This window comes from Klebsiella sp. K-Nf6 (assembly GCF_002806655.1).
GTDB classification, from domain to species: Bacteria; Pseudomonadota; Gammaproteobacteria; order Enterobacterales; family Enterobacteriaceae; genus Klebsiella; species Klebsiella variicola.
In genome coordinates, this window is the sequence record NZ_PIBN01000007.1 from 1 (window position 1) to 227,411 (window position 227,411).

The 227,411-nt window shown below is 57.6% G+C and carries 221 protein-coding genes, 1 tRNA gene, 1 other RNA gene, 1 pseudogene and 1 other annotated feature (1 of these 225 running past the window's edge); of the genes and pseudogenes, 115 read left to right on the plus strand and 109 right to left on the minus strand.

Going from position 1 to position 227,411, the window contains the following annotated elements; genetic code table 11:
• Positions 1-264 precede the first annotated feature (264 nt).
• Entirely contained in the window at positions 265-1,125 is an 861-nt protein-coding gene (locus CWM61_RS13380) for a glycerophosphodiester phosphodiesterase family protein (protein ID WP_100631384.1), read from the minus strand.
• 160 nt (positions 1,126-1,285) lie between these two features.
• On the opposite strand from CWM61_RS13380, the gene dinB reads away from it, so the two are divergent.
• Together dinB and CWM61_RS13390 are read left to right on the plus strand one after the other, a co-directional pair.
• Positions 1,286-2,341 (plus strand): DNA polymerase IV, encoded by a 1,056-nt coding sequence (dinB, locus tag CWM61_RS13385; protein ID WP_100631385.1) that lies wholly within the window; start codon positions 1,286-1,288, stop codon positions 2,339-2,341.
• Positions 2,342-2,343: 2 nt separating this feature from the next.
• Positions 2,344-2,796, plus strand: a complete 453-nt coding sequence (locus CWM61_RS13390; protein WP_074386792.1) for a GNAT family N-acetyltransferase — start codon at positions 2,344-2,346, stop codon at positions 2,794-2,796.
• 42 nt (positions 2,797-2,838) lie between these two features.
• Here CWM61_RS13390 and pepD read toward each other — a convergent pair whose 3' ends face one another.
• Positions 2,839-4,296: a cytosol nonspecific dipeptidase gene (gene pepD / locus CWM61_RS13395; protein ID WP_074386791.1), complete on the minus strand. Its 1,458-nt coding sequence runs from the start codon at positions 4,294-4,296 to the stop codon at positions 2,839-2,841.
• 257 nt (positions 4,297-4,553) lie between these two features.
• On the opposite strand from pepD, the gene gpt reads away from it, so the two are divergent.
• The 3 genes from gpt (at position 4,554) to crl (ending at position 6,818) form a co-directional block, all read left to right on the plus strand.
• Entirely contained in the window at positions 4,554-5,012 is a 459-nt protein-coding gene (gpt, locus tag CWM61_RS13400) for a xanthine phosphoribosyltransferase (protein ID WP_002889733.1), read from the plus strand.
• A 105-nt stretch (positions 5,013-5,117) separates the two neighbouring features.
• Entirely contained in the window at positions 5,118-6,362 is a 1,245-nt protein-coding gene (gene frsA, locus CWM61_RS13405) for an esterase FrsA (RefSeq protein WP_061155661.1), read from the plus strand.
• Positions 6,363-6,419: 57 nt separating this feature from the next.
• Positions 6,420-6,818 (plus strand): sigma factor-binding protein Crl, encoded by a 399-nt coding sequence (gene crl, locus CWM61_RS13410; RefSeq protein ID WP_004178681.1) that lies wholly within the window; start codon positions 6,420-6,422, stop codon positions 6,816-6,818.
• 85 nt (positions 6,819-6,903) lie between these two features.
• On the opposite strand, the gene csiR is transcribed toward crl, so the two are convergent.
• The 6 genes from csiR to glaH all read right to left on the minus strand — a co-directional run bounded on the left by csiR (position 6,904) and on the right by glaH (position 14,219).
• The gene (csiR, locus tag CWM61_RS13415) at positions 6,904-7,596 is read right to left on the minus strand and encodes a DNA-binding transcriptional regulator CsiR (RefSeq protein WP_061155660.1); all 693 of its coding nucleotides are present in this window, start codon (positions 7,594-7,596) and stop codon (positions 6,904-6,906) included.
• Positions 7,597-7,641: 45 nt separating this feature from the next.
• Positions 7,642-9,042, minus strand: coding sequence for a GABA permease (gene gabP, locus CWM61_RS13420; RefSeq protein WP_074386820.1), 1,401 nt, complete (start codon positions 9,040-9,042; stop codon positions 7,642-7,644).
• Positions 9,043-9,177: 135 nt separating this feature from the next.
• The gene (gabT, locus tag CWM61_RS13425) at positions 9,178-10,461 is read right to left on the minus strand and encodes a 4-aminobutyrate--2-oxoglutarate transaminase (RefSeq protein WP_100631386.1); all 1,284 of its coding nucleotides are present in this window, start codon (positions 10,459-10,461) and stop codon (positions 9,178-9,180) included.
• Between the two features lie 12 nt (positions 10,462-10,473).
• Positions 10,474-11,922, minus strand: a complete 1,449-nt coding sequence (gabD, locus tag CWM61_RS13430; protein ID WP_004204664.1) for an NADP-dependent succinate-semialdehyde dehydrogenase — start codon at positions 11,920-11,922, stop codon at positions 10,474-10,476.
• 23 nt (positions 11,923-11,945) lie between these two features.
• Positions 11,946-13,214, minus strand: coding sequence for an L-2-hydroxyglutarate oxidase (gene lhgO / locus CWM61_RS13435; protein WP_100631387.1), 1,269 nt, complete (start codon positions 13,212-13,214; stop codon positions 11,946-11,948).
• 27 nt (positions 13,215-13,241) lie between these two features.
• Positions 13,242-14,219: a glutarate dioxygenase GlaH gene (gene glaH / locus CWM61_RS13440; protein WP_100631451.1), complete on the minus strand. Its 978-nt coding sequence runs from the start codon at positions 14,217-14,219 to the stop codon at positions 13,242-13,244.
• Between the two features lie 461 nt (positions 14,220-14,680).
• On the opposite strand from glaH, the gene CWM61_RS13445 reads away from it, so the two are divergent.
• Both CWM61_RS13445 and CWM61_RS13450 read left to right on the plus strand, forming a co-directional pair.
• The gene (locus CWM61_RS13445) at positions 14,681-14,938 is read left to right on the plus strand and encodes a YjhX family toxin (RefSeq protein ID WP_008805277.1); all 258 of its coding nucleotides are present in this window, start codon (positions 14,681-14,683) and stop codon (positions 14,936-14,938) included.
• Positions 14,939-14,995: 57 nt separating this feature from the next.
• On the plus strand, positions 14,996-15,745 hold the full coding sequence (locus CWM61_RS13450) for an SAM-dependent methyltransferase (protein ID WP_100631388.1): 750 nt from the start codon (positions 14,996-14,998) through the stop codon (positions 15,743-15,745).
• Positions 15,746-15,785: 40 nt separating this feature from the next.
• Here the strand turns inward: CWM61_RS13450 and CWM61_RS13455 are convergent, their stop codons facing one another.
• The 12 genes from CWM61_RS13455 to CWM61_RS13515 form a co-directional block, all read right to left on the minus strand.
• A complete protein-coding gene (locus CWM61_RS13455) occupies positions 15,786-16,424 on the minus strand; it encodes a glutathione S-transferase family protein (RefSeq protein ID WP_100631389.1) in 639 nt (212 codons plus the stop codon).
• Positions 16,425-16,641: 217 nt separating this feature from the next.
• On the minus strand, positions 16,642-17,904 hold the full coding sequence (locus tag CWM61_RS13460) for a PTS galactitol transporter subunit IIC (RefSeq protein WP_100631390.1): 1,263 nt from the start codon (positions 17,902-17,904) through the stop codon (positions 16,642-16,644).
• Between the two features lie 88 nt (positions 17,905-17,992).
• Complete coding sequence (locus CWM61_RS13465) at positions 17,993-18,988, minus strand: 2-hydroxyacid dehydrogenase (RefSeq protein WP_100631391.1); 996 nt, start codon at positions 18,986-18,988, stop codon at positions 17,993-17,995.
• Between the two features lie 16 nt (positions 18,989-19,004).
• Positions 19,005-19,766, minus strand: a complete 762-nt coding sequence (locus CWM61_RS13470) for an SDR family NAD(P)-dependent oxidoreductase (RefSeq protein WP_012542779.1) — start codon at positions 19,764-19,766, stop codon at positions 19,005-19,007.
• 11 nt (positions 19,767-19,777) lie between these two features.
• A complete protein-coding gene (locus CWM61_RS13475) occupies positions 19,778-21,316 on the minus strand; it encodes an FGGY-family carbohydrate kinase (protein ID WP_100631392.1) in 1,539 nt (512 codons plus the stop codon).
• Positions 21,317-21,336: 20 nt separating this feature from the next.
• The gene (locus tag CWM61_RS13480; protein WP_002889866.1) at positions 21,337-21,888 is read right to left on the minus strand and encodes a glycerol-3-phosphate responsive antiterminator; all 552 of its coding nucleotides are present in this window, start codon (positions 21,886-21,888) and stop codon (positions 21,337-21,339) included.
• A gap of 14 nt (positions 21,889-21,902) precedes the next feature.
• Positions 21,903-22,694, minus strand: a complete 792-nt coding sequence (locus CWM61_RS13485; protein WP_002889868.1) for a class I fructose-bisphosphate aldolase — start codon at positions 22,692-22,694, stop codon at positions 21,903-21,905.
• A 512-nt stretch (positions 22,695-23,206) separates the two neighbouring features.
• A complete protein-coding gene (locus tag CWM61_RS13495; RefSeq protein WP_023288528.1) occupies positions 23,207-23,458 on the minus strand; it encodes a zinc ribbon domain-containing protein in 252 nt (83 codons plus the stop codon).
• A 177-nt stretch (positions 23,459-23,635) separates the two neighbouring features.
• Positions 23,636-25,033, minus strand: coding sequence for a dihydrolipoyl dehydrogenase (lpdA, locus tag CWM61_RS13500; protein WP_100631393.1), 1,398 nt, complete (start codon positions 25,031-25,033; stop codon positions 23,636-23,638).
• Positions 25,023-26,546 (minus strand): 2-oxo acid dehydrogenase subunit E2, encoded by a 1,524-nt coding sequence (locus tag CWM61_RS13505; protein WP_100631394.1) that lies wholly within the window; start codon positions 26,544-26,546, stop codon positions 25,023-25,025. Before CWM61_RS13505 ends, lpdA begins: the two co-directional genes overlap by 11 nt.
• 3 nt (positions 26,547-26,549) lie before the next feature.
• Entirely contained in the window at positions 26,550-27,569 is a 1,020-nt protein-coding gene (locus tag CWM61_RS13510; protein WP_002889881.1) for an alpha-ketoacid dehydrogenase subunit beta, read from the minus strand.
• Positions 27,570-27,580: 11 nt separating this feature from the next.
• Positions 27,581-28,540 (minus strand): thiamine pyrophosphate-dependent dehydrogenase E1 component subunit alpha, encoded by a 960-nt coding sequence (locus CWM61_RS13515; protein ID WP_100631395.1) that lies wholly within the window; start codon positions 28,538-28,540, stop codon positions 27,581-27,583.
• A gap of 252 nt (positions 28,541-28,792) precedes the next feature.
• On the opposite strand from CWM61_RS13515, the gene CWM61_RS13520 reads away from it, so the two are divergent.
• A complete protein-coding gene (locus CWM61_RS13520; RefSeq protein ID WP_100631396.1) occupies positions 28,793-31,558 on the plus strand; it encodes a LuxR C-terminal-related transcriptional regulator in 2,766 nt (921 codons plus the stop codon).
• A 253-nt stretch (positions 31,559-31,811) separates the two neighbouring features.
• Here the strand turns inward: CWM61_RS13520 and CWM61_RS13525 are convergent, their stop codons facing one another.
• The 4 genes from CWM61_RS13525 to CWM61_RS13540 all read right to left on the minus strand — a co-directional run bounded on the left by CWM61_RS13525 (position 31,812) and on the right by CWM61_RS13540 (position 36,031).
• Positions 31,812-32,528, minus strand: a complete 717-nt coding sequence (locus CWM61_RS13525) for a glutamine amidotransferase (RefSeq protein ID WP_100631397.1) — start codon at positions 32,526-32,528, stop codon at positions 31,812-31,814.
• Between the two features lies 1 nt (position 32,529).
• Positions 32,530-34,224, minus strand: coding sequence for an assimilatory sulfite reductase (NADPH) hemoprotein subunit (cysI, locus tag CWM61_RS13530; RefSeq protein WP_100631398.1), 1,695 nt, complete (start codon positions 34,222-34,224; stop codon positions 32,530-32,532).
• Between the two features lie 288 nt (positions 34,225-34,512).
• Positions 34,513-34,860 carry an AraC family transcriptional regulator gene (locus CWM61_RS13535; protein ID WP_100631399.1) on the minus strand — a complete coding sequence of 116 codons (348 nt, stop codon included), beginning with the start codon at positions 34,858-34,860 and terminating at the stop codon, positions 34,513-34,515.
• 217 nt (positions 34,861-35,077) lie between these two features.
• Positions 35,078-36,031, minus strand: a complete 954-nt coding sequence (locus tag CWM61_RS13540; RefSeq protein WP_100631400.1) for an AraC family transcriptional regulator — start codon at positions 36,029-36,031, stop codon at positions 35,078-35,080.
• Between the two features lie 109 nt (positions 36,032-36,140).
• Here CWM61_RS13540 and CWM61_RS13545 point away from each other — a divergent pair, with 109 nt between their 5' ends.
• Genes CWM61_RS13545 through CWM61_RS13565 form a run of 5 tightly spaced genes read left to right on the plus strand, consistent with a single transcriptional unit; the run spans position 36,141 to position 40,495 of the window.
• Entirely contained in the window at positions 36,141-36,692 is a 552-nt protein-coding gene (locus CWM61_RS13545; protein ID WP_074386784.1) for a carboxymuconolactone decarboxylase family protein, read from the plus strand.
• Between the two features lie 33 nt (positions 36,693-36,725).
• Positions 36,726-37,784, plus strand: a complete 1,059-nt coding sequence (locus CWM61_RS13550; protein WP_100631401.1) for an acyl-CoA dehydrogenase family protein — start codon at positions 36,726-36,728, stop codon at positions 37,782-37,784.
• Positions 37,781-38,581, plus strand: coding sequence for an ABC transporter ATP-binding protein (locus tag CWM61_RS13555; RefSeq protein ID WP_100631402.1), 801 nt, complete (start codon positions 37,781-37,783; stop codon positions 38,579-38,581). The genes CWM61_RS13550 and CWM61_RS13555 overlap by 4 nt, the downstream gene beginning before the upstream one ends.
• Positions 38,565-39,755 (plus strand): ABC transporter substrate-binding protein, encoded by a 1,191-nt coding sequence (locus CWM61_RS13560; RefSeq protein WP_100631403.1) that lies wholly within the window; start codon positions 38,565-38,567, stop codon positions 39,753-39,755. Before CWM61_RS13555 ends, CWM61_RS13560 begins: the two co-directional genes overlap by 17 nt.
• Complete coding sequence (locus tag CWM61_RS13565; RefSeq protein WP_100631404.1) at positions 39,752-40,495, plus strand: ABC transporter permease; 744 nt, start codon at positions 39,752-39,754, stop codon at positions 40,493-40,495. The genes CWM61_RS13560 and CWM61_RS13565 overlap by 4 nt, the downstream gene beginning before the upstream one ends.
• Before the next feature lie 718 nt (positions 40,496-41,213).
• Here CWM61_RS13565 and CWM61_RS13570 read toward each other — a convergent pair.
• The 3 genes from CWM61_RS13570 to proB form a co-directional block, all read right to left on the minus strand.
• Positions 41,214-41,289: transfer RNA gene (locus CWM61_RS13570), tRNA-Thr, on the minus strand.
• A gap of 113 nt (positions 41,290-41,402) precedes the next feature.
• The gene (gene proA / locus CWM61_RS13575) at positions 41,403-42,656 is read right to left on the minus strand and encodes a glutamate-5-semialdehyde dehydrogenase (protein ID WP_008805305.1); all 1,254 of its coding nucleotides are present in this window, start codon (positions 42,654-42,656) and stop codon (positions 41,403-41,405) included.
• A 10-nt stretch (positions 42,657-42,666) separates the two neighbouring features.
• Positions 42,667-43,770: a glutamate 5-kinase gene (gene proB, locus CWM61_RS13580; protein WP_008805306.1), complete on the minus strand. Its 1,104-nt coding sequence runs from the start codon at positions 43,768-43,770 to the stop codon at positions 42,667-42,669.
• A 289-nt stretch (positions 43,771-44,059) separates the two neighbouring features.
• Here proB and phoE point away from each other — a divergent pair, with 289 nt between their 5' ends.
• Positions 44,060-45,112: a phosphoporin PhoE gene (gene phoE / locus CWM61_RS13585; RefSeq protein WP_049163779.1), complete on the plus strand. Its 1,053-nt coding sequence runs from the start codon at positions 44,060-44,062 to the stop codon at positions 45,110-45,112.
• A 44-nt stretch (positions 45,113-45,156) separates the two neighbouring features.
• On the opposite strand, the gene CWM61_RS13590 is transcribed toward phoE, so the two are convergent.
• Positions 45,157-45,723, minus strand: a complete 567-nt coding sequence (locus tag CWM61_RS13590) for an NlpC/P60 family protein (RefSeq protein ID WP_004222859.1) — start codon at positions 45,721-45,723, stop codon at positions 45,157-45,159.
• A gap of 411 nt (positions 45,724-46,134) precedes the next feature.
• Between CWM61_RS13590 and CWM61_RS13600 the strand changes: the two genes are divergently transcribed.
• Both CWM61_RS13600 and CWM61_RS13605 read left to right on the plus strand, forming a co-directional pair.
• On the plus strand, positions 46,135-47,004 hold the full coding sequence (locus CWM61_RS13600; RefSeq protein WP_100631405.1) for a DMT family transporter: 870 nt from the start codon (positions 46,135-46,137) through the stop codon (positions 47,002-47,004).
• Between the two features lie 94 nt (positions 47,005-47,098).
• Entirely contained in the window at positions 47,099-47,764 is a 666-nt protein-coding gene (locus CWM61_RS13605) for an HAD family hydrolase (protein ID WP_023322122.1), read from the plus strand.
• Positions 47,765-48,204: 440 nt separating this feature from the next.
• Here CWM61_RS13605 and phnE (CWM61_RS13615) read toward each other — a convergent pair whose 3' ends face one another.
• From phnE (CWM61_RS13615) to phnC, 4 genes are all read right to left on the minus strand, one after another.
• Positions 48,205-49,089, minus strand: coding sequence for a phosphonate ABC transporter, permease protein PhnE (gene phnE / locus CWM61_RS13615; RefSeq protein WP_100631407.1), 885 nt, complete (start codon positions 49,087-49,089; stop codon positions 48,205-48,207).
• Entirely contained in the window at positions 49,086-49,958 is an 873-nt protein-coding gene (gene phnE / locus CWM61_RS13620; protein WP_038422156.1) for a phosphonate ABC transporter, permease protein PhnE, read from the minus strand. The genes phnE (CWM61_RS13615) and phnE (CWM61_RS13620) overlap by 4 nt, the downstream gene beginning before the upstream one ends.
• Positions 49,959-50,025: 67 nt before the next feature.
• Positions 50,026-50,964, minus strand: a complete 939-nt coding sequence (gene phnD, locus CWM61_RS13625) for a phosphonate ABC transporter substrate-binding protein (protein WP_100631408.1) — start codon at positions 50,962-50,964, stop codon at positions 50,026-50,028.
• A 22-nt stretch (positions 50,965-50,986) separates the two neighbouring features.
• On the minus strand, positions 50,987-51,829 hold the full coding sequence (gene phnC, locus CWM61_RS13630; protein ID WP_061155629.1) for a phosphonate ABC transporter ATP-binding protein: 843 nt from the start codon (positions 51,827-51,829) through the stop codon (positions 50,987-50,989).
• 844 nt (positions 51,830-52,673) lie between these two features.
• Between phnC and ecpR the strand changes: the two genes are divergently transcribed.
• The 6 genes from ecpR (at position 52,674) to CWM61_RS13660 (ending at position 59,469) form a co-directional block, all read left to right on the plus strand.
• Positions 52,674-53,216: an ECP biosynthesis operon DNA-binding transcriptional regulator EcpR gene (gene ecpR, locus CWM61_RS13635; RefSeq protein WP_061155628.1), complete on the plus strand. Its 543-nt coding sequence runs from the start codon at positions 52,674-52,676 to the stop codon at positions 53,214-53,216.
• A 75-nt stretch (positions 53,217-53,291) separates the two neighbouring features.
• Complete coding sequence (gene ecpA, locus CWM61_RS13640; RefSeq protein ID WP_012542737.1) at positions 53,292-53,879, plus strand: common pilus major fimbrillin subunit EcpA; 588 nt, start codon at positions 53,292-53,294, stop codon at positions 53,877-53,879.
• Positions 53,880-53,937: 58 nt separating this feature from the next.
• Complete coding sequence (locus CWM61_RS13645) at positions 53,938-54,606, plus strand: hypothetical protein (protein WP_061155626.1); 669 nt, start codon at positions 53,938-53,940, stop codon at positions 54,604-54,606.
• Positions 54,607-54,631: 25 nt separating this feature from the next.
• Positions 54,632-57,157, plus strand: a complete 2,526-nt coding sequence (gene ecpC, locus CWM61_RS13650; RefSeq protein WP_100631409.1) for a fimbrial usher EcpC — start codon at positions 54,632-54,634, stop codon at positions 57,155-57,157.
• Positions 57,147-58,790 (plus strand): fimbrial adhesin EcpD, encoded by a 1,644-nt coding sequence (gene ecpD, locus CWM61_RS13655; protein WP_100631410.1) that lies wholly within the window; start codon positions 57,147-57,149, stop codon positions 58,788-58,790. The genes ecpC and ecpD overlap by 11 nt, the downstream gene beginning before the upstream one ends.
• The gene (locus CWM61_RS13660) at positions 58,759-59,469 is read left to right on the plus strand and encodes a fimbria/pilus periplasmic chaperone (protein ID WP_100631411.1); all 711 of its coding nucleotides are present in this window, start codon (positions 58,759-58,761) and stop codon (positions 59,467-59,469) included. Before ecpD ends, CWM61_RS13660 begins: the two co-directional genes overlap by 32 nt.
• Before the next feature lie 3 nt (positions 59,470-59,472).
• On the opposite strand, the gene CWM61_RS13665 is transcribed toward CWM61_RS13660, so the two are convergent.
• Genes CWM61_RS13665 through CWM61_RS13680 form a run of 4 tightly spaced genes read right to left on the minus strand, consistent with a single transcriptional unit; the run spans position 59,473 to position 62,530 of the window.
• A complete protein-coding gene (locus tag CWM61_RS13665) occupies positions 59,473-60,162 on the minus strand; it encodes an amino acid ABC transporter permease (RefSeq protein ID WP_100631412.1) in 690 nt (229 codons plus the stop codon).
• Positions 60,152-60,904 (minus strand): amino acid ABC transporter permease, encoded by a 753-nt coding sequence (locus CWM61_RS13670; protein ID WP_071582557.1) that lies wholly within the window; start codon positions 60,902-60,904, stop codon positions 60,152-60,154. Before CWM61_RS13670 ends, CWM61_RS13665 begins: the two co-directional genes overlap by 11 nt.
• A complete protein-coding gene (locus CWM61_RS13675) occupies positions 60,901-61,719 on the minus strand; it encodes an amino acid ABC transporter ATP-binding protein (protein ID WP_077268421.1) in 819 nt (272 codons plus the stop codon). Before CWM61_RS13675 ends, CWM61_RS13670 begins: the two co-directional genes overlap by 4 nt.
• A gap of 1 nt (position 61,720) precedes the next feature.
• Positions 61,721-62,530, minus strand: a complete 810-nt coding sequence (locus CWM61_RS13680; protein WP_002890106.1) for an ABC transporter substrate-binding protein — start codon at positions 62,528-62,530, stop codon at positions 61,721-61,723.
• A 326-nt stretch (positions 62,531-62,856) separates the two neighbouring features.
• On the opposite strand from CWM61_RS13680, the gene CWM61_RS13690 reads away from it, so the two are divergent.
• Positions 62,857-63,033, plus strand: a complete 177-nt coding sequence (locus tag CWM61_RS13690; RefSeq protein WP_077274703.1) for a hypothetical protein — start codon at positions 62,857-62,859, stop codon at positions 63,031-63,033.
• A 116-nt stretch (positions 63,034-63,149) separates the two neighbouring features.
• Here CWM61_RS13690 and CWM61_RS13695 read toward each other — a convergent pair whose 3' ends face one another.
• Genes CWM61_RS13695 through CWM61_RS13715 form a run of 5 tightly spaced genes read right to left on the minus strand, consistent with a single transcriptional unit; the run spans position 63,150 to position 67,681 of the window.
• Positions 63,150-63,845, minus strand: a complete 696-nt coding sequence (locus CWM61_RS13695; protein WP_004204908.1) for an ABC transporter ATP-binding protein — start codon at positions 63,843-63,845, stop codon at positions 63,150-63,152.
• Positions 63,838-64,620: an ABC transporter ATP-binding protein gene (locus CWM61_RS13700; protein WP_008805323.1), complete on the minus strand. Its 783-nt coding sequence runs from the start codon at positions 64,618-64,620 to the stop codon at positions 63,838-63,840. The genes CWM61_RS13695 and CWM61_RS13700 overlap by 8 nt, the downstream gene beginning before the upstream one ends.
• Positions 64,607-65,656 carry a branched-chain amino acid ABC transporter permease gene (locus CWM61_RS13705; protein ID WP_008805324.1) on the minus strand — a complete coding sequence of 350 codons (1,050 nt, stop codon included), beginning with the start codon at positions 65,654-65,656 and terminating at the stop codon, positions 64,607-64,609. Before CWM61_RS13705 ends, CWM61_RS13700 begins: the two co-directional genes overlap by 14 nt.
• Complete coding sequence (locus tag CWM61_RS13710) at positions 65,656-66,555, minus strand: branched-chain amino acid ABC transporter permease (protein WP_002890128.1); 900 nt, start codon at positions 66,553-66,555, stop codon at positions 65,656-65,658. The genes CWM61_RS13705 and CWM61_RS13710 overlap by 1 nt, the downstream gene beginning before the upstream one ends.
• 19 nt (positions 66,556-66,574) lie before the next feature.
• Positions 66,575-67,681 carry an ABC transporter substrate-binding protein gene (locus CWM61_RS13715; protein WP_162677948.1) on the minus strand — a complete coding sequence of 369 codons (1,107 nt, stop codon included), beginning with the start codon at positions 67,679-67,681 and terminating at the stop codon, positions 66,575-66,577.
• Between CWM61_RS13715 and CWM61_RS29225 the strand changes: the two genes are divergently transcribed.
• Positions 67,674-67,817: a hypothetical protein gene (locus CWM61_RS29225; protein ID WP_162677947.1), complete on the plus strand. Its 144-nt coding sequence runs from the start codon at positions 67,674-67,676 to the stop codon at positions 67,815-67,817. The genes CWM61_RS13715 and CWM61_RS29225 overlap by 8 nt on opposite strands.
• Before the next feature lie 441 nt (positions 67,818-68,258).
• Here the strand turns inward: CWM61_RS29225 and eutC are convergent, their stop codons facing one another.
• From eutC to eat, 3 genes are read right to left on the minus strand one after another with little or no spacing between them, the layout of a single operon-like run.
• Complete coding sequence (gene eutC, locus CWM61_RS13720; RefSeq protein WP_064166043.1) at positions 68,259-69,035, minus strand: ethanolamine ammonia-lyase subunit EutC; 777 nt, start codon at positions 69,033-69,035, stop codon at positions 68,259-68,261.
• Positions 69,032-70,420, minus strand: a complete 1,389-nt coding sequence (locus tag CWM61_RS13725) for an ethanolamine ammonia-lyase subunit EutB (protein ID WP_100631413.1) — start codon at positions 70,418-70,420, stop codon at positions 69,032-69,034. The genes eutC and CWM61_RS13725 overlap by 4 nt, the downstream gene beginning before the upstream one ends.
• Before the next feature lie 9 nt (positions 70,421-70,429).
• Positions 70,430-71,809 (minus strand): ethanolamine permease, encoded by a 1,380-nt coding sequence (eat, locus tag CWM61_RS13730; RefSeq protein WP_061155617.1) that lies wholly within the window; start codon positions 71,807-71,809, stop codon positions 70,430-70,432.
• 62 nt (positions 71,810-71,871) lie between these two features.
• Between eat and CWM61_RS29230 the strand changes: the two genes are divergently transcribed.
• The 7 genes from CWM61_RS29230 (at position 71,872) to tauD (ending at position 78,035) form a co-directional block, all read left to right on the plus strand.
• On the plus strand, positions 71,872-72,000 hold the full coding sequence (locus CWM61_RS29230; RefSeq protein WP_165785109.1) for a hypothetical protein: 129 nt from the start codon (positions 71,872-71,874) through the stop codon (positions 71,998-72,000).
• A gap of 82 nt (positions 72,001-72,082) precedes the next feature.
• Positions 72,083-73,492, plus strand: coding sequence for an S-methylmethionine permease (mmuP, locus tag CWM61_RS13735; RefSeq protein ID WP_100631414.1), 1,410 nt, complete (start codon positions 72,083-72,085; stop codon positions 73,490-73,492).
• Positions 73,479-74,411, plus strand: coding sequence for a homocysteine S-methyltransferase (gene mmuM / locus CWM61_RS13740; RefSeq protein WP_008805330.1), 933 nt, complete (start codon positions 73,479-73,481; stop codon positions 74,409-74,411). Before mmuP ends, mmuM begins: the two co-directional genes overlap by 14 nt.
• A 210-nt stretch (positions 74,412-74,621) precedes the next feature.
• Positions 74,622-75,584, plus strand: coding sequence for a taurine ABC transporter substrate-binding protein (gene tauA, locus CWM61_RS13745; RefSeq protein ID WP_008805331.1), 963 nt, complete (start codon positions 74,622-74,624; stop codon positions 75,582-75,584).
• A gap of 11 nt (positions 75,585-75,595) precedes the next feature.
• Complete coding sequence (tauB, locus tag CWM61_RS13750; protein ID WP_023288561.1) at positions 75,596-76,363, plus strand: taurine ABC transporter ATP-binding subunit; 768 nt, start codon at positions 75,596-75,598, stop codon at positions 76,361-76,363.
• Positions 76,360-77,187 carry a taurine ABC transporter permease TauC gene (gene tauC, locus CWM61_RS13755; protein ID WP_074386773.1) on the plus strand — a complete coding sequence of 276 codons (828 nt, stop codon included), beginning with the start codon at positions 76,360-76,362 and terminating at the stop codon, positions 77,185-77,187. Before tauB ends, tauC begins: the two co-directional genes overlap by 4 nt.
• Positions 77,184-78,035 (plus strand): taurine dioxygenase, encoded by an 852-nt coding sequence (gene tauD, locus CWM61_RS13760; RefSeq protein ID WP_004144604.1) that lies wholly within the window; start codon positions 77,184-77,186, stop codon positions 78,033-78,035. Before tauC ends, tauD begins: the two co-directional genes overlap by 4 nt.
• Positions 78,036-78,146: 111 nt before the next feature.
• Here the strand turns inward: tauD and CWM61_RS13765 are convergent, their stop codons facing one another.
• The 4 genes from CWM61_RS13765 to ampH all read right to left on the minus strand — a co-directional run bounded on the left by CWM61_RS13765 (position 78,147) and on the right by ampH (position 83,030).
• The gene (locus CWM61_RS13765; RefSeq protein ID WP_100631415.1) at positions 78,147-79,865 is read right to left on the minus strand and encodes a lysophospholipid acyltransferase family protein; all 1,719 of its coding nucleotides are present in this window, start codon (positions 79,863-79,865) and stop codon (positions 78,147-78,149) included.
• A gap of 177 nt (positions 79,866-80,042) precedes the next feature.
• A complete protein-coding gene (locus tag CWM61_RS13770) occupies positions 80,043-80,534 on the minus strand; it encodes an REP-associated tyrosine transposase (RefSeq protein ID WP_100631416.1) in 492 nt (163 codons plus the stop codon).
• A gap of 255 nt (positions 80,535-80,789) precedes the next feature.
• A complete protein-coding gene (gene hemB, locus CWM61_RS13775; protein ID WP_002890201.1) occupies positions 80,790-81,764 on the minus strand; it encodes a porphobilinogen synthase in 975 nt (324 codons plus the stop codon).
• Positions 81,765-81,869: 105 nt separating this feature from the next.
• Positions 81,870-83,030, minus strand: a complete 1,161-nt coding sequence (ampH, locus tag CWM61_RS13780; protein ID WP_074386770.1) for a D-alanyl-D-alanine-carboxypeptidase/endopeptidase AmpH — start codon at positions 83,028-83,030, stop codon at positions 81,870-81,872.
• A 219-nt stretch (positions 83,031-83,249) separates the two neighbouring features.
• Here ampH and CWM61_RS13785 point away from each other — a divergent pair, with 219 nt between their 5' ends.
• From CWM61_RS13785 to CWM61_RS13795, 3 genes are all read left to right on the plus strand, one after another.
• On the plus strand, positions 83,250-83,762 hold the full coding sequence (locus CWM61_RS13785) for an isochorismatase family protein (RefSeq protein WP_162493340.1): 513 nt from the start codon (positions 83,250-83,252) through the stop codon (positions 83,760-83,762).
• Positions 83,763-83,879: 117 nt separating this feature from the next.
• Positions 83,880-85,100: a peptide antibiotic transporter SbmA gene (sbmA, locus tag CWM61_RS13790; RefSeq protein ID WP_061155611.1), complete on the plus strand. Its 1,221-nt coding sequence runs from the start codon at positions 83,880-83,882 to the stop codon at positions 85,098-85,100.
• Positions 85,101-85,118: 18 nt separating this feature from the next.
• The gene (locus CWM61_RS13795) at positions 85,119-86,225 is read left to right on the plus strand and encodes a DUF1615 domain-containing protein (RefSeq protein WP_061155610.1); all 1,107 of its coding nucleotides are present in this window, start codon (positions 85,119-85,121) and stop codon (positions 86,223-86,225) included.
• On the opposite strand, the gene CWM61_RS13800 is transcribed toward CWM61_RS13795, so the two are convergent.
• Positions 86,222-86,524 carry a YaiY family protein gene (locus CWM61_RS13800; RefSeq protein ID WP_100631417.1) on the minus strand — a complete coding sequence of 101 codons (303 nt, stop codon included), beginning with the start codon at positions 86,522-86,524 and terminating at the stop codon, positions 86,222-86,224. The genes CWM61_RS13795 and CWM61_RS13800 overlap by 4 nt on opposite strands.
• 251 nt (positions 86,525-86,775) lie before the next feature.
• Between CWM61_RS13800 and CWM61_RS13805 the strand changes: the two genes are divergently transcribed.
• Positions 86,776-86,979 (plus strand): DUF2754 family protein, encoded by a 204-nt coding sequence (locus CWM61_RS13805; protein ID WP_012968852.1) that lies wholly within the window; start codon positions 86,776-86,778, stop codon positions 86,977-86,979.
• Positions 86,980-87,010: 31 nt separating this feature from the next.
• Here the strand turns inward: CWM61_RS13805 and ddlA are convergent, their stop codons facing one another.
• Positions 87,011-88,108 carry a D-alanine--D-alanine ligase gene (gene ddlA, locus CWM61_RS13810; protein ID WP_012542722.1) on the minus strand — a complete coding sequence of 366 codons (1,098 nt, stop codon included), beginning with the start codon at positions 88,106-88,108 and terminating at the stop codon, positions 87,011-87,013.
• A gap of 99 nt (positions 88,109-88,207) precedes the next feature.
• On the opposite strand from ddlA, the gene CWM61_RS13815 reads away from it, so the two are divergent.
• The 5 genes from CWM61_RS13815 to CWM61_RS13835 all read left to right on the plus strand — a co-directional run bounded on the left by CWM61_RS13815 (position 88,208) and on the right by CWM61_RS13835 (position 92,750).
• Positions 88,208-88,891, plus strand: a complete 684-nt coding sequence (locus CWM61_RS13815) for an extensin family protein (protein WP_100631418.1) — start codon at positions 88,208-88,210, stop codon at positions 88,889-88,891.
• A gap of 169 nt (positions 88,892-89,060) precedes the next feature.
• Positions 89,061-90,260, plus strand: a complete 1,200-nt coding sequence (locus CWM61_RS13820) for a multidrug efflux MFS transporter (protein ID WP_074386766.1) — start codon at positions 89,061-89,063, stop codon at positions 90,258-90,260.
• Positions 90,261-90,560: 300 nt separating this feature from the next.
• Positions 90,561-90,821, plus strand: a complete 261-nt coding sequence (gene iraP, locus CWM61_RS13825) for an anti-adapter protein IraP (protein WP_008805343.1) — start codon at positions 90,561-90,563, stop codon at positions 90,819-90,821.
• An 89-nt stretch (positions 90,822-90,910) separates the two neighbouring features.
• Positions 90,911-92,341: an alkaline phosphatase gene (gene phoA / locus CWM61_RS13830; protein WP_165784181.1), complete on the plus strand. Its 1,431-nt coding sequence runs from the start codon at positions 90,911-90,913 to the stop codon at positions 92,339-92,341.
• A 91-nt stretch (positions 92,342-92,432) separates the two neighbouring features.
• Positions 92,433-92,750, plus strand: a complete 318-nt coding sequence (locus CWM61_RS13835; protein ID WP_074386765.1) for a PsiF family protein — start codon at positions 92,433-92,435, stop codon at positions 92,748-92,750.
• Between the two features lie 70 nt (positions 92,751-92,820).
• Here CWM61_RS13835 and proC read toward each other — a convergent pair whose 3' ends face one another.
• On the minus strand, positions 92,821-93,630 hold the full coding sequence (gene proC, locus CWM61_RS13840) for a pyrroline-5-carboxylate reductase (protein WP_074386815.1): 810 nt from the start codon (positions 93,628-93,630) through the stop codon (positions 92,821-92,823).
• A gap of 116 nt (positions 93,631-93,746) precedes the next feature.
• Between proC and CWM61_RS13845 the strand changes: the two genes are divergently transcribed.
• The gene (locus CWM61_RS13845; RefSeq protein ID WP_061155601.1) at positions 93,747-94,205 is read left to right on the plus strand and encodes a YaiI/YqxD family protein; all 459 of its coding nucleotides are present in this window, start codon (positions 93,747-93,749) and stop codon (positions 94,203-94,205) included.
• On the opposite strand, the gene CWM61_RS13850 is transcribed toward CWM61_RS13845, so the two are convergent.
• On the minus strand, positions 94,202-94,900 hold the full coding sequence (locus CWM61_RS13850; RefSeq protein WP_061155600.1) for a DUF2076 domain-containing protein: 699 nt from the start codon (positions 94,898-94,900) through the stop codon (positions 94,202-94,204). The genes CWM61_RS13845 and CWM61_RS13850 overlap by 4 nt on opposite strands.
• A 328-nt stretch (positions 94,901-95,228) precedes the next feature.
• On the opposite strand from CWM61_RS13850, the gene aroL reads away from it, so the two are divergent.
• From aroL to ppnP, 4 genes are all read left to right on the plus strand, one after another.
• On the plus strand, positions 95,229-95,762 hold the full coding sequence (aroL, locus tag CWM61_RS13855; RefSeq protein ID WP_061155599.1) for a shikimate kinase AroL: 534 nt from the start codon (positions 95,229-95,231) through the stop codon (positions 95,760-95,762).
• 71 nt (positions 95,763-95,833) lie between these two features.
• A complete protein-coding gene (locus CWM61_RS13860) occupies positions 95,834-96,025 on the plus strand; it encodes a YaiA family protein (protein ID WP_008805350.1) in 192 nt (63 codons plus the stop codon).
• Positions 96,026-96,274: 249 nt separating this feature from the next.
• Positions 96,275-96,955 (plus strand): AroM family protein, encoded by a 681-nt coding sequence (locus CWM61_RS13865; protein WP_074386763.1) that lies wholly within the window; start codon positions 96,275-96,277, stop codon positions 96,953-96,955.
• A gap of 77 nt (positions 96,956-97,032) precedes the next feature.
• A complete protein-coding gene (gene ppnP, locus CWM61_RS13870; RefSeq protein ID WP_002890284.1) occupies positions 97,033-97,317 on the plus strand; it encodes a pyrimidine/purine nucleoside phosphorylase in 285 nt (94 codons plus the stop codon).
• Between the two features lie 71 nt (positions 97,318-97,388).
• On the opposite strand, the gene rdgC is transcribed toward ppnP, so the two are convergent.
• The gene (rdgC, locus tag CWM61_RS13875; protein WP_002890285.1) at positions 97,389-98,300 is read right to left on the minus strand and encodes a recombination-associated protein RdgC; all 912 of its coding nucleotides are present in this window, start codon (positions 98,298-98,300) and stop codon (positions 97,389-97,391) included.
• A 91-nt stretch (positions 98,301-98,391) separates the two neighbouring features.
• On the opposite strand from rdgC, the gene mak reads away from it, so the two are divergent.
• A complete protein-coding gene (gene mak, locus CWM61_RS13880; RefSeq protein ID WP_100631419.1) occupies positions 98,392-99,306 on the plus strand; it encodes a fructokinase in 915 nt (304 codons plus the stop codon).
• A 68-nt stretch (positions 99,307-99,374) separates the two neighbouring features.
• On the opposite strand, the gene sbcC is transcribed toward mak, so the two are convergent.
• A complete protein-coding gene (sbcC, locus tag CWM61_RS13885; RefSeq protein ID WP_100631420.1) occupies positions 99,375-102,512 on the minus strand; it encodes an exonuclease subunit SbcC in 3,138 nt (1,045 codons plus the stop codon).
• A complete protein-coding gene (gene sbcD, locus CWM61_RS13890) occupies positions 102,509-103,714 on the minus strand; it encodes an exonuclease subunit SbcD (protein WP_061155594.1) in 1,206 nt (401 codons plus the stop codon). The genes sbcC and sbcD overlap by 4 nt, the downstream gene beginning before the upstream one ends.
• A gap of 182 nt (positions 103,715-103,896) precedes the next feature.
• Between sbcD and phoB the strand changes: the two genes are divergently transcribed.
• From phoB to malZ, 5 genes are all read left to right on the plus strand, one after another.
• Positions 103,897-104,586, plus strand: a complete 690-nt coding sequence (phoB, locus tag CWM61_RS13895) for a phosphate response regulator transcription factor PhoB (RefSeq protein ID WP_002890343.1) — start codon at positions 103,897-103,899, stop codon at positions 104,584-104,586.
• Between the two features lie 21 nt (positions 104,587-104,607).
• Positions 104,608-105,903 (plus strand): phosphate regulon sensor histidine kinase PhoR, encoded by a 1,296-nt coding sequence (gene phoR / locus CWM61_RS13900; protein WP_100631421.1) that lies wholly within the window; start codon positions 104,608-104,610, stop codon positions 105,901-105,903.
• 414 nt (positions 105,904-106,317) lie between these two features.
• On the plus strand, positions 106,318-107,637 hold the full coding sequence (gene brnQ / locus CWM61_RS13905; protein ID WP_061155592.1) for a branched-chain amino acid transporter carrier protein BrnQ: 1,320 nt from the start codon (positions 106,318-106,320) through the stop codon (positions 107,635-107,637).
• Between the two features lie 87 nt (positions 107,638-107,724).
• Entirely contained in the window at positions 107,725-109,098 is a 1,374-nt protein-coding gene (gene proY, locus CWM61_RS13910) for a proline-specific permease ProY (protein ID WP_100631452.1), read from the plus strand.
• Positions 109,099-109,249: 151 nt separating this feature from the next.
• A complete protein-coding gene (malZ, locus tag CWM61_RS13915) occupies positions 109,250-111,067 on the plus strand; it encodes a maltodextrin glucosidase (RefSeq protein ID WP_100631422.1) in 1,818 nt (605 codons plus the stop codon).
• On the opposite strand, the gene CWM61_RS13920 is transcribed toward malZ, so the two are convergent.
• Positions 111,064-111,966 carry a LysR substrate-binding domain-containing protein gene (locus CWM61_RS13920; RefSeq protein WP_074386813.1) on the minus strand — a complete coding sequence of 301 codons (903 nt, stop codon included), beginning with the start codon at positions 111,964-111,966 and terminating at the stop codon, positions 111,064-111,066. The two genes, malZ and CWM61_RS13920, sit on opposite strands and share 4 nt — an antisense overlap.
• Positions 111,967-112,234: 268 nt before the next feature.
• Between CWM61_RS13920 and CWM61_RS13925 the strand changes: the two genes are divergently transcribed.
• From CWM61_RS13925 to CWM61_RS13935, 3 genes are all read left to right on the plus strand, one after another.
• Positions 112,235-112,876 carry a hydrolase gene (locus CWM61_RS13925; protein WP_002890357.1) on the plus strand — a complete coding sequence of 214 codons (642 nt, stop codon included), beginning with the start codon at positions 112,235-112,237 and terminating at the stop codon, positions 112,874-112,876.
• A 183-nt stretch (positions 112,877-113,059) separates the two neighbouring features.
• Positions 113,060-113,605 carry an antibiotic biosynthesis monooxygenase gene (locus CWM61_RS13930; RefSeq protein ID WP_074386758.1) on the plus strand — a complete coding sequence of 182 codons (546 nt, stop codon included), beginning with the start codon at positions 113,060-113,062 and terminating at the stop codon, positions 113,603-113,605.
• Between the two features lie 24 nt (positions 113,606-113,629).
• Positions 113,630-115,498 carry an amidohydrolase gene (locus CWM61_RS13935; protein WP_100631423.1) on the plus strand — a complete coding sequence of 623 codons (1,869 nt, stop codon included), beginning with the start codon at positions 113,630-113,632 and terminating at the stop codon, positions 115,496-115,498.
• Between the two features lie 57 nt (positions 115,499-115,555).
• On the opposite strand, the gene fba is transcribed toward CWM61_RS13935, so the two are convergent.
• From fba to CWM61_RS13960, 5 genes are all read right to left on the minus strand, one after another.
• On the minus strand, positions 115,556-116,410 hold the full coding sequence (gene fba, locus CWM61_RS13940) for a class II fructose-1,6-bisphosphate aldolase (protein WP_165785113.1): 855 nt from the start codon (positions 116,408-116,410) through the stop codon (positions 115,556-115,558).
• Positions 116,411-116,445: 35 nt separating this feature from the next.
• Complete coding sequence (locus CWM61_RS13945; RefSeq protein ID WP_100631424.1) at positions 116,446-117,408, minus strand: carbohydrate kinase family protein; 963 nt, start codon at positions 117,406-117,408, stop codon at positions 116,446-116,448.
• Positions 117,409-117,474: 66 nt separating this feature from the next.
• Positions 117,475-118,866: a PTS ascorbate transporter subunit IIC gene (locus tag CWM61_RS13950; RefSeq protein WP_061155586.1), complete on the minus strand. Its 1,392-nt coding sequence runs from the start codon at positions 118,864-118,866 to the stop codon at positions 117,475-117,477.
• 20 nt (positions 118,867-118,886) lie between these two features.
• Positions 118,887-119,174: a PTS sugar transporter subunit IIB gene (locus CWM61_RS13955; RefSeq protein WP_061155585.1), complete on the minus strand. Its 288-nt coding sequence runs from the start codon at positions 119,172-119,174 to the stop codon at positions 118,887-118,889.
• A gap of 5 nt (positions 119,175-119,179) precedes the next feature.
• Positions 119,180-119,623 carry a PTS sugar transporter subunit IIA gene (locus tag CWM61_RS13960; protein WP_074386755.1) on the minus strand — a complete coding sequence of 148 codons (444 nt, stop codon included), beginning with the start codon at positions 119,621-119,623 and terminating at the stop codon, positions 119,180-119,182.
• A gap of 55 nt (positions 119,624-119,678) precedes the next feature.
• Between CWM61_RS13960 and CWM61_RS29235 the strand changes: the two genes are divergently transcribed.
• Positions 119,679-119,825: a hypothetical protein gene (locus CWM61_RS29235; RefSeq protein WP_165784180.1), complete on the plus strand. Its 147-nt coding sequence runs from the start codon at positions 119,679-119,681 to the stop codon at positions 119,823-119,825.
• A gap of 144 nt (positions 119,826-119,969) precedes the next feature.
• On the opposite strand, the gene CWM61_RS13965 is transcribed toward CWM61_RS29235, so the two are convergent.
• Both CWM61_RS13965 and acpH read right to left on the minus strand, forming a co-directional pair.
• Positions 119,970-120,572 carry a peroxiredoxin gene (locus tag CWM61_RS13965; protein ID WP_004178733.1) on the minus strand — a complete coding sequence of 201 codons (603 nt, stop codon included), beginning with the start codon at positions 120,570-120,572 and terminating at the stop codon, positions 119,970-119,972.
• A gap of 127 nt (positions 120,573-120,699) precedes the next feature.
• Positions 120,700-121,281: an ACP phosphodiesterase gene (acpH, locus tag CWM61_RS13970; RefSeq protein WP_100631425.1), complete on the minus strand. Its 582-nt coding sequence runs from the start codon at positions 121,279-121,281 to the stop codon at positions 120,700-120,702.
• A gap of 74 nt (positions 121,282-121,355) precedes the next feature.
• On the opposite strand from acpH, the gene CWM61_RS29240 reads away from it, so the two are divergent.
• From CWM61_RS29240 to CWM61_RS14005, 8 genes are all read left to right on the plus strand, one after another.
• Positions 121,356-121,472 carry a hypothetical protein gene (locus tag CWM61_RS29240; RefSeq protein ID WP_165784179.1) on the plus strand — a complete coding sequence of 39 codons (117 nt, stop codon included), beginning with the start codon at positions 121,356-121,358 and terminating at the stop codon, positions 121,470-121,472.
• Positions 121,473-121,536: 64 nt separating this feature from the next.
• On the plus strand, positions 121,537-122,601 hold the full coding sequence (gene queA, locus CWM61_RS13975) for a tRNA preQ1(34) S-adenosylmethionine ribosyltransferase-isomerase QueA (RefSeq protein ID WP_074386753.1): 1,065 nt from the start codon (positions 121,537-121,539) through the stop codon (positions 122,599-122,601).
• 109 nt (positions 122,602-122,710) lie between these two features.
• The gene (gene tgt, locus CWM61_RS13980) at positions 122,711-123,838 is read left to right on the plus strand and encodes a tRNA guanosine(34) transglycosylase Tgt (RefSeq protein ID WP_032732595.1); all 1,128 of its coding nucleotides are present in this window, start codon (positions 122,711-122,713) and stop codon (positions 123,836-123,838) included.
• A 22-nt stretch (positions 123,839-123,860) separates the two neighbouring features.
• Complete coding sequence (yajC, locus tag CWM61_RS13985) at positions 123,861-124,193, plus strand: preprotein translocase subunit YajC (RefSeq protein ID WP_002890398.1); 333 nt, start codon at positions 123,861-123,863, stop codon at positions 124,191-124,193.
• Positions 124,194-124,219: 26 nt separating this feature from the next.
• Positions 124,220-126,067, plus strand: a complete 1,848-nt coding sequence (secD, locus tag CWM61_RS13990) for a protein translocase subunit SecD (protein ID WP_074386752.1) — start codon at positions 124,220-124,222, stop codon at positions 126,065-126,067.
• 10 nt (positions 126,068-126,077) lie between these two features.
• Positions 126,078-127,049 (plus strand): protein translocase subunit SecF, encoded by a 972-nt coding sequence (gene secF / locus CWM61_RS13995; RefSeq protein ID WP_002890403.1) that lies wholly within the window; start codon positions 126,078-126,080, stop codon positions 127,047-127,049.
• 136 nt (positions 127,050-127,185) lie between these two features.
• On the plus strand, positions 127,186-127,551 hold the full coding sequence (locus tag CWM61_RS14000) for a VOC family protein (protein WP_016160371.1): 366 nt from the start codon (positions 127,186-127,188) through the stop codon (positions 127,549-127,551).
• Between the two features lie 24 nt (positions 127,552-127,575).
• Positions 127,576-128,271: a helix-turn-helix transcriptional regulator gene (locus tag CWM61_RS14005; RefSeq protein ID WP_008805373.1), complete on the plus strand. Its 696-nt coding sequence runs from the start codon at positions 127,576-127,578 to the stop codon at positions 128,269-128,271.
• A gap of 42 nt (positions 128,272-128,313) precedes the next feature.
• On the opposite strand, the gene CWM61_RS14010 is transcribed toward CWM61_RS14005, so the two are convergent.
• Together CWM61_RS14010 and CWM61_RS14015 are read right to left on the minus strand one after the other, a co-directional pair.
• Entirely contained in the window at positions 128,314-129,198 is an 885-nt protein-coding gene (locus CWM61_RS14010) for a nucleoside-specific channel-forming protein Tsx (RefSeq protein ID WP_004204836.1), read from the minus strand.
• Between the two features lie 301 nt (positions 129,199-129,499).
• On the minus strand, positions 129,500-130,039 hold the full coding sequence (locus CWM61_RS14015) for a DUF3251 domain-containing protein (RefSeq protein ID WP_100631426.1): 540 nt from the start codon (positions 130,037-130,039) through the stop codon (positions 129,500-129,502).
• A 147-nt stretch (positions 130,040-130,186) separates the two neighbouring features.
• On the opposite strand from CWM61_RS14015, the gene nrdR reads away from it, so the two are divergent.
• From nrdR to pgpA, 6 genes are all read left to right on the plus strand, one after another.
• Positions 130,187-130,636, plus strand: coding sequence for a transcriptional regulator NrdR (gene nrdR, locus CWM61_RS14020; protein ID WP_002890417.1), 450 nt, complete (start codon positions 130,187-130,189; stop codon positions 130,634-130,636).
• A gap of 3 nt (positions 130,637-130,639) precedes the next feature.
• Positions 130,640-131,743 (plus strand): bifunctional diaminohydroxyphosphoribosylaminopyrimidine deaminase/5-amino-6-(5-phosphoribosylamino)uracil reductase RibD, encoded by a 1,104-nt coding sequence (gene ribD, locus CWM61_RS14025; protein ID WP_016160372.1) that lies wholly within the window; start codon positions 130,640-130,642, stop codon positions 131,741-131,743.
• Between the two features lie 87 nt (positions 131,744-131,830).
• Entirely contained in the window at positions 131,831-132,301 is a 471-nt protein-coding gene (gene ribE / locus CWM61_RS14030) for a 6,7-dimethyl-8-ribityllumazine synthase (protein WP_046476205.1), read from the plus strand.
• 19 nt (positions 132,302-132,320) lie between these two features.
• Complete coding sequence (nusB, locus tag CWM61_RS14035) at positions 132,321-132,740, plus strand: transcription antitermination factor NusB (protein WP_008805376.1); 420 nt, start codon at positions 132,321-132,323, stop codon at positions 132,738-132,740.
• A gap of 73 nt (positions 132,741-132,813) precedes the next feature.
• Entirely contained in the window at positions 132,814-133,785 is a 972-nt protein-coding gene (gene thiL / locus CWM61_RS14040; RefSeq protein WP_100631427.1) for a thiamine-phosphate kinase, read from the plus strand.
• Positions 133,778-134,281, plus strand: coding sequence for a phosphatidylglycerophosphatase A (gene pgpA, locus CWM61_RS14045; RefSeq protein WP_008805378.1), 504 nt, complete (start codon positions 133,778-133,780; stop codon positions 134,279-134,281). The genes thiL and pgpA overlap by 8 nt, the downstream gene beginning before the upstream one ends.
• 45 nt (positions 134,282-134,326) lie before the next feature.
• On the opposite strand, the gene CWM61_RS14050 is transcribed toward pgpA, so the two are convergent.
• The 4 genes from CWM61_RS14050 to xseB are packed head-to-tail and all read right to left on the minus strand — an operon-like array spanning position 134,327 to position 138,385.
• Positions 134,327-135,301, minus strand: a complete 975-nt coding sequence (locus CWM61_RS14050; RefSeq protein ID WP_100631428.1) for an aldo/keto reductase — start codon at positions 135,299-135,301, stop codon at positions 134,327-134,329.
• Between the two features lie 59 nt (positions 135,302-135,360).
• Positions 135,361-137,223 carry a 1-deoxy-D-xylulose-5-phosphate synthase gene (gene dxs / locus CWM61_RS14055; protein WP_100631429.1) on the minus strand — a complete coding sequence of 621 codons (1,863 nt, stop codon included), beginning with the start codon at positions 137,221-137,223 and terminating at the stop codon, positions 135,361-135,363.
• A gap of 18 nt (positions 137,224-137,241) precedes the next feature.
• Positions 137,242-138,141, minus strand: coding sequence for a (2E,6E)-farnesyl diphosphate synthase (gene ispA / locus CWM61_RS14060; protein WP_074386747.1), 900 nt, complete (start codon positions 138,139-138,141; stop codon positions 137,242-137,244).
• Between the two features lies 1 nt (position 138,142).
• Positions 138,143-138,385: an exodeoxyribonuclease VII small subunit gene (gene xseB / locus CWM61_RS14065; RefSeq protein WP_002891398.1), complete on the minus strand. Its 243-nt coding sequence runs from the start codon at positions 138,383-138,385 to the stop codon at positions 138,143-138,145.
• Positions 138,386-138,566: 181 nt separating this feature from the next.
• Here xseB and thiI point away from each other — a divergent pair, with 181 nt between their 5' ends.
• On the plus strand, positions 138,567-140,015 hold the full coding sequence (thiI, locus tag CWM61_RS14070) for a tRNA uracil 4-sulfurtransferase ThiI (RefSeq protein WP_061155572.1): 1,449 nt from the start codon (positions 138,567-138,569) through the stop codon (positions 140,013-140,015).
• Positions 140,016-140,085: 70 nt separating this feature from the next.
• Here the strand turns inward: thiI and CWM61_RS14075 are convergent, their stop codons facing one another.
• The 3 genes from CWM61_RS14075 to panE are packed head-to-tail and all read right to left on the minus strand — an operon-like array spanning position 140,086 to position 142,081.
• Positions 140,086-140,562: an SRPBCC family protein gene (locus CWM61_RS14075; RefSeq protein WP_074386746.1), complete on the minus strand. Its 477-nt coding sequence runs from the start codon at positions 140,560-140,562 to the stop codon at positions 140,086-140,088.
• A gap of 51 nt (positions 140,563-140,613) precedes the next feature.
• Entirely contained in the window at positions 140,614-141,207 is a 594-nt protein-coding gene (gene yajL, locus CWM61_RS14080) for a protein deglycase YajL (RefSeq protein WP_060619477.1), read from the minus strand.
• A complete protein-coding gene (panE, locus tag CWM61_RS14085) occupies positions 141,170-142,081 on the minus strand; it encodes a 2-dehydropantoate 2-reductase (RefSeq protein WP_061155569.1) in 912 nt (303 codons plus the stop codon). Before panE ends, yajL begins: the two co-directional genes overlap by 38 nt.
• Before the next feature lie 217 nt (positions 142,082-142,298).
• Between panE and CWM61_RS14090 the strand changes: the two genes are divergently transcribed.
• Complete coding sequence (locus tag CWM61_RS14090; protein WP_061155568.1) at positions 142,299-142,790, plus strand: YajQ family cyclic di-GMP-binding protein; 492 nt, start codon at positions 142,299-142,301, stop codon at positions 142,788-142,790.
• Positions 142,791-142,833: 43 nt separating this feature from the next.
• On the opposite strand, the gene CWM61_RS14095 is transcribed toward CWM61_RS14090, so the two are convergent.
• From CWM61_RS14095 to CWM61_RS14130, 8 genes are all read right to left on the minus strand, one after another.
• Positions 142,834-144,198, minus strand: a complete 1,365-nt coding sequence (locus CWM61_RS14095) for an MFS transporter (protein WP_074386744.1) — start codon at positions 144,196-144,198, stop codon at positions 142,834-142,836.
• Positions 144,199-144,357: 159 nt separating this feature from the next.
• A complete protein-coding gene (locus CWM61_RS14100) occupies positions 144,358-145,536 on the minus strand; it encodes a Gfo/Idh/MocA family protein (protein WP_074386743.1) in 1,179 nt (392 codons plus the stop codon).
• 334 nt (positions 145,537-145,870) lie between these two features.
• On the minus strand, positions 145,871-147,232 hold the full coding sequence (locus CWM61_RS14105; RefSeq protein WP_100631430.1) for an MFS transporter: 1,362 nt from the start codon (positions 147,230-147,232) through the stop codon (positions 145,871-145,873).
• A gap of 10 nt (positions 147,233-147,242) precedes the next feature.
• A complete protein-coding gene (locus CWM61_RS14110) occupies positions 147,243-148,061 on the minus strand; it encodes a sugar phosphate isomerase/epimerase family protein (RefSeq protein WP_061155564.1) in 819 nt (272 codons plus the stop codon).
• Between the two features lie 62 nt (positions 148,062-148,123).
• A complete protein-coding gene (locus tag CWM61_RS14115; protein WP_100631431.1) occupies positions 148,124-149,815 on the minus strand; it encodes an FAD-dependent oxidoreductase in 1,692 nt (563 codons plus the stop codon).
• Positions 149,816-149,825: 10 nt separating this feature from the next.
• Positions 149,826-150,146 carry an NIPSNAP family protein gene (locus CWM61_RS14120; RefSeq protein WP_100631432.1) on the minus strand — a complete coding sequence of 107 codons (321 nt, stop codon included), beginning with the start codon at positions 150,144-150,146 and terminating at the stop codon, positions 149,826-149,828.
• A gap of 13 nt (positions 150,147-150,159) precedes the next feature.
• Entirely contained in the window at positions 150,160-151,836 is a 1,677-nt protein-coding gene (locus tag CWM61_RS14125) for an FAD-dependent oxidoreductase (RefSeq protein ID WP_074386740.1), read from the minus strand.
• The gene (locus CWM61_RS14130) at positions 151,833-152,654 is read right to left on the minus strand and encodes a shikimate dehydrogenase family protein (protein WP_100631433.1); all 822 of its coding nucleotides are present in this window, start codon (positions 152,652-152,654) and stop codon (positions 151,833-151,835) included. The genes CWM61_RS14125 and CWM61_RS14130 overlap by 4 nt, the downstream gene beginning before the upstream one ends.
• A gap of 152 nt (positions 152,655-152,806) precedes the next feature.
• Here CWM61_RS14130 and CWM61_RS14135 point away from each other — a divergent pair, with 152 nt between their 5' ends.
• Entirely contained in the window at positions 152,807-153,565 is a 759-nt protein-coding gene (locus CWM61_RS14135) for an IclR family transcriptional regulator C-terminal domain-containing protein (protein WP_074386738.1), read from the plus strand.
• Between the two features lie 51 nt (positions 153,566-153,616).
• Here the strand turns inward: CWM61_RS14135 and CWM61_RS14140 are convergent, their stop codons facing one another.
• The 8 genes from CWM61_RS14140 to CWM61_RS14175 form a co-directional block, all read right to left on the minus strand.
• Complete coding sequence (locus CWM61_RS14140; RefSeq protein ID WP_100631434.1) at positions 153,617-153,991, minus strand: hypothetical protein; 375 nt, start codon at positions 153,989-153,991, stop codon at positions 153,617-153,619.
• Positions 153,992-154,241: 250 nt separating this feature from the next.
• On the minus strand, positions 154,242-155,129 hold the full coding sequence (cyoE, locus tag CWM61_RS14145; RefSeq protein WP_002891629.1) for a heme o synthase: 888 nt from the start codon (positions 155,127-155,129) through the stop codon (positions 154,242-154,244).
• An 11-nt stretch (positions 155,130-155,140) separates the two neighbouring features.
• Positions 155,141-155,470: a cytochrome o ubiquinol oxidase subunit IV gene (locus tag CWM61_RS14150; RefSeq protein WP_032732610.1), complete on the minus strand. Its 330-nt coding sequence runs from the start codon at positions 155,468-155,470 to the stop codon at positions 155,141-155,143.
• A complete protein-coding gene (locus CWM61_RS14155) occupies positions 155,470-156,081 on the minus strand; it encodes a cytochrome o ubiquinol oxidase subunit III (RefSeq protein ID WP_074386736.1) in 612 nt (203 codons plus the stop codon). Before CWM61_RS14155 ends, CWM61_RS14150 begins: the two co-directional genes overlap by 1 nt.
• Positions 156,071-158,062: a cytochrome o ubiquinol oxidase subunit I gene (cyoB, locus tag CWM61_RS14160; protein ID WP_061155557.1), complete on the minus strand. Its 1,992-nt coding sequence runs from the start codon at positions 158,060-158,062 to the stop codon at positions 156,071-156,073. The genes CWM61_RS14155 and cyoB overlap by 11 nt, the downstream gene beginning before the upstream one ends.
• 19 nt (positions 158,063-158,081) lie before the next feature.
• Positions 158,082-159,026: a cytochrome o ubiquinol oxidase subunit II gene (gene cyoA, locus CWM61_RS14165; RefSeq protein WP_074386735.1), complete on the minus strand. Its 945-nt coding sequence runs from the start codon at positions 159,024-159,026 to the stop codon at positions 158,082-158,084.
• A 479-nt stretch (positions 159,027-159,505) separates the two neighbouring features.
• Complete coding sequence (ampG, locus tag CWM61_RS14170; protein ID WP_100631435.1) at positions 159,506-160,981, minus strand: muropeptide MFS transporter AmpG; 1,476 nt, start codon at positions 160,979-160,981, stop codon at positions 159,506-159,508.
• A 43-nt stretch (positions 160,982-161,024) separates the two neighbouring features.
• Complete coding sequence (locus CWM61_RS14175; protein ID WP_061155554.1) at positions 161,025-161,603, minus strand: lipoprotein; 579 nt, start codon at positions 161,601-161,603, stop codon at positions 161,025-161,027.
• Positions 161,604-161,905: 302 nt separating this feature from the next.
• Between CWM61_RS14175 and bolA the strand changes: the two genes are divergently transcribed.
• The 9 genes from bolA (at position 161,906) to CWM61_RS14230 (ending at position 172,464) form a co-directional block, all read left to right on the plus strand.
• Positions 161,906-162,223, plus strand: a complete 318-nt coding sequence (bolA, locus tag CWM61_RS14180) for a transcriptional regulator BolA (RefSeq protein WP_002891649.1) — start codon at positions 161,906-161,908, stop codon at positions 162,221-162,223.
• Positions 162,224-162,568: 345 nt separating this feature from the next.
• Positions 162,569-163,867 carry a trigger factor gene (gene tig / locus CWM61_RS14195; RefSeq protein ID WP_061155553.1) on the plus strand — a complete coding sequence of 433 codons (1,299 nt, stop codon included), beginning with the start codon at positions 162,569-162,571 and terminating at the stop codon, positions 163,865-163,867.
• 309 nt (positions 163,868-164,176) lie between these two features.
• Positions 164,177-164,800, plus strand: a complete 624-nt coding sequence (gene clpP, locus CWM61_RS14200) for an ATP-dependent Clp endopeptidase proteolytic subunit ClpP (protein WP_002891804.1) — start codon at positions 164,177-164,179, stop codon at positions 164,798-164,800.
• Between the two features lie 250 nt (positions 164,801-165,050).
• Entirely contained in the window at positions 165,051-166,325 is a 1,275-nt protein-coding gene (gene clpX, locus CWM61_RS14205) for an ATP-dependent protease ATP-binding subunit ClpX (RefSeq protein ID WP_061155552.1), read from the plus strand.
• Positions 166,326-166,508: 183 nt separating this feature from the next.
• Complete coding sequence (gene lon / locus CWM61_RS14210; protein WP_061155551.1) at positions 166,509-168,863, plus strand: endopeptidase La; 2,355 nt, start codon at positions 166,509-166,511, stop codon at positions 168,861-168,863.
• Positions 168,864-169,072: 209 nt separating this feature from the next.
• Positions 169,073-169,345, plus strand: coding sequence for a nucleoid-associated protein HU-beta (hupB, locus tag CWM61_RS14215; RefSeq protein ID WP_002444653.1), 273 nt, complete (start codon positions 169,073-169,075; stop codon positions 169,343-169,345).
• 214 nt (positions 169,346-169,559) lie between these two features.
• Positions 169,560-171,434, plus strand: a complete 1,875-nt coding sequence (gene ppiD, locus CWM61_RS14220) for a peptidylprolyl isomerase (RefSeq protein ID WP_061155550.1) — start codon at positions 169,560-169,562, stop codon at positions 171,432-171,434.
• Positions 171,435-171,582: 148 nt separating this feature from the next.
• Positions 171,583-171,951: a helix-hairpin-helix domain-containing protein gene (locus CWM61_RS14225; protein WP_077268420.1), complete on the plus strand. Its 369-nt coding sequence runs from the start codon at positions 171,583-171,585 to the stop codon at positions 171,949-171,951.
• Between the two features lie 111 nt (positions 171,952-172,062).
• Complete coding sequence (locus CWM61_RS14230; protein ID WP_023288617.1) at positions 172,063-172,464, plus strand: YbgC/FadM family acyl-CoA thioesterase; 402 nt, start codon at positions 172,063-172,065, stop codon at positions 172,462-172,464.
• 111 nt (positions 172,465-172,575) lie between these two features.
• Here the strand turns inward: CWM61_RS14230 and queC are convergent, their stop codons facing one another.
• Positions 172,576-173,277 (minus strand): 7-cyano-7-deazaguanine synthase QueC, encoded by a 702-nt coding sequence (gene queC / locus CWM61_RS14235; RefSeq protein ID WP_074386732.1) that lies wholly within the window; start codon positions 173,275-173,277, stop codon positions 172,576-172,578.
• Positions 173,278-173,343: 66 nt separating this feature from the next.
• Complete coding sequence (locus tag CWM61_RS14240; RefSeq protein ID WP_074386731.1) at positions 173,344-175,044, minus strand: SgrR family transcriptional regulator; 1,701 nt, start codon at positions 175,042-175,044, stop codon at positions 173,344-173,346.
• Positions 175,045-175,171: 127 nt separating this feature from the next.
• Between CWM61_RS14240 and cof the strand changes: the two genes are divergently transcribed.
• Entirely contained in the window at positions 175,172-175,990 is an 819-nt protein-coding gene (gene cof / locus CWM61_RS14245) for an HMP-PP phosphatase (RefSeq protein ID WP_016160381.1), read from the plus strand.
• A gap of 44 nt (positions 175,991-176,034) precedes the next feature.
• On the opposite strand, the gene CWM61_RS14250 is transcribed toward cof, so the two are convergent.
• A complete protein-coding gene (locus CWM61_RS14250; RefSeq protein WP_074386730.1) occupies positions 176,035-177,087 on the minus strand; it encodes a PLP-dependent cysteine synthase family protein in 1,053 nt (350 codons plus the stop codon).
• 115 nt (positions 177,088-177,202) lie between these two features.
• Here CWM61_RS14250 and CWM61_RS14255 point away from each other — a divergent pair, with 115 nt between their 5' ends.
• From CWM61_RS14255 to amtB, 5 genes are all read left to right on the plus strand, one after another.
• Positions 177,203-177,661 (plus strand): Lrp/AsnC family transcriptional regulator, encoded by a 459-nt coding sequence (locus tag CWM61_RS14255; RefSeq protein ID WP_004204786.1) that lies wholly within the window; start codon positions 177,203-177,205, stop codon positions 177,659-177,661.
• Positions 177,662-177,703: 42 nt separating this feature from the next.
• Complete coding sequence (locus tag CWM61_RS14260; RefSeq protein ID WP_061155544.1) at positions 177,704-179,476, plus strand: SmdA family multidrug ABC transporter permease/ATP-binding protein; 1,773 nt, start codon at positions 177,704-177,706, stop codon at positions 179,474-179,476.
• Positions 179,469-181,247, plus strand: coding sequence for a SmdB family multidrug efflux ABC transporter permease/ATP-binding protein (locus CWM61_RS14265; RefSeq protein WP_061155543.1), 1,779 nt, complete (start codon positions 179,469-179,471; stop codon positions 181,245-181,247). The genes CWM61_RS14260 and CWM61_RS14265 overlap by 8 nt, the downstream gene beginning before the upstream one ends.
• 243 nt (positions 181,248-181,490) lie before the next feature.
• A complete protein-coding gene (gene glnK / locus CWM61_RS14270) occupies positions 181,491-181,829 on the plus strand; it encodes a P-II family nitrogen regulator (protein WP_002891893.1) in 339 nt (112 codons plus the stop codon).
• A 33-nt stretch (positions 181,830-181,862) separates the two neighbouring features.
• Positions 181,863-183,149, plus strand: coding sequence for an ammonium transporter AmtB (gene amtB, locus CWM61_RS14275; protein ID WP_061155542.1), 1,287 nt, complete (start codon positions 181,863-181,865; stop codon positions 183,147-183,149).
• A gap of 51 nt (positions 183,150-183,200) precedes the next feature.
• Here the strand turns inward: amtB and tesB are convergent, their stop codons facing one another.
• Positions 183,201-184,064 carry an acyl-CoA thioesterase II gene (tesB, locus tag CWM61_RS14280; protein WP_008805414.1) on the minus strand — a complete coding sequence of 288 codons (864 nt, stop codon included), beginning with the start codon at positions 184,062-184,064 and terminating at the stop codon, positions 183,201-183,203.
• A gap of 221 nt (positions 184,065-184,285) precedes the next feature.
• Between tesB and CWM61_RS14285 the strand changes: the two genes are divergently transcribed.
• A complete protein-coding gene (locus tag CWM61_RS14285; RefSeq protein WP_008805415.1) occupies positions 184,286-184,777 on the plus strand; it encodes a YbaY family lipoprotein in 492 nt (163 codons plus the stop codon).
• Positions 184,778-184,814: 37 nt separating this feature from the next.
• On the opposite strand, the gene CWM61_RS14290 is transcribed toward CWM61_RS14285, so the two are convergent.
• Both CWM61_RS14290 and CWM61_RS14295 read right to left on the minus strand, forming a co-directional pair.
• Positions 184,815-185,126 (minus strand): MGMT family protein, encoded by a 312-nt coding sequence (locus CWM61_RS14290; protein ID WP_061155540.1) that lies wholly within the window; start codon positions 185,124-185,126, stop codon positions 184,815-184,817.
• A 68-nt stretch (positions 185,127-185,194) separates the two neighbouring features.
• Positions 185,195-185,602, minus strand: coding sequence for a hypothetical protein (locus CWM61_RS14295; protein ID WP_061155539.1), 408 nt, complete (start codon positions 185,600-185,602; stop codon positions 185,195-185,197).
• Positions 185,603-185,843: 241 nt separating this feature from the next.
• On the opposite strand from CWM61_RS14295, the gene ffs reads away from it, so the two are divergent.
• The 3 genes from ffs to CWM61_RS14310 all read left to right on the plus strand — a co-directional run bounded on the left by ffs (position 185,844) and on the right by CWM61_RS14310 (position 186,719).
• An RNA gene (gene ffs, locus CWM61_RS14300) (signal recognition particle sRNA small type) lies at positions 185,844-185,940 on the plus strand.
• A gap of 309 nt (positions 185,941-186,249) precedes the next feature.
• Complete coding sequence (locus CWM61_RS14305) at positions 186,250-186,507, plus strand: hypothetical protein (RefSeq protein ID WP_002891977.1); 258 nt, start codon at positions 186,250-186,252, stop codon at positions 186,505-186,507.
• A complete protein-coding gene (locus CWM61_RS14310) occupies positions 186,504-186,719 on the plus strand; it encodes a hypothetical protein (RefSeq protein WP_004142688.1) in 216 nt (71 codons plus the stop codon). Before CWM61_RS14305 ends, CWM61_RS14310 begins: the two co-directional genes overlap by 4 nt.
• Before the next feature lie 134 nt (positions 186,720-186,853).
• Here CWM61_RS14310 and CWM61_RS14315 read toward each other — a convergent pair whose 3' ends face one another.
• Complete coding sequence (locus CWM61_RS14315) at positions 186,854-188,281, minus strand: PLP-dependent aminotransferase family protein (protein WP_074386726.1); 1,428 nt, start codon at positions 188,279-188,281, stop codon at positions 186,854-186,856.
• An 88-nt stretch (positions 188,282-188,369) separates the two neighbouring features.
• Here CWM61_RS14315 and CWM61_RS14320 point away from each other — a divergent pair, with 88 nt between their 5' ends.
• The gene (locus tag CWM61_RS14320) at positions 188,370-188,984 is read left to right on the plus strand and encodes a YczE/YyaS/YitT family protein (protein WP_008805419.1); all 615 of its coding nucleotides are present in this window, start codon (positions 188,370-188,372) and stop codon (positions 188,982-188,984) included.
• A 44-nt stretch (positions 188,985-189,028) separates the two neighbouring features.
• Here the strand turns inward: CWM61_RS14320 and CWM61_RS14325 are convergent, their stop codons facing one another.
• Positions 189,029-189,874: a nickel/cobalt efflux protein RcnA gene (locus CWM61_RS14325; protein WP_074386725.1), complete on the minus strand. Its 846-nt coding sequence runs from the start codon at positions 189,872-189,874 to the stop codon at positions 189,029-189,031.
• Positions 189,875-190,039: 165 nt separating this feature from the next.
• On the opposite strand from CWM61_RS14325, the gene CWM61_RS14330 reads away from it, so the two are divergent.
• Positions 190,040-190,312: a metal/formaldehyde-sensitive transcriptional repressor gene (locus tag CWM61_RS14330; RefSeq protein WP_061155535.1), complete on the plus strand. Its 273-nt coding sequence runs from the start codon at positions 190,040-190,042 to the stop codon at positions 190,310-190,312.
• A 62-nt stretch (positions 190,313-190,374) separates the two neighbouring features.
• On the opposite strand, the gene CWM61_RS14335 is transcribed toward CWM61_RS14330, so the two are convergent.
• Positions 190,375-191,934, minus strand: a complete 1,560-nt coding sequence (locus CWM61_RS14335; RefSeq protein WP_088717837.1) for an EAL domain-containing protein — start codon at positions 191,932-191,934, stop codon at positions 190,375-190,377.
• A 234-nt stretch (positions 191,935-192,168) separates the two neighbouring features.
• Positions 192,169-193,278 (minus strand): ABC transporter ATP-binding protein, encoded by a 1,110-nt coding sequence (locus tag CWM61_RS14340; protein ID WP_100631436.1) that lies wholly within the window; start codon positions 193,276-193,278, stop codon positions 192,169-192,171.
• Between the two features lie 356 nt (positions 193,279-193,634).
• Between CWM61_RS14340 and CWM61_RS14345 the strand changes: the two genes are divergently transcribed.
• From CWM61_RS14345 to CWM61_RS14370, 6 genes are all read left to right on the plus strand, one after another.
• Entirely contained in the window at positions 193,635-194,867 is a 1,233-nt protein-coding gene (locus tag CWM61_RS14345) for a maltodextrin ABC transporter substrate-binding protein (protein WP_074386723.1), read from the plus strand.
• 62 nt (positions 194,868-194,929) lie between these two features.
• A complete protein-coding gene (locus CWM61_RS14350) occupies positions 194,930-196,237 on the plus strand; it encodes a carbohydrate ABC transporter permease (protein ID WP_008805425.1) in 1,308 nt (435 codons plus the stop codon).
• Between the two features lie 10 nt (positions 196,238-196,247).
• Positions 196,248-197,099: a sugar ABC transporter permease gene (locus CWM61_RS14355; protein ID WP_004204761.1), complete on the plus strand. Its 852-nt coding sequence runs from the start codon at positions 196,248-196,250 to the stop codon at positions 197,097-197,099.
• A 4-nt stretch (positions 197,100-197,103) separates the two neighbouring features.
• Positions 197,104-198,306: an arabinogalactan endo-beta-1,4-galactanase gene (locus CWM61_RS14360; RefSeq protein WP_100631437.1), complete on the plus strand. Its 1,203-nt coding sequence runs from the start codon at positions 197,104-197,106 to the stop codon at positions 198,304-198,306.
• Positions 198,307-198,336: 30 nt separating this feature from the next.
• Entirely contained in the window at positions 198,337-200,394 is a 2,058-nt protein-coding gene (locus tag CWM61_RS14365) for a beta-galactosidase (protein WP_074386721.1), read from the plus strand.
• 64 nt (positions 200,395-200,458) lie between these two features.
• A complete protein-coding gene (locus CWM61_RS14370; RefSeq protein ID WP_012542670.1) occupies positions 200,459-200,773 on the plus strand; it encodes a glucose PTS transporter subunit EIIB in 315 nt (104 codons plus the stop codon).
• 137 nt (positions 200,774-200,910) lie between these two features.
• Here CWM61_RS14370 and CWM61_RS14375 read toward each other — a convergent pair whose 3' ends face one another.
• Positions 200,911-202,182 carry a maltoporin gene (locus CWM61_RS14375; protein ID WP_061155530.1) on the minus strand — a complete coding sequence of 424 codons (1,272 nt, stop codon included), beginning with the start codon at positions 202,180-202,182 and terminating at the stop codon, positions 200,911-200,913.
• A gap of 270 nt (positions 202,183-202,452) precedes the next feature.
• Here CWM61_RS14375 and CWM61_RS14380 point away from each other — a divergent pair, with 270 nt between their 5' ends.
• The 3 genes from CWM61_RS14380 to ykgO all read left to right on the plus strand — a co-directional run bounded on the left by CWM61_RS14380 (position 202,453) and on the right by ykgO (position 204,043).
• Positions 202,453-203,523: a LacI family DNA-binding transcriptional regulator gene (locus CWM61_RS14380; RefSeq protein ID WP_008805430.1), complete on the plus strand. Its 1,071-nt coding sequence runs from the start codon at positions 202,453-202,455 to the stop codon at positions 203,521-203,523.
• Between the two features lie 116 nt (positions 203,524-203,639).
• Positions 203,640-203,903, plus strand: a complete 264-nt coding sequence (locus CWM61_RS14385; RefSeq protein ID WP_074386720.1) for a type B 50S ribosomal protein L31 — start codon at positions 203,640-203,642, stop codon at positions 203,901-203,903.
• Positions 203,903-204,043, plus strand: coding sequence for a type B 50S ribosomal protein L36 (gene ykgO, locus CWM61_RS14390; RefSeq protein ID WP_002892018.1), 141 nt, complete (start codon positions 203,903-203,905; stop codon positions 204,041-204,043). Before CWM61_RS14385 ends, ykgO begins: the two co-directional genes overlap by 1 nt.
• Here the strand turns inward: ykgO and CWM61_RS14395 are convergent.
• On the minus strand, positions 204,040-204,738 hold the full coding sequence (locus CWM61_RS14395) for a GNAT family N-acetyltransferase (protein WP_074386719.1): 699 nt from the start codon (positions 204,736-204,738) through the stop codon (positions 204,040-204,042). The two genes, ykgO and CWM61_RS14395, sit on opposite strands and share 4 nt — an antisense overlap.
• Before the next feature lie 100 nt (positions 204,739-204,838).
• On the opposite strand from CWM61_RS14395, the gene CWM61_RS14400 reads away from it, so the two are divergent.
• On the plus strand, positions 204,839-206,296 hold the full coding sequence (locus CWM61_RS14400) for a PLP-dependent aminotransferase family protein (protein WP_074386718.1): 1,458 nt from the start codon (positions 204,839-204,841) through the stop codon (positions 206,294-206,296).
• Here the strand turns inward: CWM61_RS14400 and CWM61_RS14405 are convergent.
• Entirely contained in the window at positions 206,265-206,735 is a 471-nt protein-coding gene (locus CWM61_RS14405; RefSeq protein ID WP_061155526.1) for a YlaC family protein, read from the minus strand. The two genes, CWM61_RS14400 and CWM61_RS14405, sit on opposite strands and share 32 nt — an antisense overlap.
• 33 nt (positions 206,736-206,768) lie before the next feature.
• Here CWM61_RS14405 and CWM61_RS29250 point away from each other — a divergent pair.
• A pseudogene (locus CWM61_RS29250) lies at positions 206,769-206,900 on the plus strand (hypothetical protein).
• Here the strand turns inward: CWM61_RS29250 and maa are convergent.
• From maa to acrA, 5 genes are all read right to left on the minus strand, one after another.
• Positions 206,872-207,438: a maltose O-acetyltransferase gene (gene maa / locus CWM61_RS14410; protein ID WP_074386717.1), complete on the minus strand. Its 567-nt coding sequence runs from the start codon at positions 207,436-207,438 to the stop codon at positions 206,872-206,874. The pseudogene CWM61_RS29250 and the gene maa sit on opposite strands and share 29 nt — an antisense overlap.
• A gap of 157 nt (positions 207,439-207,595) precedes the next feature.
• On the minus strand, positions 207,596-207,814 hold the full coding sequence (locus CWM61_RS14415; RefSeq protein WP_002892050.1) for an HHA domain-containing protein: 219 nt from the start codon (positions 207,812-207,814) through the stop codon (positions 207,596-207,598).
• 26 nt (positions 207,815-207,840) lie between these two features.
• Positions 207,841-208,215, minus strand: coding sequence for an Hha toxicity modulator TomB (gene tomB / locus CWM61_RS14420; RefSeq protein WP_074386716.1), 375 nt, complete (start codon positions 208,213-208,215; stop codon positions 207,841-207,843).
• Between the two features lie 481 nt (positions 208,216-208,696).
• Positions 208,697-211,843 carry a multidrug efflux RND transporter permease subunit AcrB gene (gene acrB, locus CWM61_RS14425; protein WP_074386715.1) on the minus strand — a complete coding sequence of 1,049 codons (3,147 nt, stop codon included), beginning with the start codon at positions 211,841-211,843 and terminating at the stop codon, positions 208,697-208,699.
• 22 nt (positions 211,844-211,865) lie between these two features.
• Positions 211,866-213,059: a multidrug efflux RND transporter periplasmic adaptor subunit AcrA gene (acrA, locus tag CWM61_RS14430; protein WP_074386714.1), complete on the minus strand. Its 1,194-nt coding sequence runs from the start codon at positions 213,057-213,059 to the stop codon at positions 211,866-211,868.
• A gap of 142 nt (positions 213,060-213,201) precedes the next feature.
• On the opposite strand from acrA, the gene acrR reads away from it, so the two are divergent.
• Both acrR and mscK read left to right on the plus strand, forming a co-directional pair.
• The gene (gene acrR, locus CWM61_RS14435; RefSeq protein ID WP_100631438.1) at positions 213,202-213,852 is read left to right on the plus strand and encodes a multidrug efflux transporter transcriptional repressor AcrR; all 651 of its coding nucleotides are present in this window, start codon (positions 213,202-213,204) and stop codon (positions 213,850-213,852) included.
• A gap of 127 nt (positions 213,853-213,979) precedes the next feature.
• Positions 213,980-217,327, plus strand: coding sequence for a mechanosensitive channel MscK (gene mscK, locus CWM61_RS14440; protein ID WP_074386713.1), 3,348 nt, complete (start codon positions 213,980-213,982; stop codon positions 217,325-217,327).
• A gap of 35 nt (positions 217,328-217,362) precedes the next feature.
• Here the strand turns inward: mscK and CWM61_RS14445 are convergent, their stop codons facing one another.
• The 3 genes from CWM61_RS14445 to priC all read right to left on the minus strand — a co-directional run bounded on the left by CWM61_RS14445 (position 217,363) and on the right by priC (position 219,043).
• Positions 217,363-218,262 (minus strand): Rpn family recombination-promoting nuclease/putative transposase, encoded by a 900-nt coding sequence (locus CWM61_RS14445; protein ID WP_074386712.1) that lies wholly within the window; start codon positions 218,260-218,262, stop codon positions 217,363-217,365.
• 67 nt (positions 218,263-218,329) lie between these two features.
• The gene (gene rsmS, locus CWM61_RS14450; protein WP_008805442.1) at positions 218,330-218,503 is read right to left on the minus strand and encodes a pleiotropic regulatory protein RsmS; all 174 of its coding nucleotides are present in this window, start codon (positions 218,501-218,503) and stop codon (positions 218,330-218,332) included.
• 12 nt (positions 218,504-218,515) lie between these two features.
• Entirely contained in the window at positions 218,516-219,043 is a 528-nt protein-coding gene (gene priC, locus CWM61_RS14455; RefSeq protein WP_100631439.1) for a primosomal replication protein N'', read from the minus strand.
• Between the two features lie 69 nt (positions 219,044-219,112).
• On the opposite strand from priC, the gene CWM61_RS14460 reads away from it, so the two are divergent.
• From CWM61_RS14460 to CWM61_RS14505, 9 genes are all read left to right on the plus strand, one after another.
• Positions 219,113-219,490: a DUF454 family protein gene (locus CWM61_RS14460; RefSeq protein WP_008805444.1), complete on the plus strand. Its 378-nt coding sequence runs from the start codon at positions 219,113-219,115 to the stop codon at positions 219,488-219,490.
• Between the two features lie 150 nt (positions 219,491-219,640).
• Positions 219,641-220,192 (plus strand): adenine phosphoribosyltransferase, encoded by a 552-nt coding sequence (apt, locus tag CWM61_RS14470; RefSeq protein WP_012542663.1) that lies wholly within the window; start codon positions 219,641-219,643, stop codon positions 220,190-220,192.
• Between the two features lie 92 nt (positions 220,193-220,284).
• Positions 220,285-222,192 carry a DNA polymerase III subunit gamma/tau gene (gene dnaX, locus CWM61_RS14475; RefSeq protein ID WP_074386710.1) on the plus strand — a complete coding sequence of 636 codons (1,908 nt, stop codon included), beginning with the start codon at positions 220,285-220,287 and terminating at the stop codon, positions 222,190-222,192.
• Positions 221,525-221,589: a sequence feature (DnaX frameshifting element), on the plus strand. Its footprint overlaps the gene before it by 65 nt.
• A 57-nt stretch (positions 222,193-222,249) precedes the next feature.
• Positions 222,250-222,582, plus strand: a complete 333-nt coding sequence (locus CWM61_RS14480) for a YbaB/EbfC family nucleoid-associated protein (RefSeq protein WP_061155516.1) — start codon at positions 222,250-222,252, stop codon at positions 222,580-222,582.
• Positions 222,582-223,187, plus strand: a complete 606-nt coding sequence (gene recR, locus CWM61_RS14485) for a recombination mediator RecR (protein ID WP_008805449.1) — start codon at positions 222,582-222,584, stop codon at positions 223,185-223,187. Before CWM61_RS14480 ends, recR begins: the two co-directional genes overlap by 1 nt.
• 112 nt (positions 223,188-223,299) lie before the next feature.
• Positions 223,300-225,174 carry a molecular chaperone HtpG gene (htpG, locus tag CWM61_RS14490; RefSeq protein ID WP_012542661.1) on the plus strand — a complete coding sequence of 625 codons (1,875 nt, stop codon included), beginning with the start codon at positions 223,300-223,302 and terminating at the stop codon, positions 225,172-225,174.
• Between the two features lie 222 nt (positions 225,175-225,396).
• Positions 225,397-226,041, plus strand: a complete 645-nt coding sequence (gene adk, locus CWM61_RS14495) for an adenylate kinase (protein ID WP_002892184.1) — start codon at positions 225,397-225,399, stop codon at positions 226,039-226,041.
• 128 nt (positions 226,042-226,169) lie between these two features.
• Entirely contained in the window at positions 226,170-227,132 is a 963-nt protein-coding gene (hemH, locus tag CWM61_RS14500) for a ferrochelatase (protein ID WP_100631440.1), read from the plus strand.
• Between the two features lie 63 nt (positions 227,133-227,195).
• A protein-coding gene (locus tag CWM61_RS14505) for an inosine/guanosine kinase (protein WP_074386709.1) crosses the window boundary here: on the plus strand, positions 227,196-227,411 show its 5' portion. 1,089 nt of this gene lie beyond the right edge of the window; the window shows 216 of its 1,305 coding nt (coding positions 1-216); its start codon is at positions 227,196-227,198; the stop codon falls past the right edge of the window.

Sequence of the window (227,411 nt, forward strand, 5' to 3'; positions counted from 1 at the left end):
CCTTCGACTTATCCCTGCAGGCTTCGGGTCGGGCCGAGGCAGCGTCCGTGCAAAACACGGCCCTCAGCCCGCATCCATGCGGGCTGCCCCGACCTTCCGGGAACGTCTCAGCGATGTTGAGGCCGCCAGCACCGGCAGTTTCAGCAGCTTCTGGCCCGGCGGTGATTTGGGACCGTAGGCCGGGTCAGGCGCCAGCCGCCACCCGGCAACAACATGCCCGCAACGTGAGGCCGCTTTCGCGGCCTTTGTTACCCGTTGACTCCCTTACTGCCAGCTTTTCGCCTGCGCGGGGGAATCCACCATCACCCCGTCGGCGCCCAGTTCCTTCGCCGTGCGATAGTCTTCCGCACTGTTGATGCCGAAGAAAATAATGTGCGCTTTGCCCTGCGAGCGGAAGCAATCCATCGCCTCTTTATCCCAGGTGAGCGTTGCCGGGGAGATCCCTTCGCCAAGGGTAAACTTCTCCACTACCTCCACCTTGCGCTTCAGCTCCAGCCCATACCACTTATCGCCATTGCTCTGGCTGCTCTGTTGACACTGGTGGCTGAGTGAAATAGTAGCAAGTTTAGTGCGAGTCTCGCTGCGGGTGACGAAGCGGGGAATAGCCGATGGCAGGGCGGCGATATAGCGGTCATCGGTGGAATAGACCCGCACGCGATCGAGGCTGTCGGTGGCTTTTAACACCGCCAGCAGGCGTTCGCCCATCACCACCGGATCGGCATCCGGAGATTTGATATCGATATAGAAAAAAGTGTACGGCCACTGTTGCAGCACGCTTTGCAGGGTCGGGATCGTGGCCTGCTTACCGCGCCACGGGTGGCTGTCATCCCCCCATTTCCAGCCGGCATCGACTTTCGCCAGCTCGGAGGCGGTTAAGCTGGTGACCTTACCCTCGGCGTTGGTCAGGGCGGAAAGATCGCTTGAACGGTAGAGTACCGGTACGCCGTCGCGGCTTAACTGCACCGTGACCCAAATGGCCTCAGCGTTATTCTCCAGCGCCAGTTTAATGGCCGGCAGGGTATTTTCCGGCGCATCGCCGGTACCGCCGCGGTGGGCAATCAGCTGTGGGTTAGCTAAAGCGCTGCTGGTGGCCAGCAGGCAAAGGGCGGTGAGTCGTTTCTTCATGATTGTATCTTTCAGGTTTGTTGATTAACGTTATGAAAATAAACATGATTTATTGCACTTTTATGTTGTCAGCGTTTTTTTGACTACCGCAGTAAAAAAAGCATCAAACTGGCGCGCAGTTTTTGCTATGCTGTATGGGTATACAGTGTTGAGTCTGACGATGCGTAAAATTATCCATGTCGATATGGACTGTTTCTTTGCGGCGGTGGAGATGCGCGACAACCCGGCGTTGCGCGATATTCCCATTGCGATAGGCGGCAGTCGGGTACAGCGTGGCGTGATTAGTACCGCGAACTATCCTGCGCGCAAGTTTGGCGTGCGCAGCGCCATGCCGACGGCGACGGCGCTCAAGCTGTGCCCGCATCTCACGCTGCTTCCCGGCCGCTTTGATGCTTACAAAGAAGCCTCGAACCATATCCGCGAAATTTTCTCCCGCTATACCTCGCGTATTGAGCCGCTGTCGCTGGATGAAGCCTACCTTGACGTCAGCGACAGCGTGCATTGTCATGGCTCGGCCACCCTGATGGCTCAGGAGATCCGCGAGACCATTGAACGGGAGCTGCATCTCACCGCCTCGGCGGGCGTGGCGCCGGTGAAGTTTCTCGCCAAAATCGCCTCCGATATGAATAAACCCAACGGCCAGTTCGTTATCGCTCCCCATCAGGTGGCTGAGTTTGTGCGGGCGTTACCGCTGGCGAAAATACCCGGCGTCGGAAAGGTGTCGGCGGCGAAGCTGGAAAATATGGGCCTGCGTACCTGTGGCGATGTGCAGAACAGCGATCTGGTCATGTTGCTCAAGCGTTTCGGAAAATTCGGGCGTATTCTGTGGGAGCGCAGCCACGGGATTGATGAGCGCGAAATCCATAACGACCGGCAACGTAAATCGGTGGGCGTGGAGCGGACGTTAGTGGAAGATATCCACGAATGGTCAGCGTGCGAAGCGATTATCGAAAACCTCTATCCCGAGCTGGAGCGCCGGCTGGCAAAGGTCAAACCGGACCTGTTGATCGCCCGCCAGGGCATTAAACTGAAATTCAATGACTTCCAGCAGACCACCCAGGAGCACGTTTGGCCGCGGCTGAACAAAGAAGATCTGATTGCCACCGCCCACAAAGCCTGGGATGAGCGCCGCGGCGGACGGGGCGTGCGTCTGGTTGGACTCCACGTGACGCTGCTCGATCCGCAGCTGGAAAGGCAGCTTTTATTAGGGATTTAACCATGCACATTCGTCCTTACCGTGACAGCGATTTGCCCATGCTCTGCGAGGTCTTCCTGCGCGCGGTGCAGGAAACGGCGAGCCGGGACTATACCCCGGCGCAGATTGCGGCCTGGGCACAGGTGGATGAGACGCGCTGGCGGCAAAAGCTGGCTGACTCAATCGGGCGGGTGGCCGTGGTCAACAATCAACCGGTTGGCTTTATCACCGCCATCGGGACGCATATCGATTTGCTCTTTGTCTCGCCGGATCACGCCCGGCAGGGTATCGGCGGCGCGCTTATCGAAGCGCTCTGCGCTCAGTATCCTGAGCAAATCCTGACGGTGGACGCGAGCATTACCGCAAAGCCCTGTTTTACGGCCCATGGTTTTGACATGGTGGCGGAACAGCGGGTGGCGGCGCGCGGGGAGTGGTTTATTAACTACCGGATGGAAAAACGCGTGGCGCTAAGGTGATGCGGGGGAAAACCGGCGGCGGGCCGCCGCCGGTTGTGGTGCTTATTTAGCCGGAATGGCTTTCAGCAGCTCGGTCAGCAGCGTCCAGTACTGGCCGACGCTCTCGATATGTACCTGCTCATCCGGGGAGTGCGGACCAGTAATGGTTGGCCCGATGGAGACCATGTCCATCTCCGGATACGGTTTTTTGAACAGACCGCATTCCAGACCGGCGTGGATGATCTGGATGTTCGGCGTCTTGTTGAACAGACGCTGATAGGTTTCGCGCACCAGATGCATTACCGGCGAGTTGGCGTCCGGCTGCCAGCCAGGGTAAGCGCCTTTGGCTTCGGTTTTCGCCCCTGCCAGTTTACCCAGAGAATCCAGCATGCTGACCACGTAGTCTTTGCCGCTGTCGAGGAGCGAGCGGATCAGGCAGTGGATCTGCACGTTGTCATCGGTCATGGTGACGACGCCGACGTTCAGCGAGGTTTCCACCACGCCTTTCGCCACGTCAGAGTTGCGGATAACCCCGTTCGGCGTGGCGTTCAGCAGGCGGATGAAACCGTCGCGGGAAGCCTGAGTCAGCGCCGCTTTGTCGTTATCGACCGCTTCCAGGAGCACCACCAGGTTCTTCTCTTTGGCCTCCAGCTCGTTTTTCAGCAGCGCCTGGTAAGTATTCACCAGCGCTTTCAGCGCATCGGTTTTATCCGCGGCGACGGCGACGGTAGCGTATGCTTCACGCGGGATGGCGTTGCGCAACGTACCGCCGTTGAAATCGACCAGACGCAGATCCAGCTCATCGGCGTGGCCGGCGAGGAAGCGCGACAGCAGCTTGTTGGCGTTGCCCAGACCCAGGTGAATGTCACCGCCGGAGTGGCCGCCCTTCAGCCCTTTTAAGGTTACTTTAAAGCTCTGGAACCCGGCCGGAATCGCTTCGCGGGTCAGCGCCAGGTTAGAGGTGAAATCGATCCCGCCGGCGCAACCCATGTAGATTTCGCCTTCTTCTTCGGAGTCGGTATTGATCAGGATATCCGCCTGCAGCCAGTTGGCCTGCAGACCGAACGCGCCGTCCATACCGGCTTCTTCGGTCATGGTCAGCAGCACTTCCAGCGGGCCATGAGCGACGCTGTCGTCGGCCAGCACCGCCAGTGCGGACGCCATCCCGATGCCGTTATCCGCGCCCAGCGTGGTGCCGCGTGCTTTCACCCATTCGCCGTCAATGTACGGCTGAATCGGATCTTTGGCGAAGTCGTGGACGGTGTCGTTGTTTTTCTGCGGCACCATATCGAGGTGCGCCTGCAGCGCTACCGGCTTGCGGTTTTCCATACCGGCAGTCGCGCCTTTACGAATCAGAATGTTGCCAACCTGGTCACGTTCCGCGTGTAAGCCTTTTTCTTTTGCCCAACCCATAATGTGCTCGGCGAGCTGTTCTTCGTGATAGGACGGGTGCGGGATGGAGCAAATCTTGGCAAAAATATCCCAAAGCGGCTGCGGGGATAGTTGAGACAGTTCAGACACGGTAAGTCTCCTTACAAACTCCTGCATACAGCGGTTGCAGGACGAGGGTTAGCAATAAAATACACAACAAGCCCGGGCTTGCGCGATGAGGTTGAGAATACCACTTTCCACCGCCGCAGGTAGTGTAAACAACGCAAAAAGCGTTGCGCAAACCGCTTAACACTGGTTTTTAGTGCGTCAGATCTCTATAATCTCGCGCAACCATTTTCCCCCTCGAACATTATTTAAGCCGTATTACACAGGCTGGGACACTTCACATGAGCGAAAAATACGTCGTCACCTGGGACATGTTGCAGATTCACGCCCGCAAACTGGCCAGCCGTTTGCTGCCGGTTGAGCAATGGAAAGGCATTATTGCCGTCAGCCGCGGTGGACTGGTACCGGGAGCCTTACTGGCGCGTGAACTGGGCATTCGTCATGTTGATACCGTATGCATCTCCAGCTACGACCATGATAACCAGCGCGAGCTGAAAGTGCTGAAACGTGCGGAAGGCGATGGCGAAGGCTTTATCGTCATCGACGATCTGGTGGATACCGGCGGTACCGCCGTGGCGATCCGCGAAATGTATCCAAAAGCGCACTTTGTCACTATTTTCGCCAAGCCGGCAGGCCGCCCGCTGGTGGATGATTACGTTGTTGATATTCCTCAGGATACCTGGATTGAACAGCCGTGGGATATGGGCGTGGTCTTTGTACCGCCTATCGCAGGTCGTTAATTCTTCAGGACAGTGCTATTTACCACGCCCGGCTTGCCGGGCGTGGTTTTTTTTATCCTTTAGCAGGTTACAATAACAGGAGTGGCACTACGACGGAGACTGCACATGTCACAGGCTAACCTCAGCGAAACGCTGTTTAAACCTCGCTTCAAACATCCCGAAACCTCTACGCTGGTGCGTCGGTTTTCTGCCGGAAAGCCCCCGGCGATGCAGTCGGCGCTAAGCGGCAATCACGTCGATCACTGGTACCGTCTGATCAACCGTTTGATGTGGATCTGGCGCGGCGTGACCCCGCAGGAGATCCTCGATGTGCAAGCGCGTATTGTGATGAGCGAGGCCGAACGAACGGATCCAGAGCTGTTCGATACCGTTATCGGCTATCGCGGCGGCAACTGGATCTTTGAGTGGGCGAAAGAGGCCATGCAGTGGCAGCAAAAGGCCGGGCAGGAAGCCGATCCTTTGCTGAGCGGCCGCCACTGGTTGCATGCATCGAACTTGTATAGCATTGCCGCTTATCCGCATATTAAAGGCGATGAGCTGGCCGAACAGGCGCAGGCTTTAGCCAACCGGGCGTATGAAGAAGCCGCCCAGCGGCTGCCGGGCTCGCTGCGCGAGCTGGAGTTCACCATCCCTGGCGGTTCGCCAATAACCGGCTTTTTGCATACGCCAAAAGGCGATGGGCCGTTTCCGACGGTGCTGATGTGCGGGGGGCTGGACTCGCTGCAGACGGATTATTACAACCTGTATGAGAATTACTTCTCACCGCTCGGCATTGCCATGCTGACGATCGATATGCCTTCCATCGGCTTCTCGTCAAAATGGACGCTGAATCAGGACACCAGCCTGCTGCACCAGCACGCGCTGCGCCATCTGGAAAATGTACCGTGGGTCGATCATACCCGGGTCGCGGCCTTTGGCTTCCGCTTTGGCGCCAATATCGCGGTCCGTCTGGGTTACCTGGAGCCGCAGCGGCTGAAGGCTGTGGCGTGTCTGGGCCCGGTCGTTCATGGTCTGCTGGTGGATCCCCTGCATCAGGGGCGCGTGCCGGAGATGTATCTTGACGTGCTGGCCTCGCGGCTGGGCATGCATGACGCGTCCGATGAAGCGCTGCGCGTGGAGCTCAACCGCTACTCGTTAAAAACCCAGGGACTGCTGGGGCGCCGTTGCCCGACGCCGATGCTTTCCGGCTTCTGGAAGGACGATCCGTTCAGCCCCGAAGAAGAGTCGCGGTTAATCACTTCGTCATCTGCCGATGGCAAACTGCTGGAGATCCCGTTTAACCCGGTGTATCGCAATTTTGATCACGCATTGCGACAGATCGCCCGCTGGATCAATCATAGATTTGGTTAATTTATTGCTAAATTCTATTGGTTTGGTAAAACAGTTGCATCACTAAAGGAGATCGCAATGACGTTACCGAGTGGACACCTGAAAAGTAAGTTGATCAAGAAATTCACGGCGCTAGGGCCTTACATTCGCGAAGAGCAGTGCCATGACAACCGTTTCTTTTTCGATTGCCTGGCAGTTTGCGTCAATGTTAAGCCCGCGCCGGAGAAGCGTGAATTCTGGGGCTGGTGGATGGAAATGGAAGCACAAGAGTCACGTTTCACCTACAGCTACCAGTTTGGCCTGTTCAATAAAGAAGGTTCATGGCAGGCGGTCGACATTGACGACCCGGAAGTGAGCGAGAGACTGGAAAAAACGCTGCGCGAGTTCCACGAGCGCGCGGCAGCGCTGCTGACCACCTTTAATCTGAAGCTGGAACCGGCCGACGATTTCAGCGAACCGGTTCGCCTGCGGGCCTGATTGATCTACGGATACGATTTCTCCACGCCCGTGCGGCGTGGAGGAGCGTGCCGCCATACCCGTAATTTCAACCCCACCATCTGACTCACCCTGCCTGCGGCGACAGCTTGCCGGCCATCGCCTGCTGAATAATCGGGATAGGGGTCAGTAAGTGCTCGCGCATCAATGCGCTGGCCTGCTCGGCATCGCGCGCCAGAATGGCGTCCAGCAGGGTCTGGTGTTGAACATGCTTGTCTTCCAGCATCTCCACCGACAGCACGGTGGTGCGCAGCCAGATGAAGCGGTAGCGCGCCGCCAGATCGAACAGCCTTTCGCGCATCTGCAGCAGATACTGGGAGCCGCAGCCGGCGACGATGGCGGTGTGAAACGCCTGATGGCGCTGGTCCCATTCATCGAGTAAGCGCTCACTGGCGTCACAGGACTCCAGCTTGTTGAGCAGATGGGCGCGGGCCAGCAGCTCGGCTTCCCACTCGTCGCCGCCGCGTTCGATGGCGAGGCGCACCAGCATGGCTTCCATGTTGGCGCGCGCGTCGAAGATATCGAGAAGCTCCTGCTCCGACATGGGCGCCACCCGATAGCCTTTCTGATTAACCACCGTCACCAGCCTTTCCGCCACCAGCTGCGAGAGCGCCTCCCGCAGCGGCCCGACGCCGAGCTCATAGCGCGACGTCAACAGGCTCATCCGCAGCTTCTCATCGGGTTGGTAGACCCCGCGGATGATGTCGTTTTTCAACCAACGGTACCCGTCAATGGCCGTCGCCTGGGGAATGGCGGTCATGTTCTTACTCCTGAATACTCTTCCCGGCAGGCGCCGGGAACAGGGTTAACGCGTATTTTGCAGCGGCAGTTTTTGCCACAATACCAGCTTTTTCCAGCGCGACATAATTGGTACCGTACAAATAATTCCCAGTGCTAACAGCCCGGTAGAGATCACCTCCAGCTGCTGCGCCGGACGGAACAGCATCACCACCAGCACGAAGGTGATAAAGGCGATCACCAGCCAGGTCAGGTACGGATAGAGCCACATCTTAAGACGAATTTCCCCCCCTTGCGCCAGCAGGATTTTGCGCATCCGCAGCTGAGAAATGGCGATCACCAGATAGACCAGCAGGGCGATGGCGCCGGAGCTGTCGATGAGGAATTTAAATACCTTGGCGGGGGCGTAGTAGTTTACCACCACGGTGAGGAACGCCGCGCCGGTGGAGAGCAGCACCGCCACGTACGGGGTTTTGCTGCGGTTGGTCCTGCCCATGATGGCCGGCGCATCACCGCGGCGGCTTAGGGAGTAGAGCATCCGCGAGGCGGTATACAGCGCCGAGTTCAGACAGCTGGTGACCGACAGGAGGATCACGCCGTCCATAATCAGCTTCGCGTAGGGAATATGCAGCAGCTCGAGCACCGAGCGGTAGGACCCCACGCTCTTCAGTCCCGGCATGTTCCACGGGATCAGGGCGACCACCACGAAAATGGAGCACAGGTAGAAGATAGAGATGCGCCAGATAACGGAATTGGTGGCACGGACGATGTGTTTATCCGGGGTATCCGATTCGGCGGCGGCAATGGTGACGATCTCCGCGCCCATAAAGGAGAACATTGTGATCAGCATCGCGCTCAGCACTGCGCCGAAGCCGTTCGGCATAAAGCCGCCGTGATCCCACAGACGCGAAATCCCGCTCACTTCGGCATAGGGATAGAAGCCCGTGATGGCGATGGCACCCAGCACGATAAAGGCCAGAATGGCGATGACTTTACAGATAGCCAGCCAGAACTCGAATTCACCGTAGTTCTTGACGCTCAGCAGGTTACTGCCGGTGAGGGCGAGAGTGATGACCAGCGAGAACAACCACACCGGGACGCCCGGCACCCACGAATGCAGAATAATCGCCGCGATATTGGCTTCCAGCGGAATAACCAGTACCCAGAACCACCAGTACAACCAGCCGATGGTATACCCCGCCCAGCGGCCGATGGCTTTGTCGGCGTAGGTGGAAAAGGAGCCCGTATCCGGGGTGGCGACGGCCATTTCGGCCAGCATACGCATAATCATCACCACCAGCAGCCCGGCAAACAGATAGGCCAGCAGCACCGCCGGGCCCGCTTCGGCAATGGCGACGCTGGAACCGACAAATAAACTCGCGCCGATCACCCCGGCGATAGATAACATCGTGACGTGGCGCGACTTCAGCCCCGCCCCTAAATCCTGTGATTGCGACAGTTGCCCCATCATTTACCCTCTCGAAGTGTGTCACCTGGGAGAGCGCCCCGACATTCCCGCGCCGGGGCACGCGTATTATTGTTGTTTTGCAGGTCTCGTCTTCATTCCTTTACGAACGTACTTCGCTTCCGCATGTGTGCAGTTTTATGCCTGTTTCGCCTCGGTAAAGCAGTCGGCGATGATCTTGAGACCCTGCTCGATCTGCGCCTCTTCGATGGTCAGCGGCACCAGGATGCGCAGCACGTTGTAGTACGGCCCGCAGGAGAGCAGGATCAGGCCTTTGTCGCGGGCGCGGGCAACGATATCCGCCGTGAGCCTGGCGTTGGGTTTGCTGTGGTCGCCCTCTTCAAACAGCTCAATAGCGATCATCGCCCCGAGGCCGCGAACGTCGCCGATCTCCGGATGATCTTCCGCAATCGCCAGCAGGCCCTGGCGCAGGGTGTCGCCGAGCTGGTTGGCTTTTTCCAGCAGGTTCTCCTGCTCGAAAATCTGCAATACCGCCAGGGCGGCGGCGCAGGCGATGGGGTTGCCAGCGTAAGTGCCGCCCAATCCGCCCGGCGCAATAGCGTCCATGACTTCCGCCCGTCCGGTGACGCCCGCCAGCGGGAAACCGCCGGCGATGGATTTGGCGAAGGTGGTGATATCTGCTGCCACGCCCATCTGCTCCATGGCGAACAGCGTGCCGGTACGGCCCGCGCCGCTCTGGACCTCATCGGCGATCAGCATAATGCCGTGCTCGTCGCACAGGGCGCGCAGGCGCTGCATAAAGGCCGGGGAGGCGGCATAGAATCCGCCTTCACCCTGCACCGGCTCGATAATGATGGCGGCGATATCTTCCGGCGCGGCGTCATTTTTGAAGATGCGATGGATGCTGGCGAGCGCCTCGTCATCGCTGACGCCGTGCAGCGCGCACGGGTAGAGGGCGCGGTAGACGTGGCCCGGCATTAACCCCATACCGGCGGAGTACGGGTTCACTTTCCCGGTTAGCGACAGGGTGTAATGAGTACGGCCGTGATAGGCGCCGGTGAAGGCGATGGCGCCGCTGCGCCCGGTTGCCGCGCGGGCGATTTTCACCGCGTTCTCCACCGCTTCCGACCCGGTGGTGACCAGCAGGGTTTTCTTGGCGAAATCACCGGGCACCTTCTGGTTCATCTTTTCGCACAGCGCCAGGTAAGGCTCGTAGGCCAGTACCTGAAAGCAGGTATGCGACAGCTTTTTCAACTGGTCTTCGACGGCGGCGACAATCTGCGGGTGCAGATGGCCGGTGTTCAGCACCGCGATACCGCCGGCAAAATCGAGATATTCCCGGCCTTCGACGTCCCATACCCGGCAGTTCTCCGCGCGTTCGGCGAAGATAGGGTGGATCTGGCCGACGCCGCGCGGCACCGCATCGCTGCGACGCGCCATCATTGCTTTATTGCTGTTCATCCATCGCTCCTGTTAAAGGCCAATACACATGTATTTGATTTCTAAATAATCTTCGATGCCGTACTTCGACCCTTCGCGGCCAAGGCCGGAGGCCTTGACGCCGCCGAACGGCGCGACTTCGGTCGAGATAATGCCGGTGTTGATGCCGATGATGCCGTACTCCAGCGCTTCGCCGACGCGGAAGACGCGGCTCAGATCGCGGGCGTAGAAATAGGCGGCGAGGCCGAATTCGGTATCGTTGGCCTGGGCAATGACGTCGGCTTCATCCTTAAAGCGGAACAGCGGCGCCAGTGGGCCGAAGGTCTCCTCTTTCGCCACTTTGGCGCTGTCGGGAACGTTGACCAGGATGGTCGGCTGGAAGAAGTTGCCGCCCAGAGCATGCGGTTTGCCGCCGGTGACGACCTTCGCGCCTTTGGCGATGGCGTCGGCAATATGTTCTTCAACTTTGGCGACGGCTTTCTCGTCGATCAGCGGGCCGGTCGTGACGCCATCCTGCAGGCCATCGCCGATGCGCAGTTTTTCCACCGCCTGCTGCAGTTTTTCAGCGAAACGGTCATACACCCCGTCCTGCACATACAGTCGGTTGGCGCAGACGCAGGTCTGCCCGGCGTTGCGGAACTTCGACGCCAGCGCCCCCTCGACGGCTTTATCGAGGTCGGCGTCGTCAAAGACGATAAACGGCGCGTTGCCGCCGAGTTCCAGGGAGACTTTTTTGATGTCTTTCGCACACTGCTCCATCAGCTGGCGGCCAATTTCGGTCGAGCCGGTAAAGGAGAGCTTGCGCACCAGCGGATTGCTGGTCAGTTCGCCGCCGACCGCGCCGGCTGAGCCGGTAACCACGTTGAACACCCCGGCGGGGATCCCGGCGCGATTGGCCAGTTCGGCCAGCGCCAGCGCGGAAAACGGCGTCTGGCTGGCCGGTTTCAGGACCATGGTGCAGCCGGCGGCCAGCGCCGGGCCCGCTTTACGGGTGATCATCGCCGCCGGGAAGTTCCACGGGGTGATGGCGGCGGTAACGCCGATGGGCTGCTTAATCACCAGCAGGCGTTTGTCGGCCTGATGGCCGGGAATGGTATCGCCGTAAATGCGCTTACCTTCTTCGGCGAACCACTCAATAAAGGAGGCGGCGTAGCTGATTTCGCCTTTGGCTTCCGCCAGCGGTTTTCCCTGCTCGAGGGTCATCAGGCGGGCGAGATCGTCCTGGTTTTCCATCATAAGATCGAACCAGCGGCGCAGAATGTTCGCCCGCTCTTTGGCGGTCAGGGCGCGCCAGGCGGGAAGGGCGCGGTTAGCGGCCTCGATCGCTTGTCGGGTTTCGTCGGCGCCCATTTTCGGCACACTGCCGAGCTGCTCGCCGTTGGCCGGGTTGGTCACCGCAATCACATCGCCATTGGGGGCATCGCGCCACTGACCATCGATCAGCGCCTGCTGGCGAAACAGTGTCATATCGTTGAGTTGCATAATCGCTTCCTGTCTTAAGGGGGTTAACGGGTAAAAGCGGCGTGTAGTGTCTCCACGCTACGTGCCGCACGCAGCGTGCGTCCGGGGTTGCTCTGGCTGGCCAGCAGGGTCTGTACCTTGCTGACGATATGCGCTCCGATCGGGATAGCGGAGGTGGCCGCCGGCGATGGCGCATTGCAGGTATGTATCGAACGCGCGGTGGTGACGAAGAGAAAATCGTCGATCAGCTTGCCCTGCGGCGAGACGGCCTGCGCCCGCACGCCGGCCGGCCACGGGCGTAAATCGCTCAGCGTCAGGCTCGGGCAGTATTTTTGCACCAGCCGCAGATAGCCGCTTCTGCACAGCGAATTCTTCATTTCGCCCAGTCCGGAGCGCAGGTTGTTTTGCAGTACCCGGCGAATGCCGGGCGAGGTGAGGATCTCCAGGGTATCGGCCAGCGAGATATCGCGCTTGCGGTAGCCTTCGCGCTTGAGGGCCAGCACCGCATTGGGGCCGACGGTGACGCTGCCGTCGATCATGCGGGTCAGGTGGACGCCGAGAAACGGCATCGCCGGATCGGGGATCGGATAGATCAGATGATTGACGATCTGGTTGTGCTGCGGCGCCAGTTGAAAATATTCGCCGCGGAACGGACAGATGATAAAGCCGGGATCGACGCCGAGCATTTTCACCAGCCGATCGGCCATCAGCCCGGAACAGGCGATCAGCGTCGAGGCCTCATATTCGCCGCCCTGGCGGGTGCGGATCACCACGCCGCTGGCATGTTCTTTCAGGGCGCTGACTTCGGCGTCGTAGACGATCGTTCCGCCTTTCGATTCGAAGATCTTCGCCATTGCCGCCGCCACGTCGCGGTAGCTGACGATGCCGCTGGAAGGGACGAAGATCCCGCCGAGCCCGGTAATGTTCGGTTCCCGCTCGCGTAGCTCCCCGGCGCTTAGCCACTCGCGCTGCAGGCCGTTGGCGGCGGTGCGATCCCACAGGGCGCGCATCCGCTCCATTTCCAGCGGCGAGGTGGCGACCAGCATTTTGCCGCAGACGTCGTAGCGGATGCCGTTCTGCTCGCAAAAGGCTTTGGTGGCGCGGTTGCCGGCGAGGCAAAACTGCGCCTTGAGGCTGCCGGGGGTGTAATACACCCCGGCGTGGATCACGCCGCTGTTGTGGCCAGTCTGATGGCAGGCCGGGCCGGACTCTTTTTCCAGCAGCGCAATGCGCGCGTCCGGGTAAATCTCAATTAACTGCATGGCGGTCGACATGCCGATGATGCCGCCGCCGATAATCACGAAATCATACATCCGCTCAATTCCTTCGCCTGAGAACCCTTATTGATGAGTCTGGTAATGATTCGTGGAATACGCAAAGTAGCCGCGCTGGCGCATCAGTTCGCGGCGCAGGTCCGGGTGCGGCGTAAACCGGTCGCGGCCATGCAGCCAGAACAGGTTGTTAATCAGCAGGAATTTACCCACCGGCACCGGCACGGAAAGAATGTTTTTACTGGTCTCCAGCGCGTCGGAAAGGCGGCTCAGCCAGGTGCCTTCTTCAAAATCTTTCGGCTGGACGAACTGGTCGATATAGCGCATGACCGGGCGGCCCAGCGAATCGACGTCGAACACCGGGTGGAAAACATCCTTGCTGACGTTTTTGCTCGGCGGCGCAGCCCAGCGCATCGGGCGGCGAGCCAGCGGGTCGCGGAAAAATTCGTCGAGATGCTCCCAGTCGTCGAGATGCAGCAGCAGGGAATTGCCGCCCTGCATGTTCTGCTCGTCGATCTTCATCATCAGCACGTAGTCGGTAATTTCTTCGACATAGGTACCGTCATTGTGCAGCTCCATCACGCGGTGCGGCTGGCGCAGGTAGCTGTCTGAGTTATCGACATTTTTCACCACAAAGCGGGCGTAATACTGGCCGCTCATGGCGTCGAAGTTGGAACGGCCAATCAGATGCGCGACGGCGGTGGCCAGCTTGACCATCTCCTCGGCCTGGCTGACGTTATCGATGCCTTCGCCGTTGATCAGCAGCGCGCCTTCCGCGCGATCGAGCAATGTTTTGATCAGCAGCGGCTGCAGCTGGTTGCCGCACAGATCGTCGAGGATCTTGCCGACCTGGAAGCGTAAGAAAGATTTGTACTCCAGCGCCTGCACTGGCCACTGCGCGACCTGCTGCAGGAACCGGGAGGTTGTTTCGGCGGAAAAGGTGAGTTCCAGCAAGCGCGGCGACTGGGCGGAAGGGGCGAAGGAAAAGCCAGGGTATTGCTGGGCTAATGATGCGGGTGTCGGTTTTACTGCGGTCAGGGCGTTCATCAGGATCGTTCCTCGCTGTAAGGTCAGGGTGATGTTCATTTCGTAGCCATAAATTAAAAATATCTACATTTTTATAAAATGCGTACGAAATGGCCTTTTTGTTTCTATTTTGTGATCTGACAACAATTATTTAACAATGCGGGAGGGAGATAAGGTGGTGGTTAACGTTGAGGAACAGAGCGGGTGGCGGAAAGCGCAAAATGCGGGGAAGGCTGAGGGTAAATCGTAATACCGGTCACAGTTTTTAATCTGCACAATGTCCTTACCAAATGAGGGTGTTAGTATTCAGCCGGTAAATACCTTTCAATGCTCACTGAGGCTTCGATGCTGGAGAATGTCATTATCAGATAATCAGTTTCCCGACCTGCCCAGGCCGGACTGATTATCGCTGCGCTTAAACCTTACGCACACACCTGCGGGTGTAGGCATGTTTTCGCACATGATAATGAACAGGTTTCAGTATGAATTTATCCCGTCAGGAACAACGTACCTTACACGTTCTCGCCAAAGGTGGCCGTATTGCGCACGTCCGCGATACCTCCGGCCGCATTACCGCCGTCGAATGCTACACCCGTGAAGGGCTGTTGCTGAACGACTGCACCCTCGCGGTCTTCAAAAAGCTCAAAACCAAAAAGCTGATTAAGTCGGTGAACGGCCAGCCGTACCGGATCAACACCACTGGTTTGAATAACGTTCGCGCGCAGGCGGACAACCGCTGATACAGCGACCCGGGCAGTGTCGCTGCCCGGGCGTATGGCTCTCAAGGAGAAACACCCATGATCGATATCCCTCGCATTTTTACTATCAGTGAAAGCGAACACCGTATTCATAACCCTTTTACCCCGGAAAAGTACGCCACCCTGGGACGGGCGCTGCGGATGGCGCCGGGCACCGCCATTCTCGACCTCGGCAGCGGCTCCGGCGAGATGCTCTGTAGCTGGGCGCGCGATCATCAGATCGTCGGCACCGGCGTGGACATGAGCCTGCTGTTCAGCCAGAAGGCGACCGCCCGTGCAGAAGCGCTCGGGGTAAGCGACCGGGTAACCTTTGTGCATCAGGATGCCAGCGGATATGTCGCCAGCCAGCCGTGCGATATTGCCGCCTGCGTGGGGGCCACGTGGATCGGCGGCGGGGTGGCCGGCACGCTTGAACTGCTGAAGCAGAGCCTGCGGCCCGGCGGCATGCTGCTGATCGGCGAGCCATGGTGGCGTAAACGTCCGGCCACGGCGGAAGAGGCGGTTGCCTGCGGCGCGCAGTCGCCTGATGACTTCCTGACGTTGCCGGCGCTGGTCGCCCACTTTGGCGAACTGGGCTATGACGTGGTGGAGATGGTGCTGGCCGACCAGGAGGGCTGGGATCGTTATGAAGCGGCGAAATGGCTGACGATGCGCCGCTGGCTGGAGGCCAATCCGCACGATGACTTCGCGCCGGAGGTTCGCCAGCAGTTGACCACCGCGCCGCTGCACCATGTCACCTGGACCCGGGAATATCTCGGCTGGGGCGTGTTTGTTCTGATGGCGCGTTAACCGGTATGTCGGTAGCGTCGTAAGGCGCTACCGACCACCTTCAGACCTTCAGTTCGTCGTAGCTGACCATGACGTGTTGGCGAAAGGCAGGTCGTTCGGTTAGCCGTGCATAGTAAGCCGCCAGATGGGGGAGGGAATGACGGGTGATGTCGATAGCGAAGTAGCGGTACAGCACATGGCCAAACTGGATGTCGGCCAGGGTGAACGTATTGCCCACCAGATAGCGACTGCCGGCGAGACGCGTCTCGGCAATCGCCAGCTTTTGCTCCAGAGCCGTCACCGCCGCGGCGATGTCCTGCGGATCCCGCTCGGCGGCAGGCGTGCGCACCACGCGCCAGAACACCGGCGCCGTAAAGCCGAGGGCGATATTCTGCTTTGACCACTCGGCCCAGCGATCAATCTCAGTGCGAGCCAGCAGGTCGCCCGGCCAGAAGGCGTCATCGGCGTAGCGACTGGCTAAATAGCGAAGGATCGCACCCGTTTCCCACAGCGGCGGATTATCGCCATCCTGCAGCACTGGCACCGTGCGATTAGGATTGAGCTGATAAAACGCCTCGCTGTCGGTACCGCCATAGCGATGCCCCACATCGAACCGGAGATAGTCCAGCCCAAGCTCGCCAACACACCACATCAGCGCCTGCACGTTAGAGGAGGTTTTTCGGCCCCAGATGGTCAGCATTGAGATCTCCAGAGAACAGGGAAAGAAGGAGCATAGCAGGTTGGGTTGAAAACGTGAGGGGGCGCAAAAGAAATGAGCCACCTCGCCGCGCAGGGGGCGGACGCGCTGGTCAGATGTTCAAACCAGGGGCTTAGCTGAGCCAGCTATTCAGCGCACAGAATAAGAGGAAGAAACAGAGGGCAACAGTTTGCCCTCTGTTTACTTGAGTGGCCTTGTACTAAGGTGTGGCGCTAAAAAACTCGCCAAATTTGACGGCCAGCCAGCCGACAGGCGTCGTGGCGCCGCCGACGATATTGGTGATCTCGGCCATCCCTTCCGGCACCGGAATATGCGAGTTCACCGCCGCCTGAGTGTATTCTTGCGAAATGTCCGTCCCGACATACAGGATGCTGGTCACGATCAGGGTTCCGGTTATGAACATGCGGAACATATTTCGTTTACAGAACGGCGTGACCATTGCCAGCAGGAACATTAATGAAGCCAGATCGACAAAGGGCAGTACGCGGTTGCCGGGCAGAATGATAGACAGCACCACAGCCATAGGGATTAACAGCAGACCGGTCGCCAGTACCGAAGGTTCCCCGATCAATAACGCTGTATCCATCCCGATGTAAAAATCGCGCCCCGGGAATTTAGCCTTCAGTTTTGCTTCAGCGGCATCACGGACAATCAACAATCCTTGCACCAGAATTTCAATCATTTTAGGCAGCAGCAGCATGGCGGCTGAAACCTTAATGGCCAGTGAAACGGCAGCGGAAACGTCATATCCAGCCAGGAAGGCCAACAGCAGTCCCAGCACAAACCCCAGGGTAAGAGGCTCGCCAAAAACGCCGAATTTTTTATTAATACTTTCCGGATCGAAATTGATTTTATTGATAAGCGGGATCTTATCAATGATGTAATTACAGGCAATGCCAAACGGCACGTAAGCTATACAGGTAAGATGTGGGAATGATATCCCTTTTAGATTATAGTTTTTTTGTAAATACGGAGCCGTTAAATCTGCCGCCAATAGCGTCAACACAAAAATAGCGAATGTAATACCGACCGAAAGCCAGTAATTTCCCGTTCCGGCATAGACCACGGACCCCATGATCAGGAAGATCCAGTAGTTAAAAATATCGATATTCACCGTTTTGGTTAATTTCAACAGAAGCATGGCCAGGTTGATGACGATAAAGCCCACCACGACGGGCAGCATCAGCGGTGAACCCCAGCCAATGGTCGATGCGGTAGGCCAACCGGTATCAACGACCGTTAACTGCAGGCCGATACGCTCAACCATCGCCTGCGATGCCGGGCCCAGGTTTGTCAGCAGCAGGCCAATCACCAGCCCCACCCCTTCAAAACCAATGCCTACCAGCATCCCTGCTTTAAATGCCGTACCGATTTTAACGCCAAAGCAAAGCGCGATAATAAAGAATATTACTGGCATCATTACTGATGCCCCCAGACTAATAATGCTGTTGATAATATCCATAATGATTCCTTAAAAGGCGGGCGAATTGGGCACGAGTAAACCCGTGCCCATTGGGCCCTGTTAATACCTTTAATGGTTCTTTTAGTATTTAACTGAGTTTCTTTAAAAGGATCTCAGCGAAGAGTTTGGACGAATTACTGAATGCGTCAATGGTACTCCCGGCAATATGCGGCGTAATGGTCACGTTATTCAGAGTATAGAATTCACTGTCGTCAGGAAGCGGCTCGTCATCAAACGTATCAAGCGCGGCGCCCATGATTTGCCCGGATCTGAGCGCATCAATCATCTCTTTTTCATTGATTAACCCGGAGCGTGCTGTGTTAACAATGATGGCACTGCGCTTCATCAGCGCGAAATGGTGTGCGTTAATCAGATTTTCGGTTTCCGGCGTCAGGCGAGCATGTAACGAGATAACGTCGGCGCGTTGTACCAGTTCGTCCAGAGAATCGACTTTCTCATAACGTTCATGGCCTGCAACGTACTTATCGTAAAAGATAATCTCCGTGCCAAAGCCGCTGAGAAATCCCGCGACCAGTTGGGCAATATGACCGAGGCCAACCAGCCCCACGACTTTTCCGCCAAGCTCCGGGATCGCCTGATGGTTCGGGCTGTCTTTACGCCAGTATTTGTCACGCAGGGCATCGTGTGAACGGGCGATATTGCGCATTTCCGCCAGGATCATGCCGACCGTGAATTCGGCGACGCTGCGAGCGTTACGCCCCGGGGTGTTCATCACCTCAACGCCCCGGGCGTTCGCCACCTGAAGATTCACGTTTTCCACGCCACCGCGGAGCACGCCTACATATTTCAGCTTTGGTAGTTTATCGAACACCGCAGTATTGACGGGGGCAAACTGAGTGATCAGGATGTCAATATCATCCGTTCCCTGAAGCAGTGCTTCCGGTAAGGCCACGGCTTCTGCTCCTTCCTGTTCAACCCGCAAATTATCTTCCTGAAGTTTCTCAATAGAGTCATGTGACCACTCGCGTACTTCTACTTCAATCCCCTTATCCCTGAGTGCTTTCAGTCCTGATTCCATCATTGCTGCATTGATAAACAGATCGGCAATTGCCAGACATTTCATAATGATTCTCCCTAGATTAACGCATCAACATACCGCCGGTAACGTCCAGAGTTGCTCCCGTCATATAGCTGGTCTTAGGAGAAACCATGAAGACACCGATGTCGGCAATTTCTTGAGGCTGGGCCACGCGGCCCACCGGAATACGACTGACGTAATAGTCAGGGTTTTGCTCAATGTTCTTACGGATCATCGCAGTATCCATGATCCCGACGGCGATATTGTTCACATTGATTTTTTGTTTGGCGACTTCCCGCGCCAGTGAGATAGCAAAGGCAACCAGGCCGGCCTTACTTGCCGCGTAGTGCGCATGTCCCGTCGTGGAGCCATGGAACGCAGCCTGCGAGGTAATATTCAGAATGCTGCCCATCTGGTCATGCTGCAGGCAGTGATTTACAAACAGCTGGCTGAGATGGAAGATGGCTTTCAGATTGACATTCATCACCAGATCCCAGTCCTGCGGGCTGATCTCGGTGACGTAGCCGCTCAGCCAGATCCCGGCGTTATTCACCAGAATGTCGGCTTTGCCCAGTCTGTCGATACAGGTGGCAAACAGATTTTCCCGGCTCTGTTCGTCAGAGAGATCGGTTTTAACCGCGATGATCTCTACATTCGCGCTGGCCTTCACCGTTTCGATCAGCCGTTCGGGACACTCTTCCTCACGCATATAGGTAAAGCAGATATTGACGCCTTCTTTGGCGAGAGAAAGAACAAACTCTTTCCCCAGGCCGGTTGCGCCGCCTGTCACGATGGCCGTACGATTCGTTAAATTCAGATCCATTTTTTCCTCACTTAGTGCGCGATGTAGTTGCTGCAGCTTTTCCACGGCGACTGCATTTCTGATAACAGGTTTTTATAAAGCTGGTATTTGGTCTGGTAGACCCGGTGGCTTTCCGGATTAGGGGAGACGGTGCGTGAGACATGGACCATTTCGTTTGAGGCAGCAAATACCTCTGCAAACCAGCCCACCATGACGGCGGCGGTCATCGCGGTACCCAGGGTTCCGTGCTCTTTGACGTCAACGATTTCCAGCGTGGCCTGGAAGATATCGGCGAATATCTGCAGCCAGACCGGGGAGTTCGTGACACCGCCAGCAATACGAATTGTGCGGCTTAGCTTCGGGTTAATATTGCGTAAGCGCTCGGTGTGGTAGAGATGGCTGAAGGCCACGCCCTCATAAATCGCCCGCAGAAAATGGGCTTTTTTATGAAAGCTGTTTACACCGATAAAGCCGGCCGAGGCGTCGGGAATGGTGTTAGAGCCAAACACGAACGGAAAGAACAGCAGGTGGCTTTCATCCGGCGTCGTTGACGAAACCAGCTTATTGCACAGGTCATAGACCGACGATCCTTGTTCGGCGGAGGTTTTCCGATCGCTCTCCATAAAGTTGTTAATAAACCACTCCAGGTTGCTCGCGGAGGTAGGGCTGGCCTCGGTGATGAGCCAGTTACCCTCAATGGGATAAATGGAGGTCATAAACAGATCTTTATCAATAACCGGGTGGTCGGTAACGTATTCGTTTATGCTCCAGGTGCCGGTGACGATCGCCATCTTATCGAGACTGTTAATCCCCGAGGCAATGGAAGAGGCCGAGATATCAAACACCCCGCCAGAAACCGGCGTACCTGCGCATAAACCGGTCAGACGGGCCACGTCGTCAGTGATTTTTCCGCAGTATTCTGTTGAGCGTTTGATGGGGGGCAATTTATCCCGCAGTTCATCAAGTCCCCACCATGCCAGTAGTTCATCGTCATACTTGCAGTCACGTACGTTGATCAGGTTGGTCCCTGAGATATCGGTCAGCTCAAGAAAAGCCTCTCCGGTCAGGTAAAAACGGATCAGGTCCTTGACCATAAAAATATAACGCGCTTTTTGCAGCGTCTCGGGCTCGAAGTCCTTCAGCCATGCCAGCAGGGCGACAGGTTGTCCGGCCCAGATGGACTGCATTGTTTTTGGCAAAATGTCGGTAAGGAATTCTGGCGAGCGTTGCCATCTCTCAACGTACTCTTTTGCCCGGCTATCGGTGGATATAATGCCGTTACGCACCGGGTGACCTTCTTCGTCAACCAGATACAGACCGTTACCATGACCGGTGACGGCCACTCCTTTTATCTGGCTGGCGTCGATACCTGACTGCTCAATCGCCTTTTTAATCACCTCGACATTAGCGGCCCACAGCTCATCGATACTGCGCTCTGTGTGGAATTCCCGGGGTGTCAGCATCTGCGTGGATTTTGCGGCGATGGCGAGCACCTGTCCTTTACGGTCATAGATGGCTGCCTTGGTGACGGTTCCACCATTGTCGATGCCCATGACGTATTCATCTTTCATTCGCGTGGACTCCTTATTGGTTACCATAAACCGGGCTCGCTGGTGGTTATCCCTTTAAATCCGGCATGGAATATTTTATCTACAAGGTATTTGCGCTTAACAAAGCCTCCGGCGATGAATACCACATCAAAGCCTTTCAAATTTCGGCTAATCAACTCCAGACACTGGCAGGCATATTCAGCAGGTAAGATTTCAATTGCGTCCGGTGGACTGTGTTTAACAATATCGAGCGACTGATCAAGCGATCGCGAATCGATAAGTAAAACCCGATATACGGTCAGCAATCCCTCTTTTTTGGCGTAGCGTAGCGCGGAGAGATTGGAAGAAATAACACCATCAACCTTGTAATAATTTTTCAGTAGATTGATCCCCGCCTGATCCGGTTTGAAGCCGCCCAGTAATTCAAGGTGAACGAGAACCTTCTTACCGCTTTGATGGCATTTGCCAATCAGCGACTGCAGATTGCCGATATTCGCTTCGGATAGCAGCACATATTCTGACTGGCAGGATAATGCTTTCTCAAAGTATTTATACTTCCTGATGGAAGGGATGATGGTGTTATTTGAAATCATATTAATTTCCGATGTTATTTAGCCATGTAGAGGCTGTATGCATCTTCCGCTGTTGCGTTTTCATGGATGATGGCATTCAGGCCTGCTACCACTTTCGCCGGCTGCGGATCCTGGGTAATGTTTCGTCCCACAGCCACGCCTTTCGCACCCATCTGCATACAGTGCTGAACAAATTTGAAGTAACCATCGATGCCGGTTTTTGGCCCCCCTAAGGCAAGCACCGGCACGCCAGCAGCTTCAACGATCAGTCGGTCCTCTGGTGAACCGGTAAAACGCGTTTTGATGACGTCCGCACCCAGCTCCACCGCTGCGCGGGCCGATGCAGCGATGATGGCCGGATTGTTAGAGTCATCGCTGGTGACGGGATAACCATACGGGAGCGATTCGACAATCAGCGGTACGTTCCAGCGATCCGCTGCTTGCGCGAGTTGCATCGCCATAATGTGGGTTTTTTCTTCATTGAAGGCGCCGGGGAAGGTCATGCAGACCACGCCCTCGGCAGCGACTTTAAGCGCATCTTCGACGGAAAAAACGGGGGTAGTATCGGGAACGGTATTGTCAAAGATACTCACCGTGCTGTCGACGCGTAACACAACGGGAACGCTGTTCAGTGCTTCCCGATAATTCTTCAACATGCCGTACGTGACAAGCGCGCAATCCAGGCCGTGTTCCACCAGAGCAGGGAGCTGATTTATCGTATTATCAATACCATTTGTTTTCGTGGAAAAATAGTAGCCATCCAGCGCTAAGGTCACGGATTTACCGTCTTTTGCGAATATTCTTGAGAGACGACGTTCTTTAGACATTTATTTACTCCTGAGATAAAAAACAAAAAAAAGCCCTCAGAGACTCGCGTCTCTGAGGGCTTTCTGTTCACATACCCTTTTGATAATGGTTCAGGGATCCAAAGCATTATCAATGCAATTTTTTAGCAAGGTGAGAAAGGTTTAACTTTTTTAAATTAAATCTGTTCTCTTGTGTGATTAAATAACTAACACACGCGATAACTTATTGTCCAGTTGGTATCGTTGAAATGAGAGATTCATCACATCAATATGTTGTATTCCATGAGAAGTGCTGGGTTAAATACAGAAACAGAACCTTTAAAAACCAGGCAATAACGCATCCGGACAAGGGGGAGAACGCCAGGCGTTTATTTCATCCGAATGAAGAACGCATCCATGCATGCTCCAGCCTGCAGGTCGTCATCCACAAACGCGCATTTATTCCTGTCCGGATGGCGTACGAAAACGCTATAGCAATGTTGTCGGCATGGCGGTCTGTCCCCGGGATGGTTTCTTCCTGCCGCCCGGGCAAATTACTCGTCCGCTTTGTGCGCCCAGGCAGGCATCGCCGTCAGGTAACGTTTTGCCCGTTTCCGTGATTCCGCTACGCCCACCTTTTGCCAGGAGTCGAGAAAAGCCGCCAGACCGGATACGGCTTCTTCCCAGGATTTCAGATTACCGTCGCTGTCGCTGCAATACGCGCAATATTTATCGCTGGCCCCTTGCGCATCAGGTGCGGACATCGGCATTCCGCAGGCCTGGCAAAACCTTTCGTGCTGTGTCATAGATCACCCCTCCTGTCGTTTGGTTGTCTACTAAACATACAGAATTTACGCATGGCGTTTAGCGTTTCAGATCAATAGATCCTGCCGTAACCGTTGTTGTGGATCTTCTGCCAGGGAGTGCAGGAGGGATAACGGGCAACTTACTCCGTATCACGACGCTATCGCCTCCCTTATTTTTTATTGATGCAACGGTTGGTCACAGGCCGCGAGTATGGATTCATGCATCGCTTCGGAAAGTGTCGGATGCGCAAAGATCATCGACAGGAGACTTTCATCTGTGGCCTCCAGGTGACGGGCGATGCCAAATCCCTGGATCTGTTCCGTGACCTGTGCGCCAACCATATGCGCGCCCAGCAACTCGCCGGTTTCAGCATCAAAAATGGTCTTCACAAAACCCTCTGTCTCGCCGCTGGCCAGCGCCTTACCATTGCTCTGATAAGAGAACTTACCGATCCTGACGGGCCGTCCCCTGGCCAGGGCCGTCGATTCCGTCAGGCCCAGACTGGCAACCTGGGGCCGGGCATAAGTGCAACCGGGCACATAGTCGCGATCAAGCGGGTGGGTGCCTTCGACACCAGCCAGTGTCTCAATGCAGATCACGCCTTCGTGGCTGGCCTTGTGCGCCAGACACGGCGGGCCGGCTACATCGCCGATGGCATAAAGCCCAAATACGTTAGTGCGACAAGCCGCATCCGTCTTGATAAAACCGCGGTCTAACTCGACGCCCAGTGCTTCCAGCCCCAGATCTTCAATATTCGGCTGTACGCCAACCGCCAGCAGCACACGTTCGACTTCCAGGAAAGATTCGGCGCTCGTATTTTTCATTGTACAGCGCACCCCGGTATCGGTGAGCTGGACTTGCGTCACCTGGGTCTGGGTATGGACCTGAATCCCGCGCTTTTCGAATGACTTACGCACCGCCGCTGACACTTCGGCATCCTCCACTGGCAAAATCTGCGACGCTAGCTCGACCAGCGTCACTTTACAGCCCAGATCGTTATAAAGGCTGGCGAACTCGACGCCAATCGCGCCTGAACCGATGATTAATAGCGACCTGGGCAATCGCTTAGGCTGTAGTGCCTCGAAATAGGTCCAGATATGTTCGCCATCTGGCTCTATGCCTGGTAATGCGCGTGGTCGGGCGCCCGTGGCCAGGATCACGTGATCGGCCCGGTAATCGTGCGCTTCCCCCCGGGCATCCGCTACCGTTATTTGTCCCTTACCGCGCAGCCGCGCGGTACCATCAATTACCCTCACGCCATTTTTCTTCAACAGATACTCAACCCCGCCGGTGAGCTGTTGCGAAACGGCACGGCTAAACTGCACCAGTTTCTGCAGATCGACATTCACCTCACCCACGCTGATGCCCAACTGACTGGCATGGGTGATACTGTGCGCGACCTCAGCGCCATGCAACAGCGCCTTGGTTGGAATGCATCCCCAGTTCAGGCAGATGCCGCCCAGATGTTGTTTTTCCACTAAGGCGGTACGAAGTCCTAGCTGGCCGGCACGGATGGCGGCAACATACCCTCCAGGACCCCCGCCGATGATCAGCACATCGTAATTATCGTGCATAGCTCGTCTCCTGGATAAACATTAGGGTAGGGGTTTCAGTCAGTCGCTTGAGTTCCCGGAGAAAAGCTGCACCTGCCGCCCCATCAATGACCCGGTGATCGCAGGATAGCGATACCGTCAGTTGGTGGCGCGCGACGATTTGCCCATCGCGTACTACCGCCCGCATCTCGCCGGTGCCAATGGCGAGGATTGCGCTTTGCGGTGGATTGATGATGGCGTCAAACTGCCGTACACCGAGCATACCCAGATTTGACACGCTAAAGGTCCCTCCCTGGAACTCTTCCGGCTTCAGCGTGCCCGCTTTAGCTTTGGTCACCAGGGCGTGAATTTCGGCCGATATGTCGCTGATCGATTTCCGGTTCGCTGAGCGAACAATAGGGGTAATTAGCCCGTCAGGCAGCGCAACGGCCACTGAAATGTCGGCATCCGCAAAGCGGCGGATACTTTGTGTCGCTTCATCAAACTGGATGTTGACGTCTGGCACGGCCACCAGCGCCAGGGCACAAGCCTTCACCAGCAGGTCGTTAACCGAAATCTTGACGCCGGGTACTTCGCGGTTAATTTCCTGACGAAACGCTAACAGTCGTTCCAGATCGAGATCGACACTCAAACGGAAATGGGGAGACTGTTGCTTGGACGTTTGCAGACGAGAAGCGATAGCCCGCCGCATACCGGACATGGGGATGCTCTCAAAGGGTGCCGGGGCACTCTCCTGCACAGGGCTGACCGGCGGGTGCCCGTCGAGCAACAACGCCGCAGCCAGCACATCATCGCGACTCACCCGACCACGTGAACCACTGCTTCGGCAGTCATGCAAGTTGATACCCAGTTTGCCGGCCAGGCGGCGCGCCAGCGGGGTGGCCGATACCTGGCTATCATCGGCATGCGAGCGGGGCGCTTTGCTGGGACGAACGGGGGGCGTCGGAGAGGCCAGGCGACCGCCGGCGGCAACGATCGCGCTTTCCAGATCAGAAACAGAGATACGATCCCCGCGTCCGCTGCCGTGGACCTTTTTCAGGTCGACACCCCAGCGGGCGGACAGTCGTAACGCATGGGGCGTGGCATTAACCTGAGTCACATCGGTCACACCTTGCAGACTGACGGGGATGACCGTCTGCCCAATGGGGGCCACGGGGTTGTTGGATGGCGGCGCAACAGCGGAAGGTGGCTTCCCCCCTGCCTGTGCCGCTACGTCCGGCGCGGCAGGGACTGCGGGTTTCACCGTCGCCAGACTGGCAGCGAATTCGTCCAGTTCAGCATCGCTGACCGAAGCGTCAGCCGCCAGAGCCAGCACGGCTCCAACCTGAAGCGTCTCACCCTCTCGGGCGATTATCCGGCGTAATGTACCGGCAAAAGGTGCCTCCAGCACATTGACGATTTTACTGGTTTCAATCTCACAGATTTCCTGCCCTCTGGTGAAATCGTCACCCTCCTGGATTGCCCATCGAGCGAGCAAGCCTTCCTCCATGGAAAGCCCCCACTTTGGCATTTCAAGCGTCTTGATTTCGCTCATAGGTTAATCCTCCAGCACTTGACGGACGGCGGCTTCGATACGTTCAACGCCAGGGATCCAGAGTTTTTCGAGAGCAGGGGAGAACGGGACCGGCGTGTGTGGCGGTGTCACCAGCAGAACGGGCGCTTTGAGAAAATGGAATGCCTGGGACGCAATCAGCGCCGCGACATCATGAGCAAAACCGAAGCGTGCAGCGGATTCGTCGACAATCACTACCCGCCCTGTGGAAGCCACCGATTCCAGAATACCTTCCTCATCCAGCGGCGAAATGGTTCGCGGGTCGACCACCTCGACCGAGATCCCCTCTCTGGCCAGTTTGTCCGCCACCTGGTTTGCTTTATGTACCATTGCCGACAACGCAATGATGGTGACGTCCTCTCCTTCGCGAGTGTAGTTGGCTACACCTAGCGGGATGGTATAGATCTCGTCCGGTACCTCGCCCTTGAGGTCGTACAGCATTTTATGCTCGCAGAATACCACCGGGTCGTCGTCGCGAATGGACTGGATTAACAGACCCTTGACGTCATAAGGCGTCGAGGGCACCACCACCTTCAGTCCAGGCGTGGTGGCAAAGATATTATAGGGTGACTGTGAATGCTGGGCCGCGGCGGAAAACCCCGCGCCGATCATCCCTCGCATCACCAGCGGAGCTCTGGCTTTACCACCAAACATGTAGCGGAACTTAGCCGCCTGGTTGTACAGTGCATCGTGACTCACACCAAAAAAATCCATGAACATCAGTTCCGCGACCGGCCGCAGACCCGTTGCTGCGGCGCCGGCCGCCATACCGATGATGGCCGACTCGGTAATGGGCGTGTCGATCACCCGATCGGAGCCGAACTGCGTCCACAGCCCTTTAGTGACACCTAGCACACCGCCAAAGGCTTCAATCTTCGCCTCTTCGGGCGCATTTCCGCCATGACCGCCACGCAAGTCTTCACCGATGAGCACCACGCGTTCATCGCGTTCCATTTCCTGAGCCAGGGCTTCCTTGACCGCTTCACGATAGGTTTTTATTGTCATGGTTATCACCCTCAGTATGAGACGTACACGTCTGTCAGCAGGTCTTCCGGAGCCGGATAGGCAGCGGCGCGGGCCTTCAATACGGCATCGTTGACCAGGGCTTCTACTTCCTTGTCAATCGCCGCCAGTTCTTCCTGGGTGATATGTTGCTTGACCTTAGCGGTGAAAATCTTCAGCGGATCATGTTGTTCACGCAGGCGTTGCACTTCACCTTCCGCGCGGTATAGCGCGGGATCGCCCTCAAAATGACCATGCCAGCGGAAGGCTTTGGCCTCTATGACGCTTGGGCCACCGCCTTCTCGCGCACGCTTGACCGCCTCTGAGGTTGCCTCATAAACCGCAAAGAAATCGGTGCCATCGACGGTCACTGCCGGCAGGCCGAAGCCAGCGGCGCGCCGGGCGATATCACGCCCACCCACGGCGTAGTCATGGCCGGTCCCTTCGCCGTAACCGTTATTCTCGAAAATAAAGACGGCTGGAAGCTGGAGCACGACGGCCATATTGATGGCTTCAAAGACCAGGCCCTGATTAGAACCACCATCGCCCGTAAAAGAGACACCGACGTTGCCGGTTTTTAGCGTTTTTGCTGTTAGCGCGGCGCCGATGGCCAAGGGAGGGGCCCCACCAACGATAGCGTTAGCCCCCAGCATTCCTTTCGACAGATCGGCAATGTGCATCGAGCCACCCTTACCGCGACATAACCCGCTGTCCTTACCGAATATTTCGGCCATCATGCCGTGAATGTCACAACCTTTAGCAATACAGTGGCCATGTCCACGGTGTGTTGAACCAATGAAATCTGCGCTCGTTAAATTTTCGCAGACCCCCACCGCGATGGCCTCTTCACCGGTGTAAAGGTGAATGAAGCCCGGAATATCACCGCTGGTATTTTCCTGATGTAACCGCTCTTCAAAGGTCCTGATCTCCCGCATCTTGCGGTAAGCCTGCAATAACGCCTGTTTGCTGAGCATCGTTTAATTCTCCTCAATAAAGGTCACCCAGGCGGGGCCAACAGACAAGGCGGATAACCCTGGCCACACCCATGCAATGAATCTACGAGCGGTTAAAGGGAGTGCGAAGCCACCTTCATGGGGGGGTAGGTGGGGGTTTTCATGCTTGAGGTCAAACTTTCTAAATTTTGTGTAGCAATAAAGTTTGGCTGCCCCATGTCATCCCGGGGGCTGGCGTACAATTGAAAAAAACAAAACGAGTAGACACCACGGATGAAGCCATTGGATTTAGAAGGTCGCCAATCACCCTCACTGGTCTCCGGGCCATTGCGGCTGACGCGAGGCTTGCCGCTAATCCTGACCAAATTCGTCCCGCCTCGCTCCTCAATACAATTGCTGGAGCGTCCCCGGCTTCTTCAGCTTCTCAGTCCCGTTCAGCAGTGCCGGCTGGGCGTCGTCTGCGCCGGCGCTGGATTTGGCAAAACCACGTTGTTGGCGCAATGGCATCAGCAGATGGTCGCCCAGGGCGAACGTATCGCCTGGCTGAGCCTCGATGAGGATGATGATGACGTATGGCAGTTTATTCCTTATCTGCTGCAAGCATTGCGTCCTCTCTATGCTGACTGGGACGCCGATTTCTGGCGTGACATGGAAGAACAGAAGCTCTCCAGCTCCGAGCAACTGCTGGCCGGGCTCATTAACCAGCTACACTACTGCCCGCATGACGTATACCTGATCATCGACGACTTTCACGTGATTAACGATCGTGGGGTCTATGAAGCCCTGGGGTATTTAATCAAGCATGCGCCTGCCGCCTTGCATCTGATCATTGGCAGCCGTTTCCACCCGAATCTTGCGCTGAGCCAGCTGCAGGCCCAGGACCAACTGGTGGAAATCTATGATCGAGACCTGCAATTCACGCTCGAAGAAACAAAACACTATTTTAGCCGCACGGTTGCGCTACCCCTCAGCAACCACCATGCACAGCGGCTACAGTCCGTGACAGAGGGCTGGATTGCAGGGATGAAGATCGCTTCATTGTCCGCAGAATTACAGCATGATCCCGAGCATCTGTTGCGCAATATGCATGGAGGAACACGGTCCATTGCCCGCTATCTGAAAGAGGTGGTACTGGATCCGCTGCCGGAAGAGGTTCTCGATTTCCTGGTAAAAACGTCCTTCCTCAGTCGGTTAAATGCCGAATTATGCAACGCAGTGACAGGACGAGATGATAGTAAAGCGATGCTGGCATGGATTGAGCGACACAACCTTTTTTTGTCAGCCCTTGACGAACAAGGCTACTGGTTCCGCTACCATCCTCTGTTGCAGGAAAATCTTCGGACCATGCTGCAGCAGAACAACGATATTGATCGCAAACAGCTACATGAATTAGCCAGTCATTGGTTCGTCGAACAGAAGCTGTGGTCTGAGGCGGTACGCCATGCGCTCAGCGCAGGCAAGCCGGTGCATAGCCCCGTACAGGACGGCGCAAGCGCTCAGTCACTGGCGGAAGAAGGGGATATCGATACCCTGATTTCATGGATGCATCATTTACCGCCCAGTACCGATCCTTCGCGCATTGACCTGCAAATTAATCTGGCCTGGGCACTGGCGCATTATTTCCACTTTGATGAGTCGAGGCAGCTGCTTGATAACCTCGATCAGATGGTACTTCATCATCGTGAGGATTTAACCCGCAGCACCTGGTGTAAATTGCGGGTTGTGCGGGCAATTTGCGAAGCCTTTGCGGAAAACATCCCGGAGAGTCTGGCTATTGTTCAGCCATTGCTGGCCGAAGTGCCCTGCGGCGACACCTGGGTTGATGGTCTGATATGCAATATTCTCAGCTATTGCCATGTTGTTAACCAGCGCTATCACGACGCGCTGGAGGTTCAACAGCATATGCCCTCTCCGGAAAGTCCTTTAGATAATCTGTTTGTCTCGGTTTATCGCGCTTTTATCATTGCCCAGTGCCATCTTTGTCAGGGCGATCTGGGGAAAGCCGGGTGGTACGCAGAGAAAACGTTGCGTCAGGCTGAATGTTATACCGGTACCCAGTCGACCAGTGGCGCGACGCTGGCGCCGCTGCTGGCGGAGATAGCCTATGAATGTCAGAGTGGCGACTCGCCCGATCATCTGTTAGCCGACCGGCTCGAATTCATCGACCGATTCAGTCCACCCGATGCGCTGAGTCGTTGCTATACCTATCTCGCGCGTCAGGCTCTGGATGGCGATATGCCGTATGAGGCCGAGCGATTGCTGGAGCATGCGCAGCGTCTTGCCGTGTCTCGCGGCTGGCAACGGCTCCAGGCCATGATGTTAGCCGAGCAGGTGAGGGTGCGACTGCAGCGCGGCAATGTCACAGGCGCAGAGCAACTGCAGCGACAACTCGAACAAATGGCCGCCAGCTTCAGAATGGATGCCGAACACCCCTGTCAACGCGCTATCGCTCTGTCTGCATCCCTTAGCCACTGTCGCCTTCTTCTCGCCAGAGGCCAGGCGCCGCAAGCCTGTATTCTCCTGGCTGAGATGGTCTCCGATCAGGAAAGCCGGGGGGACAGGTTAACCGCAGCGCGTCTGCGTACGCTCTGGTCATTAGCCTTATGGAGCAGCGGCAAAACTGCGGCAGCGCGCACGACATTTCAGCCAGTCGTGCAGCTGGCTGAACAACAGCATCTCAAGGGGCTCTTTCTTGACGCTGGCGATACCTTGCAACCTTTGCTTATCGGTATGAACGATTCCTCTTTGGCTTGTACAGAGGAAGGGATAATCCATGAACCCTGGGCCGGCAAGCGCGCGCCTGCAGATGGAACACCGTTTAATAGTGGAAGCCCCGATATTCATGGCGAGCTGAGCGAGCGAGAGTTGCAGATATTACAACTGATCGCTGAAGGTCAGATGAATAAAGAAATTGCTCGCTCCCTCGCTATTTCTGCCGAGACGGTCAAATGGCACATCAAAAATATCTACGCGAAGCTCAAAGTGAATAGCCGCACTCAAGCGATGAGCCGGGCGCTGGAGATGAAATTACTGGATTAACGGTTTGAACAGGGAGGCAGTTTTGATGTCCTTGCTCAGCGATAAGTGCGTTGAGTTTAAGGGGGCGACGCCAGGGGAAAGCAACCCTGGTGTAAACCCAGAGAGGCTTTTATCTTGATGTAGAGTGGTACTGCTTTCCGGGAGGAGATCACTGCTATTCAATATTCTTTCCTGGTTGCCGGCTATCAGCGAATACTGGTGGAGCAGGGAGGCAGGCCCTGCCTGCCGCAGCGATTAAACCGTTTTCTCATGCTTATGACTGGCATAAGCGGGGGGCATTATCCTTGCACCAGAGATAATAGAAGCGCCTGAGCAGTTCTTGTGGCCAGGCTGGTTCGCCGGACATCTCGGCCATTTCCAACCCTTCGCCGCACTGTTTGAGGCAGGCGGCCATAATATCCCAGGTAAATTCCGGGTGGAACTGTACCGAATACGCCGTGTCGCTATAGCGCAGAATCTGGCAGACGTCCCGGGTGGAAAAAGCCAGTACGCTGGCACCTTCCGGCGGCCGTAGCACGGTTTGCCGGTGAGAAAGCCAGGCCGCGAAGCGACCGGGACATGTCGTTAGCAGCGGGGCAGTGCTGTTTTCGGCGATCTGGATCAGCTGAAGCCCATGTTCACTCCCAAGCGGGTTATCCGCAACCAGCCCTCCCAGCGCGTGGGCAATCAGCTGGTGGCCATAGCCGACGCCAAGCAATGGCAGGTTCAGGGCGTGGGCGAGGCGTATCCATTGCGCGGTCTCCTCGCTCCACGCCAACCGGTCGGTGACCATCGCCCAGGAGCCGCTGATGATGGCACCGCAGATTGTGTCGATAGCGGGCAGGAGCTCATGGTGATCCGGGCGAAAAACCCGGTACTCCCCGCGGGTTAAGGCGAGCGCCTGAACGAACCATCGGCTTTGCTCGCCTGCCTCCTGGCGGATGACCGCCGGCGGATCGCCCATTTGAATAATCGCCAACGGCCTGGCCATCTTAATCCTGCAGATAAAAGTCGATGCTGGAGTTCAGTACCGGGCGAATAATCCCCGTCTGTATCGCAAAGTCGCCGAACGTCTCATCCGGGTTAGCCGCCTGCGCCCAGGCGCTCAGTAACGCGTCAAGGTCGCGGATAATCTCCTCAAGCGGCTGGTTCTCTTTATAGAGGCGAGGAATACGCGTTCCCTCGCGGTTGCCGCCGAGGTATACGTCATAGCGGCCCACGGCGCGGCCAACGAGGCCGATTTCGGCCAGCATCGCCCGGCCACAGCCGTTAGGGCAGCCGGTGACGCGAAATATCACGTCCCGATCGGCAATTCCGTTACGTATTAAGATAGCGTCAAGGCGATCGACGATGTCCGGCAGCACGCGTTCGGCCTCGGCCATCGCCAGCGGACAGGTGGGATAGGAGACGCAGGCCATCGCGCTTTTTCGCTGCGGCGATACCGTGTCATCAATCAGGGAATAGCGCTGCGCCAGTGCGTCAATCTGTGCTCGGTTGCGCTCGCTGACGCCGGCGATAATGATATTTTGATTGGGGGTTAAGCGAAAATCGCCCGTGTGGACGGCGGCGATGGCGGCCAGGCCCGATTTGAGCGGCTTGCCGGGCTTATCAATCAACCTGCCGCTGGGGATAAACAGGGTGAGATGGTGCTTACCGTCGATCCCTTCGACCCAGCCGATACGATCGCCGCGACTGCTGAAAGCGTAAGGGCGCAGCGGTTGGAATGCCAAGCCTGCCCGCAGCTCGACTTCCGCTTTAAACACCTCAATGCCGAGTCGATCGATAGTATATTTTGTTTTAGCGTTGCGTCGATTTGCGCGGTTTCCCAGGTCTCTTTGGGTGGCGACAACGGCGGTGGCAACCGCCAGCGTAGCGTTCAAAGGAATATACCCCAGCTCCGTCGCCAGGCGCGGATAGGTACTCTGATCGCCGTGGGTCATCGCGAGGCCGCCGCCTACAAGCACGTTGAAGCCCGTCAACTGCCCATTGTCGCCGATAGCGATAAAGTTAAGATCGTTGGCGTGTAAATCGACGTCGTTTTGCGGCGGAATGACCACCGCGGTTTTAAATTTGCGCGGCAGATAGTTGTTGCCCAGAATGGTTTCTTCTTCCGGCTGTGCGATCTTTTCACCGTCCAGCCAGACTTCGGCATAGGCGTTTGTTTTCGGCAACAGATGCTCCGATATCTTTTTAGCCCACTCGTAAGCCTGATGATGAAGCCTTGACTCCACCGGATTTGAAGTACACAGCACGTTACGGTTGACGTCGCCCGCCGTCGCCCGCGAATCGAGACCCAACTGATGCAATAGCCGATGAACCGGCTTGATATTGCGTTTTAGCACGCCGTGTAGCTGCAGTGCCTGGCGGTTGGTGATGCGGATGCTGCCGTAAAGCGTATGCTGCGACGCAAACTCGTCAATCCCCAGCCACTGCTGCGGGCTGATGATCCCGCCGGGTAAACGCACCCGCAGCATCACCGTATGCAGCGGTTCCAGCATTTGCGCCGCTCTTTCCTGGCGAATATCGCGATCGTCCTGCTGGTACATACCGTGAAAGCGGATCAGCTGAAAGTTATCGCCGAGAAATCCGCCGGTTAATTCGTTATGCAGATCTTCTTTAATCGTGCCGCGCAGAAGCTGGCTCTGCTGTTTCAATCGTTCATTATCCGAAAATTCATCATTGCTCATTATAGTGTTCTCAACAGAGTGCGGGTTAATTCACCCGAAAATACCAGTGAATTACATCACAGCGGATCCTTCACCAACATGAACAGTTTGTTTGTTAATCGATATAACAGTTGTTATAACTACTGATTCTAATTAATTATTATTCGTTCTGAGTTATTTTTCCGTTATTCGTTAGCGATTATTTTGATAATGGTTGAGCGCATCGCCGATAGATGGTATCAGGGAGGTAGTGATATTGGGGGGCAGCGCGCAGCGATTTATTTTTTATGTGCTGCGACTGCCGGCAGGCTATGTAAGGCAGGAGTGGTATGGATATAGATGCTGAATCTGATTGAAAAACGCATGTTTACTTTTGAAATTATATTTAAGGTAGGCCGAGTCGGCATCTTCAATACCGAGGATGATATCCATCATCGCATATTCGATTTTTTTATGGCTGATAAAGGTGTTGACGGTCATTCCGGTTTGTTTTTTGAAAATGCGATGCACATATTGCCGGGAAACTTGCAGATATTCAGAAATATCATAAACTGAAATGTTATTTTTTATATTTTGATAAATATATTGTATGGCGGAATTCACCAATGTCTGGCTGTTGGATATTATGCTGTCGGAGAGTTGAACATGGTGTTGCATAGATACTACTTCTTTTTTAACTATATCTTTTTTATTGTAGGTAATTTAAAACAAAACGAAATATACAATATTGTGGTTTTTATGGATAACAGTATTACGAGTCCGTGATGATCGAGATTTTAGCGCAGGCGTTTTGTCGGCGTCATTTCCGCTCGCACAGCAGAGTATGGCCTGAAGCATGGCCGATCGCAATCAACCATGCCGCAGCAGGGGTGAGTTAAACGATTTCGTTTATCTGCAGATAATTCCGGCCGTGAAATTGCTGAGCGGCGGCGTTGTCCCGGCACTGCTGACTGTAGCGGCCGGGGGTGACCCCTGTGATGCGTTGAAATGCGCGATTAAACGCGGCCTGGGATAGATAGCCGACTCGTTCCGCGCTCTGCGTCAGGCTTACACCGCCGGCGATGTGCTGGCAGGCCAGTGCAATGCGAATATGGCGCACAATTTCTGCAGGTGGCAGCGGCGAAACCTGGTTAAAGCGCTGAATAAACCACGAGCGCGACAGGCCCGATGCGCGCGCCATGGCTTCCACCGTCCAGGAGCGTGCCGGAAACAAGACAATCTCCGCCATCAGATTGAGGAATTCTGTTGTCAGCGGAATATTATCCAACGGCGTCTTCACCGTATGGCTGGATAAATAGTGGCGGATCACCATAAAAAAGAGTAATTCCGTCAGCGAAGCGATAAGCTTTTCACTGCGTAGCGCCGTCTGTGTCGCTTCCCGATTAATCACCGCCACCAGTTTGCCGATGGAGCCGGACCGGTCGTCCTGTGCTTTAAATACGATAACCTGCGGCAAAAAGCTCAACAGCATCTGGCTAATGGTGGTTTTAAAGGTAATAAAACCGCAGGCTAATGCGGTGCTGGTCTCATCTTTGTAAGTCAGCGGCTGCATTTCCTGCACCGGCGCGCGGTAGGCGCTTTGCGCATTTTCATGGGAGGAAAGAACGAATGGACAATCCTGTAAAATAAAAACCATATCGCCTTTTTCAAGACGTAACGCGCTGGAATGCTGGGCGCAATGCAGCCAGCAGTGCCCCTCCATCACCAGGTGATAGCTGGCCTTTCCACTGCCCGAAGTGCCGCCTTTCCACGAGCCGCAATACTTGCCCACATGGAAAACGGAGTTCTCAATGCTCAGATTATCTAATAACCATTCGCTATTTAGCATAGTAAAAAAGAATAAAGAAAGGACGAATGAACAATAATCAACTTTTTATCAGTATTGCTCCCCATGTTCAATAAAAACATACTGATTGTAATTTAACAGGAGGCTAATTATGACAAGAATTACCTTGCAGACCCTGGCAACGGCTCCAGAGGAATCAAAAACTTATCTGGAAAATGCCCAGCGTTCTTCAGGATTTATTCCCAACTTATTACTGGCGCTGTCTAATTCGCCGCAGGCGCTGCAAACATATATAACAGTTGGCGCTATAAATAATAATAACAGTCTATCCGCAGCGGAACGAGAAACGGTGCAATTAATTGCTGCAACTGTCCATGGTTGCGGTTTTTGCGTGGCGGGACACAGCGCAACGGTCGAAAAGAAAAAGATCATGTCTCCGGCCGATTTACAGGCGCTACGCAAGCGGCAGCCGCTGCCAGACCCGCATCTTGAAGCCATTGCCAGCTTCGCCCGCGAAGTCATCGCCACGCGCGGCGCGGTTAGCGAGGCGGCATGGCAGGCGTTTCGCGCGGCGGGTTACGGCGAGCGCCAGGCGCTGGATGTGATCCTCGGCGTCAGCTTGGCCACGCTGTGCAACTTCGCCAATAGCTTGGCGCAAACGCCGCTCAATACCGAGCTAAGTCCGTGGGCCTGGTCCGACTAAATCTGGCCCGTTCTCTGCTGAAGGAGAGTACGCATGCTACATCATTCATTACGCGAGTGGCTTGACGACCGGGCGGCGGAACTCGACCGTTCCAGTGAACTTAGCCACGCGTTATTGCTAAAGCTGGCGCAAGCGAACCTGTTTCGTATCGGGATCGCGCCGGCGCTCGGGGGCAGCGGCGGTACGCTGCTGGATGCGATTGATGCCATTAGCGCGGTGGCCCGCCATTCGCTGACGGCGGCGTTTATGTTTTGGGGACACCGTACCTACATCGACATCCTGACGCAGGCGCCACAGAGCGCGTTATGCGATCGCATATTGCCCGATCTGCTGGCCGGCCAGCTGGCGGGGGCGACGGGTTTATCCAACGCGATGAAATTCCTCTCCGGGCTCGAAGAGCTGCAGATCGGCGGCGTAGCTGACGGGGAGGGGGGCTGGCGGCTCTCCGGGCAGCTTCACTGGGTTACCAATTTACAAACCCGCGGTTTCCAGGCGGTGACGGTTGTTCAGCCTGTTGGCGGCGGTGAACCGTTCATCGCCAGCATCGGATCCGGCCTTGCCGGCGTGTCGCGCTCTGCCGATCTTGCGCTGATGGCGATGCAGGGCAGCGCCACGGCGGCATTGCACTTTGACGATGTCGCGCTGGAAAAAGACGGGGTGATCCATTCTGCCGCCCGGACGTTTTTGCCCGCGGTGCGCCCGCGTTTTCTCGGTTTGCAGTGCGGCATGGCGCTAGGGCTGGCCGAATGTATTCTTGACGAGTGCCGCGACCGATTAAGCGACGGCCATGTGCTGCGCGGGGAATGGCAGACGCTGGCACAGCGCTATCGCCAGATCCGCAGAGACCTTTACGCCGGGGTGGAAAGCCAGCGCTTTGTACAGCAGCCCGGTGAACTGTTCCGGCTACGTATCGGGCTGGTCGAACTGGCGATGAGCGGCATACAGCTGGAACTCATGCTCGCGGGAGGCCGGGCCTATCTATCGCCGCAGGGCGATCGGACCGCGCGCCGCTGGCGCGAATGTGCTTTCCTTCCGCTGGTCACCCCCAGTGTTGTGCAGCTGAAACAGCAGCTGGCAAGGCTGCCGGCATGAGCGTGTTACTGCATGCCAGCCACCTTGAGGTGGGGTATCACCGCGGGCAGGCAACGACCCGCCTGCTGCAGGATTTCAACTTTTCGCTGGCGGAAAATGAAATTGTCGCCGTAGTGGGAGCCAGCGGCGTCGGGAAGTCGAGCCTGCTGCGGATCCTCGCCGGGCTGGAAAAGCCGCTGGCTGGAGAGGTGAGCTACCTCGGCCAGCCGCTGGACGGCCCGCATCCCCACCTTTCGGTGGCTTTCCAGGACCCCACGCTGCTGCCCTGGCGCACTCTGGAACAGAATGTCGCTTTTGGCCTCGATTTCCGCCATCAGCCGCGGCTTGAGGCGCACGAACGTCAGGAACGCGTGCGGCAGGCGATTGCGTCGGTCGGTCTGATTACCCATCTCAGCAAGCTACCGACCCAGCTTTCCGGCGGGATGGCACAGCGCGTGGCGCTAGCCCGATGTCTGGCGCGGCGGCCGAAAGTGATGCTGCTTGATGAGCCGTTTAGCGCGCTGGATGAAGTCACCCGCCATGATATGCAGCGGCTGCTGATCGCCGTGCTGAATCAACACCGGATGTCGGCGCTGCTGATTACCCATGACATTGATGAGGCGCTGCTGGTGGCGGACCGGGTTATTTTGCTGGGCGGCGCTCCGGGCCGCCTGATGGGCGAATGGCGCCCGCAGATCCCGCATCCGCGTGATAATGCGCTGGAGGCGCTCGCTGCCCTGCGGCTGGACATATTGAAGAAACTGCGTGATGTGCGCGCGGATACCGATGCGGAGAAACGCTATGTGCCTGATGTGTGATGCGATGTCGCGCCGCGACTTTCTGAAATTGAGCGCGCTGCTGAGCGCTGGAGCCGCACTACCGCTGGTAATGCAACAGCAGGCGCGCGCCGCCGCTGAACCGGACGCGCCGGTCAGAGTCGGCTATCTGCCGATCGTCGACGCGGCGCCGCTGCTGGTGGCGCACGGGCTGGGCCTGTTCGACAAGGCCGGGGTGAAGGCCGAGCGTCCGGTGATGTTCCGCAGCTGGTCGCAACTGACAGAGGCGTTTATCGGCGGCCGGGTGAACGTGATTCATATGCTTTCGCCGGTAACGATTTGGGCGCGCTACCAGGCGAAGCTGCCGGCCAAAGTGGTGGCCTGGAACCATACCAACGGTTCGGCGCTGACCGTAGCGCCGCAAATTAGCCGCGTCGAAGAGCTGGAGGGGAAAACCGTCGCCGTACCTTTCTGGTACTCAATACACAACGTGGTGCTGCAGCAAATATTGCGCAGCGCCGGGCTGCAGACAGTCACCGGCGCGCCGGGGAAAAAACAGGTTCGCCTGCTGGTACTTTCACCCGCGGATATGGTGCCCGCGCTGGCGGCCGGGCAGATTCAGGGTTTTATCGTCGCTGAGCCCTTTAACGCGCTAGCCGAAACACGCCATGTCGGGCGGATCCTGCGCTTTACCGGCGATGTCTGGCAAAACCACGCCTGCTGCGTGGTCATGATGCACGAAAGCGATCTCAGCATGCGCCCGGCATGGAGCCAGAGCGTGACCGACGCGCTGGTTAACGCCCAGCAGTGGATCCGCCAGCACCGGGCGGAAACGGCCCAATTGCTGTCGCACAGCGATGAACATCGCTATACCCCACACGACGCCGACGTGCTTCGCCAGGTGCTGTTGCCGACGCCAGCGATGCAGGCTAGCTGGCAAAAGGACGGCGCTATCCGCCACGATGCGTGGCACCAGCAGCGGATTGATTTCCAGCCATGGCCGTACGCCAGCTATTTCGCATCGCTCACCGACCAGCTAAAGCAGACGGTGATGGAGGGCAATAGCGATTTTCTCGCCCGACTCAACGGGCAGCAAGTCGCCGCCGATCTGGTAGCGTCGGATTTTGTGCGTCAAAGTATCGTCCGCGCCGGCGGTATGACCGCGTTTGGTCTTCCCGACGGCGAGTTTGACCGTGAGGAAACGATCGCACCATGAAACCGATTTTAATCCGTATTGGCTGGGCGCTGCCTGGTCTGGCGCTGCTGCTGCTGATCTGGGGGGCAATCACTCACTTTGCCGGCGGAATGGCCGGGCTATTCGCGCCGGAAAACGCCTTGCGTAGCCTTCAGGAGATGCTTGCCCAGGGGGAGCTGGCGCGCAATATTGCCATCAGCTTGTCGAGGGTGGCGGTTGGCTTGGGGCTGGCGCTGATCGTCGGTATCCCGTGCGGCTTGCTGATGGGCTGCTCGGCGGCAAGCGAACGCCTGGCGATGCCGGCTCTGCAGTTTTTGCGCATGATCTCGCCGCTCTCGTGGATGCCCGTCGCCGTGATGCTGCTGGGGATCGGCGATCGGCCGATCTGGTTCTTGCTTAGCTTTGCCGCCGTGTGGCCGGTGCTGCTCAATACCGCCAGCGGCGTCAGGCAACTGCCGCCCGGCTGGCTGCTGCTGGCCCGTTCGTTGAGCGCGACGCGCCGGGAAACGCTTTGGCATATTATTCTGCCCGGTGTTCGCGCCCATATTCTCACCGGCGTCCGGCTGGCCATCGGCATCCTGTGGATTGTGCTGGTGCCTTGTGAAATGTTGGGGGTCAGCTCAGGGCTGGGATATGCCATCCTTGATGCTCGCGACCGGCTGGATTATTCCGCCCTGATGGCGGTGATTGTGACTATTGGCGCGATCGGCTTTTTGATGGACTGGCTGGCCAGGTATTTTATCCGTACGGTTAGCGCCTGATCGCCCTTAACCCCCTGCCGAGGGCGAATGTTCTCGGCATGCCGTAGCGTACCAGCCCATCGGCATGGAAATCAGGGACGGTGCTTGCATGGATTGGGTCAGCCCAGCCACCTTGCGGCGTACGCATCTGAACTCGAGGCTGTACCTTCCCACAGATATAGCCCGGCAAGCCTGCTGGACTGACCCCGAACTATCCGCTTTGTGTAAGCAACGGCGCTCTAAACACAGGAAGGCTATTACCATGTTATAACAGCGCTGGAGCTGAAATGACTCTCTTACAGGACCGGCTTTCTGGCGGTCCCTCTGAAACCTGATCAGGCAATAAACCTCTTCGAAACCCTAACTCTTCTGTTAGATACAAGAGAGAGCGTTCCTGTGATAAAAACTCGATTTTAACCTTAACAATTCTAAACATGTTTAACGTTTTTTTAAGAAATGAAATGCTATTAATTTATTGATATTTTATAAAAAATATTTTTTCAGGCTGGATATATAAAAGCGTATGCATGCCATAAGACACTTCATATCGAAGCTACAGTCTTTTTAAACATCGCATCGTGGGGGTCTCTATCCAGAACAGTGTATGGCAGTTTTGATGCCCTGGTTCAGCGATAAGAACAGTGAGCTTAAGTGCGTTGGTTGCGGGGGAAAAAGTAACCCAGGCGTAACCCCAAACAGGTTTTTAAAGACAGTGGCTTATGTAACTTTTTGATTGAAATGGTGCCGATAATAGGAGTCGAACCTACGACCTTCGCATTACGAATGCGCTGCTCTACCAACTGAGCTATATCGGCCCTGCAAGAGGTGTTCACGAGCGTGAATCACGAGGCAAAAGGTTAGAACTTAGCGGGCGATGCGTCAATAGCCAGTGGAATCAACTGCCTATTTTTGCATCGCCCGTTCTCATTTACGCACGAATGGTATCGTCGCCGAAACCAATCCACTTATAGGTGGTTAACGCTTCCAGTCCCATCGGGCCGCGGGCGTGCAGCTTCTGGGTACTGACCGCCACCTCCGCGCCGAGGCCGAACTGGCCGCCGTCGGTGAAGCGCGTGGAGGCGTTCACGTAGACGGCGGAAGAGTCCACTTCATTGATAAAGCGGTTGGCGTTACGCAGGGTGCGGGTCAGGATGGCGTCGGAGTGCTGGGTGCCATGCTCGCGGATATGGGCGATAGCCTCATCCATATCAGCCACCACTTTGACGTTCAGATCCAGCGACAGATACTCGTCGTCGTACTGCTCCGCTTTCACCGGCTCGACCTTCGCCGGGCCGTTCTGCAGCGCGGGGAGGGCGGAAGGGGCGGCGTGCAGGGTGACGCCGCTCTCGGCCATCTGCTTGCTTAACGCCGGCAGGAAGGTGTCGGCGATGTTGCGGTGCACCAGCAGCGTTTCCACGGTATTGCAGGTACTCGGCCGCTGGGTCTTGGCGTTGACGATGATCTTCAGCGCGGGGGCGATCTCGGCGGTTTCATCAACGAAGATATGGCACACGCCAATCCCGCCGGTGATCACCGGGATCGTTGACTGCTCGCGGCACAGCTTGTGCAGGCCAGCGCCGCCGCGGGGGATCAGCATATCGATGTATTTATCCATCTTCAGCATTTCGCCCACCAGCGCGCGATCCGGGCTCTCAATGGCCTGTACCGCGGCGGCCGGCAGACCGCACTCCTGCAGCGCCTGCTGGATCACCTTCACCGTGGCGGCGTTGGTGCGCCAGGTCTCTTTCCCGCCGCGCAGGATCGCCGCGTTGCCGGTTTTCAGGCACAGGGAGGCGACGTCGACCGTCACGTTGGGTCGCGCTTCATAAATCACGCCAATCACCCCCAGCGGGACGCGGCGACGTTCAATACGCAGACCGCTATCCAGCAGCCCGCCGTCGATCACCTGGCCGACCGGATCGGCCAGATTGCACACCTGGCGCACATCGTTGGCGATGCCGCTCAGACGCGCCGGGGTCAGCGCGAGGCGATCAAGCATCGCTTCACTCAGGCCATTGGCGCGAGCTTCGGCTAAATCTTCCGCGTTGGCGCGCAGAATATCGTCGGTCTGCGCTTCCAGATAATCGGCGATCTTTTCCAGTACCTGGTTCTTTTCCCGGCTGGAGAGTAACGCCAGCTGCCAGGAGGCCGCTTTGGCGGCAATGCCCATTTGTTCCAGCATTTTCAGCTCCTTAACGGATGATCATATCATCGCGGTGGACGGCCACCGGGCCGTATTCGTAGCCCAGAATGGCATCGATTTGCTGCGAGTGCTGGCCAGCGATAAGGCGCAGCGCGTCGCTGTTGTAGCGGCTGACACCGTGAGCGATATCGCGTCCTTCGCTATTGCGAATGCGGATCACTTCGCCGCGGGAGAAGTTGCCGCTGACGATTTTGATGCCTTTTGGCAACAGCGAGCTGCCTCTTTCGAGGATCGCCTGAGTCGCGCCCGCATCGACGGTCAGTTCACCGGCCGGCGGGGCGCCGAAGATCCAGCGCTTACGGTTCTCCAGCGGAGACTCCTGAGCGTGGAAGCAGGTGCCCACCGGCAGGCCTTCCATCGCGTGGCCGATGACGTCCGGACGGTTGCCGGCGGCGATAATGGTATCAATCCCCGCACGGCAGGCGACGTCCGCGGCCTGCAGCTTGGTGCCCATGCCGCCGGTGCCGAGTCCGGAGACGCTGTCGCCGGCGATGGCGCGCAGCGCGTCGTCGATGCCGTAGACGTCTTTAATCAGCTCCGCCTGCGGGTTGCTACGCGGGTCGGCGGTGAACAGGCCTGGCTGGTCGGTTAACAGCAGCAGCTTATCCGCCCCGGCGAGGATCGCGGCCAGTGCGGAGAGATTGTCGTTATCGCCCACTTTGATTTCCGCGGTGGCGACAGCGTCGTTTTCGTTAATGACCGGGACGATGCTGTTATCCAGCAGCGCGCGCAGGGTGTCGCGGGCGTTGAGGAACCGTTCTCTGTCTTCCATGTCGGCGCGGGTCAGTAGCATCTGGCCAACGTGAATGCCATAGATAGAAAACAGCTGTTCCCACAGTTGGATCAGACGGCTTTGTCCCACCGCCGCCAGCAGCTGCTTGGAGGCGATGGTGGCGGGCAGTTCCGGGTAACCAAGGTGCTCGCGCCCGGCGGCAATGGCCCCGGAGGTCACGATGACAATACGGTGTCCCATGGCGTGCAGCTGTGCGCACTGGCGCACGAGCTCGACGATATGGGCGCGGTTCAGGCGACGGGACCCGCCTGTTAAAACACTGGTGCCCAGTTTTACCACCAGCGTCTGGCTTTCACTCATGATTCTCTGCCGTTCAAAAGGAATATCGATATCGAGCTGATGTTGTAGCAGGAGTCGGCCCGCTTGCCAACACCCGGGGCGGCGGGCGCGCCATTTTATTGCGCGGGATCGGGCATTCTGGAGAGGGTATGTGACAAAAATATGTCAGATACATTTAAATACTCTTTTTTATAAAAAGTTCCACATTGTCATAAATATTTAATATCCCGGCGTTAAAAAAACTCCTGTTTTTGATGGGCGAGTGCCCGCAATTGAATAGCGCGTATAAATAAATCACCAGGACTGAATAATGAAAAAGAGTACTCTGGCATTAATGATGATGGGCTTTGTGGCTTCAACGGCGACGCAGGCAGCGGAAGTTTATAACAAGAACGCTAACAAGCTGGATGTGTACGGTAAGATCAAAGCCATGCATTACTTCAGCGATTATGACAGCAAAGATGGCGATCAGACTTACGTGCGTTTCGGGATTAAAGGCGAAACGCAGATTAACGATGACCTGACCGGCTATGGCCGTTGGGAATCTGAATTCTCCGGTAACAAAACCGAGAGCGACTCCAGTCAGAAAACCCGTCTGGCATTCGCCGGGGTGAAGCTGAAGAACTACGGCTCCTTTGACTACGGTCGTAACCTTGGCGCCCTGTACGACGTGGAAGCCTGGACCGATATGTTCCCGGAATTCGGCGGCGACTCATCTGCTCAGACCGATAACTTTATGACCAAGCGTGCCAGTGGCCTGGCGACCTACCGCAACACCGATTTCTTCGGTCTGGTGGATGGTCTGGATATGACCCTGCAGTACCAGGGTAAAAACGAAGGCCGTGAAGCGAAGAAACAGAACGGCGACGGCGTTGGTACCTCATTAAGCTATGATTTCGGCGGCAGCGACTTCGCCGTTAGCGCGGCCTACACCAGCTCCGACCGTACCGACGCGCAGAACCTGCTGTCCCGCGGTCAGGGTTCCAAAGCGGAAGCCTGGGCGACCGGCCTGAAATATGACGCCAACAATATCTACCTGGCGACCATGTACTCTGAAACCCGCAAAATGACCCCGATCAGCGGCGGCTTTGCCAACAAAGCGCAGAACTTTGAAGCGGTGGCGCAGTATCAGTTCGACTTCGGTCTGCGTCCGTCCCTCGGCTATGTGCTGTCGAAAGGGAAAGACATCGAAGGGGTGGGTAGCGAAGATCTGGTTAACTACATTGATGTGGGCCTGACCTACTACTTCAACAAAAACATGAACGCCTTCGTGGATTACAAAATTAACCAGCTGAAAAGCGATAACAAACTCGCCATCAACGATGACGACATCGTCGCGCTGGGCATGACCTACCAGTTCTGATTAACCGCAGAACCACCCGCCGCAGCCCTGGCTGCGGCTTTTTTTTAGCGGCGATTCTTCGCCAGATGCAGGGTGTCGCTGTTCATGGTGATCTGCGCGTTATACTCCTTCGGCAAACGGCGCGCCTGGTAGAACGCCGACTCCCAGTAAGGGTTGTCCAGCGAAGAGCGCATCACGCCCTGACTGCTCGAGGCGTGAAGGAAATTATGATCGGTATCGTAAAAGCCAACGTGCATCCCGGCCCGGGTGCGGAAGAAAACCAGATCGCCGGGACGTAAATCGCGCTTATTGACCCGCACGCCCATGTGCAACAGCTCGCGGGTGGTGATCCGCTCCATCGGCAGGTTAAAGCGATCCTTCAGCGTGCGCCAGACGAAACCCGAGCAGTCGACGCCGCTTTGTTCAGTACCGCCCCATTCATAGGGGGTACCCTGCCAGGTGTGCATCTGGTCATGCAGGGCCGCCACCACCGGGATCAGATCGTCCGATCCGCCGTCAATGGTCATATCCGCATGAGATTTTGTGTTCTTTGCCTGTTTCGGTGAGGAGGAGCATCCTGCCAACAACAAAAAAGGAATTAAAAAGAGAGCATGCGTCAGTTTTGGCTTCATATCGTTATTTTCGAAGTAGCAAGCAGACTGCTTTGTTTTATAGCCGATTAAAAAGAACGGCTGAATAAGCCGAGGCCGCCTTTACGTTTATTTACGATTAAAAATAAACAACCAGCCGAGAGATCACCCATAAAAGGCAGTTGTCACTTCCGAACGGCCTGTGCCAGGATTCTGATTAAACATTTGACGAGGCATTCCATGACGCATTACGCCATCTCTGGTGAGACTTTGCCCGGCGCCGCTTTCGACGCGGGGTGGATGACGTCTGCGCCTCATCATTGCTTCACCACGCTCTGCCCACCGCCTCCCCCTCCAGACCGGGTTGTTTTCGGCGCTTAACGCCGTCTTTAGCAGGCGCTTACCTGCCGGTATGACGCTTGATACCTTGTGTTTGACGTTCTGGAGCATGCTATGCACGTTCGCTATTCTCTGCTCGCCTCGCAGGCGACAACGGCCATTTTTGTGCTGCTGTGGGGCAGCGCGGCCATCTTCACCCGCTGGGGACTGGACAACGCTTCGCCGATGGCGCTGCTGGTCTTTCGTTTTCTGATTGCCCTGGTCGCGCTGACGCCGCTGGCCATCGCCCGTCGGCGCTGGCTGCCTGCGCCGGGCACCCGCCTGCAGACAGCGGCCACCGGCCTGATGCTGATTGGCGGCTATTCGGTCTGTTACTTCGAGGCGATGGCTAACGGTGTGACGCCGGGACTTATCGCCACAATCATGGGGATCCAGCCCATCCTCACGCTTTGCGTGGTGGAGCGTCGCCTGCAGGGGCGGCGGCTGTCAGGACTGCTGATTGCCCTGGCGGGGCTGGTGCTGCTGGTGTGGCGCAGCCTGGCGGCCTCGCCGATGGCGATGGTGGGGATCCTGTTTGCGCTAGCGGCTCTGCTGCTGATGACCTCTGGCGCGCTGTGGCAAAAGCGCAGCCGTCAGGCGCCGGCGGATGTCCTGCCGCTGCAGTACGCCGTCAGTCTGGGGTTGTGCCTGCTGATTGCCCCGGTCAGCGGCTTCCAGTTTACCGTTAACGCCGGGTTGATTATTCCGGTGCTGTTTCTCGGGCTGCTGATTTCGGTGGTCGCCCAGCTGCTGCTGTATCGTCTGCTGAGCGCGGGAAATATTGTCAATGTCACCAGCCTCTTTTATCTGGTGCCAGCGATCACGGCGCTGCTGGATTATCTGCTGCTGGGCAACCGGCTGCCGGCGGCGGCGATGGTCGGTATGGTGGCGATCATCGGTGGGATTGTGCTGGTGTTCCGCACCACGAAGGTCAGCGCCGGCTGATGGCGAGCCGGGCGCTGCGGCGTCCGGTTCATTTTCCTGTCATCTTTTTTACGCATGCTCCCGGCAGCTTATTTTGATCAACAAGGGAAAGCAGATGGGCAACACGCTGACGATTTTCGATCTCGACAACACCCTGATACAGGGCGATAGCAGTACGGTCTGGAGCCAGTTTATGGTTCGCGAAGGATTAGCGACGCAGAAGGGGTATCTTGCCCGCGAGGCGCGGCTAATGGCGGATTATGACCGGGGAGAGATGAATATCGCCGATTATGTGGCTCTGATCCAGGCGCCGCTGGCCGGAATACCGAAATCGGACGTTGACGCGCTGGTGGCCCGCTGCGTGCGCGAGGCGATCCTGCCCCGGGTCTATCCGCAGGCGTGGGAGCTCATTCGTCGTTTGCGGGCCGAGGGGGAGCAGATGCTGATTATCTCCGCCTCGGTTAGCCTGCTGGTGCAGGCGGTGGCCGCCGCGCTGGAGATTGATCAGGCGCTGGGCATTGACGTGGCGATGGTCGACGGCGGCTACAGCGGGGTCATTGCCGGGATCCCCAGCTATCAGCAGGGGAAGGTGGCGCGTCTGGCGCAGTGGCGCGAGGCGCATCCGCAGTATGACGGCGAGGTGACTTTCTATACCGATTCCATTAACGATCTGCCGCTGTGCCTGCATGCGGATCGCGTGCGGCTGGTCAATCCTTGTCCGCAGCTGCAGGCGGCGGGTGCCGGATACGGCTGGCCGGTGCTGAGCTGGCGGCTGGAATAGCGGAGCGGATAAATGCTTCTGCGGGTTCAGCTGTTCCAGGCCGGATAAGCTCTGTAGGCCGGGTAAGGCGCAGCCGCCACCCGGCGAAATATCGGCGCAACCGGAGATGTCCCTGCTCGCGCTGCGCTTAGCAGGGCTACCACTCCTGTGTTATTTCCGGGCAGATTGCGCTCCCGGTTAATTTTTCTGCATTCTTTTTTCCATGGGCAGGGAACGTCTCAGCGATGTTGAGGCCGCCAGCACCGGCAGTTTCAGTTGCCCCAGGCTCGGCGGTGATTTGGGGTTGTAGGCCGGGTAAGGCGCAGCCGCCACCCGGCATAAAAGCAGCTCCGTGCCTGATGCCATCGCCCGGCGGCGCAGTTGTTTGCCGGGCCTGGAGACAGTCAGAGCCGGACGAGTAGACCGGATAAGGCGAAGCCGCCATCCGGCGCAAAGGCGCGCTAGCGTCCGCCCTGATACAGCGGCACCGCGGCGCCGCCGATATAACGACGGCGCAGCCAGGCGGAGAGGGTGTCCATGATCATCACCACCGCCACCAGCAGCAGGGTGATAAACATCACCACATCCCAGTTCCACAGGCGCATGTTCTCGGCATAGATAAGCCCAATACCGCCGGCGCCGACGAAGCCCAGCACCGCCGCGGAGCGGGTGTTGGATTCAATCTGATACAGGCTCAGGGCGAGGAAGGTCGGGAACGACTGGGTAAAAATGCCGAAGCGATGCTTTTGCAGGCCGTTCGCGCCCACGGCGGTCAGCCCGCGTCCGGGGGAGCGGTCCACGGCTTCGTGTCCTTCCGCGTACAGCCGTCCCAGCAGACCGGTGTCCTGCATGATGATCGCCAGCACCCCGGCCAGCGGCCCGAGGCCTACCGCGCGCACGAAAATCAACCCCCAGATAGCCATATCGATCCCGCGCAACACATCAAACAGGCGGCGCATCAGCAGAGCGAGGGTCCCCAGCACCATGCCGCGCATGATGTTGCGGGCGGCAAAGAAGGAGAGCAGCAGCGCCAGCACCGTGGCGGTCAGCGTCCCGGCGAAGACGATAGCCAGGGTGATGCCGATTTGCGTGAAGTAATAGCCGAACGGCCAGTTCCAGAAGTCGTGCCAGACGAACATCCGCGCCAGGTAGCGGCCAATCTGCTGCAGACCGGTGGTCAGCTGCTCGCCGCTGATGCCAAACTGCAGAAAAAACCAGACGTAATAGAGCACGCAGGCCAGCGCCACCAGCCCGACGTAGCGCAGGTAGCGCCCCTGGACCTGATAGAGCTGCTTATGCTGCCGACGGCTGGCGGCGATATCCGGTTGCATGTGCCAGACACTCATTTTTTTCCCTCCAGTACCCACAGGCGCAGACGACCGGACAGCATGTCCAGCGCCGACACCACCAGAATGATCAGCAGCAGGGTGATGCTCACCTGATCGTAGCGGTCGAGTTTGATGTTGGTCATCAGCTCCTGACCGATGCCCCCCGCGCCCACCAGCCCGAGAATCGTCGACGAACGGAAGTTGATTTCAAGCCGCATAAAGCCGTAGGAGAGAAACAGCGGTTTCACCTGCGGCCACAGGGCGAAGCGGATTTTCTGCAGCGGCGACGCACCGCAGGCCGCCAGGCCGCGTACCGGTTTGTTTTGCGCGCTCTCCACCGCCTCGTAGAACAGTTTGGTCAGGCTGCCGACGGTGTGCAGCATCAGCGCCAGAAAGCCCGGGATCGCACCGATGCCGAACGCCATGACAAAGATCACCGCCCACGCCAGCTCGGGCATGGTGCGCAAAAACGCCACCAGTACGCGAATGGCAAAGCGCACCGGCGCCGGGGTCCAGGCGTTGTTGGCGGCGAGGAACGCGAAGACGGTGGCAATGGCGACTGCCACCAGCGTCGAGGCCAGCGCCAGCTGCAGGGTTTCCCAGATGAGCGGCAGCTGGATCGGCAGGCGATAGCCCCACCAGGCCAGCGACCCTTTGGTCTGCACATCGGCGAACAGGTTGCCGGCACTCAGAGGCGGAATGGTCTCTGCCATATAGTCAAAGAAGTGGGGCAGCGAGTGCCAGATGGTCAGCAGATTAAATTCTGCGGCGCTGCCGGCGGCAAAATAGAGCGCCAGCAGGAGTAACGACCAGCAGACGGTATCGCGCTTTTGCCGCGAGCGTACCTGCTGGTAATAGCGTTCAAATTCGGTGTGGGTCGTCTTCATGCGTCGGGGATCTTCAACGTAGCGCCGCCGCTCACCCTGGGGGCAAGCAGGCGGCGTTGAGGCAGGATTAACGCGTGCTCACCAGCTCGCGTTTCATGTCGATAATCTGCTGGAAGTCAGCCACGCTGCCCGGACCGATGTGCTGGGTACCGCCCATCGCTTTGATAAAGCAGGCGTGGTCCTCGGTGTCCAGTTTTTTCACTGCCGCCACGACCTTCGCCTTAAAGTCCGCCGGCAGCGCATTGCTCACCAGGATCGGGCCGTTCGGGATCAGCGGCGATTGCCAGATAATGCGGATCTGCTTCATCAGATCCGGATGATCCATGCGAATCAGACGGTTGAACGCGCCGGTGGTGTAGCCGGTGTTGTAATCGCCAACCATCGAGGTCCAGGTGACCGCGCCCGCGAACTGGCCGTTCAGCACGCCGAGGATGTCCTGCTCGTGGCCACCGGAGAAGGTAACGCTGGAGAAGGTATTGTTGTATTTGTTGTCGGCGTTACCGCCAAATTTTTCTTTAAACGCATGGTTAGGGATCAAATAACCGGAAGTGGAGTCAGGATCGGCGAAGCCGAACGCTTTACCTTTTAAATCGTCCAGCGTTTTGTACGGGGAGTCGGCTTTGACGATCACCACGGAGTGATAGCCGCGAGACTGATCTTTATCGTCCACGGCAATGCCGACGATATCCACCGCTTTCGGATTATTGATATAAACCGAGGCGTAAGAGGAGGGGGACATGCTCAGCACCACGTCGACTTTGCCCCCCAGCAGACCCTGGATCACCCCGGAATAGTCGGAAGAGTTACGCAGTTTGGTATCCACGTTCAGCTCTTTATCGAGGAAGGTCTTCACACACTGGTTATCACCGATTTGCTGGGTGGCGTTCTGGCCGCCGAGAATGCCCAGATTCAGCTCTTTCGGCTGCGCTGCCGCCGCCTGCCATGCCATCATCATGCCCGCGACCACTGCGGATAAACGAACTGCGCCAGTCATATATTTTTTCATTATGTTGCCCGTGTGAGTGAAATTAATGCAATTGGCTAACTTCATCGCCGTACAGCTGCTGCAGCACATCCTGCGTCAGCCGGGAGGGGTGATCGTCAAAAATAAGCTGGCCGCTGGCGACGCCGATAACCCGGGTGCAGTAGGCCTTCACCAGCTCTACCGAATGCAGGTTCACCATCACGCTGATGCCCTGCTCGCTAATCTCGCGCAGCACATCCATGATGCGCTGGGTGTTCTTCGGATCCAGCGAGGCGACAGGTTCGTCGGCCAGCAATATGCCGGGGTTTTGCATCAGCGCCCGGCAGATTGCCACCCGCTGCATCTGTCCCCCGGAGAGGTTCTCCGCCCGCTGCAGCGCATGCGGCAGCATGTTCATCCACTCAAGCAGCGCAATGGCGCGCGCCCGATCGGCTTCGGGGAAAATCTTAAACAGCGACTTCAGGGTTGAGGTCTGGCTGAGGCGGCCAAGCAGGACGTTGGTGAGCACGTCGAGGCGCGGTACCAGACAGAAGTCCTGAAAGATCATTCCGCATTGACTGCGCCAGGCGTTGAGTGAGCGGCCTTTCAACTTTGAGACATCGTGTGGCGTACCGACTTCCGGATAACTAAGAATTTCACCGCCGCTGGCGCTGTGCGTGCCATTAAGGACATGCAGGAGCGTCGATTTGCCGGCGCCGGAGCGACCAATGACCCCGACCATTTCGCCGGCGTGCAGGTCAAAGCTAATGCCGTCCAGCACCTTGTGCTGGGCATGATAGGCTTTAGTCAGGTTACGCACGCTTAAGACCTTCCGCTGCAGGCCTGCATCGAGATCGGTGAACGGCTGGAAATCAGTTTCGGCCACCGCGGCAAGAGAGCTGTTCATAAGAGTGTCCAGGTTCGTCATTAACTGGGCACTATTAATAGGTCTTTATATGAAATTTCGATGACGGTATTGCGAACAAACCGTGAACAGGCGGGAAAGGGCGGGGATGACAGGCCGACCGCGCGGCTCGCTGGCCGCTGGCGAAGCCTTGAAAAGCGGCTATGCTTTCGGGGGACGCAGAGGCAGGTGCACCCGTGACGGCAGGAACCCATCGGCAAAACTCGTTTTATCTTGCTAATGAGGTCTGTTTAATCGAATAGATAATGCGTCTGCCTTTGTTTAGCATTCATCATTCCGCAGAATTAACATATGTATAACTATTTTGTGCGGCAGGTTAATCTATTCATTGGTCTTATGTATTGGTGAATCATCCTGGTTATTGCTAATTTCCAGATTTATATTCTTTATTTTTATATAAATTTAGTCTATTTGATAACTCCATCCGGTGCACCATTAAGAATATTCCTAACATAATAGGGCGAAGATCCTGGGTAATATAAAGCACAAGTAAGAATTGAGGGTTATATTGTCAATAACCTCATGAAAATAAATGTCTTTTTCATCTTCTCAAAAATCCGATATTTTCAGTTTTTGTAAATATTGACCCAGGCACGAAATTGATTGCCTGCCCGCGTGTTGACACTCCATAGGAAAAAACTTAAATTCAACCCCATGCCGAAAATAATTAAAATCAAACCCGGCTTATCAAATATTGATAAGTAATGTGTGTCTTATTTAATGGCGATTTATTAAAGGAAGCGAATACGCCAGTTAACTTTGTAGGCCTGGCAAACAGTGAAGTTGTAAAAATGATTACTTCAAGGACTATGAGGTTAAAAACTATATGGAATATAAATGCTGTTCCGATAAGTACATTTGGTCTGCCCATGACTCCTACTTCTATAAAGGGCTATCCGAACTGATTATGGATATCGACGAATTAATTTATCTGTCGTTGGAAAAAATCAGAAAAGATTTTGTTTTTATTAATCTCAATACGGCTTCTTTAAACGAATTTATCAGGCGCGATAGCGAATGGCTATCCGCGGTAAAGGGGAAACAGGTCGTATTGATTGCGGCCAGGAAATCAGAAGCCTTAGCAAATTACTGGTATTACAATAGCAATATTCGCGGCGTGGTATATGTTGGCCTGAGCCGCGATATTCGAAAAGAACTGGCTTACGTAATTAATGGCAGATTTCTCCGTAAAGATATTAAGAAAGATAAAATTACAGACCGCGAAATGAAAATTATCCGCATGACCGCCCAGGGCATGCAGCCGAAATCGATCGCCAGAATTGAAAATTGTAGCGTGAAGACAGTATATACCCATCGGCGCAATGCCGAGGCCAAACTGTATTCCAAAATTTATAAGTTAGTTCAGTAACACCCAGGCAAGTTTGTTTTTTTAAATGGTTCACCGGGACATCATGTCCTTAATTCAACTCAGGATGAAAAAGCGATGAAAAAAAAGGTTCTGGCAATAGCTCTGGTAACAGCGTTTACCGGTATGGGTGTGGCGCAGGCTGCTGATGTAACGGCTCAGGCTGTTGCGACCTGGTCGGCGACCGCTAAAAAAGACACCACCAGCAAGCTGGTTGTGACCCCGCTCGGCAGCCTGGCGTTCCAGTACGCCGAAGGCATTAAAGGTTTTAACTCGCAGAAAGGTCTGTTTGACGTGGCGATTGAAGGTGACGCAACGGCGACCGCCTTTAAGCTGACCTCGCGCCTTATCACTAACACCTTAACCCAGCTGGATACCTCCGGCTCCACGCTGAGCGTGGGTGTGGATTATAACGGCGCCGCGGTCGAAAAAACCGCAGATACCGTGATGATCGATACCGCTAACGGCGTACTGGGCGGCAACCTCAGCGCGCTGGCAAATGGCTACAACGCCAGCGGCCGTACCACCGCGCAGGATGGTTTCACCTTCTCCATCATCAGCGGCACCACTAACGGCACTACCGCAGTGACCGATTACAGCACCCTGCCGGAAGGGATCTGGAGCGGCGACGTCAGCGTCCAGTTCGACGCCACCTGGACCAGCTGATCCTTCTGATGCACCAGCAGGGGGGGCTCCCCCTGCTTTTTTCACGGACGGAATTGTTATGAAAAAGCACCTTCTGGCCCTCGGGCTGCTGCTTGCCGGGGTGTCGCCGGCGCAGGCGCTGGATGTTGGCGATATTTCATCCTTTATGAACAGCGGCAGCAGCACGCTGAGCAAAACGATCAAGAACAGCACAGACAGCGGTCGACTGATCAATATCCATCTCGAACGGCTCTCTTCCCCGCTGGACGACGGGCAGGTTATCCCGATGGATAAACCGGATGAGGTGCTGCTCACCCCCGCCAGCCTGCTGCTACCCGCCCAGGCCAGCGATGTTATCCGCTTCTTTTATAAAGGCCCGGCGGACGACAAAGAGCGCTACTACCGCATTGTCTGGTTCGATCAGGCACTCAGCGATGCCCAGCGCGATAACGCCAACCGCAGCGCGGTAGCGACGGCGTCCGCCCGCATCGGCACCATCCTGGTGGTGGCGCCACGCCAGGTGAACTACCGCTTTCAGTACGCCAACGGCTCCCTGACCAACACCGGGAATGCGACGCTGCGGATCCTCGCCTACGGCCCTTGCCTGAAGGCCGCCGACGGTAAGGAGTGTAAAGAGAATTACTACCTGATGCCGGGTAAATCGCGCCGTTTTACGCAGGTGGACACGGCGAATAAAAAAGGACGGGTTGCGCTTTGGCAGGGTGAGCAGTTTGTTCCCGTGAAATAGACAGTTGTGCAGATGGATAACGACGATGCCTCTACGACGGATTTCCCCAGGACTGAAAACGCAGCTTGCCTTCGGCATGATCTTTTTGTTCGTTCAGCCCGACGCCAGCGCTGCTGCCGTACGTGCCCAGCAGATTGGCGGGGTGATTATTCCGCAGGCCTTCAGTCGGGCGCTGCAGGACGGTATGAGCGTCCCGCTCTATATTCATCTTGCCGGCAGCCAGGACACCCGGGACGATCAGCGGATCGGCAGCGCCTTTATCTGGCTGGACGACGGCCAGCTACGCGTCCGGCAGATCCAACTGGAGGAGAGCGAGGGGAACGCCAGCGTCAGCGAACAGACCCGACAGCAGCTGATCGGCCTGGCCAATGCCCCGTTCAGCGAGGCACTCACCATTCCCCTGACCGACAGCGCGCAGCTGGATCTCAGCCTGCGCCAGCTGCTGCTGCAGCTGGTGGTCAAGCGCGAGGCGCTGGGCACCGTGCTGCGCTCACGCAGCGAAGATATCGGTCAGTCCAGCGTGAACACTCTCAGCAGCAACCTGAGCTATAACCTCGGCGTCTATAACAACCAGATGCGCAATGGCGGGAGCAACACCTCCAGCTACCTGTCGCTGAACAACGTCACGGCGCTGCGGGAGCATCACGTGGTGCTCGACGGCTCGCTGTACGGGATCGGTAGTGGTCAGCAGGACAGCGAATTATATAAGGCCATGTATGAGCGCGATTTCGCCGGCCACCGTTTTGCCGGTGGGATGCTCGACACCTGGAACCTGCAGTCCCTGGGACCGATGACCGCTATTTCGGCCGGCAAGATTTACGGTCTTTCCTGGGGGAACCAGGCCAGCTCCACCGTCTTCGACAGCAGCCAGTCGGCCACGCCGGTGATTGCCTTTTTACCGGCGGCGGGCGAGGTGCATCTCACCCGTGACGGCCGGTTGCTGAGCGTCCAGAACTTCGCCATGGGCAACCACGAAGTGGATACCCGCGGCCTGCCGTACGGTATTTACGACGTGGAAGTGGAGGTGATCGTCAACGGTCGGGTGGTCAGCAAACGCACCCAGCGGGTCAATAAGCTGTTCAGCCGGGGACGCGGCATCGGCGCGCCGCTGGCGTGGCAGGTATGGGGCGGCAGTTTCCATATGGATCGCTGGTCGGAAAGCGGAAAAAAGACCCGGCCGGCAAAAGAGAGCTGGCTGGCAGGCCTCTCGACCTCCGGGTCGCTCAGCACCCTGAGCTGGGCGGCAACGGGCTATGGCTACGACAATCAGGCGGTGGGGGAAACCCGCCTGACGCTGCCGCTGGGCGAGTCGATCAACGTTAACCTGCAGAATATGCTGGCCAGCGACAGCTCCTGGAGCAGCATCGGCAGCATCAGCGCCACGCTGCCGGGGGGCTTCAGCTCGCTGTGGGTCAACCAGGAGAGAACCCGCATTGGCGATCAATTGCGGCGCAGCGATGCCGACAACCGGGCGATCGGCGGCACCCTCAACCTCAACGCGCTGTGGTCGAAGCTGGGGACGTTCAGCGTCAGCTACAACGATGACCGCCGCTACAACAGTCATTACTACACCGCGGATTACTATCAGACGGTCTACAGCGGCGCGTTTGGATCGCTTGGTCTGCGGGCGGGGATCCAGCGCTATAACAATGGCGACAGCAGCGCCAACACCGGGAAATATATCGCCCTCGATCTCTCGCTGCCGCTGGGCAACTGGTTCAGCGCCGGGATGACCCATCAGAACGGTTACACCATGGCTAACCTCTCAGCGCGTAAGCAGTTTGATGAAGGCACCATTCGCACCATCGGCGCCAATCTGTCGCGGGCCATCTCCGGCGATACCGGGGATGACAAAACCCTCAGCGGCGGGGCGTATGCCCAGTTCGACGCCCGCTACGCCAGCGGCACGCTGAACGTCAACAGCGCGGCGGACGGCTACGTCAACACCAACCTTACCGCCAGCGGCAGCGTCGGCTGGCAGGGCAAAAACATCGCCGCCAGCGGACGAACCGACGGTAACGCCGGGGTGATTTTCAACACCGGGCTGGAGGACGATGGTCAGATCAGCGCCAGGGTTAACGGGCGGATTTTCCCGCTCAGCGGCAAACGTAACTACCTGCCGCTCTCTCCCTATGGCCGCTATGAGGTGGAGCTACAGAACAGCAAAAACTCGCTCGACAGTTACGACATCGTCAGTGGGCGCAAGAGTCATCTGACTCTCTATCCGGGCAACGTCGCGGTGATTGAGCCAGAGGTGAAGCAGATGGTCACCGTCTCCGGTCGTATTCGTGCAGAAGACGGCACGCTGCTGGCGAATGCGCGGATTAACAACCATATCGGCCGTACCCGGACCGATGAAAACGGCGAGTTTGTCATGGACGTGGATAAGAAATACCCCACTATCGATTTCAGCTACGGCGGCAATAAAACCTGCGAAGTGGCGCTGGAGCTCAGCCAGGCGCGCGGCGCCGTCTGGGTCGGGGATGTGGTCTGCAGCGGCCTCTCGTCGTGGGCGGTAGTGCAGCAGACAGGAGAAGAGAATGAAAGTTAATGCACTGATGGCGCTGGCGATCCTCGCGCTACTCTGGCCGGCAGCCGCGCTCAGAGCGGCGGTGTCCAAGACCACCTGGTCGGATGCGCCGGCGCGCGAGTTTGTGTTTGTTGAAAACAACTCCGACGACAACTTTTTCGTCACCCCCGGCGGGGCGCTGGATCCGCGCCTGACCGGCGCTAACCGCTGGACCGGCTTAAAATACACCGGTTCCGGCACCATCTATCAGCAAAGCCTCGGCTATATCGATAACGGCTACAACACCGGGCTCAATGCCAACTGGAAGTTTGATATGTGGCTGGAAAACTCGCCGGTTTCGCACCCCTTAACCGGCCTGCGCTGCATCAACTGGTACGCCGGGTGCGATATGGCTACCAGCCTGATCCTGCCGCAAACCACCGACGCCAGCGGGTTTTATGGCGCGACGGTGACCAGCGGCGGCGCGAAGTGGATGCACGGCATGATGTCGGACGCGTTTTATCAATATCTGCAGCAGATGCCGGTCGGCGGCAGCTTTACGATGACCATCAATGCCTGCCAGACCTCGGTGAACTACGACGCCAGCAGCGGTGCACGCTGTAAGGATCAGGCCTCCGGTAACTGGTATGTGCGCAACGTCACCCACACCAAAGCGGCGAACCTGCGGTTGATTAATACCCACTCGCTGGCGGAGGTGTTTATCAACAGCGACGGCGTGCCGACCCTGGGAGAGGGGAACGCCGACTGCCAGACGCAGACCATCGGCAGCCGCGCAGGATTAAGCTGTAAGATGGTCAACTATACCTTGCAGACCAACGGCTTAAGCAACACCTCGATCCATATTTTCCCGGCGATCGCCAACTCGTCGCTGGCCTCGGCCGTCGGGGCGTACGATATGCAGTTCAGTCTCAACGGCAGCTCATGGAAGCCGGTGAGCAATACCGCTTATTACTACACCTTCAACGAGATGAAGAGCTCAGACTCAATCTATGTTTTCTTCTCCAGCAACTTCTTTAAGCAGATGGTGAACCTCGGGATCAGCGATATCAACACCAAGGATCTGTTCAACTTTCGCTTTCAGAACACCACCTCGCCGGAGTCAGGCTGGTATGAGTTTTCCACCTCCAATACGCTGATTATCAAACCCCGTGATTTCAGCATCAGCATTATCTCCGACGAATATACCTCGACGCCGTCGCGCGAGGGGTATGTCGGCAGCGGCGAACCGGCGCTCGATTTCGGCTACATCGTCACCACCAGCGGTAAAACGGCCGCCGATGAAGTGCTGATCAAGGTGACCGGACCGGCGCAGGTGATTGGCGGGCGTTCCTACTGTCTCTTCAGCTCCGATGACGGTACGGCGAAAGTGCCGTTCCCGGCGACGCTCTCTTTTATCACCCGCAGCGGCACGACGCAGACCTACGATGCCGGGTGCGATGACAGCTGGCGGGATATGACCGATGCGCTGTGGCTGACCACGCCATGGACCGATATCTCCGGCGAAGTGGGGCAGATGGATAAGACCACGGTGAAATTTTCGATTCCGATGGATAACGCCATTTCGCTGCGGACGGTAGACGATAACGGCTGGTTTGGTGAAGTCAGCGCTTCAGGAGAGATTCATGTCCAGGCGACGTGGCGCAATATTAACTAAGGCCCTGCTGACGGTGGGCTGCCTGCTGGCAGCGCCGCTGGCGCAGGCGATCTCGGTCGGCAACCTGACCTTTTCCCTGCCGGCCGAAGCGGATTTCGCCAGCAAACGGGTGGTCAACAACAATAAAAGCGCGCGGCTGTACCGCATCGCCATCAGCGCCATCGATCGCCCGGGCGGCAGCGAAGTACGCTCCCGGCCGGTGGATGGTGAGCTGCTGTTCGCCCCCCGCCAGCTGGTGTTGCAGGCAGGTGAGAGCGAGTACTTCAAATTTTACTATCATGGCCCGCGGGATAACCGCGAGCGCTACTATCGGGTCTCGTTTCGCGAAATCCCCACCCGTAACCTGACGAGGCGCAGCCCGACCGGCGGCGAGGTCAGCATGGAGCCGGTGGTGGTGATGGATACCATTCTGGTGGTGCGCCCGCGCGAGGTGCAGTTTAAATGGTCTTTCGATAAGGTGGCCGGGACGGTGAGCAACACCGGTAATACCTGGTTTAAATTGCTGATTAAACCCGGATGCGATTCGACCGAAGAGGAGGGGGACGCGTGGTATTTGCGTCCTGGCGACGTGGTTCGCCAGCCGGCGTTGCGCCAGCCGGGGAACCACTATCTGGTTTATAACGACAAATTTATTAAGATCAGCGATACCTGCCCGGTGAAGCCCCGCCCCGCGGAGTGAGCCTTATCCGGCGGTCGCGCGGCGGGTAAAACGCCGGCTGGCCAGCAGGCTCAGACCGCAGCACAGCAGGTAGTACACCGCGCCGGTGAAGACGAAGATCGCCAGGGGATAGATCTGCACCCGGTTGTTGACCTGGCCGGCCACGGTGGTCAGCTCCGGGACGTTGACGATAAACGCCAGCGACGTGTCTTTCAGCAGGCCGATAAAGATCCCCACCAGCGAGGGCTGAACGTTGCGCAGCGCCTGCGGGAGCAGCACCAGGCGCAGCGTTTGCCCGGGGGCGAACCCCTGGGTCAGCGCCGCCTCATACTGTCCTTTCGGCAGCGACTGCAGCCCGGCCAGCACTGAGTGCATCACCGAGGCGGCGGTAAACCACGCCAGCGCCAGGGTCACGGTCACCGCGCCGGGCAGATCGCCGCCGGTCAGCATCGGCAGCAGATACCACAGCCAGAAGATGACAAATATCAGTGGGATGCCGCGAATAATCTCCGCCCACAGAAACAGCATACGCCGCACCAGCCCGCCGTAGCGCCAGGCCAGGCCCGCCAGCGCAATGCCTCCCGGCAGCGCCAGCAGGGTGGCGCCGATGGCCATCAGCAGGGTCAGCGCCACGCCGCCGGGCTGGCCCTCCGCCAGTCGGCCCCACAGCAGGTAATCGAGGTTATCGGCGATCACCGCCAGATTAGCGTTCATGTTGGGCGCTCCGTTGCAGTTTTCTTCCCGGGCCGAGACGCGTTAGCGCCACGCCCATCGCCACCCCCAGCGCCAGGTACAGCGCGGTACCGACGGCAAACGCCTCCAGCGCGTGCGCGTTATAGCTCTCAATCTGTCGTACCTGATAGGTCAGTTCCGCAAAGCCGATGCCGCTGGCCAGCGATGAGAGTTTCATCAGGTTAAGATACTGGCCGACAATCGGCTGCCAGGCGTTGGCCAGCCCCTGCGGCAGGAGGATAAAGCGCAGCTCCTGCCACGGCGTAAAGCCCTGCGACAGCGCGGCTTCCCGCTGCCCGTGGCTGACGGCGCGCAGTCCGGAGGCGATCTCTTCCACCAGAAAGGCGGAGGTAAAGACCCCCAGCCCCCACATTGAGCAGAGGAACTCCGGCGTCAGCCACCAGACGTTACCCGGCAGAATGGACCAGGCGTGTTCGTCGTTCACCATCTCCTTCACCGCCAGCGGCAGCAGGTTCCAGGCGGCAAAGTACCAGAACAGCAGCTGGACCAGCAGCGGGGTATTGCGAAACAACGAGACCCACGCGGCCACCAGTCCGCGCCCCGCGCGGCCGCCGCCGAGGCGCAGGGCCAGCAGCAGGACCGCCAGCAGGGTGGCGAGCAGGATCCCGGCGACGCTGACCCAGACGGTGGTGAGAAAACCAGAGATAATCCATTGCAACGGCTGCCCGCTCAGGACGCCGTGCCAGTCAAGCATCGGCGTCACGCGAGGCTCTCCTGGTGCAGCGGATCCAGCACCTTCTGCAGAAAACGCCGTGCGCGGGCATGCTGCGGATGGGCGAAAAACTCAGCCGGCGGGGCGACCTCGAGAATGTCGCCGCCATCGATAAACACCACCCGGTCGGCAATTTCGCGGGCAAACTGCATCTCATGAGTCACCACCAGCATGGTGATCCCGCTGTGGGCGAGGGTTTTCATCACCTGCAGCACTTCGCCGATCATCTCCGGGTCGAGCGCCGAGGTGGGCTCATCGAACAGGATAATCTGCGGCGAGGAGGCCAGGGCGCGGGCGATCGCCACCCGCTGCTGCTGGCCGCCGGAGAGCTGCGCCGGCATCTGCTGCGCTTTTTCTTCCAGTCCGACCTGGCGCAGCAGCGCCAGCGCCCGCTCCTGAGCCGCACTTTTCCCCCAGCCGTGGACGCGCTCCAGCGCCAGAGTGATGTTCTCCTGCGCCGTCAGGTGGGCGTAAAGGTTGAACTGCTGGAAGACAAAGCCGACGCGGCTGCGCAGCTGGCGCAAGGCGCTGCCGCTCAGCCGGCTGGTCGGTTTATCATCGATCAGGATCTCGCCGCCGCTTAAGGATTCGAGCTGGTTGATCAAGCGGATCAGCGTCGATTTTCCCGAACCGGAAGGGCCAAGGATCGCCACCACTTCGCCGGGTTCGACCTGCAGGTTGATCGCGTTTAGCACCTGATGATCGCCGTAGCGCTTGGCCACATCACGAAACGTAATGCTGGCGCGCTGCAGACGTGAAAAATCCGCGGCCGGGGCCGCGGAGTGGGAGAGTAAACCCGAGAACATATTATTTCGCTTCTATGGTAAAGGCGCGCGGCTGCGGCGTTTTAGTGGCAGGGCCAAACCAGACATCATAGATTTTCGCGGCTTCGCCGGTTTTCTCCAGCTTCACCAGCTCATCGTTAACGGCTTTCAGCAAGGCCGGTTCGCCTTTCTTCACACCCACGCCAATCTCTTCTTTGCTGAGCAGGTCGGGCAGAATTTTAAACTTGGCTTTATCCGGCGCTTCCGCCAGCAGACCGGCGAGGATGGTGCTGTCCTGGGTGATGGCCTGGACGTTGCCGTTGCGCAGGGCGGTCAGGGCCAGCGGAATATCGTCATAGGAGAGAACGCGAGCCTGCGGGAAACGCTGGTGCAGGGCCTGTTCGCCGGTGGTGCCTTTCACCGCGCCGATGCGCGCTTTGCTGTACTCATCGAGCTTATCCGGAGAACCGGCCGGCACGAGGAACTGCTGGCCGGTGACGAAATACGGCGTCGAGAAATCAATGACCTGGGCACGCTCCGGAGTAATGGTAATGTCGGCGACGATCAGGTCGGCTTTGCCGGACTGCAGCAGCGGAATACGGTTAGCCGGGTTCGTCGCCACCAGCTCGAGTTTGACGCCGAGCGCTTTCGCCAGCGCCTGGGCAAAGTCGACATCGTAGCCGACGATATGGTGGGTTTTGGCATCCACGGAGCCGAACGGCGGGTTGGCGTCGAAGGTGGCGACTTTCACGACGCCGGCGGCTTTGATGTCAGCCAGCTGGTCTGCCTGTGCCTGAGACGCAAGCAGCAGCATACCCAGCGCCAGTGCAATTTTTGTGGTTTTATTGCGCATGTTTTTTCCCCTGAATCCCTGTTTTGTTTTGTGGACATCACGCTCCCACAAATTCCCCGTCGGCGGCAAAGAAGAAAAAATTCTTATCTATAACGAAAAAGAACTTAACAAACCTGTGGGTATTCTTTATGCGCCGCTGGCGTTTACCGGGGCTGTAACGATTGCCGGGCGGTTCCCTCTCCCTCAGGGAGAGGGTTAGGGTGAGGGGAAAGGACCGGGCGTAATATGCGCCAGCCAGGATTGCAAATTCGGAATTAGTATTTCCCGCGCCCGGCCAACTGTGGTTGAAATAGACCCAAGCGATTCGCTTCCCGACAGAGGAGAAAATGAAAGTGGCATTGTGGCAACGATTAACGGGCTGGCTGGCTTTGATGTCCAACGGCGAGGCCGGTCAGCAGGATACCCAGCGCGTCATGGAGGCGATACTGCCGGTGGCCAGCCTCTACGGCGTGGACATTGGCAACGTGGAAACCCGGTGGTTCCGTCATGATAAGACATACTGAGCGACGCAGGACGCGAGAAGCCTACTGGAACGAGGTGTGCTTTGTGTAGCAAGAGACTGCCTGAGGTTGCGGCATCATAGGATGCGCCGCCGCAGCCCAGGCAGTTTTGACCACGCTTATCCCCCCAGATACATCCGCTTAATTTCCGGGTTAGTCAGCATCTCCCGCGCCGCGCCTGACAAGGTGATCCGGCCATTCTCCAGGACATACGCCCGATCGGCGATAGCCAGCGCTGCCGTCGCATTCTGCTCCACCAGCAGCACCGTCATATTCTCTTCGCGCAGTTGCTTAATGATGCCGAACAGCTCGCCGACAATTTTCGGCGCCAGTCCGAGGCTCGGTTCATCCAGCATCAATAACACCGGCTCGCTCATCAGCGCCCGGGCGATGGCCAGCATCTGCTGCTCGCCGCCGCTCATGGTGCCCGCCATCTGATGGCGCCGCTCCTTGAGCCGTGGAAAGAGGGCATACATGCGATCGCGCAGGCGGGTGTAGCCGGCGAGATTATTGTAAGCGCCCATGCGCAGGTTCTCTTCGATGGTCAGGTTGGTAAAGACCCGACGTCCCTCCGGCACCAGCGCCAGCCCGCGGCGCACAATCTGGTGGGTCTGGCTGCGTGAGATATCGTCGTTGAGGAAGCTGACGCGCCCACTGGAGCGCACCAGGTTGACGATCCCGTTCAGGGTGGAGGTTTTACCGGCGCCATTGCTGCCGATCAGGGTGACGATTTCCCGGTCATAGACGTCGATATCGACGCCTTTCAGCCCCTGGATCACGCCGTAAAAGACCTTCAGTTCCCGGGCGTTAAGCATAATTGGCTTCTCCCAGATAAGCGGAAATGACGTCCGGATGCTGGATCGCCTCGGCCATCAGGCCGCTGAACAGCGGCTTACCGTACTCCAGAACCATCACCCGCTCACACAGGCGGTTGACGAAGGGCATATCGTGCTCAATCAGCAGGACGCTGAGTTGATAGTCATGGCGCATGCGGAAGATAAGTTCTGCCAGATCCTCGGTCTCCTTCGGGTTCATCCCGGCGGCCGGCTCATCGAGCAGCAGCAGCTTCGGCGCGGTGGCCAGCGCGCGGGCGATCTCCACTTTGCGCTGGTTGCCATAGCTCAGGTTTGTGGCCTGCATATGGGCGAAGTGGGCGATGCCGATGTCCTCCAGAATGGCCATGGCTTTGGCTTTCGCCGCCCGTTCGGCCGGAAAGTAGCGGCCAATATGCAGCGCCGCCTCCAGCAGCGAGTAGCGGCTGGCGCGGTCGAGTCCGACCATCACGTTCTCCAGCACCGTCATGGAGTTAAACAGACGGATATTCTGGAAGGTACGGGCGATCCCGGCGTTCACCACCTGGTTGGGCTTCAGCCCCTTCAGCGACGTACCCGCCAGGGTGACGTTGCCGCTGGTGGGTTTATAGTTGGCGGTAATGACGTTAAACAGGGTCGTTTTGCCCGCGCCGTTAGGGCCGATAAGACCAAAGATCTCCGCTTCATCAACATGGAAGCTGACGTTGTCGATGGCCCGCAGGCCGCCAAACTGCATGGTGACGTCCTGCACCTGCAGGATAACGTTATTTTCCGCCATAGCTGCTGTTCCTTCTTCCCATCTGCCAAATCTCTTTTTTCCCCAACAGCCCTTCGCGGGCGAAGAGCATGATGATCAGCAACAGCAGCGAGAAGACCACCATTCGCAGGCCCGGATACGCGCCGAGATCGTGACCGAAGAACTGCAGCGGCTGGTCGAGGAAGCGCAGCCATTCGCCGCTGCCGACCACCAGTACGGTGCCGAGCAGGGCGCCGGTAGTGCTGCCGAGTCCGCCGAGGACGATAATAATCAGCAGCTGGAAGGTGAGCATAAAGTCGAACAGCCCCGGGGAAATGGTGGTCAGCAGCGAAGCCAGCAGACCGCCGCCGATCCCTTCGAAGAAGGCGCTGGTGGCGAAGGCGCAGGTTTTGATGCGGAAGGTGTTGACCCCCATGGCGATCGCCGCATCTTCATCGTCGCGAATGGCTTTCATCATCCGGCCATACTTCGACCACACCAGCTGGAGGATCATGCCAGTGGCCAGCAGGGCGAACAGCCCGCACCAGAACAGGAGATGCGGCTGCTGCGGAATATCGTTCAGCCCGATGGCGCCGTTGGTGATTTGCGGGTTGTTAATGGCGAGGATCTTGATGATAAACCCAAAGCCGAGGGTGACGATGGCCAGGTAGTCGCCACGTACCCGGAAGACCGGTACGGCGAGGCACACCGCCAGCGCCGCCGCGCACAGGCCGCTTATCAGCAGGGCAGGGAGGAAGCCCGCGTGCAGGCTGAGGATCCACGGGCTGGGGGCGGCCATTTCAAACATGTCTACCTTGCTGTCGCTGGAGAGGATCAGCAGGGCGGTCACGTAGGCGCCCACTGCCACGAAGCCGTTCGGCTCCAGCGACAGCTGGCCGGTCACGCCGTTGATCAGGTTGTAGCTGACCGCGAGGATCATAAAGATGAAAATGGTACTGATGACGCGAACAATGTAGTCATTGAAAACCACGTTGATTCCGGCCAGCAGCGCGATACAGATGACAATAATGGCCAGGTTGCGCAGTTGCGCCCCGGCGGTCGTCGTCGCGTTGAGCATCAGAAACGGCTCCTTTCCAGACGTTCGTCGCCCATAATGCCGACCGGGCGGAACAAGAGGACCAGAATCAAGAACAGGAAGGCGAAAGCGTCTTTATAGCCGCCCAGTTCGGGGAAGATCGCCACGGCGACCACCTCGGTAAAACCGAGGATAAAGCCGCCCAGCACCGCGCCGGTGACGCTGCCGATCCCACCCAGCACGGCGGCGGCAAAGGCCTTCAGGCCGATAAGCACGCCCATCAGGGGATCGATAGTGGGGTAGCTGATGGAGTAGAACACGCCGCCGAGCGCCGCGAGACTACTGCCGAGGGCGAAGACCAGGGAGATGATCCGGTTGGCGTCAATGCCCATCAGGCGCACGGTGTTGACGTCAAAGGCCACCGCGCGGATCGCCATCCCATAGCGGGTGCGGTACAGCAGCCAGAGGATCGCCAGCAGCAGCAGGACGGTGATCAGCGGCACAATCCACGCCACGTTGGTAATGATGACGCTGCCGAAGGCGCGGGTCTGGTTGAAAAAGTCAGGGGCGGAGAAGAAGCGTGAGCTGCCGCCGAACAGCACGTTAAACAGGTTTTCGAGGAAGAAGCTGACGCCGATGGCGGTGATCAGCATGGAGATTTTCGAGGCCTGGCGCAGCGGACGATAGGCGACCCGGTCAATCAGCATACCAAACAGACCGCACAGCCCGAGGGTCAGGAAAACGGCTACCCCGAAGGGTAGCCCAACTGAAGAAAATAAAAACAGCGTACTAAACGCGCCGACCATCATGACGTCCGCATGGGCGAAGTTGATCAGCCGTAGCACGCCATAAACCATCGTATAACCGATGGCAATCAGGGCGTACATGCCCCCAAGACTCATTCCATTGACCACTTGCTGGAGAAAAATGGCGCCGTCCATTTTGTAGCCTCGTCACAACTTAAGGGTTAACCACGGTACGAAACGCCAGCTTGCCATCTTTCACTTCGTTGATGACCGCGCTGCGAATGGCATCGCCGTTCTGTAACGTCAGCGTGCCGGTCACGCCCTGGAAACCTTTGGTGGCGCGGATTTTTTCATTCACGCAGACCCGATCATGGGGATCGCTGCACTGGTTCATGGCGTTGACGATGACGTTATAGGCATCCGCCGCCATTGCGCCCCAGGTATGGGTCGGCTGCTGGTATTTGGTTTCCCAGGCTTTGATGAAGGTTTCCCCGGCCGGGGTCTGCTCTTTGGCGTTCGGCGAGTAATAATCGGTGGTCATATAGCCGTTGACCGCGTCTTTACCGACATCGAAGAAGACCTGATCCGCGGCCAGACCGTCGCCGCCTACCACCGGTTTGTTGAGCCCCAGTTGTTTAGACTGCACGGCAATCAGCGCCCCTTCGGTGTAGTAGATCGGCATGTAAATCATGTCGACATTCTTCGCCTTGACGCTCGCCAGCTGGGCTTTAAAGTCCTTGCTGCCGCCCGGGGCCTGTACCTCGATGGGAATGGTGCCGCCGTTTTTCAGGAACTGGGTGCGGAACGCTTTCGCCAGGCCGACGGAGTAGTCGTTGCTGCTGTCAAACACGATGGCGGCGGTTTTGGCTTTCAGATCGCGGGAGGCCAGATTGGCCCCGACCACCCCCTGGAAGCTGTCCGAGAAGCAGACCCGGCTGACGTACGGATGGTTACGGGTGACGCGGTCGTTGGTGGCGGTGGAGGAGACCAGCGGCGTTTTGCTGTCGTCGGCGATTTTGGTCATCGCCAGGGTGTTGGAGGAGGTGACTTCACCGATCACAGCATCCACTTTATCGCTGGAGACCAGCCGCTGCATGGCGTTGGCCGCTTCGACTTTGTCGCTTTTATCATCGATAACGATAAGCTTAATGGTATCGCCATTTTTTAACGTCGGGGTGATGGCCTGAATAATGTCCAGCCCTTTCTGCGACGGCTGGCCGTAGCCGCTGAGGGCGCCGCTCAGGGGTAATACCACCCCGATTTTAATTTCCGCTGCCTGCGCGCTGCTGGCACCGACCAGCGCGGCAACCAGCGTGGCCATTAAAGACGCTTTCCCGGAAAACGATTTCATTGGTATTTCTCCGTCGGTCGATTATTTATCTTTAACCATCAATGACTGCATAACATTGAGGAATAATTCGCCAGCGTATTCGGTGAATTATTGGCTGTTATGTTGAATAGATAACGAGATATATACCCTAAATAATTCGCGTCGCATGAAGGCGGCAAGTGAGCGAGTCCCCAGGCGCTTACAGAAGTCAGTGACTGGGGGGAGAGAACGCCGCCAACGCACATGCAACTTGAAATATGACGGATATTGTTAATGCGCTGATTTACCTTACAACGTCCGTTTCGTTTTTACTCATGCAATATTCTTATTACCTGCAGGGAAGGGCATAGGGCTGGCGACAACACGGTTTTTGGTACAGTGAACGCATTTTATCGGCGGGCGGCTGACGCCTTACCCAGTCTGGGAAATAGGCCATATAAACCGGTTGAACGGTTTGCGCAGGCCCGCGCAAGCGAAGCGTCGCCGGGCAATTTCAGCGCGCACCCGAATATAATATTCAGGTGCGCCAGGTCATATTGAAAATCTATTCTGCTGCTCACGTGACTTATTATTTTAAAGGGGTCAACGGTTTTATTTTCCCATGCAGCGCTGGATTATCACTTTCATCTTTTAACTGCACGCCGGTGACGCGGCGTAAAAAAGCCTGCTCCAGCAGCCAGGCCAGTTTAAAGGCGGCGGCGTCATGGCTTAATCCCTCCGGACGAATATTGGAGATACAGTTGCGCTCAGATTCCAGACGCTGACGATGGGGCTGCCAGGTAAGGTAGACGCCGAGGCTGTCCGGCGAGGAGAGACCCGGTCGTTCGCCAATCAGGATCGCCACCGCGCGGGCTTTCAGGGTTTCGCCAATATCATCCCCCAGCGCCACCCGCGACTGATGCGCCAGCACTACCGGCGCCAGGCCGATACCCAGCGTCTGCAGATAGGGCAGCAGGGCGCGGATCAATGGCACCGCCTGGCGCTCTACCGCCCAGGAAGAGAGGCCATCGCCGATCACCAGCAGCAGATCGGCGGGGCGGACGCCGCTGGCGGCGAGGTCGGCGCGGCTTTCGTCGGCGAGCTGCCGCCCGAGATCCGGACGCCGCAGATAGGTGTGACGGTCCGGCGCGGCGCTGTGCACCGTCAGGGCGTCGAGGCCGAGCGCCGCCAGCGGCGCCACCAGCTGCTGGCTGGCGAACGGCTGATGAATGGCATCCCGCGCTCTGGCGTGGGCCAGACCAAAGTTGAGGACTTCGCGGGTCGGCAGGCTGGCGCCGCTGCGCCCCAGGGCGATCCGCGCATCGGTAAATTCACGCAGCGGGTTCCAGGCATCGGGACGGTTCATACGGGGGCTCCTTGCGGCAGGACGGACAACAGCGGATGGCGGGCGTCGGTGAGCCGCAGCGCGCCGTGCGGATCGATAATCTGCATCTTCGCCAGCCAGTCGGCGAACTCCGGGGCATGCTTTAAGCCCAGCAGGCGACGGGCGTACAGCGCGTCATGGAACGAGGTGCTCTGGTAATTGAGCATGATATCGTCCGCTCCGGGCACGCCGATCAGGAAGGTGAGCCCGGCGGTGCACAGCAGAGTCAGCAGGGTGTCCATATCATCCTGATCCGCTTCCGCGTGGTTGGTATAGCAGACGTCGCAGCCGATCGGCAGGCCCATCAGCTTGCCGCAGAAATGATCCTCCAGCCCGGCGCGAATAATCTGCTTGCCGTCGTAGAGGTACTCCGGACCGATAAAGCCGACCACGGTATTGACCAGTAGCGGTTCAAAGTGGCGGGCGACCGCGTAGGCCCGCGCCTCACAGGTCTGCTGGTCGACGCCGTGGTGGGCGTTGGCCGACAGGCAGCTTCCCTGGCCGGTCTCAAAATACATCACATTGTTGCCGAGGGTACCGCGCCTGAGGCTGAGGGCCGCCTCGCGGGCCTCCTGCAGCATGGCAAGATTGATGCCGAAGCCGCTGTTGGCCGCTTCGGTTCCGGCTACCGACTGAAACACCAGATCCACCGGTGCGCCGCGCTCAATCAGCTGCAGCGTATTGGTGACATGGGTCAGAATGCAGGACTGGGTGGGAATGGCGAAGCGCTGAATAATATCGTCCAGCATGATGTTCAGCTGCGCCAGCACCGGTAAGCTGTCGCTGGCCGGGTTGATGCCAATCACCGCGTCCCCGGCGCCGTACAGCAGCCCGTCGAGCATACTGGCGGCGATGCCTTTCAGATCGTCGGTGGGATGGTTGGGCTGCAGGCGTACGCTGAGGTGGCCGGGCAGGCCGATGGTGTTGCGAAAGCGCGTCACCACCTGGCATTTGCTGGCGGCAAGGATCAGATCCTGATTGCGCATCAGCTTACTGACCGCCGCCGCCATCTCCGGGGTGATGGCGCGGGCGACCCGCTGCAGCGTGGCGGTATCGGTGGCATCATCCAGCAGCCAGTCGCGAAAATCGCCGACCGTCAGGTGACGCAGGGCGGCAAAGCCCTGCGCATCATGGGTGTCGAGGATCAGGCGGGTCACTTCATCCTGCTCGTAAGGGATGAGCGGGTTGTCGAGAATGTCGGTCAGCGGCACCTCGGCGAGGGCCATTTTCGCCGCCATCCGCTCTTCGGCTGAGGTGGCGATAACCCCCGCGAGGGCGTCGCCGGAACGAGCCGGCGACGCCCTCGCCATCAATGTTTTCAGACTATCAAAGCGCCATACCTGGCCCGATAGCGTGGTTTTATACATGCCGCCTCCTCAGGAGACCGTGCGCAGTTGAGGATCCACTGGCGCCCGTTCACGGGCTGCTGCGGTTTTGCGGAACCACAGGTAGCCGCCGAGCATCATCGCCGCGAAAATCAGCGCCAGCAGCAGGTTATACCAGACCATCGCCACCAGGCAGATCACCGCCATGCCGAGGGCAAAGGCCGGCGCCAGCGGGTAGAGCGGGGCGCGGAACGGACGGATCAGCTTCGGCTCGCTACGGCGCAGTTTGAACAGCGCCGCCATGGAAGTGATATACATAACAATAGCCCCAAATACCGACATGGTGACGATACAGGCGGTCAGCGGCATGCCGCTGATGGTGATCAGCGAGTCGGAGAAGATCGCGGCGATACCGACCACGCCGCCGGCGAGGATCGCCAGATGCGGGGTACGGGTGCGGCGGTTGAGGGTCGCCAGCCCGGCGGGCAGATAGCCGGCGCGGGCGAGGGAGTAGATCTGCCGCGAATAGCCCATAATGATCCCGTGGAAGGAGGCGACGAGGCCAAACAGCCCCAGCCACACCAGCATATGCAGCCAGCCGCTGCCATTGCCCACGACCGTCTTCATCGCCTGGGGCAGCGGATCGTTAATATTGGACAGCGCGCGCCAGTCGCCGACGCCACCGGCGAAGACCATCACGCCGATCGCCAGCACCGTCAGCGTCAGAATGCCGCCGCCCAGGGCGCGCGGAATGGTGCGCTGCGGATCTTTGGCCTCTTCGGCCGCCATGGAGGCCCCTTCAATGGCGAGGAAGAACCAGATAGCGAACGGAATGGCGGCGAACATCCCCGGCAGCGCCAGGCCGCTGAAGCTTTCCGCGCCCGCCCAGCCGTTAGTGGTGAAGTGGCTCCAGGAGAAGCCGGGCGCGACCACGCCCATGAACACCAGCAACTCGAAGATGGCCAGCAGGGTGACGATCAGCTCGAAGGTGGCGGCAATGCCGACGCCGAGAATATTGAGCGTCATAAAGATCACGTAAGCGCCGCAGGCGACCCATTTCGGATCCAGCGCCGGAAACTGCACGTTGAGGTAGGCGCCGATGGCCATGGCGATGGCCGGCGGGGCGAAGACGAATTCAATCAGGGTGGCAAAACCAGCGATAAAGCCGCCGGTGGGCCCGAAGGCGCGGTAGGCGTAGGCGAAAGGGCCGCCAGCGTGCGGGATGGCGGTGGTCAGCTCGGTAAAGCTGAAAATAAAGGCGCAGTACATCGCGGCGACCGCCAGGGCGACGACCATAAACCCCATCGTGCCCGCCTGTGACCAGCCGTAGCTCCAGCCGAAGTACTCCCCGGATATCACCAGTCCGACGGCGATCCCCCATAAACGAAAACTGCCGAGCGTTCTTTTTAAGGTGGTGGTTTGCTCTGTCATACGTGTTGCCTCGCCAGATAGAAAGGTTCTGAACGACAGGCTGCAAAGAGAGTGCCAGAACGTTGTCTGTCGCGAGGAGGCGTCAGTCCGTGGCGCGCCCGCCGGCGCTGCGCAAAAATGGGGCAGGCTGCACGCTGTCGGCGCGTGCTCTGGTGCAGCGGCTTTGCTTTTTCCGCGGCGTCACGGTATAACTCTTCTTCTTTTGGATGTTTAGATGTCTATACGTTTATACGCATCATGACCCGGGCAAGCGGGCTGGCGTGAGAAAATAAAATGCAAAGCACAACACAACAACAAGGTGGGCAACTGAAGCGCACCATGAAAACGCGCCATCTGATCATGCTGTCGCTCGGCGGCGTGATTGGCACCGGCTTATTCTTTAATACCGGCTATATCATCTCTACCACCGGCGCGGCTGGGACGCTGCTGGCGTACCTGATTGGCGCTCTGGTGGTTTGGCTGGTGATGCAGTGTCTCGGTGAACTGTCGGTGGCGATGCCGGAGACCGGCGCCTTCCACGTTTACGCGGCGCGCTATCTTGGCCCGGCGACGGGTTATACCGTGGCGTGGCTCTACTGGCTGACGTGGACGGTGGCGTTGGGGTCGAGTTTTACCGCGGCGGGCTTCTGCATGCAGTACTGGTTCCCGCAGGTGCCGGTCTGGATCTGGTGCGTGGTATTCTGCGCAGTGATCTTCGGCCTTAATATCATTTCGACGCGCTTCTTCGCCGAAGGCGAGTTCTGGTTCTCGCTGGTGAAAGTGATCACCATCATCGCGTTTATTATTCTCGGCGGCGCGGCCATTTTCGGCTTCATTCCGATGCAGGATGGCTCCCCGGCGCCGGGCCTGCATAATATCACCGCCGAAGGCTGGTTCCCGCACGGCGGCCTGCCGATCCTGATGACCATGGTGGCGGTGAACTTCGCCTTCTCCGGAACGGAGCTTATCGGCATTGCCGCCGGGGAAACGGAAAACCCGCATAAGGTCATTCCGGTCGCCATCCGCACCACCATCGCCCGGCTGATTATTTTCTTTATCGGCACCGTGTTTGTGCTGGCGGCGCTGATCCCAATGCAGCAGGCGGGGGTGGAGAAAAGCCCCTTCGTGCTGGTGTTTGAAAAGGTGGGCATCCCTTACGCGGCGGACATTTTCAACTTCGTGATCCTGACGGCGATCCTGTCGGCGGCTAACTCCGGCCTGTACGCTTCCGGACGGATGCTGTGGTCGCTGTCGAACGAGAAGACGCTGCCGGCCTGCTTTGCCACAGTCAATAAACGGGGCGTGCCGGTGACCGCGCTGTCGGTGAGTATGCTGGGTGGCGTGCTGGCGTTGTTCTCCAGCGTGGTGGCGCCCGATACGGTGTTTGTGGCGCTGTCGGCGATCTCCGGCTTTGCGGTGGTGGCGGTGTGGTTGAGCATCTGCGCCTCACACTTTATGTTCCGCCGCCGCCATCTGCAGCAGGGTAAGGCCCTGGGCGATCTGCAGTATCGCGCTCCCTGGTATCCGGTGGTGCCCGTTCTGGGCTTTGTGCTGTGCCTGGTGGCCTGCGTGGGCCTCGCCTTTGACCCGAGCCAGAGAATTGCGCTGTGGTGCGGGATCCCCTTTGTGGCCCTGTGCTATGGTGCCTGGTATCTCACTCGTTCACGGAATATGACTCAGGAGTCCCAACATGTCGCAGACTAATCCGTTCACTGCCCTTCTGGCCGCCCAGCCTTATGTCCTGCTGGACGGCGCTATGGCCACCGAGCTGGAGGCCCGCGGTTGCGATCTGGCCGACAGCCTGTGGTCGGCGAAAGTGCTGCTGGAGAACCCACAGCTGATCCGCGATGTGCATCTCGACTACTTTCGCGCCGGGGCGCAGGTGGCGATCACCGCCAGCTATCAGGCCACTCCCGCCGGCTTTGCCGCGCGCGGGCTGGATGATGCGCAGTCCCGGGCGCTGATCGGCAAAAGCGTCGAACTGGCGCGCAAGGCACGCGAGGCGTACCTCGCCGAGAACCCGCAGGCTGGCACGCTGCTGGTGGCCGGTTCGGTAGGGCCGTATGGCGCGTTTCTCGCCGACGGCTCGGAGTATCGCGGCGATTATCAGCGCAGCGCGGCAGAGTTCCAGGATTTCCACCGCCCGCGCGTCGAAGCCCTTCTGGATGCGGGCGCCGACCTGCTGGCCTGTGAAACCCTGCCGTCATTTGCTGAGATCCAGGCGCTGACGGCCCTGCTGCAGGACTATCCCCGTGCCCGCGCCTGGTACTCTTTCACGCTGCGCGACGCCGAACATCTCAGCGATGGCACGCCGCTACGCGAGGTGATGGCTGCCCTGGCGGATAACCCGCAGGTGGTGGCGGTGGGCATCAACTGTATCGCCCTGGAAAATACGCCCGCGGCGCTGGCGCATCTGCACAGCCTGACGGCCCTGCCGCTGGTGGTCTATCCTAACTCCGGCGAACATTATGATGCGGTGAGCAAGACCTGGCACCATCATGGCGAAGCCTGCGCCACCCTGGCGGATTATCTGCCGCAGTGGCTGGCGGCCGGGGCGAAGCTGATTGGCGGCTGCTGCCGCACCACGCCGAAGGATATCGCCGCGCTTAACGCGAAGCGCTGAGTTTTGTGCCGGGTGGCGCTGCGCTTACCCGGCCTACACATTGCGCGATCCGTTGCCGGCACCCGGCGCCAACCCACCGCACAAAACCAACTATCCTTTCCCGCTTTTGTTCTAAAAACGATTCGCTATTAGCCAGAATTTTTAATTACTTCATCTGCATCCTGATGCCGGAAATACTGCACCTATAACAACTCAGGGGAAGCAGACACTATGGCATTCACATCGCGAATTACTCTTCTGGCGGCGCTGGCCGTCGCCGCCTTCCAGGCGCAGGCGGTCAACGTGACCGTGGCGTATCAAACCTCCGCTGAGCCGGCGAAAGTCGCCCAGGCGGACAATACCTTCGCCAAAACCAGCGGCGCGACCGTCGACTGGCGGAAATTTGACAGCGGCGCCAGCGTGGTGCGCGCCCTGGCCTCCGGCGATGTGCAGATCGGCAATATCGGCTCCAGCCCGCTGGCGGTGGCCGCCAGTCAGCAGGTGCCGATCGAAGTGTTCCTGCTCGCCTCAAAGCTCGGCAACTCCGAAGCGCTGGTGGTGAAAAAGAGCATCACTAAACCGGAAGATCTGATCGGCAAGCGCATTGCCGTGCCGTTTATCTCCACCACCCACTACAGCCTGCTGTCGGCGCTCAAACACTGGGGCATCAAGCCGGGACAGGTGCAGATTATTAACCTGCAGCCGCCAGCGATTATCGCCGCCTGGCAGCGCGGGGATATCGATGGCGCTTACGTCTGGGCGCCAGCGGTTAACGAACTGGAAAAAGAGGGCAAGGTGCTGACCGATTCCGCGCAGGTTGGGGAGTGGGGCGCGCCAACCCTCGACGTCTGGGTGGTCCGTAAGGACTTCGCCGAGCAGCATCCGGAGATCGTCAAAGCCTTTGCTAAAAGCGCCATCGACGCCCAGCAGCCCTACATCGCCAACCCGGAAACATGGCTGAAACAGCCGGACAACATCAGCAAGCTGGCGCGCCTGAGCGGCGTGCCGGAAGCCGATGTTCCGGGGCTGGTGAAGGGGAACACCTATCTGACCGCCGCTGAGCAGGCGCAGGCATTGAACGGCCCGGTCAATCAGGCCATCGTCGATACCGCGCGCTTCCTGAAAGAGCAGGGCAAAGTGCCTGCGGCGGGAACCGATTATCGTCAGTACGTCACTGACCGTTTCGTGAAGTAAAGGAGGCGGCGATGCTGCAAATCTCGCATCTTTCCGCCGACTACGGCGGTAAACCGGCGCTGGCGGATATCAACCTGACGCTGGAGAGTGGGGAGCTGTTGGTGGTGCTGGGGCCCTCGGGCTGCGGTAAAACTACCCTGCTGAACCTGATTGCCGGATTCGTGCCCTATCAGCACGGCAGCATCACCCTCGAAGGTCAGCGGGTGACCGGGCCGGGCGCAGAGCGCGGCGTGGTCTTCCAGAATGAAGGCCTGCTGCCGTGGCGCAATGTGCAGGATAACGTGGCGCTGGGCCTCCAGCTGGCGGGCGTGGATAAAGCGCAGCGCCGGCAAGCGGCGGCGCAGATGCTGAAGAAGGTCGGCCTCGAAGGGGCGGAAAAGCGCTTTATCTGGCAGCTGTCCGGCGGTCAACGCCAGCGGGTGGGTATCGCCCGGGCGCTGGCGGCGAATCCGCAGCTGTTGCTGCTGGATGAGCCCTTCGGCGCGCTTGACGCCTTTACCCGCGAGCAGATGCAAACGCTGTTGTTGACGCTCTGGCATGAGACCGGCAAACAGGTGCTGCTGATCACCCATGACATTGAAGAAGCCATTTTCATGGCGACCGAGCTGGTGCTGCTGTCGCCGGGGCCGGGTCGGGTGGTGGAGCGGCTGCCGCTTGATTTCAGCCGTCGTTTTGTCGCGGGAGAACCCTGCCGCAGCATCAAATCCGACCCGCGCTTTATTGAACAGCGGGAATACATTCTGAGCCGGGTGTTTGACCAACGGGAGGCTTTCTCATGAGCGTGCTACTGAACGACAAACCGCGTCAGTCGACGCTGAAGTGGCGCTGGCCGCTCTCCCGTCAGCTCACCCTCAGCGTGGCGACCCTGGCGGTGCTGCTGGCCGTCTGGTGGGCGGTCGCGGCGCTGCAGCTGATTAGCCCGCTGTTTCTGCCGCCGCCGGGCCAGGTGCTGCAGAAGCTTATCACTATCGCCGGGCCGCAGGGTTTTATGGATGCGACGCTCTGGCAGCATCTGGCGGCGAGCCTGACGCGGATCGTCATCGCCCTGCTGGCGGCAGTGCTTATTGGCGTCCCAGTGGGGATCGCCATGGGGCTCAACCCGACGGTGCGTGGGATCCTCGATCCGCTGATCGAACTCTATCGTCCGGTGCCGCCGTTGGCCTACCTACCGCTGATGGTGATCTGGTTTGGCATCGGTGAAACCTCGAAGATCCTGCTGATCTACCTGGCGATTTTCGCCCCGGTAGCGATGTCGGCGCTGGCAGGGGTAAAAAGCGCGCAGCAGGTGCGCATTCGCGCCGCCCGTTCGCTGGGCGCCAGCCGGGCGCAGGTGCTGTGGCTGGTGATCCTCCCCGGCGCGCTGCCGGAGATCCTCACCGGGCTGCGCATTGGTCTCGGGGTGGGTTGGTCAACGCTGGTGGCCGCTGAGCTGATCGCCGCCACTCGCGGGTTAGGGTTTATGGTGCAGTCTGCTGGCGAGTTTCTCGCGACCGATGTGGTGCTGGCGGGGATCGCGGTGATTGCCATTATCGCCTTTTTACTGGAACTGGGTCTGCGCGCGCTGCAGCGGCGCCTGACGCCCTGGCATGGAGAAGTACAATGAGTGAACGTCTGAGCATTACCCCGCTGGGGCCGTATATTGGCGCGCAGGTGACCGGGGCGGATTTAACCCGTCCGCTGAGCGACAACCAGTTTGAACAGCTGTATCACGCGGTACTGCGTCATCAGGTGGTGTTCCTGCGCGAGCAGAATATCACCCCGGCGCAACAGCGCGACCTGGCGCTGCGGTTTGGCGACCTGCATATCCATCCGGTCTACCCTCACGCCCCTGGCGTGGAAGAGATTATCGTCCTCGATACCCACAACGATAATCCCCCGGACAATGACAACTGGCATACCGATGTCACCTTTATCGATACGCCGCCCGCTGGCGCCATTCTGGCGGCGAAAGAGCTGCCGACAACCGGCGGAGACACCCTGTGGACCAGCGGCATCGCCGCCTGGGAAGCGCTGTCAGAACCTTTCCGGCAGCTGCTGAGCGGCCTGCATGCCGAACACGATTTCCGCAAATCGTTCCAGGAGTATAAGTACAACAAGACCGAAGCCGAGCATCGGCGCTGGCAGGAAGCGGTGGCGAAGCATCCGCCGCTGCTGCATCCGGTAGTGCGTACCCACCCGGTGACCGGCAAGCAGGCGCTGTTCGTTAATGAAGGGTTTACCACGCGAATTGTCGAGGTAAGCGAGAAAGAGAGCGCGGCGCTGCTGAATTTCCTGTTTGCCCATGTGACTAAACCGGAGTTTCAGGTGCGCTGGCGCTGGCAGCCGAACGATGTCGCTATCTGGGATAACCGGGTGACCCAGCATTACGCCAACGCCGACTATCTGCCACAGCGGCGGATCATGCACCGGGCGACGATCCTCGGCGATAAGCCGTATTACCGGGCGGGGTAATGCTTGTAGCCGGTTAAGGCATCAGCCGCCCTTTTTCGGGCTACCGATCCGCCGGAAACGGTGAACCGTAGCCCGGCTAAGGCGCAACGCGCCGCAAGCCGGGAAAAGCGTTTATGCCGATTTTTGCGCACCCAGATGCGCGCCAATATAGCGCTGATAGCGATTGGCCTTCAGGTAGGTGAGATCCACCAGCACCAGACCATCCACGCAGTTATTGAAATCCGGGTCGCTGCCGAAATCGATAAACTGCACGCCGCCCGGCTCGCACACTTCCGAGTACTGCTTATACAGCGGTGGGATCGCGCAGCCGAGATTGCCGAGCAGGGACTTCAGCCGGGCCAGGTCGTCGTTGTAATCCTGCCCGCCAAACTGCGCCAGCACGTCGGGCAGCGATGCCGGATAAGGTCGACGCGACTCCGCCAGCGGATGCGTTGCCGGGAACCACAGCCGGTAGAACGCCACCAGCAGATCGCGGGCGGCGGGCGGCAACCCGCCAGAAATCGACACCGGACCAAACAGATAGCGATAGTGCGGATAGCGCGCCAGATAAGCGCCGATGCCGGACCACAGATAATCCAGCCCGCGACGCCCCCAGTAGCGCGGCTGGATAAAGCTGCGCCCCAGCTCAATGCCATGCTGCAGGACATCGTCCATCCGCCCGTCGTAATGGAACAGGCTGTAACTGTAGATCCCTTCCAGGCCGCGCTTTGCCAGCTGGATGGCCGTCGGCATAAAGCGGTAAGCGCCGACGATTTCCAGATCGTCTTCATCCCACAGGATCAGATGCAGATAGTCATCGTCATACCCGTCGATATCCCGCCGTTTGCCGCTGCCTTCCCCGACCGCGCGGAAGGCGATTTCCCGCAGACGTCCCAGCTCGCGCAGCAGCGGCGCTTCCTCCTGGCCGTTGCGCTGCCAGAGGTAAATCATTTTGCCGTCGGCGGTACGGCCCAGGCATTCGGCCTTGTTCAGCTCACGTTTGAGCCGCGCCCGATCTTCCGGGCGGGCGATGGCGCTTGCGGTTTTGAACTGCCCCGGCAGCCCTTTGCGCAGCTGTTCAAGATGCTGATAGCAGCGGCCGGTAAGATCGCGAGCGCTGGACTGCGCATCGAACCAGTTCGACCAGGGGATCTGCTGGCCGATGCGCACCGGCAGGCTGCTGTTGCGCCGGCGAAACATCTGCTGCATCAGCAGGAGCAGCGGCAGGTTGTCTGATATCAGCGTGCTGGCATAAAACAGGGCGCTGTTGTGGGCGTTAATCCATGCAGGCAGCAGCGGGGCGCGATATTTTGCCGCCAGCTTAATAAAACCGGAGTGCCATTTTCTATCGCGGATACCGCGGCGGGTCAGACGGGAGACTTCCCCCGCCGGGAAGAAGATCAGCACCCCGCCGGCCTGCAGCTGGTGATCCATCTGCTGCAGCGCCGCTTTAGCGGTGCGGCCATGAATGTTATCCACCGGGATAAACAGCGAGCTCAGGGGCTCAAGGTGGGTGAGCATGCGGTTGGTGACCACTTTGACGTCGCGGCGCACGCGGGATACCGCATACAGGAGCGCCAGGCCGTCGAGGGTGCCGGTGGGGTGGTTGGCGATAATGACCAGCGGGCCATCTTCGGGGATTTGTTCGAGATCGTGCGCCGGGATGGCACAACGGATATTGAGGTATTCCAGTACCTGTTCGACCGTATCAAGCCCCTTCAGGTGGCGATGACGATCGGCAAATTGTTGAAACTCTTCCTCATGAAACAGCTTTTTTAACAGTTTCTTTTGCCAGGGGGCGGGCCTCGCCTGAGGCCACAGGTCATCGAGTACGTTGTCGAGACTAAACATAGTGGCTCCTCCTCCGTCCTGCCCAGACAGTAGAAGGTGGAGATGTCGTTCAGATTACAGTTGAGTGAAGTTTCGGTCGCAGCGGGGAGGTTTCCCGGATAGCGGCTAACGCCTCATCCGGGCTACGGTTGGCGCCGATTTGTAGCCCCGGTAAGCGTCAGCGCCACCGGGGAGAGGCTATCGGCGTTCACCACAGATAAGATCAAAGCTATCGCCAGCCCAATTTGGGGGATATAGCCCGCGCTGGACATCGCGATGAAAGGTTGAAAATGGCCAATCGATCACTCGGGTGACCCAGCCATGCTTAAGTGGATTGATATGGATGTAATCAACATGTCGGCGGTAATCATCTTCATCGCGTATGGCATGCTCCCAGAAGCGCGGTTGCCAGAGGCGTTGCCGTTTTAACGTTCTGGTAAAACAGCCTTTGATATCTCTCCAGCGTGAAGAAAAATCGTCATCATGATGAGGTAGTGTCCAGATGCAATGGAGATGTTCAGGCAACACCACCCAGGCATCAATAGTAAAGGGTCGATGTTGTTTAACAACGGCGACAGAGTAGCGCAATAATTCTATGTTTTCAGTTAGGTGCATGCTTCTACGGTCTTTAAGATTAACGGTGAAGAACCAGGTTCCCCCCTTAATGTAATAACGTCGATAAGCCACCACAGGATCTCCTGGAATTCGGTATTTATGATGTGGTTTAACACGGTAGAAGGCGAAATCCGGTACGCCAAGGAGAAGGCGCAGAAGATGGAAAGCGGCGCGCAAAATTTTAGCTACAGATATTGGTTAGCGCCTGTCCCCGGATAGCGGCGCAAGCGCCTTATCCGGGCTACGGTGTGGTGGTCGCGATAAATGCAGCGCACCGGGGATGAGGTTTGGTAGCCCCGGTAAGCGAAGCGCCACCGGGGAGGGGCGGGTTTAACGGAGGATTTTTTTCTCGGCCAGATCGAGGGCGAAATAGCTGAAGATCAGGTCGGCGCCTGCACGTTTGATAGCGCCGAGGCTTTCCAGAACCACTTTCTCTTCATCGATAGCGCCCGCCTGGGCGGCGAATTTGATCATCGCGTACTCCCCGCTGACCTGATAGGCGCCGAGCGGCAGATCGCTGCGTTCACGGATATCGCGCAGAATATCCAGATAGGCGCCAGCCGGTTTCACCATCAGGCAGTCGGCGCCCTGGGCTTCATCGAGCAGGGACTCGCGAATGGCTTCCCGGCGGTTCATCGGGCTCATCTGATAGGTTTTACGATCGCCTTTCAGCGCGGTACCGGCCGCTTCGCGGAACGGGCCGTAGAAGGAAGAAGCGAACTTGGTGGAGTAGGACATAATCGCCGTATTAGTGAAACCGGCGGCATCCAGCGAGCGGCGAATCGCCTGTACCTGACCGTCCATCGCGGCGGAAGGGGCGATGAAGTCCGCCCCCGCGGCGGCGGCGACAACAGCCTGCTTGCCGAGGTTTTCCAGGGTCGCGTCGTTATCCACCCCGTGGTCGCACAGCACGCCACAGTGGCCGTGGGAGGTGTATTCGCAGAAGCAGGTATCGGACATGACGATCATCTCCGGCACCGTGGACTTGCAGATCCGCGACATACGCGCCACCAGACCATTTTCATTCCAGGTATCGCTGCCGGTGGCATCGGTGTGATGAGAAATGCCAAAGGTCATCACCGAGCGAATACCGGCGTTGGCGATGCGTTCGATTTCACGCGCCAGATATTTTTCCGGAATGCGCATCACGCCGGGCATGGCCTCGATCGCTTTGTAATCATCAATTTCTTCTTCAACAAAGATCGGCAACACCAGGTCGTTCAAACTCAGTGTTGTCTCTTCAAACAGGGCGCGCAGCGCAGCGGATTGACGCAGGCGGCGGGGGCGAGTGATTAAATCTGTCATGGTTTGCCTGATTTTGTGAAATGAAAGACGTTAGTGTAACTGAAATGGCATGGGGATGTTTCGCCAAAACGATCGTTATGTCGTGTCGGCGAAACCCCCGCGAGCTTACTGGCTGGCCGTCTGCATGTTGGGCTGCGCGCCGCTCAACTCGCTGACCAGGTCGTTGATGCCATCGCTCATATTGTTGAAGCGGGTTAACGGCGAGCGGGTCACCACCACAAAAGCGCCGACGTTAGCCTGCGGATTCATCGCCATATAGGTGATAAACCCACCGCCGCCGCCGGTTTTCTGAATAATCCCCGGATGGCCATTCTTCGGCTTCATATACACCCAGCCAAGTCCCAGCGCGTCGGCGCGGCCCGGCACGTCCATACCAATCACCCGGGTCAGCTGGTTACGCTGATAAATCAGCGTCTGCATCCGGTCGGCCTGCTGGCTGCGGGTATAGAAATCGGATGACAGGAACTGCTGCATCCAGCGCATCATATCGCCTGGTGTCGAGTAGACTCCGCCGCTACCGATCGCCGCCAGGGTGTTGTTGCATGGGCTGGCGCCTTTTTCCGGGATCATCAGCCGCTGGCACTGATCCGGTGACGGGGTAAAGGTGGTGTCCTTCATCCCCAGTGGCCGGGTGATCTGCTCTTCGAACAGCTGCGGATAAGGTTTGCCGGCGGCGTTGGAGAGGGCGTCCGCCAGTAAATCGAAGGCCAGGTTGGAATAGGCGGCCTGCGAGCCGGGCGCCGTCTTCAGGGTCGCGGTAGAGAGCCAGTTCCAGCGCTGCTGGCGGGTCGGCCAGACAAACACCGCGCGATGAGCGGCGCCGCCAGGCTGCTCGCGCGGCAGGGCGCTGGTATGGGTTGCGAGGTTAACCAGGGTGATCGGTTTTCCCTGCCAGTCAGGCACCCGGGTACCCGGCGGGGCGTATTTACTTAGCGGATCGTTGAGTTTCACCACCCCCTGATCGAGCAGCTTCACCAGCATCTCGCTGGTCATCAGTTTGCTGAGGGAGGCGATACGGATCACCGAGTCGAGCTGCGGGTGCTGATTATTTCCCGGGCGGGTTTCGCCAAAGCTGCGAAAAACGCGCTGATTGCCATCGATAACCACCAGCGCCATACCGGTGGCGCCGCTGCCGTAGTAGATATGATTGGCGTAACGATCGACCACATCCGAGGCGAAAACCGGATCAACGGTGGGCTGTGCGGCCTGTACCGAGGTCCACGACGCCGCGCACAGCGCAGCAAAAATGAGCAAACTACGTTTCAACGGAGATCATCCATTAAATAAATAAAAGAGAAGAGGGTATTTATACTACGAAGTGGCGCAGAACAAAGTGGGATTCACGACATTCCTGCAGGAAAAAGGTAACGGTGCGTAAAAAAGACTTTTTTACGCTTTCAGATATCGGCTTTTTCCGCTGCCGCGTATGATGACCGTTTGGCTGAAAGTTCGTGGGAGAGAACAATGACGGCTCAACGGGTAGTGATGGTCGTGGATATGCAAAACGGCGTGTTCGCCACGCCGCGTCTGGCGCGCGAGCGCTGCGTCGCGCAAATTAATCGTCTGGTGCGCGCGGCGGACAAGGTTATTTTCATTCAGCATGATGAAGCCGGCGGCCTCGAAGCCGGCAGCGAAGGCTTCGCCCTGCTTCCCGAGCTGGAACAGCCAGCTGGCGCGCTGTATGTCACCAAAACCGCCTGCGACGCCTTCTATCACACCTCGCTGGCGCAGGTGCTGGACGAACACGACATTCAGCAATTCGTCATCTGCGGCTGCGCCACCGACTACTGCCTCGACACTACCATTAAAAACGGCGCCAGCCGCGGGTACGGTATTGTGATCGCGGAAGATGCCCACACCACCGCCGACCGCCCCGCCGCGCAGGCCGCGACGCTTATCGCCCACTACAATGAGGTGTGGCGTACGCTGACCGTTCCTGGCAATCCTTTACAGGTGAAACCCACAGAAACAATTCTGCACGCCTGGCAGCAGAACTAAGCTGTTGATATCCGGTCTTATCATTCGTCTGCCCCGCGAGAGCGCATCCACGCGGCGGCCGACGTATGCGTCGTACACAGCAATAGCAGAACGATAAGAAGTTAGCAGGAGACAATAATGTTTAAATCTTTTTTCCCCAAACCGGGGCCGTTTTTTATTTCTGCCTTTATCTGGTCGCTGCTGGCCGTGATCTTTTGGCAGGCGGGCGGCGGCGACTGGCTGCTGCGGGTCACCGGGGCATCGCAAAATGTGGCGATCAGCGCGGCGCGCTTCTGGTCGCTCAACTATCTGGTGTTCTACGCTTACTATCTGTTTTGCGTCGGCGTATTTGCACTGTTCTGGTTTGTCTACTGCCCGCACCGCTGGCAGTACTGGTCGATTCTCGGCACGTCGCTCATCATCTTCGTCACCTGGTTTCTGGTGGAAGTCGGGGTGGCGATCAACGCCTGGTATGCGCCGTTCTACGACCTGATCCAGAGCGCGCTGGCCACCCCGCATAAGGTCAGCATCAACCAGTTTTATCAGGAGATCGGCATCTTTCTCGGCATCGCGATCATCGCGGTGATCATTGGCGTGATGAACAACTTCTTCGTCAGCCACTATGTCTTCCGCTGGCGTACGGCGATGAACGAACACTATATGGCCCACTGGCAGCATCTGCGCCATATCGAAGGCGCCGCGCAGCGTGTGCAGGAAGATACCATGCGCTTTGCTTCCACCCTGGAAGATATGGGGGTGAGCTTTATCAACGCGGTGATGACCCTGATCGCCTTCCTGCCGGTGCTGGTGACACTCTCCGAACACGTTCCCGACCTGCCCATCGTCGGTCATCTGCCGTATGGCCTGGTGATTGCCGCTATCGTCTGGTCGCTGATGGGAACCGGCATGCTGGCGGTAGTGGGGATTAAGCTGCCTGGCCTGGAGTTTAAAAACCAGCGCGTGGAAGCCGCCTATCGTAAAGAGCTGGTCTATGGTGAGGATGATGAAACCCGCGCCACGCCGCCAACGGTACGTGAGCTGTTCAGCGCGGTGCGTCGCAACTACTTCCGTCTCTATTTCCACTATATGTATTTCAACATCGCCCGCATTCTCTATCTGCAGGTGGATAACGTTTTCGGCCTTTTCCTGCTGTTTCCGTCGATCGTTGCCGGTACGATTACCCTCGGGCTGATGACGCAAATTACCAACGTCTTCGGCCAGGTGCGCGGCTCGTTCCAGTACCTGATCAGCTCGTGGACGACGCTGGTGGAACTGATGTCCATCTACAAACGTCTGCGCAGTTTTGAACGCGAGCTGGACGGCAAGCCGCTGCAGGAAGCGATCCCGACATTACGTTAATCAAGACAAGGAAGCATGATGGCCGCACGTTTATCGCGCATTATTCCCGGTTCATTGACGCTGCTGGCGGCCATGGTGCTGAGCGCCTGTACCAGCCAGCAGGCCCCGACGCTGAAAGAGGGCGAGAAGCCCGTTGACGTGGCGTCGGTGGTGCGGCAGAAAATGCCGGCCAGCGTCAAGGATCGGGAGGCCTGGGCGCAAGCCATCGCCACCGCGTTTGACAGCCAGAAGCTGGCGCCGACGGAAGAGAACGTCTGTTCGGTGCTGGCGGTCGCGCAGCAGGAGTCTAACTATCAGTCCGATCCGGTGGTGCCGGGGCTAAATAAAATCGCCTGGCAGGAAATTGACCGCCGGGCGGAAAAAATGCACATTCCGCCGTTTCTGGTCCATACCGCGCTGAAGATCACTTCGCCAAACGGCAAAAGCTACAGCGACCGTCTGGACAACGTGAAGACGGAAAAGCAGCTGAGCGCCATTTTTGATGACTTTATCGGGATGGTGCCGATGGGGCAGAAGCTGTTCGGTTCGCTTAACCCGGTGCATACCGGAGGCCCAATGCAGGTCAGCATTGCCTTTGCCGAGCAGCACACCTCCGGCTACCCGTGGAAAATGAGCGGTACGGTGCGCCAGGAGGTCTTCAGCCTGCGCGGTGGCCTGTGGTTTGGCACCTATCATCTGCTGAACTACCCGGCCAGTTACAGTGCGCCGCTGTACCGCTTTGCCGACTTCAACGCCGGCTGGTATGCCAGCCGTAACGCCGCCTTCCAGAACGCGGTGGTGAAAGCCAGCGGGGTAAAACTGGCGCTCGACGGCGACCTTATCCGCTACGACAGCGAGGAACCGGGCAGCACCGAACTGGCGGTGCGTCGCCTGGCGGGCCAGTTGGGAATGAGCGACAGCGAGATCCACCGCCAGCTGAAAAAGGGTGACAGCCTGGCGTTTGAGAAGACCGACCTTTATCAGCAGGTTTTCCGCCTCGCCGAGAAAAAGGCGGGCAAGACCCTGCCGCGGGAGATGTTGCCAGGGATCCAGCTGGAGAGTCCGAAAATTACCCGAAATCTGACGACGGCGTGGTTTGCAAAACGGGTTGATGAGCGGCGGGCAAACTGTATGGCGCGGCGTTAACGGCGTTGACGCCAGCGCACGATAAGCGCGAGCAGCACGATGAACGAGCAGCCGATCGCGAAAGGGATCAGTCCAAAGAGAGTGCCAACGGCGAGGCTGATGTCGACTTGCGGACGGCTGGCGTCCTGCGTTTGCATCAAGCGTTCAAATACCCCCGGGGCGTGGATCAGCATGCTGAGCATCTGCGCGCCGGCCCAGCAGCAGACCAGGACGAACAGCCCGTAGGCGACATGGCTGCCGGTCAGCGCCCCTCTTTTTTTATTTCCCAAAAGCGATTTTGAAAAACTGAATTCAGCCATAGGCCCTCCCACCTCTGCGCTGCTGGTTTTTTCTCCAGCTCTATGGCAGGTATTCTGGCAGTGAGGGGCCGTTGTCAGTATCAGATTGCTGGTAATTGCCGTCCAGGAATAATCCTGTTTTCGCCGTTGTGTTAACCGCGCCACAGGATCCAAAAGGGAGAGCGGCGTCGCAATCCAGCAACATTCTCCCTGGCGCTACAGACCGCCGCGGGCGGCTATGCGAAGATGCGTTTTTTGCTGTTGGAGGCCGCATGAAGCTCACTGATAAAATTCGCCGCGACTGGCACTACTACGCGGTGGCGCTGGGGTTAATTTTTATTCTCAATGGGGTGGTGGGGCTGCTGGGGTTTGAAACGCAGGGCTGGCAATCTTACGCCGTTGGTCTGGTGACCTGGGTGATTAGCTTCTGGGCCGCGGGCCTGGTGATCCGCCGCCGCCCGGCAGAAGAGGCCTGAGGCCCCTGCTGCCAGGCGCGGTAAACGCGTTTTAGTTCATGGAGGTTTTCAGCGCCCGGTCCGCGGCATGGCGCTCCAGCGCCAGCTCAATCAACCGGGTGATCAGGCTGGTGTAGTCGAGGCCGCTGGCCTGCCACAGCTTCGGATACATGCTGATGTTGGTAAAGCCCGGCAGGGTGTTGATCTCGTTGATCACCACCTCGTTGTCGGCGGTGAGGAACACGTCAACGCGGGCCATGCCGCTGCAGCCCAGGGTCTGGTAGGCCTGCACCGCAATCGCGCGGATCTTGTCGTTGATCTCAGGGGCGATGGCGGCCGGGACCACCACCTGCGCGCCCTGGTCATCGATATATTTGGTGTCGTAGGCGTAAAACTCGCTGTTGAGGACAATTTCACCGCAGGTGCTGGCCTGCGGGTGGTCGTTACCCAGCACCGCACACTCAATTTCCCGCCCTTTAATGCCTTGTTCCACCACCACTTTATGGTCAAATTCAAAGGCCAGGGCCACCGCCTGATGGTACTGCTCTTCGTTTTTAACTTTGCTGACGCCAACCGATGAGCCCTGATTGGCCGGCTTCACGAACAGCGGCAGGCCCAGCTTCGCTTCGACATCGGCAAAGCTGAACTGCGCGCGGTTGGCGCGGGTCAAGGTGATAAACGGGGCGACGGCGAGCCCGGCATCGCGCAGCAGACGTTTGGTCACGTCTTTGTCCATACAGGCCGCGGAGCCCAGCACATCGGAACCCACGAAAGGCAGATTCGCCATGCGCAGCATGCCCTGCAGGGAGCCATCCTCGCCCAGCGTGCCGTGGACGATGGGGAAAATCACATCGATAGCCGCCAGCGGCTGGCCGCTGTCGGCGTTAATCAGCTGCTGTGCTTCGCGGCCTGGGATCTGCGCCAGAGTCACTGTGGAAGGGCGCAGGGCAATGCGGGCAGGATCCTGAGCATTGAGCAGGTAGTTGCCGGCGTCGTTGATGTGCCATAGCCCCTGTTTATCAATGCCCAACAGAACCACATCGAAGCGCGATTTATCAATCGCTTCCACGATATTCTTCGCTGACTGCAGCGACACTTCATGCTCCGCCGACTTGCCGCCAAAAACGATCCCAACCCTCATCTTTGCCATTTCAACTTCCATCCAGATAACATCAAAGGGCATAACATACCATGTGAAACCGCTGCCTGCCTGCCATAATATTTACCTGATCAATTGACGGGAGTGGGCGTGAGAGGAAAGACGCTGCTGGTGCTGGCCGGGCTGCTCGGCGCGGGCCTGTTGGGATACCGCTATCTGCCGCCGCACCTGAATCCTCTGGTACCGCTGGCGCTGGACGATCCCCCGGGCTGGCTGACGTCATTCAAGCTGCACAGGCTGACGGCAGATCAGTGCGCCTCCCTGCTGGCGGAAGCCAATCGCCGGCGGCTTATCGCCAGCCGGCCGGTGGCCGACAGCGGGGGAAGCTGCCCGCTGCATAACGTGGTGCGAGTGGCGAATTTTGGCAGCGTGACGCTGAGCAGCAGCTTCCTCGCCAGCTGCCCGCTGGCGCTCAGCACTGCGCTGTACGTCGAACAGCAGGCGAAGCCGCTGACCCGTCAGCTGATGGCGAGCGATCTGCGCCAGATCGATCATCTCGGCAGCTTCGCCTGCCGCAATATCTACCATCGGCAACAGGCGCGGCGCAGTGAACACGCCACGGCGGACGCGCTGGACGTCAGCGGTTTCCGTCTGGCGGACGGCCGACGCGTCAGCGTCCTGCAGGGCTGGCGGAACGAGACCTCGCATCCCTGGCTGGCGGCGCTGTTGAGCAACAGCTGCCACTACTTCGGCAACGCACTGGGGCCAGAGTACAATGCGGCTCACGCCAATCATTTTCATCTGGGGATGCGCGGACAGGGCTTCTGCTTTTGAGCATAAAGCGCTGTGAGCAGCCTAAATGACCAGAAAATGCTTCGTCAGGTTCTCATCCGCACTCATAAAACACCAAACTCATCGCCAGCGCATCTATGGTAGTACACCAGTGGAATGAAATTGCTAAGCTAGGTAATAATTGGCAAATCATTAATGAATACGCGTAGTTATGGAATCCTGGAAGGTTAATCTTATCTCCGTCTGGTTTGGCTGCTTTTTTACCGGCCTGGCGATCAGTCAAATTCTCCCTTTTTTGCCCCTCTACGTCTCCCAGCTGGGCGTCACCTCGCATGAAGCGCTGTCGATGTGGTCGGGGCTGACCTTCAGCGTGACTTTTCTTGTCTCGGCGATCGTTTCGCCGATGTGGGGGAGCCTGGCAGACCGCAAAGGCCGCAAGCTGATGCTGCTGCGTGCCTCGCTGGGGATGGCGATTGCTATTTTACTGCAGGCCTTCGCCACTAACGTCTGGCAGCTGTTTATCCTGCGGGCGATCATGGGCTTAACCTCCGGTTATATCCCCAACGCCATGGCGCTGGTGGCCTCCCAGGTGCCGCGCGAGCGTAGCGGCTGGGCGCTGAGCACGCTATCAACGGCGCAAATCAGCGGCGTGATCGGCGGCCCACTGCTCGGCGGCTTCCTGGCTGATCATGTCGGTTTGCGCGCCGTATTTATCATCACCGCGATTTTGCTGACCGTAAGCTTCCTGGTGACGCTGTTTCTGATTAAAGAGGGCGCCCGCCCGCAGGTCAGCAAAAGCGAGCGCCTCACCGGGAAACAAGTCTTTGCCTCCTTGCCCTACCCGGGGCTGGTGATCAGCCTCTTTTTCACCACCCTGGTGATCCAGTTGTGCAACGGCTCAATTGGCCCAATTCTGGCGCTGTTTATCAAGTCGATGGTGCCGGACAGCAACAATATCGCCTTTCTGGCCGGGATGATCGCCGCGGTGCCCGGCGTGTCAGCGCTGATTTCTGCGCCACGGCTGGGTAAGTTAGGCGATCGCATCGGTACCTCGCGGATCCTGCTCGCGACGCTCTGCTGCGCAGTGGTGATGTTCTTCGCCATGTCCTTTGTCACCACACCGCTGCAGCTGGGGACGCTGCGTTTCCTGCTTGGCTTTGCCGATGGCGCGATGCTCCCGGCGGTGCAGACCTTATTGCTGAAATACAGTAGCGACAGCGTCACCGGGCGCATCTTTGGCTATAACCAGTCGTTTATGTATCTGGGCAATGTCGCCGGGCCGCTGATTGGCGCCTCTGTATCCGCCATGGCCGGCTTCCGCTGGGTGTTTATTGCCACCGCCATTATCGTCTTCATCAACCTCTGGCAGCTGGCATGGATGCTGCGCCGCACCCGTCGCGCTGCGGCGTAATTCTCTGTTGACGGTATTTCATCAGAATACCGTCAACATTATTCACCGTCGTAGATTAACCATTACTTTTTGTTATCGCCATTTCGTGAGCGATATTCCATTTCATTATTTCCCGCACCATCTGGGTATAACCATCCCCGGCCATGATTAAACAATACTATTTATAGTGGTATTTTGTTGTGGTAAAACGTTTCGCTGTATATTGGGTGTTGCGATGATTCTTATTTTAAGTAATTCTGAGGTCCGTCATCGGGTATGACATCCCAATCAAAAACAGGCCTCGCATAAGGAACTGGTGCTATGAAGAATCTCATTGCTGAGTTACTGGTTAAACTGGCGCAAAAAGAAGAAGAAGCAAAGGAACTGACGGTGCAGGTTGAAGCGCTGGAGATCGTGGTCACCGCATTATTGCGCCATATGGAGCATGATGCCCAGCAGGCATTGATTCAGGATATTGAGCAGGCAATAGACCAGGTGACGCCCTGTCCGCCGGTCAACGACCAGGATGCGATGCTGCTGCAGCAATATCTAAAGAAGCTGTTGCGGCATCCTCGTAGCTAGTCTTTGTGACACGACAAGGATGCCGTCATTTTTCTGTCATCTCCCTTTTATAAAGTCTCCCCCGTTTTGTTTTTTTAAGTATTTTTTACATGGAGATGACAAAAGTGAAATTAAGCGCCCTGTTTATTGCCCTGGTTCCTCTGCTGGGCTCGCCGGTTATTCATGCAGAAACCACTGCTGCGCCGGTTCTGGAAAATCGCGCTGCGCAAGGAGATATCACCACTCCCGGCGGCGCGCGTCGTTTAACAGGCGATCAAACCGAAGCGCTGCGCGCCTCGTTAATCAATAAGCCGGCTAAAAACGTTATTTTGCTGATTGGCGATGGCATGGGTGATTCGGAAATTACCGCTGCGCGAAATTATGCGGAAGGGGCGGGCGGTTTCTTTAAAGGCATTGACGCCCTGCCGTTAACCGGACAATACACGCACTATTCGCTGGATAAAAAAACCGGTAAACCGGACTACGTGACCGACTCGGCGGCGTCCGCCACCGCCTGGACCACCGGCGTGAAGACCTATAACGGCGCGCTGGGCGTCGATATTCATGAAAAAGATCACCAGACCCTCCTCGAGCTGGCGAAAGCGGCGGGGCTGGCCACCGGCAACGTTTCCACCGCCGAGCTGCAGGATGCCACCCCCGCGGCGCTGGTAGCGCATGTGACATCGCGTAAATGCTACGGCCCCACGGTCACCAGCGAAAAATGCCCCAGCAATGCGCTGGAGAAAGGGGGCAAAGGCTCCATTACTGAACAGCTGCTGAACGCCCGGCCGGATGTGACGCTGGGCGGCGGGGCGAAGACCTTTGCCGAAACGGCGACGGCGGGCGAGTGGCAGGGCAAAACCCTGCGCGAGCAGGCGGAGGCCCGCGGCTACCAGATAGTGACCGATGCGGCTTCTCTTGCCGCCGCGACTGACGCCAGTCAGGCTAAGCCGCTGTTGGGACTCTTCGCCGATGGCAATATGCCGGTACGCTGGGAAGGGCCGAAGGCGTCTTATCACGGCAATATCGATAAGGCGCCGGTGACCTGTACGCCAAACCCGAAACGCGACGCCTCGGTGCCGACGCTGGCGCAGATGACGGAGAAAGCGATTGACCTGCTGAGCCGCAACGAGAAAGGTTTCTTCCTGCAGGTGGAAGGCGCTTCCATCGATAAACAGGATCATGCGGCGAATCCGTGCGGCCAGATCGGTGAAACCGTTGACCTCGACGAAGCGGTGCAGAAGGCGCTGGAGTTTGCGCGAAAAGATGGCAATACCCTGGTGATCGTCACCGCCGACCATGCGCACGCCAGCCAGATCATTCCGGCGGACAGCAAAGCCCCGGGACTGACCCAGGCTCTGAATACCCACGATGGCGCAGTGATGGTCATGAGCTACGGCAACTCTGAGGAAGAGTCGATGGAGCATACCGGCACCCAGCTGCGCATTGCGGCCTACGGTCCACACGCGGCTAACGTCGTCGGCCTGACCGACCAGACCGACCTGTTCTCGACCATGAAAGCTGCCCTGAGTCTGAAATAAGTCGCTGCCGGTGGCGAAATTGCGTCACCGGCTGGTTTTTTTTCTATCTGCGTCCAGACTTACAACGATCCACTCACAGAAGGATGGTGCGATGAAAATAACCTTACTAATGACCCTACTGTTTGGCTTGATCTTTATCAGCGCGGTTGGCGCGGCAGAAAAAACGCCCACTCCACAGCAGCAAAAGATGACGGACTGCAATCAGCAAGCGTCATCCAAAGCGCTGAAGGGAGATGAGCGCAAAACGTTTATGAGCCAGTGCCTGAAAAAAGAGACCACCACGTCGCAAGGAAAAGCGCTCACCCCTCAGCAGCAGAAGATGAGCGACTGCAACAAAGCGGCCTCGGCAAAATCGTTGAAGGGTGATGAACGCAGTACCTTCATGAGTACCTGCCTGAAGAAAGCCTGAAAAAAAGGGAGCGCTTATCCGCTCCCTTCTTCTTTGAATACTCAGGGCATTACTGCCTACCCTCTCAGGCTCAGGCGCGGCTCAGTTTCTCTGATTTCTCCATACACTGGGTGATGGCTTCGATCACGGCGGAGCGGAACCCTTTCTCTTCCAGCACGCGGACGGCTTCGATAGTGGTCCCGCCAGGCGAGCAGACCATATCTTTCAGCGCCCCTGGATGCTCGCCGCTCTCCAGCACCATTTTGGCGGAGCCCATGACTGCCTGAGCGGCGAATTTATAGGCCTGGGCGCGCGGCATTCCACCGAGGACGGCGGCATCGGCCATCGCTTCGATAAACATAAAGACATAGGCCGGCGCGGAGCCGCTCACGCCCACCACCGGATGGATCATCGGCTCGGCAATTTGTTCCGCCTGGCCAAAGCAGCGGAAAATGGTCAGCACTTCGGCCACATCTTCGCTGCTCACCAGCGCGTTAGGCGTGACGGAGGTCATACCGGCGTTGACCAGTGACGGCGTATTGGGCATCGCGCGAATAATTTTGCGATCGTGACCGAGGGCGCGCGCCAGTTGCTCAAGCGTGACCCCGGCGGCGATGGAGACTACCAGCGACTCTTTATTCAGGCTTGAGGCGACGTCGCCCAGCACTTTGGTCATGATCCCCGGCTTCACCGCGCCGAAGACGATATCGGCAATCTGCGCCACTTCCTGAGCGCTCCCGGCCGCGTTAATGCCATACTGGTCGCGCAGAGCCGCAACCTTGTCCGGCGACGGGGTGTAGACCCAGATTTGTCCCGGCTGTACCTGGCCGCTGGCGATCAGTCCACCCAGAATGGCCTTACCCATATTGCCGCAGCCGATAAAGCCAATTTTCTTATCCATCACCATTCCCCTCTGCTTTTTTCGTTACGATCTGATTAGCTTACCATCCTGGCGCTTTCATGGGGGAGAAAAGCAGGTAACATTGGCGTCACTTATTGCAGGTAACAGGAGCTGGCATGGCTATTTGGGTAGATGCGGACGCGTGTCCGAACGTGATTAAAGAGATTTTGTTCCGCGCGGCAGAGCGAACCCAGATCCCGGTGACGCTGGTGGCGAATCAGCCGCTGCGCGTACCGCCGTCGCGTTTCATCCGCACTCTGCGGGTTGAGCAAGGTTTTGACGTGGCGGATAACGAAATCGTCCGCCAGTGTGCGCCGGGGGATTTGGTGATCACCGCCGATATCCCGCTGGCGGCGGAAGTGCTGGCGAAGGGCGGTGCGGCGCTGAATCCGCGCGGGGAACGCTACAGTGAGGCGACGATCCGCGAGCGGCTGACAATGCGGGATTTTATGGAGACATTGCGGGCCAGCGGCGTGCAGACCGGCGGCCCGGATAGTTTATCGCAGCGCGATCGGCAACAGTTTGCCGCCGAGCTGGAGAAGTGGTTGCTGGCGGTTAAACGTCAGCAGGGTTAGACCCAGCTATCGTCGTCGCTGCCAACATCATCGTCGCCAAAGCCGGCGTCGAAGTCGTCGTTCCAGGTATTGTCGGCAAGGAACTGATCGTCTCCCTGGCGGAACGGATCGTCACCTGCGGTGGCGTCCTGCGCGGGAGTGGCATCAGGCTGCGGCTTCTCTTCGATGATATTGACGATCTCCTGCGGGTGCGAGCCGCTGAACATATTGGTCAGCATATTGCCCAGCACCACGCCGCCTGCTACGCCTGCGGCTGTTTGCAGCGCGCCCGCCATAAAGCCGCCGCCGCGTGCGGCTGCCTGCGGGGCATAGTTCTGCTGCTGTTGCGGCGGGGCATACTGCGGCTGGGCGCTGGCCTGCGGGCGTCCGTATTGCTCCGCGCCCGGGATAGGGTCAGAACCGCGTGACGAGCCGCCTCCGCCAAACAAGCCGGAGAGGAATCCGCCGCTGCTGGGCTTCGCCGCCTGCAGCTGGCTGACCTGGCTTTCCAGTGCCTGGATGCGATCGTTAAGCTGTTTAATCGCGGCTTCCTGGATAAGAATGGTTTGCGCCATATAGTAGGGTGCCGCCGGCTGCGCGCTCACATGTTGGGCAATCCGCTCCTCGGCGCTGGTATCGCGCGATGCACTGTGTGTCTCAGCCTCTTTCAGCCGGGAAAACAGCCCATCAATAAGGCGTTGTTCTTCAGATTGCATGTTACATTCCTCTGTCACACTGTTGAATTGGCTTCAGGGTGCGTCTGAAACACGATGTTGTAAATATGTTGCTTCGTAAAGCTATGCATAAATGTGTTACCGTTTACGCCAGCGTTGGATAAAAAATAACGCCCAGCCGAAAGTAAAGCTGGTTAAACACTTAATGCAATGATAAGTTTACATCAAGAGCCCCTTTTCTCACTGTGGTAATAGGGGTGTAAAGAAGTTGTGTAACGTTTAATTTACGCATGCGTTGCGGAACAAACAGCGATAATACGTTCTTTCGTTTTCATTTTTTACGACAGGCGGAACCAGGGGGTCTTCGGTCATGACACAGCCAATCTTTCTCATCGGGCCACGGGGCTGCGGTAAAACCACCGTCGGCCATGCGCTGGCGCGAGCGCGGCATTTTCAGTTCTCCGATACCGATCATCGGCTGCAGGCTCATGAGCAGCGGACGGTAGCGGAGATCGTGCAGGCAGAAGGGTGGGCGCGTTTTCGCGAACTGGAAACCCTGTCGCTGAAGGCCGTGACCCTGCCGAATACGGTGATCGCCACCGGCGGCGGCATTGTGCTGGCGGAAGGTAACCGCCAGTTTATGCGGGAGAATGGCGTGGTTATCTATCTGCAGGCCTCGGTGTCGGCGCTGATTGATCGTCTGGAAGCTTACCCGAAAGCCGAGCAGCGTCCGACGCTGACCGGGAAACCGGTACGTGAAGAAGTGGGCGAGGTGCTGGCGCAGCGCGAAGCCTTATACCGTGACGCCGCCCATCACATCGTGGATGCCACGGCCTCCCCGGATCGGGTGGTGGAGCAGATTATGACCATGCTGTGTGGCGTGACGGCGACCCCGGTAAGTTAAGAATTTACTTACATTAAGACGGTGAGGGGCGCCTATACTTGATAGTTCTGACGCCAGAAGAAGGAAGAACTATGCCAAACAGGCCCCCTTATCCGAGAGAAGCCCGCGTTGTGGCGGTAGAGAAAGGCCCGCAGGGTCAGACCGTCACCTGGTATCAACTCCGCGCGGATTATCCTGAACCCAATTCGCTGATCAGCGAACATCCTACCGAGCAGGAAGCCGTGGATGCCAAGCGGCGCTATGAAGATCCTGACAAGTCGTAACCCCTGAGCCCGGATTGCCTGCCATACTGGCAATATCGGGCGTATCTCACATTTTTTATTTATCAGTCGTACTAATGAATATCTAACACACGGATTTTTCAGGCACGCCGCTGCCGCCGGTCAATCTTTACATTCAACGGCGGCGCGGAGCTGCTACGCTTCTCGACGGTTGATTTTTACTCAACAGGGGGGCGGATGCTGTGTGTGGTAAGTCTGTCTTGAAGCAGTGGTAGTGAAAAGGTACATGATATGAGTAGTGCAACGATGGCAATTTTGACCATCGGCGTTGTGCCGCTGGCGGGAGTGTTGCCGCTCCTGACCGAACATATCAGGGAAGAACAGATCACCCACATTAGTCTGCTGGGCGATATGACCCATGCTGAGGTAAGCAAAGAGTACGCGGTGGGTGACGGCGAGCAGGGCCTGCTGACCTTGCTCAGTGATAACCAGCTGGTGATGATATCGCGGCAGAAAATTGAACGGGATATCCGCAGCGTGATCGCGATGCTGGATCGGCAGAACTATGATGTGATCCTGTTGCTCAGCTCCGAACAGTTGAGTGGTTTTACGACCCACCATGCGATCCTTCTTGAGCCGCAGCGGATCATCCCGCCGCTGGTGGCGTCGATCGTCGATGGGCATCAGGTGGGGGTGATCGTGCCGGTGGAAGAGATCATGCCCATGCAGCGGCAAAAGTGGCTCTCGCTGGAAAAGTCGCCGTACTACGCGCTGGCCAACCCCTTTACCGGCAGCGACAGTGAGCTATTAAGCGCCGGTAAAGCGCTGCTGGAGCAGGGCGCCGACGTCCTGGTGCTCGATTGTCTCGGTTACTATCAACATCACCGCGATGTGTTACAAAAAGCCCTGGACGTCCCGGTTTTGCTGTCGAATGTGCTGGTTTCCCGACTGGCGGCAGAACTATTGGTCTAATGTGTTAATTTCACGTGACAGGGGCAAGGAGCGCCCCCTATATTGAGCCTTTAACCGACGATCAGAAGGGCTTGTTTATGCTTCAAAGCAATGAATACTTTGACGGAAAAGTGAAATCCATTGGCTTCACCAGCAGCAGTACCGGTCGCGCCAGCGTTGGCGTGATGGCGGAAGGGGAATATACCTTTGGTACGGCGCAGCCGGAAGAGATGACGGTGGTCAGCGGGGCGCTGAATGTCCTGCTGCCGGGTGAGACTGAGTGGAAAGTTTACGCTGCCGGCGAAGTTTTCAATGTGCCAGGCAACAGCGAATTTCATCTGCAGGTGGCTGAGCCAACCTCTTATCTGTGCCGCTATCTGTAAGCCAGAGTGACACCCGGCGCCTGGCGCCGGGTTGTTTTTTCCTTCCTGCCAGCCAGGAAGGAAAGCGGCGCTTAGCGCTGCGCTTCGCCGCCGAGCCCTTCTACCAGGCTTTGGATCAGGGCGGCCAGCTCGCCGGTCATTAAGATAAAGTCGGCGTCAAAGCGCTGGGCGAAATCTTCCCGATCGATATCTTCGTTTTGGTCACGTAATTCATCGCAGAACTTGAGGCGCTTAATCGACGCGTCGTCGCAGATCACAAACTGAATACGCTGCTGCCAGTCCAGCGCCAGCTTGGTGACGACCTTCCCGGCCTCAATGTGCACGGCGATTTCGTCGCTGACCAGATCCTGTTTCTTGGCGCGGATCACGCCGCCATCTTCCAGCATCGCTTTCAGCTCGGCTTCATCCAGCAACTGGAAGCCCTGCGCCACGGTGCCGGAGCGGACCCACTCGGTCAGCGTCAGCTCGATTGGATTCTCCAGGGTCAGCGGCACCACCGGCAGTGAACCGAGGGTTTTACGCAGCAGGGCCAGGGTGTCTTCCGCTTTCTTCGCGCTGGCGCAGTCCACCATGATCAGGCCGTTAACGGTGTCGATCCACATCATCGTCTGGCTGAAGCGGCTGAAGGCGCGCGGCAGCAGCGAATGCAGCACTTCATCTTTCAGGGAATCTTTCTCGGTCTTCTTCAGCTTGCGGCCCTGATCGGCTTCCAGCTTCTGGATCTTCGCTTCCAGCGCCTGCTTGATCACCGGCGACGGCAGGATCTTTTCTTCTTTACGCGCGCAGATAATGATCTGGCCGTTTGCCGTATGCGTCAGCGCGTCGCTGTGCGATCCCATCGGCGACACCCAACCGGTTTTCGCCATATCCTGGCTGCCACAAGGGGTAAATGTCAGCTCGGCCAGCTGTTTTTCCATCTCCTCGGCGCGCAATTCGATATCGCGGCTGAGACGGTAAACCATTAAATTTTTGAACCACAGCATGATAATTTCCACGGCTTTGTCGTTAAATCAGGCGGGCATGATAGCGAATTGTCGCTATGCTTGCATTGTTAATCGGGGTGAGGAGCTGAGCGTGCGTATTGGTATTGATTTAGGTGGAACAAAAACCGAAGTGATAGCCCTGAGTGACCAGGGAGAGCAGCTGTTTCGCCACCGGTTACCCACGCCGCGTGAGGACTACCGGCAAACCATCGAGACTATCGCCACCCTGGTGGCGATGGCCGAGCAGGCGACCGGACAGCAGGGTACCGTGGGGATGGGCATTCCTGGCTCAATTTCGCCCTATACCGGGGTGGTGAAAAACGCCAACTCGACCTGGCTCAACGGCCAGCCCTTTGATAAGGATCTCAGCCTGCGCCTTGAGCGTGAAGTCCGGCTGGCCAACGACGCCAACTGTCTGGCGGTGTCGGAAGCGGTGGACGGCGCGGCGGCGGGGGCGCAAACGGTGTTCGCGGTGATCATCGGCACCGGCTGCGGCGCCGGGGTGGCGCTCAACGGGCGGGCGCATATCGGCGGCAACGGTAACGCCGGCGAGTGGGGGCATAACCCGCTGCCGTGGATGGACGACGATGAGCTGCGCTATCGCGCCGAAGTGCCCTGCTACTGCGGTAAACAGGGGTGTATCGAAACCTTTATCTCCGGCACCGGCTTTGCCACCGACTACCAGCGGCTGAGCGGCAAGGGGTTAACCGGCAGCGAGATTATGCGCCTGGTGGGTGAAGGTGATGAAAAGGCCGAACTGGCGCTGAGCCGCTATGAACAGCGGCTGGCGAAATCGCTGGCTCACGTGGTGAATATCCTCGACCCGGACGTTATCGTGCTGGGCGGCGGGATGAGCAACGTCGAGCGACTGTACCAGACGGTACCGGACCTGGTGAAGCCGTGGGTCTTCGGCGGCGAGTGTGAAACACCGATCCGCAAAGCGTTGCACGGTGACTCCAGCGGAGTACGCGGCGCGGCCTGGCTGTGGCCGCTCCAGGGGACCTGAACCGTTTCCCCGCATCCGGGCCCTCCGGGAGAGGGCCGGGCTGCGGGAACATCGCAATAACCCAGACCTCACTCCACGGCAAACGCTCTGTCCAGCCGACTGTAGCCCAGGCCATTTATCTTCTTCACTTTGATCTGCACCGGAATACGTTCCTTCATCGCCTCCACGTGGCTGATCACCCCGATAATTTTGCCGCTGGCGTTAAGGGCATCCAGGGCGTCCAGCGCCGTATCCAGCGTTTCGCTGTCGAGGGTGCCGAAGCCTTCATCGAGAAACAGGGAGTCAATCCGCGTTTTATGGCTCACCAGGTCAGACAGCGCCAGGGCCAGCGCCAGGCTGACGAGGAAACTTTCGCCGCCGGAGAGGGTGCGGGTGTCGCGCACGGCGTCGGCCTGCCAGGTATCGACAACCTCCAGCTCCAGCGCCTCGCTGGCCTTGCGTTGCAGCAGATAGCGGCCGTGCAGGCGGTTGAGCTGCTGGTTTGCCAGCCAGACCAGATTATCGAGGGTCAGCCCCTGGGCGAATTTGCGGAACCGGTCGCCGGTGCTGGATCCGATCAGCGAATTCAGATAGCCCCAGTCGTCCGCCAGCTGCGTCGCCTCTGCAATCTGCTGTCCCAGCGCCTGCTGATGCTGGCGGCTTTCATTATCCTGCCTGAGCTGCTGGCGGATCTCACCCTGGCGGGTGGTATTGTCCCGCAGCCTCTGGGCCAGGGCGTGCAGCTGCGTTTGCAGGGTGGGGCCGTCAGTGTCTGATCCTTGCGGACGCAGCGCCAGATGCGCCTGTTGTTGCTGGGTCGCTTGCTCGCAAAGCGCCGTCGCCTGCTGGAGCTGCTGCTCCAGCGTCTGTTTTAACTGCGTCAGCCGCTGGCTGGTCTCGTCATCCAGCAGCGCGGCGAGGAACGCCTCCCGATCGTTAAAGCGGCTGGCGGCCAGGGCAGTCGTGAATTGCGTCTGTGACTGGTGCACGCGCGCCGTTTCTTCAGTCTCCAGCTGCTGCTGGGCGACGAGCTGGCTGTGCAGCGACAGGCATTCCTCGTGGATTTCGCGCCAGTTGTCCGGGATAACCGGCTCAGCCTCCGCGTCATCCTCGTCGCCGGACGGCAGCGTATCGAGCAGCGGTTTCAGGGCGGCGATCTGCTCCTGAATCATGCCATGCTGCGTCTGTTGCGCCTGCCACCGGGAAAATTCGCTTTCGCGAGCGTGCAGCCAGGCGGCTTCTGCGCCTTCTTCCGGCAGGCTGAGTGACAGCGTCTGCAGGGCGTTCTCCAGCCCCTGGCGCGTGGTCTCCAGCTGCTGGTGAGCCTGGCGCTCCAGCGCTTGCTGGTCGTTGAGCTGGCTCTGTAACATCAGACGCTGGCTGAGCTGATAGAGCTGCTGCTCGTAGCGCTCCTGCTCCTGCATCCAGTCGTTTATCTCTTGCGCAATATCCCGGGTGACCTGCAGCGAGGCGCAGGTTTCCTGCCACGCTTTAGTGAGCGCTTGCTCTTCCTCTGTGAGCCGCCGGGCCGCTTCGGTCTCACGCTGGAGCTGCTGTGTCAGGGCGTTGACCTGCCCGAGGATCAGCAGGCCTTCTTCTTTCAGTGCAGCGACCTCTTTTTCCAGCGCGTCGCGGCGACGCTGGTTATCCGTGACCGTCAGCGAGGCGTATTGCGCCATCGCCGGGTGTTCACAGGAGCCGCACAGTGGGCAGGGTTTACCCGCCTCGAGCCGGGTGCGATAACCTTCCAGATCTTTAATCGTTTCTTCCCGCTGGCAGAGCGCCTTCAGGTCGAGATAGTGCTGGTTTTTGTCTTTATACTGTTCCCGACGTTGCGTCAGGGTGGCGTTGAGTTTTGCCTGCTCCGTCTGCGCCTGCTGGACGCTCTCGGCGTGCTGACGCAGGCGTTTGTGCAACTGCTGATGCTGTTCATGCAGGGAGATCAGCCGCTGGCGCAGCGGCCGCGACTGCGTTTGCTGCGCCATCGCCGCCGTGACTTCCTCTGCGGACAACGACAGGGAACTGACTGGCAGAGCGCTCAGTTTCTGGCGCAGCGCGCCCAGGCGGGTGGTCTGAGCCGTTAGCTGTTGTTTATCCCGCGTCAGCTGCGAGAACTGCGCTCGCCAGCCGGCAATCTCCTGACCCCATAAGCGGAATCGATCATGGGCGGCCAGCCACTGCGCCAGCTCCGTCAGTTCAGCCTGACGCTGCTGCTGAGCGTGCAGGGCGCTACGGCGGATGCGCGCGCGCTGCGCGGTGCAGGCAAGTAAGCGAGCATTTACTTCGTTGATCCGTTGCCGGGTTTGCGCCAGACCAGCCACCTGTTCCTGCTGACGCTCCCACAGGGGGCGCAGCTGGGCGGCGGGCTGGGCCAGCTCAAGCTTCGCCAGCGCCGGGGCGGCGTCGGTCAGCGCCTGGCGGGCCTGCTGCTGCCGGGCGACCGCCTGCTGGTGCTGTTGCGTCAGTTCGTCGCGGCGCGTCAGCCACTGAAGCTGCTGCTGCTGGTTTTGCTGCTGCGTCAGCAGGGTTTTCTCTTCGTCAGTGAGTACCTGCAAACTTTCCAGCAACGCCTGTTGCTGCGCTTCCGTCAGCAGGATGATGCCCGCCGCCTGGGCTTCGAACTTCTCCAGCGCGTGGCGAGCGGCTTTGTGCTGTTCGTAGACCATGGCCGAAATCTGGCCGTAGATTTCCGTACCGGTCAGCTCCTCCAGCAGTTCCGCGCGATCGCTTGGCTTCGCGTTCAGGAAGGCGGCAAATTGCCCCTGGGAAAGCAGCATTGAGCGGGTGAAGCGGCCATAGTCGAGGCCGGTGAGCGTCGCGGTTTGCTCCAGCTTGTCCGAGACCTTATCGGCGAGGATTTTGCCGTCGGCGCAGCGCGCCAGCTCGACGCGGGGCGCCTGCAGATTGCCATCCGGCTGGTTGCGCGCCCGGTTCTGGCTCCAGAAAGCGCGGTAGGCGATGCCTTTTACTTCAAACTCGACTTCCGCCAGACACTCGGCGGTATCGCGGGTCATCAGGTCATTTTGCGACTGGGAGACTTTATTCAGGCGCGGCGTCTCGTGATAAAGCGCCAGGCAAATGGCATCGAGCAGGGTGGTTTTGCCGGCGCCAGTGGCGCCGGTAATGGCGAACAGGCCGTTGCTGGCGAACGGCTCGGCGGTAAAGTCTATCTTCCATTCACCCTTCAGGGAGTTGAGATTTTTCAGACGCAGACTGAGGATTTTCATGCGTTTTCGTCCTCCGCGGTAAGTGTATGCAGCGTATGGGTGAACAGCTCGTGCAGCCGGGCGCGCTTGTCATCGTCAATCTCGGTCAGCGCCAGCCGGCGCTCGAACACCTCTTCCACCTTCAGTTCGCTGAGGGTCTCCCGCTGGGCGTTGAGCAATATTTTCTCGCGCTGCTCGCGGCTGCGGCGTACCAGCAACACTTCCACCGGTAAATCCTCCGTCAGCGCCTGAATATGACGCTGAATATCGTGCAGGTAGTCCTCGGTGGTAATTTCGATATCCAGCCACACCGGCGGGTCCTGCTCGACGCCGCGCCACTGCTCCAGCTGGGCGGTGATGGCGGCCAGATCGCCTTTGATCACTGCCAGCGGCTGGGTCACGGGCACCTCCAGGGTTTCCACGGCGCTGAGGCGCCCGTCGTTAAAGCTCACCAGGTGCACCGATTTGGCTTTGCCGGTTTCATCGAAGCTCAGCGGTAGCGGCGAGCCGCTGTAGCGGATGTGTTCGCAACCACCGACCACCTGCGCGCGGTGAATATGGCCCAGCGCAATGTAGTCGGCAGGCGGGAAGTGTTGCGCCGGAAAGGCATCCAGCGTGCCGATGTAAATGTCGCGGACGGCATCGCTTTTGCTGGCGCCGACGGTGGTCAGGTGGCCGCTGGCAATGATGGGCAGCGGCCGATCGCCGCGCAGCGCGCAGGCCTGCTGATACTGCTCCTGATAATAGTCGCTGATGGCGTGCAGGAGCTGTTGCTGTTTTTCCCGACCGGAGTGGCCGGCCTGACTGGTGACCAGCTCGCGCGGGCGTAAAAACGGCACCGGGCAAAAGATGGCGCCCGGGGTGCCGTCGCGCAACGGCAGCTCAATGGGCGCGTAGCCGGCGTTCGCCACCACGGTGGTGTGCAAAAAGGCGAGAATATCGCGGGACTCATTGAGCATCGCCACCGAATCGTGATTGCCCGCCAGCACCACCAGGCGACAGCCGGTCTGCTGCAGCTGGACGACAAAACGGTTATACAGTTCGCGGGCGTAGCTCGGCGGCGAGCCGGTATCAAAAATATCGCCAGCCACGATAATGGCGTCGACTTCATGCTCCTGCGCGCGGTCCAGCAGCCAGGTAAGAAAAGCGTCGTGTTCGGCCGCACGGCTTTTGCTGTAAAAATTCTGGCCCAAATGCCAGTCGGAGGTGTGAAGGAGGCGCATAAATCTTCCCTAGCGAAAAAAGCATGGGCGGCAGTATATCATTTGTCGGCGGGGGGTAAGTCCGCGTCATGCTTCAAATTACCCGATCATCAGACCGTCATTTTTTTCATAAATCTGTCACAAAAGTGACGCATAATGACGCCGCACTTCTATACTGATGGCTAAAAAACACAGGGTAAATAATGGCGAGAAGAATTCTGGTCGTTGAAGATGAAGCTCCAATCCGCGAAATGGTCTGCTTTGTTCTGGAGCAAAATGGCTTTCAGCCCGTCGAGGCGGAAGATTATGACAGCGCGGTGAATCAACTCAATGAACCCTGGCCTGATTTGATTCTCCTTGACTGGATGCTGCCGGGTGGTTCGGGGCTGCAGTTTATTAAGTTGCTCAAGCGCGAGGCGATGACGCGGGATATCCCGGTCGTGATGCTGACCGCGCGTGGAGAAGAAGAGGATCGCGTTCGCGGCCTGGAGACCGGGGCGGATGATTACATTACCAAGCCTTTCTCACCGAAAGAGCTGGTGGCGCGGATCAAGGCGGTGATGCGCCGTATTTCGCCGATGGCGGTGGAAGAGGTGATCGAAATGCAGGGTCTGAGCCTCGACCCTTCGTCGCACCGGGTGATGACCGGCGACAGTCCGCTGGATATGGGGCCGACGGAATTTAAGTTATTGCACTTCTTTATGACCCATCCTGAGCGAGTGTACAGCCGCGAGCAGTTGCTGAACCACGTCTGGGGAACCAACGTCTATGTGGAAGACCGCACGGTGGACGTCCATATTCGCCGCCTGCGCAAAGCGCTGGAACACAGTGGCCATGATCGTATGGTGCAAACGGTTCGCGGCACGGGGTATCGTTTCTCCGCCCGTTTCTGAATTTTGACAGGAGTGTGACCCGTGCTGGAACGGCTGTCATGGAAAAGGCTGGCGCTGGAGCTCTTTTTAGCGTGTATTCCGGCCCTGATTCTGGGGGCATTTTGGGGGCATTTGCCGTGGTTTTTACTGGCGGCAGTGACCGGTTTGCTGATCTGGCATTTCTGGAATTTGATGCGCCTGTCGTGGTGGCTGTGGGTGGATCGGAGCATGACTCCTCCGCCTGGCCGTGGCAGCTGGGAGCCGCTGCTGTATGGTCTGCATCAGATGCAGATGCGTAATAAAAAGCGTCGACGCGAGCTGGGAAGCCTGATTAAACGTTTTCGCAGCGGAGCGGAATCGCTGCCGGATGCGGTCGTACTGACCACGGAAGAGGGGGCCATTTTCTGGTGTAATGGCCTGGCGCAGCAGATTTTAAACCTGCGCTGGCCGGACGACAGTGGCCAAAATATTCTCAACCTCCTGCGTTATCCCGAGTTCGCCAACTATCTGAAACAGCGTGATTTTTCTAAGCCACTCAACCTGGTGCTGAATAACGCTCGCCATCTGGAAATTCGCGTGATGCCTTACACCGACAAGCAGTGGCTGATGGTGGCGCGCGACGTGACGCAGATGCATCAACTGGAAGGGGCGCGGCGGAACTTTTTCGCCAACGTCAGCCATGAACTGCGTACCCCGCTGACGGTGCTGCAGGGCTATCTGGAGATGATGCAGGAGCAGGTGCTGGAGGGGGCGACGCGGGAAAAAGCCCTGCACACCATGCGGGAGCAAACTCAGCGTATGGAAGGGCTGGTGAAGCAGTTGCTGACACTGTCGCGCATTGAAGCCGCGCCGGCGCTGGTGATGAATGATCGCATTGACGTGCCGATGATGCTGCGGGTGGTGGAGCGCGAGGCGCAGACCCTCAGCCAGGAGAAACAGACGCTGATCTTCACCGTTGACGAGCAGCTCAAGGTGCTTGGCAACGAGGAACAGCTGCGCAGCGCGATTTCCAACCTGGTCTATAACGCGGTGAACCACACCCCGCCTGGGACCGAAATTCGCGTCAGCTGGCAGCGGACCCCGCAGGGGGCGCTGTTCAGCGTTGAGGATAATGGACCGGGTATTGCGCCGGAGCACATTCCCCGTCTGACCGAGCGCTTTTATCGGGTGGATAAAGCTCGCTCCCGGCAAACGGGGGGCAGCGGTCTGGGACTGGCGATCGTCAAACACGCTGTCAACCATCATGACAGCCGGCTGGAGATCGCCAGCACGGTGGGCAAGGGAACCCGTTTTAGCTTCCTGCTCCCGGAACGATTAATTGCCAGAAACGACGCCTGATCGGCGTGCTGTCAGCTTATCTTGCCAATGACCAGCCCCGGCTGGTCATTTTCGTTGGCATCCCTTTTTTCCTCGCCTATTTAATGAACGTGTGCTGCTTTTTTGTTCGCATGATAAGCCACGGGTTTTCCATCAATATGGTAAATGATTCTGGTGCACAACTGATAACCAGCATAATCATCTGCTTTTGCGATCGTGCCTTGCTTTAAAACGTTATAAGCGTTTAAATTGCGCCTGCGTAGTCGATGACAGACTGCTTTTGCGTGGTAATACCAAAAACAATTCTTTCCCACGCCGCTTCGGGAGCATATCTCGCTGAGTTTACCGGCAATAGCCGCTGTATCGTCCCTGAGAGGGGAGCGCGGTATTTTTCCATTTTTTTACAACACCACATCCACAGGCAGTAATGAATTTATGACCCATCAGTTAAAATCTCGCGACATCATAGCGTTGGGCTTTATGACCTTCGCGTTGTTTGTTGGCGCAGGCAACATTATTTTCCCTCCGATGGTTGGCTTACAGGCGGGCGAGCACGTCTGGACGGCGGCGATCGGCTTCCTGATCACTGCGGTGGGTCTGCCGGTGCTGACGGTGGTGGCGCTGGCGAAAGTCGGCGGCGGCGTTGAAAGCCTGAGCACCCCCATTGGTAAAGTGGCGGGTATCCTGCTGGCGGTGGTGTGTTATCTTGCGGTGGGGCCGCTGTTCGCGACCCCGCGTACCGCGACCGTCTCCTTTGAGGTCGGTATTGCGCCGCTGACCGGCGATGGCCCGCTGCCGCTGTTGATCTACAGCGTTATCTACTTCGCGCTGGTGATTCTGGTCTCCCTCTATCCGGGCAAACTGCTGGACACCGTGGGCAACTTCCTCGCGCCGCTGAAAATTATTGCCCTGATTGTGCTGGCGGTAGCGGCCATTGTCTGGCCAGCGGGCCCGATCAGCGACGCGCTGGAAGCGTATCGCACGGCGCCATTCTCCAATGGCTTCGTTAACGGCTACCTGACCATGGATACCCTCGGCGCGATGGTGTTCGGGATCGTGATTGTCAATGCGGCACGCTCCCGCGGCGTCAGCGAAGCGCGTCTGTTGACCCGCTACACCGTCTGGGCTGGCCTGATGGCAGGCGTTGGCCTGACGCTGCTGTACCTGGCGTTGTTCCGTCTGGGTTCTGACAGCGCCACTCTCGTGGACCAGTCCGCCAACGGCGCGGCCATTCTGCACTCCTACGTGCAGCATACCTTCGGCGGGGCAGGCAGCTTCCTGCTGGCGGCGCTGATTTTCATCGCTTGCCTGGTGACGGCGGTGGGCCTGACCTGCGCCTGCGCCGAGTTCTTTGCCCAGTATCTGCCGTTCTCCTATCGCACGCTGGTCTTTATCCTTGGCCTGTTCTCGATGGCGGTCTCCAATCTGGGCCTGAGCCATCTGATTCAGGTGTCAATTCCGGTGCTGACCGCTATCTATCCGCCGTGTATCGCACTGGTTGTATTAAGCTTTACCCGTAGTTGGTGGCATAATTCCTCCCGCGTTATCGCGCCGGCCATGTTTATCAGTCTGATGTTTGGTATCATTGACGGGATTAAGTCATCGGCGTTTGCCGCGATTCTGCCGGCCTGGACCGCGCGTCTGCCGCTGGCGGAGCAGGGCCTGGCCTGGCTGATGCCCACCGCCGTGATGGTGTTCCTCGCGGTGATCTGGGATCGCGCAGCCGGACGTCAGGTGACTTCCAGCGCCCATTAACAGGCGTTAAGGAAAAGCGTTTAACCACGGGACTTCGGGTTCCGTGGTTTTTTATTTTTTGTGTTAAACGGCATTGAAAAAACCACGATGGAAAGTAGTAACAAGCTTAAGCGCGGGCTAAGCACCCGGCACATCCGCTTTATGGCCCTGGGTTCCGCCATCGGCACCGGGCTTTTTTACGGCTCAGCCGACGCCATTAAAATGGCCGGACCCAGCATGCTGTTGGCCTACATTATCGGTGGCGTCGCGGCATATATCATTATGCGGGCGCTCGGTGAGATGTCGGTGCATAACCCTTCCGCCAGCTCATTTTCCCGCTATGCCCAGGAAAACCTCGGCGGACTGGCGGGCTATATCACCGGCTGGACCTACTGCTTCGAAATCCTGATCGTCGCCATCGCCGACGTCACCGCCTTCGGTATCTACATGGGCGTCTGGTTCCCGACGGTGCCGCACTGGATCTGGGTGCTCAGCGTGGTACTGATCATCTGCGCCGTCAACCTGATGAGCGTCAAGGTGTTTGGTGAGCTGGAGTTCTGGTTCTCGTTCTTCAAAGTGGCCACCATTATCATCATGATCCTCGCCGGGTTCGGCATTATTATCTGGGGGATCGGCAACGGCGGCCAGCCGACCGGCATTCATAACCTGTGGAGCAACGGTGGCTTCTTCAGCAACGGCTGGCTGGGGATGGTGATGTCGCTGCAGATGGTGATGTTCGCCTACGGCGGCATCGAAATCATCGGTATTACCGCCGGTGAGGCGAAAGACCCGGAGAAATCCATTCCGCGCGCGATCAACTCGGTGCCGATGCGTATTCTGGTGTTCTACGTCGGCACGCTGTTCGTCATTATGTCCATCTATCCGTGGAACCAGGTGGGAACCGACGGCAGCCCCTTTGTTCTGACCTTCCAGCATCTGGGCATTACCTTCGCGGCCAGTATTCTTAACTTCGTGGTCCTGACGGCTTCGCTGTCGGCGATTAACTCCGACGTGTTCGGCGTAGGTCGTATGCTGCACGGTATGGCTGAGCAGGGCAGTGCGCCGAAGGTGTTCGCTAAAACGTCGCGTCGCGGTATTCCGTGGGTGACGGTGATGGTGATGACCATTGCGCTGCTGTTTGCGGTGTATCTCAATTACATCATGCCGGAAAACGTCTTCCTGGTGATCGCCTCCCTGGCCACCTTCGCTACGGTGTGGGTGTGGATTATGATCCTGTTGTCACAGATTGCCTTCCGCCGCCGTCTGTCACCCGAAGAGGTTAAGGCGCTGAAATTCAAAGTCCCCGGCGGAGTGGTGACCACGGTAGTCGGCCTGGTGTTCCTGGCCTTTATTATCGCCCTGATCGGCTATCATCCGGATACTCGTATCTCGCTGTATGTCGGTATGGCGTGGATCGGCCTGCTGCTGCTGGGCTGGGTCTTTAAGACCCGTCGCGATCGCCGCCTGGCGCAGGCTCAGTAAATGACACCGCCCCGGTCAGCATCACGCGACCGGGGCGGCTTGCAGTCCCGCGTCCTCCCCCGTTATCCTCCCCCAAAAAATCCTGTGATGATGAGTTCTGCGCCTGACGGCTATGGCAAGGTGTGCCCATTCTGCACAATGAGGATTCACGATGTTGAAGGCATGGCACCTTCCGGTTGCACCCTTTATCAAGGTGCAACAGGACCGACTGTTTATTACCCTGTGGTTAAGCGGTGAGTCGCTGCCGCAGCGGATCACGCTGCGCGCGGAAGAAGATAACGAAGAGCTGTCGCTGCCGATGCAGCGGCTCCGCCAGGCGCCGCAGCCCGGCGTGGTGGCATGGCGCGGTGAAATCTCTCTCGCCAGCGGCCAGCCGCGCCGCCGCTACAGCTTTAAGCTGCTGTGGGCTGACCATCAGCGCTGGTTTACGCCACAAGGTTTCACCCGTTTCCCGCCGGCCAGGCTGGAGCAGTTTGCCATTGACCTGCCGGACGCCGGCCCGCAGTGGGTGGTCGATCAGGTTTTCTATCAGATTTTCCCCGATCGCTTTGCCCGCAGCGCCGCACGTGAGGCTGACCAGGATGCAGTCTATTACCATCACGCGGCGGGGCGGGAGATTGTGCGCAAAGCGTGGGACGAACCGCTAACCGGCGAAGCGGGCGGGTCGACGTTCTACGGCGGCGATCTCGACGGCATCAGCGAAAAACTTCCGTATCTGAAGCAGCTCGGCGTCACCGCCCTCTATTTGAACCCGGTTTTCGCCGCCCCCAGCGTGCATAAATACGATACCGAGGATTATCGGCGCGTCGATCCGCAGTTTGGCGGCGACGCGGCGCTGCTCCGGCTGCGCCACAATACGCAGCGGGCGGGGATGCGTATGATCCTCGACGGTGTGTTCAACCATACCGGCGATTCCCATCCCTGGTTCGACCGACACCAGCAGGGCAGCGGCGGCGCCGGCCACTATCCGGACTCCCCGTGGCGCGACTGGTTCACCTTCTCAGAGGAGGGGCAGGCGCACAACTGGCTGGGCTATGCCAGTCTGCCGAAGCTCGACTATCGGTCGACCAGCCTGGTCAACGAGATCTATGCCGGCGAGGACAGCATCGTACGCCACTGGCTGAAGGCGCCGTGGAGCATGGACGGCTGGCGTCTGGACGTGGTGCATATGCTGGGCGAAGGTGGCGGGGCGCGAAATAACCTGCAGCATATCGCCGGCATCACTCAGGCGGCAAAGCAAACGCAGCCAGAAGCCTTTGTCTTTGGCGAACATTTTGGCGATGCGCGACAGTGGCTGCAGGCGGATGCCGAAGATTCGGCGATGAACTATCGCGGCTTTACCTTCCCGATCTGGGGATTCCTCGCCAATACTGATATTTCCTACGATCCGCAGAAGATAGACGCCCAGACCTGTATGGCGTGGATGGATAGTTATCGCGCCGGGCTGTCGCAGCAGCAGCAGCTGCGGATGTTCAACCAGCTCGACAGCCATGATACGGCGCGCTTTAAATCTCTCCTTGGCAAAGACGTAGCACGCCTGCCGCTGGCGGTGGTGTGGCTGTTTAGCTGGCCGGGCGTACCGTGCATCTACTACGGCGACGAGGTGGGCGTGGATGGCAATAACGATCCGTTCTGCCGCAAACCGTTCCCGTGGGATCCGGCGCTGCAGGATACCCAACTGCTGGCGCTGTATCAGCGGATGGCAAAACTGCGTAAGGCTCAGCAGGCGCTGCGCTACGGCGGCTGCCAGGTGATTTACGCCGAGGATAACGTAGTGGTGTTTGTCCGGGTCTACAAACAGCAGCGGGTGCTGGTGGCAATTAACCGCGGGGAAGCCTGCGAGGTGGTTATCGAGGATTCGCCGCTGCTGAACGTGGCAGGGTGGACGCTGCTGGAAGGCGCCGGCGCCTTCCAGGACGGAGTGCTGACCCTCCCGGCCATCTCCGCCAGCGTCTGGTCCGGCCGTTAACGGTAGAGCTGGCTCAGCAGGTCGTCGCGGAGGAGCGCCTCCCGCCACCAGTGCTGAGCCAGCCCGTCATTGCCGCTGCGCCAGGCCATGTAGGTGATATCTTTTTCCCGCCAGCAGGCGACGCTTTTCTCCACCAGACTGCCTTTTTCCAGCCACGGGCGAGCGATATGGCGCGGTAGAAAGCCGCAGCCCAGCCCGGCGCACAGCAGTTCGACTTTACTGGCGAAATCATCGACGCCGATTTGCGGCTGCTCGTCGAGGAGATTGCTGTTTAGCGGATGGCAATAACGGGCGCTGTCGCGGATCACGATGGCCCGATGCTGGCTGAGCTGTTTATTGGTCAGTGGCTCCTTCGCCTGAGCCAGCGGGTGGGCGGGGGCAACCACGAAAATATTATCCAGTGCGCCGAGGGTTTGCCATGACCACTCTGCAGAGGTCGGGGGCTCATTGATGGCGCCGAGGATAATATCCGCGCCATGGTGGGTCAGCTCTTCCCACGAACCGGCGAGGGTGTGATGACTGAAGTTCAGGCGCGTCTGCGGATTTTGCGCATAAAACTCGGCGATCAGCGGCAGCAGGGCAGAAAAGGGAAAGGAAGCATCGAGGGCAATCGCCAGTTCGCGTTCCCAGCCCGCGCTTAGCTGCTGCGCCTGCTTTTCCAGATCTCTGGCGGCACTTAAAAGCTGCCGCCCCTTCTCCAGCATCAACCGGCCGGTATCGGTAAACTTCGCCCGGTGGCCGGAGCGATCCAACAGCACAATATCCAGATCGTTCTCCAGCTTTTGGATCATATAGCTCAGGGCGGCGGGGGTTTTATACAGCGACTCCGCGGCGGTGGCGAAGGAGCCGTGTCTGTCCAGGGCATCAAGGATCATGAGTACATCAAAGTTCACGCGCATAGGGGAGCTATCCATTAATTCATTTTCCCTTGTTGTACCTAAGCGCAATAATCAATGCCAGTGAATAAATCAGAACAGTTTGGCGTAAAAATTTGATTAATGCGGATGCGAGCAAATCCTTGCTACGGGCAAAAAAATAAACCACAAAAAAACTTTAATAACTTGTTAGAAATAACTGGCTATACTCACCATGCTTTATCAGTCAGGATCTACACGACGCATTAATCATCATGTAATCTTTTTAACTTATTGATTAAGAAGGTATTTAATGTCTATTCGTGAACTGCTCGATCCCACTAATTCCGCACTTATCTTTATTGACCACCAGCCGCAGATGTCATTTGGCGTGGCGAATATCGATCGCCAGACCCTGAAAAATAACACCGTGGCGCTGGCAAAAGCGGGCAAAATTTTTAATGTGCCGGTGATTTATACCTCCGTAGAGACCAAAAGCTTCAGCGGTTATATCTGGCCGGAATTATTGGCCGTGCATCCTGACGTCAAGCCGATTGAACGTACCTCAATGAACTCCTGGGAAGACGACGCGTTTGTGGCGGCGGTGAAAGCGACCGGCCGTAAAAAGCTGGTGATCTCTGCCCTGTGGACCGAAGTCTGTCTGACGTTCCCGGCGCTGATGGCGCTGGAAGCAGGCTACGAGGTGTACGTAGTGACGGATACCTCCGGCGGCACCTCTGTCGACGCCCATGAGCGGTCCATTGACCGGATGGTGCAGGCGGGCGCGGTGCCGGTCACCTGGCAACAGGTGCTTCTGGAGTACCAGCGCGACTGGTCACGCAAAGCGACCTACGATGCGGTGATGGACCTTGTACGCGAACACAGCGGCGCCTACGGGATGGGCGTGGATTACGCTTATACCATGGTGCATGGCGCGCCGGAGCGCAAAGCGTAAATCACTTCATCCTTCAGGCTGCCTCTTTGTCGGCTGCGTTTGCCCGTCCCCGGTCACTGCCTCAGCTCAGCTCCGGGGACGTACCACTCTGTCGCCTCGACGCAGCATGAATGATGTTGTGTATATCATTTATGGCCAATGGCGGGAGCAATCCTGTCATTCCCCTGAAGTAAGGAACGCTTTATGGCGCAGCAAAAATCGGTAACCCTGGTCATCAGCCATCTGCTCGATCCGCAACACGGCCAGCGCTACGAAGAGTGGCTCGGTAAAATTATGCCCATTGCGGCCGAGTTTCCCGGCCATCTTGGCGCGAATGTGATCCGTCCCACCGCGGGGCAGAATCTGTGGAGCGTGATTATCCGCTTCGATACCCTGGAGCACCTCTACGCCTGGACGCAGTCGGAAACCCGTCGGCAGCTGGTGGCAGAGATTGCGCCGCTGCTGACGGAAGGCGATCGGACGGAGGTGCGGACGGAGCCGGCCTTCTGGTTTACCCCGCCGGCGGCGAACGTGCGCCAGCCGCGGCGGTGGAAACAGTTTCTGATCACCCTGCTGGTGATTTTTCCCAGCACCAACCTGGTGCCTGCGGTCACCGGCATGCTGTTGCCGTCGCTCAAAGGGAGCCTGCTGCTGCACCTGATCAATGATGCCTGCGTGGTTGCGCTGGTGGTCTGGTTCTGGATGCCCATCGTGACCCGCCTGTTTGCTGGCTGGTTAAAGAAAAACTGAGTCAGCCTCCTCAAGGAGTGCGTTATGTCGCAAACTGCCACACTGATTCTGACCCACGGTCAGATTCATACCCTCGATCGTGCGAATCCCTTGGCGGAAGCCGTGGCCATCGCCGACGGAAAAATTGTTGCTACCGGAAGTCACGATCGGATCATGAGCTTTGCCGCCGAGGGGACGCAAATCGTCGATCTCAAAGGGCATACGGTGATCCCTGGGCTCAACGATTCTCACCTGCACCTGATCCGCGGTGGGTTGAACTACAACCTTGAGCTCCGCTGGGAGGGCGTCCCCTCGCTGGCCGATGCCCTGCGAATGCTTAAGGATCAGGCCGATCGCACTCCCTCCCCGCAGTGGGTGCGGGTGGTCGGCGGCTGGAGCGAATTCCAGTTCGCCGAGCGGCGGATGCCAACCCTGGAAGAGCTGAACGACGCGGCGCCCGATACACCGGTGTTTGTGCTGCATCTCTACGATCGCGCGCTGCTGAACCGCGCGGCGCTGAAAGCCGTGGGTTATACCAAAGAGACGCCGGATCCGGTGGGCGGAGAGATCGTCCGCGATAGCCGTGGCAACCCGACCGGGATGCTGATCGCCAAGCCGAACGCCATGATCCTCTACGCTACGCTGGCCAAAGGGCCGAAGCTGCCGCTGGATCTGCAGGTGAATTCTACCCGCCAGTTTATGCGCGAGCTGAACCGACTGGGGCTGACCAGCGCCATCGACGCCGGGGGCGGTTTCCAGAACTATCCGGAAGATTATGAAATTATCGAACAGCTGCATGCGAAAGAGCAGATGACCGTGCGCATCGCTTACAACCTGTTTACCCAGCGGCCGAAGCAGGAGCTGGAGGACTTCGAACGCTGGACCGATATGCTGAAGCCGGGGCAGGGCACCGACTTCTATCGCGCCAACGGCGCCGGCGAGATGCTGGTGTTCTCGGCGGCGGATTTTGAAGATTTCCTGCAGCCGCGGCCGGATCTGCCGCAAGGCATGGAGGATGAGCTGGAGCGGGTGGTGCGCCATCTGGTGGAGCATCGCTGGCCGTTCCGCCTGCATGCCACCTACGACGAGTCCATCAGTCGGATGCTGGACGTGTTTGAGAAGGTGAACCGCGATATCCCGTTTAATGGTCTGCACTGGTTCTTCGATCATGCCGAGACCATTACCGAGCGTAACATTGAGCGGGTGAAGGCGCTGGGCGGCGGTATTGCGGTGCAGCATCGGATGGCCTTCCAGGGCGAATATTTTGTCGATCGCTACGGCAAAGAGGCGGTGAAATATACCCCGCCGGTAGCGAAAATGCTGGAACTGGACGTGCCGGTGGGGCTGGGCACCGATGCGACCCGCGTCGCCAGCTATAATCCGTGGACTGCGCTGTACTGGCTGGTCTCCGGGCGCACCGTTGGCGGGATGGCGATGTATGACGACGACAACCGCTTGCCGCGCGATGTCGCGCTGGAGCTGTGGACGGCGGGCAGCGCCTGGTTCTCCAGCGAGCAAGGCAAGAAAGGCCGTCTGGCCGCCGGTCAGCTTGCCGATCTGGTGGTGCTGTCGAAAGACTACTTCAGTGTCGCGGAAGAGGAGATCAAAGGCATTGAGTCCGTGCTGACGGTGGTTGATGGCAAAGTGGTGTACGCCGCCGGTCACTTCTCGCCGCTGGCGCCGCCGCCTATTCCGGTGCTGCCTGAGTGGTCACCGGTGGTGAAAGTCCCGGGTCATTACCGTTCCGCTCCGCCGGCGGCGGCTAAAATCGGCGCCATAGTGCAGATGCACCAGTGCTGCGGCAGCTGCGGCGTTCACGGCCACCAACATGATATTGCGCGCAAGTCGTCGATTCCGGTCTCCGATGAGCAAGCTTTCTGGGGCGTGCTGGGCTGCTCCTGCTTTGCCTTCTGATACCTGACGCCTCCGCCCCGGCAGCTTCGGGGCGGAGGTTTCAGCCCAGGCCCGGCGTCAATAGCGCTGCTGTGAGCCAAAAAGCGCCATGCGGCGGGCAATCATCTCGCGTACTGGCTGCAGTCCCTGGGTGATGACTTTCCGCGGATCGTTCACATCGTGCCCGGTGTCGGCGGCAAAGATCGCTTTCACCTGCTGACACCAGGCGTACATGTTTTCGGTATTGACGTTAATCTTGGCGGTGCCGCAGGCAATCGCCCGGCGCATATCCTCATCGGCAATACCGGTGCCGCCATGCAGCACCAGCGGGACCTTCACGCGATCGGCAATGGCTTTCATCTCAGTAAATCCCAGCCGGGCTTTACCTTTATACAGACCATGGGTGGAACCCAGCGCGGCGGCGAGGCAATCCACCTGCGTTTCTGTCACCAGGGTGTAGCACTCTTCAGGATCGGCGTAAATGACCTCGGAGTTAACGATACCGTCTTCACTGCCGGCGATGGTCCCCAGTTCGGCTTCCACGGAGATGCCCTTGCTGTGCGCCAGCTCCACCAGGTGGCGGGTGATGGCCAGGTTTTCCCTGAACGGCAGATGTGAACCATCAAACATAATGGAACTGAAGCCGGCAGCGATCGCGGCTTCGCAGGCTTCCTGGGTGGTGCCGTGATCCAGATGCAGGGCCACCGGAATATCAATATGTAAATAATCTATGGCATTAACCACAATATCATGAATACATTTAAGCCCGAGCATATGCTTAACCGTGCCGCCAGACACGCCCAAAATAACCGGTGAGCGGCACTGCTGGGCGGTGCTTAATACGGCGCCGACCCATTCCAGATTATTAATGTTGAACTGACCGACGGCGTAACCGTTCTTTAGGGCATGCTGAAGCATGTCCTTCATCGACACTAACATATTCACCTCTTGATATGTATTAAACGCAGTTATTCTTCAAAATATTGCTTTAAGTTTCTCTCGTAGCTATTTAGCGAGTGGTGGACGACCGCCAGATCCGGCATCGATTCCCGTACCCCTTTTTTCTCAATAGAAATAGCGGCGGTCAGGCTGGCAAATAAAATAATATTATCAATATGCCATGAATAATGGACGCCATAGGTAAAGGCGCCGTGAAAAACATCCCCGGCGCCAGTGGTATCAACGGCATTGCACAGCCAGGAAGGGACGATCTGCAGCATACCGCTCTTTAAGAAGGCACAGCCTTTTTCGCCAAGGGTGATAAACGCCTCGCCGCGGCAAATTTTATTCAGCTCAATCAGGGCTGCTTTAATTTCTGCTTCGGTGCTCAGTAAACGATAGCTCATATAATCGCGGGCAAAATGTTCGCTTACGACAAAATAGTCAGTCCAGGCCGCCAGTTTAATATTGCTGGCACGCAGTGAACCCCCGTCCATCACGACTTTGGCGTGGGGCAGTTTCTTAATTAAATATTCACTGATTTCTGCCTCATGGCCGTCAATTAAAATGGTGACTGGCTCCTCGCTGGCAATCAGCCGCTCGGCGAGGTCGTCCAGTTTGAGCTTTTGATCGTAGGTCAGGGAAGGTGGCGTTTGCATCTTGCGGGTAATAATCGTCCGCGAACCCGTTAAGCGATTGACCAGCACCGAGGCCAGCGGGGTGATCATGTCATCGGAGAAAACCACCTGGCTGGTATCCACGCCCGCCTCGGCAAATTCATCAATAATGCGCTGGCCGTAAAGGTCCTGATGCAGATGACCAATGTAATAGACCTCCTCACCCCACAATCCCAGCAGCCATGCCGCATTGGCCGCTGGGCCGCCGCCGCTTTCTATAAAATCATGACAAAAGTTTTTGGTATTCTCCTGGGGCCATTCATTGAGAAAGAAAAACTGATCGAAACAAGCAAATCCAATGGACAAAATAGCCATAACCACTCCTGATTATTGGTCAGCGGCGGGGGAGCGTGACCTCCCCGCCGGGAAAAATGACGTCGCTTATTCATTTTTCTGCTTCGCCGTGAGCTCCTCATAGCTGAGCGTATCGCCCACCACCCGTACCTGACGGAAACAGAAAGGCGCCAGCAGCGCGACGAGCAGCACCAGACAAATCAGATAGATAGTGACCTGGCCAAACTGGGTGAATGCATTGCCGATGATGATGCCCCATACCGCGAAGTCGAAATCGGCGAAGGTGCTGTTTTCAAACCCGAGGTTGCCGAGCGCCGGCAGCAGCATCGCCGGCAGGAAGGCGAGGAAGATCCCACCGATAAAGGAGGCGATGATACATCCGCGCTTACCGCCCAGCTTGTCGGCGAAGACGCCGGACGTGCCGCCGCAGAAGAAGTGCGGCACCATGCCGGGAATAATCAGCGCCATGCCCAGCCCGCCGAGCAAGAGCATCCCGACCAGCCCGCCCACGAAGGAGCTGATGAATCCCACCACCACGGCGGTGGGGCTAAAGGTGAAGAATACCGCGCAGTCAACGGCCGGTATGGAGTCCGGGATCAGCTTCTGGCTGATGCCCTGGAATGCCGGCACCAGATCGCCAAGGATCAGCCGCACACCGTTGTACACAATGGCCACGCCAACGGCGAACTGCAGGCCGGTCAGCACTGAGAAGATCAGCATGTTTTGGTCGGTGATGGTGCTCAGGTATGCCGACCCGGCGACAGCGCTGCAGACAAAGTAGATAACAAACATCACGATACCGGTGGTGACTGTGGTATCGCGCAGAAAGCCCCACTTTTCTGAAATTTCGGTATCCGCGAAGGAATTTGCCGGATTGCCGGTCCGGCTGGCGATCCAGGCCGAGAGGTAGTAGCCGAGGGAGCCGAAATGACCCATGGCGATCCCTCCGTCTTCCGTGACCTGCTTGGTGTAACGCTGACCAATGGCGGGGGAGATGGCGGACCATGATCCCAGCAGGAATCCGCCGATCAGGATCAACATCCAGCCATGGAACTCCGCCGCCTGCAGGACGGCGGAAAACAGGCAGGCGAGAAAGAACGAGTGATGGCCGGTCAGAAAGATATATTTATACTTGGTACAGCGGGCGATAATCAGGTTGAAAATAAAACCTAACAGTAAAATACTCATGGTTTCCACGCCCAGCATCTTCTGGGCGACGGAGACAATGGCTTCATTGTTTGGAATAACACCGCGGATATTAAATCCGGCCTCGATAATACCGCCCAGCGGGTTGAGATTGGCAACGATAACGCCTGCGCCAGCGCTCAACATCAAATAACCTAAAATCGGTTTTAATGTGCCGGTAAGGAGTTTATTACCGGGGGAGCGCAGCGCCACTAAACCGACAAAAGCAATCAGCCCCATTAAAAAAGCAGGTTGACTGAATATTTCCGCTAAGAAACTAAGAATAGCCTGCATGGTCGTTCCCTCTATGTTGATTAAGAGTGAGTCGCCGCAATTTTGGTCAGCGCGTCGGTAATATCCTCGGCGATCTTCGCTTTATGGACGTAGCTACGAATGATGGCGACATGACAGTGGGCCGGAAATTGATTTGCCAGTTCTTTGATCGTGACGTAAAGGTCGGCTTTTTCCCCGACGGCGTTAGCAAAATCGACCGAGGCGACGTCCGCTTTGATACCTAATTCTTCACAGATCTTTTTCACATTATTCGCAGCCATCAATGAACTGCCAATACCGTTACCACAAACCGTTCTGATAACTAACATAATGACTACTCCATTTGTTTTTGGATGAATTGTAAGACTGAATTGACGTCATTTTCCTGCTGAAGGAAGGTCACAATATCTGACTCGATCAGCGAGGCTATCAGTTGGATCATTTTGATATGACTGTCAGCGTCCGCGCCGGCGATAGCAATAATGACGGTAACCGGATCGAACTCATCGTGGCCGAAGGTCACTGGCGTGGCGGTGGTGACAAGCGAAAATCCGGTCTGCAATGCCCCTTTTTCCGGTCGGGCATGCGGCATGGCAATCCCGTCATCTATAACGATGGCAGCGCCGAAATCTTCGTATACCGTCAGCATCTCGTTGACATATTCGGGACTGCAAATCTGGCGCCTGGCGAGTAATGAACCCGCCAGTTCGATGGCCTCTTCCGCACGGGAAATATTCTGCTTAAGGGCGATTAACGTCGGGTCAAAAATAATCTCCATTCTCTGCTCCTGAACGTATTCCTGTTCCTGAGTAAAATCATGACTAAATACATTGATGAAAATGATGGATGAGATCACATCCGGGGTTTTAAATATTGATGGCGATCACATCGGCAGGAAAGTACCGGCAGAAAACGATATAAATAATTTATATATTTTTCAGTGGATTATGCAGGTTGTGTATTTAAACGCTGAAATTTGACAGAGAAAAAGTGAGAGGTAGAGCGAATTTTTTCGGCAGAAGTGTATTGCTGGTCACAATTATCGGCGGGTCATTTTCTTAAATTTTGACGCCGTTAACAAAAAAGGCCCGCCTGAGCGAGCCTTTTATAAAAACGCGTGCCGATTACAGGCTGGAGACGTTTTCGGTCAGGTATTTTGCAACGCCTTCCGGAGAGGCAGCCATACCTTCTTTTCCTTTTTCCCACTGCGCCGGGCAGACTTCGCCGTGCTCTTCGTGGAACTGCAGCGCGTCGACCATGCGCAGCATTTCGTCGATGTTACGGCCCAGCGGCAGGTCGTTAACCACCTGGTGGCGTACCACGCCGTTAGCGTCGATCAGGAAGGAGCCGCGCAGCGCTACGCCTTCGTCCGGATGCTCGATACCGTAAGCTTTCTGGATTTCACGTTTGATGTCAGCAACCATCGCGTATTTAACCGGGCCGATACCGCCCTGGTCGACCGGGGTGTTACGCCATGCGTTGTGAACGAACTCGGAATCGAAGGAAACGCCAACGACTTCTACGCCGCGTTTCTGGAATTCTTCGTAGCGTTTGTCGAACGCGATCAGCTCAGACGGGCAAACGAAGGTGAAGTCCATCGGCCAGAAGAACAGAACGGTAGGTTTACCGTTGGTGTGCTGTTTGAAATTGAATTTCTCAACGATCTCACCATTACCCAGCACAGCGGCTGCAGTAAAATCCGGCGCTTGACGAGTGACCAGAACCATTTGATTCTCCTGTAATTACTAAGGTTATTTGGAACGCAACGCGGGCAAGTATAGAGCCTGCCCGGCAATAACACAAAGAGGCGCTAACAATCGTTCAGCCAGCTTTTACCTATCAATGACGCAACGATTACAGCTGTTTGTTTTCTGCCAGGCGCATCATCTGCGGATAAAAGCGCCAGAACTGCCCCTCCAGCTGGTCGTAGTGGGTATCCAGATCCTGCCAGGAGTCGCGCAGGGCGTCGAGACGCGGACGGCGGCTGGCCATGCCGTTAAGCACGCGCTGAATAAAATCCATCTCCTGATAGCGCTCCAGCCAGCGCTCCGACCACAGGTACTGATTCAGATTGACGAAGCGTGGCGGCGAGTCAGGCAGGATGGGGACAATCTGCTGCTCGGCGTAGCGCACGAACTCGTCCAGCGGCAGGTCAGGGGAGAGCTGCGCCCAGTGCTGCGACAGGAAATGATCCCACATGACATCGAGGGTGATGGGGGCGACGCGACGGGTCTGCGGGCGAAACCACTCCAGCGCCTCTTTGACTTCCGCCAGATTGTCAGTCATCACGTCAATCCGGCGATGCATATAGATGCCGTCGATGATCTCCGCCGGATAGTCGCCCTGCGGGTTGCCGCGCACAAAATCGGCCATCAGGTTGCCGGGCAGCGAACTGTCGGCGAGATGGGCCAAGTGCAGGTGGGCGAGAAAATTCATAAAACGACATCCTTTAAATACGAGCGGGCGGGTGGAATCACCGATGTCGCGCTGAACGGCGCCTCGGTGTCCGAATGGCATGCTGTCTGGCCGCGCGCGGCACCTTTGCCACCGGTAAGGCATCCGGCTGCCGCATGGTGGCATTCGGAATGATTTGGAATATAGATTATGTCATTCATCCGGAGGGGTAAAGGTTGCAGGCGGAACGCCCCGGCACTAGACTACCCGCCTCTTTATTCAGTCTGAGTTACCGTCATGCGCGTTACCGATTTTGCTTTTGAACTACCCGAATCCCTGATTGCCCACTATCCGATGCCTGAGCGCAGCAGCTGCCGCCTGCTCTCCCTGGACGGGCCGACGGGCGCGCTGACGCATGGAACCTTCACCGATATCCTCGATAAGCTCAATCCCGGCGACCTGCTGGTGTTTAACAATACCCGGGTGATCCCGGCGCGTCTGTTCGGCCGCAAGGCCAGCGGCGGCAAGATTGAAGTGCTGGTGGAGCGGATGCTGGATGATAAGCGCATCCTGGCCCATATTCGCGCCTCGAAAGCGCCGAAACCAGGCGCCGAGCTGCTGCTGGGCGATGACGAGAGCATTAAGGCCACTATGCTGGCGCGTCATGGCGCGCTGTTTGAAGTGGAATTTAACGACGAGCGTCCGGTGCTGGAGATCCTCAACGGGATCGGCCATATGCCGCTGCCGCCCTACATTGATCGTCCTGACGAAGACGCCGACCGCGAGCTCTATCAAACCGTTTACGGCACCAGGCCGGGCGCGGTAGCCGCCCCGACCGCCGGTTTGCATTTCGACGAACCGCTGCTGGACAAACTGCGCGCCAAAGGCGTTGAGATGGCGTTTGTCACCCTGCACGTGGGGGCGGGGACCTTCCAGCCGGTGCGCGTCGACAGCATTGAAGAGCACACCATGCACTCTGAATATGCGGAAGTGCCGCAGGAGGTGGTCGATGCGGTGCTGGCGGCGAAAGCGCGCGGCAACCGCGTGATTGCGGTAGGCACCACCTCGGTACGCTCGCTGGAAAGCGCGGCGCAGGCGGCGAAAGACGCCCTGATCGCGCCGTTCTTCGACGATACGCAGATTTTCATCTACCCGGGTTATCAGTACCAGGTGATCGATGCGCTGGTGACCAACTTCCATCTCCCTGAATCCACACTGATTATGCTGGTGTCGGCGTTTGCGGGTTATCAGCACACCATGAACGCCTATCAGGTGGCGGTTGAGCAGAAATATCGCTTTTTTAGCTACGGGGATGCGATGTTTATCACGTACAATCCGCAGGCTATTTCTGAGCGTCCCTGAAAAGGCCGGCCCGCCGGCTTTTTGGACGCCATGACGCATTTTTTAGCCACGGAATCATTCCGTGGCGAGTATGAAAACGTCGGACTGTTTTTCTGACGCAGGAGCAAGCATGAAATTTGAACTGGATACCACCGACGGTCGCGCCCGCCGCGGTCGCCTGGTGTTTGAGCGCGGCGTGGTGGAAACACCGGCCTTTATGCCCGTTGGCACCTACGGCACCGTCAAAGGGATGACGCCGGAAGAGGTGGAAGCCACCGGCGCGCAGATTATTCTCGGCAACACCTTCCACCTGTGGCTGCGCCCAGGTCAGGAGATCATGAAGCTGCACGGCGATCTGCACGATTTTATGCAGTGGAAAGGACCGATCCTTACCGATTCCGGCGGCTTCCAGGTATTCAGCCTTGGCGATATTCGTAAGATCACCGAGCAGGGCGTCCACTTCCGCAACCCGATCAACGGCGATCCGATTTTCCTCGATCCGGAAAAATCGATGGAGATTCAGTACGATCTCGGTTCCGACATCGTGATGATCTTCGACGAGTGTACACCGTACCCGGCGGACTGGGATTACGCCAAGCGCTCGATGGAGATGTCTCTGCGCTGGGCCAAGCGCAGCCGTGACCGTTTCGATGGCCTCGGCAATAAAAACGCGCTGTTTGGCATCATTCAGGGCAGCGTTTACGAAGATTTACGTGATATCTCGGTGAAAGGTCTGGTAGAGATTGGCTTTGATGGCTACGCTGTCGGCGGTTTGGCGGTCGGTGAGCCGAAGGAAGACATGCATCGCATTCTGGAACACGTCTGCCCGCAGATCCCGGCCGATAAGCCACGATACCTGATGGGCGTCGGGAAGCCGGAAGATCTGGTGGAAGGGGTACGTCGCGGTATCGATATGTTCGACTGCGTCATGCCGACGCGCAACGCGCGTAACGGCCACCTGTTCGTCACCGACGGCGTGGTGAAAATCCGCAACGCGAAGCACAAAAGCGATACCGCACCGCTGGACGCCGAGTGTGATTGCTATACATGTCGCAATTATTCACGCGCTTACTTGCATCACCTCGACCGTTGCAACGAAATATTGGGCGCGCGTCTCAATACCATTCATAACCTGCGCTACTATCAGCGTTTAATGGCTGGTTTACGCAAGGCTATCGAAGAGGGTAAATTAGAGAGCTTCGTGACCGATTTTTACCAACGTCAGGGGCGCACCGTGCCTCCTTTGAACGTTGATTAATTTTAATAATGAGGGAATTTCAATGAGCTTTTTTATTTCTGATGCGGTAGCGGCAACGGGTGCACCGGCGCAGGGCAGCCCGATGTCTCTGATTCTGATGCTGGTGGTGTTCGGTCTGATTTTTTACTTCATGATCCTGCGTCCACAGCAGAAGCGCACCAAGGAACACAAGAACCTGATGAACTCCATCGCCAAAGGTGATGAAGTGCTGACCAACGGCGGTCTGGTCGGTCGCGTGACCAAAGTAGCGGAAACTGGCTACATTGCTATCGCGCTGAACGATACCACTGAAGTGGTTATCAAACGTGACTTCGTTGCTGCCGTTCTGCCGAAAGGCACCATGAAGGCGCTGTAATCTAACTTTTCCCAAAGGGAACTGCCGTGTTAAACCGTTATCCTTTGTGGAAGTACGTCATGCTGGTCGTCGTCATTGTCGTCGGCCTGATCTATGCGCTTCCCAACCTGTATGGTGAGGATCCGGCTGTTCAAATCACTGGCGCGCGCGGCGTCGCCGCCAGTGAGCAAACGCTGATCCAGGTCCAGAAAACTTTACAAGAAGAAAAAATAACCGCGAAGTCTGTGGCACTGGAAGAGGGCGCTATTCTTGCGCGCTTCGACACCACTGATACCCAGCTGCGTGCGCGTGAAGCGCTGCTTACCGTGCTGGGTGACAAATACGTCGTGGCGCTAAACCTTGCTCCGGCAACCCCACGCTGGCTGGCGGCGATGTATGCCGAGCCAATGAAGCTGGGTCTTGATCTGCGCGGCGGCGTGCACTTCCTGATGGAAGTCGACATGGACACCGCGTTAGGCAAACTGCAGGAACAGAACATCGACAGCCTGCGCAGCGAACTGCGTGACAAAGGCATTCCTTACGCGACCGTGCGCAAGGAAGACAACTACGGTCTGAGCATCGTCTTCCGCGACAGCGCGGCGCGCGACCAGGCTATCTCTTATCTCAGCCCTCGCCATCGCGATCTGGTGATTTCCTCTCAGGGTGACAACAGCCTGAAAGCGGTGATGACCGATGAGCGCCTGAAAGAAGCCCGTGAGTACGCGGTTCAGCAGAACATTAACATTCTGCGTAACCGTGTGAACCAGCTGGGCGTCGCCGAACCACTGGTTCAGCGTCAGGGTGCTGACCGCATCGTGGTTGAGCTGCCGGGTATCCAGGATACCGCGCGGGCGAAAGAGATCCTTGGCGCAACCGCGACCCTCGAGTTCCGTCTGGTCAATACCAACGTGGACCAGTCCGCCGCCGCCTCTGGCCGCGTGCCGGGCGACTCGGAAGTGAAAGAGACGCGTGAAGGCCAGCCGGTGGTGCTGTACAAGCGGGTGATCCTGACCGGTGACCATATCACCGACTCGACCTCCAGCATGGATGAGTACAACCAGCCGCAGGTCAACATCTCGCTGGACAGCGCGGGCGGTAATATCATGTCTAACTTCACCAAGGACAATATCGGCAAGCCGATGGCGACCCTGTTCGTGGAGTATAAAGACAGCGGTAAGAAAGATGCTAACGGCCGCGCTATCCTGGCGAAAGAGGAAGAGGTGATTAACATCGCCAACATCCAGTCGCGTCTGGGTAACAGCTTCCGTATCACCGGTATCAGCAATCCGAACGAAGCGCGCCAGCTGTCGCTGCTGCTGCGTGCCGGTGCGCTGATTGCGCCGATTCAGATCGTCGAAGAGCGGACTATCGGCCCAACCCTCGGTATGCAGAACATCAAGCAGGGCCTGGAAGCGTGTCTGGCCGGTCTGGTGGTCTCTATCCTGTTCATGATCTTCTTCTACAAGAAGTTCGGTCTGATTGCGACCTCGGCGCTGATTGCCAACCTGGTACTGATTGTCGGCATTATGTCCCTGATCCCGGGGGCGACGCTGACCATGCCGGGCATCGCGGGTATCGTATTAACCCTTGCGGTGGCGGTCGATGCTAACGTTCTTATCAACGAACGTATCAAAGAAGAGCTGAGCAACGGGCGTTCCGTTCAGCAGGCGATTGACGAAGGTTATCGCGGCGCGTTCAGCTCGATCTTCGATGCCAACGTGACGACGCTAATCAAAGTGATCATCCTGTACGCCGTCGGTACTGGTGCCATTAAAGGGTTTGCGATTACCACCGGTATCGGTATCGCGACCTCAATGTTTACCGCTATCGTCGGCACCCGTGCCATCGTGAACCTGCTGTACGGCGGCAAGCGCGTTAAAAAGCTGTCTATCTGAGGAGTGCGTTGTGGCACAGGAATATACTGTTGAACAATTGAACCACGGCCGTAAAGTCTGGGACTTTATGCGCTGGGACTACTGGGCCTTCGGCATTTCAGGTTTTCTGCTGATTGTGTCGATTGCCATCATTGGCGTCCGCGGCTTTAACTGGGGGCTCGATTTCACCGGTGGTACGGTGATCGAAATTACCCTTGAGAAGCCGGTCGATCTGGACCAGATGCGCGATTCCCTGCAGAAAGCGGGCTTTGAAGAGCCGCAGGTGCAGAACTTTGGCAGCAGCCGCGACATCATGGTACGTATGCCGCCGGTGCATGACGCCAACGGCAGCCAGGAGCTGGGCAGCAAGGTCGTGACGGTGATTAACGAATCGACCAGTCAGAATGCGGCGGTGAAGCGAATTGAGTTTGTCGGCCCGAGCGTCGGCGCGGACCTCGCGCAAACCGGCGCCCTGGCGCTGATTGCGGCGCTGGTCTGTATCCTGATCTACGTCGGCTTCCGCTTCGAATGGCGTCTGGCCGCCGGGGTGGTTATCGCCCTGGCGCACGACGTGGTGATCACCATGGGCGTACTGTCGCTGTTCCATATCGAAATCGACCTGACCATCGTGGCCTCGTTGATGTCGGTTATCGGCTACTCGCTGAACGACAGTATCGTGGTATCGGACCGTATCCGTGAAAACTTCCGTAAGATCCGCCGCGGTACGCCGTACGAGATCTTTAACGTGTCGTTGACCCAGACGCTGCACCGTACCTTGATCACCTCCGGGACTACCTTGATGGTGATCCTGATGCTGTTCCTGTTCGGCGGCCCGATTCTGGAAGGCTTCTCGCTGACCATGCTGATCGGTGTCTCCATCGGTACGGCTTCTTCTATCTACGTCGCCTCTGCGCTGGCGTTGAAACTGGGTATGAAGCGCGAGCATCTGATCCAGCAGAAGGTCGAGAAAGAAGGGGCGGATCAGCCGTCTATTCTGCCGTAATACGGTTCAGTTGAGATAAAGCAATCCCGGCCCAGGTGGCCGGGATTTTTTTGTCCGCGATAAAACCTGCTGACAGTATGCTGTCAGGAGCCCTCCCATACACTACTTCTGAACTCACTAACGAGCAGGAGGAAGTATGAATAACGTGATTAACTGGTTTGAAATTCCGGTCGCCGATATGGATCGCGCCGTCGCGTTTTATGAGCCAGTGATGCAGGTGACGCTGCGTCGCGAAACCATGGACTGCGCCGAACTGGCGGTGTTCCCGCATCAGGATCCGGCCCCTGGCGGCGCGCTGGCCAAATTTGAGGGTATCGCGCCTTCAGCGCAGGGCGCTATTATTTACCTGCATACTGACCATCTTGCCGCCACGCTGGACCGCGTTGCCTCGGCGGGTGGGGCGTGTGTTTTCGGGCCGCTGACGCTGCCGAATGATATTGGCACCATCGCGCTGTTTACTGACAGCGAGGGCAACCGCGTCGGCCTGCACCAGCCGGCTTAACCTAAACTTTTTGTGAAGTGAGACATGACCCGACGCGCCGACCGTTTATTTCAGATTGTGCAGATCCTGCGCGGCAGGCGGCTCACTACCGCCGCGCTGCTGGCGGAGCGGCTGGGCGTGTCGGAGCGCACCGTGTATCGCGATATTCGCGATCTCTCCCTCTCCGGCGTGCCGGTGGAGGGCGAGGCGGGGAGTGGTTATCGCCTGCTGGCGGGTTACGATCTGCCGCCGCTGATGCTGACCACCAAAGAATCCGAAGCGCTGATCGCCGCGATTCGGCTGCTGAAAACCTGGGGTGGTGAGGCGCTGTCGCAATCACTGGAATCCGCCCAGGAGAAGATGCTGGCGATCCTGCCGGAAGCGCGCCGGCGCCAGGCGGAGCAGACCCGCCTGTTTGCCCCCGATCTCGGCGCCCATCGTTATGCCAAAACCTATTTTGACGTCATTCATCAGGCGGTCTCCGGCCAGCAGGTGCTACAGCTGCGCTATCAGGATGAGTCTGGCCGGGTGACCGAGCGCGACGTGCTGCCGCTGGGGCTGTTTTTTTGGGGGGAGCGCTGGCTTCTGGTGGCCTGGTGCGAGCTGCGTAATGATTATCGTAACTTTCGCCTCGACCGTTGTCTGGCGGTCAGGGCGACCGAGCGTCGATTCAGCGAGTGTGCCGATCGCTCATTAAGCGATTTTCTGCGCAAGGTGCGGTGCGACGTGTGGGAGAAATAAAAACGCCCGGGTGGCCCGGGCGCTGTGTTGCCGTATCAGCAATTAGAAGTTGTAACCGACCACGAAGTAACCACCCCAGCCGGTCGAGCGGACGCTGAAATCGCCATCGCCGAAGTTCAGCTTGGCATCGTCAGCCCACTGGCCGCCGTTATGGAAGTAACGGGCCACCACCGAGTAGTGCCAGTGCGCGTAGTTCAGCGCCAGGATGTGGCTGGAAGCGATGGAGTTGCTGGTGCGCGCGTGCTTCCCGTTCAGATCGTAGAAGTTGTCATCGCCGAGGTCAGAACCCCAGTCGAAGTTGGTGAAGCCGATGTAGCTCAGCGAGCCGCCCCACAGGTCGGTCAGCGGCACGAAGTATTTCACTTTGAAGCGGTAGCCGTCCCACTCGTTTTCGTTGGACGCGCCGTAGTTCTGCCACTGGTATTTGGCGTAGACGTTCAGTGACAGGCTCATCGGCAGGCCGGTATCAATATCGGTACCCAGACCCATATACCAGGTGCTCTGCTCCTGAGAATCGTTGCGGCCCATATCGTAGATATAGTTGTTCGCGAAGTACCACTCTTTGAACGGCCCGAAGCTCAGATCGGTATTGGTCAGCTTATCGATAGAGAAACGCGGTTCGATCTCCATAAACAGCGGCGAGCCGTTGTTCCAGATACCTTTTGCCGTGCTGTTGCCGCCGAAGAATACCGGGGCATCGATATAGCCGTAGAAATCAAACCAGTCTTTTTTGGCGAACGCTTCATATTCCAGGTAGGTATCGTTACGGATCTGCGGTCCAAAACGGGTGTGATAGCTGCCCACCACGTTAACACTCTGGTGCCACCAGTCAGACAGGTACTGCGGTTTATCGTTTTCTGCCGCGCCCGCAGTAAAAGAAGTGGAGAGCGCCACAACCGCACCCGCTGCCAGTAATGTTTTTTTCATAGTAATGCCACTGTTTAATTTGAGCCTGAAGGCGTTAAAAGAAGTGCCGAAGCGTTTCTAAATATTTCGTCTTTCTGTGGGGGTCTATTATAGGAATCATTGCTCACAAAAATACGTGTTGTTTCACATAACCAGAACATGCGTAATCGATTGCGTTCACGATTCTATGCATTTCTTGACAAAATGCTACTGAAAATCGCGGTGCAGAACGATTTCTAATGAACTCTTGTGAAAAGTTGTAAGTGGATAAAAACGACGGGGGCAGGACGTCGCCGGGCAGGGGCTGGCCCGGCGTGGAGGCTTACTGTGCGGCGGCTGGCTGGATATCGTGGACGCGAATAAAACCAACTTTGTCCGGCGTCACGTTCAGGCGCAGCGGGATATCCACATCGCTGGGGGCGAGGATGCTGGCCGGGGCGCTAATCAGCTGATCCTGAACATTGACTTCCTGATAGCTGTGGGTGGTGCCGGTGATCTGCCCGGAGGCGACGGTGGCGGTAAAGGCCGGCAGCGGATCGTTGGATTCACCCTGAATGCGTAAAGTCAGGCGTGACCCGTCGCCATCCGGCGTAATGCTGCCCACCGACATGCGCAGGGTGCCGATCTGGCTCTCCAGCCGCGCCGGGGTTTGGGCATCCGGCAGCAGATAGACGCCGCGGGTGGATTTCGCGTTCAGCGCATTTTGCTGGGTGATTTTAATCGTTTGCTGATTAAGCTGGGTCATCTCCTGGCTCAGCGTACTCACGCTCTGGTGCATCTGGCGGACTTCGCTTTGCTGGGCGCAGGCGCTCAGGGTGAACAGGCTGCCAACGATGGCGAGTTTCAGGTAACGTCTTGTCATGGTCAGGATTCCGTTTGCAGAGGATGCTTAATGGTAGCCAAACCGCCTGCCTCTCCCATAGATCCTTTGTCTCAAAAGCTCTTTCTTTGTAGTCAGGTCACTTCGCGGTAAACTACCCTTCAGTTTAACTACCTGTCAGGACGCGCTATGCATTGCCCTTTCTGTTTCGCCGTGGATACCAAAGTGATCGACTCTCGTCTGGTGGGGGAAGGCTCTTCTGTGCGTCGCCGTCGGCAGTGTCTGGTCTGTAACGAACGCTTTACTACCTTCGAAGTGGCGGAGCTGGTGATGCCCCGGGTGGTGAAGAGTAACGATGTGCGCGAACCCTTCAACGAAGACAAGCTGCGCAGCGGGATGCTGAAAGCGCTGGAGAAACGCCCGGTTAGCGCCGATGACGTGGAAATGGCGGTCAACCATATCAAAACCCATCTGCGTGGCACCGGTGAGCGCGAAGTGGCCAGCAAAATGATTGGCAATCTGGTGATGGAGCAGCTGAAGAAGCTCGATAAGGTCGCCTATATTCGCTTCGCTTCCGTCTATCGCAGCTTCGAAGACATCAAAGAGTTCGGCGAAGAGATCGCCCGTTTACAGGACTAAGCCATGCAGGACGAAATGTACATGGCGCGTGCGCTTAAGCTTGCCGCGCGCGGTCGCTTTACCACCCATCCTAACCCTAACGTCGGCTGCGTCATTGTGAAAGACGGCGAGATCGTCGGCGAGGGCTTTCACTATCGCGCCGGCGAGCCGCACGCCGAAGTGCACGCGCTCCGCATGGCCGGCGAAAAGGCGCAGGGCGCCACCGCCTACGTCACCCTTGAGCCCTGCAGCCACCATGGCCGTACGCCGCCATGCTGCGATGCGCTGATTGCCGCCGGCGTCAGCCGCGTGGTGGCGGCGATGCAAGACCCAAACCCGCAGGTGGCGGGGCGCGGTCTGTATCGTTTGCAGCAGGCCGGTATTGACGTCAGCCACGGGCTGATGATGAACGAAGCGGAAGCGCTGAATAAGGGCTTCCTGAAGCGGATGCGCACCGGTTTTCCCTGGGTGCAGCTGAAGCTGGGCGCCTCGCTGGACGGCCGCACGGCGATGGCCAGCGGTGAAAGCCAGTGGATCACCTCCCCGCAGGCACGACGCGACGTGCAGCGTCTGCGCGCCCAGAGTCATGCGATCCTCACCAGCAGCGCCACCGTGCTGGCGGACGATCCGGCGCTGACCGTGCGCTGGCAGGAGCTGAGCGCCGATACCCAGGCGCTTTATCCCGAAGAGAATTTGCGCCAGCCGCTGCGCGTCGTCATCGACAGTCAGAACCGCGTCACGCCTGAGCACCGTATTGTGCAGCAGGCAGGAGAAACGCTGTTTGCCCGCCTGCGCGCAGATGAGCGCCAGTGGCCGGAAAGCGTTCGCACGCTGCTGGTGCCGGAACATAACGGCCATCTCGATCTGGTGCTGCTGATGATGCTGCTCGGCAAACAGCAGGTGAACAGCGTCTGGGTGGAGGCGGGAGCGACGCTCGCCGGGGCGCTGCTGCAGGCTGGCCTTGTCGACGAGCTTATCGTCTATATTGCGCCTAAACTGTTAGGCAATGCGGCGCGTGGATTATGTGCGCTGCCGGGGCTTGAAGAACTGAGCCAGGCCCCCCATTTCAAATTCAATGAGATACGTCAGGTTGGCCCGGATGTCTGCCTGCATTTAACCACTGCGTGAGGCTTTCCTGATTATTAGGAAGCAGCGCTCAGAATAATATGATAAAATCCGCCCCCCTTGCGGGGCACATGAACCCGAAGGAAGAGTATGAACATTATTGAAGCTAACGTTGCTACCCCGGACGCTCGCGTCGCCATCACCATTGCGCGTTTCAACAACTTTATCAATGACAGCCTGCTGGAAGGTGCGATTGACGCCCTGAAACGCATTGGTCAGGTAAAAGATGAAAACATCACCGTTGTTTGGGTTCCAGGCGCGTATGAGCTGCCGCTGGCGGCTGGCGCACTGGCGAAAACCGGTAAATATGACGCGGTGATCGCGCTGGGTACGGTGATTCGCGGCGGTACTGCCCACTTCGAATATGTGGCTGGCGGTGCCAGCAATGGCCTGGCGCATGTCGCTCAGGAGAGCGAAATCCCGGTAGCCTTTGGTGTTCTGACCACTGAAAGTATTGAACAAGCCATCGAGCGCGCTGGCACCAAAGCCGGTAACAAAGGCGCAGAAGCTGCGCTGACCGCGCTGGAAATGATTAACGTATTGAAAGCCATCAAGGCCTGATTTTTGTAAGGGGAATTCCGTGAAACCTGCTGCTCGTCGCCGCGCCCGTGAGTGTGCCGTCCAGGCGCTCTACTCCTGGCAGTTGTCCCACAACGACATCGCTGATGTCGAATACCAGTTCCTGGCGGAACAGGACGTAAAAGATGTAGATGTTCTGTATTTCCGTGAACTGCTGTCCGGAGTGGCGACTAACAGCGCGTACCTCGACGGCCTGATGAAGCCCTACCTGTCCCGTCAGCTGGAAGAGCTGGGCCAGGTGGAAAAAGCGGTGCTGCGTATCGCGCTGTTTGAGCTGTCCAAACGTGACGACGTACCGTATAAAGTGGCCATCAATGAAGCTATCGAACTGGCGAAAACCTTCGGCGCTGAAGATAGCCATAAGTTCGTCAACGGCGTGCTGGACAAAGCGGCTCCGGTAATTCGTCCCCGCAAAAAGTAAACGCCAGGCCGGGCTTTGCAGGATATCATCCAGCGAACCCGGCCTTATTTTTTTCTTTGCTGAGGCATAACGTATGGCATGCGGCGAATTTTCCCTGATTGCCCGTTATTTTGATCGCGTTAAAAGCGCCCGCCTTGATGTTGAAACCGGCATCGGCGATGACTGCGCGCTCCTGAATATCCCCGAGAAAAAAACGCTGGCAATCAGCACCGACACCCTGGTGGCGGGCAATCACTTTTTACCCGATATCGACCCTGCCGACCTCGCTTATAAAGCGCTGGCGGTGAACCTGAGCGACCTCGCGGCGATGGGTGCGGAACCGGCGTGGCTCACGCTGGCGCTGACCTTGCCGGAGGTGGATGAAACCTGGCTGGAAGCCTTCAGCGACAGCCTGTTTGTCCAGCTGGACTATTACGATATGCAGCTGATTGGCGGTGACACCACCCGTGGCCCGCTCTCCATGACGCTGGGTATCCACGGTTTTGTGCCGCCGGGACGCGCCATGAAACGCGCTGGCGCGAAGCCGGGGGACTGGATCTATGTCACCGGCACTCCGGGAGACAGCGCCGCCGGCCTGGCCGTGTTGCAGAACCGGCTGACGGTGGATGAACCGTCTGACGCCGACTACCTGCTGGCCCGTCATCTGCGGCCGATGCCGCGCGTGCTGCAGGGCCAGGCGCTGCGTGACCTGGCGACGTCGGCTATCGATCTATCTGACGGCCTGATTTCCGATCTGGCCCATGTTCTTAAAGCCAGCGGCTGCGGCGCGCGCATCGATCTCGATGCCATGCCGTATTCCGACGCGATGCTGCGCCAGGTGGAGCCCGAGCAGGCGCTGCGCTGGGCGCTCGCCGGCGGAGAAGATTACGAACTGTGCTTTACCGTACCGGAGCTGAACCGCGGGGCGCTGGACGTGGCTCTCGGCCATCTTGGCGCGCGTTTTACCTGTATCGGACAGATTGCGCCGGAGAGCGAAGGGCTGCAATTTATCCGCGACGGTAAGCCGGTCGCGCTTGATTTAAAGGGATACGATCACTTTGCGTAGTCGAGACGAGGCGCTACGCCGCCTGAGCATGCGTAACCCGTGGCATCTGCTGGCGACTGGCTTTGGCAGCGGCTTAAGCCCGGTGGTCCCGGGGACGATGGGGTCGCTGGCGGCGATCCCATTCTGGTATCTGATGACCTTTCTCCCCTGGCAGCTCTACTCGCTGGTGGTGATGATGAGCATCTGTATTGGGGTTTATCTTTGCCATCGTACGGCCAAAGATATGGGCACTCATGACCACGGCAGTATTGTCTGGGATGAGTTTGTCGGGATGTGGATCACCCTGATGGCGCTGCCGACCCTGGACTGGCAGTGGGTGGCCGCCGGCTTCGTGATTTTCCGTATCTTCGATATGTGGAAGCCGTGGCCGATTCGCTGGTTTGACCGCAATATTCACGGCGGAATGGGGATTATGGTCGACGATATCGTCGCCGGCGTGATCTCGGCCGGCGTGCTGTATGTCATTGGCCATCACTGGCCCATCGGTCTGCTTTAATCGTCTGTCCCCGGTAGCATCCTGCTGCCGGGGAAACCACACTTGTTACTTAAATCCCACCACCGGATGCGGCTGATACGGCGCCTCCAGCTTGTCGATCTGTTCCGGAGAAAGCGTCAAATCCACCGCCTGCAGCAGGTCGTCGAGCTGTTCCTGACGCGATGGACCGATAATCGGCGCGGCAACGCCGGGTTTGCTTAACAGCCAGGCGAGGGCGACCTGGGCGCGGCTGGCGTCGAGTTCTTCCGCCACGTCCGCGAGATTCCCGGCGATCTGCGCGTCGTTTTCTTCGCTGGTGCTGTAAAGCGATTTGCCGAACTCATCCGAAACCAGCCGGGCGGTGGTCTCTCCCCAGGGGCGGGTCAGTCTGCCGCGCGCCAGCGGGCTCCACGGGATCACCGCCACGCCGTTGTGCTGACACAGCGGCAGCATCTCATTCTCTTCTTCCCGGTAAATCAGATTGTAGTGATCCTGCATGGTGACGAAGCGCGCCCAGCCGTTCTGCTGCTGGAGCGCCAGCGCCTGGGCAAACTGTCGGGCATGCATGGACGAGGCGCCGATATAGCGCGCTTTGCCGGCTTTCACCACCTCGTCCAGCGCTTCGAGGGTCTCTTCAATCGGGGTGGTATAGTCCCAGCGGTGGATCTGCAGCAGGTCGACATAGTCCATCCCGAGACGGCGCAGACTGTCGTCGATGGAGCGCAGGATCTGCGCCCGGGAAAGCCCTTCTGCCAGATCTCCGACCTGGTGATACACCTTGGTGGCGACAACCACCTCGTCACGGCGGGCAAAGTCGCGCAGGGCGCGGCCGACGATCTCTTCACTGCTGCCGTCGGAGTAGCTGTTTGCGGTATCGAAGAAGTTGATGCCGCCTTCAATGGCGTGCTGGATAAGCGGGCGGCTGCTCTCTTCCGGAAGCGTCCAGGCGTGTCTGCCGCGGTCTGGCTCGCCGAAGGTCATACAGCCGAGGCAGAGTCGGGAAACACGTAAGGCAGTATCACCGAGGGGGACATAGTGCATAGTGCGCTCCTGCTATTCATCAAGGGTATCCCTTAAGCATAGCAGGAGCAGGGGGGCAATTATGCCAGCCAGTCGCGGATTTTGGCTTCAATACCGGCGGCATCGAGGCCAAGGTCGGCGCGGATCTCTTCCTGAGTGCCCTGAGGAATAAAGCAATCCGGCAGGCCAATATTGAGCACCGGTACCACCCGGCGATGGGCCATCAGCACTTCGTTCACGCCACTGCCGGCGCCGCCCATGATGGCGTTTTCCTCCAGCGTCACCAGCGCGTCGTGTTCGCCGGCCAACTGCAGGATCAGCGCCGTATCCAGCGGCTTCACAAATCGCATATCCACGAGGGTCGCGTTGAGTTTATCCGCTACTGCCGCGGCTTCCGGCAGCAGGGTGCCGAAGTTAAGGATCGCCAGCTTCTCGCCCTGGCGTTTCACCACCCCTTTGCCGATCGGCAGCGATGCCAGCGGCTCCAGCGTCGCGCCGGTGCCACTGCCGCGCGGATAGCGCACGGCGCAGGGGCCGTCATTGTAGTGGTAGCCGGTGTACAGCATCTGGCGACATTCATTTTCATCGCTCGGGGTCATCACCACCATATCCGGAATACAGCGCAGGAAGGAGAGATCGAACGCCCCCTGATGCGTCTGGCCGTCTGCGCCGACAATCCCGGCGCGGTCGATAGCAAACAGCACCGGCAGTTTCTGGATAGCCACATCGTGGATCACCTGATCGTAGGCTCGCTGCAGGAAGGTGGAGTAGATCGCCACCACCGGCTTGTAGTCGCCAATCGCCAGCCCGGCGGCGAAGGTGACCGCATGCTGCTCGGCGATGGCGACGTCAAAGTACTGATCGGGGAATTTCTTCGAAAATTCCACCATGCCTGAGCCTTCGCGCATCGCCGGGGTGATCGCCATCAGCTTGCTGTCTTTGGCCGCCGTCTCGCACAGCCAGTCGCCGAAGATTTTCGAGTAGGATGGGAGGCCGCCGCTGCTTTTGGGCAGTACGCCGCTGGTATGGTCGAATTTTGGCACCGCATGGAAGGTGATAGGGTCTTTCTCGGCGGGCTCATAGCCGCGGCCCTTTTTGGTCATAATATGCAGGAACTGCGGGCCTTTCAGATCGCGCATGTTCTTCAGCGTGCTGACCAGACCGAGCACATCGTGGCCATCGACCGGCCCGATGTAGTTAAAGCCCAGCTCTTCAAACAGCGTTCCCGGTACCACCATCCCTTTGATATGTTCTTCGGTCCGTTTAAGCAGCTCTTTAATCGGCGGCACCCCGGAGAAGACCTTTTTGCCCCCTTCGCGCAGGGTGGAGTAGAGCTTACCGGAGAGCAACTGCGCCAGATGATTGTTCAGCGCGCCGACGTTCTCGGAAATCGACATTTCATTGTCATTCAGCACGACCAGCAGGTCGGGTTTGATATCCCCGGCGTGGTTCATCGCTTCAAACGCCATGCCGGCGGTGATCGCCCCGTCGCCAATCACGCACACTGCGCGCCGCTGCTTATCCTCTTTCGCGGCGGCGATAGCCACCCCGATACCGGCGGAAATGGAGGTGGAGGAGTGGCCGACGCTCAGCACGTCATACTCGCTTTCACCGCGCCACGGGAAGGGATGCAGGCCGCCTTTCTGACGAATGGTGCCGATTTTGTCCCGGCGGCCGGTCAGAATTTTATGCGGGTAGGCCTGATGGCCGACGTCCCAGATCAGGCGATCGAACGGCGTGTTATACACGTAGTGCAGCGCCACGGTCAGTTCCACCGTGCCGAGGCCAGAGGCAAAGTGACCGCTGGAGCGGCTGACGCTGTCCAGCAGATAGCGCCGTAGCTCATCACACAGCTTCGGCAGGCTCTCTTTTGGCAACAGGCGCAACTCCTGGGTGGAATCTACCAGCGCCAGGGTCGGGTATTTGGCAATATCAAAACTCATCAGAGACTCATTTTTTGTTTATTTATCGCGCTGAATAATGTAATTCGCGAGCGCTTCCAGTGCCGAAGTATCCAGAGATTGTGCAGCCAGCTCATCTAACGACCGGCGGGCATCAGCGATCAGGTCGTGCGCTTTCTTCCGGGCTTGCTCAAGACCCAGGAGGGCGGGATAGGTGCTTTTACCCAATTGCTGGTCGGCACCCTGACGTTTGCCAAGGGTCGCAGTATCCCCTACCACGTCGAGAATGTCATCCTGGACCTGGAAGGCCAGGCCGATATTTTCCGCATAGCGATCCAGCGCGGGCAGGGCGGCGCGGCCGCGTTCGCCGGCACTCAGCGCCCCCATCCGGACGGCGGCGCGGATCAACGCCCCCGTTTTGTGGCGATGGATACGCTCCAGCGCCTGCAGATCCACCTGCTGTCCTTCCGCCTGCAGATCCAGCGCCTGGCCGCCGCACATACCCGCCACGCCGCTGGCCTGCGCCAGTTCGGAGACCATCGCCAGCCGGTCCCGGTCAGAGACGTCGACCATCGGCGCATCACTGAGTATAGAGAACGCCAGCGTTTGCAGGGCATCTCCCGCAAGAATTGCGTTGGCTTCGCCAAATTTAATATGACAGGTCGGCAGTCCGCGACGCAGATCGTCATCATCCATCGCCGGCAAATCATCATGCATCAGGGAATAAGCATGAATACATTCGACCGCAGCGGCGGGGGCATCGAGCGTGGTGCGACTGACGCCGAACATCGTGCCGGTGGCATAGACAAGGAAGGGGCGCAGGCGTTTACCCCCTAAGAGTGCGCCATAATGCATCGCTTCCACCAGCGGAGTGTTCTGAAAAGGCTGCGGCGCGATAAAACGGCGCAATGCCCCATTAGCCTGTTCCACACAGGCCTGCAATTGTTGCGGGAAATCCATTTTATTCAGCGTCCGGCGTAAAAGGCGTGGTCGGGGAATCTTCACTATCCGCCAGCAGGATCTGCACGCGCTGTTCGGCCTTCTGCAGCTGACTTTGCCCCTGGCGCGCCAGCTGTACGCCGCGTTCAAATTCGCTTAGCGCTTCCTCTAACGGCAAATCGCCGCTTTCCAGACGGTTAACGATCTGCTCCAGTTCGCCCAGAGCAGTTTCAAAGCTGGCCGGGGCCTCATTTTTCTTTGGCATAGTGAATGTAGACTCTTGTTATGTCGCGACGGCAATACCGGGTATGGTAACGAAGTCACGCGTGTAAGCAAATAACGCGCAATGGTGATATACTCCGCGCCCAGGATGCAGGCACCGGTGTGCGCTGCTTTACAACTTTTGCTTATAGCCCTGTCGGGCTTGCCAACGAACTATTGTCGCCATGAAGTTTATCATTAAATTGTTCCCGGAAATCACCATCAAAAGCCAATCTGTGCGGTTGCGCTTCATTAAAATCTTAACCGGGAACATTCGTAACGTTCTCAAAAACTATGACGAGACGCTGGCCGTCGTCCGTCATTGGGATCATATCGAAGTTCGCGCGAAAGATGAAAATCAGCGCCCGGCTATTCGCGATGCGCTGACCCGTATCCCCGGCATCCACCATATTCTGGAAGTCGAAGACGTACCGTTCACCTCGCTGCACGATATTTTTGAAAAGACGCTGCCGCTGTGGCGCGAGGCGCTGGAAGGCAAAACCTTCTGCGTGCGTGTGAAGCGTCGCGGTAAACATGAATTCACCTCAATTGAGGTGGAACGCTACGTCGGCGGCGGTCTGAATCAGCATATTGAAACGGCGCGCGTGAAGCTGACCGACCCGGACGTCACCGTCAATCTCGAGATTGAAAACGATCGCCTGCTGCTGGTGAAAGGCCGCTATGAAGGCATCGGCGGCTTCCCGATCGGCACCCAGGAAGATGTGCTGTCGCTGATCTCCGGCGGCTTCGACTCCGGCGTTTCCAGCTATATGCTGATGCGCCGCGGCTGCCGCGTGCACTACTGCTTCTTTAACCTTGGCGGCGCCGCCCATGAGATTGGCGTCCGCCAGGTCGCACATTACCTGTGGAACCGCTTCGGCAGCTCGCACCGCGTTCGCTTTGTGGCGATTAACTTTGAGCCGGTGGTCGGCGAAATCCTCGAAAAAGTGGACGACGGCCAGATGGGCGTCGTGCTCAAACGTATGATGGTCCGCGCCGCGTCAAAAGTCGCGGAACGCTACGGCGTGCAGGCGCTGGTCACCGGCGAAGCGCTCGGTCAGGTCTCCAGTCAGACCCTCACTAACCTGCGCCTGATCGACAATGTCTCCGATACTCTGATCCTGCGCCCGCTGATTTCGCACGATAAAGAGCACATCATCGACCTGGCGCGTGAGATCGGCACGGAAGATTTCGCCCGCACCATGCCGGAATACTGCGGCGTGATCTCGAAGAGCCCGACCGTGAAGGCGGTGAAGGCGAAGATTGAAGCGGAAGAAGAACACTTCGATTTCAGCATCCTCGATAAAGTGGTGGAAGAGGCGAGCAATATCGACATTCGCGATATCGCCCAGCAGACGGAAGCCTCTGTGGTTGAAGTGGAAACCGTGACCGGCTTTGGCGCCAACGACGCGATCCTCGACATTCGCTCCATTGACGAGCAGGAAGACAAGCCGCTGAAGGTCGAGGGCGTTGAGGTCGTTTCGCTGCCGTTCTACAAGCTGAGCACCAAATTTGGCGATCTCGATCAGAGCAAAACCTGGCTGCTGTGGTGCGAGCGCGGCGTGATGAGCCGTCTGCAGGCGCTCTATCTGCGCGAGCAGGGCTTTAGCAACGTGAAAGTTTATCGCCCGTAACGGGTTGCCATCCATATTGAAAAAGGCCTTCCCCGATGGAAGGCCTTTTTGTCATCTCCGGGTCAGCGCATTAGCGCAGGGTCATCGCCAGGTCATTCAGCTGATCGATGACGATATTCCAGCCCTCAAAAAATCCCATCTGCTCATGCTGCTCGCGAGTTTCATCATCCGCATGCAGCACCGTGGCCGTATAGCGACATCCGTCTTTTTCGTCGGCAAAGGTGATGATGGCCGTCATGGCAAAAGGGGACACGGCAGGACGATAATCCGCCGTCAGCATCGAGGTCATGACGATTTTTTGTTGCGGGATGACCTCAAGAAAACAGCCAGGGTTATCGTTGCGTTCACCGTCAGGGCCGTGCATCACGGTGTGAAAAGCCCCGCCAGAGCGAAAATCAAAGGCCAGAACCTCAGTATACCAGGGCTTCGGGCACCACCAGGTTTTGAGTAATGCCGGGTCGGCCCACGCGCGCCACAGGGCAGAGGCTGGCGCGCTGAGCAGGCGGCTGATGACAAGATCGCGAGAATCGGTTGCGCTACGGGACATGCTACGACTCCTCAGGAAAAAGGGGAACCAGTCCGCGGCGCGGACCAGCTATCAGGCTTCGTAGTAATTATAGATGCCGGCGGCCATCACCAGCTGTGAGGCGACTTCATACGCTTTCTCGCGACCCACCAACAGGTCAATCATTTTCAGGGCGAAATCGATCGATGTCCCCGGCCCCTGGCTGGTTAACAGATTCACCCGTGGATCCCAGACCACCCGTTTATCCTGCCACTGATCGGCGGGGATATGCTCCTTCAGCGCCGGAAAACCGGTCATGTTACCGATCGGGAACAGCTGATGGGGCACCAGCACGGTCGCTGGAGCGGCACAGATGGCGGCCACAATGCGGCCAGAGAGATGGAACTGTCGGACGGTTTCCACCAGCAACGGACTGTCGCGGAAGCACTCTGCGCCCTTGATACCACCCGGGAGGACGATGATATCGAAATCACCATCGGCCACCTCGACCAGCGGCGCATCCGCCAGCAGTTTGACGCCGCGCGAGCAGACGATGGCCAGGCCGCCGTCGCTGGCGACGCTGGCGGTGGTCACTTTCACTCCGCCGCGGACCAGCAGGTCGATGGTGGTGACCGCTTCGGTCTCTTCGCTACCAGGGGCGAGGCAAATCAGTGCCGACGCGCTCATATTCATTCTCCTTACGCTTGATCAGTTCAAATAAGCGGGCGTTTTCCGGTACGGCAACGCCGTGGGCGCGGGCGCGGTTGAGCAGAAAACCGGTGATGTAGTCGATCTCCGTGTGCCGCTGGGCGCGAATGTCCTGCAGCATGGATGAGATGTTTTCTGCTGTACTTTCAACGACCTGCCAGACATAAAATAGCAGGTTTTCCGCCGAGGTATGAATACCTTCGCGCTCCATCACCGCCGCCACTTCCTGACAAATGGCGGCAACCTCCTGCGGAGAGTGGCGCAGATCGCCGTTTTTACACCCTTTGAGGGCGGTCAGGGGATTAATGACGCAGTTCACCGCCAGCTTGCGCCAGGTGGCCGAGTAGATATGGTTGTGCCAGGCAACATCCGGCAGTACGCTTTGCAGGACTTCCGCGAGATAGCTGTAGTCCTCCTCGTAGCTTTTCGCCGGACCGATATGGGTGGTGCCCTGGGCGACGTGGATGATCACGTTCCCGTCGCGACGCGCTGCCTGGGTGGTGGAGGCCAGCAGCAAAGGCTGTTTCACGCCGCGCAGCTCCTCGACGGTGCCCATGCCGTTATGCACCAGCACAATTGGCGTGGTGACCGGCAGGATCCCGGCCAGGTGCTTCACCGCATTCGACACCTGCCAGGCCTTTAAGGTGACGATCAGCAGCTCGCTGCTGGCGAGAAAATCGGGGTCGTTGGCCGTCAGCGACTCGTTGAACACCGAGCCGTCGGTTTCAATGACATTGACGCTACAGAATGGCTGCGGTACGCGTAGCCAGCCCTGGACTTCATGTCCCTGTTTGCACAACGCGGTCAGCCATAGTTGTCCCAGTGCACCGCATCCCAGTACGGTTACTTTCATTGTTCCTCCTCATCTGCCGCTACCCCAGGCGCTGATGGCTAAAGTATATCTCGTCGCTTTTCGCATTGTCGGACGGAAAGGGGGATTCGGCGTCGTCGGGCAGCACGGGGAAATAGCGCGAGCGTTGCGTAATCAGCTAAGCTTCCGGGATAACAAGTTGAGTTATGCCGCGTTGCAGGTATTATGCAACGCAAAAGAAACGGAAGGAGAGGAAAAGATGCCATCTTTCGATATTGTCTCTGAAGTTGATCTTCAGGAAGCCCGTAACGCGGTGGACAACGCGAGCCGCGAAGTCGAGTCGCGTTTTGATTTTCGTGGCGTTGAAGCCACTTTTGAATTAAACGACGCCAACAAAACCATAAAAGTACTGAGTGAGTCTGACTTCCAGGTGAACCAGCTGCTGGATATCCTGCGCGCCAAGCTGCTCAAGCGCGGCATTGAAGGCACCTCCCTCGACGTGCCGGAAGATATCGTGCACAGCGGTAAAACCTGGTTTGTTGAAGCGAAGCTGAAGCAGGGCATTGAAAGCGCGGTGCAGAAGAAGCTCGTCAAACTGATCAAAGACAGCAAGCTGAAAGTGCAGGCGCAGATTCAGGGCGAAGAGATCCGCGTGACCGGTAAGTCCCGCGACGATCTGCAGTCGGTGATGGCGCTGGTGCGCGGTGGCGATCTGGGGCAGCCGTTCCAGTTCAAAAACTTCCGCGACTAACGCGGCGGACAGACAGCAAAAAGCGGGGATTTCCCCGCTTTTTTTATACCCCTTTGATGAGCTGCTCTATCTCGAAGCGGTTGGTGACCTTGCTGTCGATTTTGATATACACCGAGCGCTCCTCAGGCACCACCAGCGCCTGCTGAACCCCGCTGGCGTTCAGCAGGCGCGTCTGTAGCGCGCTGTCGACCACCACGCCGTCCGGCACTTCCACCCGCAGGCTGCTGACGTACGGCGGCTCGCTCATGGTACTGGCCACCAGCAGCCACAGCATTGCCAGCAGGGCGCCCAGCAGAAAGACCGTTTGCGAATCAAAGAAACCATCGACCCAGCCGCCAAGGGCGCCGCCAATCGCCACGCCGAGGAACTGGCTGGTGGAGTAGATGCCCATTGCGGTGCCTTTATAGCCTGCCGGCGACTCCTTGCTAATTAACGATGGCAGCAGCGCTTCCAGCAGGTTAAAGGCCAGGAAGAAGAGCTGTACGCCCGCCACCAGCTCCCAGAAGTAGCCCCCGGCGCCCCAGAGAACAATTTCCGCAATCAGCAGGATGGCGACGCAGAGCAGGAAGACGCGCTTCATTTTGCGCTTCACTTCGGCATAGATGATAAACGGCACCACCGAGATGAACGAGATAACCATGGTGACCAGGTAAATCTTCCAGTGCTCGGCGGCCGGGAAGCCAGCGGCCTCCAGTTGGCCGGGCAGCGCGACAAAGGTGGACATCAGCATGATGTGCAGGCACATGATGCCAAAGTTGAGCTTCAGCAGGCGTGGTTCCACCAGTACTTTGCTAAAGCAGCCCTTCACCATCCCGGATTCGCGGTTGAGCACGTGGTTATGGCTGTTGGGCACCACCCACAGGGTGAGCAGGATGCCGACGGTCGCCAGAATGGCGATCATCCAGAACAGCGCGTGCAGACCCAGCTGGTGGGTGACAATCGGCCCCAGCACCATGGCGATGGCGAAAGTGACGCCGAAGCTGACACCGATAAAGGCCATGGCTTTGGTGCGGTTCTGTTCACGAGTGAGATCGGACAGCAAGGCCATGACCGCGGCGGCGATGGCGCCGGAGCCCTGCAGGGCGCGGCCAAGAATGATGCCCCAGATAGAGTCGGTGAGCGCGGCGATGACGCTGCCGAGTACAAAGATGAGCAGGCCGCCGACGATCAGTGGCTTACGGCCAATACGGTCAGATAACAGTCCGAAGGGGATTTGGAAAACCGCCTGCGCCAGGCCGTAGATACCGATCGCCAGGCCAATCAGCGCTTCACTGGCGCCCTGCAACGCCATGCCATACGTGGTCAGAACCGGCAGGACCATAAACATGCCAAGCATGCGCAGGGAGAATACCGTCCCCAAACCCCAGGTCGCGCGCAGTTCCCCTGGCGTCATTTTGTTATCGTTCATTACCACCTCAATATAAAAACTGCGCCTAGTGTAGCGGCGGGGGGTAAGAAGCGTAAATAAATGTTTGTTTAACAGATATTACGGGGCTGTTGCGCGATGAGACAAGTTGGTAAAAATCAATAAACCAGTGGAGGGGGACTCCACTGGCGAGGGAAAAAATTAAGGTAAAGTAAAGTCAACCCACTGGCTGCCAGCGTCAGCCGATTTGACGCACTGTTCGACCCAATAGACGCCGTGCAGCCCGGCTTCAACGTCCGGATACCAGAAGTCTTGCAGGAAGGCGCGATCGTCACGGTCCGTGGCGTCAATCGCCAGCGCATAGCGGCGATAGAGGTTGGCCCAGGCTTCGAACAGCCCTTCCGGATGGCCGCCGCCGATGCGGTCATCCGCCAGCGCGTTCGGCGACAGGTAGGGCATCCCGCGTTCCAGAATCCGCGCCGGCTCGCCCTGCACCTCATAGCTGAGCTGGTTAGGATGCTCATCCCACCATTCGATACTCGCTTTTTCGCCGACGATACGCACTTTTTGCGAGTGCATGGCGCCGCTGTTGACGGCGCTGGTCCACATCGAGCCAACCGCGCCGTTGTCATATTCCATCAGGACAAAGGCGTTATCTTCCAGCGGCGCGCGGGAGGGGACAAAGCTCTGACGGGAGCACATCAGCCGTTTGATATTAAGCTGCGGTGCCATGGTTTCGGCGACAAACAGCGGATGGGTGGCCAGATCGCCCAGCACATAGCTGGGCCCGGCAAACTTCGGCGTCACGCGCCAGCGGGTGGATTCAGCCTGCAGCTCGACGGCCTGGTTATGAAAGCCGTGAGCGAACTGCATATTAACGATGCGGATCTCGCCGAGCAGCCCATCGGCAATCATCTGCCGCGCCTGCTGGATCATCTGATAGCCGGCATAGCCGTAGGTGACGCCGACGATTTTGTTCTGTTTTTTGCTCAGGTCCACCAGCTCGCGTGCTTCTTCGGCGCTAAAGCAGAGGGGCTTTTCACAGATGACGTGGAGGCCCGCTTCCAGTGCCGCTTTGGTGATGGCGAAATGGGTATTGTTCGGGGTGGTGACCGAGACAACCTCGATCCCGTCAGGGCGCTGCGCCTCTTCACGAAACAGGGTCTGGTAGTCGGCGTAGCAGCGCTCCGGCGCGATGCCCAGTTGCTCACCGAACGCGCGCCCGCGTTCGGCATCGACGTCAAGCGCGCCGGCCAGCAGGGTATAAACATTGTCACGCAGCGCTGCACAGCGGTGGCTGTAGCCGATCTGACTGGTTCCCCCGCCGCCGACCATGCCCCAACGCAGGGAGCGGGATAAGGGTTTCAGGCCGTTTAACATGGTGCTCTCCTTTTTGAAATCATTCACACTCTGAGGCGCTCAATGCCGACGCCTGCGGCAACGCGCATCCGGTTAGACTGACTTAAACTTAAGGAAATATTTGTTCTGTTTCAATTGTCATATGGAATTTATTTTCCATATATGCGAGGGGGATCGAATTAACGAAAGTTTCTTTTGGGCTTCATTGAAAAGGTGAGTGAGGGATTATCGCCCCCGTGGCAGACCAGGTTGTTGTGGGTGGTTTTTCGTTTTTGATAAATATGAAATAAATTTTCTTCTTTTGGCCGCTGAGCCCGGTGCAATCCGCAGATTGCACCGGAGGGAGAATACAGCATTACGCTCCGCGCGCAGACGCAGGGGCAGGTGAAGCGGCGGCGGGGCTACCGGCCGCAAAGATGCCTTTCGCCGCCAGGCCTGCGACGGTGAGGGCTGCCGGGATACCGAGGATCAAAAAGACGCTTTCAAAGGGCAGGTTGAGCGCCATCATCTCGGCACCGGCAAAGGCGCTGAGAATGGCGCCGATGCGCCCGACGCCATGCATCCAGCTGGATCCTGTCGCCCGCGCCTGCGTAGGATAGTAGCGGGCGGAGAGGGCGTTCATACCGGTATTGGCGCCGTTCAGGCAGGCGCCGCTGATAAACGCCAACATACAGAGCAGGGCAAAGCTGCCCGCGGCGTAGCCCATCGCCATGGTGAACAGGCCGCCAACAGCGTAGATCATCCCCAGCGCGCGATGGGGGTTGATCCTGTCCATCAGCCAGCCGGCAAACAGCGAGCCGAGGGTGCCGCCCGCCTGGTAGATCGCTGTCATGATGGCCGCCTGGCTAACGGTCATTCCCACCTCTTTAACCAGCGTTGGCAGCCAGCTACCGAGGATATAGACCAGGAACAGCCCCATAAAGTAGACCAGCCATAGCATCAGCGAGCCGAAGCCGTACTGGCGGGAGAGCACAATGCGCATCGCGTTGCCGGCCGCCGGCTGCGCCGGCAGGATAAACGTCACGTTGTCGCTGACTTGTCCAGGATAGAGACGGTTAAGAATGGCGCGGATGCGCGCCGCTGGCGCTTGTTTGATCACCAGAAAACGAACTGACTCCGGCAACCGCCAGATAAGCAGGGGGGTAAACAGCAGCGGCAGAATGCCGCCGAGCGCCATCAGCGAGTGCCAGCCAAACTGCGGGATCAGCCACGATGCCGAGAATCCTCCTGCCGCCGCACCGAAGGTGAAGCCGCAAAAGATGACGGTAATAATAAATGAACGCTGGCGTTCCGGGGCGTACTCCGACACCAGCGTCCCGATGTTCGGCATCGCGGCGCCCAGCCCGAGTCCGGTCATAAAGCGGAAGAACATCATCTGCTCAATGTTGTGCGAGAAGGCGGTGGCGATGGTCCAGAAGCCGAAGAAAAAGACGCTATTGATAATGATTTTCTTGCGCCCCAGCCAGTCGGCGAGCGGGCCAGAGAAAATCGCCCCCAGTGCGAGGCCGATCAGCGCGGCGCTGATCACCAGGCCCAACTGGTGGTTGCTGACTCCCCATTCCAGTTTTAGCGTCGGGGCGATAAACCCCATGATCGCGATATCAAAACCATCAAGAGCGATAACGCAAAAACCGAGAAAAATGATCTGCTTTTGAAAGCGGCTCAGCGGGTTACGGTTAATTAACTCTCTGACATCCAGGCGTTGAGTCTGTGTCATAGCGTATTCCTTATGCGCAGGAGCGCAGGTAGGGCTGCGCGGCATTGAACAGTAATTGCGCCCGCTGGAGGGGCGGCAGGGCGCCCTGCTCACCGTCGAGCGGCACTTCGAGGGAGACCGGCAGCGTCGCCGGCAGGGCTGACATCAGACCGTGCAGATCCAGACCGCCTTCCCCCGGCACGTTGCGCGCCGAGCGGGCCTGGCGGATAAGTTCCTGCTCACTTTCCGGCCTCTGCGCCGCGCCATCGCAGAGTTGCATATAGTTGAGATGATGCGCGGGCAGGCTGGAGAGGGCGGCGAGCGATTCTCCTGCGCGCCAGAAATGAAGGGCGTCCACCAGGATACCGATATCTTCCCGCCCGCTGGCGGCGATCAACGCCTGCGCATCGGCGATAGTGCGCAACTGGGTCCAGGGCATCGGCTCAAGGTTCATGGTCAGCCCATAAGGGCGACTGGCCGCGGCGAGGATGGCCAGGTTGTCGGCGCTACGCTGAAGGTTGTCGTCATTGCCGGCGACCAGCACCTGTCCGGCGCCAAGACGCGCCGCAGTCTCCATAAACCGCTGCAGCCGATCGTCGAGCGTAAATCCGGGGGTCAGGCGGACGATCTCTACGTCCGACACGCGGATGCCGGTTTCCATCAGCGCGGCCAGCGTCGCGCGCACGGCCGGGGTATCGCCCAGCATGTCGTAGTCCGGATCGGCCGGTGTGGCGGGAAGCAACCGCAGACCAACGTGGGTAAAACCGGTTCTGGCCGCTATCCGCACCTGTTCGGGGGGAGGGACATCGAGCAGGGTCAGCGCGGCGAGCGATAGGGTACGCATGTTCATAAAGGGCTCCGGTACAGTTGCAGGTGAGGATAGTTATGGGTATTGCCGTCCCTGGTTGTTTTTTATTGTTTTGTTTTTACTACGTTTGCCGCCAGATTTTTGCCCACCAGATAGCCGAAGGTCATGGCCGGCCCGAGGGTGATCCCTCCGCTGGGGTAATAGCCGCGCATCACGCTCGACATGTCGTTGCCGATGGCGAACAGGCCCGGTATCGGCTGCTGCTGTTCATCCAGCACCCGGGCGCGTTCGTCGGTTTGCAATCCGCTGAAGGTGCCCAGCGAGCCGGGCAGAATGCGCACCGCGTAGAACGGCCCTTCGCGCAGCGGTCCGAGCGTCACCTGATGGTCACCCTGAGCGCGGTTATAGGCTGATGCCCCGCGGTGAAAATCGACATCTTCGCCAGTGCTGGCGAAGTGGTTAAAGCGTTCAACGGTTTCCGCCAGCGCATTGGCGTCGATGGCGCACTGCTTCGCCAGCTCCCCCAGTGTGTTTCCCCGCTGCAGATAACCGGTACGCAGCCAGGCGGTGGGGGTGAAGGGGAACGGTCTGGCATGGCCCAGGCCGTAGCGACGCAGCGCGCGACGATCGGCCAGCAGCCAGGCCTGCGGCGTGTCGCCCGCGGGTGTGGCCGCCAGCAGGGCGGCGATAAAGTCATGATAAGAGTCGGCCTCGTTAACAAAGCGTTTGCCGTTGGGCAGGACGGCGATCACCCCGGGCTTGGCGCGTTCCACCAGGTGGGGAAACATCAGCTGCTGACCGCTGGCCAGGGTGACGCGGGACACCGGCGCCCAGGCCAGCGGGTGGCGCAGGCGGGTGTCGAACTGGCCGCCGACGGATTCGCCAAGCCTGATCCCCTCGCCCTGATTGTCCGGCGGTGCGGCGGAAAAATGGCCGTAACCCTCCGCCGCGTGGGGCACCACCTGCGCCAGCCGCTGCCGATCGTGGGGAAAACCGCCGCAGGCCAGCACCAGGGCACCTGCTTCGACGTGAATCTCCCCACCGTCGCTGCGCAGCACCGCGCCGGACACGCCCTGCGGACCCTGCAGTAGCCGGACCACCGGGGTATTAAGCTGAAAACGCACTCCGGCGTCGAGGGCGGAACGCAGCAGACGGGCGACCAGCGCATTGCCATTGACCAGATGCTGCCCTCGTCCGGCGCGCAGCCGCTGCCAGCCGTGGCGCAGCAAGCGGCGGACGGCATACAGCGCGGAGCGCGGCGAGCGGGTGGCATTGAAAAAATGTGCCATATCCGCGCCGCCGGCGATGCCCATCCCGGCAAGGCTGATGGTCTCCAGCGGCGGACGCAGTCGGTGGAGCCAGTCGCCGAGCTGACGGCCATCGTAGGGCTGAGCGGTGACCGACCGCCCACCACTCGCCGCACCCGGCGACGCGTGAAAGTCCGGCATGGCGCTGCCCGAGAGAAACTGCACCGCCGTCCTGTGATGGAAAAAATCCACCATCTCCGGCCCGTGGCGCAGGAAGGTCTGCAGGCGAAGGTCGGCGGCTTCGCCCCCCATCTCATGCTGCAGATAGGTCAGCGGGGCGTCAGCCGCTTCGTCGATGCCCTCCGCCCGCGCCAGCGGGTTGCGGGGGATCCACAGCCAGCCGCCGGACCAGGCGCTGGTCCCGCCGAGCACTGACGCTTTCTCCGCCACCATGACGCTGGCGCCGTGCATGGCCGCGGTGACCGCGGCAGAGAGTCCCGCCGCGCCGGAGCCGACCACCAGCACATCCACCTTCACAGGCCCGCTCATGATGGGCTCCTTACTGCAATGGTGAAAAAGCGGTGGGGCGCATCAGCACCGACTGCAGGCGTTCAACGGCGGCCAGTTCGCGATTTTTCCGCGAAAAGGTCTGCCAGCGTTCGTCCTGCGCCATTCGCGCGCGGCGCACCAGGCGATCGTCCAGGCTTTCGTAAGCCCAGATGTGCACCACCTGATTGACCACGCCGATCTCGGTAAAAAAGAAGCCGATCAGCTTGCCGAGATGGTCGGTCTGCACAGCCAGGGCATCGCTTTGGTACAGCGCCAGCCAGTCGGCCATTTTCAGCGGATTGATGGTGTACGTGCGTTTTTCGTAGATCATGATGTTTTCCTGATTAGTGGGGGGAGTGTTGTGCCAGATGGCAGGCGGCGAGGTAGCCAAACGTCAGCCCCGGGCCGAGGGTGATGCCGGGACCCGGGTAGGTGCCGGCCATCAGCGAATCCATGTCATTTCCCACCGCGTACAGCCCCGCGATGGGTTTTCCTTCCGCGTTGACGACCTGTGCATCGGCGGTGGTGACCAGGCCCCGCGACGTCCCCAGATCGCCGGTATAGAGTTTGATGGCATAGAACGGCGCGCTGAGCAGGGGGGCGTTACAGGCGTCAGGCTGATGACCTGGATCGCCCATCGCCCGGTTATAGCTGTTGCCGCCTTTAGCAAATTCCCGATCCACGCCCTGCGCGGCGTCGCGGTTGTAGCGGGCAACCGTCTCGCTCAGCGTTTGGGCATCCAGACCAAGCTGTTGCGCCAGCGTCTCCAGGGTGTCGGCTTTGTACAGATAGCCGGCGGCGATCAGGGCGTCATTGTTGACCGGCGCCGGGCGTGCCAGCCCGAGGCCATAACGCTTCATCGCCTGGGCGTCGCAGAGTAAAAAGCAGGGGGCATTTTCCGCAGCGCGTTGCATCGCGCTGGCGAAATGGTGATAGGAGTTAGACTCGTTGACGAAGCGTACCGCCCGCTGATTGACGGCAATCACGCCCGGTTTGGCCCGGTCGGTCACCAGATGGGGAAAGCGCTCCTCGCTGCCATCGGCACGGGTCAGCACGGATACAGGCGCCCAGAAAAAATTGGATTGCCGATCGGCTCCCTCGCGAGCGTTAAGCGCCGCCGCGAGACGTAGCGCGGCGCCATCGTTGGCCGGCGGTGACATGGTGAAGTGCTCGCGGGTGTGCGGCCGATAGCGCGCCGCCAGCGCGCCCGCGGCAAAGCCGCCAGCGGCCAGCACCACCCCGCGGCGGGCGTGCAGCGTCTCTTTTTGCCCCTGATACTCAATCTCCACCCCGGTGACCGCGCCTTGCGCTTCGCACAGCGCCAGAACATTGACATTCAGCCGCAGGTTCATGCCTTTTCGCAGCGCCGTTGTCGCCATGCGAGCTATCAGCGCATTGCCCATCGCCAGGCGGGTGCCGCGAGGGTACTTCACCCGGTCGCGGGCATAGCGCAGCAGCAGCCGGGTGCAATGGGCCAGGGAGCGCAGCGAGCGACGCATGTCGAGAAAATGTTGAATATCGACGCGGTTGACCATCATCCCGCCAAACAGCAGCATCCCCGGCGGCGGCGAACGCAGGTCGCGAAACGCGTCACCCAGTTCACGGCCGTCATACTCCACCACCTCCAGCGCCCGACCGACGTCGACCGCGCCGGGTTCATCCGGATAGTAATCAGGTGAGAGCGGGCGCAGGCTGTATTTCACCGCCCCCTCGCGCTCCAGAAAGGAGAGCGCCTCCCGCCCGGCGCTGACAAACGCCTCGGCGATATCGTCCCGATAGTGGGCCTCGCCGATGATGGTCCGCAGATAGGTTTTGATCGCCTCGGTGCTGCCGCTTTTGCCCAGGGCGCGAGCCTGATCGGTATCGTGCAGCCACACGGCACCGCCGGAGATGGCCGAGGTGCCGCCGAACTGGCCAGCTTTCTCCAGCATCAGCACCGACAGCCCTTTGCAGCTGGCGGTGACCGCGGCGGCAAAGCCAGCGGCGCCGCTGCCGATGACGATCACATCCCAGCTCTTCATGCTGCCGCTCCCTGCGCCTGCGGGATGGCGCCGATAAACTGGCCCATCAGCGTCATCTGCGCCAGCGCCATTTCCGGCCCGGTCTGCACCCGGCAGCCGCGAGCGGCGGCGAAAGTGAGCAACGGCGTCATCACCGGGGCGGTGACAACGTCAGCCACGTGGGTTGCGCTGTCGAGCGTATCCAGCAGCGCCTGCGGCAGGGGCAGCTCATCAAATCCGGCCATGCCCGCCGGCGAGCCATTAACCAGCAGATCGACGCCATGAAGGGTGTCCGGCAGCGCGCTCAGTTGCACCGCCGGAAAGGCCTCGGCAAGGAGATCGTGCAGGCGTTGCCGGGTGGCCGGGTTTTGATCGTGCAGGGCCAACTGACGGATCCCCGCCTCGCACAGTCCCCAGGCGATGGCGCTGCCGACGCCGCCGCACCCGGAGAGTAGCGCCTGCTTTCCTGCTGGCTGAAAACCCTGCGCCTCGGCGGCGAGCTGAAAGCCGACGCCGTCCAGCATATCGCCCTGTAACCGGCCATCCGCCAGCTTACGGATCACATTGACGGCGTTGAGACGACGCGCGCGGGGGGTGAGGTCGTCGACCAGCGCGGCGGCGCGCTGCTTATGCGGTACTGTCACCAGCACGCCGGTCATGTTCTGCCAGCCGCGCAGGGCGTTGAGGTAGGCGACCACCGCTTCCGGGGCGATATCCACCGGGATCATGACACTGTCCATGTGCTGTTCAGCAAAGTAGCGGTTGAAGTTATCCGGTGATTTCACCTGGGCGATCGGATGACCAATCACGGCGACAACCTGGGTAGTTCCACTGACCATTTCAAACCTCATTTGTTAAATGAATGTTGTGAAAGTATTTCAGTGGAAGCTGAGAGCGACAACGCAGAATTCGGACATGTCGGTTGTTAATCGCACGATCGCTGCGATAATCGCAGGAAATCGATAATGATGTTGCAAAAATGTGAGCGAATATGCAAAACACCATTCATCCACGCGATCTGATCGTCGGTTTACAAAAAGGGCTGGCGCTTATCCAGCTTTTTTCCAAAACTTGCCCAAAGCTCACCGTCGCCCAGGCAGCGAAAATGAGCGGCCTGACGCAAAGCGCCGCACGGCGTTTTCTGTTGACGCTGCTGCATGAGCGCTATCTGCAAACCGACGGACGCTATTACTGGCTTACTCCGAAAACGCTGCGGCTTGGTCAGGCTTACGTTGATTCGGCGCAGTTTCCCCGCATGGTGCGGCCGATTGTCGAATACATCGCCAGCCGGACGGAGGAGCATGCCTCGGTGGGCGTGGTGGATGAAGATGAACTGGTCTATATCGCCCGCAGCCGCCATACGCCGTTTAACTCCACGTCGGTGAGGCTCGGGGAGCGGGTACCCATTTTCTGTACCGCCGGGGGGCGACTGTGGCTGGCTTCGCTGCCGGAAGCCGAGTGCGAGGCGGTCTTGCAGCGCATTACCCGGGAACAACGCACGCCCTATACGGTGACCGACGTCGCGTCGCTGATGGAGAAAATCGCGCAGGTGCGGTGCCAGGGATATGCCACCATCGAACAGGAGTTTGAGATTGGCATGCTGGTGCTGGCGGTGCCGTTAACCGACAGGGAAGGGACCTGGTGGGGAGCGCTGAGTCTGACTAGCCATCAATCGCGTACTTCACTTGAGGCTTTATGCCGCGACCACCTCGATCTGCTCTACAGTGCGCAGGCGATGCTGGTGAGCTAAACAGGGCAGCGAATCGTGCTGCCCTCAGAGAGACGTCGCTTAGGCTGGCGCTTAGCTCAGGAAGCTGCTCCAGTCGCTGGCGGCGTTATCGACAAAGGTGTTCCAGCTGTTGCCTGCGGTGTTAACAAAACTTCCCCAGTTTTCCTTACCGGCGGTCACAAAAGTTTCCCAGTTTGACTGCCCTGTCAGGAAGGAGCCAAACGCCATCGCGCTGTCGACGACGAAGGAGGCAAACGCGCTGCCGGAGGTGAGAACAAAAGAGGTGAAGCCGACGGCCGAGTTGGCGACAAAACTGGCAAAGCTGCTGGCCGAGCCGGTCAGGCTATAGCTACTGACTGAGCCGGTCAGGCTAAAGCCACTGATAGAGCCGGTCAGGCTAAAGCCACCGGAGATGTACTCCATTTGATTCAATGTTAACTCTTTCATTGCAATTCCTTGTAGTGGTTATTTTCCAGGTGGGCATAAGCCCGGGGCGAAAGGTAGCATTGTAGGACCGTGCGGCGCGAGTGATGCCCGGTGTGTACTGGCTCATTTTTTTCTCATTTTTTGGCCGAAAAGGGAGTGAGAAGGGCCTGGGGGAGGGGAGGGAAGTATGAATTGAGAAAGAAAGCGGTGAGGAAGCAGAAAAGAAAAAGCCCCGTAAAAACGGGGCTTTATATCGCACTGGAGTGGGTGATTATCTCACGTAAGCCAGCAGACTATGTGAATCCGGCACCATAAAGTCAACGGACATCATCACGGACAGCGCGGTGATGGCAACGATGGAAAAGACGAACAGCTTACGCGCCCAGACTTTATCATCGGCCACTTTATAGCCACGCAGCGCCATGCCCAGCCACCAGACGCTGACCGCTGCCGCCACGACCAGGTATTTATACCCGGCGTAGCCGCCCAGCGAGAGCATCAGGGTCGCCACGGCAAAGGCGACGATGTACAGCGTAATATGGTTTTTGGCGACCGAAATGCCTTTCACTACCGGCAGTACCGGAATGTTTGCCGCCTGATAATCCTTAAAGCGGAAAATCGCGATGGCATAGGAGTGAGGCATCTGCCACAGGCTAAAGATAGCCAGCAGGATCGCCGCACCGCTGTCGAAATCACCGGTGACCGCGCAGTAGCCAATCACCGGCGGCGCGGCGCCGGAGAGCGAGCCAATCAGCGTGCCGTAGACGGAGTGGCGCTTCATGTACAGGCTGTAGACGCCGACATAAACCACGAACCCCATCACCCCCAGCCAGCAGGCCAGCGGATTTGCGCCGAACCACAGCAGCATGAAGCCAGCAATACCCAGCAAGGTGGCGTACACCAGCGAAGCTTCTGGCGAGATCAGCCCTTTGACCAGCACCCGGTTTTTCGTCCGTTCCATCTTACGATCGATGTCCCGGTCGATGTAGTTGTTGAATACACAACCCGAGGCGACCACCAGGGATACTCCAAGGAGCGTCCAGACGAACAGCGGATAGTCGATGTGGCCTTTGGAGGCCAACAGGAAACCGCCGATCACGGAGATCAGGTTGCCAAAAATAATGCCTGGTTTCGTTACTTGCAGGTATTGCTTAAACATACTCGCCGCTCTTAGTGCATCATCATGTTGTAGTTCAGGTTCCACATAATCCAGATGGAGCCAACAACCACGATCGCAATGATGATTACGGTGAAGATAAATGCGGTCAGGTTCCAGCCTTCATCGGACTTGCTGTTCATATGCAGGAAGTACACGAGGTGTACCACGATCTGCACCACAGCAGTCACCAGAATGGTGCCAAGAATAACCGCATGCGAGGCGGAGCCACTCATCACCATGGCGAACGGAATGGCCGTCAGGATGATGGACAGGATAAATCCTGTCATGTAGCTCTTCACGCTGCCGTGAGAAGCGCCGCTATGATCGGTAGAATGACTCATTACATCGCCCCCATCAGATAGACAACCGAGAACACGCAGATCCACACAACGTCCAGGAAGTGCCAGAACAGGCTCAGGCACAGGATACGCGTGCGGTTAGTGCTGGTCAGGCCACGACGTGAAACCTGGAACATCAGCACAGCCATCCAGATCAGACCCGAGGTCACGTGCAGACCATGGGTGCCGACCAGCGCGAAGAACGCTGACAGGAAGCCGCTACGATCCGGACCCATACCTTCAACAATCAGGTGATGGAACTCATAGAGTTCCATCGCGATGAACCCTGCCCCGAAGAGGAAGGTCAGCGCCAGCCAGGAAACCACCTGGCTCTTGTTGTTTTTGTACATGGCGATAGCCGCCATGCCGTAGGTGATGGAGCTGAACAGCAGCAGTGCGGTTTCAACCAGAACGAACGGCAGTTCGAAAATATCTTTGCCCGTCGGTCCGCCGGCCGTGCCGTTCACCAGAACGGCATAGGTAGCAAACAGCGTAGCGAAGATAATGCAGTCGCTCATCAGGTAGATCCAGAAACCGAATACCTTCATCGGTCCTGTATCATGGTGCCCGTGTTCATGCGCGTGGGCAGTATGCGCAAGAGTATCAGTTGCCATTTTTCAGCCCTGCTTTGTTAATCTCATCGAAATGCTGTTTTTCCAGTTTTTCGACTTCTGCAACCGGTACGTAGTAATCCACGTCCTCGTCAAAGCTCTTAATAATCCAGGTCGCTACGATGCCGATGAAGCTTGCGATCGCCAGCCACCAGATATGCCAGATCATGGCGAAACCAAATACCGTGGCGAAGGCGGCAATGACGATACCGGCGCCGCTGTTTTTCGGCATATGAATTTCTTCATAATGGGCAGGCTGTTTGTACGCTTCACCTTTCTCTTTCATTTCCCAGAAGGCGTCACGCTCGTGAACCTGAGGAACGATAGCGAAGTTGTAGAACGGCGGCGGAGAAGAGGTTGCCCACTCCAGCGTACGACCACCCCATGGGTCACCGGTCAGGTCACGGTTCTGTTCGCGGTCGCGAATAGACACGTAGAACTGAATCAGCTGGCACAGGATACCGCAAGCGATCAGCGCCGCACCGCAGGCTGCAACAACCAGCATCGGGTGGAACTGCGGATCGATCTGCTGGCTCAGACGACGGGTCATACCCATGAAGCCCAGCACGTACAGCGGCATAAATGCGACGAAGAAGCCGATGATCCAGAACCAGAAAGCGCGTTTGCCCCAGGTTTCGTTCAGGGTAAAGCCAAAGGCTTTCGGCCACCAGTAGGTCAGACCTGCGAAGCAACCGAATACCACACCGCCGATGATAACGTTATGGAAGTGCGCGATCAGGAACAGGCTGTTGTGCAGAACGAAGTCCGCGCCCGGTACCGCCAGCAGCACGCCGGTCATCCCACCTACGGAGAAGGTCACGATAAAGCCGATAGTCCACATCATCGCCGAGTTGAAGACGATGCGACCCTGATACATGGTGAACAGCCAGTTGAAGATCTTAACCCCGGTCGGGATCGCGATAATCATGGTGGTAATACCGAAGAAGGCGTTAACGTTCGCACCCGCACCCATGGTGAAGAAGTGGTGCAGCCAAACGATGAACGACAGAACGGTAATACACACGGTTGCCCACACCAGAGAGGTGTAACCAAACAGACGCTTACGCGAGAAGGTCGCCGCGATTTCAGAGAAGACCCCGAACACTGGCAGAACCAGGATGTACACTTCCGGGTGACCCCAGGCCCAAATCAGGTTGATGTACATCATCATGTTGCCACCCATATCGTTGGTAAAGAAATGGGTGCCCAGGTAACGATCCAGGGTCAGCAGCGCGATGGTGACGGTCAGAATGGGGAAGGAGGCGATAATCAGGATGTTGGCGCACAGAGATGCCCAGGAGAATACCGGCATCTTGAACATGGTCATGCCCGGGGCACGCATCTTGATAATGGTCACAAAGAAGTTAATACCGGTCAGGGTAGTACCGATACCGGAGAGCTGCAGCGCCCAAATCCAGTAATCGACCCCTACGCCAGGACTGTATTCAATTCCCGACAGCGGCGGATAGGCCAGCCAACCAGTCTGCGCGAACTCACCGACGCCCAGAGACAGGTTAACCAGAATCACGCCAACAACGGTGAACCAGAAGCTCAGGTTGTTGAGGAACGGGAAGGCCACGTCGCGCGCGCCGAGCTGAAGCGGAACCACCAGGTTCATCAGACCGATAACGAACGGCATCGCCACGAAGAAGATCATGATAACGCCGTGGGCGGTAAAGATCTGATCGTAGTGATGAGGTGGCAGGAAGCCAGCTTCCCCGGCCGAGGCCAGCACTTGCTGGCTACGCATCATCACGGCATCAGCAAAGCCACGCAGTAGCATGACGATTGCCACGATAACGTACATGATACCGAGACGTTTGTGGTCGACAGAAGTCAGCCACTCGTTCCACAGGTAGGACCACTTACCGAAGTAAGTGATGGCAGCCAGAAGCGCCAGTCCCCCAATGATAATCGCAGCCACCGTAACCACGATAATGGGTTCGTGGTAGGGCACTGCATCCAGTGTAAGTTTTCCGAACATCGTTTTCTTCCTCGGCCCCTTAGTGAGCGGTTTCCGCGTGGCTCATGTCCATGCCTTCCATCCCGTCGTGAGCAGCGTGCTCGCCTTCAGGTTTGGACATGTTCATGCTCTCGTGAGACATGAATTTGTTCACAACATCTTTGAACAGATCCGGCTTCACGTTAGAGAAGTATTCCACTTTGTTGTATTCGCTAGGCACAGCCACTTTATCGAACGCGGCCATGGAGTCCATGGAGTTCGGCGACTGTTTGGCTTTTTCAACCCACTGATCGAAGGTTGCACGATCCGGGGTAGCAATCGCTTTGAACTTCATACCTGAGAAGCCCGGGCCACTGTAGCTAGCGGAGATACCGTCATAAGTACCAGCTTCGTCAGCAATGAGGTGCAGCTGAGTCTGCATCCCGGCCATTGCGTAAATCTGGCTGCCTAAGCGCGGAATAAAGAACGAGTTCATCACCGAATTAGAGGTCACTTTGAAGTGTACCGGTACGTTCGCCGGGAAGGCGATTTCGTTAACGGTAGCAATACCCTGTTCCGGATAGATAAAGAACCATTTCCAGTCCATCGAAACGACTTCGATGGTGATTGGTTTCTCGTCATGGGCAAGCGGTTTGCTTGGCTCCAGTGCGTGAGTGGTTTTCCAGGTCAGAACGGCCAGGAACAGGATGATCAGAATAGGTACCGTCCAGACCACAGCTTCCACTTTGTTGGAGTGTGACCAGTTCGGGCTATACTTCGCATCTTTATTGCTCTCGCGATACTTCCAGGCAAATCCTACTGCCATCAAGACGGCGGGAATAACGACAATCATCATCAGGCCGAAAGCCGTCAGAATCAAAGAGCGTTGCTCCAGTCCAATCTGTCCTTTTGGGTCAAGGAGTGCAGAATCACAACCACTGAGTAATACAGTACTTGCGATTAATGACATCCATCCCAAACTTTTATTGTATTTCCTGAGTCTCATTGAACGACCTCAATTCCACGGGATCTGGTGGCGTTTAAAGTGTACGGGCATTTTACGGTAAGGTTGCATTACTGTAAACATGATTGGATCTCTGTCAGTTCTGTGTTAGCGGCTTCTGCTTGGTTTGTCACATATGTTACGTAGTGTTACGTAATCGCTTGCAAAGCCTGAATTTCATGGGATTGATAACGAAAGGGATAAGAAAAGGAGTACTTAGCGGCGAATGGGCATAACCACCCATAAATTAGAACAATTGTTTAACATTTAATTATCAAATAAAAGACATTGTGAAAACCTAAAATAAAATCGCTGTAGCTGAATCGGTTAAATTATTTAAAGAATCGAATGAAAACTGTCAATAATTTCCAGAAATCAAAAACGCACAAAACAACAAATAGCGCGGCGGACAATATAAAAGCGTTAATAAGCCGTTATAATTACGTTTCGTAATTACAACGGCTAATAATGATGCAGCGTCCTTAAATCAGGCGAGTTTTACGCAGTGCCAGGTAGTCGAGCAGACCGCCGAACAAAATACCGCCAACGGCAGTCAGCGCGGCAACCTCCAGCAGACCCGACAGGAATGAGAAGGCGGTGTAATCCAGGGCGTTCATGACCAGCAAAGCCAGCCATACCGTCAGCAGCAGGCAGCCCAGTGCCAGGATCCCCAGCGCCAGCGCATAGGCCTGCGGGTATTCCCTTCGCGGCATGAAGCTTGCCGTACGTTGGGTATGCTCAAGCGTTTGCCGGCACAGCAGCAGCAGGGCAATCCCCGGCACCGCCGCCACGACCGAGAAGAGATAGAACGTCGACCAGCCGTGGGCCTCGACAAACCAGCCGGCGATTGGCCCAACGTACACGCGGCCGACCGCAGACAGCGCAGAGAGCAGCGCGAACTGGGTGGCGGAGAATGATTTATTGCACAGCGTCATCAACAGTGCGACAAACGCCGCTGTCCCCATTCCCCCGCACAGGTTTTCAAAGAACACGGCGGTTGCCATGGAATAGAGGTGCTTATCGGTAATCGACAGCAGCCAGTAGCCGGCGTTGGAGACCCCCTGCAGCACACCGAAGATCAGCAGCGCCCGAAACAGTGTCAGCCGCTGCATCAGGACCCCGCCGTACAGGGCACCGAGAATGGTGGCAAACAGGCCCAAAGTTTTGTTCACCATCCCGACTTCTCCGGCATCAAAGCCAACGCCGCGGATGAGGAAGGTCGTGGTCAGGCTCATGGCAAACGCATCGCCAAGCTTATAAAGGACGATGAGCAGCAGAATAAGCCAGGCGTTATTGCGACCGAAAAAATCGCGCAGCGGTTCGGCGACCGCCTGCTCCAGCGACCTGGGAACCGGGATAATGTCGCTCGGCTCGGGTGCCAGCAGTGTGGCGATGATACAGGGCACCAGCAGCGCCGCCATCAGCCAGTACATCCCCTGCCAGCCGAGATAGCGGTCGGCAAGCCACAGAGCCAGACCACCGGACACCAGCATCCCAAGGCGATAGCCCAGCACGCTGATCGCGGCGCCGGTACCGCGCTCTTCCGCCGGCAGAACGTCGGTTTTCCAGGCATCGAACACGATATCCTGTGACGCCGAGCAGAAGGCGATCACCACCGCCAGCGCCGCCATCCAGCGGAGCTGGGAGACGGGCTCAAGAAAGCCCATCGCCGCAATGGCCAGCAGGAGCAGGACCTGGGTAGTCAGCAGCCAACCGCGACGACGCCCAAGAAACGGCGGCGTATAGCGGTCCATCAGCGGGGACCAGAGAAATTTAAAGACATAGGCCTGGCCGACGAGTGAGAAAAAACCGATCGTTTTCAGATCGATATTTTCCACCGTCATCCAGGCCTGCAGGGTACCGGAGGTGAGAGCCAGCGGCAGGCCTGAGGCGAAACCGAGGATCAGCAAAATCGCTGATTTCGGCTGTTGAAAAATGCGTAAGTAATGACTGGACATAGCATAAAGCACGAACCCGGCTGAGGCCGGGTTCGTGGTGGCATTAACGCGCGTTTTGCTTGATGAAATCGTGGATGCTGGTGTCCTGCGCCATATCGGCGATGGTATCGGTCAGGACGCTGTTAACGGCATCAGCGATGTTCTTGTTCGAGGCCTGGAAAGCGCCTTCAATGGAGTAGCTGGCGCGGTAGTTTTTGGTCATCTTCGTGCCGTTTGCCGCGGTGGCGATGATGGCGATATCTGCTTTCGTGGCGATGTTGTAACGCACATTACCCTGGGAGACGTCAGCGTAGAGTTTGTTGACGATAATTTGCAGATCAACCGCGCCGTTCGGGCCAATCATATAACCGCGTGCGGTCATCTGTTTCTCCAGCACTTCCTGCAACAGGAAGCGCAGATCGCGGGAGGCGGTGAGGGTGACCTGCTGATTGTCACGCGTGACTTTTGCCAGCGCCTGGTCCGGACGCTGGTCAGCGCCGTTGATGCTGACGGTCACGCCCATCAGGCTCGGATCCTGCTGCGGCAGCGTGATTTTCGGCGATACTTCAATGGTGGTCGGCGGCGTGGCGCATCCTGCCAGCATAAACATGGCGACCAACGGGAAAAGGATCTTCTTAAGCATGTTCAGGTCTCAACGCATGGTGTTGTTATAAGGAAAATTACCGCCATCATAGCATTGCCAACGGCAAGGGGAAGTGGCAACGCGTGTAAATCCATCGCCCTGGCGGTTTTCTGAGCGTCCGGCCATGGTTAATCGCTTTTTCCCCGGCAGTTCTGGCGACCAGAGCCAGTAAACGTGATACTTTTGAATGAAAATATCAGAACAATGCTAATTTTTTGTTGTTTTCTCCTAATGGAAGCGGTAAAAGCGGCTAACATTTATAGGGAGTGGCGGCATCTCAGCGTTGTCGGAGGAGAAAATTCATGATGATACGTGAACAGATCGAAGCAAAACTTAGAGCAGCGTTCGACCCGATGTATCTCGAAGTCGTGGATGAAAGTTATCGTCACAACGTCCCAGCGGGCTCTGAAAGTCATTTTAAAGTGGTGTTAGTGAGCGATCGCTTCACTGGCGAGCGTTTCCTCAATCGCCACCGTATGATCTACGGCACGCTAACTGAGGAGCTGTCGAATACGGTGCATGCCCTGGCGCTGCACACCTACACGATTAAAGAGTGGGAAGCACTACAAGATACGGTTTTCGCCTCGCCGCCTTGCCGCGGTGCGGGGAGTATCGCCTAGAAATCCCATTTGCAACCGCTGGCGCTTTTCCAGTATGTTGCTTGCAGATTTAGCAAAAACGGCCTACGGGCCGTTTTGTTTTGCCTGGAAAATGCGCAAAGTTAGCGCTTTTGCGGACAAATTTGAGCGGGAAATGTGAAAAATGCCGCAGCAGTGGGCGACAACCGTTCTCGACTCACAAAAGTGATGCCGCTATAATGCCGCGTCTTATATATGAATGTCTTCGGGATGATTCTGACGACAGGGAATGTGTTTCTGATTTGAAGAGGGCATCCCGGTTCTGCGAAGCCACCTACACGCGCTTCCAGAGTTGACCGAGCACTGTGATTTTTTTGAGGTAACAAGATGCAAGTTTCAGTTGAAACCACTCAGGGCCTTGGGCGCCGTGTAACGATTACTATCGCCGCTGACAGCATCGAGAATGCTGTCAAAAGCGAGCTGGTCAACGTAGCGAAAAAAGTTCGCATTGACGGCTTCCGTAAAGGCAAAGTGCCGATGAATGTTGTTGCTCAGCGTTATGGCGCATCCGTTCGCCAGGACGTGCTGGGCGACCTGATGAGCCGTCATTTCGTTGACGCGATCATCAAAGAGAAAATCAATCCGGCTGGTGCGCCGAACTACGTTCCGGGCGAATACAAACTGGGCGAAGACTTCACCTACGCGGTAGAGTTCGAAGTGTATCCGGAAGTTGAGCTGCAGGGTCTGGACGCGATCGAAGTTGAAAAACCGGTTGTTGACGTGACCGACGCTGACGTGGACACCATGCTGGAAACCCTGCGCAAGCAGCAGGCGACCTGGAAAGACAAAGACGGCGCCGTTGACGCTGAAGATCGCGTAACCATCGACTTCACCGGTTCCGTAGACGGCGAAGAGTTCGAAGGCGGTAAAGCCTCTGACTTCGTACTGGCAATGGGCCAGGGTCGCATGATCCCGGGCTTCGAAGACGGTATCAAAGGTCACAAAGCGGGTGAAGAGTTCACCATCGACGTGACTTTCCCGGAAGAGTACCACGCAGAAAACCTGAAAGGTAAAGCGGCTAAGTTCGTTATCAACCTGAAAAAAGTTGAAGAGCGTGAACTGCCTGAGCTGACCGAAGAATTCATCAAACGTTTCGGCGTGGAAGATGGTTCTGTCGCTGGCCTGCGCGCTGAAGTGCGTAAAAACATGGAACGCGAGCTGAAAGGCGCTGTACGTAACCGCGTGAAGTCTCAGGCAATCGAAGGTCTGGTTAAAGCTAACGAGATCGACGTTCCGGCTGCCCTGATCGACAGCGAAATCGACGTGCTGCGTCGCCAGGCTGCTCAGCGTTTCGGTGGCAACGAGAAACAGGCTCTGGAACTGCCGCGCGAGCTGTTCGAAGAGCAAGCTAAACGCCGCGTCGTTGTCGGTCTGCTGCTGGGCGAAGTGATTCGCACCAACGAGCTGAAAGCTGACGAAGAGCGCGTGAAAGGCCTGATCGAAGAGATGGCTTCTGCGTACGAAGATCCGTCAGAAGTCGTTGAGTTCTACAGCAAGAACAAAGAGCTGATGGACAACATGCGCAACGTGGCGCTGGAAGAGCAGGCTGTTGAAGCCGTGCTGGCGAAAGCCAAAGTGTCTGAAAAAGCCACTTCCTTCAACGAACTGATGAACCAGCAGGCGTAATTTCGCCGCGATTGTTTAAGGTTCGAGCAAAAACCCGTTGCCGAAAGGCGGCGGGTTTTTTTTTAGGATAATGATAGCCTCAGGCACGGTGCTAAAACGCATTTACCATGATAGCGTTACAGCAAAAGCTTGTTATGCTTGAAATATGGCAACACCATCCCCATTACCGGGGGAGGCAACTGCATCCGCAATCGCACGCGTGTTAAAGAGGCGGTGACGCGTTCAGCGGATAGAAACTGTGGCTGATAATCCGTCCGTAAGGTTACAATCAGTGCAGCAGGTATTTTAAAATTACTCCAGGAGACGGAAATGTCATACAGTGGCGAACGAGACAACTTTGCACCCCATATGGCCCTGGTGCCGATGGTCATTGAACAGACCTCACGCGGTGAACGTTCTTTTGATATCTACTCCCGTCTGCTTAAGGAACGCGTCATTTTTCTGACCGGCCAGGTCGAAGACCACATGGCAAACCTGATCGTGGCGCAGATGCTGTTTCTGGAAGCGGAAAACCCGGAAAAAGACATTTACCTGTACATTAACTCTCCGGGCGGGGTGATCACCGCCGGGATGTCGATTTATGACACCATGCAGTTCATCAAGCCGGACGTCAGCACCATCTGTATGGGCCAGGCCGCTTCCATGGGGGCGTTCCTGCTGACCGCCGGGGCGAAAGGCAAGCGCTTCTGCCTGCCGAACTCCCGCGTGATGATCCACCAGCCGCTGGGCGGCTATCAGGGACAGGCGACGGATATTGAGATCCACGCCCGCGAAATCCTGAAGGTGAAAGGGCGCATGAATGAGCTGATGGCGCATCATACCGGCCAGTCTCTTGAGCAGATTGAGCGTGACACCGAGCGTGACCGCTTCCTTTCTGCTGCGGAAGCCGTGGAGTATGGGCTGGTCGACTCTATTTTGACCCATCGTAATTGATGCCCGAGGCGCAAGGGTGCCGCTTTACGCTTCATTCTTCTCGCCACGTTTTCGTGAGTGGTTGGCATTTTTCCGGACGCTTGCCGGTCAGGCTTGCGGCCGGTTGCTTTGCCAGCGCCTCGATGTAGCGCAAAGGATTTTGTGTATATACTAATGAAGGGCGGCACAACGCTATATGGCGGCTTGCGCCTGAGAATGGCATTTGCGTCGTCGTGTGCGGCACAAAGAACTTAAAAAGAGGTTTGGACTCATGACAGATAAACGCAAAGATGGATCGGGCAAATTGTTGTATTGCTCTTTTTGCGGCAAAAGCCAGCATGAAGTGCGTAAGCTGATCGCCGGGCCATCCGTGTATATCTGCGACGAATGCGTTGATTTATGTAACGACATCATTCGCGAAGAGATTAAAGAAGTTGCGCCGCACCGCGAGCGCAGCGCGTTGCCGACGCCGCACGAGATTCGCCACCACCTTGATGACTACGTCATCGGTCAGGAACAGGCGAAGAAAGTGTTGGCGGTCGCGGTATACAACCACTACAAACGTCTGCGCAATGGCGATACCAGCAATGGCGTAGAGCTGGGTAAAAGTAACATTCTGCTGATCGGGCCGACCGGTTCCGGTAAAACGCTGCTGGCGGAAACGCTGGCGCGCCTGCTGGATGTGCCGTTTACCATGGCAGACGCCACCACCCTGACCGAAGCGGGTTATGTGGGTGAGGACGTCGAAAATATCATTCAGAAACTGCTGCAGAAGTGCGACTACGACGTGCAGAAAGCGCAGCGCGGCATCGTCTATATCGACGAAATCGACAAAATTTCGCGTAAATCCGATAACCCGTCGATTACCCGCGACGTCTCCGGCGAAGGCGTACAGCAGGCGCTGCTGAAGCTTATCGAAGGCACCGTCGCCGCCGTTCCACCGCAGGGCGGACGTAAACATCCGCAGCAGGAGTTCTTGCAGGTTGATACCTCCAAGATCCTCTTCATCTGCGGCGGCGCGTTTGCTGGCCTGGACAAAGTGATTTCCCACCGTGTTGAAACCGGCTCTGGCATTGGTTTTGGCGCGACGGTAAAAGCGAAGTCCGACAAAGCCAGCGAAGGTGAGCTGCTGTCTCAGGTTGAACCGGAAGATCTGATCAAATTTGGTCTGATCCCTGAATTCATCGGTCGTCTGCCGGTGGTGGCGACGTTGAATGAGCTGAGCGAAGAAGCGCTGATCCAGATCCTGAAAGAGCCGAAAAACGCCCTGACCAAGCAGTATCAGGCGCTGTTTAGCCTTGAGGGCGCAGAACTTGAATTCCGCGACGAAGCGCTGGATGCTATCGCCAAGAAAGCGATGGCGCGTAAAACCGGCGCCCGTGGCCTGCGCTCGATTGTGGAAGCGGCGCTGCTGGATACCATGTATGACCTGCCTTCGATGGATGATGTCGAAAAAGTGGTCATTGATGAGTCGGTTATCGAGGGTCAGAGCAAACCGCTGCTGATCTACGGTAAACCGGAAGCCCAGCAGGCATCTGGTGAATAATTAACCATTTCACTCAAGCAGTTAACAAAAAGGGGGGATTTTATCTCCCCTTTTATTTTTCCTGCATTCCCGCCGTTGAATGTGTGGAATACATCCCCATATACTGGATTACATATTAACGACGATGCAGTGGAGTATGGCGTCGTCGGCTACCTGGCGGACTTTAAACTAAGAGAGAGCTCTATGAATCCTGAGCGTTCTGAACGCATTGAAATCCCCGTATTGCCATTGCGCGATGTGGTGGTTTATCCGCACATGGTCATACCCCTGTTCGTAGGGCGGGAAAAATCTATTCGTTGCCTCGAAGCGGCCATGGACCATGATAAAAAAATCATGCTGGTTGCGCAGAAAGAAGCGTCGACGGATGAGCCGGGTGTAAACGATCTTTTCACCGTTGGAACCGTGGCGTCTATTTTGCAGATGCTGAAGCTGCCGGACGGTACCGTGAAGGTGCTGGTCGAAGGGCTGCAGCGTGCACGTATTTCTGCGCTGTCTGATAATGGCGAACATTTCTCGGCGAAAGCGGAGTATCTCGACTCGCCGGCGATTGACGAACGTGAGCAGGAAGTGCTGGTTCGCACCGCTATCAGCCAGTTTGAAGGCTATATCAAGCTGAACAAGAAGATCCCACCGGAAGTGCTGACGTCGCTGAACAGTATCGACGATCCGGCGCGCCTGGCGGATACCATCGCGGCACACATGCCGCTGAAGCTGGCTGACAAGCAGTCCGTGCTCGAGATGTCCGACATCAACGAACGTCTGGAATATCTGATGGCGATGATGGAATCGGAAATCGATCTGCTGCAGGTTGAGAAGCGCATTCGCAACCGCGTCAAAAAGCAGATGGAGAAATCCCAGCGCGAGTACTATCTGAACGAGCAAATGAAAGCGATTCAGAAAGAACTCGGCGAGATGGACGATGCCCCGGACGAAAACGAAGCGCTGAAGCGTAAGATCGACGCGGCGAAAATGCCGAAAGAGGCGAAAGAAAAAACCGAAGCGGAACTGCAGAAGCTGAAGATGATGTCGCCGATGTCTGCGGAAGCGACCGTCGTGCGTGGCTACATCGACTGGATGGTGCAGGTGCCGTGGAATGCGCGCAGTAAGGTCAAAAAAGACCTGCGTCAGGCCCAGGAAATCCTCGATACCGATCACTATGGTCTGGAGCGCGTGAAGGATCGCATCCTTGAATATCTCGCGGTGCAGAGCCGGGTGAACAAAATCAAGGGGCCAATCCTCTGTCTGGTGGGACCGCCGGGGGTAGGTAAAACCTCGCTGGGCCAATCGATCGCCAAAGCGACCGGACGTAAATACGTACGTATGGCGTTAGGTGGCGTGCGCGATGAAGCGGAAATTCGCGGCCACCGTCGGACCTATATTGGCTCGATGCCGGGCAAACTGATCCAGAAAATGGCGAAAGTGGGGGTCAAAAACCCGCTATTCCTGCTGGATGAGATCGATAAAATGTCTTCCGACATGCGCGGCGACCCAGCTTCAGCGTTGCTTGAGGTGCTGGATCCGGAACAGAACGTGGCCTTTAACGACCACTATCTGGAAGTGGATTACGATCTCAGCGACGTGATGTTCGTGGCGACGTCTAACTCCATGAACATTCCGGCGCCGTTGCTGGATCGTATGGAAGTGATTCGCCTCTCCGGTTATACCGAAGATGAAAAGCTGAACATCGCCAAGCGTCACCTGCTGCCGAAGCAGATTGAACGTAACGCGCTGAAGAAAGGCGAGCTGACCGTCGACGATAGCGCCATTATCGGCATTATTCGTTACTACACGCGTGAAGCGGGGGTTCGAAGCCTGGAGCGTGAAATCTCCAAGCTGTGCCGTAAAGCCGTAAAACAGCTGCTGCTGGATAAAACGCTGAAACACATCGAGATTAACGGTGAGAATCTGCACGATTATCTCGGCGTACAGCGCTTTGACTATGGCCGTGCCGATAGCGAGAACCGCGTTGGTCAGGTGACCGGTCTGGCGTGGACGGAGGTGGGTGGCGATCTGCTGACCATCGAAACCGCCTGCGTACCAGGCAAAGGCAAGTTGACCTATACCGGCTCGCTGGGTGAAGTCATGCAGGAGTCGATTCAGGCTGCGCTGACCGTGGTACGTTCGCGGGCGGATAAACTGGGCATTAACGCCGACTTCTACGAGAAGCGTGATATTCACGTCCACGTACCGGAAGGGGCGACGCCGAAGGATGGTCCGAGCGCGGGTATCGCCATGTGTACGGCGCTGGTCTCCTGTCTGACCGGTAACCCGGTACGCGCTGATGTGGCGATGACCGGTGAAATCACTCTGCGTGGTCAGGTGCTGCCGATCGGCGGTCTGAAGGAAAAACTGCTGGCGGCGCATCGCGGCGGCATTAAGACTGTTCTGATTCCTGATGAGAACAAACGCGACCTTGAAGAAATTCCAGATAACGTTATCGCCGATTTGGATATCCATCCGGTGAAACGAATCGAGGAAGTTCTGACACTTGCGCTGCAGAACGAACCGTTCGGCATGCAGGTTGTGACCGCGAAATAGTGATTCTGCGCAAATTGCGCTAATAAAAATAGGGCTGGTAAGTCATTTCGGACTTGCCAGCCTTTTTTTGTGTAGCTAACTTAGATCGCTGGCAGGGGGGTCATCGACAACTGCTGTTGTAAGGGCATGACAGTCCTGATATAACTGCTGCGCGGTCGCACTATGAAGGACTCAGGTGCGATATAAATTATAAAGAGAGGAAGAGAACAGTGAATAAATCTCAACTGATTGACAAAATTGCTGCGGGTGCGGACATTTCTAAAGCTGCAGCTGGACGTGCGTTAGATGCTTTAATCGCTTCTGTTACTGAATCTCTGCAGGCTGGGGATGACGTTGCGCTGGTAGGTTTTGGTACCTTTGCTGTTAAAGAACGTGCCGCCCGTACTGGTCGCAACCCACAAACAGGTAAAGAAATTACTATCGCTGCCGCAAAAGTGCCGGGCTTCCGTGCTGGTAAAGCGCTGAAAGACGCGGTGAACTGATCGGCTTTCCCGTCAGGGAATGTGACGAAGTACAAGGGCGCATCGTGAGATGTGCCTTTTTTATTGCCTTTTCAGACCACTTTATGTGTGTTTATCGCCACTTGTGGGCTGACAATCACCCTGTTTTCTTGTCAAAATACGTCCTCACGCGCGGCGGCCATCACGTGCTATGCTGCGCGAGCTAAAGTCATCTACAGCGGAGCGTTGTTACACCATGATGGACAACCTACGCACGGCCGCCAACAGCGTCGTGCTCAAGATTATTTTCGGTATCATTATCGTCTCGTTCATTTTGACCGGGGTGAGTGGTTACCTGATTGGCGGTGGCAAAAACTATGCCGCAAAAGTGAATGGCCAGGAGATTGGCCGTGGGCAGTTTGAAAACGCCGTCGCCAGCGAACGTAACCGTATGCAGCAGCAGCTTGGCGACCAGTTCTCCGAGCTGGCGGCGAACGAAAACTACATGAAAACCATGCGCCAGCAGGTGCTGAACCGGCTGATCGATGAGTCGCTTCTGGATCAGTATGCCCGCGAGCTGGGTCTCAGCATCAGCGATGAGCAGGTGAAGCAGGCGATCTTCCAGACCCAGGCGTTCCAGACGAACGGTAAGTTCGACAACCAGCGTTTCAGCGGTATTGTCGCCCAGATGGGGATGACCACCGATCAGTACGCTCAGGCGCTGCGTAACCAGCTGACCACACAGCAGCTGATTAACGCCATTGCGGGTACCGACTTCATGCTGCCGGGCGAGTCCGATCAACTGGCGGCGCTGGTGTCTCAGCAGCGTGTCGTCCGCGAAGCGACCATCAACGTGAATGCCCTGGCGGCAAAACAGACGGCCAGCGATGAGGAAATCAACGCCTTCTGGCAGCAGAATCAGGCCCGTTTTATGGCACCGGAACAGTTCCGCGTCAGCTATATCAAAATGGATGCCGCCAGCATGCAGGAGAGTGCCTCTGACGAAGAGATTCAGTCATGGTATGACCAGCACAAGGATCAGTTCACTCAGCCGCAGCGCAACCGCTACAGCGTGATTCAGACCAAAACGGAAGCCGATGCGAAAGCGGTGCTGGCCGAGCTGCAAAAAGGGGCAGATTTCGCCACGCTGGCGAAAGAAAAATCGACTGATATTATCTCTGCCCGCAACGGCGGCGATATGGGGTGGATGGAAGATGCCTCTACGGTGCCTGAGCTGAAAGATGCCGGGCTGAAAGAGAAAGGCCAGCTGTCTGGCGTGATCAAATCCTCAGTTGGCTTCCTGGTGGCCCGTCTGGACGACGTCCAGCCGGCGCAGGTGAAACCGCTGGCTGACGTGCGCAATGACATTGCGGCGAAAGTGAAGCAGGAAAAAGCGCTGGATGCTTACTACGCGCTGCAGCAGAAGGTGAGCGATGCGGCCAGTAACGATAATGAATCGCTGGCGGGCGCGGCGCAGGTCGCCGGACTGAAGGTGGTGGAAACCGGCTGGTTTGGCCGCGATAACCTGCCGGAAGAGCTGAACTTTAAACCGGTCGCTGACGCAATCTTCAACGGCGGTCTGGTGGGTGAGAATGGCGCGCCGGGCAGCAACTCCGACATCATCACCGTTGACGGCGATCGCGCTTTTGTTCTGCGCATTAGCGAACACAAAGCCGAGGCGGTGAAACCGCTGGCCGAAGTGAAGGCGCAGGTCAGCGATATCGTTAAGCACAATAAAGCGGAACAGCAGGCGAAACTGGATGCCGACAAGCTGCTGGCGGCGCTGAAAGACGGCAAAGGCGATGAAGCGATGAAGGCGGCTGGCCTGAGCTTCGGCGCGCCGCAGACGCTTTCCCGTACCGGCCAGGATCCGCTGAGCCAACTGGCATTTACTCTGCCGCTGCCGCAGCAGGGCAAACCGGTCTATGGCGTTGGCAGCAATATGCAAGGCGATGTGGTGCTGGTGGCGCTGGATGAAGTGAAAGCAGGCAACATGCCGGAAGAGCAGAAGAAGGCCATGGTTCAGGGGATTACCCAGAACAACGCCCAAATCGCTTTCGAAGCGCTGATGAGTAACCTGCGCAAGGCGGCGAAAATTAAACTGGGCGACAGCATCGACCAGCAGCAGTAATTTCGCGTCGTCTCGCAAAAATGAGCAACACGATGTAATCCCCAAGGGCCGCTTTCGCGGCCCTTTCCATTTCTGTGATTTGCCTTTTGTCGGCCATCCGCACTGACGCTATCGTAACCTTGCTGTCTACACACAAGGAGATATCAGCATGAAATATGGAATAAAAGCACTGATGGCCGCGGGCGTACTGGTTTTCGCGGTAGGCGTACAGGGAGCGCTGGCTGCACCCGCCAGCGGCAAAGCGGCGGTGAATAAAGAAAATGTGCAGGCGACTACTTCGGCGAAGGCGGAAACGGTGCCCGGTGAGGCGGACAACGGGGTGACAAAGGTCAGCATTAACCGCGCCAGCGCCGAACAGTTGGCTCAGGCGTTGAATGGCGTGGGGTTGAAAAAAGCCCAGGCCATTGTCAGCTACCGCGAAGAGTACGGGCCGTTCAAAACCCTCGATGATCTGAAGCAGGTCCCGGGAATGGGCAGCTCGCTGGTGGAGCGCAATTTAGCCCATCTGACGCTGTAAATTTTATACCAGACCTTGCACAGCGGTGATTTTTTGCCAGGATAAAGAGGTTGCATCAAGTGGTGTGACCTCTTACCTCATAAACAACAATAACAGAAAGGCATTGGTGCTATGCAGACACAAATTAAAGTTCGCGGCTATCATCTCGACGTCTACCAGCATGTGAACAACGCACGCTACCTGGAGTTCCTTGAGGAAGCCCGCTGGGATGGCCTGGAAAACAGCCCCGCGTTTCAGTGGATGACGGAGAAAAATATCGCTTTCGTGGTGGTGAATATCAATATTAACTACCGTCGTCCGGCGGTACTGGGCGATGTGCTGACAGTGAGCAGCAAACTGGAGCAACTCAACGGCAAAAGCGGCACGCTAAGCCAGGTGGTCACCCTCAACCCCAATGGCGAAGTGGTGGCCGATGCGCTGATTACCTTCGTCTGTATCGATTTGAAAACCCAGAAGGCGCTGCCGCTGGAAGGGGAGTTGCGCGAGAAACTTGACCAGATGAACTTGCGTTGACAACCGTCGCGTGAGTGCCGGGCCCACGGCAGGTGATGAACCCGTAGCCCCGGTAAGCGTCGCGCCACCGGGGAATTTGAGTCAAAGCTCCGGTAAATCGCTCCCCGGAGGCTATGCCTGTGCCAGCCCGGTTTTTTGCTTCATCACCGCCATTATGCCGACCTTGTCCCCCAGATACTGGTTGAGTCCGTTTGCGCGCAGGTTACAGGCGGCGCACTGGCCGCAGCCATCGCCCTTAATGCCGTTGTAGCAGGTGAGGGTTTCCTGGCGCACCAGATCCAGCTGACCCCAGTAGTCGGCAAGCGCCCAGGTCTCGGCTTTATTCAGCCACATCAGCGGCGTCTCAAAGCGAATGTCTTTCGCCATCCCAAGGCTGACGGCGTGGTGCAGCGCTTTGACAAACTCATCGCGGCAGTCCGGGTAGCCGGAGAAGTCGGTCTCGCACACGCCGGTGATGATGGCTTCGGCTTTCACCTGATAGGCGTAGATTGCTGTCAGGGTTAAAAACAGAATATTGCGCCCGGGGACAAAGGTGTTGGGAATGCCCTCGGCATCAGGCTGATAGTCGGGTACCGGAATGTTATCGCGGGTCAGGCTGCTGACTGCCAGTTCGTTGAGCAGAGTGACGTCCAGCACTTTATGCGCGACAGCGCCCAGTTTCAGGGCGAGTTCGCGCGCCACGTCGATTTCCGCGCGGTGGCGTTGGCCATAATCAAAAGTGACGCAATGCACTTCATCATACTGCTGCAGAGCTTGCACCAGGCAGGTGGTTGAATCTTGTCCTCCGCTGAAGACAACTACGGCGCGTTTCATGGCAATTCCTGACTAAATGAGTAAAGGCGCTATGGTAGCGCCAGACGCGCGCGGCGACCAGCTCTCTCATGACGATGACGCCGGTAGCCAGGCGCTGGCGAAGTCGAACCAGCCCCGGGCGTTAAGACGCAGGCCATTGACCCCCGGTGGCGCGCTGATCCGATAGTTATATTTGAACAGCGGCGTCATGATGGCGTCTTCCATCAGACTGTTGAACACGTTGCGCAGCGCATCGTTGCGACTGCGGGCTTCGGGCTGCGCCTGCACGGCGTCTAATGTCGCCTGCAGATGGGCATATTGCGCCCCGGTCAGCAAATTAGGCCACAGCATATCGCAGCGCAGCCACTGTTCGAGGGCGTATTCAGGCGCTTCGCCGATTAGCCGGTCGCCCATCATCAGATCGGCCTGCCCCAGATGCTGACAGCCTTCCCAGTTTTTGGCGTCATGAAAAATGAGCGTCAGCTCGCAGCCCAGCAGAGCCAGCCGTTGCCTCAGCTGTTCGGCCATCGCATGAAGCTCGACCGGCAGATGATAGAGCAGGGTAAGTCTGGCCGGCAGCGGTACCGCGTTGTTTTCCGGTCCCTGCGGGATGGACCATCCTGGCAGCACCTCATGGCTCGGCGTAATCAGATCCTCCTCCAGCGGCAGCGTTTCCAGCAGCGACGAGTGATGGATTATCGACACCAGCCGCTGGGCCTGCGCTTTGCTAAGACGCGGGCTGTGGCGCAGGGTGAGATAACAGAAGCCAAGGCTGATACTGTTGCTGACCTGACGCAGATTGTGGAGCTCTTCGCGATCGCCGATGGTGATCTGCACCGGATGGCGGCAGCTGGTGCCGAGATCGCGGTCAAAGAGCTGAGGAGTGATCCAGTACTCCACTGCCTGGATCAGCGGATGCTGCAGGTGGTAACGGGGATGGTTCTCCAGGCGGACGAGTTCCGGACTGAACCGTTTCAGGCGGAATGGCCCGCAGCCGATGGCCGGATCGTCAGGATGCGCCAGCACGCTGCAGTAGCTGGCGAGACGGAACGGCAGCCAGTAGTCAGGACGATGCAGCGTGATGGTTAGACACTGGGCGTGAGTGACATCGATACGGCTAAGGCTGGCGAAGAGGGTCCGCAAGGCTGGCAGCTCAAGCAGCAGCCGTAACCGCTGCCGCAGCTGCGCGGTTTCCACCGCATCGCCATTGTGCCAGTACAGCGTAGAGCGAATATAAAAATGCCAGCGCAGGCCGTCCGGTGAGACCTGCCAGTGATGCGCCAGATCGCCGATCGGCATATTGTCGCCTTCGTCGAAGCGCGTTAGCCCGGCATAGATCTGCCCGGCCAGATGCTGCTCGGCGCGTCCGGGCAGAAAGCCAGGGCGCAACGGCTCCAGTGGGCGATAGTAAGGAATACGCAGCGTCGGAGTATTGTTTTGCCACTGACCGCCGAGGAAGGGATGGAGCAGGGCTTTCAGCTCCACCGGGGCCAGCTGCGCCAGCTCCAGCGCGTTTTGCTGCTGACCGTTGTTCAGCGCCTGCTCCATCATCTCGTTGCGCAGACTTTCCGGGGTTTTGTGAAATGAGAGCTGCCCGCGTTTGCCGCGCCCGGAGCTGGCCTGCCAGCTTAGCCACCCCGCCTCCTGCGCCTGACGCAGCAGAGTGCGGACGTGGCGTTCGCTGCAAAAACAGCGCTCCGCCAGTTCGCCGACGGTCACCTGCTGCGGCGCCCCGGCTGAGGGTTGCCACAATCGCTGGTACTGATTTAAACGGTGTAAGAGTCGCATGGGAGCCGTCGTCCACCGGGCCGCTGTAAACCCGGAACAATTAATAATATCTATTCACTATTACTTCCGTATATCCCAGGTGATACTGCAACACAAGCGAAGCCCATCACACATCGGGGAATACATCATGGCAAAACTGGCCGCATTTGATATGGACGGCACCCTGCTGATGCCGGACCATCGTCTCGGCGAGCAAACGCTCACCGCGCTGAAACGGCTGCGGGAACGTAATATCACCCTGACGTTCGCTACCGGTCGCCATGTGCTGGAGATGCACCATGTGATTGGCGAATTTTCCCTGGACGCATTTCTGATCACCGGCAACGGGACGCGCATCCATTCGCTGGAAGGGGAGGAGCTTTATCGCCAGGATCTCGCTCCCGAGGCGGCGGAAGCGGTGCTGCACAGCAAATGGGATACTCAGGCCAGCATGCATGTGTTTAACGATGGCGGCTGGTTCACCGGTCAGGCAAGGCCTGAATTGTTGCAAGCGCATGTCTTCAGCGGCTTTCACTATCAACTATGCGATCCGAAACGCATGTCGGCGCAGCATGTCACCAAGATCTGTTTTTGCGGCGATCATGACGATCTCCGCCGCCTGCGGATCCAGCTAAATGAGACGCTGGGCGATCGCGCGTTTCTCTGCTTCTCGGCGATGGACTGTCTGGAAGTGCTGCCGGTTGGGTGTAATAAAGGTGCGGCGCTGGCGGTGCTCAGCCAGCACTTAGGCTTCACCCTGCAGGAGTGCATGGCGTTTGGCGATGCGATGAACGACCGCGAGATGCTGGGCAGCGTTGGGCGGGGATTTATCATGGGCAACGCGATGCCGCAGCTGAAAGCCGAGCTGCCGCATCTTCCTGTTATCGGTGACTGCCGACATCAGGCGGTCTCCCACTTTTTAACGCATTGGCTGGATAATCCTGATCTTCCTTATTCCCCCGAATAGAGAGACCCTTCCGGCAAGCCAGATAGTTTTCTATCTGGCTTTTTTTATCGCCTGCCGACCAGCGCGGCGATCTCCACCTGCCAGGGCGCGATATCGCCGATATTGGCGGCCACCCACTGCGGGTTGTAATAGGTTTCCAGGTAGCGCTCGCCGCTGTCGCACAACAGCGTGACGATGGAACCCGTTCGTCCTTCCTCGCGCATCCGCGCGGCCAGCTGCAATACGCCCCACATATTGGTGCCGGTAGAAGCGCCGACCTTGCGCCCAAGCTGTGTTTCCAGCCACAGGGCGGTGGCCACGCTCGCCGCATCCGGCACGCGCAACATCTCGTCGACGACGTCGGGAATAAATGACGGTTCGACGCGTGGGCGGCCGATGCCTTCAATTTTGCTGCCGACCAGGCTGCGCAGGCTGGCGTCGCGGGTCTGCCAGTACTCGAGGAAGACCGAATTCTGCGGATCAACAACCATCAACTGCGTCTCATGGCCCTGGCTGCGGATATAGCGGCCAATGGTTGCCGAGGTGCCGCCGGTGCCGGCGCTCATGACGATCCATGATGGCTGCGGGTGCGGTTCATGGCTCATCTGGCGGAAAATACTGTCGGCGATATTATTGTTACCGCGCCAGTCGGTGGCCCGTTCGGCGAAGGTGAATTGATCCATATAATGGCCGTTCAGCTCGCGGGCCAGCATTTCGGAAGCGTCGTAGATTTCGCAGGCGCTCTGCACAAAATGGCAGCGTCCGCCGTAAAACTCGATCTGTTCGATTTTACGTTTGGCGGTGCAGGAAGGCATCACGGCGATAAACGGCAGCCCCAGCAGGCGGGCGAAATAGGCCTCCGAAACGGCGGTTGAGCCCGAGGAGGATTCAATAATCGGCGTACCTTCTTTGATCCAGCCGTTGCACAGGCCATAGAGAAACAGCGACCGTGCCAGGCGATGCTTAAGGCTGCCGGTGGGGTGGGTACTTTCATCTTTCAGATACAGCTGGATGCCTGGAAACGCAGGCAGCGCCAGACGGATCAGATGCGTGTCAGCGGAGCGCTGATAGTCGGCGTTGATTTCGCTAATGGCATGTTTAACCCAGGCGCTATTCATCGTGATTTCCTGTTTGTCATTTTGTGCCTAGCTTAGCGGAAAGTCCGGGAAAAATTGTTGCCATTTAACCTTTGGATTACCATTATGGGAGCAAAATTTTCTCTTCGGATACCCTATGCTAGATAAAATTGACCGTAAGCTGCTGGCGCTGCTGCAGGAAGATTGCACCCTCTCTTTGCAGGCGCTGGCCGATGCCGTTAATCTGACCACCACACCCTGCTGGAAACGCCTGAAACGGCTCGAAGATGAAGGTATTTTGCGCGGGCGCGTCGCCTTACTGGATGCGGAAAAGGTGGGGCTGGGCCTGACGGCGTTTGTCCTGATCAAGACCCAGCATCACAGCAGCGACTGGTATTGCCATTTTGTGAGCGAAGTGACGCAGATGGCAGAGGTGCTCGGCTTCTGGCGGATGGCAGGAGAGTATGATTACCTGCTGCGGGTGCAAGTGGCCGATATGAAACGCTATGACGATTTTTATAAACGTTTAGTGAACAGCGTGCCGGGGCTGTCGGATGTCACTTCGAGTTTTGCCATGGAACAGATAAAATATACCACTGCCTTGCCTGTCGAATAACGGTATTGCGCCGTAACCCATTACAAATCAGGATTTTACTGCTTGCGATTATTTGCTCAACTCAGCTGGTACTTCCGCCGGGAGTGGCGCCGCTATCTTGGCGCGATTGCCCTGCTGGCCATTATTGCCGTCCTGCAGCTTATTCCGCCGAAGGTGGTGGGCATTGTGGTGGACGGCGTGACGCAACAACATTACACCGCCGAGAAGGTGTGGATGTGGATCGGCGCGCTGGTGCTGGTCGCGGTAATGGTCTACCTGCTGCGCTATGTCTGGCGCGTGCTGCTGTTCGGCGCCTCTTACCAGCTGGCGGTCGAACTGCGGGAAGATTTTTACCGGCAACTGAGCCGCCAGCATCCGGCATTCTATTTACGCCATCGTACTGGCGATCTGATCGCCCGCGCCACCAACGATGTTGACCGGGTGGTATTTGCCGCCGGTGAAGGGGTGTTAACCCTGGTGGATTCGATGGTGATGGGTTGTGCGGTATTGATTGTGATGTCGACGCAGATTAGCTGGCAGCTCACCCTGCTGGCGCTGTTGCCGATGCCGCTGATGGCGCTGGCGATTAAACGCAACGGCGATGCGCTTCACGAACGTTTTCGCGTGGCCCAGGCGGCCTTTTCCAGCCTTAACGATCGCACACAGGAGAGCCTGACCAGCATCCGTATGATTAAGGCTTTTGGGCTGGAGGATCGCCAGTCGGCGCAGTTTGCCGCCGATGCCGCCGATACCGGCGCGAAAAACATGCGCGTGGCACGCATTGATGCGCGTTTCGACCCCACCATCTATATCGCCATCGGGGCCGCTAACCTGCTGGCTATCGGCGGCGGCAGCTGGATGGTGATCCACGGCAGCCTGACGCTGGGCCAGCTGACCAGCTTTGTAATGTATCTTGGCCTGATGATTTGGCCGATGCTGGCGCTGGCGTGGATGTTTAACATTGTTGAGCGCGGTAGCGCGGCCTATGGTCGTATCCGCACGATGCTCGAAGAGGCGCCAGCGGTGGACGACGGTACTGAAGCCGTGCCAGCAGGCCGCGGTGTCCTGCAGGTTGCCATCCGCAATTTCAGCTATCCGCAGGCGAGTAAACCGTCGCTGGAGCAGGTTAATTTTACCCTCCAGCCTGGGCAAATGCTGGGTATCTGCGGGCCGACAGGTGCCGGTAAAAGTACCATTCTGGCGCTGCTGCAACGTCATTTTGACGTCACCAGCGGCGAGATCCGCTTTCACGATCTGCCGCTGCCGCGTCTGCAGCTCGACAGCTGGCGTGCCCGGCTGGCGGTGGTCAATCAGACGCCATTTTTATTCTCCGACACCGTCGCCAATAATATCGCGCTGGGCAAACCGGATGCGACACCAGCGCAGATTGAACGCGTGGCACGGCTGGCCAGCGTGCATGACGACATTCTGCGCCTGCCCCAGGGGTACGATACCGAAGTGGGCGAGCGCGGCGTGATGCTCTCCGGCGGCCAGAAACAGCGCATCTCGATTGCCCGCGCTCTGCTGCTGGAGGCCGAAATTTTGATCCTGGATGATGCTTTGTCGGCGGTGGATGGCCGTACGGAGCACCAGATCCTGCACAACCTGCGCCAGTGGGGAGAGGGGAGGACGGTGATTATCAGCGCCCACCGGCTGTCGGCGCTGACCGAGGCCAGTGAAATTCTGGTGTTGCAGCATGGGCATATTGCCCAGCGTGGCCGCCACGAGGCGCTGGCCGTGCAGCCAGGCTGGTATCGCGACATGTATCGTTACCAGCAGCTGGAAGCCGCGCTCGACGAGGTTCCGCAGGCGCAAGAGGAGGCCCTGGATGCGTAGCTTTACCGAACTCTGGCCGACGCTTAAACGCCTGCTGGCCTATGGTTCACCGTGGCGTAAGCCGCTGGCCATCGCGGTGGGGATGATGTGGATCGCGGCGGCGGCGGAAGTGAGCGGCCCGCTGCTCATCAGCTATTTCATCGATAATATGGTGGCGAAGCATACGCTGCCGCTGAAGCTGGTGGCAGGCCTGGCGGTAGCCTATATCGGCCTGCAGCTGCTGGCGGCGTTACTGCACTATAACCAGTCGCTACTGTTTAACCGCGCCGCGGTCGGCGTCGTCCAGCAATTGCGCAGCGACGTGATGGATGCCGCCCTGCATCAGCCACTCAGCGAGTTTGATACCCAGCCGGTTGGGCAGCTTATCTCACGGGTGACCAACGATACCGAAGTCATTCGCGACCTGTACGTGACGGTGGTGGCAACCGTGCTGCGCAGCGCCGCGCTGATCGGCGCGATGCTGGTGGCAATGTTCAGCCTCGACTGGCGAATGGCGCTGGTGGCGATCGCGATTTTCCCGGCGGTACTGATCGTGATGATTATCTATCAGCGCTATAGCACGCCGATTGTGCGCCGGGTGCGCGCCTGGCTTGCTGATATCAACGATGGTTTCAACGAAGTGATCAACGGCATGGGGGTGATCCAGCAGTTCCGCCAGCAGGCGCGCTTTGGTGAACGGATGCGCGAGGCCAGCTATGCCCACTACCTGGCGCGAATGCAGACGCTGCGCCTCGACGGTTTCCTGCTGCGCCCGCTGCTGAGCCTTTTTTCCTCGCTGGTACTGTGCGGGCTGCTGATGCTGTTTGGCTTTAGCGCGGTGGGCACGATCGAGGTCGGGGTCCTGTACGCGTTTATCAGCTATCTCGGACGCCTCAATGAGCCACTCATTGAGCTGACCACCCAGCAGTCGATGCTGCAGCAGGCGGTGGTCGCCGGCGAACGCGTTTTTGAGCTGATGGATCGCCCGCGCCAGGCGTGGGGCTCGGATGACGCGCCGCTGCGCAGCGGCCGGGTGGAAATTGACCATCTCTCCTTTGCCTACCGGGGGGATCGACTGGTCCTGCAGGATATCAGCCTGGACATTCCCTCGCGCAGCTTTGTGGCGCTGGTCGGGCATACCGGCAGCGGGAAGAGTACTCTCGCGAGTCTGATGATGGGCTATTACCCGTTAACCCACGGGGAGATCCGCATCGATGGTCGGCCGCTCGCTTCCCTCAGCCACAGCGCGTTGCGTCGGGGCATCGCGATGGTGCAACAGGATCCGGTGGTACTGGCGGATACCTTCTATGCCAACGTCGCGCTGGGTCGGGACATCAGTGAGACGCAGGTCTGGGAAGCGCTGGAGGCGGTGCAACTGGCGGAGGTGGCGCGCAGCATGAGCGATGGCCTGTACACCCAGTTGGGCGAGCAGGGCAATAACCTCTCCGTCGGGCAGAAGCAGCTGCTGGCGCTGGCGCGCGTACTGGTGGAGACTCCGCAGGTGTTGATTCTGGATGAGGCGACGGCCAACATCGACTCCGGCACCGAGCAGGCGATTCAACTGGCGCTGGCGAAAGTTCGTCAGCATACCACCCTGGTGGTCATCGCCCATCGGCTGTCAACCATCGTTGAGGCCGATACCATCCTGGTCCTGCATCGCGGACAGGCTGTCGAGCGAGGTAATCATCAGCAGCTGCTGGCGGCGAAAGGGCGATACTGGCAGATGTATCAGCTGCAGCTGGCTGGCGAAGAGCTAGCGGCCAGCGCCAGAGAAGAATCGCTGAGCGCCTGATGCACCACCATCAGGCAGCGAAGAAAGCGTGGCCTGCCGTGGTGCAAAAACGTTACATCAAATGCACTATTGTGGTGCGTTTTTGCGCTGCAAACGCGTTTCAGCAGGCAATTGTCTGACCTGCACCCTGTTTTTTGCCATCAAAGGGCCGCTCTGCGGCCTTTTTTCATTTCTGGCATAGCCCTTGCTTTATATCCATCGTGTTAGCTGCGGCCATTACCGAATACTGACTGGAGGGGACTTATGAAGCTGGTTACCGTGGTAATCAAACCATTCAAACTGGAAGACGTGCGTGAAGCCTTGTCTTCCATCGGCATTCAGGGCCTGACGGTCACTGAAGTCAAGGGCTTTGGCCGTCAGAAAGGTCATGCGGAGCTCTACCGCGGCGCCGAGTATAGCGTCAACTTTCTGCCAAAAGTGAAGATTGATGTGGCGATTGCCGACGATCAGCTGGATGAAGTCATCGATGTGATCAGCAAAGCGGCTTACACCGGAAAAATTGGCGACGGCAAAATTTTCGTCGCTGAATTGCAGCGCGTCATTCGCATCCGTACCGGCGAAGCTGACGAAGCGGCACTGTAATTTCCAGACCACACAGTGATGGGGAACGAAACAATGAAAATGGCAACAATGAAATCGGGTCTGGGGGCATTGGCCCTTCTTCCGGGACTGGCAATGGCTGCGCCCGCAGTGGCGGACAAAGCCGATAACGCGTTTATGATGATTTGCACCGCGTTGGTTCTGTTTATGACTATCCCGGGGATCGCGCTGTTTTACGGCGGCCTGATCCGCGGCAAAAACGTTCTTTCCATGCTGACCCAGGTGATTGTGACCTTTGGCCTGGTCTGTGTACTGTGGGTGATTTATGGCTATACCCTGGCCTTCGGCACCGGCGGCAGCTTCTTCGGTAGCTTTGACTGGGTGATGCTGAAAAATATTGAACTGAAAGCGCTGATGGGCACCTTCTATCAGTACATCCACGTTGCCTTCCAGGGATCGTTCGCCTGTATCACCGTCGGGCTGATCGTGGGGGCGCTGGCTGAACGTATTCGTTTCTCCGCCGTGCTGATTTTTGTGGTGGTGTGGATGACGCTCTCTTATGTTCCGATTGCGCACATGGTCTGGGGCGGCGGTCTGCTGGCGACCCACGGCGCGCTGGACTTCGCGGGCGGTACCGTTGTACACATCAACGCCGCCGTCGCCGGGCTGGTGGGTGCGTACATGATGGGCAAACGTGTGGGCTTCGGCAAAGAAGCGTTCAAACCGCATAATCTGCCGATGGTGTTCACCGGCACTGCCATCCTCTACGTGGGCTGGTTCGGCTTCAACGCCGGCTCCGCCAGCGCAGCGAACGAAATTGCCGCACTGGCTTTCGTCAACACCGTCGTCGCCACAGCGGCAGCCATCCTGGCCTGGACCTTTGGCGAATGGGCCCTGCGCGGTAAGCCTTCTCTGCTGGGCGCCTGCTCCGGTGCAATTGCCGGTCTGGTTGGCGTCACCCCGGCGTGCGGGTATATCGGTGTCGGTGGGGCGTTGATTGTGGGTATCGCATCTGGTCTGGCGGGTATTTGGGGCGTAACAGCGCTGAAACGCTGGCTGCGGGTTGATGACCCTTGCGACGTCTTCGGCGTCCACGGCGTCTGCGGCATCGTCGGCTGTATCCTGACCGGTATCTTCGCGGCCACCTCTCTGGGCGGCGTGGGTTATGCAGAAGGCGTCACCATGGGCCATCAGCTGCTGGTGCAACTCGAAAGTATCGCCATCACCATCGTCTGGTCGGGCGTCGTGGCTTACATTGGCTACAAAGTGGCTGACATGACCGTAGGGCTGCGCGTACCGGAAGAGCAGGAGCGCGAAGGGCTGGACGTCAACAGCCATGGCGAAAACGCCTACAACGCCTGATAGAAAACCCTTCTCCTTGTAGCAAAAAGCCTCCCGTCCGGGAGGCTTTTTTTATGCGTTGCGGTTGCGCATCACCCCTTCCTGGACCGTTGAAGCTACCAGCGTTCCATCCTGAGTGTAGAACTCGCCGCGGACGAAGCCACGGGCGCTGGAGGCTGAGGTGCTTTCAACGCTGTACAGCAGCCATTCATTGATATTAAACGGCCGGTGGAACCACATTGAGTGGTCGATAGTGGCGACCTGCATGCCAGGCTCAAGGAAGCCGACGCCGTGCGGCTGCAGCGCCACCGGCAGGAAATTAAAGTCCGAGGCATAGCCCAGCAGATATTGATGAATGCGCAGATCGTCGGGAACGGCGCCGTTGGCGCGCAGCCACACCTGGCGCACCGGTTCGGCGATATGGCCTTTCATCGGGTTATGAAATTCAACCGGGCGGATCTCCAGCGGTTTATCACAGAGGAATTTATCTTTCACCTGCGGCGGCAGAAGGTGTGCCAGCTTGCGGGCGATATCGGTTTCCGAGTGCAGGCCGTCAGGAGAGGGGGCCGGCGGCATCGCTTTCTGATGCTCATAGCCGTGCTCTGGCGCCTGGAAGGAGGCGGTCATATAGAAGATCGGCTTCCCGTTCTGAATGGCGGCCACTCGCCGGGCGCTAAAGCTGTTGCCGTCGCGCAGTACTTCCACATCGTAGACGATCGGTTTCTGGCTGTCGCCGGGGCGCAGAAAGTAGCTGTGAAATGAATGTACCAGACGTTCAACGGGCACGGTCTCTTTTGCCGCATACAGCGCCTGGCCCACCACCTGGCCGCCAAAAACCTGGCGCAATCCCAGGTCTTCGCTCTGTCCGCGGAATAACCCTTCCTCAATTTTTTCCAGATCTAATAATGCCAGCAGGTTAGAGAGTGCCTGACTCATACTTATCCTCAATTAATGATAGCGGCGCAGCGCGATGCGCGTGATGTGGCAAAGTATAACCTGGAATCGCAAGTGGTCCGATGGGTGTAATAATCTGAATAACGAGGGGGCAACAGGAACAAATCTGAGATCTGTGCCACACTTATTGACGACACGAAAGTTCCTGCCGGCGAAGCGGCGGAACATCCTCCTGGGTATTAAGGGATGATAAGGAGAACATCATGAAATTTGCCTATATGTTTAGTGCCTTAGCTGTCGCCGCGACGCTAACCGCCTGTGCTAATCACCACTCTACCAGTTCTTCGACTCAGGCAGCCGCGCCCGACCCTTATGGCATCGCGACGCTGAGCGTGGCACAGCAGCAGCCGAGCGTTACGGGGACGATTAATATCCGCCAGAGAATCGCTTTACCGCCGGACGCGGTACTGACGGTGACCCTGTCGGATGCTTCTCTGGCAGATGCGCCAGCCCGCGTGTTGTCGCAAAAAGCGGTGCGTACCGAAGGCAAACAGGCGCCATTTAACTTTGCCCTGCCTTACAATCCGGCAGACATTCAGCCGAACGCCCGTATTTTGCTGAGTGCCGCGATCGCGGTGAACGGCCAGCTAATGTTCATTACCGATACCGTGCAGACAGTGATAAACCAGGGGGGGACGCATGCCGACCTGACGCTGGTTCCGGTCACGCAGACCGCCGTCCCCGTTGCGCAATAAGCTCGCCGAGCCCCCTGACGGGGGCTTTTTTTTACCTTCAGTAAACCCAGCGATAATGCTGAAGATCGATATGGCCGCTGCCGGAGACCTGAACCCCTTCGGCCAGCAACGCCTGACGCTGTCGCTGAAGATCGGGCCCGGTGAGGGAGATATCGCCATGGCGATTGACCACCCGATGCCAGGGCAGGGTGGACCCTTCCGGTAGGCGCTTCAGTACGCCGCCTACCTGGCGTGCGGCGCGCGGTGAACCGGCCAGGCGGGCGATATCGCCGTAGGTGGCGACATAGCCTTCCGGTATCGACGCCACGATGTGCCAGACGCGTTGGGGGAATGTGTCGTGCGGATCCATGTTCAGCCCTGTTAACCGGAAAACGCCAGCATAAGCGCTGAGCCGCAGGCTGTACAGCCTGCCTCGGTTCAGGCGGGTTGTTCGATAGTGAAAGTCAGGGCCAGGCCGAGGATCTGCATGCCATGGACATTGTCAGACGGTGAACTGGCGATGAGGCTCTCAAGAAATTTCAAACGCTGCGAGGTGGCGTTAATGATTAGCTTCGCCCGCAGGCCCGGCATGGTCAGCGACGAAATGGGGTAAACCACCCGACCGCTGATGTAGACGGGCAGCTTGCGCAGTTCCACCTGGCGCAGCACGCCGACGGTGGAATAGAGCAGCGCCAGCGGCGTGACCGCTCGCACTGGTGCCTGACTGATGGTCACGAAGTCGAGCATTTTTTCCGGGCGCAGATAGTTCACGCCATGAAAGGCGATGGTCATCCCTTCAATAGCGGGTAAAGGCAGAGTGATGGTCTGTGGTGATGAGTCAGTCATTCGATTACCGTAGAGACAATGTGCTGATGATAAAAGGGGACGCAAGGTGGCTAAGTATGGTGGATAACCCGCTTGTGTGCTGAGCGCGCGCTCGCAATCTTACCGGTTGACCGTGAGTTGCTGGTTTTATTGGCGTATTGTGCAATAAACCGGCAGGTGAGCGGGGCGAGCTTGCAATTCACCAGGTCAGCAGGGATAATGCGCCAGCGCGTTAGGTAACTAGCGCTCTCAATGGGGGCTCTGTTGGTTCTCCCGCAACGCTACTCTGTTTACCAGGTCAGGTCCGGAAGGAAGCAGCCAGAGCAGACGACGTGTGTGCCGGGATGTAGCTGGCAGGGCCCCCACCCATTTCGCCCTTCTGATATATCCCTTGTATTTGTCCGGTCTTTACTTCTGCTATAATTAATTTCTGATACAGGTCACATATTATTTTTGGTTGTTAAAACACCCCCTTTTTATTCCATAATATTCACTTGTCATAAATATGAAATACTACTGAAATATTAATGTCATTTGTATGTCATAAATAAAGGGCATCTTACTGATGGGAATTTGTTGCCAGAGCCATGCTATAAAATATATCTCTGGATCAGCATGTTAACTTCGTGTATTAATTATGATGATTTTATTGCACGGGAAGCGTAGCTATGACCACAGTGGTTTTGAATGTAAAAATTGACGCCGAGTTAAAAGAGAAGCTGCGTCATTATGCGGAAGTGAATAACGAGAACCTTGGTACAGCAACGGAAAAGCTGCTGCAGCTGGCTTTTCAGCTGGAGGAGTCAGCAGGTGAGGCGGGGGTGACGGAAGAGGACATTGACAGCCAGCATACCGAAGAGGAAGCGACCCCATTAACCCCTAAAGAAATCAAAGCATTAAGAAAACTTCTGAAGAAGAAAAAATGAAACAACAATTCTCTACGGCCAGCAACTATAGCGAAGCTTGCGATATGTTGCGCTCAGGATACGTAAAACACGTGCGCCTGAACTGGAATATCGGTAGTGATGAGTTTTTTCGCATTGCCTCCGACTGGTGTGACACCGGCGCAAAAATAAAAAAAGATGAAGATGGCTTTATTATTTCCCTGAAAGGGTTTCCTATTCCGCGCCAGCATTAATGAAATTGCCTTTTTTCTGTCACCGGGTTGCCATAACCAGAGGGCAGGATAGGCAGGCAATTTTATAAAAACATCTCATATACCTCATGGATGATGGTCATTTGACGGGCTGAAGCCAGCCCGTCGATATTTTCTTATATTATTTTCCGCAAACGCGTATTTTCCTTCTGCTCTGCAATGCTTTGCCACAGCGGTTGTAGCGTGGAGAAGGCCTGGCGCAATGCTTCGTCTGGCAGTGTAAATGGCAGACGCAAATAGCGATCAAAGGCTCCCTCAAGACCAAAACGTGTACCGGTGCCGATATGGATACCCTGACTTTCCGCGCGCGCAGAGAACAGCGTGGCCAGCATGTCAGGGAGCTCCACCCAAAAAGAGAGGCCACCTTCCGGCGGTGAAAATCGCCAGCGGGGAAAATACTCCGCCATTAGCGTTTCGCACATGTCCCGGCGCGCCTTCAGCATTTCCCGCCGCGGCGGCAGCAGCGTGGCGGCATTGGCCAGCAGCCAGCTGCAGGCCAGTTGCTCCAGCAACGGCGTACCTAAATCCAGGGAATCGCGAGCCTGAATAAGGGAGGCGATGGTTCGCGCACTGGCGCGGATCCAGCCGATGCGTAGTCCTCCCCAGAAACTTTTCCCGGCTGAACCAATGGTGATCACCGCGGCATCGGGATTAAAGCAGGCCAGCGGCGGGGGCGGTGGCGCGTTATACCAGAGATCAACCATGGTCTCGTCGATCACCAGCGTCGTCCGCGTTCTGGCGGCGATGTCCGCGACCCGTTGGCGGGTGGGAGCATCCATACAGCGCCCGGTGGGATTGTGAAAATCCGGCATCAGCCACGCCAGACGCGGTGCGGTCTGCGCAATAGTCGCCGCGAGTCCATCACAGTCCCATCCCTGCTGCGGAAGCGCAACGCCGACCGGGCGGCAGGAGGCGCCCTGAATGGCGCTAATCGCCATCGGATAGGTGGGGGCGTCAATGACCACCCGGTCACCCGGGCCGGTAAACAGGCGCAGGATCAAGGCGAAGGCGCTAAGGGCGCCGTTGACCACCATCACCTCATCGGGTCGCGTCGGCAGGCCGCGTTCGCTGTAGCGCCGGGCAATGGCCTCCCGTAGCACCGGCAATCCATGCTGATCGTAGCCAGTTTGCGTCAGGTAGGGGGGCAGCAGCGTCATGGCATGCTGGAAGGCCTGATGGACTTCCGGTCCGGCGCTGAGGGCGGCGGTAGAGAGATTCAGCGTGGAGGGGATGCCTGAGGGCGGCGGCAGGTCGGCGGGGCGCTCTGGCAAGACAATGCGCGAACCGCTTCCCTGACGGCTGTAGAGAAAACCTTCCTCCCGCAGCTGACCGAGCGCGCTGGCGATGGTCGTCCGGCTGACGTTCAGCGCCGTCGCCAGCTCGCGCTCGCCGGGCAGGCGCGTTTGCAGCGTCAGGCGACCGTCGAGGATCAGCAGGCGGAGCGCTTCCGCCAGCTGACGCCATAGCGGCGTGCGTGAAGTTGACTCCTGCCAGTTGCCGAGCAGGCGTACCAGCGATTGCGTTCCAAAGCGTCGGGTTGACATAGCGATCCACTTTTCCAAAACTGGCCATTAATTATCAGTCCATTTTTGCTGATGATGAGGGCATTCGCAATGATGTAGAGGAAAAAATATGCTTCGTCGCCTGCTGCAGTTATATATTGGTCTGGTGCTTTATGGGGTATCCACGGCGCTCTTCGTGCATGCCAATCTTGGCGCCGATCCGTGGGATGTTTTCCATCTCGGGGTGGCTAAACAGCTGGGTATCAGTTTCGGTACGGTGATTATCCTGACCGGCGCGGCGGTGCTGCTGCTGTGGATCCCGATCCGGCAAATGCCGGGGCTCGGCACGGTGAGCAACGTCATCGTGCTGGGGCTGGCGGCGGATGCCACGCTGGCCGTCCTGCCGCCGCTGGAGTCGCTGGTGGCCCGCAGTGTGCTGCTGGTGGGGGCGATTGTGCTGAACGCTATCGCCACCGGGATGTATATCGGCGCGGGCTTTGGCCCCGGGCCGCGGGATGGCCTGATGACTGGCCTGCACGCTCGTACCGGCTGGTCTTTGCGTGGCATCCGGACGGCTATTGAGCTGACTGTGCTGGTGATTGGCTGGCTGCTGGGCGGTAAGTTTGGCGTCGGCACCGTGATTTACGCGCTGTCGATTGGGCCGCTGATCCAGCTGTGCCTGCCGTGGTTTCGCCAGCCCGTCAGCCGCAAAGCGGTCAGCACTCCGCAGGAGATAGTTTCCTGAATTAACGACTCGCCCTCTGCGTCGTAAAGAGGGCGAGCCGCCGCTTACAGGCCGCTCAGGCCGTGAAGCATCATGTAGATCCCCACCACGATAATCAGTAAACCTGAGAACCAGGGCGCCTTGCGCGAGACATCGTTAAGCCAGGGCCAGCGGCGGGTGGCCTGTTTAAGACTCAACGCGGCGATGGCTCCGGATGCCACCAGTGTCAGCGCCAGACCAACGCTAAAACCCAGCACCAGCGTGGCGCCAAGGGAGAATTTCTTCAGCTGTAAACAAATAAGCAGCACGGTAATGGACGCCGGGCAGGGGATCAGCCCGCCGGTCAGGCCAAACAGCACGATCTGCCCGGTTGTCACCTGGCGACCATCAAAGCGCCGGTTGATCTCCAGCGCATGAGCTCGCTGGTGCGCGTCCTGCCACTCCGCCACCACCAGCGGCGCAGCGGATGAGGGCGTATGGTGATGGTCATGGTGGTGCTCATGTTCGTGGTGGTGCTCATGTTCGTGGTGATGCTCATGTTCATGGTGGTGATCATGATGCGTGTAGGGCTGCGATTCTCGCCAGGTGCGCCAGAGCATCCAGCAGGCAATCAGTACAATCGCTATCCCCGAGAACAGTTGAAACCAGGGCTCTGACGTCTGCGCGTTCCAGCCGCGGCCAAACCACAGGCCGGCCATGGCGATCAGCCAGACCACTGCCGTATGCGAAACCGTCGCCGCCAGCCCCAGCAGTACCGCCTGCTTTAAGGTTCCCCGCACCGCCACGATAAAGGCGGCCATCATGGTTTTTGAGTGCCCGGGTTCAAGGCCATGCAGCGCGCCGAGCAGTATTGCGCTGGGTATAAACAGCCAGGCATTGCCCTGCTGCAGAAGGGAAGTGAAATCGTTCATATCGGGATCCTTGCCAAAAGTGCGTTTATCCTACTCCCCCCCAGTAGTAAAATACTACCCCCCAGTAGAAAAAGCGGCGGGCAAAAAGGATCATGCTATGCTGGCAGGCGTTGCCGGCGACGAGGGCCGGGCAATGACGGACAGAATGAAACGGTGGATCGTGCAATGTCACATACAGTTCGACACAAGAAGATGTTACTGACCCGGCTGAAGAAAATTCAGGGGCAGAGTTCCGCGTTAGAGAAAATGCTTAATCGCGAGCATGAGTGCGCTGAGGTGCTACAGCAGCTGGCGGCGATCCGCGGCGCGGTCAACGGCATGATGCTGCAGGTTATTCAGGGGCATCTGACGGACCATGTGGTGAAAGAGCCAGACGAGACGCAGCGTGAAGCGGATCTGGAAACGGTGATGCAGGTCATTAAATCCTATCTGAAGTAGCGCCTGGCAGCGGGCGGCCAAGAGGCCGCTCCGGCTGGCGTTCTGCTCAACGCTCCTGTCGCTTAATGGGCATGCAGGTTATTTTCCGCCCACAGAATGAACTTCTCTTTCGGCAGCGCCTTGCTGTACAGCCACCCCTGGGCGTACTGGACGCCATGCTGTCGCAGCCAGTCGCGCTGGCTTTCAGTTTCCACCCCTTCGGCGACGGTGGCCAGATTGAGCGCCTTAGCCATTTCAATAATGTGCGGCGTCAGTGGCCGGTATTCGAGAGTATCGACAAAGGATTTATCGATTTTCAGCGTGTCGACGTCCAGCTTCTGCAGATAGCTGAGGCTGGAGTAGCCGGTGCCAAAATCGTCAATCGAGATGCGGTGCCCGGCCTGGCGGTAGTGAGCGATCACCGGCATGGTGGTCTCCGGGTCGACAAACCCGCGCTCGGTAATTTCAAGAATGATCTGTTCGGCGGCGATCCCCCAGTGCTGCAGCTGATCGTGTAACAACGTCGGAAGGGTGGGCGAGCGTAAATCATCTACCGACAGGTTGATGGAGATGTGCACTTCCGGCCGCTGCCGCAGCCAGGGGCCCAGGTCGGTAAATATTTTCCTGACGATATCTTCCGTCAACTGCGTAATCAGCCCGGTCTGCTCGGCCAGGGGAATAAAAATATCCGGTGATAAAAAGGTGCCGTCGGGTTGCTGCCAGCGCGCCAGCGCCTCGGCCCCGGCGATTTTCCCATCCTGCAACGAGATTATCGGCTGATAGTAAACCTGAATCGCTTCAGAGTTGAGTGCGTCCAGCATGCTGTTACGCGGTGAGCGCAGGTGCCTCAGCAGGCGCAGCAGCAGCCAGGTGGCAAGCAGGCTGGTGAAGATGCCGACAGGGAGCCAAAAGATCAGCTGTTGTCGAATGCGCTGCTGCAGCGGCAGCGTCGACGACCAGGTCACGATGCCGGAGCCTAGCTCGGGAATGCGCTGGATCCGATAGACCGTGTTATCCAGCGTCAGCATATTAACATGCGGATCTTTAATGCGTTGCCAGACCGTGTCCGGCAGCGGTTGGCTGCTGATCACCATTTTCAGGTGGTCCAAACCAAACAGCATGGTATGGATCTTCTCCTCGCTGGCAGGAACCACATCGATAAAAGAGATGGGATCGATCATTACCATATGCTGTTGACTGCCCATGGCCGTCATCTGGTGATCGAGGCCGAGATCGTTAATCGAGGTCAGCCAGGTGCGATAGCCGTCGGCGGCAATGTGATCCGGCGGGGGAAAAGTGACCGCGACGCTATGATCTTCCAGCGAGGAACATTGCGGCACGGAATCACGCAGCCAGAGCACTTCCTGCACGTAGCGATGGGTATAGGCGATGCGACGGAGCGTGAGCAGATGCTCAGGGCTACAGGAGGCGGCAGTGTGTGAGTCGGCCTCGCGCAGCGCTTCCCGCGCCTGATCGGCGACCTGCAGCGTGCGGACGACGATACGATTGGAATAATCATCCAGTTCACGATAGAACTGCATTTTGGCCTGTCGCGCTGCCTGCCAGATGCTGAGTGAGATGGGCAGGATGATGGCCAGTATCAGCACCCCTGTAAACAGCGCCACCAGATGCCGGGTCCTCATGCCTGTGTCCTTATCGTTCGCCGGGTGTCATCAGTATATGCGAAAGATAAACCGGGCGCAGCGAGAGAAGTGACCCGAGGTCGCGAAAAAACCGGCATCGCGAGAGGCTGCGATGCCGGGAGAGAAGGATGATTCCGATGCAGCAGAATAAAAAATGAGGGTGTGAATGCCGGGCAGGGTGTGTTCCGGCATTCAGTCGCAGCATACGCTGCGCAGATGACAGCAATATGTTAGCTAGTGCGCATCCGGAGCCGGGATATCGGCGCTGATACGCAGGTCGTTCTCATCAAATACCATGCAGAAGCGCTCATCGAAGGCCAGATTTATTTTCTGCCACGGGCGGAAATGGACGTCGCCTGGCAGCAGGACCTTGACGTTATCGTGGCCGTAACACTGGCCGAACAGATAGGTATTGTTACCCAGACGCTCCACCACTTCACATTGAAACTCCACCACGGTACCGGTAGTGACGTCGGGCGTGAGATGCTCTGGCCGGATCCCCAGCGTCACCGCGGCGCCGGGCTTCAGCGGCTGGGTAGCGATATTGAGGGCCAACTGATGGTCCTGCGCGAGGGTGACCGTTAAGCGTTCCGGCTGCCAGTCGCTGACGATGGCCGGCAAAAAGTTCATCTTCGGCGAGCCGATAAAGCCGGCGACGAATTTGTTGACCGGATTGTAATACAGCGCCATCGGCGAACCCATTTGTTCGACCTTCCCGTAGTTCATGACCACGATTTTATCGGCCAGCGTCATCGCCTCTACCTGATCGTGCGTGACATACACCATGGTGGTCTTCAGCTCCTGGTGCAGACGGGCAATATGCAGGCGCATATCGACGCGCAGCTCCGCATCGAGGTTAGAGAGCGGCTCATCGAACATAAACACCCGGGGATTCCGTACGATCGCGCGGCCAATAGCTACGCGCTGCCGCTGGCCGCCGGAGAGCTGCTTCGGTTTACGATCCAGCAGGTGCGAGAGCTGCAGCGTTTTGGCTACCATTTCCACCTGGCGGCGGATCTCCACTTTCGGTACTTTGTTAACCTTCAGCCCGTAGCCCATGTTCTCTGCCACCGTCATGTGCGGATAGAGCGCATAGGACTGGAAGACCATCGCCACGCCGCGGCGGGCGGGCACCACATCATTCATGACCTCATCGCCGATCAGCACTTCACCCTCGCTGACCTCTTCCAGACCGGCAATCATGCGCAGCAGCGTCGATTTTCCACAGCCGGAAGGACCGACGAAAACGGCAAACTCGCCATCTTCAATATCGAGATTGACCTGGTGCAGCGTCACCGTGCTGCCGAACCTTTTGGTGACATTCCTCAGTCGTATATTGGACATCCACATTCCCCGAAGTGAGTAGCTGTTGTTTGCCGTTGCTTTGTCGCTGTGTGTAGCATGAATTGTATTACGTGTAACAAATCAGCGTGGCGATGTTCAACAGCAGTAAAATCATGCCCTGACTATAACTTCCGCAGTTTTAGCGCCATACAGCGGCGTTTCATTTCTGCAAGGATGATCACACAACTGGCAACTTATGGTAGTTTTGTCAGCAATCTACGGGTAGCGTATAACAAAAGAGAGCTGGAACCTTTTTCTCATATAACTCGGCAGTTTGAAGTGATTTATTTTTCTGACTGGCAGAGATAAGTCCAATAAAAACCATTAAATTGTTATACCTTCACATGAGGTTGATAATGAAAAAGAACACGCTTGCTGCACTGATCCTTACCACCCTGGCGGCGGGGCAACTCACCAGCCTGCAGGCGCACGCCGCCGGGCAGCTCAACGTCTGGGAAGACATTAAAAAATCCGCCGGCATCAAAACCGCGGTTAGCGATTTTGAAAAGCAGTACAACGTGAAGGTTAATCTCCAGGAGATGCCTTATGCCCAGCAGCTGGAAAAACTGCGCCTCGACGGCCCGGCGGGCATTGGGCCGGACGTGCTGGTGATCCCGAATGACCAGCTCGGCGGCGCCGTGGTTCAGGGACTTCTCTCGCCGCTCAGCGTCGATCAGGCGAAACAGGATGCCTTTACGCCAGCCTCCATCAATGCCTTCCGCATGGATAACGCGTTGTACGGGATCCCGAAGGCGGTGGAAACCCTGGTGCTTATCTACAACAAAGACCTGATCGACAAGCCGCTGGACAGCCTGCAGGCCTGGCTGGATTACTCGAAAACCCAGCGCGAGCAGAACAAATACGGCCTGCTCGCCAAGTTTGACCAGATCTATTACAGCTGGGGGGCGATTGGCCCGATGGGCGGTTATATCTTTGCTAAAAACGACAGCGGCGGCTTTAACCCGCAGCAGGTGGGTCTCAATACCCCTGGCGCCGTGGAAGCCGTCACCTTCCTGAAAAAATTCTATGCCGAGAAGGTCTTTCCGGCGGGGATCCTCGGCGATAACGGGCTGAATGCCATCGACTCGCTGTTTACCGAGAAAAAAGCGGCGGCGGTGATCAACGGCCCCTGGGCCTTCCAGCCGTATGAAGCCGCTGGCATTAACTATGGCGTGGCGCCGCTGCCGACCCTGCCGGACGGCAAGCCGATGAGCTCCTTCCTGGGCGTCAAAGGCTATGTGGTATCGACCTGGAGTAAAGACAAAGCGCTGGCGCAACAGTTTATCGAGTTCATCAACCAGCCGCAGTATGTGAAAGACCGCTATGTCGCCACCGGCGAAATTCCGCCGCTGAAGGCGATGATTGACGATCCGGTGATTAAAAACGACCAAAAGGCCAGCGCCGTTGCCATCCAGTCGGCGCGGGCGGTGGCGATGCCGGGCATTCCGGAGATGGGGGAAGTGTGGGGGCCGGCCAACGCCGCGCTTGAACTGAGCCTCACCGGTAAGCAGGCGCCGCAGGCCGCACTCGATAATGCGGTGAAACAGATCACGATGCAGATCGAAGCAATGCAGGCCAGCAATCAGTAATTCACCGTTACGTGAAGTCACCGAGCGGGAGGGGGACCTCCCGTTTGTAGAAGGAGTTGAGTGTGAGCATCCATTCCAGCGAAAATTTTAGCGACGCGCGCGGGCCCGGGCGCCATGCGTGGTGCGGCCTGCTGCTGGCAATCGTGCCGGGTTTCGGTCAGTTTTATCATCGCCAGTGGCTGAAAGGGCTGGTCTTCCTGGTGCTGCTGAGCAGCTTTCTGGGCATTTTTTATGATTTCCTGCGCGAGGGGCTGTGGGGGTTATATACCTTGGGCGAAGAGGTGCCCCGGGATAACTCTATCTTCTTGCTAGCGGAGGGGATTATCAGCGTGCTGATTGTCGCCTTCGGCGTGCTGATCTATTTTCTCTCGCTGCGGGATGCGTGGCTGAACGGCAAAAAACGCGATGAGGGGATCGCCCTGAACAGCGTGCGTAAGCAGTACCAGATGCTGCTGAGCGACGGATTTCCGTATCTGATGATCACCCCGGGCTTTATTCTGCTGGTGTTTGTGGTGATCTTTCCGATTCTGTTCGGTTTCGCCATCGCCTTTACCAACTACAACCTGTACCACACGCCGCCGGCGAAGCTGGTGGACTGGGTGGGCCTGAAAAACTTCGTCAATATTTTCACCCTCTCCATTTGGCGCTCCACATTCCTGGATGTGCTGCAGTGGACCGTGGTGTGGACGCTGCTGGCGACCACCCTGCAGTGTACGGTGGGCGTGCTGCTGGCGATTCTGGTGAACCAAAAAGATCTGCGCTTTAAGCCGCTGATCCGCACCATCTTTATTTTGCCGTGGGCGGTGCCGGGGTTTGTCACCATCCTCGTCTTTGCCGGGATGTTTAACGATTCATTCGGGGTCATCAACAACGCGATCCTGTCGTTCTTCGGCATCAGCCCGAAGGCATGGTTGACCGATCCGTTCTGGACTAAAACGGCGCTGATCATGATGCAGACCTGGCTTGGCTTCCCGTTTGTCTTTGCCATGACCACCGGCGTGCTGCAGGCGATCCCGGACGATCTGTATGAAGCGGCGACGATGGACGGCGCCAGCGCCTTTACTCGTCTGCGCACCATCACCCTGCCGCTGGTGCTGTACGCGATCGCGCCGATCATTATCACCCAGTACACCTTCAACTTTAATAACTTCAACATCATTTATCTGTTTAACAACGGCGGTCCTGCGGTGGCGGGCTCCAACGCCGGTGGGACGGATATTCTGGTGTCGTGGATCTATAAGCTGACGATGTCCTCGTCGCAGTACGCCATCGCGGCGACCATCACGATCCTGCTGTCGATCTTCGTCGTCGGCCTGGCGCTGTGGCAGTTCCGCGCCACCAAATCCTTCAAAAATGACGATATGGCGTAAGGGAAGCAACATGGCTCAATCACCCAGTATTAAACGCGAAAAGTGGATCCGACTCTCTCTTACCTGGCTGGTGGTTATTCTGGTCTCGGTGGTGATTATCTATCCGCTGGTCTGGACGGTCGGGGCGTCGCTGAACGCCGGCAATAGCCTGCTCAGTACCTCGATCATTCCGGAAAACCTGTCGTTCCAGCACTATGCCGATCTGTTCAATGGCAATGTGAATTACCTCACCTGGTACTGGAACTCGATGAAAATCAGCTTCCTGACCATGGTGCTGACCCTGATTAGCGTCAGCTTTACCGCTTACGCCTTCTCCCGCTTCCGCTTTAAAGGGCGGCAGAACGGGCTGATGCTGTTCCTGCTGCTGCAGATGATCCCGCAGTTTTCCGCGCTGATTGCGATCTTTGTGCTGTCGCAACTGCTGGGCTTGATTAACAGCCATCTGGCGCTGGTGCTGATCTACGTCGGGGGGATGATCCCGATGAATACCTGGCTGATGAAGGGGTATCTCGACGCGATCCCCAAAGATCTGGATGAGTCCGCCCGCATGGATGGCGCCAGCAGCTTTCGCATCTTTATCGAGATCATCATGCCGTTGTCGAGGCCTATCCTCGCGGTGGTGGCGCTATTCTCTTTCACCGGTCCGCTGGGGGATTTCATTCTCTCCAGCACCATCCTGCGTACCCCGGATAAATACACGCTGCCTATTGGTCTGTATAACCTGGTGGCACAAAAAATGGGTGCCAGCTACACCACCTACGCGGCGGGGGCGGTGCTGATTGCCGTACCGGTGGCGATCCTCTACCTGGCGTTACAAAAATACTTTGTCTCCGGCCTGACCTCGGGCAGTACTAAAGGATAAGCACATGAAAAGATTCACACCCGCATGGCTTGCGGTTTGTCTGGCATGCAGTTTCTCCACCCCTTCTCTGGCCGCGGACGCGCTTGAAACCCGCGCGTTTCAGGGCATGCCGGCGGACTTTATCAAAGGCGCGGATATCTCCACGCTGCTGGATGCCGAAAAGCACGGGGCGACGTTCTACGACCAGAATAATCAGCGCAAGGATCCGATCTCGATTCTGAAAGAGAACGGCGTCAACTATGTTCGCCTCCGTCTGTGGGTGGATCCGAAATCGGCAAGCGGCGAGGGCTATGGCGGCGGAAATAACGACCTGGCCACCACCCTGGCCCTCGCGAAACGGGCGAAAGCCCAGGGGATGAAGCTGCTGCTCGATTTTCATTACAGCGATTTCTGGACCGATCCCGGCAAGCAGTTCAAACCGAAAGCCTGGGAAAAGATGGATTATCCGCAGCTGAAAATGGCGATTCATGACTATACCCGCGATACCATTGCCCGCTTTAAGCAGGCGGGCGTCCTGCCGGATATGGTGCAGATCGGCAACGAAATCAACGGCGGCATCCTGTGGCCGGAAGGGAAAAGCTGGGGGCAGGGCGGCGGAGAATTCGACCGGCTGGCCGGGTTGCTGAACGCGGCTATTGATGGCCTGAAGGAGAACCTGCACAACGGCGAGCAGGTGAAAATCATGCTGCATCTGGCCGAAGGGACCAAGAACGATACCTTCCGCTGGTGGTTTGATGAGATTGACAAGCGCCATGTACCGTATGACGTGATTGGTCTGTCGATGTACACCTACTGGAATGGCCCGATCAGCGCCCTGAAGGCTAACATGGATGACATCAGCAAACGCTATAACAAAGACGTCATCGTCGTCGAGGCGGCCTATGCCTATACCCTGGCCAACTGCGACAACGCGGAAAATAGTTTCCAGGCGAAAGAGGAAAAGGACGGGGGGTATCCCGCCACCGTGCAGGGGCAATATCATTATATTCACGATCTGATGCAGGCCGTCATAGATGTTCCCAACCAGCGCGGCAAAGGTATTTTTTACTGGGAGCCCACGTGGATTGCCGTACCGGGAAATACCTGGGCCACCCCAGCGGGGATGAAATATATCCATGACGAGTGGAAAGAAGGCAATGCACGTGAAAATCAGGCGCTATTTGATTGCCAGGGAAAAGTATTGCCGTCGGTAAAAGTTTTTAATTAATTTTTTGTCGTCTTTTTCAGGAAGTTTATTATGAATAAATTTGCACCTTTACATCCGAAGGTTAGTACGCTGCTGCATGGCGCGGATTATAATCCGGAGCAATGGGAGAGTGACCCCGATATTATTGATAAAGACATTGCCATGATGCAGCAGGCAAAATGCAATGTGATGTCGGTGGGAATATTTAGCTGGGCGAAACTGGAGCCACGCGAAGGGGTATTTGATTTCGCTTGGCTGGATACTATCCTCGATAAACTGTATGCCGCCGGCATTCATGTTTTTCTGGCCACACCGAGCGGCGCGCGTCCGGCGTGGATGTCTCAGCGCTATCCGCAGGTTCTGCGGGTGGGGCGCGATCGGGTGCCGGCCCTGCACGGCGGCCGTCACAACCACTGTATGTCGTCACCGGTCTATCGCGAGAAGACCTTGAAAATCAATACCCTGCTGGCGGAGCGTTATTCCGCGCACCCGGCGGTGCTGGGCTGGCATATTTCCAACGAATATGGCGGTGAATGCCATTGCGATCTCTGCCAGAACCGTTTTCGCGACTGGCTGAAGGCGCGTTACCAGACCCTGGAGAACCTCAACCAGGCCTGGTGGAGCACCTTCTGGAGTCATACCTATACCGACTGGTCGCAGATTGAATCGCCTGCGCCACAGGGCGAGGTGTCAATCCACGGTCTCAATCTTGACTGGCATCGCTTTAACACCGCTCAGGTGACCGACTTCTGCCGCCATGAAATTGCCCCGCTGAAGGCGGCGAACGCCTCCCTGCCGGTGACCACCAACTTTATGGAGTATTTCTACGATTACGACTACTGGCAGCTGGCAGAGGCGCTGGACTTTATCTCGTGGGACAGCTATCCGATGTGGCACCGCGATAAAGACGAAACCGCACTGGCCTGCTACACCGCGATGTATCACGACATGATGCGCAGTCTGAAGGGCGGCAAACCGTTTGTGCTGATGGAGTCCACACCGGGCGCCACCAACTGGCAGCCGACCAGCAAACTGAAGAAGCCGGGAATGCATATTCTCTCCTCGCTGCAGGCGGTGGCGCATGGCGCCGACTCGGTGCAGTATTTCCAGTGGCGGAAAAGTCGCGGTTCGGTTGAGAAATTTCACGGCGCGGTGATTGACCACGTCGGGCACATCGATACCCGCATTGGCCGTGAAGTCAGCCAGCTCGGTGAGATACTGAGCAAGCTGCCGGAGGTCCGGGGCTGTCGCACCGAGGCGAAAGTAGCGATTATCTTCGACCAACAAAACCGCTGGGCGCTTGATGACGCCCAGGGGCCGCGCAATCTGGGTATGGAGTATGAGAAGACGGTCAACGAACACTACCGTCCGTTCTGGGAACAGGGCATTGCCGTCGATGTGATTGACGCTGATGTCGATTTAACGCCATACCGGTTAGTGATTGCCCCGATGTTATATATGGTGCGCGACGGCTTTGCCGCGCGGGCAGAGGCGTTTGTCGCCAGCGGCGGCCACCTGGTGACCACCTACTGGACCGGCATCGTCAATGAGTCCGATCTCTGCTATCTCGGCGGCTTCCCGGGCCCGCTGCGCAATCTGCTGGGGATCTGGGCGGAAGAGATCGACTGTCTGAATGACGGCGAGTTTAATCTGGTGCAGGGGCTTGCCGGGAATCAGTGCGGTCTGCAGGGTCCCTATCAGGTGCGCCATCTCTGTGAACTAATCCATACCGAGAGCGCTCAGACGCTGGCCACCTACCGGGATGATTTCTATGCCGGACGGCCGGCGGTGACGGTGAACGATTTCGGGAACGGTAAAGCCTGGCATGTCGCCTCCCGCAACGATTTAGCCTTCCAGCGCGACTTCTTTGCCGCCCTGAGCAGGGAGCTGGCTCTGCCGCGGGCGATAGCGGCGGATTTACCACCCGGCGTGGTGGCTACCGCGCGCACCGACGGTGAGAGCACGTTTGTCTTCCTGCAGAACTACAGCGCGCAAAGTCATACCCTGACTCTACCGCCTGGGTATCGGGATTGCCTGACCGACGCGGCGATGTCGGACCCGCTGACCCTGACAGCATGGGATTGCCGTATTCTTCGTCGTCACGCCTAATCCTTTTTTCTCCACGCCTGCTCTGCTGAGCAGGCTTTTTTTTATCTTAAACCTGGAGTTTATGATGGTGAGTTTAAAATCTTTCCTGCACTATTTCTCCCCTGCGCGTCCGGCACAGCCATTAAGCGAGGCGGAAAAACAGCAAATCGAGGCGCTTATTCAGGCCTTTGGTGGCGAAGCGAATATTACGCAAGTGGATGCCTGTATTACTCGTCTGCGGGTGACGGTTCGTCATCTTGCGGCCGTGGATACTGACGCATTACAGCAGCAGGGAGCGCTGGGCGTCATTATTCTCGGTCAGCAGGTTCATGCTATTTTCGGTAAGCAGTCCGATGCGCTGCGTCAATTGCTGGATGAGCATTTTGCCACCCGGAAATAAATAAAACGGGATAACCTGAAAACAGGTTATCCCGAAAATAAGACAAAGATAGCAGTGGCAATAATGATTACCGGAGGGGTAATTAACGACCTTACAGTTGGAGATAAAAATAATGTACTTGTCTTACCGGCGTGATATTACCACCAGGCCTCAACCTGCACACCGAAATTCCAGGTATTATTTGCCGTCTGGTCTTCAAACGGTTTACCATCTTCGGAATCATTCAGGTATGAAGCAAAAATGCGTAATTCCGGGCGTGACATAAAGTCCGGCCCGTCCGCGAGGCCCAGCGCAATGGTATATTTCTCACCGGCCTGTTTGTAGCTGGTGCCATTGTTATAGCTGTCTTTCTGGTAGAAACCGCCGACTTCGCCAATCAGGCGGACGTAGTCGGTGAACTGATACTGCCCGCGGGCAACCAGCGACAGCATCCGCGTTTTGTCGGTGTAGTCGGTAATGTCATCCGCCGAGCCCCAGGTCAGGACGTGGTTGATGGAGAACTTTTCGGTAATCGGGATCAGGCCGGTGTTAATCACGCGATAGCCGGTGGCATCGTTCACGTAGTTCCACATATCGTACCAGCCGCCGCCCTGGGAGACCATGTTCTGCGCCAGCCCTTTGTTGGCATACTGCAGCACGGTTTTGTTATAGCCGCCCAGCATATCCTGACTGATTTCACCGGTCAGCATCACGCCATTATCGGCATCGTACAGCCCGCCGTAGCTGTCCTGTTTTTTGGTGGTGTTCGGCATGGCATAGTCGATGCCGAATTCGGTCCACGAACCCGACCACGGCTTCCAGCCTGCGTAGCGTAAATCGATATAGTTAATATTGACGTTGCTGTCGCCATCGACGCGATAGTCGACGTCGTTGGCATCGCCGCGGATCCAGGCCAGCGAGACGGCGCCCGGGCCAAGGGTGTAGTTTTCCACCCCGGCTCCTGAGCCGGAAATATTCCAGTATTTAGTATCGATGATGTGCAGATCGTGACGCTGATAGTAACGTTTTCCGCCCCAGATCACCGCATTCGGATCGCCCGGGATCAGCCCTTTGATCTGCAGGTTCAGCTGACGTAAGCCGAACTGCGCATCATCATTCAGCGTGGTTTCATTATCGTTAGAGCCGTCGGACACCATGCTGACCATGCTGTCGAGATAGAAGCTGACGTCATCTTTCTTGTAGACCTCGGAGCCCAGCTCTAACTCACCATAGGTATCCGATTCGTTACCCAAACGGCCCAGCTTGTTCTTTTGCCATTCCGCTTCGCTACCGTCGCCGGAGACCCCAACCCCGGCGCGCATATAGCCATGGAAATCGATAGTCGGGATCGCGGCGGTAGCCGCAAGCGCGGAAGGGGCGATTAGCGCAGCGGCTAACGCGGCGGAAAGGGCGCGCAGTGTCGTATTCATCTCTATCCTCTTATTGTTTTGTATTACGTTCACATAACTGATGTCATAAAATGCCTAAATGTAACTTCAGGCAAATGAGATATGATTATTGTGTGATTAAGTGCAAATAATCATGCTAGTTTTTGTTGTGATGGGTGAGGTAATTCACAATTAACTGTATTGTGAACGTAATACTTTTTTGGGTATGATTTTGCGATGAAAGGTGGCGGTGAGCGTTTTTTCAAATGGCCCCTGTTACAATCATGGGATAACAACATAAGGAACCGGACCATGAAGTCTAAAAGCGCTACTCTGGAAGACGTCGCACGCCATGCGGGCGTCTCTTACCAGACCGTGTCCAGGGTACTCAACAAATCTGCCAATGTATCCGAAGCGACGCGCCGCAAGGTGGAGAAATCGATAGAGGCCTTACGTTATGTGCCAAACCGGCTGGCGCAGCAGCTGGTAGGGAAGGAGAGCCAGACGGTTGGGCTGGTGACTATTTCGCTGGCCTGGCATGCGCCTTCCCAGGTGGCGGCGGCGGTAAAACGCTATGCCAATCTGGAAGGTTACCAGGTCCTGATTTCGATGATCGATGAGAGCGTCAACCAAAGTATTCAGGATTCCATCAATGAGCTGAAGTCTCAGCGGGTGGATAAAGTCATTATCAACGTGCCGCTGGAGACCGAGCAGGCGCAGAAAATCGCCGCTGACAACGATGATATCGTCTGCCTTTTTCTCGATGTCGATCCTTATAGTTCCGTGTTTAACGTTTCGTTTAACCCGGCAGATGGCACCCGGGCCAGCGTCAAATATCTTTATGAGATGGGGCATCGGGAGATCGCGCTGCTGGCGGGGCCGGACAGCTCTGTATCGGCCAAACTCCGGCTGAAAAGCTGGCTGGAGACCCTGGAGGGCTATGGCCTGAAGCCGGTGACCGTCCTGCACGGCAACTGGGATGCGCAAAGCGGCTATGCCGGTGCGCTGCAGATGCTGCGCGAAACGCCCAATTTCAGCGCCGTGCTGGTGGGGAATGACCAGATGGCGCTGGGGGTGCTCAGCGCCTTCCATCAGCACCAGGTGGCGGTGCCGGGGGAGAAGTCCGTTATTGGCTATGACGATACCTACGAAAGCTCCTTTTTCTATCCGGCGCTGAGTACGGTGTCGCTGGACCTCGATCTGCAGGGGAAAGAGGCGGTGCGGCGGATCCTCGCCAGCACCAGCGGTGCGCCACATACTTCCTCCATCCTGCCGGCGCGTCTGGTGATACGCCATTCCAGCGGCGCCAGAACCGAGCAAGGCAAAGATCTGCAGGCCATCGCGGAACAGCTGCGCGCTATCGCCCATCGTCTGGCCCCCTGAAGCCAAAGGCGGGGAAACTCGCCTTAGGCCCATTACCCTTTATTTGAACATGGTTGATCTTTGTCGTGGAACGGCGTAATTTAAATGTTATGTTATAACATAATTGCGAGGTCATCATGAAAGCCCATATCCATCCCCCCTATCGCACGGTGGTGTTTCACGACACCAGCGTTAATGAGTATTTTAAAGTCGGTTCAACCATCCGCACCGATCGCGTGATTGAACTCGACGGCGAAACTTTTCCCTATGTAACGATCGAGGTCTCCTCGAAATCGCATCCGTACTACACCGGCAAACAAAAAACCTTCGCCAGCGAGGGCAGTGCGGCCCGGTTCCGTCAGCGCTTCGGCGGCTTTATTGATGCGAAAAGGAAGGCATGATGCAAGTCGTTAACTCATTACGCAGCGCCAAGCAGCGCCACCCGGATTGTCAGCTGGTCAAGCGCAAAGGGCGGCTGTACGTTATCTGTAAGAGCAACCCCCGCTTTAAAGCGGTGCAGGGGCGCAAAAAACGTCGTTAACGGAAACTCTCCAGGGTGCGGCGCTGCTGGCCGTCGGCGGTAAAATTGTCGTCGGCCAGCCATTGCCGCATGGCGTTATCCAGCTGCGGCCATTCGCCGTCTATCACCGAAAACCAGTCCGTATCCCGGTTATGTCCTTTGCTCACCAGCGCCTGGCGAAAACGTCCTTCGTACTGAAAACCCAGCCGTCTTGCCGCCCGGCCCGACGGCGTATTGAGACTATTACATTTCCATTCATAGCGACGATAGCCGAGCGTATCAAACACATACTGCATCAACAGCCAGTGCGCTTCGGTGGCCATAGCCGTTCGGCTCAGCAACGGTGAAAAATGCACATGTCCCACCTCTACCACACCGTGGGTGGCGTCGATGCGCATTAACGCCAGCGAGCCAACCGCTTTCCCTTGCCGCTGGTCAACGACGGCAAAATGGATCGGGTCTGCCAGCGTGGCGACCTGCTCCACCCAAGCACTGAATTCTGCAAGGTTGCTCTCAGGCTCCCGCAGCAGCCACGTCCAGCTCCGGGCGTCTGGCGCCAGCTGGTGAGCAGCAAACAGATCGCTGGCATGAGCAAGAGTCAGCGGTTCGAGCCGGCAGCGGCTGCCCTGTAATACCTGCCGTGCTGGCCATGGACGCGGTTGCCAGTCAGGCAACGCGGCGCCGAGCTTCTGTCCAAACTGATTGTATTCACACATTGCGGTTTCCTTAGCGGGGTATTTCAGGCAGCGTACGCGTTCACTGGTTCCATAAAAAGTGCCACAGGAGTATGTTTTTATAGGGCCACGAGGAGGTGAAATGAACATACCGGACGATGGGTTTTTTACGCTGGTGACGCAGGGGATGCGTGACCGAATGGACGAGACCCTGCAGCGGGCCCTTTACCACACATTGCGCCATGCCATCCTGCAGGGAACCCTGGCGGCCAGCTGCCGTTTGCCCGGATCGCGAGTGATTGCCGGACGGCTGCAGCTGTCGCGGAATACGGTCAATGCTGCACTGGAGCAGCTGGCGCTGGAGGGGTACCTGACACGGAGCCGTCAGGGGACGCAGGTGGTACCGCTCGCCGCCTGCCGCGAAGAGGCCGTGAAGGTGCCGCCCGTTGTGCTGCCTGAGCGGCTGCAAGGGCTGCCAGCCGCGATGCGTCGCGACTCTCCGGCGCTGCTGTTTACCCCTGGCATGCCGGCGGTGAACTATTTTCCGTTGCCGCTGTGGCGGCGGCTGATGGATAACGTCTTACGTGACGAGGGCAGCGCGCTGCTGGGCTATGGTGAGGCGGCAGGCGACTCTCTGCTGCGGGAGGCTATCGCTCGCCATCTGGCGCTGTCCCGGGGGATCCGTTGCGATATTCGGCAGATTGTCATTACCGAGGGGGCGCTGGAAGGGGTGAACTTATGCGCTTCGCTGCTGACGGATCCTGGCGACAGCGTGTGGGTGGAAGAGCCGGGTTACCTGGGGGCCAGGAGCAGCTTCCAGCGGGCAGGGCTGCGGGTCAGCGGGATGGCGGTCGATGACGAAGGGATGGGTATCGCCAACGGCGTCGCGGAGCCGCCTCGGCTCATTTTCACCTCTCCTTCACATCAGTATCCCCTCGGGAGCGTCATGAGCGCTGCGCGACGTCTGGCGCTGGTGGAGTATGCCCGCCTGCACGGGGCGTGGATTGTGGAGGATGACTACGACAGCGAGTTTCGCCATAGCGGAGAGCCGATCCCGGCGATGCTGGGAATGGTGCCTGATGCCCCGGTTGTGTATCTCGGTACCTTCAGCAAAACGCTATTTCCGGCGCTGCGTATTGGCTTCATGGTGATGCCGCCCGCGCTGGCGGATGCCGCGCAGGGTGCGATTGGCACGTTGCTGCGTGGGGGACACCGCACTGAACAGCGGGCGCTGGCCAGGTTTATTGAGAAGGGGCACTATGCTCGCCATCTGGCGGCCATGCGTCGCCTGTACCGCAAGCGTCAACAACAGCTGCGTGAGGCACTGGCGCAAGAGATAACCGTGCCATGCGACGTCCATGGCGGGGAAGGGGGGCTCCATCTGACGGTGGCAATGGAAGGGATTGATGACCAGGCGATTGCGCAGCAGGCGCGTCAGTTTCAACTGGCGCCTGCCGCGTTAAGTCATTTCTATCTCGACCCGCAGCGAGCGCGGAGCGGGCTGGTGCTGGGATATGGTAATACTTCTGCTTCCCGCTATCCGTTGGCGCTGCGGACGCTAAATCGTCTTATTGTGCAGCACCGGCGCGGGTCAGTGTAAAGACGTCGTAGAAGGAGAGCTCGCCTTTGGTGGCGACCATCTTTTTGAGCTGCGCCTTCTGCTCGCCATCGACATCCGGCGACTGAAGAATACGCTCGATCAGCTGCCGGGGAACAAAGCGGGTGTTGTACCATTCCCCGTTGTAGCACACGCGAAAGTCGAGGACATCGATATCTTCATAACGATAGCGTGGATAGACGTCAAAGAAGAAAAAAGCGTTGAACAGGATGAACAGCACCACCAGTAACCAGACCGAGTCTACCAGCGTTTCAGAGCGCAACATGACCACCAGCGTCGCCAGAAACGCGGCATACATGGCAACAAACAGCCCCGGATGGTTGCGAATAAAACTGATGCTAAAACGCGGGCGATTATCGCGTTTTTCCTGAACGTTGAGTTCGTCAATGGTGTGAGTCAGCAGGCGTTGTATTTCTGTCATCTTGGTCCCCGAATTCTGCAATGAGCCAACCGCGTGCGCCCGGCGGACCAGGCGTAGCAGGCTCAGCCTGAAGGCTATTTTATGTTGCAATATTCCGAGGCGAAAGTAACAGATCAGTTACAGAAAAGCATAACAGTTACGGATTTGGTACCGGAAGGCGCTTGATGATCTGCGCCGGGTTGCCGCCGACGACAGCACAGGCCGGGACATCTTTGGTCACTACCGCTCCAGATGCAATGACCGCATTATCGCCAATGGTCACCCCGGGATTGATCACCGCCCGGCCGCCAATCCACACATTGTGGCCAATGGTCACCGGTTTGCCATATTCCTGGCCGCTGTTACGCGCCTCAGCATCCAGCGGATGGGTGGCGGTATAAATATGGACACCCGGCGCCAGCATGCAATTATCGCCAATATGAATAGGGCAGACGTCCAGCATCACGCAGTCAAAATTGGCGTAAAACGCGTTGCCGAGAAAGATATTGTAGCCGTAGTCGCAGCGAAAGCTTGGCTCGATATACGCATCGCCGGCGCGACCGAACAGCTCGGCCAGAATATGCTGACGTTCTTCCTGCGCATCCGGGGAGGAATGATTATAACGATGCAATAACTGTCTGGCGCGCAGGCGATCGGCGCGAAGGGTCGGGTCGCCAGATAGATAAAGCTCACCGGCGATCATTTTGCGTTTTTCTTCACTCATGGGTCTTCCTTATACCTGACTTTTAATGGTCGCAGCAGTATAAAAAAGAAACCGGTTACAGGGTTGCTGTTGAATGAATGCTGTGAATCGTGTCACAAAGATACCCTGCAAATGCCGGCGGTTAGCATCCGGTCGGCAAACATTACGTGCGCAGTAATTAGCGGATAAACTTCCAGACTGATGTGGGGATCTTATCGTACAGCTTATTCATAGTCAGTTCAGCCAGACGATGGTCAGCGGCTGAGTAAAATACCGCCAGCTCATTATCAGAAAGTTCATATTTATTTTTTTCAATGACGCGCTCCAGCGTGTCAATTGTCTGGCAACGACGTAAGCGCATCAAATAGTCTGTTTTAGTTAATGGCTTATCAGACATAATTCCACCTTTTGATTGTAATAATTCTAACACGAGAGACTGGCCGGGTTTTCCCGACTGGCGTTGACAAAGCAACGAAATAGCCGATTACCGGATTTTTTCCACTTTTGCAAATCCGCTGAGTTAATGCCGTAGTTACTGAACAAGGTAAAAGTATCGTCCAGATATTCGTCAACCTGGGCGACCAGCTTATTATCCTCAGTGTACTTGATTTTATAATTAAGCGCGAACGTGGCAATGTGCTCGATCAATTCATTTAACTGAAGATTGACAGCCGAAGTCGGGTCGTTGACCCAGCCATGGTTGCTCTCTTCCAGGTTTGCAAGGCAGTCATGATACAGCGTTTCGCAGAGAAAGCGTAGCTGTGCAATATCATGTCTTTTTGGCGAGTATTCGTCCATAACGCATCCCCTTTTGAGTGGTTTAAACGACGACTAACAAACACCGTTGTGGGATGAACACGACTAACCGACCTGACACTAACTGAGTAATCCTGCTGATTTAACTATAATCCACTCTCCAACAGATTTCATCGTGCTATTACGAAAAATTACAATTATCAGAGAGAAATTATCTTAAAAATAGACAAATTAATTTCTTTGGCCCTGGAGCACAACCTGAGAAATAGAGAAGTCTTATCAATCATTGGCTTAAGGCTGGCAGCAGTCGCGTTCAGAAACCGCCGGCCGAGGGCGCTGGTATTAGGATTATTCCTGGTCAATGAGCGTGTAAAGATCATGAGCGCAAGGCAATGTGAAAAATAGCCAGGGCCATATCAATATATATTAAATGCAGCACGAAAAATAAACAATGGCAATATGTGCCCTGCGGCGAGGGACAAAAAAAGGGCCGCGAATGCGGCCCTTTGTTCAGGTGTAACGATTAATGATGCTCAACCTGATGGCTGTGCTCAATATCTTCCGTTTTCTTGCTAAAGCGGCGGCGAACCACCACGAAGAACACCGGCACGAAGAAGATCGCCAGAATCGTCGCCGTCACCATCCCGCCCATTACGCCAGTACCTACGGCGTTCTGTGCGCCGGAGCCGGCACCCGAGCTGATAACCAGCGGCATAACACCGAGGATAAACGCCAGGGAGGTCATCAGGATCGGACGCAGACGCATACGTACTGCTTCAAGCGTCGCCTCAATCAGCCCTTTGCCCTCTTTCTCCATCAGATCTTTGGCGAATTCAACGATCAATATGGCGTTCTTCGCCGACAGGCCGATGGTGGTCAACAGACCCACCTGGAAGTAAACGTCGTTGGTTAAACCGCGGAAGGTGGCGGCTAACAGCGCACCGACCACACCCAACGGGACGACCAGCATGACCGAGAACGGTATCGACCAGCTCTCATACAGCGCCGCCAGACACAAGAAGACGACAATCAGGGAGATGGCGTACAGGGCAGGGGCCTGGTTGCCGGACAGTCGTTCCTGATAAGACATCCCGGTCCAGTCGTAGCCGATACCAGAAGGCAGTTTACCCGCCAGCTCTTCCATCAGGCTCATCGCTTCACCCGTACTCTTGCCTGGCGCTGCCTGGCCGAGAATTTCCAGCGACGGCAGACCGTTGTAGCGTTCCAGACGCGGTGAACCGTATTCCCAGCGCGAGGTAGAGAAGGCGGAGAAGGGCACCATCTGACCATCGCTGCCGCGAACATACCACTTGCCAATGTCTTCCGGCAGCATACGGTATTTCGCTTCAGACATGATGTACACTTTCTTCACGCGGCCACGGTCAATAAAGTCGTTGACATAGCTCCCGCCCCAGGCTGCGCCCAGCGTGGTGTTAATGTCACTGATGGAGACACCCAGCGCCTGGGCTTTTTCCTGATCGATATCGACTTTGAACTGCGGTGTATCTTCCAGACCGTTAGGACGCACGCCGGTTAACACGTCAGGATGCTGCGCCACCATGCCAAACAGCTGATTTCGCGCTTGCGTCAGTTTTTCGTGTCCCAGACCGCCCTGGTCAATGAGCTGGAAGTCAAAGCCGGTCGCGGTACCCAGTTCAACGATAGCTGGCAGGTTAAAGGCGAACACCATCGCATCTTTAATCTGCGAGAAGTAGCCCATCGCCCGGCCGGTGATCGCTTCAACTTTGTTTTCCTCACCCGGACGCTGGCTCCAGTCTTTCAGCGAGACGAACGCGATGCCGGTGTTCTGGCCGCGGCCGGCGAAACCGAAGCCGTTAACCGCAAACACGGATTCCACGTTGTCCTTCTCTTTGGTGAGATAGTAATTCGTCATCTCATCCAGCACTTTCTGCGTACGCTCCTGGGTGGCGCCGGCAGGCAGCTGCGCCATGCTCAGGAATACCCCCTGGTCCTCGTCCGGCAGGAACGAGCTCGGCAGACGGACGAACAGCCACGCCATGCCCACCACGATGATCAGATACAGCACCAGATAACGACCTGTGCTGCGCAGAATGTTGCCTACGCTGTCGGTGTAGTGGTGCGTGCTCTTATCGAACATGCGGTTAAACCAGCCGAAGAAACCGGTGGTCGCGCCATGGCTGCCTTTCTGAATAGGCTTCAGCATCGTGGCGCACAGCGCTGGCGTCAGGATCAACGCCACCAGTACCGACAGCGCCATCGCAGAAACGATGGTGATGGAGAACTGGCGATAGATGGCCCCGGTTGAACCGCCGAAGAACGCCATCGGGATAAATACCGCCGACAGCACCATGGCGATACCGACCAGCGCGCCCTGAATCTGTCCCATCGATTTACGCGTCGCTTCTTTCGGCGGCAGACCCTCTTCCGCCATTACGCGCTCGACGTTCTCGACCACCACGATGGCGTCATCCACCAACAGGCCGATGGCGAGCACCATCCCGAACATCGTCAGGGTGTTTATCGAGAAGCCAAACGCTGCCAACACCGCGAAGGTGCCTAACAGGACTACCGGTACGGCGATGGTCGGGATCAGCGTGGCGCGGAAGTTCTGCAGGAACAGATACATAACCAGGAACACCAGGATGATCGCTTCTACCAGCGTTTTAACCACTTCGTGAATAGAGATTTTCACGAACGGGGTGGTGTCATACGGGTAAACGATTTTCAGGCCCGACGGGAAAAACGGCTCCATCTTCGCCAGTTCAGCGCGAATAGCGTTGGCGGTATCCAGCGCGTTCGCGCCGGTAGCCAGTTTAATACCCAGACCGGATGCCGGCTGGCCGTTAAACTTCGCCACCACGTCATAGCTTTCGCCGCCCAGTTCAATTTTGGCGACATCGCGCAGACGAACCTGGGAACCGTCCTGGTTCACCTTCAGCAGAATGTTGCCAAACTCTTCGGTATTGGTCAGACGGGTTTGCGCGATGATCGAGGCGTTAAGCTGCTGGCCTTTCACCGGCGGCGTACCGCCTAACTGACCCGCGGCCACCTGGGCGTTCTGCGCTTTCAGGGCGCTGATCACGTCCACCGGCGTCAGCTGGAAGTTGTTCAGTTTGTTCGGATCCATCCAGATACGCATCGCGTACTGGGAACCGAACAGCTGAACGTCGCCGACACCGCTGGTACGGCTGATCGGGTCCTTCATGTTGGCCGCCACGTAGTCCGAAATATCGTCCTGGTTCATGGTGCCGTTGGTGTTAATAACGCCGACAACCATCAGGAAGCTGCTGGACGCTTTCTCAACGCTAATCCCTTGCTGCTGTACTTCTTGCGGCAGCAGAGGCGTCGCCAGCGCCAGCTTGTTCTGAACCTGAACCTGGGCAATATCCGGATCGGTACCGGATTCGAAGGTCAGGGTGATGGTCGCCGTACCGGTGGAGTCGCCATTTGAGGACATGTACATCAGGTGGTCGATACCGTTCATATTCTGTTCGATAACCTGAGTCACGGTGTTCTGCACGGTTTCGGCGTCAGCACCGGGGTACATGGCGGTAATGGAAATTGCTGGCGGCGCAATCGTCGGATATTGCGCTACCGGCAATTTGAGGATCGATAATCCCCCAGCCAGCATGATGATGATGGCGATCACCCATGCAAATATGGGGCGATCGATAAAGAAATTAGGCATGTCTTAACGGCTCCTGTTTAAGTTAAGACTTGGTTTGTTCTGATGGCGCGTTGCCTGCGGCTTGCTGTTTATCATCAGAAGCTACTTCCTGCGCTTTTACCTGTACGCCTGGTTTGATTTTTTGCAGGCCAGTGACGATAACGCGATCGCCCGTTTTCAGACCGTCAGTCACCAGCCATTTATCGCCGATCGCCTGAGACGCTGTGACCTGGCGGACTTCAACTTTATCGCCTTCACCGACCACCATGACGCTGGCGTCGCCGCGCGGCGTACGGGTAACGCCTTGTTGCGGTACCAGCAGGGCGTCAGGGTTGACCCCTTCTTCCAGACGCGCACGGACGAACATCCCTGGTAACAGGCTGTGATCCGGGTTCGGGAAAATCGCGCGCAGCGTGATAGAGCCGGTGGTCTGATCGACTGTCACATCCGAGAATTCCAGCGTACCGGACTGCGGATACTTAAGACCGTCATTGGTGACCAGCTCTACTTTCGCTTTGCCATTTTCCTGTTTCAGGCGGCCATCGGCCAGCTCCTGTTTCAGGCGCAGGAAATCATTGCTCGACTGGGTGACGTCAACATAGATCGGATCCAGCTGCTGAACAGTTGCCAGCGCGGTCGACTGACCATTCTGCACCAGCGCCCCTTCGGTCACCGCGGATTTACCAATCCGGCCGCTAATTGGCGAGGTGACTTTGGTGTAGGCCAGATTGATGCGCGCAGTTTCAACGGCAGCTTTCGCCGCGACCACGGCCGCATTGCTTTGCTGCGCCGTTGCGACGGCGGTATCGTAGTCTTGTTGACTAATATATTTGGTGCCTAACAGTTTCTGATAACGCTTGACCGTCAGTTGATCCATGTTTGCCGCCGCCTGGGCTTTTGCCAGGTCGCCTTTGGCGCTGTCATAGTTGGCCTGATAGGTGGCGGGATCGATCTGATACAGGGAGACGCCGGCCTGGATATCGCTACCTTCCACGAAGTTACGTTTTAAAATAATGCCACTGACCTGAGGACGGACTTCCGCAATGCGATAGGCGCTGGTACGGCCTGGCAGTTCGGTGGTTATTTGTAGAGGTGCGGATTTGAGCGTCACAATACCGACTTCCGGCATGTGCTGGGCTCCTTGTTGAGCCGGTTTATCGTCACATCCTGTTAGCGCTAAGCTGCCTGAGAGCATCAGAACGACCGCCAGAGGCGTTAACCCTCTGTTTTTGTTCATATGTAAACCTCGAGTGTCCAATTTCAAAATGTTCAGTGGCTCAAACAACCACAAACCCACTACAGTCTTTCTATTATGGTCATGCTATGGTACATACATTCACAAATGTATGTAAACGTAACCTCTGTAAAGTCATTAACCTATGGCACGAAAAACCAAACAACAGGCACGTGAAACCCGGCAACTGATTCTGGATGTTGCTCTGCGTCTGTTTTCGCAGCAAGGCGTATCATCTACCTCGTTGGCAACAATTGCAAAAGCTGCGGGTGTAACGAGGGGGGCTATCTACTGGCATTTCAAGAATAAATCAGATTTATTCAACGAAATTTGGGAGCTGTCAGACGCCAGTATTAGCGATCTCGAAATTGAGTATCGGGCAAAATTCCCCAACGATCCACTCTCAGTTATCAGGGAGATATTAGTCTATGTTCTTGAAGCGACAGTGACAGAGGAACGTCGACGATTAATGATGGAGATTATCTACCACAAGTGTGAGTTTGTCGGTGAGATGACCGTGGTGCAGCAGGCCCAGCGGCAGCTCTCCCTGGCGAGCTACGAGCGTATCGAGCAGACCTTAAAAGAGTGCATCGCCGCGAAGCTATTGCCCGCCAATTTACTCACCCGGCGGGCGGCCGTGTTAATGCGCAGCTACCTTTCCGGACTGATGGAAAACTGGCTGTTTGACCCTGATTCGTTCGACCTGCATGCGGAAGCGCGAGACTACGTCGCCATCCTGCTGGAGATGTATCAGTTCTGTCCCACGCTACGTGGCCCGGAGAGCCTGACAGCTTAACGTAGCGCGCGGATGAACGTGAATTTTTAGCGCCGTCCGCCGCTATTCGCCAGCGCTGAGAAGTGCTATTCTGCGCGCTTGCGACGACCCCCGGTATTCTCCGGCATTTGCAATCATTCATATTACTATGCTGCACACGATCTCCAGGCAACGCGCCACGTTTATCTTTTTCATTACGCTGCTCTGCTTTATTGGCCTTTTCAGCCCAGTCCAGGGCCGCGCCGCGGACCTCCCCGACCGGGCAGAGGTGCAGAGCCAGCTCAATACGTTAAACAAGCAAAAAGAACTGACTCCGCAGGACAAACTGGTCCAGCAGGATTTGACCCAGACGCTGGAAACGCTGGATAAAATCGAGCGTATCAAAAGCGAGACGACGCAGCTCCGCCAGCAGGTCGAGCAAGCCCCGGCGAAGCTGCGCCAGGCGGTGGATAGTCTCAACAACCTGAGCGACGTCCCCGACGACGCCGCCACCCGCAAAACGCTCAGTACACTCTCTCTGCGTCAACTGGAGTCACGCGTCACCCAGACGCTGGACGACCTGCAGAATGCACAAAACGATCTGGCGACTTACAACAGCCAGCTGGTTTCCCTGCAAACGCAGCCGGAACGTGTGCAGAACGCCATGTATAACGCCTCCCAGCAGCTGCAGCAGATCCGCAATCGGCTGAATGGCACTTCGGTGGGCGACGAGACGCTGCGCCCGACCCAGCAGGTGCTGTTGCAAGCGCAACAGGCATTGCTCAACGCGCAGATCGAGCAGCAGCGCAAGAGCCTCGAAGGCAACACCGTCCTGCAGGATACCCTGCAGAAGCAGCGTGACTACGTCACCGCCTGGAGCAACCGCCTGGAGCATCAGCTGCAGCTGCTGCAGGAGGCGGTGAATAGCAAGCGGCTGACGCTGACGGAGAAAACCGCCCAGGAGGCGGTCACCCCGGATGAAACCACGCGAATTCAGGCCAATCCGCTGGTCAAACAAGAGCTGGATATCAACCACCAGCTGAGCGAGAAGCTGATCCAGGCGACGGAGAACGGCAACCAGCTGGTACAGCGCAATATCCAGGTGAAGAACTGGCTCGACCGCGCTCTGCAGTCTGAGCGGGATATAAAAGAGCAAATTTCCGTGCTCAGAGGCAGCCTGCTGCTGTCGCGCATTCTTTATCAGCAGCAGCAGACGCTGCCGTCGGCGGACGAACTGCAGGATATGACCAACCGCATCGCCGACCTGCGGCTCGAACAGTTTGAGGTGAACCAGCAGCGCGACGCGCTGTTCCAGAGCGACGCCTTTGTCGCCAAACTGGAAGAGGGACACAGCAGCGAAGTGAACGATGAAGTGCACGCCGCGCTGCTGGAAGTGATCGACATGCGCCGCGAGCTGCTTGACCAGTTTAATAAACAGCTGGGTAACCAGCTGATGATGGCCATCAATCTGCAGATCAATCAGCAACAGCTGATGAGTGTCTCAAGCAGCCTGAGGGAAATTTTGACCCAGCAAATTTTCTGGGTGAACAGCAATAAACCGATGGACTGGGAGTGGATTAAGGCCTTCCCGGAAGCGCTGAAAGGTCAGTTTAAGGCGATGAAAATCACCGTGAACTGGGAAAAAGCGTGGCCCGCGGTGTTTATCGCTTTCCTGGCCGGTTTACCATTGCTGCTGATTGCCGGCCTGATCCGCTGGCGTCTGCAGTGGCTGAAGGATTATCAGGCTAAGCTGGCTTCCCAGGTGGGGCAGCTGCGCAACGATACCCAGCTGCATACGCCAAAGGCGATCCTGATCGACCTGATTCGAGCCTTGCCGGTGGTGCTGGTGATTTTGGCGATTGGCCTGATCTTACTCACCATGCAGCTCAATATCAGCGGTCTGCTGTGGGCATACAGTAAAAAGCTGGCCATGTTCTGGCTGATCTTCGGCCTGTGCTGGAAAGTGCTGGAAAAGAACGGCGTGGCGGTCAGCCACTTTAATATGCCGGCGCAGTTGACCAGCCACTGGCGGCGGCAGATTGTTCGCGTCAGCCTCGCGCTGCTGCCGCTGAATTTCTGGTCGGTGATTTCCGAGCTGTCGCCACTGAACCTGATGGACGACGTGCTGGGGCAGTTTGTGATTTTCTTCAATCTGCTGCTGATTGCCGTGCTGGTCTGGCCGATGTGCCGGGAAAGCTGGCGCGATAAAGAGTCGCACAGCCTGCGCCTGCTGACGATCACCGTGCTGTCTATTGTCCCGGTAGCCCTGATGGTGCTGACGGCAACGGGTTACTTCTACACCACGCTGCGCCTGGCGGGACGCTGGATCGAGACCGTGTATCTGGTGATGATCTGGAACCTGCTGTACCAGACCGTGCTGCGCGGTCTGAGCGTGGCGGCGCGGCGTATCGCCTGGCGTCGCGCACTGGCGCGCCGTCAGCATCTGGTGAAGGAGGGCGCGGAAGGCGCCGAGCCGCAGGAGGAGCCGGCCATTGCTCTTGAGCAGGTCAACCAGCAGACGCTGCGTATCACCATGTTAGTGATGATCGCGCTTTTTGCCGTCATGTTCTGGGCGATTTGGTCTGATCTGATCACCGTTTTCGCCTATCTCGACAGCATTACCCTCTGGCACTACAACGGTACCGAAGCGGGGGCCAGCGTGGTGCGCAGTGTCACGATGGGCAGTCTGCTGTTTGCCATTGTGGCGTCGATGGTCGCCTGGGCGCTAATACGCAACCTGCCGGGTCTGCTGGAGGTGCTGGTCCTGTCGCGTCTCAATATGCGTCAGGGAACTTCCTACGCCATCACCACCATTCTTAATTATGCGATTATCGCCATCGGTGCGATGACGGTGTTCGGGTCGCTGGGCGTCTCCTGGGATAAACTGCAATGGCTGGCGGCCGCGCTGTCGGTTGGTTTAGGTTTTGGCCTGCAGGAGATCTTCGGTAACTTCGTCTCCGGCCTGATCATTCTGTTCGAGCGTCCGGTACGCATTGGGGATACGGTAACCATCGGTACTTTCTCCGGTACGGTAAGCAAAATCCGTATTCGCGCCACCACCATCACCGACTTCGATCGCAAAGAGGTGATCATCCCGAACAAGGCGTTCGTTACCGAGCGCTTGATCAACTGGTCGCTCTCCGACACCGTGACTCGCGTGGTGATCCGCCTCGGCGTTGCCTATGGTTCAGACCTGGATAAAGTGAAAGAGGTGCTGCTGAAGGCCGCGCACGATCATCCGAAAGTAATGCAGGAGCCGGTGCCGTCGGTGTTCTTCACCACCTTCGGGGCCAGTACGCTGGATCATGAACTGCGTCTGTATGTTCGTGAACTGCGCGATCGCAGCTACACGGTGGATGAGCTCAACCGCGCCATCGACCGCCTGTGCCGGGAGAATGACATCAACATTGCCTTTAACCAGCTGGAAGTTCATCTGCGCAATGAAAAAGGCGATGAAGTCACCGAAGTGAAGCGGGACGGGAAGGGGGACGATCTGGCGCCCACCACCGCGTCCTGATCGAAGAGGGGCGGCGCAAAGCCGCCCCTGCTGCTTCAGGGTGCCAGCGCGGCGAGTTCTTCATCGCTGAGCCCGGTGAGCTCCTGCACGGTTTGACGTTCGAGGCCGCGCGCCAACATTCTGGCGGCGATGCTGCGGGTGGCTTCCTGCTCACCCTCTTGCTGTCCCTGTTTACGGCCTTTTTCTTCCAGCCATTCGGCAATGGTCATCATCAGCTCCTTATGCCTGGGCGACTGCGCCGCCAGCGTGCGGATCAGCGCCCCCGGATGTTCCGTAGTTCCCGCCTGCAACATATAGCGCAGCAGCGTATTCAGCTGCGCTTCGGTCAGATAGCCTTGCGTCATCAGCGCAATCAGCGGCACCTGCAGCTCGGCCAGATCGCGATGGCGGATATGCTTTTGCAGCAGCTCCAGCATGGCCATCCGCCGATGACGGGCGATCTGATTATCTGGCATAACGGTGAGGTCCACCAGCGGAAAATCATCACTATAGAGCGCCTTCGCCAGCGCCGGATCGGCGAATAGCTGTTGCCAGTGACGGGCCCAGGGCCAGGGGCTAACTTTGCCGTGATAAAAGAGAATGGGCACCACCAGCGGCAGCGTGTCGTGGCCGGCGTCCAGATGACGCTGCATGGCGGCCAGCGCATAGCGCAGCAGGCGAAACGCCATCAGCTTGTCCGGGGTACTCTGGTGCTCAATCAGCGCGTAAACATAGCCGGGTCCGTGACGCGTGCGCAGTGAGTAAAGGATATCGGAATAGCTGGCGCGCAGGTCCTCTTCAACAAAGCTACCGGAGACCAGCTGCAGCGAATCCAGTTCGCAGATCGCCAGAAACGGCGCGGGGAGGTACAACTGCAAAAAATCCTTCGCGACCGCCTGATGCATGAGCATCTGACGAAACACCGCGTCGTGTGGGGTTTGACTGACTTTCTCCATGAATATTGTCTCCAGTAGCGTCATGCGCAGAGGACCAGACTGCCAGCATACTGCCGGAGACAACATCCTACTTCTCTGGGTTTTGCGACCCGCTTTCCGCGTTTTTTAACTTGTTTGCATAATCCCGCCGGACAATTTCCAGCGCGCCCAGCACGGTTTGCGCCGGGATCTGATGCGATTCCAGCAACATGATTAAATCGACGGCCAGTTTGACCTCATCGGATGCATTTTCCAGTGACAATGGGCTCTCCTGTTAGCGCGTCAGCCGCGCCAGTACGTTTTCAATTTTGTCCAGTGCCTGCCTGCAGCGGGCCAGCCGGCCGCTGTAGGCCTCAACTTCTCTGGCCAGTCGCTGCTGTTCGTCAAGGCTGGTCGTCTGCGTCAGCTGGCGCTGGCGTTGGTCGCGCATTGCCAGCAGGCGGCGCTCATACTCCTGATGCTGCAGGCGACGGCGCTGCCAGCGGCTCAGCGCCGGGGAGGCGTGGTCCCAACTGCGCAACGACCAGGTCGCGGTTTCACGACGTAGCGCGGCGATTTGCGCCGCCAGACGCTCGGCAATCCAGACCACCTGCGGCAGCTGCTGGCGCTCGACGGCCTGGCTCAGTTGGGTAAAATTTTGCTGGGCTTCCGCCAGATAGGCCTGCATCAGCGTGCTGCGGGTGTGAAAGAGCTGACGGTCAAAGCGCGGGCTCAGGGTCGCGTGCTCCGCCAGCGGCGCAACCAGCGCGGCCAGCTCGCTGAGCTGATCGTTCAGCGTTTGTAAAAGTTGAGCTGTTTTCACCAAACCCCTCCATTCCCTTTCAGCCAACTGTGCTACAGTAGCCTCATCTGTTTGATAACGATTCGCATTATGCCACCTGTTATTCTAACCATTATCGGCTGGCTGGCGGTAGCGCTGGGTACGCTGGGCATCTTCTTACCGTTGCTGCCGACGACGCCGTTTATTCTGCTCGCCGCCTGGTGCTTTGCTCGCTCATCGCCGCGCTTTCACCAATGGCTGCTGTATCGCTCCTGGTTTGGCGGCTATCTTCGCCACTGGCAGCAGTACCGTGCGATGCCTCGCGGCGCCAAACCGCGCGCCATTGCGATGATCGTGGTGACTTTTGCTATTTCGCTGTGGCTGGTTAAGCTTACGTGGGTGCGCATCATGCTGTTGGTCATTCTGGCCTGTCTGCTGATCTTTATGTGGCGCATTCCGGTGGTTGACGCAAAGCAACAAAAGCACTGATGCGCAATAATGCCTGTTGCAATTGTTGCTGACAGCCAGTAAATTCTGGCGTTTTCGAGCGCGGGCAAGCCTGGTCAAAGGTTAAACAAATGTTTCTTTGGCCCCTTTTGCACGCCCGTGGGTAACACCGTTTCAATCAGGCATACACTTATGACCGCAACTGCACAGCAGCTTGAATATCTGAAGAACAGCATCCAGAGTATCGAGGATTATCCAAAACCTGGCATTCTTTTCCGCGATGTCACCAGCTTACTGGAAGACCCGAAGGCCTACGCGCTTAGCATTGAACTGCTGACCGAGCGCTACAAAGACGCGGGTATTACCAAAGTGGTAGGGACCGAGGCGCGTGGCTTCCTGTTCGGCGCCCCGGTCGCGCTGGCGCTGGGCGTGGGCTTTGTTCCGGTTCGCAAGCCGCGTAAGTTGCCGCGTGAAACCATTGCCGAGAGCTATGAGCTGGAGTATGGCACCGATCAGCTGGAGATCCACGTTGACGCGATCAAACCGGGCGACAAGGTGCTGGTGGTTGACGATCTGCTGGCGACCGGCGGCACCATCGACGCGACGGTCAAACTGATCCGCCGTCTCGGCGGCGAAGTGCACGATGCCGCTTTCATTATCAACCTGTTCGATCTGGGCGGCGAACAGCGCCTGGAGAAGCTGGGGATCCACTGCTACAGCCTGGTGCCGTTCCCGGGCCACTAAGCAAATCCCTCCACATAGCCTCGCCGATCGGGCGGGGCTGTGATAGCATGACCCCTTCGTGATTTCACCTTCCAGCGTTTCAGAGCCAGCCCATGAGTTATCAGGTCTTAGCCCGTAAATGGCGCCCACAAACCTTTGCTGACGTCGTCGGCCAGGAACATGTGCTGACCGCACTGGCGAACGGCTTGTCGTTAGGGCGCATTCATCACGCTTATCTCTTTTCCGGTACCCGCGGGGTCGGTAAGACCTCTATCGCCCGCCTGCTGGCGAAAGGGTTAAACTGTGAAACCGGCATCACCGCCACCCCCTGCGGCGTGTGCGATAACTGCCGGGAAATTGAACAGGGGCGTTTTGTCGATCTGATTGAGATTGACGCCGCCTCGCGAACCAAAGTCGAAGATACCCGCGACCTGCTGGATAACGTCCAGTACGCGCCGGCCCGCGGCCGCTTTAAGGTCTATCTCATCGACGAAGTCCATATGTTGTCGCGCCATAGCTTCAACGCGTTATTAAAAACGCTGGAGGAGCCGCCGGCGCACGTCAAATTCCTGCTGGCGACGACGGATCCGCAGAAGCTGCCGGTGACGATCTTATCCCGCTGCCTGCAGTTCCATCTCAAAGCCCTGGATGTTGAACAGATCCGCCATCAGCTGGAGCATATTCTTGGCGAAGAGCAGATTGCCTTTGAGCCCCGCGCGCTGCAGCTGCTGTCGCGGGCAGCCGACGGCAGCCTGCGCGATGCTTTAAGCCTGACCGATCAGGCGATTGCCAGTGGAGAAGGGCAACTGACGGCCGCATCGGTGAGCACCATGCTCGGCACCCTTGATGACGATCAGGCGCTGTCGCTGATTGAAGCGCTGGTCGCTGCCGACGGCGAGCGGGTCATGGCGGGCGTCAATGATGCCGCCGCACGCGGCGTCGAGTGGGAGGCACTGCTGGTCGAGATGCAGAGCCTGCTGCACCGCATCGCCATGGTTCAGCTGTCGCCTTCGGCGCTGGGCGCCGATATGGCCACGGTCGAAGTGCGGATGCGCGAACTGGCGCGAACCGTACCGCCGGGTGACGTTCAGCTTTACTACCAAACGTTGCTGATGGGCCGCAAAGAGCTGCCTTATGCGCCGGACCGGCGGATGGGCGTCGAAATGACGCTGCTGCGTGCGCTGGCGTTTCATCCGCGTAAGCCGCTGCCAGAGCCGGAAGTGCAGCCGGCACAGACCGCCGCACCCGCGCCGCGTCAGCCCGTTGCTCCCGCTGCGCCACCGCAACAGCCGCCGCAGAGTTTGCCGCCGACCACCAGCCAGGTGCTGGCGGCCCGCAGCCATCTGCAGCGCAGCCAGGGAGCAACCACCCCAAAAAAGAGTGAACCGGCAGCCGCTTCCCGCGCGCGGCCGGTGAATAACGCTGCGCTGGAACGACTGAGTTCAATTAGCGAGCGCGTACAGGCTCGTCCGGCGGCGGCTGCGCTTGAGCAGGCCCCGGCGAAGAAAGAGGCCTATCGCTGGAAGGCGACGACAGTGGTTGAAGAGACCAAAGTCGAAGTCGCCACGCCAAAAGCGCTGAAAAAGGCACTGGAGCATGAGAAGACGCCGGAGCTGGCGGCCAAGCTCGCCGAAGAAGCGGTCGAGCGCGACAGCTGGGCGGCGGAAGTGAGCCAACTGGCGGTGCCAAAGCTGGTCGAGCAGGTGGCGCTCAACGCGTGGAAAGAGCAGGAGGGCAGCCGCGTCTGTCTGCATCTGCGCCCCAGCCAGCGTCACCTCAATTCCGCCGGCGCGCAGCAAAAACTGGCTGAAGCGCTGGGGGTGTTGTACGGTACGCCGGTTGAATTGACCATCGTGGAAGACGATAATCCCGCGATGCGTACGCCGCTGGAGTGGCGGCAGGCAATTTATGAAGAGAAGCTCGCGCAGGCGCGCGAAGCCATTATTGCGGATAATAACATTCAGACCCTGCGTCGTTTCTTCGACGCCGATCTGGATGAAGAGAGTATCCGCCCCATTTGAACGCCAGTCTGACTGGCATTCAGTACCTTTAACGATGACTGACTGAGAGAGAAGCCTATGTTTGGTGGAAAAGGCGGCCTGGGTAACCTGATGAAGCAGGCCCAGCAGATGCAAGACAAAATGCAGAAGATGCAGGAAGAGATCGCTCAGCTGGAAGTGACCGGCGAATCCGGCGCGGGTCTGGTGAAAGTGACCATTAACGGCGCGCACAACTGCCGCCGTGTGGAAATCGACCCAAGCCTGCTGGAAGACGACAAAGACATGCTGGAAGATCTGGTGGCTGCCGCGTTTAACGACGCCGCGCGCCGCATTGAAGAGACCCAGAAAGAGAAGATGGCTTCCGTTTCTGCCGGTATGCAGCTGCCGCCAGGCTTTAAGATGCCGTTCTGATGCAAACCAGCCCGCTGTTAACTCAGCTTATGGAAGCGCTGCGCTGTCTGCCGGGCGTTGGCCCGAAGTCGGCGCAGCGCATGGCGTTTACCCTGCTGCAGCGCGATCGCAGCGGTGGTATGCGCCTGGCGCAGGCGCTGACGCGTGCGATGTCGGAAATCGGCCACTGCGCCGATTGCCGCACCTTCACCGAGCAGGAGGTGTGCAATATCTGCAGCAACCCGCGTCGCCAGGAAAACGGCCAGATCTGCGTGGTGGAGAGTCCGGCGGACATCCACGCCATTGAGCAGACCGGGCAGTATTCCGGCCGCTACTTCGTGCTGATGGGGCACCTGTCGCCGCTCGACGGCATTGGGCCAGATGACATCGGGCTCGATCGCCTTGAACAACGGCTGGAAGCGGAGTCGATCACCGAGGTGATCCTTGCCACCAACCCGACCGTTGAGGGCGAGGCGACGGCCAACTACATCGCGGAGCTGTGCGCGCAGTATGGCGTTGATGCCAGCCGAATCGCCCACGGCGTGCCGGTGGGCGGTGAGCTGGAGATGGTCGATGGCACCACGCTGTCCCACTCGCTGGCCGGTCGACACAAGATTACTTTCTGAACAAATGGAGGCGGCCATCGCCGCCTCCGCTTGAAAAATTTCCCCGCAGTCCCCATCTCCCACTCAACGGTTTTTTACCCCATTTAAAATGGCATTGTTGAGGTTGAATCAGATGAAAGGACAAGAAACTCGTGGTTTTCAGTCAGAGGTAAAGCAACTTCTGCACCTGATGATCCATTCCCTCTATTCCAACAAAGAAATCTTTCTGCGTGAGCTGATTTCCAACGCCTCTGATGCGGCCGATAAGCTGCGTTTCCGCGCGCTGTCGCAGCCGGATTTGTATGAGGGCGATGGTGAGCTGCGCGTACGGGTTTCGTTTGATAAAGACAACCGCACCCTGACCATTGCCGATAACGGTATCGGCATGAACCGGGAAGAGGTTATCGACCATCTCGGCACCATCGCTAAATCCGGTACCAAAGCGTTTCTGGAATCGATGGGTTCCGACCAGGCGAAAGACAGCCAGCTGATCGGCCAGTTCGGTGTCGGCTTCTACTCTGCTTTCATCGTGGCGGATAAAGTGACCGTGCGTACCCGTGCGGCGGGCGATAAACCTGAGAACGGCGTGTTCTGGGAATCCGCCGGCGAAGGGGAATATACCGTTGCTGATATCACCAAAGCCGATCGCGGCACCGAAATCACCCTGCATCTGCGTGAAGGCGAAGACGATTTCCTCAACGACTGGCGCGTACGCTCCATCATCAGCAAGTATTCCGACCATATCGCGCTGCCGGTTGAGATTGAAAAGCAGGAAGAAAAAGACGGCGAAACCGTGATTTCGTGGGAAAAAATCAACAAGGCGCAGGCCCTGTGGACCCGCAGCAAGTCCGAAGTTAACGACGACGAATACAAAGAGTTTTACAAGCATATCGCTCACGACTACAGCGACCCGCTGACCTGGAGCCACAACCGCGTGGAAGGTAAGCAGGAGTACACCAGCCTGCTGTATATCCCGTCGCAGGCGCCGTGGGATATGTGGAACCGCGATCATAAACACGGCCTGAAGCTGTACGTGCAGCGTGTGTTCATTATGGACGACGCCGAGCAGTTTATGCCGAACTACCTGCGCTTCGTGCGCGGCCTGATAGACTCCAACGATCTGCCGCTGAACGTCTCCCGTGAAATCCTGCAGGACAGCAGCGTGACCCGCAACCTGCGCACCGCGCTGACCAAACGCGCGCTGCAGATGCTGGATAAGCTGGCGAAAGATGACGCCGAAAAATATCAAACCTTCTGGAAACAGTTTGGCCTGGTGCTGAAAGAGGGCCCGGCGGAAGATCCGAGCAACCAGGAAGCGATCGCCAAACTGCTGCGCTTCGCGACGACGCATACCGACTCCTCCGCACAGACCGTGTCGCTGGAAGAGTATGTCTCGCGCATGAAAGAAGGCCAGGAGAAGATCTACTACATCACTGCCGACAGCTATGCGGCGGCGAAGAGCAGCCCGCACCTCGAACTGCTGCGTAAGAAAGGGATTGAAGTTCTGCTGCTCTCCGATCGCATCGACGAGTGGATGATGAGCTACCTGACCGAGTTTGACGGCAAAGCGTTCCAGTCGGTGGCGAAAGCCGACGAGTCGCTGGATAAGCTGGCGGATGAAGTGGACGAGTCCACCAAAGAAGCTGAAAAAGCGCTGGAGCCATTCGTTGAGCGTGTGAAAAACCTGCTTGGCGACCGGGTGAAAGAGGTGCGTCTGACCCATCGTCTGACCGACACCCCGGCGATTGTCACTACCGATGCCGACGAGATGAGCACGCAGATGGCGAAGCTGTTCGCGGCAGCGGGCCAGGCGGCACCGGAAGTGAAATACATCTTCGAACTGAACCCGGCGCATCAGCTGGTGAAACGCGCAGCCGATACCCAGGATGACGCGCAGTTTGGTGAATGGGTGGAGCTGCTGCTGGATCAGGCGCTGCTGGCCGAGCGCGGCACGCTGGAAGATCCGAACCAGTTTATCCGCCGTATGAACCAGCTGCTGGCTTCCTGACGCGAACCTGAACGAGTAGCCCGGCCGAGCGACGCGACGCCGGGAACGGGATAAATGCCCCGCCTGAGCAATTTGCTCCGGCGGGGCATTTCACATTGGATTGCATAAAATATCTCACCATTAACCGTTTCAGCCGCACCGCCTTCCTTGAGCCATTGCCGTTCTGGTGGTATGGTTTAGCGTTTTTGAAAAATTGAATCGACTTTTGAGGGGATTTTCGTAATGCGTATTATTCTGCTTGGCGCTCCGGGCGCGGGTAAAGGAACTCAGGCTCAGTTCATCATGGAGAAATACGGTATTCCGCAAATCTCCACCGGCGATATGCTGCGCGCGGCGGTAAAATCCGGCTCTGAGCTCGGTAAGCAAGCGAAAGACATTATGGACGCCGGCAAGCTGGTGACCGATGAGCTGGTCATCGCGCTGGTGAAAGAGCGTATCGCCCAGGAAGATTGCCGTAACGGTTTCCTGCTGGACGGCTTCCCGCGCACCATTCCGCAGGCTGACGCCATGAAAGAAGCGGGTATTACCGTTGATTACGTGCTGGAATTCGACGTGCCGGACGAACTGATCGTCGACCGCATCGTTGGCCGTCGCGTTCATGCGGCATCCGGTCGCGTATACCACATCAAATTCAATCCGCCGAAGGTGGAAGGCAAAGACGACGTGACCGGCGAAGAGCTGACCACCCGTAAAGACGACCAGGAAGAGACCGTGCGTAAGCGCCTGGTGGAATACCATCAGATGACAGCGCCGCTGATCGGCTACTACACCAAAGAAGCGCAGGCGGGCAACACCAAATACGCCAAAGTCGACGGCACCAAAGCGGTGGCTGACGTGCGCGCCGAACTGGAAAAAATCCTCGGCTGATAAAGCCTTTTCTCATCCTGCTGCGGCAGGATGAGAACTCCTCTCATTTCTACCTTTTGCTATGATTGGTTCCGTTTAGCGCCATTTCAGCTACAATTGGCTGCGATTCAAATGGTTAAGAGGCGGTAATGCATCAGACGAAAACAGGTATCTTGCTGGCCAATTTAGGCACTCCCGATGCGCCCACCCCCGGTGCGGTGAAGCGCTATCTGCGACAATTCCTCAGCGACAAACGGGTGGTGGATACGTCTCGTCTGCTATGGTGGCCGCTGCTGCGTGGCGTCATACTGCCGATTCGCTCCCCGCGCGTGGCGAAGCTCTATCAGTCCGTGTGGATGGATGAGGGATCGCCGCTGATGGTATATAGCCGTCGCCAGCAGCAGGCGCTGGCCGCCAGGCTGCCGGATACGCCGGTGGCGCTGGGCATGAGCTATGGTTCGCCGTCGCTGGCCAGCGCGGTGGATGATTTACTGGCGCAGGGGGTGGGGCACATTGTAGTGCTGCCGCTGTACCCACAGTATTCCTGCTCGACGGTGGCTGCCGTCTGGGATGAGCTGGCGCGGATCCTTGCGAAAAAGCGCGCCATTCCCGGTATCTCGTTTATTCGCGACTATGCCGAACATCCGGACTATATCCATGCGCTGGCGGCCAGCGTGCGCGCCTCCTTCGCCGTGCACGGTGAACCCGATCTGCTGCTGCTCTCCTATCATGGGATCCCGCAGCGCTATGCCAATCAGGGGGATGATTATCCCCAGCGCTGTCGCGATACCACGCGGGAACTGGTCTCCGCGCTGGGGTTGCCGCCGGAGCAGGTGATGATGACCTTCCAGTCGCGCTTTGGCCGCGAGCCCTGGCTGACGCCCTACACCGATGAAACGCTGAAAATGCTTGGCGAGAAGGGGACGAAGCATATTCAGGTGCTGTGCCCGGGTTTTTCCGCCGACTGTCTCGAGACGCTGGAAGAGATTGCCGTTCAGAACCGGGAAGTTTTCCTCGAAGCGGGTGGCGAGCAGTATGAATATATTCCGGCGCTAAATGCGGATGTGGCGCATATTGAGATGATGGTCAACCTGACGGCACCTTATCGCTGATCGCGCGCAGGGCGGGGAATATGCTACTATTTCCCGCTTGTTCCCTGTTATTTAAGCGCCACTATGAAATTTCCCGGTAAACGCAAATCCAAACACTATTTTCCCGTTAACGCCCGCGACCCGCTGCTCCAGCAAATACAGCCGGAGAATGAATCCAGCGTCTCCTGGGTGGTGGGTATCGACCAGACGCTGGTGGATATCGAAGCGAAAGTGGATGAAGCGTTTATCGTGCGCTATGGCCTGAGTGCAGGCCACTCTCTGGTGATTGAAGATGATGTC

Coding starts and splice junctions, on each gene's coding strand:
- CWM61_RS13380 (WP_100631384.1), bottom strand. CDS start 1,125: ATGAAGAAACGACTCACCGCCCTTTGCCTGCTGGCCACCAGCAGCGCT.
- dinB (WP_100631385.1), top strand. CDS start 1,286: ATGCGTAAAATTATCCATGTCGATATGGACTGTTTCTTTGCGGCGGTG.
- CWM61_RS13390 (WP_074386792.1), top strand. CDS start 2,344: ATGCACATTCGTCCTTACCGTGACAGCGATTTGCCCATGCTCTGCGAG.
- gpt (WP_002889733.1), top strand. CDS start 4,554: ATGAGCGAAAAATACGTCGTCACCTGGGACATGTTGCAGATTCACGCC.
- frsA (WP_061155661.1), top strand. CDS start 5,118: ATGTCACAGGCTAACCTCAGCGAAACGCTGTTTAAACCTCGCTTCAAA.
- crl (WP_004178681.1), top strand. CDS start 6,420: ATGACGTTACCGAGTGGACACCTGAAAAGTAAGTTGATCAAGAAATTC.
- csiR (WP_061155660.1), bottom strand. CDS start 7,596: ATGACCGCCATTCCCCAGGCGACGGCCATTGACGGGTACCGTTGGTTG.
- gabP (WP_074386820.1), bottom strand. CDS start 9,042: ATGGGGCAACTGTCGCAATCACAGGATTTAGGGGCGGGGCTGAAGTCG.
- gabT (WP_100631386.1), bottom strand. CDS start 10,461: ATGAACAGCAATAAAGCAATGATGGCGCGTCGCAGCGATGCGGTGCCG.
- gabD (WP_004204664.1), bottom strand. CDS start 11,922: ATGCAACTCAACGATATGACACTGTTTCGCCAGCAGGCGCTGATCGAT.
- lhgO (WP_100631387.1), bottom strand. CDS start 13,214: ATGTATGATTTCGTGATTATCGGCGGCGGCATCATCGGCATGTCGACC.
- glaH (WP_100631451.1), bottom strand. CDS start 14,219: ATGAACGCCCTGACCGCAGTAAAACCGACACCCGCATCATTAGCCCAG.
- CWM61_RS13445 (WP_008805277.1), top strand. CDS start 14,681: ATGAATTTATCCCGTCAGGAACAACGTACCTTACACGTTCTCGCCAAA.
- CWM61_RS13450 (WP_100631388.1), top strand. CDS start 14,996: ATGATCGATATCCCTCGCATTTTTACTATCAGTGAAAGCGAACACCGT.
- CWM61_RS13455 (WP_100631389.1), bottom strand. CDS start 16,424: ATGCTGACCATCTGGGGCCGAAAAACCTCCTCTAACGTGCAGGCGCTG.
- CWM61_RS13460 (WP_100631390.1), bottom strand. CDS start 17,904: ATGGATATTATCAACAGCATTATTAGTCTGGGGGCATCAGTAATGATG.
- CWM61_RS13465 (WP_100631391.1), bottom strand. CDS start 18,988: ATGAAATGTCTGGCAATTGCCGATCTGTTTATCAATGCAGCAATGATG.
- CWM61_RS13470 (WP_012542779.1), bottom strand. CDS start 19,766: ATGGATCTGAATTTAACGAATCGTACGGCCATCGTGACAGGCGGCGCA.
- CWM61_RS13475 (WP_100631392.1), bottom strand. CDS start 21,316: ATGAAAGATGAATACGTCATGGGCATCGACAATGGTGGAACCGTCACC.
- CWM61_RS13480 (WP_002889866.1), bottom strand. CDS start 21,888: ATGATTTCAAATAACACCATCATCCCTTCCATCAGGAAGTATAAATAC.
- CWM61_RS13485 (WP_002889868.1), bottom strand. CDS start 22,694: ATGTCTAAAGAACGTCGTCTCTCAAGAATATTCGCAAAAGACGGTAAA.
- CWM61_RS13495 (WP_023288528.1), bottom strand. CDS start 23,458: ATGACACAGCACGAAAGGTTTTGCCAGGCCTGCGGAATGCCGATGTCC.
- lpdA (WP_100631393.1), bottom strand. CDS start 25,033: ATGCACGATAATTACGATGTGCTGATCATCGGCGGGGGTCCTGGAGGG.
- CWM61_RS13505 (WP_100631394.1), bottom strand. CDS start 26,546: ATGAGCGAAATCAAGACGCTTGAAATGCCAAAGTGGGGGCTTTCCATG.
- CWM61_RS13510 (WP_002889881.1), bottom strand. CDS start 27,569: ATGACAATAAAAACCTATCGTGAAGCGGTCAAGGAAGCCCTGGCTCAG.
- CWM61_RS13515 (WP_100631395.1), bottom strand. CDS start 28,540: ATGCTCAGCAAACAGGCGTTATTGCAGGCTTACCGCAAGATGCGGGAG.
- CWM61_RS13520 (WP_100631396.1), top strand. CDS start 28,793: ATGAAGCCATTGGATTTAGAAGGTCGCCAATCACCCTCACTGGTCTCC.
- CWM61_RS13525 (WP_100631397.1), bottom strand. CDS start 32,528: ATGGCCAGGCCGTTGGCGATTATTCAAATGGGCGATCCGCCGGCGGTC.
- cysI (WP_100631398.1), bottom strand. CDS start 34,224: ATGAGCAATGATGAATTTTCGGATAATGAACGATTGAAACAGCAGAGC.
- CWM61_RS13535 (WP_100631399.1), bottom strand. CDS start 34,860: ATGCAACACCATGTTCAACTCTCCGACAGCATAATATCCAACAGCCAG.
- CWM61_RS13540 (WP_100631400.1), bottom strand. CDS start 36,031: ATGCTAAATAGCGAATGGTTATTAGATAATCTGAGCATTGAGAACTCC.
- CWM61_RS13545 (WP_074386784.1), top strand. CDS start 36,141: ATGACAAGAATTACCTTGCAGACCCTGGCAACGGCTCCAGAGGAATCA.
- CWM61_RS13550 (WP_100631401.1), top strand. CDS start 36,726: ATGCTACATCATTCATTACGCGAGTGGCTTGACGACCGGGCGGCGGAA.
- CWM61_RS13555 (WP_100631402.1), top strand. CDS start 37,781: ATGAGCGTGTTACTGCATGCCAGCCACCTTGAGGTGGGGTATCACCGC.
- CWM61_RS13560 (WP_100631403.1), top strand. CDS start 38,565: ATGTGCCTGATGTGTGATGCGATGTCGCGCCGCGACTTTCTGAAATTG.
- CWM61_RS13565 (WP_100631404.1), top strand. CDS start 39,752: ATGAAACCGATTTTAATCCGTATTGGCTGGGCGCTGCCTGGTCTGGCG.
- proA (WP_008805305.1), bottom strand. CDS start 42,656: ATGCTGGAACAAATGGGCATTGCCGCCAAAGCGGCCTCCTGGCAGCTG.
- proB (WP_008805306.1), bottom strand. CDS start 43,770: ATGAGTGAAAGCCAGACGCTGGTGGTAAAACTGGGCACCAGTGTTTTA.
- phoE (WP_049163779.1), top strand. CDS start 44,060: ATGAAAAAGAGTACTCTGGCATTAATGATGATGGGCTTTGTGGCTTCA.
- CWM61_RS13590 (WP_004222859.1), bottom strand. CDS start 45,723: ATGAAGCCAAAACTGACGCATGCTCTCTTTTTAATTCCTTTTTTGTTG.
- CWM61_RS13600 (WP_100631405.1), top strand. CDS start 46,135: ATGCACGTTCGCTATTCTCTGCTCGCCTCGCAGGCGACAACGGCCATT.
- CWM61_RS13605 (WP_023322122.1), top strand. CDS start 47,099: ATGGGCAACACGCTGACGATTTTCGATCTCGACAACACCCTGATACAG.
- phnE (WP_100631407.1), bottom strand. CDS start 49,089: ATGAGTGTCTGGCACATGCAACCGGATATCGCCGCCAGCCGTCGGCAG.
- phnE (WP_038422156.1), bottom strand. CDS start 49,958: ATGAAGACGACCCACACCGAATTTGAACGCTATTACCAGCAGGTACGC.
- phnD (WP_100631408.1), bottom strand. CDS start 50,964: ATGAAAAAATATATGACTGGCGCAGTTCGTTTATCCGCAGTGGTCGCG.
- phnC (WP_061155629.1), bottom strand. CDS start 51,829: ATGAACAGCTCTCTTGCCGCGGTGGCCGAAACTGATTTCCAGCCGTTC.
- ecpR (WP_061155628.1), top strand. CDS start 52,674: ATGGAATATAAATGCTGTTCCGATAAGTACATTTGGTCTGCCCATGAC.
- ecpA (WP_012542737.1), top strand. CDS start 53,292: ATGAAAAAAAAGGTTCTGGCAATAGCTCTGGTAACAGCGTTTACCGGT.
- CWM61_RS13645 (WP_061155626.1), top strand. CDS start 53,938: ATGAAAAAGCACCTTCTGGCCCTCGGGCTGCTGCTTGCCGGGGTGTCG.
- ecpC (WP_100631409.1), top strand. CDS start 54,632: ATGCCTCTACGACGGATTTCCCCAGGACTGAAAACGCAGCTTGCCTTC.
- ecpD (WP_100631410.1), top strand. CDS start 57,147: ATGAAAGTTAATGCACTGATGGCGCTGGCGATCCTCGCGCTACTCTGG.
- CWM61_RS13660 (WP_100631411.1), top strand. CDS start 58,759: ATGTCCAGGCGACGTGGCGCAATATTAACTAAGGCCCTGCTGACGGTG.
- CWM61_RS13665 (WP_100631412.1), bottom strand. CDS start 60,162: ATGAACGCTAATCTGGCGGTGATCGCCGATAACCTCGATTACCTGCTG.
- CWM61_RS13675 (WP_077268421.1), bottom strand. CDS start 61,719: ATGTTCTCGGGTTTACTCTCCCACTCCGCGGCCCCGGCCGCGGATTTT.
- CWM61_RS13680 (WP_002890106.1), bottom strand. CDS start 62,530: ATGCGCAATAAAACCACAAAAATTGCACTGGCGCTGGGTATGCTGCTG.
- CWM61_RS13690 (WP_077274703.1), top strand. CDS start 62,857: ATGAAAGTGGCATTGTGGCAACGATTAACGGGCTGGCTGGCTTTGATG.
- CWM61_RS13695 (WP_004204908.1), bottom strand. CDS start 63,845: ATGCTTAACGCCCGGGAACTGAAGGTCTTTTACGGCGTGATCCAGGGG.
- CWM61_RS13700 (WP_008805323.1), bottom strand. CDS start 64,620: ATGGCGGAAAATAACGTTATCCTGCAGGTGCAGGACGTCACCATGCAG.
- CWM61_RS13705 (WP_008805324.1), bottom strand. CDS start 65,656: ATGCTCAACGCGACGACGACCGCCGGGGCGCAACTGCGCAACCTGGCC.
- CWM61_RS13710 (WP_002890128.1), bottom strand. CDS start 66,555: ATGGACGGCGCCATTTTTCTCCAGCAAGTGGTCAATGGAATGAGTCTT.
- CWM61_RS13715 (WP_162677948.1), bottom strand. CDS start 67,681: ATGGCCACGCTGGTTGCCGCGCTGGTCGGTGCCAGCAGCGCGCAGGCA.
- eutC (WP_064166043.1), bottom strand. CDS start 69,035: ATGAACCGTCCCGATGCCTGGAACCCGCTGCGTGAATTTACCGATGCG.
- CWM61_RS13725 (WP_100631413.1), bottom strand. CDS start 70,420: ATGTATAAAACCACGCTATCGGGCCAGGTATGGCGCTTTGATAGTCTG.
- eat (WP_061155617.1), bottom strand. CDS start 71,809: ATGACAGAGCAAACCACCACCTTAAAAAGAACGCTCGGCAGTTTTCGT.
- mmuP (WP_100631414.1), top strand. CDS start 72,083: ATGCAAAGCACAACACAACAACAAGGTGGGCAACTGAAGCGCACCATG.
- mmuM (WP_008805330.1), top strand. CDS start 73,479: ATGTCGCAGACTAATCCGTTCACTGCCCTTCTGGCCGCCCAGCCTTAT.
- tauA (WP_008805331.1), top strand. CDS start 74,622: ATGGCATTCACATCGCGAATTACTCTTCTGGCGGCGCTGGCCGTCGCC.
- tauB (WP_023288561.1), top strand. CDS start 75,596: ATGCTGCAAATCTCGCATCTTTCCGCCGACTACGGCGGTAAACCGGCG.
- tauC (WP_074386773.1), top strand. CDS start 76,360: ATGAGCGTGCTACTGAACGACAAACCGCGTCAGTCGACGCTGAAGTGG.
- tauD (WP_004144604.1), top strand. CDS start 77,184: ATGAGTGAACGTCTGAGCATTACCCCGCTGGGGCCGTATATTGGCGCG.
- CWM61_RS13765 (WP_100631415.1), bottom strand. CDS start 79,865: ATGTTTAGTCTCGACAACGTACTCGATGACCTGTGGCCTCAGGCGAGG.
- hemB (WP_002890201.1), bottom strand. CDS start 81,764: ATGACAGATTTAATCACTCGCCCCCGCCGCCTGCGTCAATCCGCTGCG.
- CWM61_RS13785 (WP_162493340.1), top strand. CDS start 83,250: ATGGTCGTGGATATGCAAAACGGCGTGTTCGCCACGCCGCGTCTGGCG.
- sbmA (WP_061155611.1), top strand. CDS start 83,880: ATGTTTAAATCTTTTTTCCCCAAACCGGGGCCGTTTTTTATTTCTGCC.
- CWM61_RS13795 (WP_061155610.1), top strand. CDS start 85,119: ATGGCCGCACGTTTATCGCGCATTATTCCCGGTTCATTGACGCTGCTG.
- CWM61_RS13800 (WP_100631417.1), bottom strand. CDS start 86,524: ATGGCTGAATTCAGTTTTTCAAAATCGCTTTTGGGAAATAAAAAAAGA.
- CWM61_RS13805 (WP_012968852.1), top strand. CDS start 86,776: ATGAAGCTCACTGATAAAATTCGCCGCGACTGGCACTACTACGCGGTG.
- ddlA (WP_012542722.1), bottom strand. CDS start 88,108: ATGGCAAAGATGAGGGTTGGGATCGTTTTTGGCGGCAAGTCGGCGGAG.
- CWM61_RS13820 (WP_074386766.1), top strand. CDS start 89,061: ATGGAATCCTGGAAGGTTAATCTTATCTCCGTCTGGTTTGGCTGCTTT.
- iraP (WP_008805343.1), top strand. CDS start 90,561: ATGAAGAATCTCATTGCTGAGTTACTGGTTAAACTGGCGCAAAAAGAA.
- phoA (WP_165784181.1), top strand. CDS start 90,911: ATGGAGATGACAAAAGTGAAATTAAGCGCCCTGTTTATTGCCCTGGTT.
- CWM61_RS13835 (WP_074386765.1), top strand. CDS start 92,433: ATGAAAATAACCTTACTAATGACCCTACTGTTTGGCTTGATCTTTATC.
- proC (WP_074386815.1), bottom strand. CDS start 93,630: ATGGATAAGAAAATTGGCTTTATCGGCTGCGGCAATATGGGTAAGGCC.
- CWM61_RS13845 (WP_061155601.1), top strand. CDS start 93,747: ATGGCTATTTGGGTAGATGCGGACGCGTGTCCGAACGTGATTAAAGAG.
- CWM61_RS13850 (WP_061155600.1), bottom strand. CDS start 94,900: ATGCAATCTGAAGAACAACGCCTTATTGATGGGCTGTTTTCCCGGCTG.
- aroL (WP_061155599.1), top strand. CDS start 95,229: ATGACACAGCCAATCTTTCTCATCGGGCCACGGGGCTGCGGTAAAACC.
- CWM61_RS13860 (WP_008805350.1), top strand. CDS start 95,834: ATGCCAAACAGGCCCCCTTATCCGAGAGAAGCCCGCGTTGTGGCGGTA.
- CWM61_RS13865 (WP_074386763.1), top strand. CDS start 96,275: ATGAGTAGTGCAACGATGGCAATTTTGACCATCGGCGTTGTGCCGCTG.
- ppnP (WP_002890284.1), top strand. CDS start 97,033: ATGCTTCAAAGCAATGAATACTTTGACGGAAAAGTGAAATCCATTGGC.
- rdgC (WP_002890285.1), bottom strand. CDS start 98,300: ATGCTGTGGTTCAAAAATTTAATGGTTTACCGTCTCAGCCGCGATATC.
- sbcC (WP_100631420.1), bottom strand. CDS start 102,512: ATGAAAATCCTCAGTCTGCGTCTGAAAAATCTCAACTCCCTGAAGGGT.
- sbcD (WP_061155594.1), bottom strand. CDS start 103,714: ATGCGCCTCCTTCACACCTCCGACTGGCATTTGGGCCAGAATTTTTAC.
- phoB (WP_002890343.1), top strand. CDS start 103,897: ATGGCGAGAAGAATTCTGGTCGTTGAAGATGAAGCTCCAATCCGCGAA.
- brnQ (WP_061155592.1), top strand. CDS start 106,318: ATGACCCATCAGTTAAAATCTCGCGACATCATAGCGTTGGGCTTTATG.
- proY (WP_100631452.1), top strand. CDS start 107,725: ATGGAAAGTAGTAACAAGCTTAAGCGCGGGCTAAGCACCCGGCACATC.
- malZ (WP_100631422.1), top strand. CDS start 109,250: ATGTTGAAGGCATGGCACCTTCCGGTTGCACCCTTTATCAAGGTGCAA.
- CWM61_RS13920 (WP_074386813.1), bottom strand. CDS start 111,966: ATGCGCGTGAACTTTGATGTACTCATGATCCTTGATGCCCTGGACAGA.
- CWM61_RS13925 (WP_002890357.1), top strand. CDS start 112,235: ATGTCTATTCGTGAACTGCTCGATCCCACTAATTCCGCACTTATCTTT.
- CWM61_RS13930 (WP_074386758.1), top strand. CDS start 113,060: ATGGCGCAGCAAAAATCGGTAACCCTGGTCATCAGCCATCTGCTCGAT.
- CWM61_RS13935 (WP_100631423.1), top strand. CDS start 113,630: ATGTCGCAAACTGCCACACTGATTCTGACCCACGGTCAGATTCATACC.
- CWM61_RS13945 (WP_100631424.1), bottom strand. CDS start 117,408: ATGGCTATTTTGTCCATTGGATTTGCTTGTTTCGATCAGTTTTTCTTT.
- CWM61_RS13950 (WP_061155586.1), bottom strand. CDS start 118,866: ATGCAGGCTATTCTTAGTTTCTTAGCGGAAATATTCAGTCAACCTGCT.
- CWM61_RS13955 (WP_061155585.1), bottom strand. CDS start 119,174: ATGTTAGTTATCAGAACGGTTTGTGGTAACGGTATTGGCAGTTCATTG.
- CWM61_RS13960 (WP_074386755.1), bottom strand. CDS start 119,623: ATGGAGATTATTTTTGACCCGACGTTAATCGCCCTTAAGCAGAATATT.
- CWM61_RS29235 (WP_165784180.1), top strand. CDS start 119,679: ATGAAAATGATGGATGAGATCACATCCGGGGTTTTAAATATTGATGGC.
- CWM61_RS13965 (WP_004178733.1), bottom strand. CDS start 120,572: ATGGTTCTGGTCACTCGTCAAGCGCCGGATTTTACTGCAGCCGCTGTG.
- acpH (WP_100631425.1), bottom strand. CDS start 121,281: ATGAATTTTCTCGCCCACCTGCACTTGGCCCATCTCGCCGACAGTTCG.
- CWM61_RS29240 (WP_165784179.1), top strand. CDS start 121,356: ATGGCATGCTGTCTGGCCGCGCGCGGCACCTTTGCCACCGGTAAGGCA.
- queA (WP_074386753.1), top strand. CDS start 121,537: ATGCGCGTTACCGATTTTGCTTTTGAACTACCCGAATCCCTGATTGCC.
- tgt (WP_032732595.1), top strand. CDS start 122,711: ATGAAATTTGAACTGGATACCACCGACGGTCGCGCCCGCCGCGGTCGC.
- yajC (WP_002890398.1), top strand. CDS start 123,861: ATGAGCTTTTTTATTTCTGATGCGGTAGCGGCAACGGGTGCACCGGCG.
- CWM61_RS14000 (WP_016160371.1), top strand. CDS start 127,186: ATGAATAACGTGATTAACTGGTTTGAAATTCCGGTCGCCGATATGGAT.
- CWM61_RS14005 (WP_008805373.1), top strand. CDS start 127,576: ATGACCCGACGCGCCGACCGTTTATTTCAGATTGTGCAGATCCTGCGC.
- CWM61_RS14010 (WP_004204836.1), bottom strand. CDS start 129,198: ATGAAAAAAACATTACTGGCAGCGGGTGCGGTTGTGGCGCTCTCCACT.
- CWM61_RS14015 (WP_100631426.1), bottom strand. CDS start 130,039: ATGACAAGACGTTACCTGAAACTCGCCATCGTTGGCAGCCTGTTCACC.
- nrdR (WP_002890417.1), top strand. CDS start 130,187: ATGCATTGCCCTTTCTGTTTCGCCGTGGATACCAAAGTGATCGACTCT.
- ribD (WP_016160372.1), top strand. CDS start 130,640: ATGCAGGACGAAATGTACATGGCGCGTGCGCTTAAGCTTGCCGCGCGC.
- ribE (WP_046476205.1), top strand. CDS start 131,831: ATGAACATTATTGAAGCTAACGTTGCTACCCCGGACGCTCGCGTCGCC.
- thiL (WP_100631427.1), top strand. CDS start 132,814: ATGGCATGCGGCGAATTTTCCCTGATTGCCCGTTATTTTGATCGCGTT.
- CWM61_RS14050 (WP_100631428.1), bottom strand. CDS start 135,301: ATGCACTATGTCCCCCTCGGTGATACTGCCTTACGTGTTTCCCGACTC.
- dxs (WP_100631429.1), bottom strand. CDS start 137,223: ATGAGTTTTGATATTGCCAAATACCCGACCCTGGCGCTGGTAGATTCC.
- ispA (WP_074386747.1), bottom strand. CDS start 138,141: ATGGATTTCCCGCAACAATTGCAGGCCTGTGTGGAACAGGCTAATGGG.
- xseB (WP_002891398.1), bottom strand. CDS start 138,385: ATGCCAAAGAAAAATGAGGCCCCGGCCAGCTTTGAAACTGCTCTGGGC.
- thiI (WP_061155572.1), top strand. CDS start 138,567: ATGAAGTTTATCATTAAATTGTTCCCGGAAATCACCATCAAAAGCCAA.
- CWM61_RS14075 (WP_074386746.1), bottom strand. CDS start 140,562: ATGTCCCGTAGCGCAACCGATTCTCGCGATCTTGTCATCAGCCGCCTG.
- yajL (WP_060619477.1), bottom strand. CDS start 141,207: ATGAGCGCGTCGGCACTGATTTGCCTCGCCCCTGGTAGCGAAGAGACC.
- panE (WP_061155569.1), bottom strand. CDS start 142,081: ATGAAAGTAACCGTACTGGGATGCGGTGCACTGGGACAACTATGGCTG.
- CWM61_RS14090 (WP_061155568.1), top strand. CDS start 142,299: ATGCCATCTTTCGATATTGTCTCTGAAGTTGATCTTCAGGAAGCCCGT.
- CWM61_RS14095 (WP_074386744.1), bottom strand. CDS start 144,198: ATGAACGATAACAAAATGACGCCAGGGGAACTGCGCGCGACCTGGGGT.
- CWM61_RS14100 (WP_074386743.1), bottom strand. CDS start 145,536: ATGTTAAACGGCCTGAAACCCTTATCCCGCTCCCTGCGTTGGGGCATG.
- CWM61_RS14105 (WP_100631430.1), bottom strand. CDS start 147,232: ATGACACAGACTCAACGCCTGGATGTCAGAGAGTTAATTAACCGTAAC.
- CWM61_RS14110 (WP_061155564.1), bottom strand. CDS start 148,061: ATGAACATGCGTACCCTATCGCTCGCCGCGCTGACCCTGCTCGATGTC.
- CWM61_RS14115 (WP_100631431.1), bottom strand. CDS start 149,815: ATGAGCGGGCCTGTGAAGGTGGATGTGCTGGTGGTCGGCTCCGGCGCG.
- CWM61_RS14120 (WP_100631432.1), bottom strand. CDS start 150,146: ATGATCTACGAAAAACGCACGTACACCATCAATCCGCTGAAAATGGCC.
- CWM61_RS14125 (WP_074386740.1), bottom strand. CDS start 151,836: ATGAAGAGCTGGGATGTGATCGTCATCGGCAGCGGCGCCGCTGGCTTT.
- CWM61_RS14130 (WP_100631433.1), bottom strand. CDS start 152,654: ATGGTCAGTGGAACTACCCAGGTTGTCGCCGTGATTGGTCATCCGATC.
- CWM61_RS14135 (WP_074386738.1), top strand. CDS start 152,807: ATGCAAAACACCATTCATCCACGCGATCTGATCGTCGGTTTACAAAAA.
- CWM61_RS14140 (WP_100631434.1), bottom strand. CDS start 153,991: ATGAAAGAGTTAACATTGAATCAAATGGAGTACATCTCCGGTGGCTTT.
- cyoE (WP_002891629.1), bottom strand. CDS start 155,129: ATGTTTAAGCAATACCTGCAAGTAACGAAACCAGGCATTATTTTTGGC.
- CWM61_RS14150 (WP_032732610.1), bottom strand. CDS start 155,470: ATGAGTCATTCTACCGATCATAGCGGCGCTTCTCACGGCAGCGTGAAG.
- CWM61_RS14155 (WP_074386736.1), bottom strand. CDS start 156,081: ATGGCAACTGATACTCTTGCGCATACTGCCCACGCGCATGAACACGGG.
- cyoB (WP_061155557.1), bottom strand. CDS start 158,062: ATGTTCGGAAAACTTACACTGGATGCAGTGCCCTACCACGAACCCATT.
- cyoA (WP_074386735.1), bottom strand. CDS start 159,026: ATGAGACTCAGGAAATACAATAAAAGTTTGGGATGGATGTCATTAATC.
- ampG (WP_100631435.1), bottom strand. CDS start 160,981: ATGTCCAGTCATTACTTACGCATTTTTCAACAGCCGAAATCAGCGATT.
- CWM61_RS14175 (WP_061155554.1), bottom strand. CDS start 161,603: ATGCTTAAGAAGATCCTTTTCCCGTTGGTCGCCATGTTTATGCTGGCA.
- bolA (WP_002891649.1), top strand. CDS start 161,906: ATGATGATACGTGAACAGATCGAAGCAAAACTTAGAGCAGCGTTCGAC.
- tig (WP_061155553.1), top strand. CDS start 162,569: ATGCAAGTTTCAGTTGAAACCACTCAGGGCCTTGGGCGCCGTGTAACG.
- clpP (WP_002891804.1), top strand. CDS start 164,177: ATGTCATACAGTGGCGAACGAGACAACTTTGCACCCCATATGGCCCTG.
- clpX (WP_061155552.1), top strand. CDS start 165,051: ATGACAGATAAACGCAAAGATGGATCGGGCAAATTGTTGTATTGCTCT.
- lon (WP_061155551.1), top strand. CDS start 166,509: ATGAATCCTGAGCGTTCTGAACGCATTGAAATCCCCGTATTGCCATTG.
- ppiD (WP_061155550.1), top strand. CDS start 169,560: ATGATGGACAACCTACGCACGGCCGCCAACAGCGTCGTGCTCAAGATT.
- CWM61_RS14225 (WP_077268420.1), top strand. CDS start 171,583: ATGAAATATGGAATAAAAGCACTGATGGCCGCGGGCGTACTGGTTTTC.
- CWM61_RS14230 (WP_023288617.1), top strand. CDS start 172,063: ATGCAGACACAAATTAAAGTTCGCGGCTATCATCTCGACGTCTACCAG.
- queC (WP_074386732.1), bottom strand. CDS start 173,277: ATGAAACGCGCCGTAGTTGTCTTCAGCGGAGGACAAGATTCAACCACC.
- CWM61_RS14240 (WP_074386731.1), bottom strand. CDS start 175,044: ATGCGACTCTTACACCGTTTAAATCAGTACCAGCGATTGTGGCAACCC.
- cof (WP_016160381.1), top strand. CDS start 175,172: ATGGCAAAACTGGCCGCATTTGATATGGACGGCACCCTGCTGATGCCG.
- CWM61_RS14250 (WP_074386730.1), bottom strand. CDS start 177,087: ATGAATAGCGCCTGGGTTAAACATGCCATTAGCGAAATCAACGCCGAC.
- CWM61_RS14255 (WP_004204786.1), top strand. CDS start 177,203: ATGCTAGATAAAATTGACCGTAAGCTGCTGGCGCTGCTGCAGGAAGAT.
- CWM61_RS14265 (WP_061155543.1), top strand. CDS start 179,469: ATGCGTAGCTTTACCGAACTCTGGCCGACGCTTAAACGCCTGCTGGCC.
- glnK (WP_002891893.1), top strand. CDS start 181,491: ATGAAGCTGGTTACCGTGGTAATCAAACCATTCAAACTGGAAGACGTG.
- amtB (WP_061155542.1), top strand. CDS start 181,863: ATGAAAATGGCAACAATGAAATCGGGTCTGGGGGCATTGGCCCTTCTT.
- tesB (WP_008805414.1), bottom strand. CDS start 184,064: ATGAGTCAGGCACTCTCTAACCTGCTGGCATTATTAGATCTGGAAAAA.
- CWM61_RS14285 (WP_008805415.1), top strand. CDS start 184,286: ATGAAATTTGCCTATATGTTTAGTGCCTTAGCTGTCGCCGCGACGCTA.
- CWM61_RS14290 (WP_061155540.1), bottom strand. CDS start 185,126: ATGGATCCGCACGACACATTCCCCCAACGCGTCTGGCACATCGTGGCG.
- CWM61_RS14295 (WP_061155539.1), bottom strand. CDS start 185,602: ATGACTGACTCATCACCACAGACCATCACTCTGCCTTTACCCGCTATT.
- CWM61_RS14305 (WP_002891977.1), top strand. CDS start 186,250: ATGACCACAGTGGTTTTGAATGTAAAAATTGACGCCGAGTTAAAAGAG.
- CWM61_RS14310 (WP_004142688.1), top strand. CDS start 186,504: ATGAAACAACAATTCTCTACGGCCAGCAACTATAGCGAAGCTTGCGAT.
- CWM61_RS14315 (WP_074386726.1), bottom strand. CDS start 188,281: ATGTCAACCCGACGCTTTGGAACGCAATCGCTGGTACGCCTGCTCGGC.
- CWM61_RS14320 (WP_008805419.1), top strand. CDS start 188,370: ATGCTTCGTCGCCTGCTGCAGTTATATATTGGTCTGGTGCTTTATGGG.
- CWM61_RS14325 (WP_074386725.1), bottom strand. CDS start 189,874: ATGAACGATTTCACTTCCCTTCTGCAGCAGGGCAATGCCTGGCTGTTT.
- CWM61_RS14330 (WP_061155535.1), top strand. CDS start 190,040: ATGTCACATACAGTTCGACACAAGAAGATGTTACTGACCCGGCTGAAG.
- CWM61_RS14335 (WP_088717837.1), bottom strand. CDS start 191,934: ATGAGGACCCGGCATCTGGTGGCGCTGTTTACAGGGGTGCTGATACTG.
- CWM61_RS14340 (WP_100631436.1), bottom strand. CDS start 193,278: ATGTCCAATATACGACTGAGGAATGTCACCAAAAGGTTCGGCAGCACG.
- CWM61_RS14345 (WP_074386723.1), top strand. CDS start 193,635: ATGAAAAAGAACACGCTTGCTGCACTGATCCTTACCACCCTGGCGGCG.
- CWM61_RS14355 (WP_004204761.1), top strand. CDS start 196,248: ATGGCTCAATCACCCAGTATTAAACGCGAAAAGTGGATCCGACTCTCT.
- CWM61_RS14360 (WP_100631437.1), top strand. CDS start 197,104: ATGAAAAGATTCACACCCGCATGGCTTGCGGTTTGTCTGGCATGCAGT.
- CWM61_RS14365 (WP_074386721.1), top strand. CDS start 198,337: ATGAATAAATTTGCACCTTTACATCCGAAGGTTAGTACGCTGCTGCAT.
- CWM61_RS14370 (WP_012542670.1), top strand. CDS start 200,459: ATGGTGAGTTTAAAATCTTTCCTGCACTATTTCTCCCCTGCGCGTCCG.
- CWM61_RS14375 (WP_061155530.1), bottom strand. CDS start 202,182: ATGAATACGACACTGCGCGCCCTTTCCGCCGCGTTAGCCGCTGCGCTA.
- CWM61_RS14380 (WP_008805430.1), top strand. CDS start 202,453: ATGAAGTCTAAAAGCGCTACTCTGGAAGACGTCGCACGCCATGCGGGC.
- CWM61_RS14385 (WP_074386720.1), top strand. CDS start 203,640: ATGAAAGCCCATATCCATCCCCCCTATCGCACGGTGGTGTTTCACGAC.
- ykgO (WP_002892018.1), top strand. CDS start 203,903: ATGCAAGTCGTTAACTCATTACGCAGCGCCAAGCAGCGCCACCCGGAT.
- CWM61_RS14395 (WP_074386719.1), bottom strand. CDS start 204,738: ATGTGTGAATACAATCAGTTTGGACAGAAGCTCGGCGCCGCGTTGCCT.
- CWM61_RS14400 (WP_074386718.1), top strand. CDS start 204,839: ATGAACATACCGGACGATGGGTTTTTTACGCTGGTGACGCAGGGGATG.
- CWM61_RS14405 (WP_061155526.1), bottom strand. CDS start 206,735: ATGACAGAAATACAACGCCTGCTGACTCACACCATTGACGAACTCAAC.
- maa (WP_074386717.1), bottom strand. CDS start 207,438: ATGAGTGAAGAAAAACGCAAAATGATCGCCGGTGAGCTTTATCTATCT.
- CWM61_RS14415 (WP_002892050.1), bottom strand. CDS start 207,814: ATGTCTGATAAGCCATTAACTAAAACAGACTATTTGATGCGCTTACGT.
- tomB (WP_074386716.1), bottom strand. CDS start 208,215: ATGGACGAATACTCGCCAAAAAGACATGATATTGCACAGCTACGCTTT.
- acrB (WP_074386715.1), bottom strand. CDS start 211,843: ATGCCTAATTTCTTTATCGATCGCCCCATATTTGCATGGGTGATCGCC.
- acrA (WP_074386714.1), bottom strand. CDS start 213,059: ATGAACAAAAACAGAGGGTTAACGCCTCTGGCGGTCGTTCTGATGCTC.
- acrR (WP_100631438.1), top strand. CDS start 213,202: ATGGCACGAAAAACCAAACAACAGGCACGTGAAACCCGGCAACTGATT.
- mscK (WP_074386713.1), top strand. CDS start 213,980: ATGCTGCACACGATCTCCAGGCAACGCGCCACGTTTATCTTTTTCATT.
- CWM61_RS14445 (WP_074386712.1), bottom strand. CDS start 218,262: ATGGAGAAAGTCAGTCAAACCCCACACGACGCGGTGTTTCGTCAGATG.
- CWM61_RS14460 (WP_008805444.1), top strand. CDS start 219,113: ATGCCACCTGTTATTCTAACCATTATCGGCTGGCTGGCGGTAGCGCTG.
- apt (WP_012542663.1), top strand. CDS start 219,641: ATGACCGCAACTGCACAGCAGCTTGAATATCTGAAGAACAGCATCCAG.
- dnaX (WP_074386710.1), top strand. CDS start 220,285: ATGAGTTATCAGGTCTTAGCCCGTAAATGGCGCCCACAAACCTTTGCT.
- CWM61_RS14480 (WP_061155516.1), top strand. CDS start 222,250: ATGTTTGGTGGAAAAGGCGGCCTGGGTAACCTGATGAAGCAGGCCCAG.
- recR (WP_008805449.1), top strand. CDS start 222,582: ATGCAAACCAGCCCGCTGTTAACTCAGCTTATGGAAGCGCTGCGCTGT.
- htpG (WP_012542661.1), top strand. CDS start 223,300: ATGAAAGGACAAGAAACTCGTGGTTTTCAGTCAGAGGTAAAGCAACTT.
- adk (WP_002892184.1), top strand. CDS start 225,397: ATGCGTATTATTCTGCTTGGCGCTCCGGGCGCGGGTAAAGGAACTCAG.
- hemH (WP_100631440.1), top strand. CDS start 226,170: ATGCATCAGACGAAAACAGGTATCTTGCTGGCCAATTTAGGCACTCCC.